This window comes from Planococcus sp. TJ-307, assembly GCF_058268435.1.
In genome coordinates, this window is sequence record NZ_JBZDOJ010000001.1 from 115,343 (window position 1) to 344,447 (window position 229,105).

Sequence of the window (229,105 nt, forward strand, 5' to 3'; positions counted from 1 at the left end):
TTATTAAATTCCCCGCGGTGGTCGACAAATTCCGTATAGCGTTCATCCAAATTCAGAAAATCAGGATAGTATGGGTAGACATGGTAAGACGCAAACATACCGACCGTTTCTGTCACACCTTTTGTTTTGATGTGATTCGGGTCGACAGTTGCCATGTCCTCCTGCTCACTCGGTTCTGCGGGCTGATCGATATTGTCTGTGGTGACCCAGTTAGTGAAGCTGAGTGGCCGCATGCTTTGGTATTCGTCCATCTCGTATTCCGCGAGACGGTCCAATTGCTCTGCAAGCCAATACTCCATAGGATTGGCATCTTCTGTGTAGATATGGGTGCCCTCGTAGTCGCCTAAATCAGGATAATCAAGTTCCATTTGATGGACGGTCAAGGGGAACCATTCGATGCCGATCATCCAACCAATGACATAGGAAGAGATATCGGTCTTATAAGTCCCGTAGGCGTGGCCAGGTTCTTGCTCTACGACGGCATCTCCATGGATGACGTCTACAATTTTTTCGACTTCAGCTTCAAAGCGCTCAGTGATCTCAGGAGTGAAGGCATCCAAAGTTTCCACTAAAGGTTCTTCATCAATCCAAACGCCGTGGTACAAGTAGAGTGGCTCTTTGGCGCTGGCATTGTAAGCGGCAAATGCTTCATAGAACGCTGGAGGGTGGAGCGTATAAACGCGGACCGCATTGGCATTCATTTCACCAATTGCCTGGAACCATCGGTCATATTCTTCCCGCGTAATCGCTGCTTCTCCAGGAAATGTTCCGGGTTTCGCCATTCCCATATTGACGCCTTTAATGGTGAACGGCTCCCACTCCCCATCTTGATAAACCTCAAATGCCTGTCCGTTTACACGGGAAGGGTAAGCAATGCCATCCTTCTCTGCTGCAGTTGTTTTGACCGTCTCAACCTCTGTTTCCTTATCTTCTGTATTTGCCAAAATGGTCTCCATCATCGGTACGTAAGTCTGCCAATAAAAACTTTTTTCAGCATCCAGTGACTCCATGGAAATGAACGAGCGCAATTTCGAGAATCCTGAGTAGCGGTAGAATCCCGGAGTGTCGTCAATATCCACAAAATCGCCAGCAAAATAATAAAGGTCTGCGCCGTGTTTGGACTGGTGGAATACAGCCGGAAAGTTCTCGGGAATGCCGGCTGCTTTCAACTTCTCGCTGCCCGCGCTTTCAAGATCCCATTGGTAGTCTGCCAAAACTTCGGTACCTGCAGCCGCTTGGTTAATATCAAACCAATAACCAAAAGAGGGACTGCTTTCTAATTCAAATTGATCATTGCCTTGATCGGTAAAAGCAAGGTGAATGCCATTAATGCCGATTTCTCCTGCTTCTTCTGACAGGACCACAATCTCGCCTTCGGCATCATTCACCAAGACAAATCCTGGACCTTCAAAATTCCATTTCACATCATTTTGCTCATAGTTGTCTACTATCCACTGAGGAACTTCGCCTTCAGGTGCCTGAAGGTCCACAAAATGGCGTCCGCTCCAGCCGCTCCACTCGAGTCCCAGAAATTCGTTCATGTCTTGCGCGACTTCTTTTGGAGTGGGGGAAGCAAAAGTATTAAACTCAACGACCAAGTCCGTTCCTTGAGACTCTACCTGCTTTTTGATGGTCTGCCATTCATCCATTTGAAGTCCACCGGAAATCATAGACGAAGTGCCCGGGTCTTTTTCTGCCGATTGCCACGGAAGATCTTCTTCATAAACCCCATAAGAATCTGCCAAGTAAATGAGGTCCGTCCCAGACAAGTCTTCAGGCAATTCACGAATCGTGTAGCTTTCTGCTTCTTCATCCGGAACAAACCCGTAATAATCCGTATCTGCATTATACGTGCCTTGGGAGTCGGATATGTAGCGGTGGTGATTCAGCAGCCATGTCAGCCCTTTATGCTCCCGATAGCTTTCTGTCGGAACCGTCTTGTCAATAATCGCTACATTCATTATTTTTTCTTCCTGAAAAAACCAAATCATAATAGGGAGTCCAAATAAAATAACAACTGCCAAAAGGGAGAGAAACACTTTTTTCATTCATATCACTCTTTTCTATTTGCAAAATATATCTTGGAAATTATTATAGCTTAAAATTGGATAAAATATAAAAAAATTACCTATTTTTTCAAATAAAAAAAGATCCGACTATGTCGGATCTTTGAACCACCTTATTAGTTTTGAATGCTGTTTTCTTCCTGATAAACTGGTACCCAGCCTTCGGTTGTGACAAAGATGCGAACCGCTACAACTTTCCGGTCATCTGCAAGTGTGAAGTAGTGTGTGATATTTTCAGGTACCGAAATCAAGTCGCCTGGAGTCAGGTGGACTTCAAAAAAGCGTTCGTCTTTTCCTTGGATGATGAATACGCCATGTCCGCTAACAATATAGCGCACCTCATCATCTGTATGGATGTGTTTGCGCTGGAAGTTCTTCAATAACTCGTCCAGTTTTGGGTTGGAGTCTGACAGCGAAATAATGTCCGCTGCCTGGTACCCGCGGCGTTCTGAAATGTCGTCGATTTCGGTTTTGAAGGCTTGAAGAATCTCATCTTTGTTTTCATCGCTCAAATCAAATTTTTCGCGAAGGTGTTCGGGTAATTTAGTGTTGTCCCAGTGTTCATAAACAACTTCCTGCTGCTCCAAAAAAGCTGCAACCTCTGTTTGTGCTTCGATTGTTTCATTTGTTCCTTGAATTTTAATAATCGCCATTTTAATCTTCCTCTCTTATTTTAGGTGTAGTTGCAATGCCAATTGGTATTGAAATAAAAACTCACAGGCTTCAAGCAGCTTTTTCGCTTCAAAGCCATCTTTTCCCCAGACGGTAATGCCATGGTTGCGAATCAGTACCGCTCCTTTATCAGCAGTAACGAATGCGTCAAATTCTTTGGCGAGCATTGGAATATCTGCATGGTTGGGGATGACGGGAATGCTCAGTACCGCGTCCTCTTCCCACAATCCAAAAGCTTTGATCAATTCCTGGCCCTGAAAATCAATTTTTCCGGCGTCGCCGTACAATTCAGAAATGACATTATTGGCGACCGTATGGACATGGAGGCTGCACCCGGCGCTGGTCTTTCCATAAATTGTACAATGCAATAAGGTTTCAGCAGATGGTTTCAACGTTGTTTCAACAGCGGGCTGACCATTGGCATCGACAAGCAGAAAATCTTCATCTGTACGTTTTTTCTTGTCTTTGCCGCTCGCGGTTACCAGAAACTCGAGCGGTTCGTCCGCCACTTTGATGGCAAGATTGCCGCTGGTCCCCATAAACCAATCGCGCACGGCCAGTTCGTCTTTGACATCCGCCAATTCCCGCCACTTTTCATGCAAAAGGGTCATGACTTCACCCCTATATATTCATCAACAATCGCAATAACTTCGTGGAACGTTTCGAACGGTTCGTAATTGATGCCCGCTTCTTGGCATTTTTCAGCCAGCAAATCCCGAGCAATGACGAAATCCGCTTCTTTTGCAGCTTCCCAGTCACTGATGGAGTCTCCAATGACGATGCTTTTCGTGTCTTTGTCCAAAAGATCCCGGATGACAGATGGTTTGCAGCATCCGCAGCCCTGGCTTGTGCAGGCATCGTCGCAGCCATGCGGAAATTCCAGTTTGATAAGATCACCTGAAAAGTCAGCGCTGTTGCAGTAGATGTCATCAAAAGGTCCGAAAGGTTCAAGTAGCGGATGGACAAAGAAATCAATGCCACCGCTAACAATATACAAAGGCAAATTCTGCTTTTTCGAATAGGCGACAAAGTCGCTGAATCCTTCGCGTATTTCCGCCTGCTCCAAAACATAGGAAATAATTTCGTCTTTTTCCGAAACCGGGAGCAGAGAAAACATTTTCGCAACACCCTCGCGTATTGAGATGGATTGATCGAGAATCTGATCTTTGACCGGCACCCATCCTGATGGATCAAATTTTTCCATGATGGCAATAATATTGTCATTAGCTGTAATCGTACCGTCAAAATCACAAAAAATAATCGGTTTGTTCACTGTTTTCACCCCCATAGTTCAAGTGCTGTCTGCAATTCTTTATGCTGTTTGCCGGCATTCTGCAAGGTTTCTCCCTGCAGCACGGCGTCAATGGCTTGCCTGAATGCCTGTCCGCCGCCAGCTGCTCCAGCGGGATGTCCGTGAACGCCGCCGCCGGCATTGATGACGCTGTCGATTCCGTAATCCGCCATCAGCAAAGGCACAAGACCCGGATGAATTCCGGCGGATGGCACTGGAAAGCTGCGTTTTAGCGGGCTGTCCCGTGTCAGTTCTTTGCCGAGTGCCAGGGCTGCCGTTTTTTCCAGTGCAACACTGCCGTAAGGTGAAGGAAACAGCGAAAAATCAGCGCCGACATATCGGATCAGTTTTCCAAGGGCCAGCGGTGTCGCAAGGCCATAGAAGGCAGAAGAAGTGAAGGCACCGCTAAAAGCGGGATGCGCCATAAGCGGCAAGGCGATATCATCATCTTCAGCAAGCTCCTGCAAGACATCCAACCCATACGCATGAACGTTGAACAACAAGGCATCTGCTCCAAGTTCGCGTGCTCTCCGTGCTTTTCCTCGCAGTTCGGAAGTTCTCCCTGACAGGTTCACCGCATAAAGCGTTCGGTGTCCCGTTTCTTCATAGACATCATCAAGCACTCGTTTACCCGTGGTAATGCGGCTTTCAAAAGGAGTTAGTGGGTTATCAAATAGTATTTCATCATCTTTGACCAGATCCACGCCGCCTAATGCCTGCTGACGCAATTGAGCGGACAGGAAATCCAGGTCACGGCCGATGACGCCTTTAAAAATACTCATGAGAAGCGGCCGTCCTCCAACGCCAAGAGTGTCGCGAATTTCTTCGATGCCAAAGCGCGGTCCAGGAAAGTGGCTAAGCAGGTCGTGGCTAAACTCCAGATCCAATAGCTTTACTTCGCCATCCAACGACAATTTGCCGAAAACAGTAGTCAAAATGGCAGGCAGGTCAGCCGAAAAATTCACGCTTGGGTAGGCAATTTCAAGCTCTGCTTTTATTAAATCCGGTTTTAGCGGGTGGCGTTCTTGTTCAAATTCTTCGATGGACACGACATTTCCTTTATGGTGTTTCAGTTGTTCCTGTTCAAGCAGCGGCAAGTCAGTCCAAGAACCGATGGTTAGTCCCAAAGCGATGCCGTCCGCTTTTTTTTCGAACGAACCCGGTTTTCCGTAGACTTGATATGTAGCAGTCAAAACGCTCATGTATTCCACACTCCCATGCAAATTTTAAAAAATAAAAACCTCTTCAAATAAGAAGAGGTTAAGGGCGTTAACAACTTCTTATTTCTCAGCCACCGGTTCTGGCTGCAAGAATTAGCACCGTGTCCATCAATGGACCGGTTGCCGGGTATCATAGGGCTTGTCCCTCCACCTGCTCTAAATAAGAAAGATATGAAATTGGGTAAATATGATTTATTAAGTCAGACTATCGGTTTTTATCAATTGATATTCCACAAACCCGCTTCGTACGCGGAAAGCGTCTGCCTGAAACGATTTCTTCAACTATAAGATTAATAAAGTAATTCTGATTATTTCATGTGCGCAGAAATCTGTCAACTCCGTTATCATAAAATTGTTTTTATTGGAAAAATGGATTGACAGTTAATTCTGAATCGTGATAGGATTCTTTTCATAACTTAAATTAAATAACACGTAGTACTCTTATCAAGAGCTGGCAGAGGGATATTGGCCCGATGACGCCCAGCAACCGACCGTAATACCTTCGTGAGAAGGGGCGCTTTATGCGCCAGGATGAAAATCCTGCAAGGCACGGTGCTAATTCCATCAGAAATTTATTTCTGAAAGATAAGAGGCATGGAATCTCTTATTCTGGCCTCTTTCTTTTATGAAAGAGGCTTTTTATATTGCACATGAAAGGAAGATTTACAATGACACTTACGGTTCCCGCTACTTATAAAGCCTTAACGGAAGAAACAGCGATTGCGCTGGCAAAAACGGTTCATACATTTGACCCTGCTGCCCAATTGACTTGCCGGGAAATCGGCGACGGCAACTTGAATTATGTTTTCCAAATCGAAGATCCAAATACAGGAAAGCGGCTGATCATCAAACAGGCATTGCCATACGCTAAGATTATCGGCGAAAGCTGGCCGTTGACGTTAAAGCGCGCGACGATTGAAGCGAATGTCCTCAGAAAGCACGGAGAATTTGTCCCGTCACTCGTGCCAACAGTCTTTGCAACAGATGAAGAGTTGGCCATTACGGTGATGGAAGATTTGTCTCATCTGGAGATTGCGCGGGAAGGGTTGATCCACGGACGGAATTTTCCGAGATTGTCGCAGGACATCGGTGAATACTTGGCACTGACTTTATTCCACACATCGGATTACGGCTTGCATCCTTTTGAAAAAAAGCGTTTGGCTGCGGAGTTTTCCAATCCCGAATTATGCAAGATTACGGAAGATCTCATTTTTACAGATCCATTTTTTGATCTCGATACCAACGATTACGAACCGCAGCTTCAATCAGCGGCAGAAGCGATCTGGAGCAACCGGAAGCTTCAGCTCGAAGTAGCGAAATTAAAGAAAAGCTTTTTGACTGAATCGGAAGCTCTGCTGCATGGCGACCTACACACCGGCAGTATTTTTGCCAGCCAGACGGAAACGAAGGTGATCGACCCCGAATTCGGTTTTTACGGTCCGATTGGATTTGATGTTGGTTTGTTCCTGGCGAACTTAGTTTTCCAGTCGGTCACACGCGAAGATGAGAATCGCCAAGTGATGGTAGAAGATATCAGAAAGACCTGGGATGTCTTCGCTTCTTCATTCACCGAGCTATGGAAAAAACATAGTGTGGAATCGTTCAAGGAGACAGAGGGCTACCTGGAGCATGTGCTTGAGAAAGTGCTGACAGATGCAGCCGGTTTTGCAGGATGCGAATTAATTCGCCGAACCATCGGCTTGGCACATGTGAAAGATCTGGACAGCATCGAAGACGCAGGTAAGCGAATCGCCTTCAAGAAGCAAGCATTGCAGACTGGCCAGGTTTTGATTTTACAGCGCAAGGAAATCACATCGATCAACGATGTACTGCAAATTCTTGAGGAGGCCCGTACATGAGCATCCCCTTATCCATCAAATGGGACGGCCAGCAGCTGACCATTTTAGATCAGCAAAAACTGCCGCATGCCATTGAATATGTGACGCTTGAAACCGTCGAAGACGTTTACGATGCGATTCTTGCATTAAAGGTTCGCGGCGCACCCGCCATCGGCATCACTGCAGCTTATGGACTGGCTAACGGCGCCAAGCGGCACGATACGGATTCGTTGGAAGCTTTTCAGCAATACGTTGAAAAAGATGCCGCATACTTGAATTCTTCCAGACCGACCGCAGTCAATCTTGGCTGGGCGCTTAGCCGACTGAAAGATAAGCTTCGAGAAGCAGAGAACGTACCACAAGCCAAACTGCTGCTTCAGGCGGAAGCAGTCCAGATCCACAAGGAAGATGAAGAGTCGTGCCGCAGCATTGGCGAGCATGCACTGGTGTTGCTGCAAGAGCAAACGCGGGTAATGACTATTTGCAACGCCGGTTCGATTGCTACGGCCAAATACGGCACCGCACTAGCGCCATTTCATCTTGGCAGCGAGCGGGGCCGCGAGTTTGAAGTGTTCGCCTGTGAAACCCGGCCGATTTACCAGGGCGCGCGCCTGACGGTATGGGAGCTGCAGCAATCTGGTGTCGATGTTACATTGATCACCGATAGCATGGCCGCGCACACCATCAAAGCAAAAGGGGTGGAAGCCATCATCGTCGGTGCGGACCGCATTGCAGCGAATGGCGATACGGCCAATAAAATTGGAACTTACAATTTGGCCTTACTGGCTGCCGCCTTCAGCATTCCGTTTTACGTGGCAGCACCGGCTTCAACTTTCGATCTGTCGATAGAAGACGGAAGCGCGATTCCCATTGAAGAGCGCAACCCGGAAGAGATTACCCATATGAACGGACAACCGGTAGCGCCGCTTGGCACAAAAGTATTTAACCCGGCTTTTGATGTAACACCGGGACACTTGATTACCGCCATCATTACTGAAAAAGGCATTATCCAATCCGATTATCAAAAAAACATCCCTGATTTGCTCGGTGCATCTGCAGGAAAAGGAGAAAGAACATGAAAAAACAATCCATCTGGCTGCTAGCCGCATTATTATTTATCAGTATGTTTTTGGCCGCATGCCAACCGCAAGGGGAGGTCAGCGAAGAAGAAACTTCTTCAGACACTGAAGGCGAAGCCTCTGATCATCCGCTTGCCGGCAAGGAAATTGCATTGATCATGCAAATCAACTTGGGTACATTTTCTGCTCAGTACATTGCGGGAGTAGAAGAGCAAGTTGAAAGTTTCGGTGGGAAAGCGACCGTTTTCACTTCAGAAGGCGATTTGGCGAAAATGGCATCTAACTTGGATGCAGCGATTAATCAAGGCGTCGACGGCATTTTGATTGACCATGGAACAAAAGAAGCGCTGAACCAAGGAGTTGAAAAAGCGCTGGAAGCTGGAATTCCGGTAGTGGCGTTTGATACGGGCATTGATGTGGAAGGCGTTGTTTCTTTAGAGCAGGGCGACCAGCAGATGGCGGAAATGACATTGGAAAAACTGGCCGAAGATAATGGCGGTGAAGCTAATATTGTCAAAATTTGGACAGCTGGCTTTGCACCAATGGAAAGACGCCAGATTGCTTACGAGAAATTCATGACGGACAATCCGGGCATCCAGGAAGTTACAGCATTTGGAGCTGCTACTGACAACACGGCATTGGATACACAATCACAGATGGAAGCTGTTTTGAAGCAATACCCGAACGAAGGAGAGATTACAGCGGTCTGGGCTTCTTGGGATGAGTTTGCAAAAGGTGCTGTCCGTGCCATTGAACAGGCAGGGCGTACCGATATCAAGGTCTACGGCATTGACATGAGCGATGAAGATTTGCAATTGATGCAAAAAGATGGCAGCCCGTGGGTAGCTTCTGCAGCTGTCGATCCAGCAGATATTGGACGCATTCAAGTGCGTTACCTGTACCAGCTATTAAATGATGAGCAGCCGGAAGAAAAAGTAGTCTTGGAGCCGGTGTTTATTGAGACGGAGAACTTGCCTGAAGAAACGGTGACAACAGATGAGTTGAGTGAATTTGTAGAAGGCTGGGGAGCAAGCGACCAAGGTTATACAGATGACCTGCGCGAATTGGAAGGCCAATAATCTTTACCAGTTCGAGCTGTCCTGAAATATGGGGACAGCTCTTTTATCAGAAAGGGGCATTTCTATGGTAGAACCGTTGCTTTCGATGAATGCTATCGGAAAGAAATTCGGTGCAGTTACGGCGCTTCAAGGAGCAGAGTTTCAATTGAAAAAAGGCGAAGTCCATGCCATTCTCGGTGTTAACGGTGCAGGAAAAAGTACCTTAATCAAAATTTTGTCAGGCGTCTATCAACAGGATGAAGGATCGATTTATCTGGACGGTGCAGCCATTCGGCTAGAATCACCGAAAGCCGCCAAGCAGCAAGGGATCTATTGTGTTTACCAGGAAGTGGATACCGCCATTGTGTCCGAGTTGACCGTGGCGGAAAATATTCTCCTGGATACCTTTGCAGAAAAAGGAAAGCTGTTTGTTTCCAAGCAGAAAATCAATGAACAGGCTCGCTCGGTGCTGCATGAGCTGCAGGCAGAAAACATCAATGTTCAACAGAAAGCGGCACTCCTAACCTTGGCAGAAAAGCAGATGATACTGATTGCCAGAGCATTGGTTCATTCGGCAAAAATTATTATTTTCGATGAACCAACAGCACCGCTATCGATTCATGAATCGGAAAAGTTGTATACGGTGATTGCAAAACTAAAAGCACAAGGTGTCGGCTGTGTTTTCATTTCGCATCGCCTGCCTGAAGTATTTGAAATCAGCGACCGGATCACCGTCATGCGCGAAGGGACGCTTGTCCAAACTTACGATACGGCTCAGGCCGATCAGGACGGGGTCATCGAAGCGATGCTCGGTGCGGCGCTCAGCCATGAATTGGAGCCGCGTGCGCATGACATCGGAACCGGCTTGCTAGAAGTTGCTAATTTATCGGATGGCCAAAAGCTTAAAGACCTGTCGCTGACAGTAGCAGCAGGAGAAGTGGTGGGCGTTGTCGGGCTGGTAGGTGCGGGAAAAACGGAGCTGGCAAAAGCGCTGTTTGGCGGAACGCCTTTAACATCCGGAACAATTAAGCTTGCCGGGAAAAACGCTCTAATCAAACATCCAGCAGACGCCATCAAAGCAGGAATGGCGTTGATTCCTGAGGAGCGGCGAAAAGAAGGGTTGTTTGTTCAGGAATCACTGGAAGCCAACGCATCATTTCCTAACTTGAAAAAATTCTCTAAGCGCCTATTGATGGACCGGAAAGCCGAAAAGCGTTTTGCCAATGAAATCATTGAGCGGCTGCGCATCAAAACCGGCAGTACAGAAACACCGCTTGTTCATTTAAGTGGAGGAAATCAGCAGAAAGTGGCTATTGGCAAATGGATCTCACTCAATTCCTCCCTGTATTTGTTTGATGAGCCGACCAAAGGTGTCGATATTGGAGCAAAAGTTGATATTTTTAGGTTGATCCGCCAATTAGCCGAAAGCGGCAAAGGGTGTTTGTATTTTTCAAGCGAAATTCATGAAGCCATCGGGATTTCCGATCGCATTCTCGTAATGTACAATGGTCAAATCGTGAAAGAATTATCACGACAAGAAGCGACCCAAGAAAGGATTTTATTGTATGCAAGTGGCGGAAAAGAAGAGCTTGGGGAAAAACAAGAACTCAGTGAAGGAAAACGCGATTCAGTTTCTATTTAAATACGGCGCCATCGCTCTCCTTATTTTCATTATTTTTTATTTTAGTACCATTAGCGACTCTTTTTTCACATACGGCAACTTCTCAGACATTCTGCGCTCAATTTCCATTGTTACCTTACTTGCTCTGGGAGTGACATTCACGCTGGTGGTGGATGGCTTTGATTTATCTGTTGGTTCAACCATGTCGTTATCGACTGTTGTGTCCGCTTCGTTGATGGTCTGGTACGACATGCCGCTATGGCTGGTACTGGTTTTGCCGCTATTGATCGGCGTTGTGGTCGGGGCGGTCAACAGCTTCCTCATTGTGGTTATCGGCATTCCGGATCTGTTGGCGACCTTGAGTATGATGTACATTGTGGCCGGACTACACCGGACCTATACGGAAGGCTATTCAATCTACAACAACATGCCGTTGACTTCTGGTGGAACTGCACCCGGGCAATTATCGGAAGCCTTTTTGTGGATTGGCCAAGGACAAATGCTGGGTCTTCCGGTTCCGGTCTGGATCATGCTTGTTATGGTGCTCGCTTCTTACGTCGTGCTTAACCACACGCGTTGGGGAAGAGTGTTGTATATGACAGGCGGAAATGCTGAAGCGGCTACCTTGTCAGGTGTTAGCGTCAAAAAAGTGAAATTCACGGCGTATGTCATATCCGGTGTTTTTGCTTCAATGGCCGGCATCTTGTTCACGGCACGCGTTGGTTCAGGGCAGATTGATGCAGGAGCTCCATTGATGATGGAAGCAGTGGCAGCTGTATTTGTCGGCTACTCGGTTTTAGGAGCAGGCAAGCCGAATGCACTCGGTACATTTTTCGGAGCTGCAGTTATCGGCATCCTGTTGAACGGATTGACGATCCTGAATCTTCCTTATTATGCTTTTGATATTATCAAAGGCAGTGTTTTGGTTGCTGCACTGGCAGTTACGTATGTTTACGCCAAAAAGAAATTTTCTAAAGCATAAAGGCAAAACAAAAGGCTTCCAGATGGGAGCCTTTTGTTTTTGCCGTTATTTGTCTGGAGTGTAGCTGGCGATGAGGACCCCTGAGTCGGTTGAGCGAATTTCTTTTAGATTGAACATTTTCTGATCGGCATTTTCCTTGAACAGCCGTTTGCCTTCGCCTAAAATGAGCGGAAATGTCATCAAATGCAGTTCATCGATTAAATCATGCTTTAATAGAGTTTCAATAAGCTCTGCACTGCCGTAAACCAATAGCCGCTGACCGGTTTTTTTCAGCTTTGCCACTTCCTGCGCTGCATTGTCAGTAATCAAGCGTGCGTTCCATTCTGTACGCTTCAGGCTGGTGGAAACAACATACTTTGGCAGTTGGTTCATTCGGTCGGCAAAACCCTCTTCATCTTCAGCTGCTGGCCATGCTGCAGCGAATCCTTCGTATGTCACCCGTCCAAGCAGCAACGCGTCACTGCGAAACAATAAATCGAGTTGAAATTTGGCTATTTCATCATCCCAGTAGGGTGCAGTCCAGGATGGTTCTTCCATAACCCCATCAAGTGTCAAATACATTGCTACAATGATTTTTCCCATAACTATTCCCCTTTCTTTTAAGAGAGGCGTTGTTGAATCATATGCTTCAAAGTTAGAAAAAATAATAGTACAATGGTCCTTTTTTAGACGTGCTTCGATTTAGTAGCTCTCTAGAATTAATTCTAGCCTGAAAGAAAATATCCTTTAATTAAAAAAGATAACTGAATATTAGTATATGAAAAGGGTACAAAGTTAAAGAATGAAAAAAAATATTAATTTTTTGTCAAAAGACTAACAGTTCTTATTACTTATAAAGTAAACTATAAATACCAGAAAAGGAGGAGATGAAATATATGCAGTGTAATAATTGCTCAGTTACAGATATCAAATTTGAAATCCGGTTGGAAGGTGAAACGAATCTTTCAGCGTTACAGATAGTTATAGATCATTTGGAGAGAAGAGAAATCGAGGTCATCACCAAAGGAAACAAGTTGCAGATGAACGAGAAAGGTGCCAGAGAATTCCTGGACTTTTGCAGTGATTTATTGGATGTGGAACGAGTTGTGTTTCGCATTGATCAAGAAGCATGGCAGCCATTAAAAGGGATGGCGAATGTGTTCGCAACGGAATGGATAGACGACGTAATAAAAAATGAACGGCTTACGTGCCATTATCAGCCAATTGTGGATGCAAACGAAAGCATCTTTGCGTACGAAATGCTGGCGCGTTTCCAGAACGAAGACGGGTCGATGATTTACCCAAACGAAATTTTTCCAGCTGCAAAATCCCGAGGACGCTTGTATGCACTGGACCGGGTCTGCAGAATGACGGCTGTAAAATATTCCGCTGCGTTAAAAGGAGAAAAGGCATTCATCAACTTTATTCCGACTTCCATTTATTCACCTGAATTTTGCTTGCGCTCGACAATCGATTTATCTGAGCAATTAGGGGTAAATCCAAAATCATTGGTATTTGAAGTTGTGGAAACGGAAAAAGTAGATGATGTGGATCATTTGAGAGAAATTCTGACTTATTATCGAGAAAGAGGATTTGATTATGCACTGGACGACGTGGGTGAAGGGTACAGCACAATTGAACTTTTGGCGGATTTAAAACCAAAATACATGAAGCTGGACATGAAGTATGTCCAGAATGTCGTGAATGATGAAGAAAAACAGAGAATTGCCAATAGATTTTTAGAAAAGGCGTTGGAAGTCGGTTCGATCCCATTAGCGGAGGGCATCGAAACACGCGAAGACTTTAATTGGTTGAAAGAGCGCGGGTATCAATTATTCCAAGGCTATTATTTCGGGAAACCAGCATCTTCTCCTTTGTACGATCATCATATAGGAGCGTAAATCGGAATTCTCGTTTTTATATAAGAGGAACATCGTCAAATCATGCTTCCTCAAAAAAACACAGTAAGCTCCGAAAGGAAGCTTACTGTGTTTTTGTCTGTCATTTTTTTAACAACAAATAAATAAAATAAGGCGCTCCAATCAGTGCGGCCATAATGCCTGCGGGAATTCCAGCAGGTTCAAGCAAGTTCCGGCCGACGGTGTCTGCCAGCAGCAAGAGCCAGCCACCAATCAAGATAGCAAGCGGCAAGAACATTTGGTGGCGCGGACCGACGATGGCTTTTGCAATATGCGGAGCCATCAGTCCAATAAATGCAATTCCGCCGGTAACCGAGACAGCGGCAGCAGCAAGCGCAACAGCGGCCAGCAACAGCACGATGCGCTCTTTTTCAATGGAAACGCCGATGCCTACAGCGACAGAGTCACTAAGGCCAAGCACGTTCATGCGATTGGCTTTGTACATAGCAAATGGAATCAGCACCAACAGCCAAGGAAGAATGGCCACAATGAACGGCCAATCCGCTCCCCAAATATTGCCGGCCAGCCAGTTGGCGATAAAATCAACTTTTTCCGGTTCAGCAGAAGAAATTAAAACAATCATAACGCCCGACAATGCCATCGAAAACCCAATTCCGACGAGCACTAGGCGAATAGGCTGCAAACCGGTAACACGGGAATAGGAAAATGCGTAAATGAGTGCTGCAGTCGCCAGCGCTCCGCCAAACGCGACAAGTGGCAATAAATAAACAAAAGCGCCTGCTTCCACAGGAATGAACAAAAAGAAAACGGAGATCGCAACACCAGCACCTGAGTTGATGCCGATAATCCCTGGATCAGCCAAGTCATTACGCGTCACACTTTGCAAAATAGCGCCGGACAAAGCCAAAGCCATACCGGCCAATACAGTAATTAAAATTCGCGGCAAACGGATGGAAAACAGGATAAACTCTTCTTTAAATGTTCCTTGGCCAAAAATGGCCGGAATTAGTCTGTCGTAGGAGATAGGTGAATAGCCTAAACCCATGCTGGTGATTGCTGTCAGCAAGATCAAAGCAAGTAAGGAATAATACGATATTCGTTGTTTTTTGCGTAAACTTGGATGGATCATGCGAATGCTTTGCCTCCTTTACGGACAATAATCAGGAAGAACGGCAATCCGATGATCGCGATGATTGCTGCTACGGGTGTTTCAAAAGGTGAATTAATGGTACGGCCGATGAGGTCAGCCAGCAGCATGAAAATGGCTCCAGCAACAGCAGACATTGGAATGATAAAGCGGTAATCGGTCCCGACAACAGAACGGACAACATGGGGAATCATCAAACCGATAAAGGCCATATTGCCTGCAAGTGCAACGGCGGCTCCTGCAAGAAGCGTAATGACTACAAACAGAACGGCTTTGATTTGCGCCGTTTTTTGACCAAGACCAATTGCAGCTTCTTCACTTAAGCTGAGAATGGTCAATTGGCGTGACAGCATCAATGCAATCAGCAGTGAAACCGCGATAAACGGCACAACCACCTGCAGCTGTCCCCAGGAAGTGCCGATCAACCCACCAGCTGTCCACTGAGAGACATTTTTCGAGATATTGAAATACAGGCCAATCCCTTCAGCAATCGCTGTCAGAAAGGCTGAGATGGCAGCTCCGGCAAGGACGATCCGAAACGGCGAAAAGCCGCCTTTTTTGACAGCACCGATGCCAAAAACCAATGCAGCACCAGCTGCTGCTCCAATAAAGCAGGCAATCATAATCCCAAAATAATTGGCAGCAGGAACAAAAGCTAACGTGAAAGCAAGCGCCGCATTGGCACCGGCGGTCAAACCAAGAAGACCCGGATCAGCCAGCGGATTGCGGGTCATGCCCTGCATCATTGCTCCGGACACTGCAAGTGCAGCGCCGACAAAAATAGCAGCAATTTCACGCGGCAGCCGGATTTCCCGAATAACCCCGATACCATCGCTGGAACTGGTTGAAAACAACGCTAACCCGACTTCTTTTAAGCTAATATCCGCCGCTCCGAAAATCAGCGAGACGATGAGTGTCAGCACCAGCAGAAGCAGGCTTAAGATAAATTTAATTGGAAAGGAAACTTTAGGGCTCATTAATCATCATCTTTTCCTGAGAATAAAAGAGGAATTCTAAAATCAGAATTCCTCTTTTTTAGTATACAAGTTGAATGGAATTATTCGTTATATAAGTTGAACTACTGAATCGTACGCAGCAGATACTTCATTAAACATCGCTAATGAAGCAATTTCTCAGCGCTGGCGCGTCATAGGCTAGGCGAGAGCCATGCCCGAAGCGGCCGAGCGGTTTATAAAAGGATAATTCTACAGCAATCTTACTGGCCTAAAAAGTTTTCGATAAAGAATTCCAATTGGTATTCCAAAGAAATTGGATCGTTAAAGTAAAATTCTTTGGCATCAGCTTCAAAGATTTGCCCGTTTTGAGCAGCAGGTGTGTTTTGGTATAGGTCCGTTTCCTGGAATGAGTTGTCTTGTGTGCTGTCTTTGCTGAAGATAACGTAATCACCCATGTATTCCGGCAGCACTTCCTGAGAAAGCATATAGTAACCGTCTGCTAAAGCCATTTCTTTCACTTTTTCAGGCATTTTCAATTTCATTTCCTGGTAAAGAATTTCTGTTCCGCGTCCCCAGTTGTCTCCGAATACATAGATTTGCTTATCGAAGTTTTCGATAACGGAAACAGTTGCGTCTTCGCCGATTTCAGCGCGAATTTCTTCGCCGGCTTGCTGTGCCCGTTCCTGGAAGTCGGTAATCCAAGCTTGTGCTTCATCTTCTTTGTTTAATACTTTGCCGATTTCCAAATGTTGCTCCAAATAGCCGACATTGCCGTAAGTGAATGTGACAGTCGGTGCGATTTCACTCAATTTATCGATGTTGGGTGTAGTTGAAGCGCCAATGATTAAGTCTGGTTCCAATTCGATGATTTTCTCTAAATCTGTTTCTGCTACTTCTTCAATGTCTGCCAGCTCTTCTTCAAAACGCGGATTGTTTTTTGCCCAAGAAGTTACTCCTACCATAGGAACGTCCAAAGACATTGCGTCACCGGTGTAAGAAGTGAGCATGACTACACGCTGTGGATCTGCAGGAACTTCGATAGGTCCGCTTTCCGATTCATATGTAATGGTATCAGAAGTTTGGTCAGCCGTTGCGGTTTCTGTTTCTGTTTCCTCAGTGGTTGACTCAGAATTGCAGGCGCCAAGAATCAGCAGCAAAGTAAATAAGAATAGAGGCAAAAATAATTTTTTCATGTCGGTTAGACTCCTTTGATTAAGTTATATGTGGTGCACATCGGTTTTTGTGTTCGCGGATCCAGCCCGATTTCAGCGTCGATTCGGAATACTTCTTTTAGAACGGGTTGTGTAATGACTTCGTGGCAGTTGCCAGCTTTGACGATTTGGCCATCTTTCATGGCGATGATGTGATCGGCAAAACGCGCCGCCTGGTTCAGGTCGTGAAGCACCATAATGATGGTCCGTTCCTGTTCCCGGTTTAGTTGCTGCAGCAGTTCCAAAATTTCCAGTTGGTGGGCCATGTCCAAGTAAGTGGTTGGCTCATCAAGAAAGATCATTTCGGTTTCCTGTGCCAGCGCCATCGCAATCCAAACACGTTGGCGTTGACCGCCGGACAAGGCGTCAACCGGATGGTATTTGAAGAATTGAGTGCCGGTGACGTCAAGTGCCCAGTTGATAATTTCGTAATCCCTTTTTGACAGTCGGCCAAAACCTTTCTGGTAAGGAAAGCGGCCGTAAGAAACCAGCTCGCCAACCGTCAAACCGGCGGCACTGTCAGGTGTTTGTGGAAGAATGGCCATCTTTTTTGCCAGGGACTTTGTGTTTTCCTGGGCAATATTGCTGCCATCCAATACCACAGTTCCGGATTGATGCGAAATCACACGAGTTATCGCTTTTAGCAGCGTTGATTTGCCGCAGCCGTTAGAACCAATGATTGTCGTAATTTTTTTGTCTGGAATTTGGACGGTCAAATCTTTGACAATCAAGCGGTCTCCATAGCTGATATTTAGCTCCTCGGTGAACAAACGCACCATCCCAAAAACCTCCTTTTCTAAATTAAATATCTTTTTCGTTGATAATGATTCTCAATTTCAGTACAATCAATACTATAAGACTAATTTCAAGCATTGTCAATACGTAATATAGAGGGATAGGAGTGAAAATAAATGGTGAAAAACGAGCTTTTTGATGTAACGATTATAGGTGGGGGTCCTGCGGGGCTTTATTCGGCTTTTTACAGCGGTTTGCGGGAAATGAAAACGAAGATTATCGAATTCCAACCGCAATTGGGTGGCAAAATTCACGTCTATCCAGAGAAGATGATTTGGGATGTAGGAGGACAGCCGCCAATCCAAGGGGCAAAGCTTATCGATCAATTGGTTGCACAAGGGCTGACATTTCACCCGGAAGTTGTATTGAATGAAAAGGTAGAGTCGGTAGCGAAAAATGAAGAAGGACTATTTGAATTAATCGGTTCGTCTGGCCGCGTGCATTTATCGAAAACGGTCATCGTCGCAGTTGGCGGCGGCATCTTGAATCCGCAAAAGCTGAAAATTGAAGGCGCAGAACGTTTCGAAGTATCCAACCTGAATTACACAGTCAAATCACTAGGGCGTTTTAAAGACAAGACGGTCCTGATCTCCGGCGGCGGAAATTCAGCGATCGATTGGGCCAACGAACTTGAGCCAATTGCCAAGCAAGTTTATGTGACGTACCGTAAACCGGAACTGGCGGGTCACGAAGCACAAGTATCGCAATTGTTGAACGGTTCGGCTATTTGCTGCCTGAATACCAACATTACACGCCTGATTGCTTCAGACGATCGGGATGCTATTGAGTTTGTCGAACTGACTCATCAGGAAACAAGAGAAATCCAAGTGTTGCCGATTGATGAAATGATCATTAATCACGGCTATGAACGCGACATCAGTTTGCTTGGAAACAGCCCATTGGCTATTGAAATTGCGGATGACTATTACATTGCCGGTACGCCGAGCAGTGAATCTTCAGTGGCTGGCCTTTTTGCAGCCGGAGACATTCTCCAGCATGAAGGAAAATTGAATTTGATTGCCGGAACTTTCCAAGATGCGGCCAATGCAGTCAACAAAGCCAAGCATTATATACAGCCGGACGCCCACAAAATCGCGATGGTGTCTTCCCACAATGAAGTATTCAAAAAGCGCAACAAGGAATTGGTTAAACAATTATTGGTGTAGGCAAAATCTGTGCCGGATTGTTTGAAGCAGCCTAAACAGAGGTATAGAAGGCTGTTAAGAAAATTCGGAGGAGGAATTGGCAATGGAATTAAAAGATTATGGAGCAGAATCGTTCGTAGTAAATATTGAAGAAGCGACGAAACAAAATGATACATTCCGCACCGCATTATGGACAGGGAAAAACCTTCAGGTAACCGTGATGAGCATTGAAGCAGGGGATGACATCGGCCTGGAAGTCCATGAAGAAGGCGATCAATTCCTTCGGGTTGAAGCTGGAAAAGGATTTGTCCAAATGGGCGACAGCGAAGAAAACCTGACATTTGAAGAAAACGCCGAAGACGACTATGCCATCATGATTCCAGCAGGAAAATGGCATAACGTCACAAATACGGGCGATAAGCCATTAAAAATCTATTCAATTTACGCGCCGCCTGAACATCCACACGGCACGGTCCATAAAACCAAAGCGATTGCTGACAAAGCAGAAGAAGAGGAAGAATAAAAGCCATTGTAGCAAAGGAACTCCGCTTCCCATCGCAAGAGTTAATAATGTATACCAACTAACACTTCACACTGTAAAAAACTTCTGGTAACTCAGAGTTTCTGCGGTTGAAGTGTTTTTTTAATTTACAATGGATTTAGATTTTATTTGGAAAAAATGTATAATTTAATTAATGTAATATTTCGGTTTTTAAATAAGGAGTGTTTGGATGGCACGTTGTACTAATTGTAATCATAAATGGAAAGCGAAAGATATTTGGAAACTTGGAATTTCTAAGAACGGGAAAGAATGTCCAACCTGTAAAACTCAACAATATGTTTCCTTTCAAAATGGAGGACTTTTGATGGGGCTTGGATATTTGAGTGGAGTTGTGGGTCTTTTGCTAATCATCTTTTTCCCTTTCTACATTAAGCTAAGTGATACGAACGAAGCGCCGTTAGGATAACTGATCGGTGTTTTATTGGAAAAGAGAGAAGATAATGCCAACCTGTCAAAACTGCAATCACAAATGGAATTGGTCCAGTGCAGTCCTAATTGGTTTTAAAAACAATAAAAGTTGTCCGAACTGCGGAGAGCGGCAATATGTCATGCCAAAAACGCAATTAAGGATTTCTTTATTTACCTTTCTTCCCTTGTTCTTACTTGTATGTTTAAATTCCTTTTTCGATTTAAATAATCTCTTGTTCGTATCTTTTGCGACTGTATTTATTCTTGGTATGTTTGTCTTTATTCCTTTTACAATCAAGCTATCAAATGAACAAAAACCGCTTTGGTGACATCGAACAATTAAAAACGCCCAACCGTAGAAATTCAGAATTTCTACGGTTGGGCGTTTTTGGTAAGAAGGCATTTCTATACAGATTGAACTAATGATTTTGACTTGCTTGGAATCTACTCCAACTCTTAGCATCCGCGCGTTCTTTTTTGCCGTGCAGCATATAGTACAGGAACGCGATTGCCAGTACTGCAAAACCGAGAATCCCATACAGCGAACTATAGCCGATCAGCGGAATCACGAAGCCCAAAAGATAAGGGCCAAAGCCGAGTCCGGCATCCATCGAAATGAAAAACGTTGAAGTGGCAAGCCCCATCCGGTGCGGAGGGGTCAGCTTGACCGCCACGGCTTGTGCAGTCGATTGCATATTGCCGAAGCCCAAGCCAATCAAAGCCCCGGCAACGAGCAAGCCGGTGCTGCTGCTCGACAGGTTCAGCAAGAACAACCCGGCTGCGAAAACGGCGAAGGCTGGATACATAATAAAGTTGGCGCCTTTCAAATCCATCAGTCGACCGGTGAAAGGCCGGGAAACCAATATTGCCAAAGCATAAACCAGGAAGAAATAGCTTGCGGCTTCCACTAAATTTTCTTCCATTGCATAGAAGTTGATAAAGGAAAGCACGCTGGAATAACAAAGGGCAACCGCTAGACAAACAAGTGCGATTGGAACAGCTTTTGGTTCAATGTAATCGGAAATTTTAAATCCTTTTGTTTCGGTAGAGAAAGGAGGCGCCTCAATAGGCGGTACATATAAAAATAAAGACACAATTAAGCTGATCGTCCCTAAAGCTAAGCACAGTGCGAAAATCATTTCATAGCTGCTGTGCTGGCTCATCATCAACCCAATAAACGGACCAAAAGCAGTTGCCAATGTCGCACTGAGACTGAAGTAGCCAATGCCCTCACCTTTGCGCCTCATCGGAATAATTTGGGCAACAATGGTTCCGGCTGCGGTGCTTGCCATACCTAAAGTCATGCCGTGCAGAAAGCGGTTAAGCAGCAGAAACGACAGTCCCAGGTTCAGGAAATAGAAGAACGTGGTCAATGTAAACAAAGCAAGGCCGATGATCAATGTTCGTTTGCGTCCAATTTTATCAATTGTACGTCCGATGACCAGCCTCCCAGCCAAAGCACCCAGGATGAAAATCCCGGTAACCAGTCCAGCTTCACTTGTCGAGGCGTTATATTCTTCGACGGCGTATACAGCGATGGTAACCATCAAGAGATAGAAAATAAGGACTAAGAAAAAGTTCACTAAAGCGGTCACAATAAAATCTTTTGTCCATAAAGCGGGTTTTGAGTTGTTCAATAGAAATGCTCCTTGCCAAGTAATGTGATTCGAAAGACAGAGAAATGGATGGGCACAAAAGAAACAGACAGCCCATACCAGGCTATCTGTCTATTTTCATTAGTTTGAAGTTTTCGCTTCAATCAAAGCAGCGATTTTGGTGATAACCAATTCACTGCCAAGCATCGGTGATTCTTTTTTGGGTTCGTTGCTGTCTTCTTTTGCTTCTGGACGCTTGTGCGCTTCTTTAAAAATATCGCTGGTTTTCCAGGCTTCAAAATTTTCAAGCGTCTCCCAGTACATATTAACGTTCAATTCATCGTACTCCGTCAAGTCCTGTGTGATTGTCACTTCAACTTTGACGAAGCCTTCCATTTCCTGCAAAGCACCCGGACGGGCAAAGTTAGGTGCCATTTTTTCTGCAAAGCCTGGTTTCATTTTAATGCGGTTAGTTACGATATACATCAAGAATCTCTCCTTTTTCATTTAAATTTATGTTGCTCACTGGTATTCACTTTATCACATTCTGTAAATTGATGTGCATTCTACCGTACCCGTCATCTTTTCCTATTCAATTAGTAAACGGTGAATTATAATTGTAAGAATATTGGAAACGAGGAGATAGCGATGCAACAAATAAAAAGTTTTTGTTGGGTTGGAAGCGACAACGCATATGTCGATCAACCAAAGGTTCTGCAAATCGATCAATTGGTAATTGGGCGATTTGGCGGCAACTCTGCTGCTGGCCAGACAAAGAATGAAGATGGCTGCCTGATGTGGGTGCATGAAAAAGACGAGTGGGAGTTCATCATGATTCTGGATGCGCACAATACAGCTCAAAGCGCTGAGCTGGTTGTTGAACAAGTAGAAAATTATCAAAAAGCGCTCACTTCTCTACTGTCAAGTAAGGTGAGTGTTGGGTTTTTCAGCAGTATTGAGACGTGTCTGCTGCAGTTGTTCCAGGAAGAGCAGTTTAAGGAAGCGTGCCGAAATGTGCAAGGGGAGACGGCGTGCCTGATAGCAGTTAGAAAAGAAAACTACCTATACTGGTTTTCCATCGGTGATTGCTTGCTGTACGTTTTTCACCCCGAATTGGCTGCTTTTGGCCAGTACCAGATCAATCAGCGCCAGTTTTACGAATGGGTTGGGCAAGTAAATACCTTCGAGCAACAGGTTCCATGTTTCAGCAGCGGGGTGAGAGAATTACGGCAAGGAGAAAATCAGCTCCTGCTGACAACAGACGGACTGGTGGAGTGTCCAGGTGCAGTATTGGCTGAACCTGATAGCATTTGGCAGCAATGCAAGAACAGAACAACAATTGAGGGAGTGGCTGCATTACTAGACACCATACAAAAAAACCACGTTCGCGACAGCACGACCGTGGTTTCATGGAAAGTAAATGTACAGGAGCAAGCAAGCTATGCCAGCAATCAATAACTTTCGCTTTTGTTCAGATGTACTGTGCAATTATAGAGCGTGCAATCCCATCGGCTTTCAGCGTTTTTCAAAATTGTAATGGATGTATTGTCCATGGAAGTTTCTGTGAACTTTTCAGGCAGAAGTTTTTGCAGCGTAAGGCCGATCAAAGCCCCGTGGCTGACAAGCAGTACGCGTTGGCCCTTGAAGTTTTTTAGTATGTCCTCAAGACAAGCGACTCCTCGCTCCGTTGCTTTGTCCAAGTTCTCCATTGCCAAATCATGTTCGCGCCAGTTTGCACCCCATTTTTCAAGGCGCTCGGCTTCGGTCGTGCCTTCGATTTTGCCGCCGCTTCTTTCACGCAGCCGCGCATCAAAATGGTTGACTGGCAAAAAGAGTTTTCGGCCAATGATTTCAGCCGTTTCTTTTGCGCGGGACAGATCACTGGAGATGATCAAGTCCCAATGTTCTTCTGCAGCCAAACGGTTTGCAAGCGACTCCGCCTGCTGCCGGCCCGTTTCGTTCAACGGGACATCCGAAGATCCTTGTGCAATGCCTTGAATGTTCCAATCTGTAATGCCATGCCGTACGAAACCAACTGTAGTCAATAAAGCCATCTCCTTTGGTGTTACTTAATAGAATAACTGAAATGAAACTTTAAGAAAAGAGGGTGACAATCCATGAAGAATCTACAGACAGTCTACCGAGAACTGCCGAGAATCGAAACAGGACGGTTGCTTCTTAGGAAAATAACAATGGAAGACGCTGCAGATCTTTTTGCTTATGCTTCACATCCAGAAGTGTCCAAATATTTGCCGTGGCAAATGCATCAATCGATAACAGATTCTAAGGCATTCTTATCTTTTATTCTAGAAGGCTATGATCGGCAGTCTAAATTAACGTGGGCTATCGAATTGAAAGCAAACGGCAAGATGATTGGCACCATTGATTTTATCAGCTGGAGTCCGAAACGCCACAAAGCGGAAATTGCTTATGTGCTATCGCCTGAGTACTGGGGGCAAGGGCTGATGGCTGAGGCCGCAAAATCCTTGCTTTCTTTCGGTTTTAAAAGTATGGCGCTGAACAAAGTAGAAGCGCCCATTATGCTGGAAAACAACCAATCCCAGCGTCTGGCTGAAAAACTGGGCATGAAGCGGGAAGGAATCGCCCGGCAGCATATGATCATTAAAGGTGAATTTGTGGACCTCGCAATGTATGCGGTGCTAAAGAGCGAATTCAAACCGGTTGATTAATGGTAGAAAGTAAAAGAAGCTACCAAAAGGCAGCCTCTTTTACCAGATTATGCAGTTTTTCGTTTCTTTTCATTTTTATCAATAACGGTGCTTCCGACCAGGTCGCCAGTAACGTTCAGTGCCGTGCAGCCCATGCCGACCAATGCGTCAATGGATACCAGCAAGGCAACAGCTTCCATCGGTAAGCCCAGTTGGACAAACACCGTGGAAATCATAACAATTCCAGCACCTGGAACACCAGCAGTTCCGATGGACGCCAAAGTTCCGATTAGCACGACCAGTAGCATTTCGGAAAGACTTAACGGATCGCCGACTAGATTCGCTGCAAAGACGGCAGAAACAGCAATCCGGATGGCGGCTCCGTCCATATTGATGGTCGCGCCAAGCGGCAGGCTGAATCCGTACAGGCTTTTCGAAAGCCCCAGATTTTTAGCAGCGTCCAAGGTCAACGGCAAAGTTCCTGAACTGCTTTGTGTGACAAATGCAGTCAGCATCGGTGTACGCGCCTGTTTGAAAAACTCTCCCGGTTTTACTTTGAATACGAGTAAAAGCAAAGTGTAAAGAATAAGCTGGACGATTAGAGCAATGTACAAGACGAGCACCATTTCACCCAGTGATAAAAGTGTGTTGAACCCTTGGCTCCCCACAGTTTCGGCTATGATGGCGAAAATTCCAATTGGCACGTACTGCAGCACAGCTTTCAACACCAGCATGGTCATTTCGTTCAGCGCATTGACGGTTTTATACAAATGTTCGCCTAAGCTTTCCAATTCATTAGACTGGCGCATATAAGACAGTGCGATGCCGAAAGCAAAGGCCGTGAAAATGATGCCAAGCAAGTTAAGCTCTGTAAAAGCGGTGAAAATATTGGAAGGCACGATGTTCAATAGGACACTAACGATTCCAGGATTTTCCGGAACGTCAAAGGTTTCATTGCCCTGCAGCTGCATGCCCGTTCCAGGCTGGAAAAAACTAGCTACAGCTAATCCAACAATTATGGCAAATGCGGAACTGAAAGCGTAGTAGATAAACACCTTGCCGCCCATTCGTCCAAGATCCCCCGTGGAAGATTGGTTGATGCCGACCATCATGGTAAAGAGAATCAGTGGAATGATCAGGAAGGTCAACAAGTTCAGCAGTAAATCACCAAGCGGGGCCAGCACAGCTGCCTGCTCCCCAAAGATCAAACCGACGGCAATGCCGAGTATAAGTGCAACGGAAATTTTAAAAATCAATGATGCGTTCAAATAGCTTCTCCATAAGGCTTTCATGGTCTCACTCCTTTTTTAAATGGATAATCCTTATAAATTCTATCGGAATTAACCCTACTAACTTATAACAGACTGAGCGGGACTGTCAAAATGTCTGCTTATCTTGCAAAGCTTTAGGATCATCTAAACAAATACCCCCAACCAGTCCTGTAAGGAGCTAATTGGGGGTATTTAGAATAATTTATTGGCTGAATTGAAAATGGCCTTTGCCATTCGCTTTTACTTCGTACATGGCTTTGTCCGCTTTTTTCATTAAATCCATCGGAGTTTTAGCATCTGATGGATAGATGGCAATGCCGATGCTTGGCGGACTGAAAATTTCATTGCCATTGATGATGTGGGCTTGTTTTAAAGAAGCTAAAATTTTCTCTGCAGTCTGTGCAACAGCTGCTGTACCACTAATATGGCGCATGATTAACGTAAATTCGTCCCCGCCCTGCCGGGAAACGAGATCTTCACTATCAACGCAGTCAGTAATCCTTTTCGCAACAGAAATCAGCAGCCTATCTCCAATATCATGCCCTAAGGTATCATTGACTTCCTTGAAATGGTCCAAGTCGATAAACATAACCGCAAACATTTCGGTCAGCAATTCTGCTTCTGTCACGGCCTTTTTCAAAGACTCTCCAAAATATAAGCGGTTCGCTAAGCCGGTTAACGGGTCGTGATACGCTAAAAATTGAATTTTTTCTTCATTTTTCTTATTCTCTGTAATGTCTTTGCCGATCCCAAAAATGCCGACAATATCATTGCGTACCATGATCGGAATGTTGGTGACACTCAAGTAATGGAATTCACCAAATCGGCTGCGCATGGGCACTTCATAACTTTGAGGCTGTCCCTTCAGCGCATTTTCCAGGTACTTGGAAGCATGATGCTGCATATCTTTTTCAACGAATATTGAACTTTGAAGACCAATCAACTCGTTTTTTTCGTATCCGAAAAGTTGGGTGCTGGAAGGATTGGCGCTCTCGAAACGTCCAGTCACGTCAAGCGAATAGACAGCATCTGGATGATAGTCAAATAAAGATTTATAGCGTTGCTCACTGATATCAAGCTGCTCGGTTTTTTCTTGGTATTTTCGCAGCAATTGCTGATTTTCCAAAATAATCATGATCTGTCTAAGTATGACCAACAGGATAGAAATTCCTGAACCGACTGTCACGATATCAATGCTTGAAGATCGAGAAACCATGAAAACAAACAAGATTAAGACGGTAATGTAAGGCAATGAAAGTCGAAGGAAACTCAATTGCTGTAAAGGATGTTCTTCCAACCATGCCGGTTGGGTATTGAATGTATTTTCTGTACGCAAAACCCCTGAAAAACCGATGAGCAGAATAGCCAGGATGAACAGGGGATCAATGAAGCTGCCAGACTTGTATTGGCCCAAAGAAACCAAATGCAAATAAGCAGAATCGGCGATTATTTGAAAAAAGAGTCCCAGCGAAAGCACAAGCAGGCTGCTCGTGAAGGTGGATTTCTTTGCGCTGAGATAAATGCCGATCACTCCCAGCAAAAGGACTAAGTCCCCCACTGGATATGCCAGGGATATCATCAGTGCATACATAGAAATATCCCCAACTTCAATAATCGGGCTGAGCAAAAAATGCCAGCTGAAGGTAGAGGCAACGACCATAACAATCAGAACATCAAAAAGGAAAGTGATAAACTGATGTTTTTTGGTTTCTTTAACCAACTTAAATGAAAAAGCTGCCAAGTAAAAACCAAATTGAAGCAAGTAGAAAAAGTCAGGAGGTCCTGGAAAAGGTACTTCACTCAATAGAAGGTTTTCATAAATTACCCATAAAACCTCGGCCACGAAGTAACTCGAGGTCCCGATTGCAAGCAGCAGCCAAAAGATCTTTTCGTTGCCTGTACTTTTTCTTGAAGTTTGGAAAAGCCAGACGGAAGCAACCAGGCAGCCGGTGCTGGACAGGACATTCCCGCCTAATGTCAAAACAGCTTCATTGTCTGCCCAGACAGTCAACCAGACGAAATACAGCAGTATGGAACATATAATGAAACTCAGAGCCAGTCTTTTTTTATTTTTGGATTTCATTGGGTAAACCTCCCTGTTCAAAAAATCGAAATTAGTTAAGCTCCTGAACAGAGAGTTAACGGAGCATTTCCTGAAAAGTGCTTGTTATCATAGTACGTTATATCTACTGTAAATATAATGCTTTTTTTTATTATTTTAAGAAAAAATTATAAAAAATATGATTTCTCAATATTGCCACTGAATTGTCCAACCAGATACTGTTAATTGCAGGAAAAAGCCTCCTTCTTTTAGTAAAGAGGAGGCTTTTAAAGGATTAAAAATCAAAGTTGTCCGGATCTGGACCGACACGGCGATTTTCGTTCAATTGCGAAATCCGTTCCATGTCTTCATCGGTCAATTGGAAATCGAAAACCTGTGAATTTTGAATAATCCGCACTTCTTTGGTAGATTTCGGGATGGTCACGACACCATTTTGCAGATCCCAGCGAAGAATGACCTGTGCCACTGTTTTTTCGGTCTTAGCAGCAATTTCCACAAGTAAAGGATGATCCAGCAGTTCGCCCTGCATTAAAGGCGACCAAGCTTCCAGTTGAATGTTGTGCGCTTTGCAGAACTCGTGCAGCTCTTGTTGGGCCAAGTGCGGATGGTATTCCACCTGATTGACCATGGGCATGATTTCCGCGTCTTTCTTCAATTCCTTCAGGTGATGGATGTGGAAGTTGCTGACGCCAATTGCTTTGACTCGCTCTTCTTTGTATAGGGTTTCCAAAGCGCGCCACGTGTCTTTAAATTTTCCTTCCACAGGCCAGTGGATCAAGTACAAATCCAGGTAGTCCAAGCCCAGTTTTTTCAGGCTAGTTTCGTAGGCAGCGATGGTTTCTTCATAGCCTAGATCCGAATTCCAAACTTTCGAAGTGACAAACAACTCTTCTCTTGAAATGCCCGCTTTCTCCAAACCTTCGCGAATTCCTTGGCCAACGCCTTCTTCATTGCCGTAAGCTGCCGCTGTATCAATGCTGCGGTAGCCGTTAGCAATCGCAGCACGAACCGAATCGATAACTTCTGATCCTTCGTTGACTTTAAATACGCCCAGACCGAGCCAGGGCATATTGAAACCGTTATGCAACGTTGCAGTATCCTGCAAGTTTTTCATGTTCATCATCCTCCAGTTAGTTGATTGGTGTTTCGTGCAATTGGTGTGGAACAGGTTGGGTATGTGTTTCTTTGTTTTCCAAGTGGCGGCTCCAGGCGCTCAGCAAAACAGCGCCAAAAACCATGGTGGCGCCAATCCACGATGTGTGGATAAGGCCAATCGAGTCAGCCACTAAGCCTCCTAGAAATGCACCAATGGCAATGCCGGCATTAAATGCCGAGATATTGATGGCTGATGCTACATCCACGGCACTTGGTACGTAACGTTCTGCGAGCATCACGGCATAAACTTGCAGTCCGGGAACATTCATAAAAGCGAACAGTCCCATAATGATGATGGTGATAAGGCCTGCGACTTTGAACGGCGCGGTAAAAGCCAAGACCAGCAAAATGACGGACTGGATCAGGAACATATAGAACAAGGCTTTGATCGGATTTTGGTTGGCCAGCTTGCCGCCAACTGTATTGCCGATCGCGATGGCAATGCCGTAAATGACCAGAATGAGTGTGACCGTTCCTGCCTCAAATCCGGTCACTTCCTGCAGCAAAGGGGACAAGTAAGTGAATACGACAAATGTGCCGCCGTAGCCGAGAGCTGTAATGGCAAAAACCAGCAGCAACCGGCCGTTTGTGACCAGTTTGACTTGGTCACGGAAAGAAGTGCGGACGGCTTTTTTCAGGTCAGACGGAATCCAGACACTGTTTCCGATAAAGGCGATGATGCCGATGACGACAATGGCCATAAATGCCGCGCGCCAGCCAAATTGTTGCCCAAGGAATGTCCCGAAAGGAACGCCGGTAACTGTAGCAACTGTTAATCCGGTAAACATGATGGCGATGGCGCTGGCCCGTTTGTTTTCTGGAACCAAGTCAGCGGCAATGGTAGCCCCGATAGCCATGAATACCCCGTGGGCAAGAGCTGAAACCACTCGCGCCATCAGCAACACTCCGACCGTCGTCGCGGTTGCAGCAAGTACATTGCCGAGTATGAATACCACCATGATCCACAGCAACAGGGATTTGCGGGACATATTGGCTGTTAGTGATGTCAGGACAGGCGCGCCGAACATGACGCCTAATGCGTAAAGTGAAACCGTCAAGCCAGCGGTTGTCACGCTGATGGTCAAATCCTCCGCAATCATCGGCAACAGGCCAACGCTGATGAATTCGGTCGTGCCGATGGCAAATGCACTGAGTGCCAATGCCAACAAGGCTAAGGTACTTCTTTTTTTACGAATAGACATATTTTTTCTCCTCCAAATAGGTTTTCATCGATCAATTCGGGTCGATAGATGATAGTATGTGGTATGGAGTAATCAAAAGGAAGTACGCACTTTAAAGTGCTGTAGATACTTTTTAGTGCCTATAAGAAAGGGAGAAGCGCAATGGAGAAGAAATACAACATATCGGTAGAGGCAACTTTGGAAGTGATCGGGGGCAAATGGAAAACCGTCATTCTTTGCCATTTGATGCGCGGCAAAAAACGGACCAGTGAACTGAAACGGCTGATGCCGGATATTACCCAGAAAATGTTGACGCAGCAACTGCGTGAACTTGAAAGCGATGGAGTCATCAACCGCATTGTCTACAACCAAGTTCCACCAAAAGTGGAATACGAGCTGAGCGCATACGGCATTAGTTTGGAAGGCATCTTGAATTCCCTTTGTTCATGGGGCGATATGCATTTAACAAAAGTATACGGGGACAAATCTGAAGTATTGCGTGAAGGCATTTTAAATGAATAAAAGGATGGGAAATACATTTACATGCAATGCGATAAAATGCTAGGATATACAAAACAAAATGCCTTGAAGAGAAGAGTAGGTCAGTCCATTCTTTCCAGAGAGTTCCGGCAGCTGAAAAGGAACAAGGGTGGATGATTGAAACAAAACTCTGAGCAGCACATCGGAACCGTTTTAAGGGGATGGTGTGACAGGAGCTCCTGTTACAGAGCTAAAGTATAAGCAGGAATTCTGCCGTACTTGATGAGTTCGATGTGGCGACATGTCGAAACAACTGGAGTGGCACCGCGAAACCGAATCTCGCCTCCAAGACAATGGTCTTGGAGGTGGGATTTTTTGTTTTTCAAAAAAGGTGGAGTGGGGGAATAGAAGATGGCTTATTGGAAAGCGCCATTCATTATGTTGATGGCCATTGGAATAGCGAATATCGGAGCGTGGGTGTATCTGATCGCAATGAATGTCCTGGTTTTGGAAGTGACGGGAGGTTCCGTGTTGGCGGTATCGGTTCTCTACTTAATGCAGCCAGCAGCATCTGTCCTGACAAATGTATGGGGAGGAACTTTAATCGACCGGATGAACAAAAGGTCGATTCTGATTACTTTGGATATTTTTCGGGCATTGTTGATCGGTTTCTTGCCTTTTGTCACTTCGCTGCCTGTTATTTACGCGATCGTTTTTGCGGTTGGGATCGGAAGCTCTATTTTTCAACCCGCTTCTATGGTCTACATTACGATGCTGCTGGACTCAACGCAGCGGAAGAGATTTAATGCTTTTAGAAGTCTTGTTGATTCAGGCGCATTTTTGGTGGGGCCTGCCGCAGCTGGTTTGCTGCTGTTATTCGGACCGCCAAGCTTAGCACTTTATATAAATGCAGGTGCACTGCTCATTTCAGCCTTGTTGACGATGATGCTGCCAAATCTAGGGAAAGAAACCTCTGGTGTGGGTACTTTTTCGCTTCACTTATTGCGGAGTGACTGGCATATTGTGAAAGATTTCAGTCTTCGAAACCTTGACGTTATGAGAGTGTACTTTGTTTTCAGCAGCATCCTTTTGCTTGCAGCGGCCTTGGATTCACTGGAAGCCGCTTTTTCCATAACCGTTTTGGGTCTGTCCGACCAACGCTATGGATTATTGGTCAGCACCGCTGGACTTGGAATCATTGCCGGTTCAATCATCGTTTCGATATGGGCCAATCAACTTTCTGTGGCATTTTTGATAGCAAGTGGTGCGGTATTCACCGCTGTCGGGTATTTGTTCTATTCGGTATCTATCGGCTTTGAAGGAGCGGCTGCCGGATTCCTAATTTTGGCGTTTTCCTTAGCTTTCGCCAACGCCGGATTCCAGACCTATGTACAGGACCATATTCTGGTTGCGGTGATGGGCAGAGTCCTCAGTATTTATGGCTTGGCAGAAGCTTTAGCCGTCATCCTGCTAACCTTGTTAGTAGGAGCAGCAGCAGAACTTTTTTCCATACGGCCAGTAATCGTTAGCGGATCAGTGTGGATGTTGCTGATGAGCATTCTAGTAGTTTTTACATTGTTGAACAACAGGAGTAAATATCTCGATCCCGCAGCTAATTCACCAGTAGGACTTGAACGGAGTAAGCTATCAAAATGATAAAAGGCCGGTCCTTTAAAACAGGAACGGCCTTTTATGCTATAAGCGTTTATGCGACATCGCTTCACGCATATCCTGAAGAGCTTTTTTGCCTTCATTGCCACGGGCGATCATCAAATTGGTGTAAAGCGCATCGATCAAACTTAATTGGCCGATTCGAGATGACAAGGCTTCAGAACGAAAATCGGTTTCTTCAGAAACTGTGTACAGTGCAATGTCCGCGTCTTTTGATAAAGGGGACTTCGCAAAGTTGGTGACAGAGATGATGGTGACGCCTTTTTCCTTTAAAACCCGCAGGACGTCAAGAACATCAGTGGTCGTACCAGAATGGGAAATGACAATCGCCACATCGTCTGATCGAAGTTGGGATGCGGCCATCAGCTGCATATGGGAGTCGAGGTTCATGGAAACTTGCAGTCCGAGACGGACAAATTTGTGGTAGCCGTCCATGGCCACCATAGCGGAACCGCCGTTGCCATAGAAGTCAATTTTTCGGGCCGTCATCAGTTTTTCTGTGGCTTGCGCCATTGCTTCCGCATCCACAATCTGAAGCGTATCTTCCAGTGTCTTGATATTGGACCGGAATACTTTTTCTGTGACTGCGCTGATGCTGTCGCCTTCTTCAATTTTTTCGTGAATGTCTTTTAATGGCGCCACTACTTCTGCGGCAAGCGAAATTTTAAAGGCTTGAAATCCTTTAAACCCGATTCGTTGGCAAAAACGGAAAACCGTCGACTCGGCCAATCCCAGTTCATCGGCGATTTGATTGATGGTCAAATGAATAATATTCTTTGGATCGTTTAATACATAATCGGCAATTTTTTTTTCTTTTTCACTGAAATGGCGGTAACTACCGCGTATGGCAGCCAGCGCAAATTGCTGTTCTTTCATGAACCGCGCCTCGTTTCTATAAAAGTATTTTCATCTATTATAGAATAACATGTTGCGTGTGGAAAAATATTTGATACAATGAGTTCATTAAGGAAAAATATTCTTTTATTCTTGAGGAGGATTTTACAATGGAAATTGGAATCATTGGTTTAGGGAAAATGGGATTGAACTTGGCGCTTAACTTGGCCGATCACAATCATACAGTAGTTGGATATGATAGCCATGCGACAATCGAGGAAAGCGGTTTCAGTCAAGTTTCTTCTATCGAAGAAATGGTTAAGGAACTTAAAGCACCTCGTACATTTTGGTTGATGGTGCCGGCGGGTGAAATTACAGAATCGGTTATCACTCAATTGGCGCCATTGCTTGAAAAAGGAGATTCCATTATTGATGGCGGAAACTCGAACTACAAGGATACGGTACGCCGTGCAGCAACCTTAAAAGAACAGGGTATCTACTTTTTTGATTGCGGAACAAGCGGCGGAACAGAAGGGGCACGCCACGGAATTTGTTCGATGATCGGCGGCGATGCAGAGAAGTTCAAAACCATTGAACCATTATTAAAAGATATCTCTGTAGAAGATGGCTATTTGTATACAGGAGAAGCAGGAAGTGGACATTTCTTAAAAATGATCCATAACGGAATCGAATACGGCATGATGCAGTCAATCGCAGAAGGCTTTGATATCTTAAACAAAAGCCCATTTGATTATAACTTTGAAAAAGTGGCTGGCGTTTGGAACAATGGCTCGATTATCAGCTCATATTTGATGGAAATGACGAAAAACGCATTTTCAAAAGATGCTAAACTCGACGGCATCAAAGGCGTCATGAATTCTTCAGGCGAAGGAAAATGGACCGTGGAAACGGCGCTTGATTTGAATGTGCCGGCACCGGTTATTACGTTGTCGTTAATGATGCGCTACCGTTCATTGGAAGACGATACTTTTGCAGGAAAAGTTGTTGCCGCACAGCGCAACGAATTTGGCGGGCATGCAGTAGAGAAGAAATAAGAGAGATTGTTAGAGGGTCACCTATATAGAAAGTGCAGAAATTCGCTGGCGTTCCGAGGGATGGGCGCCAGCTAAGCTCAAAGCAGAGCATAATGGCTAATTTCAACTTCAGTAGAATGAGCTGAAGTTGCACATTGAGGGGGAAAAAAATTGTCAGGTTCAACGTTAATTATGGTCGCGCTTGCAGGCATATTCTTATTATTATTCTTAGTTATTCGCACTAAATTGCATGCATTTGTAGCATTATTGCTTGTCAGTTTATTAGTTGGTATTGCTGCTGGCATGCCGCTTAACGAAGTTATTACATCCATTCAAAACGGTATGGGAGGCACACTCGGCTTTGTCGCTGTTGTCGTCGGCCTTGGCGCCATGTTTGGTAAAATGCTGGAAGTATCGGGTGGTGCAGAACGTTTAGCCGCTACGATGATCAGCAAATTTGGAGAAGACAAAGCACAATGGGCTTTGGGTGTTACCGGATTTATTGTTGCCATTCCTGTATTTTTTGATGTTGGCTTCATTATTTTAGTACCGATTGTGTACGGCTTGGCAAGAAAAACAGGCAAGTCGCTCTTGCATTACGGAATTCCGTTACTAGCTGGGCTTGCCGTTACGCATAGTTTTATCCCACCGACTCCGGGACCAATCGCAGTTGCTGAATTGGTCGGAGCAGAGCTTGGATGGGTTATTCTATTCGGGGTAATCGCAGGGATTCCAGCCATGATTTTAGCAGGACCCGTGTTCGGTCGTTTTATTGGTAAGCGGATTCATATTGAAATCCCGGATTACATGGAACTTGAAAAAAAGGAATACGACAAGGATCTGCCGAGCTTTGGAATGATCACATCGTTGATCTTGATTCCACTTGTTTTGATTCTATTGAATACTTTGTCAGGCGTATTGCTGGAAGAAGGCAATATGCTGCGTGAAATTTTAACATTCCTTGGACACCCATTTGTGGCATTGACCATTGCAACATTACTGACGTTCTACTTGCTGGGCACAAAGCGCGGCTATTCGCGCCAGGAAGTACAAGATATTGCGACCAAAGCGCTTGAACCTGCCGGGATTATCATTCTGGTAACTGGAGCAGGTGGTGTCTTCAAACAAGTCTTGATCGACTCTGGTGTCGGCGACGTACTTGGTGATATGATGGGCGACTCGGCTTTGCCGCCAATCGTTCTGGCGTTCTTGATTGCCACTGCAGTGCGTGTTGCGCAAGGTTCTGCAACCGTTGCCATGGTTACAGCAGCAGGACTCATTACGCCGCTTCTAGAAATGATTGGCATGACTGGACCTGCTTTGGGCTTGATCGTTATTTCCATTGCATCAGGTGCGACTGTTCTTTCCCACGTCAACGACTCAGGTTTCTGGCTGGTTAACCGTTATTTTGGAATGGATGTCAAAGATACTTTGAAATCCTGGACGGTCATGGAAACCATTATCGGCCTCACCGGTTTCGTGGTAGTCTTGATCATAAGCTTTTTTATCTAAATCAAACTTGAAAAGAAAAAGGGCAGTTTCCTTTTTCTTTTTCTTGTATATAGAGGAGGGCTCCTATGCCTGAGCAGTCGTATTATTTAGGAGTGGACATTGGTACCACTTCGACAAAAGCAGTTTTATTCAATAAATTTGGAAAAGTAATTGAAGCCGATACCGTTTTTTACGCATTGGAGACGCCGAGCCCGCTTATCGCCGAGCAGGATCCTGAAGAGATTTTCCGTGCCGTGCTAACTTCTATCCGAAAAACAATCCGTAAAAGCGGGATCGATCCGCAGCAGCTGAAACTTGTATCATTCAGTTCAGCCATGCACAGCCTGATTGCAGTGGATGCTGAAGGAAGCCTGCTGACGCAAAGCATCACTTGGGCCGATACCAGAAGTTCGAAACACGCCAAGTACATAAAAGAACAGCTGAATGGCCATGAGATTTATTTGCGTACAGGCACGCCGATCCATGCCATGTCACCTTTGGCAAAACTGGTTTGGCTGAAAGATGAAAAGCCGGAAGTCTGCAGGCAAGCAGCGAAGTATATTGGCATTAAGGAATATGTTTTTCATGAATTATTCGGAGAATATGTGGTCGACCATTCTATCGCTTCGGCGACAGGGCTTTTCAATTTGCAGGATTTGGATTGGGACAAAGAAGCATTGGCTGTAGCAGGTGTTGCGGCTGAGCAATTATCGCGTCCGGTTCCAACTACATTCAAGCTGACAGGAATCCTTCCGGAACACGCTCTGTTTATGGGCATTCCTGAAGACGTTCCATTTATCATCGGCGCAAGCGACGGCGTATTGGCAAATCTGGGAGCTGACGCGATCGAACCCGGCGTTCTTGCAGTGACAATTGGTACAAGTGGGGCCATTCGCACGGTTACGGCAGAACCGAAAACTGACCCAAAAGGCCGAACGTTCTGCTATGCGTTGACTGAAAATCACTGGGTTATCGGTGGACCCGTCAACAATGGCGGTATTGTCCTGCGCTGGCTGCGGGATGAGTTTGCGTCATCTGAAGTGGAAACTGCGAAGCGCCTGGGCATTGATTCGTATGACGTACTGACGAAAATCGCTGAGACGGTTAACCCGGGTTCAGACGGACTGCTGTTCCATCCTTATTTGACAGGAGAACGCGCACCATTGTGGGATGCCAATGCCCGGGGGTCGTTTTTTGGACTTAGCATCCATCACAAAAAGCAGCACATGATCCGTTCCGTGCTGGAAGGCATCGTTTATAACTTGTATACGGTCCTGCTGGCCGTCGAAGAACTGGCCGGCGAACCTGTTCGCATTCAGGCTTCAGGCGGCTTTGCCCGTTCGGAAATGTGGCGACAGCTATTGGCTGATGTTTTCGGCAAACCAGTGATCGTTCCAGAGAGTTTTGAAAGTTCGTGCCTTGGCGCTGTCGTTCTTGGCATGTACGCCACAGGGGAAATCGAGGATTTCAGCATCGTCTCCGAAATGATCGGGCAGACGCATACGCATGAGCCCGACGAAGCAGCGGCCGGCGTCTATCGCGAATTGCTGCCGATTTATATTCGCTTATCACGCTTGCTGACAGAAGAATACGAAAGCATTTCAAATTTCCAACGAAAGCATTTGGAGTGATGTGCGACACCCGGGACCAGAACGCTGGTCTCGGGTGTTTTTTTGCGGGGATTTCTTGGGAATATTTTCTTTCTAAACTTTCATAAAATCTGTAGGATACTTCTGGCTAAGTTTATGCACGCTTAAAAAATTTTATGCACGTTCAGCATGAAATATGCACGTTCAGTAAAAGATATGAACGCTTAGAATACAATATGCACGTTCAACAGGATTTTTCTAAGAATAAATCAAACAATCAGAAAATTGCTGAAAATATCTATAATTTTCCAATCCTCCATGATACGATAAAGAGAAACTTCAATTTGGATCTCACGCTTGCAGAAGCGAAAATTTTACTGAACGTTATAGCGGGGGGAAAGCGGTACTTAAATCATTCAACATCAAGGGGGATGTACGGATGGAATTCGATGCAATTGTTGTAGGGGCAGGTCTTGCGGGGCTGGTGGCGGCAGCGGAAATCGCTGACGCAGGCAAGAAGGTGTTGCTGCTCGATCAGGAACCGGAAGCCTCTTTTGGCGGACAGGCGTGGTGGTCGTTCGGCGGTTTGTTTCTGGTCGATTCGCCCGAGCAGCGGCGTATGGGCATTAACGACTCGAAAGAATTAGCATGGCAGGATTGGCTTGGGGCAGCTGGTTTCGACCGGGAAGAGGACGAAGATTATTGGGGACGAAAATGGGCAGAAGCCTATGTCGAGTTTGCGGCGAATGAAAAGCGGAGCTGGCTCGCAGGAATGGGCGTCAAGTTTTTTCCGGTCGTTGGCTGGGCAGAACGCGGCGGTTATTTGGCGGAAGGGCACGGCAATTCGGTGCCGCGCTTCCACATTGTTTGGGGAACTGGACCTGGCATCGTTGCGCCTTTCGAGCGGCGCGTGCGTGACCATATGAAGAATGGGCTCGTGGATTATCGGCCAAGGCATCAAGTGGATGAGTTGCTGACTGCAGGAGGAGTGGTGACAGGTGTTTCTGGTTCACTGCTGGAACCGAGTGATGCTAAACGGGGAGAAGCCAGTTCGCGGCAAACAGTCGCCAACTTCCGGTGTGAAGCAAAGGCGGTCGTCGTGACGAGTGGCGGAATCGGAGGCAATCATGAACTGATTCGGAAAAATTGGCCGAGCCGCATGGGGAAGGCACCGGAAACAATGTTATCTGGAGTGCCTGCGCATGTCGACGGCAGAATGCTCGCCATTACGGAAAAAGCAGGTGGCCGAATCGTCAACCGCGACCGGATGTGGCATTACACCGAAGGCATCAAAAACTGGAGGCCAGTTTGGAGCAAGCACGGCATCCGGATTTTGCCGGGGCCCTCTTCGATGTGGTTCGATGCCACAGGTGAACGTTTTCCAGCACCCAATTTTCCAGGCTTCGATACACTCGGAACATTGGAAACCATACAGAAGACCGGCTACAGCTATTCCTGGTTCATCTTGACACAGAATATCATCGAGAAGGAATTCGCGTTGTCAGGTTCCGAGCAAAATCCAGATTTGACTGGCAAAAGCATTCCGCAAGTATTGTCTCGCATCCGTCCTGGGGCAACGGCACCCGTGCAGGCGTTTATGGAGAAGGGAGAGGACTTTGTTGTCGCCGATACATTGGAGAGCTTGGTAGCTGGAATGAATAAACTGACTGGCGAAAATCTAGTGGATTTTTCAAAGATTAAGGAGCAGATAGAAGCGCGTGACCGGCAGCTCAACAATCCTTTTTCAAAAGATTTGCAGATTACTGCGATGCGCGGCGCACGGAATTACCGGGGCGACCGGCTGATTCGGGTAGCGAAGCCGCATAAAATGCTGGACCGGAAAAAAGGACCGCTCATCGCCGTTCGCTTGAACATCGTCAGCCGAAAAACCTTAGGCGGCTTGCAGACAGATTTATCTGCGAGAGTGCTCGACGACAAGGGCCAGCCAGTTCCAGGCCTTTACGCGGCTGGAGAAGTGTCCGGGTTTGGCGGCGGGGGTGTCCACGGCTATCGTTCGCTGGAAGGAACCTTTCTTGGCGGTTGCCTGTTCTCTGGAAGAGTAGCTGGCAGAGCGGTAGCGGGTGGAGGTGGTTCTGCAGATGATTTTTGATGGAGTGGGCTGGCGGGTCATCCTTTTTATACTGGGGGTCGGAGCCAGTAGTTTTTTAGTGAACACGCTATTGCGACGAATTTTTGGCGTGGAAAGAAAGCCGTTTTTTGCAAAAAGTGAAGAATACGAAGGCCAGAAAAAATGGGACAGAATATTAGGTGGGATGTCTGCCCTTGTTGCATTTTCTGTACCGCTGCTGATTCATGAATACGGAAATTCGACTCTTTATTTGCTGCTGATTTCCGCTGCTATTGGAATTGTCCAACTATGCATTCGTGCAAGTTTTGAAAAGAAATACGCTGAAAATGAAAACGATTATTTGTATACGTTAATGGAATCCTTAACGACGATCATTATTGTCATTACTTTTGGATTGAGTTTATTTCCAGACTTTCTGGCGTATGCGTTCGGTATTTAACACAAAGGAGGAGAAAAGGATAGGAGATATCATTGCAGCATTCGCTGTTTTAATACCGATTTTCATTGCTGAGATGGGTTAGGCTGATTCGGCTTAATTCAAAAAGCAGATCGAGCAAAATCAAGAAATTATCGGATTGCTAAAAGAAAGCATGAAGGAGAATCATCAATGAAAATACAAGAAGCGTTGATAATACGCCCATATCAAAAAACAGATTTTTCAACTATCCACCGTTTAAATAAACAGGAACAGTGGAGCAACTTGGTGGAGAAAGAGCAGGATACAAAACAAGCTTGGGCCAATTCTTCTGTGGCTGTGGTCGCAGAACTCGACGGAAAGGTAATTGGTTGTTTGCGGGGGTTGACGGACGGATTCGTTTCCCTTTACGTTTGTGAACTGCTGGTCAGTCCAACTCACCGGAAATTAGGAATTGGAAAGAAACTGATGCAATTTGTGCATAGTCAGTATCCGAAAACCCGAATGGAATTGTTGGCAAGCGGCAGCTCCCGAAGTTTTTACGAAGCACAGGGCTACCGGCCTTTTTTTGGATTTCGCAAAACTTTGGGAGAATAGGGGCTGTTTCACGTGGAACGTTTTAATGCAAAGGGGTGATGTTGAAATGAAAGGCGAGCGAATAAATATCAGGTTTTTTCGTCCGGCAGATGCCGTGGAAAAGTTACAGTTAGAAGTGGAAAATCGTGATTTTTTTGAAGCTTACTCTACGACACGCTATCCGGATTTTTATACGTTGCTGATTCAGCGGGAATTGATTGAAATTTACGCGGAGCAAAAAGAAAATGATCAGGGCTACAGCTTTGGGATTTTTGAAAATGAGACCGGTCTATTAGTCGGGACGATTAGCTTGGTTCAAGTGGTGAGAGGCCCTCTGCAAAGCGCTGTGCTGGGGTACGCCTTAGACAAAAAGCATAACAATAAAGGTTATGCAACAGAAGCTATCCAGTTGATTATCTCCTACGCTTTTCGAAAGCTTGCTTTGCATCGCATTGAAGCCGGTGTGATGCCAGGAAATGATGCATCTATTCGGGTCTTGGAAAAAGCGGGTTTCCACAAAGAAGGACTCGCCATTCAAAATGTCCAGATCAACGGCCAATGGCAGGACCATCAAATGCTGGCCATTATCAATCCGCGTGATCTTCCAACACACTGAAAGGGGCGGTAGCATGTACCTTCAATCTGACAGGCTTGAATTTCGACCTTATAAGGATGAGGATTTTCATTTTTTATGGTCACTGCTGTCTGATCCTGAAATGATTCGCTATATTGGCAAAGGACAAACGCGAAATCGAAGTGAAGCTTTGGAGTTCCTATACTGGATCTATCGCTCTTATCAGCAGCATCCACACCACGGACTCTTGTTGCTTGTCCGAAAATCGGATGGCCGGCGGATTGGCCATGCAGGTTTGGTGGTTCAAACCATAGAAGGGATTGCGGAATTAGAGGTTGGCTACTGGGTTGCCAAAGAATTTTGGGGACAGGGATACGCCAAAGAAGCGGCAGTGACTTTGCGCGACTATGGCTTGCATCAACTAGGGCGAAGCCGGCTCATTTCGCTGATTCAACAGGAGAATAGAGCTTCACAAAAAGTAGCGCAGTATATCGGGATGGCCATGGAAAAAGAAATTGACTTGGCTGGAAAAAAGGTGCACGTGTACGCGATTGAAAAGGAGGATACAGATGGAATTTCCCGTTTTTGAAACCGCAAGGCTGCGCCTAGAGAATGTTGAAGAAAAGGACGCAGCAGCATTTTTTGATATCATGTCGCGAACCGAAGTAACGGCCTATTATGGAATGGACGCTTTGGTGTATCAAGAAGAGGCGGTCGAAATCATCCGCTCATTTGATGCGGTTTTTCATGCAAATCGGGGGATGCGATGGGCGATTCGGCTTAAAGAAACCGATTGTTTTATCGGAACCATTGGCTTGAACAATCTAAATCTGAAAGCGAAAAAAGCAGAAATCGGCTATGAATTGCATCCGGATTATTGGCGCCGCCAATTGATGCAAGAAGCCATCCATGGTGTGCTAAAGCATGCTTTCACAGAACTCGATCTGTATAGAATAGGTGCTGTGACGTTCCCGGAAAACACGTCGTCAAACCGACTGTTGGAAAAACTGGGCTTTACAAAAGAAGGGCGGTTGCGCGGCTATTTGCACCAGCAAAACCAATCCCACGATGCTTTTGTTTTTTCCATCTTGAGAACAGAATGGCTGGGAAAAGACTCCAATGACTAGTGAAAAGGAGGCGGGAAAAGCTTGATAGCTAAGGCGCTCTTGCTTTGTTTGTTTTACATTGGTGCAAACCTTGTTGTGGGACAGTACGTCAGAAAGCGCTGGGAAATTTCAAAGCGCAAAGAACTATTGTACTGGCCTTTAAACCGGAACCATGCGTTAATGGAAGCATTCTTGATGATTGGTTTTCTTGTTGGGGCTGTGGCTTTTGGAAATCAGTTGATGGGAACGATCAATTGGGTCTATTATCTCTTTTTTTATTTCTTTATTAATTCCATCAGCCGTGCTTTTATGGAATGGAAACATGCCAAAAATGAAAATATTTGGATCACTCAGCTGACGGAAGCTGCTGTTGCTGCAGTCCTTCTATTGAGCTTCTTTGTGTTGCAATAAGGGTGTAATTTCTTTTGCTAAACAAAAGTTTATGGGTGTTTTGCCTGCAGACCTGTTTATCTCCTGGTAATATTAGCACGATTAAATTCTTGGAGGATTACGTGTTTCTATTTAGGGGAATAGCATCAGCAATAAACTTTGCATCACTTAAAGGAGAAGCAGCCATGAACAAGGAAGAAACCATAGAAGCGCAAGTGGAGGGGTATATCTCAAACCTCTTGTGCACTCATTTTGGAAAAGGGCCAGCTTCTGTCATTGCGGAAGTTCATAAACCGTTCGTCACCATTCATTTACATGAATTTCTTGCTTCAACTGAAAAGGTGCTAATGGATCAGAATGAATTGTCCCGGATCCAGGAAATAAGAGACTTGCTGATGCACGAACTGAAGGACGAAATAAAGCTCGATTTGTTAAAAACGACTGACTTAGATATCAAAGAAGTTTACGCAGACTGGAATGTAGAAAATAGAACCGGCTTGCTGATTCTGGTCTTAACTGAAGAAGCCAATGAGCAAATTAGTGAATGGCCAGAAGGTGTAGATAAAAACGCTTTTTACCAGGAAGTGGCTAAGATCAGCAAGATGGCTAAAAAAGAACCTGAGACAACAGCTGTTTTTTGGGTGGCTGAAGAGACTGTGTTGATACGGAGAACGGGAGTTTTAGTAGAAATTGAGAGGGCGATGATCGCAAGCAATTTTACAGGTGCGCTCAAACTTGCAAAGCGGCCATTGGAATCAAAGTTTATTGCTCAATCTTTGCTGAAACAGATTTTAACAAGAAACATTGTTGAGGTATTTTCCGACTGGAACTTTCAAAAAGACATCGAGTATATGGTATTGATACTCGAACCCAAAAGGTAAAAGACAAGCAAGAAGCGCCAAAATTAGGCGATTTTTGCTTGTCTTTCTTATGTTTGCATCATTTTTTGCATCAATGGCATCGTTTGCTCGCGATCGGCAACATGTTCCTCTATCCAATGGGCTTCTCTAGTTAACAATTGGCGGATTTGCGAAGCGGCTTGTGGATGAGCTGCCGGCGTCATAAAGCCAGAGATGCTCTCAATTTCTGAGAAGACGGGCTCTGGAAGCGAACGGCTTATGGTTTTCAGGCCCAATTGCGCCCGTTCCGGTGCATACCGGTACAGCAAGATCCGTGCCAAATGCTCCAGAACATGCGACAGCATCTTCACTGCCCAGACATCGTTTCCTCTGGCACTCGCTTTACGATACTGGAATAAAAACCAAGCCACATCAATAACATGGTCTTTATATTCTTCTTTGCTGAGTATCAGGCTTTGGGAAGCTTCAAATTGTGCCAGCAAGTTTTCTGGATCGTAAACAACCTTGAAAAAATCTTTTGGCGTGAAGGATTCCACAGTTACTGTAAACAGGTCTATATGGAGCAAGTTATCAAAGACCGCGATAAGCTGCGGGGCAATGATGAAGATATCGTCCTGAAACAGCACCGGCCGGTAAGTCTGAAGATGCGTGATGCGCTCCGCGAGAAACAATTCTTCCTGTTCTTTTTCAACCAGGCAATACAGATCGATATCGGAATGTTCGTCATGTTCATTTCTGCCCATCGAGCCTTTCAAAAAAATAGCACGGACATGGGGGCTCTGAATTAAACTGGCTGTAATTTTTTCTACGGCAACTTCTTGTACAAGCATAACAATCCTCCGATGGCTAAATTTGTTTTTATTACTATAGCATAGAAGGATAAACCTTCCAATTTGAAGAATAAATAGAAATACGAAATTATGGAGAGTGAAAAATATGCGCCAAATCATTGCAATGGGCGGTGGCGGATTTTCAATGGAACCCGACAATCCGTTATTGGACCAATACATACTAGCACAGGCAAACAAATCGCTGCCAAAAATCTGCTTTATTCCCACAGCAAGCGGAGATGCCGATAGTTATATTGAAAGGTTCTACAGCTTTTTTAACCAGCAGGAATGTGTACCGAGCCATTTGTCCTTATTCAAACCGCCGACGCGGGATTTGGAACGATTCGTGCTGGAGCAGGATATTATTTACGTGGGCGGCGGCAATACTAAAAACCTGTTGGTGCTATGGAAAGAATGGGGATTGGATGGCATTCTGAGAAAAGCATGGGAGCAGGGAATTATCCTTGCAGGACTTAGCGCTGGCTCAATTTGCTGGTACGAGGAAGGCGTTACGGACTCATATGGTGATAAACTCGAACCGCTCCAAGCGCTTGGATTCCTAAAGGGCAGCCATTGTCCGCACTACGACGGAGAGGCAGAAAGAAGACCGACGTATCGTCAGTTTGTGGACTTGGGTACATTGCAGGCAGGCATTGCAGCAGACGACGGCGTGGCTGTTCATTATATCGAAGAGGACATCAAACGCATCGTCAGTTCAAGGCCGACTGCTAAAGCGTATTGTGTGACTAGTGGTGGAGAAGAAGAGTTGGCAACGGAGTATTTAGGGGAACTTGAGAGATAGAGTAGGATGACGATGCTGGCTGTTTTTTCAATGATGATAAAAGCTTTTCAATAAGAGCGAAGCATTCAAGTATATTTGCCTTGGTTTATATGCACGATGGACAGAATGTTTTCGGAAAAATGAGGTGCTAGGATGAAAATTAAATTGGAAAAAGCTGCAGTTTCTGATGCAGCCGCTATTTTGGCTATGCAAAAATCTGCCTTTTTGCCGTTGTTGGAGAAATACCAGGACAGCACTACCAATCCGGCAAATGAAACAGTGGAGCGAGTACGCGGCAGAATAGAAAGTCCAGGCTCGTTCTATTACAAAATTATGGCGCAAGAAATAATGGTGGGTGCGATACGCATTAAGCAAGACGAAGGCAACCGGTTTTGGGTCAGTCCGTTATTTGTCGATCCGCGTTTTCAAGGGCGTGGTGCAGCTGCGGAAGCAATGATGCAGGCAGAACAGCTCTATTCAGAAGCTGATACATGGGAACTTGCGACCATTTTGGAGGAAGAAAGGAATTGCCGGTTTTACGAAAAATTAGGCTACCGGGCAACAGGCGTCCTTAAGCAATTGAATGACAGAGCCACTTTGGGGTATTTTATAAAACAGCAAAGGATGTAGAGTAAATGAAGCTGACTGCAGAACTTTCGAGATTCAAAGTGAAAGAGGGAAAAAATGAAGCGGTAGAACAATGGATGGATTTTCTAAATGAGCACATGGAGAAAGTTTTACTGACGCTCAACGATGAAAAAATGTTTGTCGAAACAATTTTTAAAGAAGAGGTCGGCGGCATAACATATCTGTACTGGTATTCGGTACAGGGAGAAGGTGGAGCCGAACTAGAAAGCTCCAGCCATGAAGTGGATAAAGGGCATATGGAATACTGGAATGAATGCATTGACTCAAGCTACAATTCAGTGGATATGGATGTGAAGGTTGTTATGATTCAAGAAAGAGTTAAAGAGGCAATGAGATTCTAAACGATGTTCCAATATCCTGGCTTCTGCTATAGTGGCATTAAGGGCGGTATCATTATTGAACTGCACCTGTGTAAAAAATTCTACAACTAAATAGTTCTGCCTTGATCTTACATCGACAGGGACGGAGAAACCATTAATAAACTTACCGCCCGTCTGTCCAAATTTGGAACCGATGGGCTTTATTTCGGTTTTCCTCCCAAAAGGAGAGAAAAAAATGAAGAATACAGCATCCCTTATCAAAATGAAAAAAGAAAACGAAAAAATTGCCATGTTGACTGCTTATGATTACCCATCAGCGAAGCTTGCGGAGCAGGCCGGTGTGGATGTGATTCTAGTAGGCGATTCGCTCGGAATGGTCGTTTTGGGATACGATTCTACCGTAAAAGTGACGGTCGATGACATGATCCATCACGGCAAAGCAGCCCGACGCGGAGCCCCAGGTACCTTTTTGGTAGTGGATATGCCATTTGCTTCGTTTCATGGAAGCGCAGAACGGACACTCGACAATGCAGTGCGGATTGTACAGGAAACGGGAGCCGAGGCAGTGAAAGTCGAAGGTGCTGACGAAGTAGTAGATGTCATAAAAATGCTGACGCGCACCGGAATCCCGGTTGTTGCTCACTTAGGGCTGCTTCCGCAATCAGCAGGTGTTCTCGGCGGTTACAAAGTCCAAGGCAAAACAGCGCATGCTGCACAAAAACTGATCGACGACGCGCGCGCCTGTGAAGCAGCAGGGGCCTGCATGCTTGTACTGGAATGCATCCCGTATCAGTTGGCGCAAAAAGTGACAGCGGCTCTAAACATTCCGGTGATTGGCATCGGTGCAGGCAGTGAAACAGATGGACAGGTTTTGGTCTATCACGATACCTTAAAGTACGGATCGCATCACTTGCCGAAGTTTGTCCGGTCCTACGCCGAAGCAGGAGACGTTATGAAGGATGGTTTGATTCAATATGTAAATGAAGTGAAAACAGGGGCTTTTCCAGCGGAAGAACATCGGTTTACGATGAAAGAAGAAGAACTTCAGCAGCTTTACGGAGGAAATGAATAAAGAGAAAGGAAACACGGCATCTCAAAAGGTGCCGTGTTTTTTCGAGCCATTGGGCGGAAAGCAGCGGCTCTTTCGATAAATCTTAATCCGGCAAGGAAACAGGGTGGACAACGGACAACATGCATTTTAATGCTTGGAGACGCACCGGCATGCTTTAAGAAAGATGAAACTTGAGAATAGTTTATTCGTATGTATACTAATCAAAAATTTAAGGGGGTAGAAGCATGTTTGGTAATAAAGAAGTGGAAAATCAACGATTTTATATAAAGTCGTCAGAGAATGTACCTAGCTTAGGCAGAATAATAGTTTTAGTCGACCGTTATACTGGAGTGAATTATATTCAAACATGGGTAGGTGCAGGCAGTGGAATTACCCCTTTAGTGGATAAAAATGGACAAGTTGTTGTGGAAGAATAACCCTGAATTTATGCATGTTACAGCAGTTTGAAAAAAATTCTATCAAAAGGAACGCTTATATAACTTAAGAATCCTATTTTCTGGGTGTTTTTTGGTTTTGAAGCTATTTGCGAAAGATCAAAGGTTGCCAGGCATATGTCTGGCAACCTTTGATCTTCAATTGTACTCATTTAAACGAAGCCTTCCTAACAGTGGGCGGTCCAAAATAAAGATACATCAGCAAAAGAGTAATGGATTGCGCTGAGTGGTGTAAAAAACCTACTTTATCTGAAATGGTACAAAAATTACTGGTTCAAGCAAATCAAGCTGTTTCTTTCTGACTGTTAAGGGTTACAATTAATGCCAGGATTCTTATCTTTTTGAGTATAGGAGGCACGTATGAATATTCAAGCAGTGATGGTAAATGGCCAAAAAATAATCCCTTCTGTTGAACTCAAGCTGCAAAAACATAAGATCATCGGCATTCAAACAAATGTCCGGCGCAAAAAAATCCTTCTCTCCCAATTGGTAGAGCGGGAGGATACTTATTTGTCCCTTGCGGAGCAGGGGGAATACTCGCGCCTCACGGTACAAGAACTGCTGCGTTTTTTAAAATCGGTCAGCGGCCATGAAAAACCGGTTGAGGCAATGCTCAGCTTGTTTCAGTTGACCGAGCTGCAAAAAACAAAGATTGCCCATTTACCCTCATCAAAAAAAATCTACTTATCCCTGTTGCGGATTTACTACGCACAGCAAAAAACAATCGTCCTCGAAGAGCCTTATTTTCAACTGGAAGAACAAGATCAGCTAATGTTTGCGCGCTTGCTGGAAGAGCTGTCGGCAGAAAAAGAAATTATCGTTTTGACTTCCAATCTGGAAGATGCGCTTATCAGCTGCGACGAAGTGTATCGTTTGGATGATGCTGGGTTGCACTTATTGGATATCGCAGATGTGGAAGAAGATGAACAAATCCAAAGCGAGATAGAGGAAGCGAATTTCAAGGTTCAGAAAATCCCGACCAAGAAGAACGACAAAGTCATTTTGTTCAACCCGCCCGAAATCGATTATATTGAGAGCATCAACAGCTCAGCTATAGTCCATGTCGCAGGGGAGACCTATACTTGTCCGATGACATTGGCAGAACTCGAGCAGCGGCTGCAGCACTACGGCTTTTTCCGCTGTCACCGTTCGTACATCGTCAATCTGCAAAAAGTCCGAGAATTGATTACTTGGACAAAAAATAGCTATAGCCTGCGTTTAACTACTGGAAAAGATTCGGTCGTACCATTGTCGCGCAGCAAATTAGTCGAATTAAAAGAACTGTTGAACATTTAATTTCCCGGGAAATAATCGTCTATAGATGCTTAATAGGTACAATTCGGTTGGAAAATGGTACAGATCAGCGGAATGTGAAAGCGCAGACCCTTTTTTCTTTATAAGATTAAACCATCAAAGAAAAGGAGTGGCGCCATATGAATGCAATATCCGTACAAAATATCCAAAAGTCATTTGCCAGCAACCCAGCATTAAAAGATGTCTCATTTGATGTTCCCAAAGGTGAAATTTTCGGTTTTCTTGGGCCAAGTGGTTCGGGAAAAACCACTTTGCTTAAAATTTTGACTGCACAATTGGAAATGACGAGCGGCCAGGCATCGGTGATGGACATGCCTGCCAAGACGATGCAGAAAACGGAGCAGAAAAGACGCTTCGGGATTTTAACTGACAACAGCGGTTTGTACGAGCGTTTAACAATTGAAGAAAACCTTGATGTATTCCGCCGTCTGTATGATTTGCCAAAAAGTGCCATTGATAAAGTGCTCGACTTTGTCAATTTGAATGCAGACCGCAAAAAGAGAGTCAGCGTGCTGTCAAAAGGCATGCGCCAGCGCGTCACATTGGCATGTGCGATTATCCATGAGCCGGAATTGCTGTTTTTGGATGAGCCAACTTCCGCGCTCGATCCGGTAAATACAGCGCACATCCATAAAGGCTTGCGCTACTTGAACGAACGGGGCACAACGATTTTTCTGACCACACATGACATGACTGAAGCAGAATCACTGTGTGAACGCGTAGCCATTTTACACAAAGGGGAAATCCGCGCAATTGGTTCGCCCGATGAACTGAAAAAAGCACACCGGGATGGCACGTTGACGGTGGAATTGACGTCGGGCAAGACCGAGCGTTTGAAGATGAACGAAGATTCTGCTGCTGCGGTGGCGAGTTGGATGAGCTTGGGGCAAATTGACCGCATGTACACAAATGAGCTAAGTTTGGGCGACATTTTTATTAAACTGACGGGGAGTGAATTGGTATGAACGTATCATTAAAACGCATCCAAGCCATTTTCATCAAAGATTATAAAGAGTTTTCCAGAAACTATGCAATTTCGGTTATGTTGCTGTTTCCAATCATCTTTGCTCTGCTTTACCGGACAGATAGCGGCGAACAAGCTTTCATGTATGCATTCATTATGAACTTTTCGCTGGCCATGCTGACCAGCTATATTCAAGCCTGCTTGATAGCCGAGGAAAAAGAGCGCAATACGCTGCGTTCACTGATGATGACTCCAGCATCGATGCTCGATGTCCTGATTGGGAAAAGCGCACTCGTCTTTATCATTTCCGCAGTGATTCTGGCGTTTTCGACGTACCTGTTCGGTTTTGAGTCCACGAATATGCTCGTATTGGCAGCGGCGCTGGGCATTTCCATCTTGCTTTACACAGCAATCGGAACCATTTGCGGGTTGTATTCGAAAACCTTGCTTGAAGCATCCCTGTCGGTATTTCCAGTCTTGATCATTTTCACGGCCGGGCCATTTGCTTTGGCATTCGAAGACGATTTTCCGTTTTTGCAAGTGCTGCGCTATTTGCCGAGCAGCCAATTGAGCGACCTGCTTATCACATTGGAAACCGGAGGAACCAACAACGATATTCTTATGCCGCTTGTCATTATTTCGATATGGACAATCGTCTTGACCGTTATCTCGTTTGTCTTGTATAAAAAACGTTTAATGGATTCATAAAAAACAGCTCTTCTTTTATTTCGAATTCTTAAAAGGAAGGCCTATTTCTTCGAATTAGTTGTGGCGACTTAATTCTGCAAGAAAAAGCCTTCCTTTTTTACTTTCCATTGTTGCTTAATAAGATAGATATAAGCGGAAAAAGAGGGGATTTAGCTCTGCATCAGTCAAAACTTCCGATTTTGTTAGTCTTATGAACATCTTCCGTACCAGCTTCTAAGGCGACTTTGTAATAAGAACATTTGTGTTCAATAATTTCCATCGTTTTTTTTAGTTCTTCCATTTGCGCTTCTACCGTGGCTTTTCGTTCCATGAACATGTCATATCGTTGCTGCAAAGTGGAATCCCCATCAGAACACCAATCGATGAAGTTTTTAATTTCTTTAATGGGCATGCTGCTTGCTTTCAAGCATTCCACGATTTTTAATGCGCTGATATCAGTTTCTTTAAACAAGCGTGTTCCGCTTGGTGTCCGTTCTACAAAGGGCATAAGTCCTTCTTTATCGTAATAGCGCAAAGTATATACAGTCAAATCCAATTCTTTTGCAACTTCACTGATGGAAAAAGTCTTCATAATGTATCTCCTTTTTTATAAGCTATACCTCGAGTCAACTCTAGGATTTAAAAACTTTATCATTTGATTTGTTGAATGTCAAAGCGTGCTTATATAAAAAGTAGGTATCTGGACTTCCGACTTGACCTAGAGTTAACTATAGCCCTTAAAATTAGATAGGAAGGAGAATAGGTATTGTATAGGACACTAGCAGGTAAGTAAGGAATGTTTTTGCTAATAGTCAATGCGTGCAGATTCTCTAAAAATATACAGGAGGTTTTTTAATGATTACAGTTAAATCACGAGCGGTCAACGGTCCGGATACACCTTTCGAAAAAACGGAAATTAAGCGACGCGACCTGGATACGCAAGACGTCCTGATTGAAATCAAATATTCAGGGATCTGCCATTCAGACATTCACACTGCACACGGTGAATGGGGACCTGTAAATTATCCTCTAGTGCCTGGCCATGAAATTGCAGGAATTGTTACAGAAGTTGGATCAGAGGTTACAAAATACAAAGTTGGAGATCGTGTAGGCGTAGGCTGTATGGTTGATTCCTGCGGCGAGTGCGAGAATTGTGAAAAAGGCGAAGAACAGTATTGCCTGAAAGGGAATGTTCCGACCTATGCCGGCATCGACAAATACGGCGAACCAACTCAAGGCGGTTATTCCACTCACATCGTCGTAACAGAAGGCTTTGTGGTTCGAATTCCAGATAATATCGGACTGGATGCCGCGGCGCCATTGCTTTGTGCGGGTATTACGACATTTTCACCGCTGAACCATTGGAATGCGGGTCCAGGCAAAAAAGTAGCAGTTGTGGGCATGGGCGGTCTTGGGCACATGGCTGTTAAAATTGCACATGCTATGGGCGCTGAAGTTACCGTCTTGTCACAAACCTTGAACAAGAAAGACGACAGCTTGAAATTCGGTGCAAAAGACCACTATGCGACCAGCGATTCTGAAACGTTCGAAAAACTTGCCGGCACTTTTGATTTGATCATTAATACGGTCAGCGCCAAGCTCGACATGGACTCGTACTTCTCATTGCTGTCATTGAATGGATCTCTCGTAAATGTGGGTGCGCCTGCAGAGCCGTTATCCGTAAATGTATTTTCTCTCATTGGCCACCGCCGTTCGTTTGCGGGTTCAATGATCGGAGGAATTCGTGAAACTCAGGAAATGTTGGACTTCTGTTCAGAACACAACATTGTTCCGAGCATCGAAGTCATTTCAGCGGATCAAATTGACGAAGCTTACGATCGCGTATTAGCTTCAGATGTGAAATACCGATTTGTTATTGACGTCAGTACAATCTAAGCAGGACCTATTGGATTTGAACAGTATGCTTAAGAGAAATTACAAAAATTAAAAAGGGAAAGAAGATGCTAATCTTAGCACATCTTCTTTCCCTTTTTGTGTTGTATTCTGCATGTCCTGTTCGGACTCAGCTGCTTCTATTAATCTTCGGTTGTTTCTTTCCAGCTGTCGTCCATGACCATCTTGCCCGGCCATGTATAAGCGGTAATGCCGCCATCTACTACGATATCTTGTCCTGTCAGGTAGGAGCTGTCGGTAGAAACCAGAAACAAGACAGTAGTCGCAATTTCTTTAGGAGCTCCAAGGCGTCCTAGAGGTGCCAGCCACTTGTTTGTTTCTCTGAACTGTTTGCCGCTTTCTTCTTCTTTTGATCCGGCTAAATGGTCGATCAGCGGTGTTTCAATAGTACCCGGAGAAACCGAGTTGGCGCGGATTCCAGATCTTCCGTACTCAATTGCAAGAGATTTGGTGAAATTGATGATGCCGCCTTTTGCCGCATTGTAACCCGAGCGGTTTAAGTCAGCAAAACTTCCAGACATGGAAGCGTTGTTGACGATGGCGCCGCCGTTCTCCAGCATGAGGGGGACAAAATACTTGCTCATGAGAAACGTACCGCGCAAATCGGTTTCGATAATTTCATCAAACAAGTCAACGGGGTATTCGTGTACTTTTCCGCCTTCTTGATCGATTCCGGCATTGTTAAATAAAGCGTAGATCGCTCCGTATTCTTCTTTTATTTGGTTGGCGAATGCTTGGACTTCCTCTTCTTTCCCAACATTTACTTGAAAGCCTTTTGCATTTCCACCGTTTTTCTTTATTTGGTCGATTGTTGCGTTTAGCTCTTTCTGCTTAATATCCGCAACCAGTACCATTGCGCCTTCTGCTGCAAATAGTTCAGCAGTAGCTTTCCCGATTCCAGTTGCTCCACCTGTAATAACAGTAATTTTGTCTTGTAGTCTACCCATTTGTTTTCCTCCTCTAATAGTAGTGATTATCCACTTTGGAATATGGTTGAACTTTTTATTTGTGCGTCCTTTTCTAACTACCACTTACAGGTTCTGGTAAACCGCTTTTTAAAATGTAATCGCTTTATCCATTTTCTTTTTTTGTTTTGCAGCATTTTTTAGCTGATAGCAGTCAAACCTCGCCAAAGCGAAAAAAACCGGCTTCTCCTAAGAGAAACCGGTTTTTGCTATTATCGTACGTATGGAGAAGGGTTAACGGCGTTTGAACGTGCACCGTTCCAAGGCCCTACGTGAATTTCAAAGTGAAGATGCGTGCCAGTTGAACGGCCTGTGTTGCCCATTCCGCCGACTTGTTGACCTTGTGATACAGATTGGCCAACTGATACGTTGATCGAATTCATGTGTGCGTAAACAGTCGCATGTGTTTGGCCGTTAATGGAATGTGTAAGGATGACCACATTTCCGTATCCGCCCATGCTGCCTGCGTGTGAAACCATCCCGCTGGCTGCAGCGACAATTGGTGTTCCAGGTGAGTTTGCAATGTCCATTCCAAGATGCGATTCTGCTCCGTCACCAATGTCACGGCCGCCAAAACCAGAAGTGAACCGTCCCGTTGAAGGCAAGATGAATGTTGAACTGCCGACATTGGAAGCTACTGAAGCTTGTGTAACTTGTGTGACAGGAGCAGCTGGTGCTGAAGCTTGTGAAGCTTTTGAAGCGGCCGCTGCTGCTGCAGAGGCTGCCGCTTGACGCTCAGCTTCTGCCTTACGTGCTGCTGCTTCTCTGGCTAGACGTGCTTCTTCTGCTTTACGTGCGATTTCTGCCAGACGTGCTTGCTCTTCGCCAATTTTTTTCTCAAGGTCTGCACTGATGTTCATTGTTTTGTTATGTTCTGATTCAAGTGTTGATTTTTCTTTCGCTAAACGCGATTGTTCAGCTTTTAAGTCACTTTCGAGTTGAGCTTGTTCATTTTTTTGTGCATCAAGTGAATTTTTCAAATCGACTAATTCTGCTTTTTTGGCTTCTTGTTCAGCCAGTTTCGTTTCAACTTCAGCTTTTTGTTCAGCTAAAAGCTTTTTGTCAGCTGCTTGCTCACGCATAATTTCACGGTCTGCTTCGATTAAGATGTTGACTGCTGAAAAGCGGTCAATGAAATCAACGAAGCTGTTTGCTCCAAGAAGTACATCTATGTAGTCAACTGAGCCTCCGCTTAACTGAATCGCACGTGCTCGTTCTTTCAACAGTTCTTCGCGTTCTGCGATTTTTCTTTCCAATTCTTCAATAGACTTTTTCAACTCATCGATTTCAACTTTTGTTTGGTCGATTTCGGCTTGAGCAACGTCAATTTTAGTTTGGGTTTCGATGATTTGGTTATCCAACTCGCGGATTTTTGCGATGATTTTTTCGAGTGTGGTTTGGTTTTGAGAGATTTCGCTTGTTTTTTGCTGAATCCCGGAGTTTAATTCGTTTTGCTTTTGTTGAACTTCTTGTTTTTGTTTCTCTAAATCGCTTAATTTGTCAGCGTTTGCGCTAGGCAAAAACATTGTTAAAGCCAGTACAGCTGATAAAGCAATCATTAGAAATTTTGATAATGGTTTCAAACTCTTTTGCCCCTTTCATTTTCCGTGGCTATCTATAGGTTGTCTTGAAAAGTTAGATCAATAAGTAACGATTTTTCCTAGTGGTTTTATCGCAATAGGAAAAATCCAGCAGAATTATTGTACCACCGTATAAACCTATTTATTATTACAGTTTCTTATCAATTTGACTGCGAACATGACAAAGAGTCAGATAACTGTATAAGTCGTGGAAGAAAACTGTACCAGTATCTGACAAAAAAAGATCGAAAAAAAAAGCCCATTCCCAATATTTATGGGATGAACTCTTCAGCTTGTTGAAAAGGCATCACAAATTCATTTCGCTTCAGTCGGACGCGTTCCACGGGCACGGCTTCTGCCGCTTTCCTCGCTCTGCTCAGTCCAGTGGCTCCAGCTCGCGTCGCTCTGTCGCTTTGCTCCATCACTGTTCCCGTTGGAGTCGCCGCCTTCCGCTGCATTCAAAAAGTGAGTCTTTACTAAGTGGCTTGGACGCGAGCCCGCGGAAAGCGAACGGTAAGCTTCGGAAACCCACGGACTTGTTAGAAGTTTCCCGACAGCTTGAAGAGCCCATTCCCAATATTTATGAGAATGGGCTTTTTCAATTAGTCGTCTGCTAATACGTCGGCTTGTTCTCTTCGGACAACCAGTACATCGCATTTAGCAGTGCGAACAATTCGCTCGGAAACACTGCCCATAATAAATCGTTCAGCAGCATTCAATCCAGTCGCCCCGCACACGATAACGTCAACATTTAGTTTAGGAGCCAATTCTTTTGGAATGGCAATTTTGGGAACACCATATTCAATGATGATATTTACATTTTCTACGCCGGCTGCCAAGGCTTCTTCTTTATACTTGGTCAACAGCTCTGTGGATGTCTTTTTTGTGCGGTCAGCAATGGTACGATCATAGGCTTCAATGGAACCAAAGGACCGATTATCAATTATGTGTGCCAAGTGCAAGGTGGCGTGGTTGCGAGCAGCAGCAGCAGCTGCTTTTTTAAATGCCAATTCAGATTCTTTGGAGCCGTCTACTGCTACTAAAATATTTGAGTATTTTAAAGTCATCCAGCATTCCTCCTCAGTCGTTATAGTAAGGAAATTCGCTGCCGAGCTATGGAGTTCCTTCTAATATTTACACAATCTTTTGGAAACTGGTGTCAGTATGGTGAAATTTACATATTATTGCAGAGCTTTCGTGGTAAAATAGAAGAAAGAAATAGTTCGGAAAGCACAGGGAAGGGTGGGACCGATTTGAAGGCTGATATAGGAAGTGCAGAAGCATTAACAGTAATGGAAGAATTGCTCACCATACGCCATCAAGTCAAGGAATTAAAAAAAGATCATTATTTATTCCGCGAAGGTGATGCTATTGGCGGTGTCTTCATCATTCGTTCGGGAAAGATTCGGATCGAAAAAGTAACGCCAAACGGCAGGGAGCTGACGTTAAAGATTTGTGGTCCCGGCCAGTTGGTTGGGGAAGTAACCATTTTTTCCGAAGCGCCTAAGTACATGCTGGATGCACGCGCCATCGAAGATACGATCTTTGTCCATATTTCGATTAAGGATTTAGAAGAGTCGCTGGTGTCAAACGGCCGCTTGTCGGTGGCTTTTATGAAATGGATGGGCATCGATCAGCAGAAAACGCAGACGAAATTCAGGGATTTGTTGCTGCATGGGAAAAAAGGGGCCTTGTATTCAACCTTGATCCGGCTTTCCAACAGCTACGGGGTCCAAACTGAAAAGGGAATTTTGATTGATATGGTGCTGACAAATCAGGATCTCGCAAACTTTTGCGGAATGACGAGAGAAGTGGTCAATCGGATGCTGAATGATTTGAAAAAGCGTGGCTTATTGACTGTGAATGAAGGAAAAATACTACTGCACGATATTGATCATTTAAAGATAGAAACAAATTGTGAAAACTGTCCGATCTATTTATGTAAAATTGATTAAGCGAAGAGTTTGCCGATGAGGCAGGCTCTTTTTTTTGTCTGAAATTTGTCAATTTGTCAAAAATACAATCGGAGTGTGAGAAATGTCACAGTGGAAAATGATTGGATAGCATAGGCTGAAGGTAAGAATGATTCGCATAAGAGGTGAGAAAGAATGAGTCAGGAAAACCGGGAGCCGGAACCTAATCTAAAAGGTACGTTAGTCAGTGTGTTTATAGTAGGGCTGGTCATTGTCGTAATGTGGGTTGCTGTTTATTTACTGTATGTAGCGCGTTAAGGCAGAGAGAAAGGAATGGATTGGAATGCATCTTCATAAATATGAAAAAATCTGGCTGGTATTTGGCATTGCTTCACTGATTGTTTTTTTAAGCGTGGTCGGGGTAAGCGCATTTTCTCAAGACCATACTCCTGCGGGAGGGATGGATACCATCGATCCCAAGAAAGTGAACGAAACTGCCCCCTTCGACAATCCAGGCGTCACGCAATTGGACGACGGCACCTATCAAGTCGCCATTGTCGCCATGGCTTTTGGCTACACGGCTCCGGAATTAAAAGTGCCAGTTGGGAAAGAAATTGTTTTTAAAGTGACCAGCACCGATGTGGTCCACAGTTTCACGATCGACAATACAAAAGTCAATATGATGGTTGTTCCAGGCCGTATTACGACAAAATCTTATACATTTGAAAAACCCGGGACGTATTTAATTCTTTGCAATGAATACTGCGGAACGGGGCATCACATGATGTATACAGAGATCGAGGTGTACGAAGAATGATTGCTGTGCAAGATCGGAAAATCGCTTTATGGAATATTGGCGTCGCTTATGCTGCCTTTTTAATCGGTACCTTATGTGGACTGCTTCAAGTTTTTATCCGCAATGACGCCCTGCAGCTGCCGGCTTGGCTGGATTATTATCAAATTTTAACGGCACATGGCGTGCTGCTTGCACTTATCTTTACGACATTTTTCATTTTTGGCTTTTTTATTACCGGCATGAGCAAAAGCTTAGGAAGCTTTGGGCCGAAAGTTCGTTTATTTTCCTGGATTGGCTTTTGGGTAACCTTGCTTGGCACTGTGATGGCGACCGTTATGATCATTGCAGGAGAAGCTTCGGTCCTGTACACCTTTTATGCACCACTAAAAGCAAGTGGCTTTTATTACGTAGGACTTGCATTGGTGATCATTGGAACATGGATTAGCAGTTTTGCATTGGTTGGGCATTACCGTGTATGGCGAAAAAACAACAAAGGGCAATTAAGTCCGTTGTTCGCGTTTATGACCATCACGACCATCATCATGTGGATTATTGCCTGTCTGGGCGTAGTGGCGACAGTCGTGTTCCAATACATTCCATGGGCATTCGGTTGGACCGATACCATTGATGTAGAGCTCAGCCGTACCTTGTTCTGGTTTTTCGGACATCCTTTAGTGTATTTTTGGCTGCTGCCAGCGTATATGGCGTGGTACGTGATTGTGCCGAAAATCCTTGGCGTGAAAGTGTTCAGTGATTCGTTGGCACGTTTGTCTTTTGTTCTTTTTATCCTGTTTTCCATTCCAGTTGGCTTCCATCACCAGCTGACGGAACCCGGAATTTCAAACTTCTGGAAGTTCCTTCAAGTGGTCTTGACGTTTATGGTCATTGTTCCTTCTTTGATGACGGCGTTTTCGATGTTCGCGACCTTTGAAATTGCCGGGCGCAAAAACGGTGGGAAAGGACTTTTCGGCTGGTTTACAACGCTGCCTTGGAAAGACATCCGTTTTACATCCATTTTCATTGCGATGGCGTTTTTTATTCCAGGCGGAGCGGGCGGTATCATCAATGCCAGTTTCCAGTTGAACGAAGTCGTCCACAATACTTTATGGATCGTCGGACATTTTCATATCACGGTGGGAACACCGGTGGCCATGACGTTTATGGGACTGACGTTTTGGTTGATTCCTTATTTGACCGGGAGAAAGTTTACGAAGTCTATGAAAGTGCTTGGACTCGTTCAAATCATTACTTGGTCGATCGGGATGCTGTTAATGTCCACAGCACAGCATGTATTAGGCCTTCTCGGAGCGCCGCGAAGAACCGCTTATTCCGGCTACAACAATCACCCTTCCGCAATGGAATGGTTTGATGGCATCCTGACCAATCATGTAACGATGGCCGTTGGCGGAAGCATCCTCTTCGTTTCGGCCATGATTCTCATTTATATCGTTGTCATGACAATGTTCCTGTCGCCTAAAGCGGTTGAAGAGAAAGATTTCGTAGATTTTCCGATGGCGGAAAGCGACATGTCCCGCACACCGAAATGGTTGGAAAATTGGTGGATTTGGATTGGCCTTGCCGTTCTGCTTATTCTGATTGCTTATGCAATACCTTTAAGCCACATGATTCAACATGCACCCCCAGGCTCGGAAGGATTCAAAACTTGGTAGGAGTTGAGGAATAATGTTCACGATGGTCATTTCATTGACGGTTGTCTTTATCGCATTTACAGCGATGCTGGTCGAAATCTCTTCTGCGGAAGATTGAGCAGGAGCTATAAGCGCTGATTTATCAGAGCGATTGAGGAAATTGAAATAAAACCTTATGACAGAGCGCATTGCCGACTTGGCAATGCGCTCTTAACTGTCTTCAGACCCCCAAACTGTAGAGTTTACGGTCGTTCAACGAAATTTAAAGTCGTCCAGCCAAAATTCCTCCAAAAACTCATGCCTTCGAAGACGATGGCAAGGGATGGAAATTGTATTCCTTCAGAATGTCCGATAATATTGAAAGTAAAAGAACAGGAAGTTGGGGCTTACGCGATGACGATAATCGAAATAATTTTTACAGCGATCAGCTTGTTTTGGGTCAGCGAATTCCTGATTTTCCGCAATCGCGGCATTGGGCAAGGCGATCCGTTAGAAAAGCGTACATTTTTTTCGATTTTAGCTGCATTGATCGGTACGATCCTTGCCGCGGCATTTTTGCAGGAACTGGCGCCATTTGGAAGCATTGCAATGATTAGTCAGCTAGTGGGAGTGGCTTTGCTAGCATCAGGTGTTTTTCTGCGATTCTGGGGAATTTTGCATTTGAAGTCCCAATTCACACGTTACGTCACAGTTCGAGAAGGGGATGAAATTGTCAGCACCGGCCCTTACCGGAAGCTGCGCCACCCCCTTTATACAGGTTTGCTGTTCATTACGCTTGGAATGGCGTTGTTTTTCACCAGTCCCATTGCCGCGGTTCTCGGCAGCCTTGCGATGGTATGGGCTTTGCTGCAGCGCATCAATTACGAGGAGCGGCTGCTGATTGAGAAGTTTGGACCGGATTACCAGCAATGGATGAAAGAACGGGCCCGGTTGATCCCATTCATCTATTAATAGGAACTAGTTAAAAGAATAAGCATGGCGCGACCAAAAGCTTTTATTTGCCAGTGCGGCTAATAAAAGCTTTTTTGTGAGCAATATTATTTACATCGCACACGATATAAATTAATATAGATCGTGTAAGATATAAATGGATGGAGGAATATAAAATGAAAACACTATTTGAAACAACAATGATTAATACAGGCGGAAGAGACGGTGCCGTTTATTCGCCAGATAATATTTTCTATTTGGATGTCGCCAAACCACAGGCTCTTGGCGGTTCGGCCACAACAGCTACGAATCCTGAACAGCTTTTTGCAGCAGGCTACAGCGCGTGCTTTAACAGCGCATTGGAATTGGTGCTGGAAGCTGGTAAAGTGGAAATAGAGAAAAGTGAAGTCACAGCAACTGTTGCATTGATCGGCGATAAAGATAATGGCGGGGTGAAGCTAGCGGTGAAACTTGTTGTCGACATTACTGGCATTGAGGAAGAGCTAAAACACGAATACGTAGAAAAAGCACATCAATATTGCCCGTATTCAAAAGCGATCAAAGGGTCAGTGGATGTGGAAATCAGCGTTCTATAATCTGTAGTATAGGTGAGATGCAAATGGAAAAACCGACAAAACTTGAACAGCAATTATGCTTTGAAGTCTACAAAGCTTCCAGCAATTTTTCAAAAATGTATGCAAAAGCGCTCGAACCGTTCAACCTGACATTTTCGCAGTACCTCGTCCTTCTGGTTCTATGGGAGGAAGACAGGCTGCTAATGAAAAACATCGGTGAACGGCTCGGCCTTGGCACAGGGACCTTGAACCCCATCATCAACCGTATGATCGAACAAGGCCGGCTGACCAAGCAGCAATCCGAAAAGGATAAGCGGGCGTTTGTCATTTCACTGACTGAAAAAGCTCATGGCGAACAAGTAGAAGTTGAGAAAGCTGTTTTAGAAAAATTGATCAGCTGCGATTTTATGGGCGTCAATGCGATTGAATTGATGAAAAACCTGAAAGAACTGAATGCATCTTTTAAGACCATGAATCTGTAACAGCGCCGATTTTTGAGCAAAAATAAGGAGTGATGCCGGATGAATATTTATGATATTGCTGTAACCAAGCCAAACGGAGAAGATTATCAGTTGAGCGAGTATAAGGGAAAAGCGATGCTGATTGTCAACACGGCAACTAAATGCGGCTTGCGGGATCAATTTGACAGTCTGGAAAAAATGTACGAAGACTATAAAGACCAAGGGTTAGTTGTTTTGGGCTTCCCATCCAACCAATTTGGCCAGGAAAAAGCCACCGGGGAAGAAGCGGAGGAAGCTTGCCGGACCACTTATGGTGTGACGTTCCCAATGCATGACTTGATTAAGGTCAATGGCAAAGACGCACACCCGCTTTTCAACTATTTGACTGACAACACAAAAGGATTTTTATCAAGCGGCATCAAATGGAACTTCACGAAGTTTCTGATCGATCAAAATGGCAATATTGTTTCGCGATTTTCTCCAAAGGATAAACCTGAATCGTTTGAAAAGGATATTCAAAAAGTCTTGGCTGAGTAAGAACTGCCTGCCTATTTTATTCGGAAAGAGCTGTGAAAGGCTCGATTGGCAATGATATGAATGGGGATTTCCGGCATGCCGGCAGAACATTTCTGTATCACTCCAGCCCCTGATGTGATAAGCTGTACATCAGCGTAGCAGTAATGGAGTGATTAAAATGAGCAAAGCAAAAGCAAAAAGCGGTACAGGTCAGGGAACCGGCAAAAAAGGTTGGACTCGCTGGAAAGCAGGCGCCAACAAAGCCAAAAGTTTTAAGCCTTATACCAGCAAAAACAATAAAAAAGCCGACGAACCTAAAACAGAAAAAGAGCGAGCTTCTGAATCTGAATGGGTCGATGAATAAATAGAGAATTTGGTTGTCCAAAGGGGCAACTTTTTTTTATTCGATTTTAAGAGATGGGTAGATCCTGAAAGTTTTTCCACAAAAGTGTAAAATGGAAGAAGAGCCCGTTTTGAAGACGGAAGGAGTGAAAGAGAATGAAGAGTGTATCAGATCCGTTATTGAACATTCCGGAAAAAGAAGAATTGTATCAGCGCATCGCTGAATATTCGAATGAAACAACCATCATTCATTCTAAGCAAAAGGTCTTATACATAAATCAATCAGGCGCTGAGTTTTTAAAAGCCAGCCAAGCTGAACTTGTCGGGGCGAGTGTAGTAGACGTTTTTACGGAAGATTATAAAGAAATGATTGCTGAGCGAATCCGCAAAGGCATGGAGGACCGAACCATCGGAGAACTGATGGATACGACCGTTAAACGCTTTGACGGGACAATAGCAGAAGTTGAATTGTACTGCTACCCGGTTGAATATGGTGACACGACGGCTATCCAATCGATTATACGGGACGTTACCGTTCAGAAAAAAACCGAGCGCGAATTGCTGCAATTGAAAAATGAAGTTTCGACGCCGATTGTTCCGATTATCGATGGCCTGGCTGTTATGCCGCTTGTCGGTTCAGTCGATGGCGACCGAAGCACCCGACTGCTCGACCTCATTCCGCAGAAAATTCAAGGGCATGAACTGAACTACCTTATTGTTGATGTTTCGGGCATTTACAATATCGACAATGTAGTAGCAGAGTTTCTCTATAAAATAGACCAGATCATGCGCTTATTGGGCATTGGGTTGATTTTTACCGGAATTCGTCCGGAACTGGCAATGAAAGCTGTGGAAGCTCGTGTAGATTTCAGCAAATTGACGACAATGGGTACAGTCAAGCAAGCACTGAAAAAACACTTAACCGCAAATTAATAAATTCCTGTTCAGTTTTGAAAACCGCTTGTCAAATTGACGAAAGTGATTTATAGTTTAGAAATACAATATTTAGTGTTCATTATCGAATAAAAAACTATATATAGTAGATCCGATAACGAAGGTGCCTGAAAAGGCTTAATAGGGAATCCGGTAGAATGCCGGAGCTGTTCCCGCAACTGTAAGTGCTGACGAACTATCACAATCCACTGTCCAATGGACGGGAAGGAGGTAGCAAGGACGACGCACAAGCCAGGAGACCTGCCTTCGTTATAGTTTATGATCTTCTCCGGGAGCTGAGAGGGATAACGAAGGTATTTTGTATGGAGCAGCTCCTTTTTGCTGGCTTCATTCGATATTCTGCGTTTTCAAACCCATCCTCCCCGAGAGGATGGGTTTTTCTTTTGGTTATAAAAATGGAGGATTGAAGGCAAATGACAGAACCGTTAGCAGCAGGCGTGGCAAGAACCATTCAAACAAGATTGGTGCTGCCGCCTGACACCAACCATATGGGCACTATTTTCGGCGGTACCGTGTTGGCATACATAGATGAAATTGCTGCCATTACGGCGATGAGGCACAGTGGAAAAGCAGTCGTGACGGCTTCGATTGATACTGTGAATTTCCTGTCTTCTGCGAAAGTGGGAGATGTCCTTATTTTAGAAGGCGTTGTGATATCGACCGGAAGAACGTCAATGGAAGTATACGTAAAGGCCGAATGTCAGCAAATTGAAACAGGCGGCAAAAGTTTGACGACAACCGCCATTCTGACGATGGTTGCTGTCGACAGCGACGGCAAACCGACTCCCGTAACGGGTGTGATTCCAGAAACGGCAGCTGAAGAACAACTATTCAATAGCGCACAAGAGAGAAAACAACGCCGCATGCAAGTGAACGAATACGCAAAGGAGCTGAGCTGATATGAATACAAAAGTTGAAACAGCAGAAATACATGCAGTAGAACGAGCTCTTCAACGGGCAACAGAAGTATACGGACTGGATACGAAGGAGCTGCTGGAGCGGACAGCGAATTTGGCTGCACAGGCAAAAGGTGAGCAGTCCCTGCTTTATGCGTTGAACCGCATTACGATGGATGAGCCCGACTGGACGTATACTGCGGCAGAATTATACGCCAGCGACTTGTATGAAAAAGCCGGAAGCAGCCGGAATTATGCCGCTTCCCAAAAATACGGCGATTTCTACGGGCTTGTTGATGAGCTTTCCCGCATTGGCATTTATTCAGGTGAGCTTTTGTCGGCTTACTCAAAAGATGAAATCACCGACCTGGGCAAAGAAATCGAACCGGAGCGCGATTTGCTGTTCAACTACATCGGCTTATTTTTACTTGCTGACCGCTATTTAACGAAAGATTACGAAGGACGGCTTTTTGAGCTTCCGCAAGAGCGTTTTCTTGTCATTGCGATGACCTTGATGCAAAACGAGCCGAAAGAGCAGCGCTTGGCGCTGGTGAAAGAAGCATACTGGGCGATGAGCCATTTGTATATGACGGTCGCAACACCGACCTTATCAAACGCAGGCAAAAGCTTTGGACAATTGTCTTCTTGCTTTATCGACACCGTCGATGATTCACTGGACGGCATTTATTTGAACAACTGGGACATTGCGCGCCTCAGCAAAGATGGCGGCGGCATTGGCATTTATTACGGAAAAGTGCGGGCTTTGGGCTCGGATATTAAAAAATTCAAAGGCAATTCCTCCGGTGTCGTGCCGTGGATTCGCTTGATCAATGATACGGCAGTCAGTGTCGATCAGCTGGGGCAGCGCCAGGGTGCCGTGGCGATTTACTTGGATGTCTTCCACAAAGACATCATGAACGGCTTCCTGGATTTAAAAACCAACAACGGCGACGAACGCCGCAAAGCGCACGATATTTTCACTGGTGTGTCGCTTCCCGATTTGTTTATGGAGCGATTGCAGGAAAAAGACGAAAATGGGCGCAGCATTGGCGAGTGGCATACGTTCTGTCCGCATCAGGTCAAGCAAGTGATGGGCTGGAAAGACGAAGAGGGCAATGCGCTCGGACTTGAGGACTTTTATGACGAAACCGATAAAAAGTACTTCCGTGATAAATACCAAGAAGCGGTAGAGCATCCATTATTGCCGCGCAAAACGTACCGTGCCATGGAAATCATGGCGCGCATCATGGTTTCCCAGCTGGAGACCGGTACGCCGTATATGTTCTACCGAGATGAAGTGAACCGCCAAAACCCGAACAAGCACACGAGAGGCAGAGGGTTGACGTCGATCTACTGCAGTAATTTGTGTTAATTCTTAGCACCTTCAGTCAGTAATGGCTGCCGAAAACCCATCTAAACGGGGAAACACTTTTAATTGAAGTCAATCCCGTGCTAAATCTCTTTAACAGTTAGCGGTTAGGATTATCGCAGAATGAGGAATTATCCTTATGAGGTGATAGCAATGACAAAACCATTCGGATTTGTATACGAAACCACTAATAGCTTAAACAATAAGAAATACATTGCAAAATGTATTTATGGTCGAAAGAATAACTGGGAAACCTATCTAGGCTCAGGTCTTTATTTAAAAAGGACAATAAAGAAATACGGTGCTGAGAACTTCATCCGAACTATATTGGACGAAGCAGATTCGGCGGAAGAACTGAATGAACTAGAAGAGCGGTACATCTTAGAACGAAATGCAGTTGAATCAGCTGATTATTACAATATCAAGCATACTTCCATTGGCGGAGACATCTTCACCAACAACCCTAATAAAGAAACCATAAGGCTTCATAGGGTTCGGCAAATGTCAGGTAAAGGCAACCATCAACATGGGAAGCTAAAGACCGCAAGGATGCTTGAGTCAGTAAAAAAGGCTAATTCAAAAGCTGTAATCATTGACGGTGTTCAGTATCTATCCTGTTCAGAAGCTGCGCGTATTTTAGGAATCAAAGTGACCACTCTTCATAATCGCTTAAACTCCGACCTTTATCCCAATTGTAAAAGACTTGTTGAAAAGAAGGTTCGAACACATGGAAAGACAACAGGACATCCTTGCTTCGTAGCTGGTGTGCGTTATGAAAGTATACCTAAAGCAGCAAAAGCAGATGGAATTCCAACTTCCACAATGCGACATCGCATTCGTTCCGATAAGTTCCCTGACCATTATATTGTTAAAGAGTAAATGCCGAACGACTATCGAAAGCACGCATTACGCGGAAGTGAGTAGAGTAGGGCCAAGCGGTCCGAAACGGTGGGCACCCTTATCAAAAGGGTGATGATATAGTCTACTCTGCATGGCGACATGCAGCTGCATCTAGAATGCGAATTGAGTTTAGCGAACTCAATTGAATAGAAGGACAGAAATTATGCAAAATATGTCGGCCACTACCATCATGAAAGAATACACCGACGAAGATGGCAACCTCGTCATGATCCGCAAGCCGGGCGATTTCGTGGTCTGCAACTTGTCGTCGATCAATTTGCCGAGAGCAGTCAAAGCGAATGTCTTGGAACGGGTTATACCGATTCAGGTGCGCATGCTGGATAACGTTATTGATTTGAATACCATTTCGGTCGGACAGGCCGAAGCAACGAATAAAAAATACCGCGCAATTGGATTAGGGACGTTTGGATGGCACCACCTGTTGGCGCTTGAAGGCGTCTATTGGGAAAGCGAAAAGGCTGTCGAGTTTGCAGATACGCTGTATGAGGAAATCGCTTATCAGACGATCCGGGCTTCGATGCAGCTGGCCGAAGAAAAAGGCGCGTTCAGCAAGTTTGCCGGTTCAGAATGGCAGACGGGCGAGTACTTTGAACGCCGCAGCTACAGCGGTGAACGCTGGGAGCAATTGCAGCAGGAAGTAGCATCAACGGGTGTCCGCAATGGCTGGATGATGGCGGTTGCACCAAACTCATCGACTGCTAAAATCGGCGGCTCGACGGACGGCATCGATCCTTTATATGCGGTAGAGTACGCAGAAGAGAAAAAGAACTTTAAGTTCAAAGTGACAGCGCCTGATTTGGACCACAACACCTACGATTATTACCGCCGTGCGAGACATGTACTGGACCAGAAATGGAGCATCCGCCAAAATGCAGCGCGTCAACGGCATATTGATCAGTCGATCAGCTTTAACTTTTATGTGCCGCATACCATCAAAGCGAAAGAATTGCTGGAGCTTCATTTGGAAGCATGGAAGCAAAACCTGAAAACCACTTACTATGTCCGCAGCACATCACAGGCGGAAATTGAAGAATGCGAAGCATGCCAAAGCTAAAGGAGGATCTTTATGACCATACATGAACCGTTGACGAAGATTAAATTATTGAATCCGGAACACCCGAACAAATCGACTGGCGTCTTAAACGGCCAGTCGTCAGGATTGTTGAACTGGAACGATATTGCGTATCCGCAGATGTACGATTTGTATCAAGCGCTGTTGGCCAACTTCTGGAAAGCGCAGGAAATCAATATGCAGGACGACATTAAGCAATGGGACAGCTTGAGCGATGTGGAGAAAGATATCTTTTTGCGCATCAACACGCAGCTGGCATCACTCGACAGCCTGCAGACCCCGACAATGAGCCAAGCGATGGACTATGTTACCGACTCGAGCTTTAAAGCCATTTTCGCGGTCATCTCCCAGCAGGAAGCCGTCCACACGGAGTCGTATTCCTATATCTTGAGTTCGCTGGTGTCAGTGAGCGAGCAGAACGCGCGCTTCAATCAGGCGAAAAGCGATCCGGTTGTCCAAAAACGCAACGAGTTGATTTTGGATGCTTACGAGGAGTTTCGCCAAAATCCGACGCCGCAGAATTTGTTCAAACTGAGCGTCAATTCGATTAACTTGGAAGGCATTTATTTTTATGCCGGCTTTGCTTTTTTCTACCATTTGGCGCGCCAGCAGAAAATGCTGAAAACCAGCACAATGATCAGCTATATCCAGCGCGATGAAATGCAGCACGCTTATTTTATTGCCCAATTTATTCGCATCATGCTGACGGAAAATCCGGAATTGAACACGGATGAAAACATTCAATACATTTACACAACGATCGACCGGGCTGTAGCGCTTGAGAAAGAATGGGCGCATTACATCCTGGCTGATATTGATGGGCTGGATCTCGAGGAGTTTGTTGGCTACGTAGAATACTTAGCCAACAAACGCCTGCGGCAGCTTGGCTTAGACAATCTTTACGAAGAACGCAGCAATCCAATGCCGTGGATCCAAGTATTTGGCGATGACATGATGAACGAGACGAAATCCGACTTTTTCGAGCAGAAATCACGGACGTATACCAAAGTGTCCCAGTCGAATGGCTTTGACGAACTGTAATCCAAAGTTGGCAATCGTCTATACTTCTGTTACTGGAAATACAGAGCAATTGGCGGAGATGATCCAAGCGGCTGCGCTGAACCAGGGATTCTACACCAGTCTGTACCGGGTGGAAGAGTTCTCCCTGTCCGAGTTGTCCAGCTGGGATGCGCTGCTGATTGGCACTTATACATGGGGAAGCGGTGAAATTCCGGAAGAAATGCAAAGCCTCTACGAAGCTATCGAAGCCGCGGACCCGAAACAGCTTCAGACAGCTGTTTTTGGTACGGGCGATAGCTTTTTCGCTGAATTCTGCGGTGCAGTCGACCGTTTCCGGGACATGTTGTATGTGAAGACACAATTGATAGCGACCCTAAAAGTGGAATTGATGCCGCAGACCGGTGACAGCATACGCTGCGAAAAATTGGTAAAGCTGATCAAGCCACCAACTAGGCAAAGGTTTTCCTCTCAAAACAACGGGTATGGATAACTATACAAATGAGGTTTTGAGGAGTGGTGCAAATGGTGCAATCAAAATGGCTAAAGCTTGGTGCAGCGGGTTTTTTAACAATTGGAATGCTGGCAGCATGTGGCAACGAAGAACCGACGGAAGAAGATAATAATGACATGGAAATGCAGAACGAAGATGATTCGGATATGGATGATTCGGATTCAGAAGACGATGAAGAACAAGGCGAGTCTGAAGAAGATTGATTGTTTTTTCTTTCTAAAAATGAGTATAAGCAAAATAAAAAATCGCCGTTAGGCGTTTTTTTATTTCTGCGCAAAAGTGTTTTATTCGAGTAAATGGGTATATAAAAGAAAAAGAGTAGAAGCAAAAGATGAATCGCTCCTGCCGGCTGGAAAACCAGCGAGAATTTTTCAGGGATGGTTTTGGATGTTCATAAAAAGTCGGTGTGGAAGACAGATACCCCGTGGCGTTTGTGAACAGTTCAGTTCGAAAATTTTGCACCTCTTTCGAGAAACAGCAGGTTAGAAGGAACAAAAACTACTGGTATTTTCCTTGCTGTCTAAGTTGCTGTTGGTTAGAAACTCAAAAAAATCAGATGATGCAAAATAATGTGGCTGGATGTGACAGACATTAGCGCTGTAGGCAACGCCGAAAAGAGTCTTCCGATTCTTTTCGGCATTTTTATGCAATAAACCCCTGTTTTTAACAATGATATTCAATTTCTGGAAAAAACAGAAAGGATGAGCGGGATGGCATATTTAGAACAATTGGCTGAACAAGTGGGCATGTTGATGAATGCGGAAGTAGAAGTAGAAGGTGAAGGATGCATGGTTAAAAGAAAAAGGACCATCAACATTTCTTCCTATAATAAAAGCTTTTCTTGCACATTAGATCATGATATTTCCTTCAAAAACCTTAAAGACAATGGGCAGGCATTTAATCAGGCAGAGATTTTTTTATTGCCAGGAGAGCTCGCTTCTTTTATTAATGCGCTTCACCAGCATCCCATTCCTTTGCCGACCAGCTATCAGCACCGAATGGATATCAATCCGGATATCATTTGTGTGTATTTGTCCTCAGAAGAGCCGCCTGAAGATTTTGCCGTAAGGCTGTCAGCTGCATTCGATGCCATTGAGCAAAGCTCTCTTGTTTAAGCACCTGCTGAAAGAAAGGAGATCTACATGTTAACCAGATACAAACGGCCAAATGAAAAAATCGCTATGGGCCTGCTGTCATTCATGCCGAAAGAGCGGAACGTCAAACAGCTAAAAAAAACCATGGAATTGTATAATGAACATGCTGATTGGCAGCTTTTCCTCTGGAAATCGGGCGATAGTTATGTAGGGGCCGTCGGCATTCATATAGAAGATGATGAACGTTTTACAGTTCAGCATATTACGGTGATTCCTTCATTTCGGGGAGAGGGAATCGGCCACATGATGTTGGCGCGAGCTGAGAAGCTGATGGCTGGAAGAAGAGCGTTGCCGACTGAAGAAACAAAGGCTTTCATGTTAAAGTGCAAAGTTTAAAAAGTTAAATCAAGCCAGTTGCCTGAAAAACAGCAACTGGCTTTTTGCTGCGGAGAAATTTCCATCTTGGCCTCTTGAGAGCGTATAATAGAGGCATCTATCAGACTTAACTAAAGCGAAGTGAAGAGGTGTTCCTCATGATTATAATCATTGATAACCAGGATTCATTTACATACAATCTTGTTCATTATTTTGAGCAGCTTGATGATGCAGTGCGTGTTTTTCAGAACAACGAGCTTACCGCCAAACAACTAAAAAACTTCTCCCCTGATCTGATTGTGCTTTCTCCGGGTCCAGGGCGGCCAGCTGCCGAGGGAGTGAGCCAGGAAGTGCTAAAACAGTTGAGCGGCCAGGTTCCCATACTCGGCGTGTGCCTGGGACACCAAACCATCATCGAGTATTTTGGAGGACGAATCGTTAAAGGAAGCCAGCCGATGCATGGCAAAGTTTCTATGATAACACATGATGGTAATGGGTTATTTAAGGGGATTCCTACGCCCTCAGCTGTAACCCGCTACCATTCCCTAGTGGCAGAAGAACCCTTGCCTGAGTGCCTGATGGTGACGGCCCGCTCAGAAGATGGTGCAATCATGGCCGTTCGTCATCAAACGCTGCCAGTTGAAGGAATTCAGTTTCATCCTGAATCGATTTTGACGGCACAAGGATTTACTATGTTAAAAAATAGCTACCAATTGGCCAAGCAGTGGCAAGAAAATAGAAAGGGAGGTGTCAGTTGTGTCGAACCCTCACCTACTGTATGAGTTTCGGAATGAAAGCGGAGAAATTGAGCCATTGCTTTTCACCGAACCGCTACAAGTTTTTGAAACACACATTCTTGAAGAGGTACCCGCAATTTTGAAAAAAGTAGAAGCTGCCACTGACCAAGGGTTTTACGCAGCGGGCTATGTTTCCTACGAAGCTGCTCCGGCTTTTCATCCGGAAATGCAAGTGCAGCCTGCAGGTGAAATGCCGCTTGTGTGGTTTGGAATTTTCAACAAACCTCAAAAAGGTTTTTGCGATTTCACAGAGCAGGCCTACCAAGTTTCAGGGTGGAATATGACAAGCTCTGTCGAACGTTATAAACAAGGAGTGCGGAAAATCAAGCAGGCAATCGAAGAAGGAGATACTTATCAAGTAAATTACACAGAACGCCTTGTTTCAGAATTTGCCGGGAGTGACATGGGATTTTACCGGCAATTGGCGAGAAATCAACAAGCCGATTACGGTGCATACCTGAATCTTGGCAGGTTCCGCGTGCTATCAGCATCTCCTGAGTTGTTTTTTAAAGTCGAACAAGGCAAACTGACAGCCAAGCCGATGAAAGGAACAGCGCCGAGAGGACGTACAAGCTTAGAAGATCAACGGCAAATCGCCGCACTTTTGAATTCTGAAAAAGAGCGTGCTGAAAACCTCATGATTGTGGACTTGCTTCGCAACGACATGAGCCGATTGGCCAAGCCTGGGACTGTCCGAGCGGAACCGCTGTTTACCGTGGAAACCTATCCTACAGTTCACCAACTGACATCAACAGTCAGCGCCGAATTGGACCAAACAAAGACGATCCTAAACTGGTTCGAAGCCTTGTTTCCATGTGGATCGATTACGGGAGCTCCGAAAATCAGCACCATGAAATACATAGCCGCGTTGGAACAAACACCCAGGGAAGTATACTGTGGGGCCATTGGTTTTATCACGCCTGAAAAAAATGCGGTCTTCAATGTACCGATTCGGACGGTTGTCATTGACCACAAAGAAGGTACAGCGCGCTATGGTGTAGGCGGCGGCATCACTTGGGATTCTACTTCCGAAGGAGAGTACCGTGAATTGCAGACGAAAGCCGAAGTATTGACAGCGAAAAGGCCGCTGTTCAGCCTGTTGGAGTCTTTAAAGCTGGAGAACGGGAACTATCCGCTGCTGCCGTATCACCTGGCACGCCTTCAAGATTCTGCCGACTATTTTCATTTCCCGGGAAATATTCAAGGAGCAAAAAAAGCTTTAATAGAGCTTGCGCAAGAACATCCGAAAGGCATCTACAAAGTCCGCTTGTTGCTGGATCGAAAGGGCCAAGTAGAAGTGCAGGCTCAACAAACGGCTCCCATCGCAGCTCCGGTAACATGTGCGTTGGCATGTTCAGCCGTAAACAGCAAAGATCCATTTCTCTTTCACAAAACAACTCATCGTGCCGTATACGACAAGGCAGCGAGCGATCTTCCGACAGAGCTGTTTTCAGTATTGTTGTGGAATGAAAAGCAGCAGCTGACGGAATTCACTATCGGCAATCTGGTGCTTGAAAAAGACGGGAAGTTTTTCACACCGCCCATTTCTTGCGGCTTGCTGGCAGGAACATTTAGACAGAGTTTACTGGATGAACAAATCATCGAAGAAAAGGTCATCTATAAAGAAGAACTTCAAGACTATGATGCTGTTTGGCTAATCAATGGGGTCAGGGGATGGCTTGCTGTGGAACTAGTAAATGAAGAAGCTGTTCCTTTTGCCAAATAAACCATCTGTATATCGAAATCAAGAATCCTTCTTTCCAGACATATGCTTTGTCTGCTCTTCTTATAAATATTGTAATTTTCAGTTTATTGATGTTTAATAGAAGGTGAGAGAATTTTCCAATACAAGGAGGAAGAGTAGATGGACTTAGCGGGAAAAGTAGCAATTGTAACAGGTGGAGCATCCGGTATTGGCTTGGCAACAGCAAGAGCATTTCTTGAAAAAGGCGCAAAAGTGGTCATTGCTGACTACAACGAAGAAGGCGGCAAACAGGCCGAACAGCAATTAAAGCAAGGAGATTCTGAAGTGGCTTTTGTCTATGTCAATGTAGCTAGTGAAGCATCAGTTGAGCAATTGGTTGCGGCTACAGTCGAGCATTACGGAAAAGTTGACATCATGATCAACAATGCTGGGATTGGTGTCTTGGGAGTCACCCACGAATTGACCTATGAAGACTATCATAAAGTCATTTCGATCAACCAGGATGGCGTCTTTTTCGGTGCGAAACACGCCATTAAAAATATGCTTGAAAATGGCGATGGCGGCGTCATCATCAACACGTCCTCTATTTTGGGATCTGTCGGCGAAGGCGGCGCCTTTGCCTATAATGCCACTAAAGGTGCGGTAAACTTGATGACCAAATCTTTGGCCTTGCAGTACGCAGAACATGGAATTCGGGTAAATGCAGTGGCTCCTGGCTATGTGGAGTCCGGTATGGTCAGTAAAGAGGCTTTGGGTGACTTTTACGACGCGTTGGTGGGCAAGCATCCTGTCGGCAGACTCGGACAGCCGGAAGAAATTGCCCATGCCATGGTATTTCTTGTTGAAAATGAATTTGTAACGGGCACTACACTTATGGTTGACGGAGGCTATACCGCTCAATAAAGAAAGAAGAGCTGCTGCATGCAGCTCTTTTTTGTGTGAAAATTTTTACTTCTGGTCAGTTGAAAATCGGTTGGATGGAAAACCTGTAGGGGATAAAGTATGATTAACTCACAAGCTAAACCCTTGCCGTTAAAGGAGGTGATATCAGATGACAATCGCAGTCGAATTGTCAGCGTCAGAAAAAACTCGTGCAAAGCCTGGTATTTGGAGAGGCGATACTTTGCATGGGGACACAAGCAATTGTTAATCGCTCCCGCAAAACCCAGCCTTTCTTTCTGCCCGGCTTTTTTCCTTATACACGCAGCGAAAAAAACATAAGGAGTGGGCCCGCATGATTCATGTAAAAGAAACCAACCAGAACAGTGACAGTACGGCAGATAATTCGAAAGCGTTTATTCGGAACGACCAATACAATTTTATTAAGGACCAGACCAAAATCTTGGTGGCCGGACAAGCCAGCACAAATGATGCCGAAGTATTAAATGTTCTGCGGCATCTCGCACACGAAAAAGTCTACAAGCTGTTTCCGTCACTTACGGAACAGCAAAAGAAAATCCTTCATCCGTTGGTGCAGATAAAGGAACTCAACGATGCAGAAGCATTTTTGGGACAGCTTCAGCCCTATATCATTCCATTTGGAGCAGTCAGCGACCAAGGTTTGAAAAAATTATTTCCGAAAGCAAAAAAATTAAAGGGTCCAAAGCTTGAAGCGATCAACCTCGGCAGAACTTCCTATTTGGCATGGACAGAAAGTTCCAATTTGATGTATTTGGTTGTCCATGAAAATGGGGGATTGCTTGGTGTACAGGGCAGCTTTACACGCAGCGGCAAGCAAGGCATCTGCACTTTGTGCAACCGCCATAGCGAAGTTGGCATGTTCATTGCCAAAACGAAAAGTTCGGGACAGGACCAATTTATCAAGCGCGGCAATTACATTTGCCAGGATTCTGCAGCGTGCAACAGCAATGTTAAAACACTGGACCGTTTGAATGAGTTTATTGGCCAGTTCCAGAAATAAGAAAACCATAGAAGAACCAATCCATCCGTCGCAAAGCCGACTTTTGGATTGGTTCTTTTTTAGGGATCCATTTCATAAAGTACATGAACTTCTGGAAATAAATAAAAGCGAGAAGGTTCTTAAGTTTAGATGGTTTGGCTGCTTCTGGTTAAATCCTGAAAACCTAGCTGTTTAAATTATTTGAATTTTCTTTTAAATGACTATTGATTTATTTTGTAAGCGCTTTTATAATGGTGTTAATATCAAATGTCACGTAACTGAACAAATGTAAAGGGGGTGCGATTATGTGGGGATGGTTCATCGTGTTGTTTGCCGCTGTGTGGCTACTTCAACTTTGGATGACCAAAATGCAACTGAAAAACTACCACGGGACGATTAAAAAACTGAGCAGGAGGCCTTCAGGATACTTGGGGGTGGGGATTCAAAAACAGAAGCTAGGAATAGGCGCGATAGCGATTGTGGTAATTGATGAAGAAGGAACCGTTGTGGAAAGCCAATTGATGCGGGGGGTGACTGTGTTCAGCCGTTTTGAACCGTTTACGAACTATATCGGTTTGCCACTGGATGCATTAAAAGCAAAACTTGGAGAAGAGCCGGTAGATTTGGCTTTTAAAATGGCAATTGAAAAAATAGAGTCACAAATGAATGAGAAGACAAATTTAGCCGTATAAGGAGGAAGAAAAATGGATTTCTTAGTTAGATTAGCTGAAGGATTTATCGGAATGTTCCAAGCAGGCGGCGATACCTTTGTAGGTTTGGTGACTGGTATTATTCCACTGCTTATTGTTCTGATCACCGCGGTCAATGCGTTTATCCGATTGGTAGGGGAAGAGCGCATCAACCGGCTGGCCCGCAAGAGTACCAAAAATATCATTTTGCGTTACACGCTGTTTCCTGTCTTAGCGGTTTTCTTCCTGACCAACCCGATGGCTTATACATTCGGTAAGTTTTTGCCGGAAAAACAAAAGCCGGCTTTCTATGATTCCGCGGTTTCCTTTGTTCATCCAATCACGGGCTTGTTCCCTCATGCCAATCCTGCGGAACTCTTTGTCTACCTGGGTATTTCTGCTGGGATTACGCAATTAGGCTTTTCACTGGGGCCATTGGCAATTCGCTTCTTTATTGTAGGGGTCATCGTCATTTTGATTCGTGGCATTGTAACAGAGATTATTACGGTTCGGATGATGAAAGCGCGAGGCATGGAAGTTTAACAATCCGAGTGGTTTAAAAAAGGGAGGCAAAGAAAATGAGCAGCATTCATACGCCATTGAATTATAAGCCGGTGACCATAACAAAAGGCAGAGGCGGCTGGGGTGGTCCGCTAACCATTCGGCCAAATGAAGAAAAGCGCTATATTGTTTCGGTAACAGGAGGCGGCATTCATCCAATTGCAGAGGAAATTGCAAAGCTGACCGGCGCCGAAGCAGTAGATGGATTTAAAGGTTCCTATGATAAAGATACGATGGCTTGTGTTGTGATTGATTGCGGAGGAACGGCGCGCTGTGGCGTCTATCCGAAAATGAATGTGTTGACAGTCAACATCAACGCAACATCCCCTTCAGGGCCATTGATGAAGTTCATCACCGAAGAAAACTTCGTGTCGGGCGTTAAGCATGAAAACATCTCAGCAACAGCACCATATGAAGATCAAGACGCTGTAGAAGAGGCGGTCGAGAAAGTTGAAAGTCCCGCGGCACGTGAAAAAACCCCACAGGAAATAAAAGAAGAAGCAAAACTGAAAGCAGCGGGCTACCAGAAGCCGAAAAAAATGAACATCATTGAGAAAATCGGCCGTGGGGCAGGGAAAGTGGTCGGTATTTTCTATCAGGCAGGCCGGGAAACAATCGATCAGGTGCTGAAAAACATTTTGCCGTTTATGGCATTTGTCAGTATGCTCATCGGGATTATTGTCTATACCGGAATTGGTGATTTGATTGCCAACTTCGTTTCGCCGCTGGCTGGAAATATTGGCGGTTTGCTGATTCTCTCTGTAATTTGTGCATTGCCAATCCTGTCGCCGCTGCTTGGGCCAGGTGCAGTTATTGCGCAAGTGGTCGGTGTATTGGTCGGTGTGGAAATTGGCCGGGGAAATATCCCTCCGGAATTGGCATTGCCTGCGCTGTTTGCCATCAATCCGCAGGTTGGAGCAGATTTCGTGCCGGTTGGTCTGACTCTGGGAGAAGCGGAGCCGGAAACGATAGAAGTCGGGGTGCCAGCAGTCTTGCTGTCCCGTGTAATTACGGGTCCACTCGCGGTGGTTATTGCATACCTGTTCAGTTTCGGACTGTACAGCTGAAAAATAAGGAGGCAGTCAGGTGGAGGATATGATGACAAAGAAATACGAAGCGAAAATAATCGAAATTGGTGAAGAAGTCGAGATTTTTGTAGAAGAAAACATGCTGGTCATTTTCAATGATACGGTTCCCGAATCACTGCGGTCAATTGGCGTAATCCATGAACGGGCAGATCTTCTGGAGAAAGTTGAAGCCGGAGATGTGTTGGAAATCAGCGGAGAGCCGTACGAAATCTTGTTTGTCGGAAGCAAAGTCAATGACACGCTGGAAGAAATTGGACATTGCACCATCGCCTTTAATGGCGAAACGGAAGCCAGTCTGCCGGGAACCATGTGTGTGGAAAAGAAAGCGTTGCCCGAGTTGCAGGTCGGAACTGCAATTCGCATTATTAAGCGTTAAAAGAGGAGGTTGGCTCATGCTGGGCATCAACAGAAAACTCGAAGAACTTGAGCAGAACGGCGATATCATCAGAGTCGGGCTGGTTGGAGCTGGCCAAATGGGAAGAGGAATGATTTCCCAAATCGAAAGCATGGCAGGAATGCGCGTCGTCATCACTGCAGATATTCAAATTGACAATGTCATCAATGCCTACGTAAAGTCGGGAGTTGTGGCTGATGATGTTGTAGAAACAAACAATGAAGCGCAAGCGGTGACGGCCGTTAAAGAAGGAAAAGTAGTGGCGACAACAGACGCGCAGCTGGTGACGTCATTGCCGGAAGTGGATGTCGTCGTTGATGCTACTGGAGTTCCTGACATTGGAGCGAAGATTGCGTGGGATGCCATCTTAAATCGCAAGCATATTGTTATGCTGAACGTGGAGGCTGACGTAACGGTAGGGGTCATTTTGAAAAAAATGGCTGATGCCAGTGGAGTGGTCTACACAGGATCAGCTGGAGATGAACCAGGCGCGATCATGGAGTTGTTTGATTTTGCCGATGCGCTCGGATTTGAGGTAGTGGCTCTTGGCAAAGGCAAAAACAACCCATTGAACATCGATGCCAATCCGGATTCAGCCGCGGAAGAAGCTGCCCGTAAAGGAGCCAGCCCAAAAATGCTGGCTTCTTTCCAAGATGGCACAAAAACGATGGTTGAAATGACGGCGGTTGCCAATGCTACAGGATTTTTGCCTGATAAGCCTGGAATGCACGGTTTTGTTAGCGACGTAAAAGGCTTGCCGGAAATCTTCAAATCAACAGAAGCTGGCGGAAAAGTCACCAATAAACGGATTGTGGAATACATCAACGGGATTGCACCCGGTGTGTTTGCCATTATCGCTTCCGAAAAAGAAGAAGTAAATCATGAATTAAAATATTTGAGCATGGGAGATGGGCCGAATTATGTGCTTTACCGCCCCTACCACCTCACCAGCCTGGAAACACCCATATCGATCGCACGTGCCTACATTTACAACGAAGCGACCATTGCACCATGGCATGGGCTGCAGGCCGAAACCGTGACCGTCGCAAAGACCGACTTAGCCGCTGGTGATTTCTTGGACAGCATTGGCGGGTTTACGGTATACGGCCACATACTGACTGCGAAGGATGCCCATGCTCAACAAGCATTGCCGTTGGGGTTGGTCGACAAGAACGTACGTTTAAAACGAGATATTAAAAAAGGTGAAATTATCGGCTACAGCGATGTCGAGCAAACCAAAGATTCGACGATTTGGCGCTTGCGCCGCATGCAGGACGATACGTTTAAAGCGGAAGCCGAAAAAGAGAGAACGGTGAAAGCATAGTTTGTCCAATTTCATGTAAAGAAAAACCCAATCAACGAAATGAGAAGGTGTCCAAACATGGAAATTAAAACGATGGAAGCGGCTTTATTCTGCACCCATTGCAGAGAAGAAGTAAACCATGAAATCACGTACATCAACGATGATATAAAAAGCATTCGATGCGAGCAATGCAACAAAACCAAGCATCTGAGAGTGGACGTTAATAAGAAGTTCTACAAAGAAGTGTATGATCGGATTTCCACAAAGCCGAACCGAATGACGCAGGAATACAAGGATGACTTGAGTCACTTGCTGGTTTCCCTGCCGGTTCGAACCGTCAGCAAGCCCTACCGTTTGCTGAAAGATGTGAATGCTTCACGAAAAATCCTCAAGCGATACAAACAGAAAAAAAAGCCGAGTTAAATAGCTTCTCTGTCCAAGGGCCAGACTTCTCCATAACCATTCGAGAGGGATGGCCTTTTCAATTCACTTGACTAAATAATCAAAAAATATTATATTTTACATATGTCACACTATAGAACATATGTAAAGGGAGGAAGGAACATGACGCAAAAACTGAAGTTGCCGCCGCAAGTAAAAGAAACCGAATTGCGTGAGCTATACAAGCAAATGTGGTTGATCCGCTTTTTTGAAGAAAAGGTGGATGAGTTTTTTGCAAAAGGAATGATTCATGGAACGACTCACTTAAGTGTCGGCCAGGAAGCTTCGGCAGTGGGATCGATTGCCGTACTGGAGGATCAGGACAAAATCACCAGCACACACCGCGGCCATGGCCACTGCATTGCTAAAGGTGCGACCGTCAACGGCATGATGGCTGAACTTTTTGGGCGGACCACAGGCTACTGCAAGGGCAAAGGCGGATCCATGCACATTGCAGACGTGGATAAAGGAAATCTTGGAGCAAATGGCATTGTCGGAGGCGGATTTGCGATTGCGGCTGGAGCTGCATTGACTTCCCAAATGAAAGGATCAGGATACGTTGTCCTTTGTTTCTTTGGGGACGGTGCTTCAAATGAAGGAAGTTTCCACGAAGCGATTAATTTGGCGTCAATTTGGAAACTGCCAGTTGTTTTTATTTGTGAAAACAACCAGTATGGCATGTCGGGTCCGGTACGTGAAATGATCAACATTGAAGACATTGCCGCACGCGCCGCAAGCTACGGCATTCCAGGCAAAGTGGTTGATGGCAATGACGTATTTGACGTTATGAACGGCGTCAATGAAGCGGTGGAACGTGCACGAAACGGCGAAGGGCCGTCCATTGTTGAAGCGAAAACCTACCGCTCAAAAGGGCATTCGAAGAGCGATGCCAAAAAGTATCGGACACGCGAGGAAGAAAAAGAATGGCTCTTGCGGGATCCCATCAAGCTGATGGCTGAAATCATGATTGAGCAAGGAATTTTCACCCAGCAGGATGCGGAAGAAATCAAAGCAGAAGCCAAAAAGGATGTTGAAGAATCCGTAGAATTTGCAAAAAACAGTCCAGAACCGACATTGGATGCTTTGATGGAAGACATTTACGCATAAGGCGGAGCAAAGGAGAATCGACGCATGAGAGAGCTGACTTATTTAGAAGCGGTAAGAGAAGCCATGAGCCAAGAAATGCGGAACAACGAAGATGTCTTTGTACTGGGTGAAGATATAGGCGTTTATGGCGGTGCATTTGGTGTCACACGTGGAATGATTGAAGAATTTGGTCCGGAGCGGATTCGCAATACACCGATTTCCGAAGCCGCAATTTCAGGTACAGCTGTCGGAGCGGCGTTGACGGGAATGCGGCCCATTCTGGAGCTGCAGTTTTCCGATTTTATGACCATTGCGATGGACAATATGGTCAACCAGGCAGCAAAAATCCGCTATATGTATGGCGGCAAAGGAAAGGTTCCGATGGTACTTCGGACGCCAGCCGGTTCTGGAACTGGAGCAGCAGCACAGCATTCGCAAAGTTTAGAAGCATGGATGGCCCATATTCCTGGCCTGAAAGTGGTCCAGCCGTCAACTGCTTACGACGCTAAAGGATTATTGAAAGCGGCGATTGACGACGACAACCCGGTCATTTTTTACGAACATAAACTGTGTTACCGGACAAAATCCGATGTTCCGGAAGAAGCCTATTCGATTCCATTGGGCAAAGCGGATATCAAAAGGCAAGGAACAGATGTAACCATCGTTGCTACCGCAATTATGGTCCATAAATCATTAGAGGCAGCTGAAGAGCTCGAAAAAGAAGGAATCCATGTAGAAATCATCGATCCCCGTACACTTGTGCCGCTCGACATCGAAACCATCGTTGAATCTGTTAAAAAGACGGGGCGTCTAGTAGTGGTCCATGAAGCGGTGAAGCGCGGGGGATTTGGTGGGGAAATTGCCAGTCAGATTGCAGAAAGTGAAGCTTTTGATTACTTGGATGCACCCATCAAGCGACTGGGCGGAAAAGCGGTTCCGATTCCTTATAATCCGGAGCTGGAAAAAGCGGCGGTTCCAGCAGTCGCCGATATCGTAGCGGCCGCAAAAGAAACGCTAAACCGCTTGTAAGGAGGAAACGTAAATGGCAAAAGAAATTTTTATGCCGAAGCTGAGCAGTACGATGGAAGTCGGGACATTGCTCCAATGGTTCAAGGAAGAAGGCGACTCTGTCGAAGTAGGGGAGCCGTTGTTTGAAATCATGACCGACAAAATCAACATTGAAGTCGAGTCTTATGAAGAAGGAACCTTGCTAAAACGATATTTTGAAGAAGACGATGAAGTGCCAATCAATCATGTCGTCGGCTATATCGGAGAAGCAGGAGAGGAAGTTCCTGATTCGCCGCCTGGAGAGTCAGGCGTCAGCAGCAAGCCTGCTGCTGCGGGAATACCGGCAGAGCAGCAGGAGACTGAATCACCCGAACCACCCTCTGAACAGCCGGAACGGGTCCGGGCAACACCGGCTGCCCGGAGAGTCGCCCGGGAAAGAGAAATCCATCTCTTTGAAGTCGAAGGCACCGGTCCGAACGGGCGGATTCACCAAGCAGATGTTGAAGGTTTTGCCCCGGCTGCCGCAGCCGCCGTTGCCAGCCGTGCTACGCCGCTTGCTGAAAAAGTAGCGGCAGCAGAAGGGGTAAACTTGCAGGAAGTGGCCGGCAGCGGACCACGAGGGAAAATTTACAGGGCAGACGTAGAAGAAGTGGGCCAACCAGCTGCTGCTCTTCAAGCGGAACCGGCTAAACGTGTGAAGATGGCCGGGATTCGAAAAGCTGTGGCAGACCGAATGCTCCACAGCAAAACAACTGCACCGCACGTTACCCTTAACTGTGAAATTGATATGGCTGAAGCCGTAGCGATGCGCAAGCAATTGTTAGGACCTATTGAAAAACAGACCGGTTACCGCCTCAGCTATACAGAAATCATTTTAAAAGCGACGGCTCATGCCTTAAAGCGTCATCCGAATATTAACATTTCGCTCGAAGGCAATGAAATTGTCCATCATGCGTCCATCAATATCGGATTAGCGGTAGCATTGGAAGATGGCCTGTTGGTACCGGTGATCAAGGAAGCCGACCAAAAAGGATTAGCTGAACTGACTGTCGCCTGCAAAACGGCAGGACAGGCAGCCAAAGACGGCAAATTGAAACCGGCTGAACTGTCCGGTGGCACCTTTACCATCAGCAATCTGGGAATGTACGCGGTCGATACGTTCAATCCTGTCATCAATCAGCCGGAATCGGCAATTCTTGGCATTGGGCGAATCAATGAAAAACCAGTTGGCTTAAATGGTCAGATAGTGCTGCGCCCGATGATGGGCGTCGGGCTGTCATTTGACCATCGCGTCATTGATGGAGCCCCAGCTGCCGCTTTTTTGACAGATTTGAAAGCAGTGCTCGAAAACCCATTTGAACTACTAATGTAAGGGGTAGATCCTATTGAAGACATATGAAGTGGCGGTGATCGGGGGTGGACCGGCAGGCTATGTAGCAGCCATCAGAGCCGCAAACCTCGGAAAAACAGTAGCGGTGGTGGAAGCGAGGGAACTGGGCGGGACATGCCTCAACCGTGGCTGCATTCCTTCCAAAACTTTGCTGCGGCATGCCGAAGTCATCGAAAATATCGAGAAAGCCAAAAGCTGGGGCATTGAAACAGGGCCTGTCACAGTATCTCTGTCCAAGATGATGGAGCGAAAAGACCAAGTCATTCAAAAGTTGCGGACGGGCATAGCTTATTTGATGAAGCAAGGAAAAATCGACGTTTTGAATGGCTACGGGGAAGTTCAGCCGGACGGCATCATCCGCGTAGAACAAAACGGCCGCCAGGAAGCCATCAAAGCGGATAACATCATTTTAGCTACCGGCTCAAAACCGATTGTTCCGCCAATTCCAGGTCTGCAAGAAGGCAAATATCAGACGAGTGACACCATTTTTGATATCACGAAAATTCCAGAGTCACTGGTAATTGTAGGTGGAGGCATCATCGGCGTGGAATTTGCCTGCATCTTTGCTGCGCTTGGTGTAAAGGTCACCATCGTCGAAATGAGTGACCGGATTGTTCCAAGCGAAGATCCCCAGGCTGTAAAAGTATTGGCAAAGTCGCTAAAAAAGAAAGGGATTTCCATTCGGGCCTCAACTAAAGTGACAGGAGTCGAGCCGGGGGAAGAGAGCCAGCGCGTCTCTATTGAAAATCAAAAAGGCCAGACAGAAACCTTGCAGACAGAAATGATTCTTTTGTCAGTTGGAAGATCTCCAAATACATCAGCGTTCAGTTCACTGAATTTGGAGATGAATGGACCTTTTGTAAAAGTGGACGAATACATGGCGACCAGCCAGCCTGCTATCTACGCTGCCGGTGATTTGGTTGGCAATTGGCTGCTCGCACACGTTGCAAGTGCTGAAGGGCTGGTGGCCGCCTCCAATGCAGCAGGAAAAAAAGAGAAAATTGATTATCATGTTGTGCCGCGATGTGTGTATACGAGTCCTGAAATTGCCAGTGTCGGAATGACGGAACAAGAGGCGGAGCAAAAAGGCATTGCTTTTAAAGTAGTGAAAGTTGACCATGCTGGCAACGGCAAGGCGCTGACTTTGGGTGAACAGGAAGGCTTTACCAAATTGATTGCGGACACAACCTATGGTGAAATTTTGGGCGTGACAATGGTCGGCCCGCATGTTACCGAAATGATTGCGGAACCTTCTGCCTATATGCGTTTAGAAGGAACGGTGGACGAACTCGCATCGATGATCCACGCACATCCAACTGTTTCGGAAAGTCTTTATGAAGCTGCTGCTTCTTGGCTTGGAAAAGGCGTCCATCACTAAAAAGCCGATTGGCCGATGCATTAAGCATCGAACCAATCGGCTTTTTGCCGTTTCCACTTAAATTCAATCCGTTGATTGTTTGGGATGAAGCAGCAAGTCTGCCGTTACGTCATCGATGACCAGCACATCCAAATAGCCGCCTTTTAAGGCAGCCCGTATGCTTTCCACTTTATGTGCGCCTTCAACAATACCAATAACCTGCGGTATGTTTTTAAATTCTTCAAGGTCCAAGCCAATGACCAAATCGTTCAATGGATGCTTGATTTGGTTGCCATCCGCATCGTAGAAACGTGAACCGATATCACCTGCAGCACCGGCCAGTTTCAATGAAGCCAGGTCTTTTGAAGTCAAATACTGCATTTCCGTCATCGTTGAACCTTCAAACGGATTGCCAAGCCCCACGACTGCCATTTCCACGCTGCGCCCTTCTTTCAAAACCATCGCAATATCTTCTGATTGAACAAGGCGTTTTTTTAGCTCCAAAGACTCCACCATCGCGGGTGCATATAAATACGAGCAATAGGAATTCATTTTTTGTGCCAATTGGTAAGCAAGCAGATTCGAATGGATGTCGACCAACTTCCGGCCCATCCCCCCAACCAGTGGAACAATCTGCAAGTCCCGATGCTGCTCAAACGGGTATTCCTGGACAAACTTAGACAAGGTGCTGCCCCAAGAAATGCCCAATGATTTGATGCCTTTTATGTTTTTGGATACGTAGGAGGATGCTGCTTTACCGAGCGCATGCTTCACCATTTCCGTACTCAAATTGGCTGCTGGCACAACCAATGCTTCTTTCAGTTGATAGGTTGTTTCCAGTTGCTGTTCCAATTCTACAGTATGCGCGTTTTCATCTTTAATATAAATTTCCACAATGCCCATTTCCCGTGCTTTGTTCAGCAGTTTTGAAATGACCGGGCGGGAAACGCCCATCTTACTGGCGATTTGCGCCTGGGTTTGACCGTCGAAATAGTAGAGGTTAGCGACCTTTACGATCTGTCTGCGTTCTTCCCAATTCATCATCCTAGCACCTTCTCGTCAGAGTCCGATTAGCGGCTTTAAAGCTAACTTGTAAACCGCTTTCATGTCATTATTATACGGTTTTCCTGCTTTTTTGTATACCATTGCCAATGGAGATAACGGCCTGATTCGATCAATTAATAGCAGGGAATCTTCCTAAGCCGAGAAATTGAATCTAATTTTCCGCCAGGTTGTGTTCTATTATGGATTTTATAGCATTACAGGTTCCACGATGCGAATGCCGAAAAACTTGCCCATTAAAAAACTGCCGTTGCCCAATAAAGAATGGACAACGGCAGTTTTAGCATTTGATAGGGCAGAGCCATTAAAATGCGTATTGGAATAAAGCATAATAGAGAGGGGCGAGCATCAACAGCATGAGCAGCCCTGAAAAGACAGTCATGGATAAGGTGCCGGCTTCCGGCTCTTGTTCCGTGAAATGTGCCTTGATAAAAAAGAAAAACAGTAGGTCCCATAATACTACGGCGCCAAGAATCACTTGCCAGGCAAGTGGCGTGAAAATCTGGAAATGGGTCACAAATCCGAACAGCCCCACCCAGGCAATGACCGTAAATGCCAAGTCAATCAGAAAAATGGAGCTTTTATAGCCGCCATGAATGAAAAATGCAATTGTTGACGTAGCAAGAAGAGCCGCGTAAACGTACCAAAAAATTTGTATCATGAATTTATTCCTTCTTTCATAGACATCTTCCCCATTATAAAAGAAGGCGAGCGAAAATAAAATGTTTACGCTTATGGTTTTTTAGACGATAAAAGCAAGATTGAGGAGGCATCTTCTCTTTTTTGGTTATAGAATAGAGAACACAAGCGAGGCGCTGGGCTGAAGAGTGTCCGATTTTGGGATATAATGAGGCAAAGAGTCCAGTGAAATGCTGCACCCAATTCCAGTGGAGGGAGGCCAGATAATGGAGAAGATCAATTTTTCCTTTGAAGAGATGTGGGAAAAGGTTTTGGCCTGCGACCGGAAATACGACGGTCTTTTTTACACGGCGGTTAAAACCACCAAAATTTACTGCCGTCCATCCTGCCGTTCCCGGAAACCGAAAAAAACCAATGTCGACTTTTATTTGACGATGGCAGAAGCTGAGGCAAACGGATTCCGCGCATGCAAAAGATGCCAGCCGGAAACGGAGTATTCACCCGACGAAGAACTTACACGCCAAGTGATGGCTTATTTGACAGCCAATTACCGCGAAAGCATCAGCTTGCAGGACATAGCGGGCCATGTTGGCATGAGCCCGTCTTACTTGGAGCGCGTGTTCAAGCAGGAAACTTCTGAAACTCCCCGGTCCTGTCTGGAAAAGATTCGGATCGACAAGGCAGCACAGCTGCTCAAGCAAACCCAATTATCCAACCTGGAAATATGTTTTGAAGCAGGATTTCAAAGCCCATCCAATTTTTATAAAATATTCCGCAAGCTAAAAACGCATTCCCCACATGAATTTCGAAAGCTAAACGAGCCGGTATCTTCATGAAAAAGAGTGAGGAGCCGTATATGGAAATAAAAACGCCGGATGACTTTAATTTTACAGAATGCCTCATCCATCTTGGCAGATCGTCACAGGAAAACTTGTACCGGCTTGAAGACGGGGTTCTGACCAAACTATTGAAGCTTAACGGGAGACTTGTTCTGTTTCGCGTAATTTTGGGGACCGGAGCTTTGCGCATCGATTTTCCGCTTGGTGCTCCGCCAGAAGCCGAGAGCCGAATGGTTGCTTCCCACGTGGAGGATTGGTTTGATCTGGTAACAGATTTACGGGGCTTTTACGCCATGTCGGAAACGGATCCGGTGCTGAGCGGAGTAGTCCAGCAATATTACGGATTGCGGATCATGGGCGTTCCGGATTTGTTTGAAGCGCTCGTCTGGGCGGTGATGGGCCAGCAGATCAACCTGACCTTTGCTTATACTTTAAAGAAACGATTTGTCGAAAATTATGGGGAGTCCTTGATTTACGAAGGTGAACAATATTGGGCGTTTCCAAGTGCTGAGGCTATCGCCGAGCTGGACGTCGCTGATTTAAAAGCATTGCAGCTCACTGGCCGAAAAGCAGAATACATTCTCGCCATTGCTTCTGCAATAGCAACCGGCGATTTAGAAAAGGAACGGCTGCTCCAGGAAGAGGATGCGGAAGCGGTGTTGCTGAAAATTCGGGGTATTGGCGCATGGTCGGCCAATTACGTCATGATGAAATGCCTGCACAGCCAATCGGCCTTTCCTCTAGCAGACGTTGGCCTGCACAATGCGTTAAAGGCTCAGTTAGAAATGGAACGAAAACCAACAATCGAAGAAATTACAAAACTGGCGAAAAATTGGGAAGGGTGGCAAGCATATGCCACATTCTATCTATGGAGGTCTTTATTATGAATGAATTGCATCAGGTTGAATTTCAATCGCCCATTGGCATCGTAGAAATCGTTGGAACAAAAGATGTGATCACGTCCATCTTGTTCAGTGAAAAAGATACAGTGGATTTTCCAGTCAATCCGGACAGCCCGCAGGTGATCGTCGATTGTCAGCAGCAGCTGGAAGAATACTTCAAGGGACAGCGTATGGAATTTGATTTTCCGGTCACCTCCACAGGTACGCCGTTTCAACAAAAAGTATGGTCGGCATTGACCGAAGTTCCGTATGCAACAACCGTCTCATACGGGGCCATCGCCAAAGCGGTTGGCAGCGACAAAGCCGTAAGAGCAGTGGGGAACGCAAACAGCAAAAACAAACTCACCATCGTCGTGCCGTGCCACCGAATCATTGGGGCTACCGGCAAACTAACGGGTTACGCTGGCACATTGACGCGGAAAGAATGGCTGCTCCGCCACGAAAAAGAGGTTGCCGAAAATCATCAGTCCGTCCATAAGGCGTGATGAAACTTAGCGCGTTCATCTGAGAACGATAAGGATACAAATAGACCGCTGATTCGCTTCTGAATCAGCGGTCTTAAAATTGAGATGGTTCCAGTCACGGGCCTTTACCTATCATCTTATTTGTTGAGTCAAACCATCTTGATCGTTGAACTGGATTTTTCCAATCTTTCCTTCTTGCGGAACAATCGTGTTGCCATCAAAATTATATTGGCTTGTTTCGCCGTCTTCATTTTCATAGCTGACGACAAAAGTGAAGTTATAAAGAGTGGGTTCATTTTCGCTTTGAGTGATTTCGATCTCAGTAGTGTTTAGATTGTATTCAGCATTAGAAAAACTGTATGAAAAAGCACTTGTATTGATGAATGTTTCATAGCCATTCTCTGTGAAATATGGGAAGTAGGTTTCCTCCATGTACTCAATGTATTCTTGGTATTCAGGTGTCTCCAGCCACGCGTTATACTCTTCTTGATCCATCTCGGCAGTTTGTATTTCCGTTGCACCCTCCCACAAGTCCCTGTATTTTTCATCAGGGCCATTAAACTCTTTCTCAATCACCGCTTGAATAGCTTGTTTATTTTTGTCTGCAGAGGCGGCTTCATTAGCTGCTTCGGGATTTGAGCAACCGGCAATGAGTAAAAAAGAACATATTATAAACAGAAAACCTAATAGTTTTGGCAAAAAGGCTTGTTCATTGTGTTTGAAATTCTTCATCACAATTCCTCCTTATAAAGTTAAACGTAATATGTTTGCTGCAGTGTTCATAACTTTAATACGGATGAACTTCTAGTAAGTTCCATTTTTTTACATGAAAATCTGTTTCATGAACCCATAGTTTATAAAAGATCAAAAAAACACCTTGATTCATCAGGTTCTTAAAACCTTAAGAATCAGGGTGTTGTTTTAACTTCCATTCTTATTTTACTTGCGCTTCTGCTTTTTTGGATTCATTTAAATCGACATCCACTGAAGTAATGAAGTAGCGCTTCGTATCATCTGTTGTCAGATCCACTTTCTTTCTGTCGAACAGTGAAACCGTTTCGATTTTCTCAATTTCACCTGTCTCCAGATCTTCTTCGTAGATGCGGTAACCGATAATGGCATCATCACGCACTGCGTGCCAAGAGATATTGAAAGCAGTAGCTACCACGTTTGAAGGCGGCTCCGGCTGTGCTTGGCTGACGCTGGAATCGGAGACCAATTCAGCTGTAACGACCAGCCGTTCTTCATGAGATCCAATGTCGCGGTTAAAGTCGCCAGTACAAGTAATCAAGTTGATCATTCGCTTGTCTGAGTTGCCGAAAATTTCTTCGATGGGCGCTTCGTCGGTTTCATAGCTGGTCAGGTTCTTCACTTCAAATACCATCTCGCGTCCATCGGCATCTGTTAAAATAACAGTTTCTCCCACTTTTACATCTGTCAGTTCATAAAAGACAGCCGGACCAGTCAAGCTGTCGACATGTCCTGCCAATACGGCATTGCCTTTTGCACCTGCTTTAAAACCAGGCTCAAACCAGCCAACCTGATCCACATCTTCCGGCACACCCATTTCACCGTTATCCAAAATGCCAGTTGGCTCGATGGCGGCTTTGACGCCAATGGATGGAACTTCAATCTGGGCAGGTTCCATGCCTTTTACGCTTTCCTGTCGTTCCCGCTGAAGCATTTCCAACTTTTCCCGTTGTTCCGGAAGGATCGGAAATTCCGCAATCTTGTCGACATAGTTGCCGGATACCTCTTCCTCATCTGGCTTTTGCTCTGCTTGTTCAGTTTGTTCAACAGGTTTAACTTTTTCTTCAACTGTTGGACTGGCAGCCAAAGGCTCTAAAATGATGAACAAAACGAGACATAACATGACGGCCGTTCCGATCGTGACAAGCTGCTTCATCAAAATTCCCTCCTTTCCAATCAGGAACAGAGAGAGCCAATGGCCCCCTCTGAATATTAGTTATTGCTGGTTTTTGGTTTGGCGGTACGTGATGGTACCAGCTGCCAATAAGATCAATGTGCTTAACGTAATCCAAAGGATCATCGTATTAGATTGGTTCTCCATGCCGCCAAGTCCTGTTGCCGGCATTTTTTCAGGTGCTGTGTTTTCAAAGTTCTCAGGGAATTGATCCACAATAGCCCCGCTCAATCCTTTGCCGATATCAAACATGATCGCATAACCAGCGCGGTATGTTTCATATGACGCTTCATAGTCGCCGGATACATATTGTTGGAATGTATCCACAACGGATGTTTCATGTGCCTGTACGCCTGAAATGGTTTCATCCAAAGGCATGCGGTCTTCCGTTGCGCTGTTCAAGAATGTACCCAACTCTGTTGCGAATGTGCTAGTCAATGTGTTGGTTGCTTCTTCTGCAGCAGCTTGATCATCAGCTGCTGTTGCGACAACCAGGTCGCCTTGTACAGAGATGTGCTGATTGTTCCACAGTTCGACAAACTGGTTGCTTGCTTCTTCACCGTAGACCGATGCAAGAGCTGCACGGAATTCTTCGGTGTTCTGGTCTTGTGCCCAATCGGCAAAGTCAAAGTCCTCAGAACCATTATACCCTTTTGTCATGCTCAATTGTGCTAAAGCGAAATGCTCAGCGGCAATGCGGTTCACGGTTGAACGGAAATCACCAGCTGGTGTGTTCGGATCGGAAAACTGATCTGGGAATTGAGCAGAAATCGCACCACTGATGGCACTGCCAGCTCCAAAGATTTGTGTAAAGCCTTCCAGGTAAGATGTGTAAGCTGCTTCGTAATCACCTTCTACATACAAGTCAAATGTTTCTTGAACGAAGTCTTCGTGCTCACGAAGAGCTGCAGTTGCACCATCTTCTGGGAGATTGCCTTCTGTTGCTGTGCCAAGGAAGGCACCCATTTCGTCAACGAATGACTGGATCTCAACTAATGCTTCTTCTTGCATCGCTTCGTCGCCATCTTTCACAGCAGCCGCGTAATCGTCCGTGCCCATATTGTGCTTATCGAAAATTTCGACGAAAGCTGCTCCGCCTTCTTCACCGTAAACGGAAGCAATGACCGGCTCCATGTCCGCTGCGTTGGCATCAAGTGCTGCTACGGCTGCGTCTGCCGCTTCATCTCCGTCATAAACTTTCATCATGGAATCAACAGCCAGTGCGTAATGCTCTGACAAGAGCGAATCCAATGTTGCGCGAAGTTCCACGCCAGTTGTTTCCGTAGGCGGCAATTCGTTTGCCAATGCCGTTGTTGCCATTCCTGGGATTAATAATGCGGCTCCGAGTACAGGTACCAATACTTTGTTCCATTTCATAATAAAACCACTCCTCTGTTTTAAGTTTCTTACATACATAACGGAGCGGGTTCGAAACTAGATCACTTTTTTGAAAAAAAAAAGAAGATGGCTGCAAGGCCATCTTCTTCCCCATCTTATCTAAATCCTGTTATTTTACGCCGGAGCTTCTAAGGAAGCTTAGCAATTCGTTGTTAAAGCGTTCGGGTTCATCGGCATTGATGCCGTGTCCGCTGTCTTTAAATGGAACAAGAACGGAGTTGGGAATTTGTTTTTCCAACTCTTCACCCAATTCATACGCACAAATCTGATCTTTTTTGCCGTGGAAAATGGCTGTTGGCACGGTAATGCCTGCCAATTCGCCGCGCAAATCTTCATCTCTCAATGCAATGGCCGAGTTAATGGTTGAATGCGCTCCGGCTTCAAGGCCAAGCTGCTGGAACCATTGCAGGAATTGCGGTGATTTTTTCTGCTCAAAGAACATATCTGCAAACTGAGCTAGGAAAGCCGGACGATCTTCTTTGATTTGCTTGATGATGTCATCCACTTCTTCAGGTTTCAAGTTGATCTTGAAATCTTCGCGTTGTGTGAACACTGGAGCAGCTGCTCCCATCAATAGCAATTTATCTACGCCTTGCTGGCCAAACTTCGTTAAGTAGCGGATCGCAATCGGCCCGCCCATAGAAAATCCGCCAAGTACGAAATTCTCAAGTTTCAAGTGGTCAACAACTGCTTTTACGTCGCTCGCCGCTGTGTCGTAGTCATAGCCCGACCACGGCTTGTCCGATTTTCCGTACCCTCTGAGGTCAATGCCGATAAATCGGAAGTTTTGCTGCGCCAGGATGCTGACCTGTGATTCAAACGATTTGCTGTTTAGCGGCCAACCGTGGATAAATACGACGGGCTGCCCCGATCCAATGTCTTCTACATAAACTTTTACGCCGTCTTCTACTTCAATATAATGTCCCAAAAATTTCTCCTCCTCTAATTTAAAAACTGTACTGATGATAAGCTTCCCTTTGCTAACGATAAATAAACTGCAAGAAATCAAGGATTTTTTTTGGCATACAGTTAAGTTGTTTAGGAAAACGATCTATAAAGCTGGAGTGGCCTGTTTCTAAGCCTCTAAAAAAAAATGGTTGAAATAAATAAAAATTTCCAAAAGACTGAACATTGATTTTCAAGTAGTATAGATTTTGTAAAGTATTCTGAAAGGGGAGAGTCGATGTTTAAAGAGCAATTTTTTCAAGAACTAAAAGAATTGGCAGCTTTGCCAGGTAGTTCAGGAAGAGAACATCAGGTGGTCAAACGGCTGGTTGAATTGCTGGAACCTTTGGCGGCGGTTGAGATTGACCACATGGGCAATCTCTATGCGGTTTTAGAAGGCAACAAACCAGGGCCAACCGTTTTGGTATCGGCGCATTCAGATGAAATCGGCTGCATGGTCAGCGCCATCGACAAGAAAGGGTTCCTGCGGATGGAACGAACTGGCGGCATGATGGACGCATTGCTGGTCGGACGCAAAGTGAACGTCAATGGCCATTTTGGCGTTATCGGCGTGAAAGCTGGCCACCTGCAGACCGCCAGCGAAAAAACCACGGTTTTGCCGATTGGCGACATGTATGTTGATGTCGGGGCTCACTCCAGAGAACGTGTTCAGAAAATGGGCATTCAAATTGGCGACTCCATCACCTACATCAGCGATCTGGACCGCTTTACCAATACGGATTTGATTTGCGGCAAGGCGATCGATAACCGGAGCTGCTGTGTCCTGCTTGTGGAATTATTCAAAGCCTTTCAAGATAAGAACTTTAGCGGAACTTTGGTTGGTGTGATTACGGTACAAGAAGAGGTGGGGCTGCGGGGGGCACAAATAGCCGGCTATAAAATTGATCCCGATTACGCTATTATTCTCGACACCATCGCGTGTGTAGACACCCCCGATGGCAATACCTATCCAATCGCCATTGGCAAAGGACCGGTGCTTCCTTTGCTGTCTGGCGGAGGTGCCCGCGGCAATTTGATGGCGCCGCAGATGAAAGACCTCATTTTAAAGTATGCCGGTAAACACGGTGTACCGATTCAATTATCGGTTATGCCCAATGGAACAACAGACTTGTCGGCGGTCCATCTTGTGAAAGAAGGCATTTTGGGGGCAGCTATTACATTCCCGCGCCGTTATTCCCATTCGCCGATTGAAATGGCGGATTTAAATGATTTCGAAGCAGGACTCATCTTACTGAAAGCGATGCTGAGAAATAGTTCAGAGTGGGGAGACATGAAATTTGTTTGATCTTGCAATGCATTAAAACCGGAGCCGCTTTAAACTGGCTCCGGTTTTTTTAGTTTTATTGAGTGGGGAAAATAGGTTTATTAGTTATTGCTGAACGCGAAAACTGTCCGTTTGCTATAAGGCTTTCCGGCTTGCAGCCTAATATCCGGAAATCCAGAATGGTGAAGGGAAGCGGGAGAACCTTGTGTTTCAAAGCAGACGCCAAGATACTTTCGTGACGGACTGCCGAAAAGGTTTAATCCTTCGCTCAACCCGTTCGCTGTGTACAGGACCATGCCTGGCTGGTCAGTTTCAATTGTCATGCTGCGCCCGCTCTTTGTGTCTTGCAGTTTGCTTGTGCCGGACCCGTGCTCATCAAAAATAAAATAATGATCATATCCGCTTCCGGCCCGTTTATTTTGTTCATAATTATCGTTGAAGCCGTCCCCAAGCCGGCGCTCGCTGCGAAAATCAAATGGCGTGCCTTCCACAGGGAGCCGCTTGCCTGTTGGAATCAATTCTGGATCAAGCTCTGCAAACGTGCTGCTGGCAATAGCCAACTGGTGATCATGCACCGTGTCAGTTAAATTGCCGCTCAAATTAAAATAAGAATGATTGGTCAAGGTGAGGACGGTTGCCTGGTCGCTGATCGCTTCGTAATCCATCAGCAGCTGATGATCGCTTGTAAGTGTATAAGTGACCGTAATTTCCACGTTTCCTGGAAATCCGCCTTGGCCATCCGGGCTGGTATAGGAAAGCGCAAGTCCCGCAGCATCATCTGTCTGGAAAGGGGAAACGTCCCACACTACTTGATGAAAGCCTTCCGATCCGCCGTGCAAGTTGCTTTTTGACTGGTTGGCTTCAAGCTGGTAGCGCTTGCCGTCGAGTTCAAACTGAGCCTCTTGAATTCTGCCGGCAACTGGGCCGATTAATGCGCCGAAATAATTGGAGTTTAACCGATAATCTTCATAATCTGTAAAACCAAGAACAATGTTTTCAAGATTTCCATCCCGATCAGGAACGAAAAGCTTTGTAATAATGCCGCCGTAATTCAGCACGCTAACGGAAACACCCCGGTCGTTTTGCAATGTATACTCGTGCCAGTTTCCGCCAAGTTCTTTCTTTTCAATGTTCATTTCTTTTGCCTCCTGCTCCGTTAAAAATGTTAAGTTTTATATAGGAGTTTAATATAGCTTGACAACAAGGAAAAAACAAGTAAAAATTAAGTAAAATAATTTACTTAGAAAAAATGGAGGTGGCAAGATTGGCTACAATTAAAGATATCGGGGAAAAATCCGGATTTTCTATTTCGACGGTTTCGCGTGTGTTAAGCAATGACCAAAGCTTGTCGGTGCCTGAAGAAACAAGGGAAAAAATATTTGATGCAGCAGAGCAGCTGAACTACCGAAAGAAAACGGTTAAATCACTGGTAAAAAATATCGCCTTTTTGTATTGGCTGACCGAAAGAGAAGAGTTGGAAGACGTTTATTTTAAGACCATGAGAATCGAAATAGAGAACATGGCCAAGCTTTCCAACGTCGAATTGACAACGTACAAAATAGAAGGCGGCATCCGTCAAATTCCTGATAATATTGAAGGTTTTATCGCAGTCGGAACCTTTTCAGACAAGGAAATTGCGCACCTCCGAAAACTGACGCCCCATGGTGTATTTATTGATTCTACACCTGATCCGGAGCATTTTGATTCGGTAAAACCGGATTTGGCGCAGATTACGAGAAAAACAATCGACTTTCTGATCCAAAAAGACCACCAGGATATCGGCTTTATCGGCGGTACTTACCACAACCCCAATACAGACGGGGACGAAATGGATATCCGCGAGCAAACATTCCGTGATTACATGGAGAAAAAAGGGCTGCTGCAGGATCGCTATGTGTATTGCCACCGAGGATTTTCAGTAGACAACGGGTACCAGCTGATGACCAATGCAATAGAAGAATTGGGTGACAAGTTGCCTACCGCTTTTTTCATCGCAGCGGATCCAATTGCGGTCGGATGTCTGCAAGCCTTAAATGAACATGGCATCCAAGTACCGAAAAGAGTCAGTGTTATCAGCATTAACAACATCAGCATCGCCAAATACATTTCACCGCCACTGACCACGTTCCACATCGATATGGCGGAAATTTGCAAAAATGCCATTGCGCTATTGCTTGAGCAATTGCTGGAAAAGCGGAAATGCACAAAGACCTTGTACTTGGGTGCACAATTAATTGTCAGAAAAAGCACAAACTAGAAAGCAGCCTGATAAAACAGGCTGCTTTTTATTTTCGTAAAAAATTTTACTATTTTTAGTAAATTAATTGTTTACAGTTTTTTCTAACAATGCTATATTAAATTTCAGGAAGCGCTTTCATCAGAAACTTGGGAGAGAGTTTCGAAAATGACTTGAGAGGGTGTATGTTCGTGAAAAAATCTACAAAGTATATCGGTTTGATGAGTGGGGTCGCGTTAAGTTTGGCTTTGGGAGCATGTGGACCGCAAGAGAGCGATGAAAGCTCAACAGGTGGAGAAGCTGCAGAAGGCCAAAACCGTGAACTGATCGTCTGGGAAGATATTGAAAAAGCTGACGGCATTCGAGACGCCGTTGCACAGTTTGAAGAAGAAAACGATGTAACGATCACAATTGTGGAAAAACCATATGCACAGCAGATTGAAGACTTGCGCCTTGATGGGCCAGGCGGAACTGGACCGGACGTTTTGACCATGGCGGGCGACCAGATCGGTACAGCTGTTATTGAAGGATTGGTGAAAGAAGTAGCGGTCGAAGAAGACGTTCAATCCATTTATACGGATGCAGCCATGCAATCACAAATGGTGGACGGAAAAGTCTACGGATTGCCGAAAGCGGTAGAGTCGACCATTCTTTACTACAACAAAGATTTAATCACGGAAGAAGAATTGCCGGCGACACTTGAAGAGTGGTACGAGTATTCAAAGGAAACAACAACAGGCGACCAGTTTGGATTCCTGGCATTGTTTGATCAGATCTATTACGCACAAAGCGTCATGAGTGGCTATGGCGGCTACATTTTCGGTCAGGATGTGGATGGCAACTACGATCCGACGGATATTGGATTGAACAACGAAGGATCGATTGAAGGCGCAAACTATATTCAGAAATTCTATGACGAAGACCTATTCCCAGCTGGAATCATCGGGGAACAGGGCATTAACGTATTGGAGTCGTTGTTCACAGAAGGAAAAGCGGCAGCCATCATTTCCGGACCTTGGAACGTAGATCCATTTACGGATGCAGGCGTGGACTTCGGAATGACAAAATTGCCTGAATTGGACAATGGCGAAAACATGAGTTCGTTTATTGGCGTGAAGAGCTACAACGTCAGCGCTTATTCGGAAAATGCAGAACTTGCCGAAGAATTGCTGTTGTTCCTGGCAAATGAAGAAAATTCCCGTACTCGTTTTGAAGAAACACAAGAAGTTCCGGCAGTAGAAGCCTTAGCTAACGACCCAGTCGTAGCTGAAAGCGAAGTTGCCCAAGCAGTAGCGGAACAATCTATCTTTGCCGAATTGACGCCGAACATTCCGTCAATGAATGAAGTATGGACACCGGCCGATTCTGCTTTGCAGACCATTGCCACAGGAAAAGCTCAGCCAGAAGATGCGTTAAACCAGGCTGTAGAAACAATTGAAGGACAAATTGAAGCCACTCATGGCGGCAACTGATTTGCAATAGCGAGAAATGGTGTCAAACGTTAAAGCGGTTGGCGCCATTTGTTGTAAAGGCCGGTAAACTTGTTTGTTTGCCGGGCCATACATAAAAAGAGGTGAGGAAAGTGCAAGCTCGTAAAATAGCCTTATTGTTATCAATTCTGCCCGGATTTGGCCAATTTTATAATAAGCAGTGGATTAAAGGGCTGCTGTTTCTCGGTTTTGGCATATCCTTCTTCCTGGTGTTCGGAGATCTCCTGAACATGGGCTTTTGGGGACTTGCCACACTCGGAACGGAAGTCCCGCGCGATAACTCAATTTTTCTGTTAGCAGAAGGGTTGATTGCAATCATCGTGACGATTTTTGGACTTGCTTTCTACTATGTAAATTTGCGGGATGCCTATAAAAACGGCCAGCGCCGTGACGAAAACCGGCCGATGAGCTCGCTGAAACGCGATTACCAAAACTTGATCGCACAGGGCTACCCGTATTTGATCAGCGGACCGTCGTTGTTTATTCTGATTTTCGCGGTTATTTTCCCGATTCTCTTTAGTTTTGCGCTGGCTTTTACCAACTACGATTTGTACCATTCCCCGCCGGCCAATTTAGCCGATTGGGTTGGCTTTGATACATTCGCGAAAATATTCACCGTTGATATTTGGCGCTCAACCTTTTTCAGTGTACTCGGCTGGACCGTGATCTGGACGCTTGTCGCTTCGACGCTGCAAGTCGCTCTCGGCATTTTCATGGCCGTGTTGGTCAATCAAAAAGATCTTCGCTTCAAGAAGTTTTACCGCACGGTACTCGTATTGCCGTGGGCAGTTCCAGGGTTTGTGACCATTTTGATTTTTGCCGGATTGTTTAACGACAGCTTTGGTGCCATCAACAACGACATTTTGGCGATGGTTGGCATCGATGCCATTCCTTGGCTGACCGATGAAAACTGGACCAAGCTGGCATTGATCCTCATGCAGGGATGGCTTGGCTTTCCGTTTATCTTCCTGGTCACGACAGGGGTTCTTCAATCGATTCCGGATGACCTGTATGAAGCGGCCCGGATTGACGGTGCATCGATTTTTGCGCAATTCCGCAACATCACCATGCCGATGATTTTAATTGCGACGGCACCGGTGATCATTACGCAGTATACATTCAACTTCAATAATTTCAACATCATTTACCTCTTTAATGGCGGCGGGCCATCTGTGCCAGGCTCCACTGCGGGAGGAACTGACATCCTCGTCTCCTGGATTTACAAACTGACCTTGCAGTCAAGCCAGTACTCGCTGGCAGCCGCATTAACAATCCTGCTGTCTGTATTCGTCATCGCAATTGCGTTATGGCAGTTCAGACGGACCGACGCATTTAAGGAGGGAGCTTGAAAATGAACCGAGCAAAATTTTTTCGTCTCCTGATTTCTCATGCGATTTTGATTTTTATGGCGATCATCATTATTTATCCGCTGCTGTGGACAGTAGGGGCCAGCTTTAACCCAGGCAACAGCTTGATCAGTACGACGATGATTCCTCAAAATCCAACATTGGACCATTACCGGGAACTGTTTGCGGGAAGTGAAAGCCTGCAATATGTTCAATGGTATTTAAACTCTTTGAAAATTAGTCTTTTTACCATGATTGGCGCGGTGATCTGTGTGTCGTTTACCGCCTATGCTTTTTCGCGCTTCCGTTTTAAAGGAAGACAAAATGCCTTGACGCTGTTCTTATTGCTGCAGATGATTCCCCAGTTTTCTGCCTTGATCGCGCTTTTCGTCTTGGCGCAGATTCTTGGCATGATGAACAGCCATTGGCTCTTGATCCTGCTCTATATCGGCGGATTGATTCCGCTGAACACGTATTTGATGAAAGGCTATATGGATTCCATTCCGATGGATCTGGACGAAAGCGCCAAAATCGACGGTGCCAGCAACACGAGAATTTTCCTGCAGATCATCATGCCCCTATCAAAGCCGATGATCGCGGTCGTGGCGATGACCGGATTTACGGGGCCGCTGGGAGACTTTATCCTGGCGTCAACCATTTTGCGGTCGCCTGAATATTACACATTGCCGATCGGCCTCTACAATTTGGTCAATGACGTCATGGGTGCGAGCTTTACAACCTTTGCCGCCGGCGCCATATTGATCAGCATCCCAATCGCCATCATTTTCCTCCTGCTGCAAAAGAACTTTGTGTCAGGTTTGACGGCAGGCGGAACAAAAGGCTGACAGCACAAACTGCAGCAACTGGAAGGAGAACATTATGCCTACAAATGAAAAAACCTATACCACCACAGCCCGTTTCATGCTGCACGGTGGGGACTACAACCCTGACCAATGGTTAGACCATCCGGAGATTTTAGCGGAAGACTTGAAATTGATGAAGCTTTCAGGCAGCAACACGTTCTCATTGGGCATCTTTGCCTGGAGTACGCTGGAACCGGAAGAAGGCCAGTTTCATTTTGACTGGCTGGATAGCATTATCGAAAATATTGCCAGCATCGGCGGCCGCGTCATTTTGGCAACGCCGAGCGGAGCGCGTCCCGCCTGGATGTCGCAAAAATACCCGGAAGTCTTGCGGGTCAACGAATCACGCGTTCAGCAATTGCATGGAGGGCGGCACAATCATTGCTTCACATCCCCAGTTTACCGCGAGAAAACAGCGAAGATGAACCGGATGCTCGCGGAACGCTACGGCAAGAACCCCGCCTTGCTCATGTGGCATATCTCCAATGAGTATGGCGGCGAATGCCATTGCGACCGCTGCCAGGATGCGTTCAGAAGCTGGCTGAAGGAGAAATACGCCGACGACTTGAAAGCTTTGAACGATTCCTGGTGGGGTCCGTTTTGGAGCCATACGTTCAGCGACTGGTCCCAAATCGAATCGCCATCGCCAATCGGTGAAAACATGGTGCACGGTTTGAACTTGGATTGGAAGCGTTTTGTAACAGATCAGACCATCTCTTTCTTTGAAAATGAAGTAACGGCCATTAAAGAATTGACGCCGGACATTCCGATCACCACCAATTTCATGGCAGACACGCACGATTTGATTCCTTTCCAAAGCCTGGATTACAGCAAGTTCGCCAAGCATTTGGACGTCATCAGCTGGGATGCGTATCCGGCGTGGCACAACGATTGGGAAACGACCGCCAACTTGGCGATGAAAGTCGGCTTTATCAACGATCTGTACCGCAGCTTGAAGCAGCAGCCGTTTTTGCTGATGGAGTCTACGCCAAGCGCCGTCAACTGGCATAAAGTCAACAAAGCCAAGCGGCCAGGCATGCATTTGCTGTCTACCATGCAGATGGTCGCTCACGGCTCAGACAGCATCTTGTACTTCCAATGGCGCAAATCACGCGGCTCTTCGGAAAAATTCCACGGCGCGGTCGTCGATCATGACAACAGCGCGGAAAACCGCGTCTTTAAAGAAGTGACAAAAGTCGGCGAGACCTTGGGCAAGCTGTCCGAAGTGGTCGGCACCCATCGCCCGGCAGACGTCGCCATCCTGTATGACTGGGAAAACAATTGGGCGCTTGACCATGCCCAAGGCTACGGAACCGAGACAAAGTCCTATCCGCAAACGTTGCAGGAGCATTACCGGACATTCTGGGAACAGGACATTCCGGTCGATGTCATTACGAAAGAACAGGATTTCTCAGGCTATAAGTTGCTTGTTGTGCCGATGCTGTACTTGGCAAGCGAAGAGACGATTGCCCGGTTAAAGCGTTTTGCAGCAGATGGCGGCACCGTGGTGATGACTTACATCAGCGGCATCGTCAACGAGTATGACCTAACGTATTTAGGCGGCTGGCATCAAGATCTTCAGGATGTGTTTGGCATCAATCCGGTGGAAACCGATACGCTGTATCCTAATGATCGGAATGCGGTCCATTACGGAGGGCGGTCTTACGAATTGACGGACTACGCGACGGTGTTGGAAAACCGTTCAGCGGATGTTGTCGGAACGTACGAACAGGATTTTTATGCAGACACGCCCGCAGTGACAAGCAATCGCTATGAAAAAGGGCTGGCCTACTACATTGGCGGCCGTTTGGAGGAGCAGTTCCACCGTGATTTCTACAAAGGCTTGATTCGCGACTTATCGCTCCAACCGGTATTCCCGGTTGCACACGGTCCCGGCGTTTCGGTCCAGGTGCGCCAGGATGCAGGCCAAGACTTCGTGTTCGTCATGAATTTCACCGAGCAGGAGCAGACTGTGTCGATCGACGCGGCCGCTATAGACTTAGTGACCGGTGAAAGTGTGTCTGGCGAGCTGACATTGGCGAAATATGAAGTGCGGATGTTAGTGGCAACTAGCTAGGCTGAGGGCTTTTATTACTGAAAAATAAAGACGGCTAGTAAAAAGACTGTTTGGAACGTATTTGAGCTGTATTGGAACGTATTTCGCTCGCAACGGAACGTATTTAGGGTTTTATAGAACGTATGTCCAATTATTTGGAAAATAATCTTGCGATAACAACTGAAATGCAGAATATAGGCTTAGAAAATCCCTTATATAAACGTCTCTGGCACCCGCTCTTCATAGGAAATCTATTGAGCGGGTGCTTTGTAATAAGTTCCAACTGTTCCTGGTTATAAAAGGGTTCTCAAAATCCTTTTTGACAATAAATCAAAGGATGTGGAAAGAGGATGACAAAGAGTGGGAAATGGAAAGCTTCACTTGCGGCTGCATCTGCAGCTGTCATGGTGATCGGTTCTCTAGGTTTGAGCAATACACCAGCAATGGCCGCAGAACCAGAGCCGGTACAGACGGATATTTTTGTTGAGCGCGTGCCTGGAATTGATGACGATTTTATTAAAGGCGTCGATGTGTCCAGCATACTTGCCCTAGAAGACAGCGGCGTGAAGTTTTACAACGAAGCCGGGAAAAAGCAGGACATCTTCAAGACATTAGAGCAATCCGGCGTCAATTATGTCCGGGTGCGCATCTGGAACGATCCGTATGATTCAGAAGGAAACGGCTACGGCGGAGGCAACAATGACGTGGAAAAAGCGATTGAAATCGGCAAACGCGCCACTGCCAATGGCATTCAGGTGCTGGTGGATTTCCACTACTCCGATTTCTGGGCCGATCCTGCCAAGCAGCAGGCACCGAAAGCTTGGAAAAACTTAAGTTTTGAAGATAAAAAAATCGCGCTCCATGAATTTACCGCGGACAGCCTGCAAGCGATGATTGATGAAGGCGTTGACGTCGGCATGGTGCAGATCGGAAATGAAACTAACGGCGCCATGGCAGGTGAAAGAGACTGGAACAACATGAGCCAGCTTTTTAATGAGGGAAGCCAGGCTGTCAGAGAGCTTGATCCGGAAATTTTGGTCGCGCTGCATTTCACCAACCCGGAAACTGCGGGAAGATATGCATCGATTGCGAAAACACTTGAAGACAATAAGGTAGACTATGATGTGTTCGCCAGCTCGTATTATCCATTCTGGCATGGCACATTAACGAATTTGTCGTCGGTCCTTAAGAACGTGGCGGATACCTACGGCAAAAAAGTCATGGTCGCGGAAACTTCATATGCCTACACAGCAGAAGACGGCGATGGCCACGAAAATACAGCACCCAGAAGCACCGGCCAAACCTTAGACTATCCAATTACGGTCCAGGGGCAAGCACATGCAGTCAGGGATGTAGCGGCGGCTGTTGCAGAAACAGGCGACGCAGGCCTCGGGGTGTTTTATTGGGAACCGGCTTGGATTCCAGTAGCGCCTGACAAAAAGTTGAAGAAAAGCAAAATGCTTTGGGAAAAATACGGTTCGGGCTGGGCAACAAGCTTTGCTGCGGAATACGATCCTGAAGACGCTGGTGAATGGTACGGCGGCAGTGCTGTCGACAATCAAGCCCTGTTCGATTTTAACGGCCGTCCGTTGCCATCTTTGAATGTTTTCAAATATTTGGAGACAGGGGCAACAGCGCCATTGCAAATTGACGAGGTAAAAGATCTCACTATCTCGGCTGTTGCGGGAGATGCAATTGCGTTGCCCCGAACGGTGACTGTCACTTACAACGACAGAAGCGAAGGAGCGGCGCAAGTCACTTGGGATGAAGCAGCATTGCAGCAGGCGATCGACAGCGGCGCCGGCAGTTATGTAATTGATGGAGAACTGGAAGATGGCCGCGCGGTCAAAGCGAACCTGGAAATCGCTCCGGAAAACTTCGTGAAAAATCCGGGGTTTGAAAGCAGCGACCAGAGCATGTGGAACATCGCACACCGAAACGGGGCAGTTCCTCACACGAGTTATCAGAACAAAGCATCGGATGCCAAATCCGGTAACTATTCGCTGCATTTCTACTCAGCGGATCGAGTCGATTTTCAGGCTGAACAAACCATTACCGGTTTAGAACCTGGCTATTATAAACTTTCTGCCTTTGTGCAGGGTGGAGATGCCAAGAACTCGGAAATGTATATTTACGCTGAAACGGCAGGCGAGCGTTACACGATGGACACCTCTGTAAACGGCTGGGCCAACTGGAGCCAGCCGGAACTAGACGGAATCCTTGTGGAAGATGGAACAGTGACGATTGGTGGCAGCATCAAAGCGGACGGGGGTGCCTGGGGAAGTTTGGATGACTTTTCTTTGTACCGGGTTCAAGATGCCGAAGCAGCTAATCAATAACTGAAAAGCTGATGTGGAGATCCAAGAGTGGTTGTCGTCCGTGAGCGGGTTTTGCTTACGGACACAGGCAGTTTGCCTCGGCAAACTGTTTCCATTACGGAACGTATTTGGGCTGTATTGGAACGTAATCGAGCCACTTTGGAACGTATTTCGCGCGAAACGGAACGTATTTTGGGTTCTATAGAACGTATGTCCAATTATTTGGAAAATCACGCGTCAATAAAACCGGATTTCAAGCTAATTACCCGCCTTGAACACCAGCGTTCTAGAAAAAAGCTCATTAAAAAAACCGCCAATTGGCGGTTTTTTTAATTACTTAGCGCGAACATCTTCAAAAGCATCCAGCTTTTGGACGTCCTCTGGAGAGATTGTGAACTCCAGTTGGCTGTTTTCGATGATGCGTTCTTCATTCGTTGATTTTGGAAGCGGCAAAGTGCCGTGCTCCAGGCAATAACGGATGCACAGTTGAGCAGGCGTTACGCTGTATTTAGCAGCCATGTCTTTAATTTCAGGGCTGTTCAAGATCTGTCCGGTTGCCAGCGGTGAATAAGCTTCGACTACAATGTTATGCTGCTTGCAGAACTCGAGCAGGCTCGCTTGGTCGCGGCCGATATAGAACGGAATCTGGTTGGCCATCGGCACGATGTCGCAAGCATCCACAAGTGACTGGATATCCTTCTCCGAGAAGTTAGAGACGCCGATTGCCCGAATCTTGCCGTCTTTATAAAGCTTCTCCATCGCTTTCCACGATTCGATATTGCCTTCGGTGCAATCTTTGCCGATTTCATCCCATGGCCATGGCGCATGAATCAAATAAAGGTCCAAATAATCAACGCCGAGATTCGAAATCGTTTCTTCAAACGCTTCGAGTGTCACGTCGTAGCCTTTGATTTGAGCCGGGAGTTTGCTGGTGATAAAGACCTTTTCCCGGGAAATATTGAAATCCTGAATCGCTTTGCCAACGTTTTCCTCGTTCTGATAAGCCAACGCCGTATCGATATGTGTATAGCCATTTTTTAAAGCAGTTGTCACCGCTGCGTGAGCTTCCTCGTTCGGAATCTGCCAAGTGCCGAATCCGATATCGGGAATTGTAACCCCATTGTGAAACGTGAAAACCTTGTCGTTTGCCATAGAAAAAGTTCCTCCCCTTTGCTTGTAGTTCCTCCTTATTGTACGACTTTTCTGGCAACAGGGTCCAGAATTTAGGATACTCCAGAGCAAAAAACTTCGAAATACGAAACTTTCTGTAGCCCCCACCCGTAAATATAGAAACAAGGAAATAAAAGGAGGTGGCTGAACGTGTGGCCAACTATCGCAACTATACTGCTTCTCATCGCCATCGGATTTTCAGTCCATAAAATCTTCGTGAAAATGAAAGACAATCCTTCCACAGATCCCAGAAGTTTGATAACTTCAATCTGCTTCTTGCTGATCGGCGTGGTCAACCTAGCAGGCTATTGGCTTGGATTCCTTGGAGTAGTCTTCATGGCGCTGACCGTGGCACTGTTGATCACCGGTGCTTATTTTGCCCGCTACTTGCAAGCAGATACCACAAGACATTCATGAGAAAAAGGAAGTGTAGAGATGCCAAGCTGTGAAAACTGCGGACGAAAATGGACATGGAAAAGGATTGTGTTAAAAACCTTAAAATTTACGAATAAAGCAAACTGTCCCCACTGTGGAAAAACACAATACATTGTGGCTAAGTCGAGAAAGAAAACAGCCATCTTTAGCTTTCTCCCAGCTTTCATTATTATTATGTCAGCGCTGATTTTCGATTTAGATGGATGGGACCTTCTGTTGCTTACGCCGACGTTAATTTTGACGAGCCTCCTCGTGTATCCGTTCTTTATGAAACTGTCCAAAGAAAATGAAGCAGGGCTGTTAAGCCGAGAAACTGCAACTAAAAAATAATGTGCGCCACCAATCAAAAGAGCTTTGCCCCAAGAGATCCCAGCTTGCGGCAAAGCTCTTTTTTGCCATTTTTCTTAAAAAGATTGACAACTCCATAAAAAACTTGTTACTGTGTATGTGAGTATATACAGTGGAACAGTAGAAGAGGAGTGATCACCCATGCATACATGGAAACAAGCATATTGGCTGGCGGGTTTTGAACTAAAGGCGCGATGGAAACATTCATTGCTAATGCTGGCTTTTTACACATTTTTGGGCTATATTTGCTTATTTTCGTTTGATCATTATGTGGCAGACAACTTTTATGCCTTCGATTTGATTTTTTTACTGCTGTTCATTATGTTTCCGGCCTGGATGAAGCCTAAAATATTCCAGATGCAGAAAATGGACGGGGATTTATGGACCGTGCCCGCAGTGATCATGCTCCAGCAGCTGCCGGTTCCAAAAGCGGTGATCGTTAAAAGCCGTTTTATCATTCACAGCGCATATTCTTTCCCATACCAGCTGATTTTATTGGCTACACTGTTGGCCGTGTCTCCAACTTTCCGTGACATGATGACGCCCTTAAGCTTCCTGGCATTTGTCGCCATTTGGCTGGCAGTCTCGGTTGCACTGGGCTTCGCCATGGCGGCAAGTGAAGCAGGCGGAACATTCGAAACGAAACTACTGGCCAAGTCGATGATTTATCTTGTGCTCGGCATTGCCGTTTTTTATACCGCTTTTCAGTGGCTGGCAGACGAAGGACTGATTTACTGGACGATTGGGCTGGCTCAAAACTGGCCGCTGCTGTCCATCGCGGGTTCTTTGCTGGCCGGTTCTACAGGATGGATCTACTGGCAAAGAGTCATGACAAAAGACATTGAACGAGCGGATTATCTATGAAAGGAGGGCCTGGTCTTGCTGCCGATACGCTTATCCAAAGAATCACGTGAACCCATTTACCATCAGATTGAAAAGCAATTGAAGGCATTGATTGCAGGCGGCCATCTCACTGCTGGAACGCCGCTGCCTTCCATCCGGGCCCTGTCAAAAGACCTTGAAATCAGCGTCATCACGATACGTCGCGCTTATCAGGACCTCGAGGCACAAGGTTTTATCGAAACGGCCCACGGCAAAGGCACCTATGTCGCAGAAATCAAAAACGCCTTAAAGCAGGAAGTCAAAACGGCTTCGGTTTCTGAAAGCTTTGAACGGGCAATTGAGATTGCCCGCAGCTACGATTACAGCGATGAAGAAATGACAGCGATTTTCCATGCAATTCTGAAAAAACGGCAGAAAGGAGACTAACCGATGCCTTCATGGATAGCAATAAACGAACTGCAAAAGAACATGGATGATTTTCAGCTGGGGCCAATCAGTTTGGCCATCGAGCCGGGGACCATCACTGCGCTGGTCGGCAATAATGGATCAGGAAAAAGCACCTTGCTGAAATTGCTCATGAATTTGGCGAACGCCGATACAGGAAACATTGAATTTTTTGGCAAACCCGCGGCTGGCAAGGACGAAAGCTGGAAGCAGCACCTCGCCTTTCAGCCTCAGAGGATTGTCGGGTGGGATGCTTATACCGGTGCGACGCTGAAAGAAATGATTTCCCCGCTATATGGCGAATGGGATGAAGCCCTGTTCGAGCGGATGGTTGGGCTGTTTGATATTCCGCTGGACAAACGGTTCGGCAAAATGTCACAAGGCATGCAGCAGAAGCTGAGCTTGGCCTTGGCACTGCCGCGGAATACCGAAGTCTTGATTCTCGATGAACCGACCGCATTTCTCGACATCCCCTCCAAACGGCATTTCATGGATTTGCTGATTGACTGGATGGACGCTAAAGAGCGGGCCGTCATCATCACCAGCCACCAAACAGACGATTTGCGCAAACTGGCGGACTATCTTTTTGTGATGAGAGATGGCCAAGCGATTGGCTGCTACGAAAAAGAAGCCCTGCTGGAAAGCTACCGGCGCTACTGGCTTGAAGGGCTGCCTGAAGGCTCCGTCCCCGGAGAAGTGTCGCGGGAACGCCGCCAAATCGTATCTGGAAATCCAGCTGCGACTGACCATTATTTAGCGGTCCAAAACATCGCAGTAATCGATCACGCTGCACTGGATTTAGAAGAAATTATCGATCTGTTGCTCAAATAACCCAATCTTGAACAAGAAAGGATGAAAGCAAATGGAGACGATGCTGACTGTAGAAAATTTAGGAAAGTCTTTCAAAGACAAAAAAATTGTATCGAATATTTCATTTGAAGTGAAAAAAGGAGAAATCATGGCGTTGCTCGGACCCAACGGAGCCGGAAAATCCACCACCATCCGCAACATCATGGGCATCATGTATCCGGATGAAGGAACCATTACGTTTCGGGACAAAGGAAAAAAGGACATTCCGCGCAATAAAATCGGCTATTTGCCGGAAGAGCGTGGCTTGTACAAAAACGTCAAAGTCATGGACATCCTGCTGTATTTGGCGGAACTGAAAGACTATCCGCTGGACCGCGCGAAAGAACGGGCGCTGGAACTGTTGAAGAAATTCGATTTGGAAGGAAAAGATAAAGTCTCGGTGGAAGAATTGTCAAAAGGCATGGGGCAGAAAGTCCAGTTTATCGCTGCGATTCTTCATGAACCGGAACTCTTAATCCTGGACGAACCTTTTTCCGGCTTGGATCCTGTCAGTCAGGAATTGTTCAAAAATGAAATCCGCGGATTAGCGGAAAACGGCACAGCGATCTTGCTGTCGTCTCACCAAATGAACCTGGTTGAAGAAATGGCGGACCGTCTGTTCCTGATCCATCGCGGCACAAAAGTGATTTACGGGCCGCTGGATGACGTGAAAAAACAATACGCTAATTTTAAATGCACCATACATGGCATTAATGAACAGAGCGTATTGGAAAGCCTGCCTGAAGTTGAGCGTTTGGAGCAAAATGAAGATACAGCGGTGCTTTACTTGTCGAAAGACGTGGAGCCGGCCGTGTGGCTGAAAAACTTGCCCGCCGAACTGGATGTCCAGGAACTATCCATTGACCGGATTTCCTTGCATGAAATCTTCATCGACATCGCAACAGATAAAAATCTCTTGAAGAGAGAGGAGAATTTGGATGCGTAACACGAAAAAAGTCGCCAAATGGGAAATCAAACGGAACATGAAAAACAAAACATTCCTGATTGGTTTGTTTATCTCACCTGTTTTGTTTCTGGCATTTTACCTCATTCCCGACCTGTTCAATAACTCGGATGAGGACACCGTGACGACCACGGTATTCGTCAACGATCAGCTGGGCGTCTATGACAATCTGGAAGCGACTGCCCAACAAGCTGGAGCCGAATGGGAACTGCAGCCAACCGACATTTCGGAGGAAGAAGCTGCAGGGGCACTCGAATCTGAAGAAAACAGCGCGTATGTCTTTATTGATGAGCGCGCATTTGACGGCGGCGTCTTGCCGGTTTACCAAAGTGAAGAAATCAGTCCCGCTTTTATAAATGAAGTGCAGCTGCTGGGGGCTCCTTTGCAGGCGATGCAAATTGAAGAGCTCGGATTGACGCCTGACGAAGCAAGTGTCATTACCCAAGGCATTGTGTTTGAAGAAGCTTCGGCTAATGCAGCTGCAGAAAACGAAGCAAGTTCAGGAATGGATGACGCCTTCCTGGAAGGCATCGTACCGGGGATATTTGCGGCAGCCGTCTTGCTGTCGATCGTTTTTACCGGCATGGCGATTTTCCAAAGTGCGTCTCAAGAGAAAAAAGACAAAATCGCTGAAATCATTTTGTCGTCCCTGACTCCGGGAGAGCTGATGCAAGGCAAGATTATCGGGTATTTTGTGCTTGGCATTATTCAAATACTGGTCTTTATTGTGCTGGTACTGCCGGTTTTGGTCTGGAAAATCGATGTGCCGATACTTGAGTATTTATTTGTACCGGAACTAGCGTTGATGTTGGTGATCGCGGTACTTGGCTACTTGTTGTTTGCCGCGCTTTTCGTCGGCATTGGGGCGACGATGGCAGACATTTCAACCGCTGGAAACTTCCAGGGGATGATCATGATGCTGCCGTTTGCAGCGCTGATCTTTGTCGGGCCGGTGTTTAATGACCCAAGCGGTATCTGGGCACAAATCGGTTCGTATATCCCATTCACTTCGCCAGCGATTCTGATTCTCCGCTTGTCGCTCCTGGAAGAGTGGCCGTGGATCGAAATCATCATCGCACTGACTATCCTCATTGCCAGTGTCTGGATCTTCATGAAACTGGCCGGCAAAATATTCAAAATTGGTATTTTGATGTACGGCAAAAATGCCACACCGGGCGAAATTTGGAAATGGATCCGTGCCTAGAAAAATAAATAGCTCCAATTGAAAAAGGGCCGCTCCTGTAAATCTTAGGAGCGGCCCTTTATATATAGAAACCGTCTAGCTTGGATCCGGTTTTATTTAGGATTTCAGTTTGTTAATCTCCTGCGTCAGCCCAACAAACCGCCGGTCAAGCGCTGCATAATCTTTGTCTTTTGCAGTCATAAAGCTCAGTTTCCCGAGAACTTCCTGCCGCTCTGTTTCAAGCCGCATGAGCAACTCCGCTGTGTCATCACGTTCCGGAGCAGGGGCATCGAGCTGTTTTTCAATGCGGTGATCCGCAATGACCAACTTGCTGGTGGTCGTTTTTTCACGGAAAGCCTGGTCATGGGAAACAACCAGCATCGTGCCGGTATACTGCGCCAGCGTTTCTTCGAGCTGCTCGCGCGACGGCAAATCGAGGTGGTTGGTCGGTTCATCGAGAACCAGCGCGTCCCGTTCTTCGAGGATATAGACCATCAGCTTGCATTTGATGCGTTCGCCCATGCTCATGGCGCCGATCGGTTCTTTCCACTGTGCTGCGGTAAAGCCGAGATGCTTCATCAAGTTTTGGACTTTGCCACGCGCTTCAAACGTCTCTTTGTAAAACAGCTCACCCGGTGTTTTCTCAAGCGGCAAGTCGAACACTTCCTGCGTCAAGTAGCCGATGCTCGCAGAAGGCGAAATCCAGACGCTGCCGTCCGCTGATTCCTGGCCAAGCAGGATTTTCAGCAAGGTTGTTTTGCCGCTGCCGTTTGCGCCTTCGATGGCGACTTTCTCGCCGTGTAATATGGTAAAGTCGGCTTTTTCAAACAGCAGCTTGCCGCCAAACGCTTTCGACAGATCCTTTACTTCGAGAAAACGCTTTCCGGTTTTATGCGTTGCGTTCATCGAGAAGCTCACTTCGTATTCAGGTTCTGGCGCTTCTGCACCGACCTTTTCCAACTCTTTTTCGAGTCGTTTTTGCTTGGATTTAACTTGCTTGTCCATACTTTTCGCTTTCATTCGGTAATATTCTTTTGCACCTTCCTGTTTGGTCGATTCGGCATGTGCCTTGTGCGACCAGGAAGTGAGCTCGTCCATCTGTGATTCGATGCGCTCGACCATTTTCTGCTGCTTGTCGTATTCACGCTGCTGGGTCAGCCGCTTTTGTTGCCGCGCTTCCATGTAGCTGGTGTAATTGCCGCTGTGTTCAATGAGTTTCTGATTTTCAAGCGACCAAATTTTTGTCGCCACCGCATCCAAAAAGTGGCGGTTGTGCGATACCAGAATGATAGTGCCCGGATACTTCCGGATTTGTGCCTGCAGCAGTTCAATGCTATTGCTGTCCAAGTGGTTGGTCGGCTCATCCAAAAGCAGCAAGTGAGCATTCCGCGACAGACCAGCAGAAAGGCGGGCCTTCAGTTTTTCGCCGCCGCTGAGAAGTGGGAAATCGTGTTGCGGCACGTGCCATTTTTTCAGCAGCGCGCTTTCAGAAGCCGTAACGTCAGTGAAGGAGTGCGCTTCCGTTTCCTGTTCCACAAAGACGGTTTCAATATTCGGCTGAAGCCAGTGGATTCCGCCTGTTGATGGCGCCAATTCACCAGCAATCAGCCGCAGCAACGTCGATTTGCCGGCTCCATTTTTGCCAATGATGCCGATGACCTCGCCTTGCTGAACGCTCGCGTTGACCTCTTCAAAAATCACTGTGTCCATCCATTCAAAACGGACATCTTGCAGTTTCAGTAGTTCTTTCATCCAATCAATCCCTTCGGTTCAGGGAGAACTAAAAAATCCTCCCAAATAAATTTGGAAGGATTAGCCGTATGGTGCCCGATCGAAATAAACCATTTGAGTACAATGGCTCGACAGTTATCAAGATGTGGGCAGACTAATCCTATTTTGCGTGAGTTGAAATTTACATTTCAGTCGCTAAAACAAGATTAGTTGCGCATTGTCCACCCATCAGCCTTTCTGTCGTTTGATAAAGCCAGTATAGCACAGGATTTCCCCCGTTTACAGCAGAAAACATAGAGAGTTCGGTGAATGCTTTTCAAAAATATGGGAAAGTATCTGTTTTGCTCTGGCAGCCAAAGGGTAACCAAGTATTGTCTAATATAAAAAAATGCATCTAAACAAGGAGGCAATTATGGAATATATTAATTTAGGAAAATCAGGATTGCGTGTTCCAAAGTATATACTCGGAACGGTCCCATTTAGTGGAACAAACGGTTTTGAAGCAGCGGGCAACATCGACGAAAAACTGGCGCGCCGGATGGTCGACATGTCGCTGGAAGCGGGCATCAACATGTTCGATACCGCAAACCTTTATTCAGAAGGCGATGCAGAGCGCGTGTTAGGGTCAGCCATTAAAGGACGGCGCGACGACCTGTTGCTGACATCGAAAACAGGCTTCCACATCGACGAAACCAACCCTAACGCTAGAGGAGCTTCGCGAAGCAACATCTTGACATCCATTGAAGGGTCACTTGAGCGCCTTGGCACAGATTACCTTGACGTTTATTTCGTGCACTTATGGGACGGGCAGACACCGGTTGAGGAAACAGTGGAAACGATGACCAGCCTCGTGAAATCCGGCAAGATCCGCCATTGGGGCGTTTCGAACTACAGCGGTTGGGCTTTGGCCAGAACGTTTACGGTCGCCGAGCAATCCGGCAACATTCCGCCGATCACCCAGCAGATCTATTACACACCAGAAGCGCGGGAAGCAGAATACGAATTGCTTCCAGCCGGCAGCGAACTTGGCATCGGTTCCATGATCTGGAGTCCGCTTGGCGAAGGCCTGTTGAACGGCAAAATCAGCCGCACCAAACAAGCGCCTGACAACACACGCCAAGGCGCCGGTTGGGCAGAACCGTGGGTGCAGGACCAGGAGCGGCTGTATCAAGTGATTGATGCTTTGGAAGAGGTCGCAGCCAACCACAACGCTTCGGTGCCGCAAATTGCCTACTCTTGGGTCCGTGATCGTCCGAACGTTGGACCGATCGTTATCGCTGCGCGCAATGAAGAACAACTGAAAGAAAACATCGCGTCGTTCGAAATCAAACTGACGCAAGACGAGCATGACTTGATTGAATCGAAAGCACGTCCAGTGCCGATTTATCCAAACTGGCACCGCACCATGAGCTCGTTTGACATGAGCAGTCCGTCTGAGAAGACGTATTTGGAAGGGTATAAAAAGTCGATGGGGATAGATGAATAAAAAATAATGAAAAAAACGCACCAATCCTGAGCTTTAGATGGCTTCGGGAGGGGTGCGTTTTTTCTGTAGCTTTTAATTTGGTCCCGAGTGGCAGTAACTGTTTAGATTCCACTTACTAATAGGGAAAATGGTTAGATGATGGATAGGAGTAGATGTAGCCATAGAAGGTTTCAACAATGTGGATATTGTGATGGTACAAGGCTTCCACGAATTCCAACATGTTTGAATAGGTAAGTTCTTTGTCTTCCACTAACATACTCGCAGCATGAAGTGCGCGGTCGTTGTGCAAGCTTCCGGTAGTGACCCGCAGTTCGAATTTCTCGAAGGTGCCGTAATCCGCTTTGATGGAGTCCCAAATCCGTCTTTTTACGTTGAGTGGGCACGTCAAGTCATTCCACCCGCTTTTGCCGCCCGTATCGCCGCGCTCAGTGGAGACGATCCAGTCGTAGGTTTCCTTGGTGACGATTTTTGCTTCAGTTTCGTCATGCTTGACCAATACTATTCCATAAGCTTTCATGCGTACCCCCTATTTTTGCGTTTATACATGTATTGTATGCCAGTTTCGTATAAACGCAAAATCAAGTAAAAATAATCGCCCAAATCCTTCTGTACTCTTTGAACTACCCAAAGAAAAGACTGCCGGAGCGGCACCATTTGAACATGACAGTGTCTTCTGAATACTAGATGCAGAGCTTTATCTATCAACATCGACTTTGATAAATATCTTAGTTTCATCGGATTTTTATGCACCTGAAAATATGCATCATATCCTGCCAGTAGGGCAATTGAAGTCGCCGTCTAAAACTGAGCCCAGCCAAATAGGCAGGAAATAGTGTGCTATACTTAAGGAATCTTAAAGAAAATTGGTTGGCCGAGGCAAAACTGAAGAGGATTTTTTCCGAAATCCACAAAGGAAAAATTGCAAACTTAATAGGTCTTTCAGTCGGGAGGAACGGTTCCCATACTGCCCCTCAAATTCTTGAGGATTCGTAGAAAAAGGCTAAGGCAACTTAAGAAAGCGACAGGATGCCGCGTTCTCAGTTTGCCTTCTTTGTTTTGTGCATGTGTTAGTTTACAATTTTTTAAAAAATTGATTTCGGCCAATAATTTTCGATTATAGAAGGGAGGTGTTTCAATGGAAAATTGGGCCCGGTTTCTTGAGGTCAACGCGCCTCGCATACTAGAGTTGACAATCGACCACGCCATTTTGGTTTCACTGGCAATTGTCGTCGCACTATTAATCGGCATTCCGCTCGGCATCTACCTCACCACGAACCAATACCTTGCTGATACAGTTCTTCAAATTGCTTCTATTACATTAACGATTCCGAGCATTGCCCTTTTCGGGGTGATGATTCCAATCTTTTCGATTATTAACCAGGGCATTGGATTTGTGCCGGCTTTTGCGGCGCTGGTCCTGTATTCCCAGTTGCCAATTATCCGCAACACTTACACAGGGATCAAGAACGTCAATCCGGAAATGCGTGATGCGGCGATCGGCATGGGCATGAAAACGCATCAGCGTTTATTGCGTGTCGAAATCCCGAATGCCTTGCCAGTCATCATGGCGGGTGTCCGCACCGCGGTTGTTATGAATATCGGAATTGCGGTCATCGCTGCGTATATTGGTGCAGGTGGCCTTGGCGTCCTTATTACACAAGGCATCAGCAGAAACGACAATTACTTGATCATCAGCGGTTCCATCGCTGTAGCAATTTTGGCGATCATTGCGGATGCTATTCTTTTATTGATACAAAAACGTTATACGAAAAAAGTGTTAGCGGATTAACTGCAGAGAGGTGAGTCTATGATTTCATTTAAGCACGTAACCAAAAAGTACGGAGAAGACATCACAGCGATCGAAGATGTGGATTTCACTGTAGAAGAAGGCAAGATTGTCGTATTGCTCGGCCCTTCAGGCTGTGGGAAAACCACACTGCTGCGGATGGTCAACCGGCTTGAGTCTATTTCAGAAGGCGAAATCATTATTAATGGGGAAAACTCCAAAGAGTTGGATCCTATTGAGTTAAGAAGAAAGATCGGCTATGTCATTCAAAGCAACGGCCTGTTCCCGAACATGACGATTGAAGAAAACGTCATGCTTGTGCCGGACCTGTTGGGGTGGAGCAAAAAAGACAAGCGCGAACGCTTCAAGTATTTGATGAAGCTCAGCGGCTTGGATGCAGAAGATTATGGAAAGCGCTTTCCGCATGAATTGTCGGGCGGACAGCAACAGCGCATCGGCGTGGTGCGTGCACTTGCGGCCGATCCTCCGGTTATGTTGATGGATGAACCGTTTGGCGCGCTTGACCCGATCATTCGGGAAAAGATCCAGGACGAGTTTTTACAGATCCAGCGCGAAGTGAAGAAGACGATTCTGTTCGTTAGCCACGACATTGACGAAGCAATCAAAATGGCCGATAAAATTGTCTTGCTGCGCGACGGAAAAATCATGCAGTTTGATACGCCGTCAGAAATGCTGGCGCATCCGAACAATGAGTTTGTTTCCCAGTTTTTCGGCAAAGACCGAGCGATCAAAAGCTTGAGTTTGCACACTGTTGAAAATTTACGGGAAGTCATCGGGCTGGGTCCGGTTGATGAAACCATCCAGGATACCAAAACTATTAATGTTCATCAGGATTTGCGCAATACCTTGTCGATGTTGTTAAACCAAGAAGCGGATCAAGTGATTGTAAAAGATGATGATGGTGAAAATATCGGGACGATCACAATCGATCTTGTCCAAAAATACTTGCATTTTGAAATAAAAGGGAAGATATCCGCCTCCCAGGAAGGGTGATCCGGTGAATCGTAAAAAATTGATAGGCAATATCGTCAGATACACACTTTATGCATTGGTCGCCGCCTTCTTTATCTGGGCGATTTCCAATAGCTATTTTGACTACATGTTCACGCAATCCGAAACATTTTTGCTGCTGCTGCGGCAGCACGTTGTACTGGTGCTGGTTTCTTCACTGCTTGCCATTTTAATCGCAGTGCCGGCCGGCATCCTCATCACCCGGCCGAAATTCAAAAAGTCGGAATGGCTGGTTTCGACCCTTGTTAATTTGGGGCAAACCATTCCGAGCTTGGCAGTTCTGGCGCTCATGATCAGTATTTTGGGCATTGGCTTTCAAACAGCTGTTTTTGCACTGTTCATTTATTCGATCTTGCCAATTTTCAGAAACACAGTAGCTGGCATTGACTCCATAGACAAGAACATGATCGATGCGGCAAAAGGGATGGGCATGAAACCGCACCAAATTTTATTCCGCATCGAACTTCCCAATTCCGCGTACTCGATTCTTGCGGGCATCCGGACAGCTGTCGTGTTGAATATCGGGACAGCGGCGCTTGCCTACGTAGTCGGGGCAGGCGGACTTGGGGTTTGGATATTCACCGGGATCAACTTGTTTGATAACGGCTTCCTGATTTCCGGGGCCATCCCTGTGACGTTACTGGCGATTCTGGCTGATTATATCCTGCGTAAAGTGGAATATGCCATTGTGCCAAAAGGATCAAGGCGCATTGAAAAAGCTTAACGAAGAGAATAGGAGGCATCAGAATTTGTGATTAAATTACTCAAACTTATCCCTCTATTGATGGTCGCTGTCATCCTGTCGGCCTGCTCGGGCTTTGGCGTGACAGGAAAAGAAGTGACGGTAGGCGGCAAAAACTTTACTGAACAATATTTATTGTCAGAGATGACCGCTTTCTTGTTGGTAGAAGAAGGATTCAAAGTAAACCAAATGAACAACCTTGGCAGCAGCGTGGTCCGCTCCGCATTGGAAAACGGCCAAGTAGACTTGATGTGGGAATATACTGGGACAGCGCTTATCACCTATATGGGTGAAGCATCCATCGCAGATCCCGAAGAAGCCTTCCAAAAGGTCAAAGAAATCGACAGTGAAAACGATATCCACTGGATGAACATGTCGGAAGTCAACAATACCTACGCACTCGCCATGAGAAGCGAGCAAGCGGAAGAGCTGGGCATCGTGTCCATCAGTGACCTCGCAGCTTATATCAATGAAAATCCGGGCGAGCTGTCAATGGCGTCTGATGCCGAGTTTGCGAACCGTTCAGACGGCTTGCCGGGCGTGGAAGAAACTTATGGCTTTGAATTTGGCTCCGGCCAAGTCAGCCAAATGGATCTCGGGTTGACGCAGCGCTCGCTTGACAATGAGCAAGTTGACGTGTCCGTCGCTTTTGAAACGGACGCGACCATCAGAAGCTACGACCTGATTGTCTTGGAAGACGACGAACAATTCTTCCCGCCATACCGGGCAGCTGTCGCGATCAACCAAGAAGTATTTGACGAATACCCGGAAATCGAAGAAATCACGGCTCGCTTAGCTGAAAGCTTAAACAGTGAAATCATGCGAGAGCTGAATTACATGGTTGATGTTGAAGGACAGAGCGTTTCAGTCGTGGCGTATGAGTGGCTTGTGGAGAATGGGTTTTTGGAAGAAGAGTAGGGCATTAAAGATTTAATATATATAAGTTGAACTACTAATCTTTCATTGTCGATATTCCGCAAAACAGCTGCGCTTTCCGCGGGCTCGCGTCCAAGCCTCCTCAGTCACTCTGTTCCCTGCGGGGTCTCGGCCGTCTCGCTTTACCGCAGGAGTCGCAGCTGTTTTGCTTCATATCGGATAGTAAGCAACGGATCTCAGCGCTGGTGCGTCCACGTAGGCGGGGGAGCGGTTGTCTTTGCTCTACCCAAAGCGACCGAAGCGGTATATAAAATGATAATTCCTAAGTTCAACTTATATAGTAACGGATGAAGAAAACGCACCAATCCTGAGCTGGAAACAGTTCTAGGATTGGTGCGTTTTTTCGGTTGAAAAGATCAAGTTGCATTAATGGGAATTTAAACCTTTTTCTTCAGTTATAAAAGAAAATTAGGTTAATTGAGATAGGGCAATGGGTATAAAAAGAGTACAATTCATTGGGTTTACAGTTTTATCAATGACAACTTAATTTGGGGGACAGGCGAATGAGCAGCTACGAAAAGTCAGAAAAAGAACGGAAAAAAATGATTGCAAAAGAGAAAGAAAAAGAATTCGAAAAAAGACTTGGCGATAACCCAAAGGCGTTAAAGAATCAATCGAAATTTAAACAAACAGTATCGTGGACTGTTCTATTTTTTATTATTTTCTATGGTTTTGAATTTTTCCTTTTTCTAGTATCATTTTTACAATAATCAACCTAGTTCTATATGGGAGAAAATCCTTTTACCATCACAAAGTTATTGACACCGACTTGCCAGTAAAATATAAGATTAACAACTTATGCATGTTTTCTAAAGACAGGTCAATTGATTAAAAATAGAGGGATGCAGTGCTAATAAGATTTTCACGTAGAATTTTTTGCCCTTTTATGCGTACTCGTTTTGTAAAAGAAGGGAAAGTAAAGACAAAAAAAGAGTAGCTTTCGCCAAACTTCTTTCTTAAGCAATCGTTCTCAATTGCAGTATAGTTACCTGTTGTCTTCCATACCAACTGATGGCGACGAATTTAAATCCACATCCTTGATTCCTTCCCAAGTAAAAAAGCGAACGGTAGTTTCACTCATCCATTCTTCTTTACCCAAACCTAAAACACCTTCAGGATCGATACTAGAAGGATGATCCCGGGACATAATCATAATGGAAATTGATTGGTCATCAAGGGGCTTGCCAACAAAACCGAAGTTTGTCTTGTAAAAATTATAGAAATAAGTGGTTTCTCCTAACGTGGCATGCCGGTATTCGATTACTAAGGATTGCTGGCTATCGGGATGAACGATTTTCCTGTACTCATTATCTATCCATAAAACGATAAAACCATGGAACAATAATATAGGTATGCCAATGAAAAGGGTGGCTGTTATCCAAACGTTAGAAAGTTTGGATCTAAAGACGAGGACACTAATCATAACAATGTTTAATACCAAGGGGATGACATATCCTGTTGGTTTCAAGAAGAGTAGAACATAATCTGTATAATGCAAGATAACAAGGGTGGAGTCCATAATTCCCAAAGTGACGAGCATCCATTTTTCTTTTGTCATAAGATTCCACGTCCTTATGGATTTTGTAGTTTCCCCCATCGGTTCTTACCCAACTTGAGCTGTTTATTGAAGAAGTTCTGACTCGCATAATTAGTAAACCAACATCTCAGCGCTCCATGCTATTCGTGGCCTTAACGTATACCACTTAGTGATAAAAATAGTGAATCGGCAGAGCCGGGGGCATCTAGGTAACCTGGGATGAAGGAAGCGATAATCAGCAATTAGTTTTTGCTTTTTAGTTCTAAAAGTATTGGAGTTATATTTAATAAAATTGATAATATTGTTAAAACCCATAAGGCCGCTGCCATGATCGGCACAACATCCAATAAGGCTGACCAGTCCTCCGCCTTTACCCAACTGGACACCATACTATAATCTGCGACAACGGTTAATGTTGTAAAGGACAAACCCATCGCCATCGCCAATTTATAATCTTTGCCTATTGCATACATAAAAAGATTGATGCAAGTTGCTGCTATTGCGACAAGTCCGAATATAAACCACATAGTTATACCTCCGTCTGCACTGGGAATTACTATTCCTTAGCTGTAGTCTGGGGTGGGATTGATACGTTTTTTATTCTTCTTAATAAACAAGCTAAATAAACCGAGTAGCATTTGAATAAAACCGAGCATTAATAATTGAACTGTTGGCAAGTACCATTCTCCGATTAAAAAGACTGGCATCGCACTGCAAACTAATAATAACCCTCCCAGTAGAATGGTGAATATAAAGACAACCCGATCTTTTTTTAGAAAGCCATAGACTGAAGCAATGGCATTTCCAATTCCAAAAATCATTATTCCGAAAACAGCTAAAGTTGCCCAACTGCCAAATGGCATTATACCTATCCACTCCTGTGGAAATGCACTAAACACTCCACGTTCTAAAAACATCAATGCTCCCATATAAAATGCACCTAGAGACAGTAATAAATTAAAAATAGCTAAGAAAAATCTCAATAATATCCCTCCGTTTAGCGTTGTAAAACTTATCTAATTAGCCGATATTCCCAACGATGAAAACACTCAATTAGAAGGTAATAGCCAGTTTCATCATCAAACATTATTGATCCACATTGTTCAGAGGATTCCATGACTGTGACCGGATTTTCTTCTGACTGCTTGAATCCACTTAAGTTTGGCGTTACGTGTATCCATTTTTGATCAGTATTTTTATCGTAGGAAGCAACTAAATCATAAATGACTACACCCTTAGCGCTCCTTTTTGGACCACTTTCAAAAGCATTCGGATATTCAGGAGTATCCGCCACTTCTACAGCAATCTCCACTGAGCTTTCTTTCCCATCCTCAAAATCTCGAATAAACCTTTGCAATTCCTTGTTCTGCGAGAGTTTTTCTTCTTCGGAAAGGCTGGAACATCCTGTTAAAATGACGGACAGAAAAAGGAGGATAACAAAAGCTTTATACATCTATACATTCTCCTTTCTTGCAAACAAAAAGTGGTTTTTGGGAAGTTATGGAATTGCTACAATGAATGACGCAACTGGAAATGTAAAAGTTCATTCTTAGTAGATATGTTTTATTTGTTTCGGAGAACAGAAGCTTCACAGTTAATTTTAGAATCATCTAATTTATCGGCATCCGCTTGAGCAAAAGGGAGGAATGGAACTTAATTGCACTAACTTCTCTGCCTCTATCGTTTTATCCTATAGCCGCTTCCAAAATCAATTGGCCACAACTAATAAATAGAGATCCTTGCGCTTGATAATACAGTACAATTTCACAATCGAACGAAGAATATACAATTGTCTCTAAAAATGCACAAAGGGAAAGTTTGCCCTTTGTGCATTTTTTATGGTATAACATGAAAGTATCGAAATGAGGTGACGGAATGTCCGACAGCAGTTTACGGGATAAGAAAAAAATTGCGACCCGCCAGGCTTTGGCTGAAGCTGCCTTCGATTTGGCAGTGGAGCGGGGAGTGGATGGTTTTGTGGTAGAAGATATCGTCACCAAGGCCGGCTATTCGCGCCGGACGTTTGCCAATTATTTTTCATGCAAGGAAGAAGCAATTGCCAATTCTTTGACGATGAATGATTATTTGGAGCAAGACGACCAATTTTCATTTTCTGCGAATGATTATACGCCGCTGAGCACCATTGAAATGTATATTCGGGGCAGCTTTACGATTAATAAACTAAAGCGGCTCAACTGGCTCATTTCCCTGTCCCGGAATCACCCGACACTTAAGTTGTATGTAACCGGTGCGTTAAAGGAAGTACAGGATTTTGCCAGACGCGGCATCAGTGAAGAGTTTGGCAGCGAATATCCGGAAGAGTATTACCATATTCTGATTGGCGCTGTGTTCGGTGCGGTTTTGCCGGTTCTTGATGAAAGCATCGACGTGAAATTGCCGGAAAATGGAGAACAACACGGAACAGACAATGAGTTTAATCAATATGTTGATATTGTCTTTGCTCATTTACGAAAAGGATTTAATTAAAGAAAATAGAGAACGGAGTTGCAAACGTGTCAAAGTTTTTTTACAGCATCGGAAAAACGGCATACAGCAAGCCTTGGATTTTCATTGCCAGCTGGCTGCTCATTTTAGGAGTCATCATTACTGCCATCGTCACAAATGGTGTGAACACAAGCAGTGAAACGAGAATTGACGGAACCGCAGCGCAAGACGTGCTGGATCAGTTGGCGGAAGATTTCCCGGTCGCTTCGGGTGGTCAGGGAAGTTATATTTTTGAGGTTCCTGAAGGGGAAACGATTGATGAAGCAGCAAATGCGGGAGCTCTCGCACTGGCTGTGAACGAAATTTACGAGCTGGATCATGTGGTAAATCCGATGGATATGCTGCAGGACGGGGAAGCGATGGCCCAAATGGAGGAAATGCAGGGCATGTTGAGCCAGTTGCAGACGCCAACAGTTGCCCACCGGCCTTTCGTGGTTCAGGAAATGCCGGTTCCAGGGGTCCAAATTTCTGAAGACGGCACCGTCGCCCTGTTCCAATTTCAGATGACGAAACAGGCGGAAGACCTGACAGAAGGTGAGCGTGCTGAATTGTCAGCGGCTGCGTCTACCGTGGAAGACGATACATCTATGAAAGTCATCCCGACAGGCACGCTGCAAGGGGTGGACATCCCGATCGGCGGTACGCATGAAATTATCGGACTGGCAATCGCAGGTGTGATTCTCGTTGTCACGCTCGGTTCGCTTATTGCGGCCGGTTTGCCGCTCGTTGTGGCATTGATCGGTGTCGGTGTAGGCGTCGGCGGAACGTTCGCCGTATCCAGCTTTTTTGAGATCAATAGTCTGACGCCGGTTCTGGGTCTGATGATTGGCCTGGCAGTCGGAATTGATTATGCGTTATTCATTGTCAACAGACAGCGCAAGCTGATCATTGACCAACAGCTGTCCGCAAAAGAAGCGGCAGCCCGTGCACTGGGTACAGCTGGCAGTGCGGTATTTTTTGCCGCCTTGACCGTCATCATCGCACTCAGCGGTTTGCTTGTCATCGGCATTTCTTTCCTGAGCAGTATGGCGATCGTTGCTTCTTTAACTGTTTTGATCGACTTGCTCGTTGCATTGACCCTTCTGCCCGCATTGCTTGGGCTGATTGGTGAACGAATCGTTTCCGTTAAGACAAGACAGAAAGAACAGGCAAAAACAGACGCCAAACCGAGCTTTGCACATAGCTGGATCGCCGGCATTCTCAAAGCCAAATGGGTCGCAGTGCTGCTTGTCATTGCAGTTCTTGGAACTCTTTCCGTTCCGGTACTGCAGATGAATCTTGGCATGCCATCCGGTGCCAGTGCCAACGAGGATACGGCGGTCAGACAAAGCTATGACATTATCTCTGATAGTTTTGGCGAGGGCTATAACGGCCCGCTGCTGCTCGTTGCAGAAAACCAGGACGCGGGTCCAGTTGCTCCGCAGGAATATGTCCAGCTGCTGACGAATATCGCTCAGCTTGACGGCATTTCAGAAGTGTCACCGGGCGGCTTTAACGAAGACGGAACCATCGCCATCGTTTCAATCATTCCAGCAAGCGGCCCGACAGATGACACGACAAAAGAATTGGTGGAAAGCTTGCGTTCAGACGCGGCAACTGTTGAAGGCACACAGCTTGAGGTTGGTGTGACCGGATTGACTGCGGTCAATATCGACATCTCAGAGAAATTAGCGGAAGTATTCCCGATTTACATCGGAATCATCGTCATCCTGTCGCTTCTCATTCTGCTTGTTGTGTTCCGCTCCATCATCATTCCGATCAAAGCAACTGTCGGCTTCTTGCTGAGCATCATGGCCACATTTGGTGCAACTACAGCCGTGTTCCAGTGGGGCTGGTTCGGTTCGATGTTCGGAATTGATACAGGCGGTCCCTTGTTGAGCTTTATTCCGATATTGGTGACGGGAATCTTGTATGGACTCGCAATGGACTACCAGGTATTTCTCGTTTCTTCCATGCGCGAAGCTTATATTCACGGACAAAAAGGCGACCGTGCCATTGTGAATGGGTATAAGACCGCGAGCAAAGTGGTTGTCGCTGCAGCGTTGATCATGGTCTCGGTGTTCTCCGGTTTTATCTTCACGGACGACATCATGATCAAGCAGATCGGCTTTGCCTTGGCATTCGGGATTCTTGTGGATGCCTTCCTGATCCGGATGATCTTTGTGCCAGCAGTCATGTCAATGTTCGGAGACAAAATCTGGTGGCTGCCGAAATGGCTTGATAAGCTTCTGCCGGATTTAGATATTGAAGGAGAAAAACTCCTGCAGGAACTGGATAAAAAAGAAAAAGTGAAAGTGAAAAATGCAGAAGAAAATCCTGTATGATCATACTTTAAGCTGCCGGGAAACTCTCGGCAGCTTTTGTTTTGCCTTGTAATTCTTTTCATAAAAGTATTTACTACCATAAAGTTAATATTGGAATATACTAGTATTAATATGTTTTAAAATGTTAATTTTTATAAATTACCTTTTTAAAACAGCATGAAACTAGTAAAGGAGCGTCTTCAAATGACAAAGAAAATGATATATTTAATCGTCCTTTTAACGGTTATTTTTATGGTGGGATGTACAAAAGTAGAAGATGCAGCAGTTACAGATGCAGAAACAGATACACAAGAAGTAACCACAGCTGAAGCAAATGAAAGCAGCGATAAAGAAGAAACGATCCCTGCGGTTGTAGAGGAACCAGTAGCAGAGGAACCAGCAGCCGAACCAACTGAGGAGGTGTTCGAAGGATACGAGCTGATCGAAGTGGATGGCGGGGATGTGTCTGGAACACGTGAACCAAACGTCGCCGTTAACATTGGCTATGGAGATCGTGACTATTGGGCCTTCACGAATGAACACGGGCAGCTGGCGCGTGTCGTTGCAGATGAAATCATTGTACAGGATGACAGCACTGAACCGGTCTTATCGTCTGGCAGGTACTATTCCGATGAAGCCAAGGTGCCGGGTGTCGAAAGTGACGTGTTAGACGAGGGGCATGTCCTTGCGGATTCTCTTGGAGGGGTGTCGAATGCCTATAATATTACCCCGCAAGAAAGTACGCTCAACTGCCATGGCGATCAAGCGTATATGGAAGACGTCATCCGCGACGCAGGTGGAGCCACGAATTTTGAAGCCATCATCACCTATCCGGATACGGAAACGCAGATCCCTTCCAGTTATCAATATACGTATACGGTAATGGGGAACGAAGTCGTGGATACCTTTGACAACGTGAACCCGGATGAAGTAAACGCATCCCTCGGGTTAACCGGCAGTGAGCCTACTGATTCTAGTGCAGACACAGACAGTCAGCCTGCCGAGTTACCCGTTGCAAACACAGGTGGTGATGTAGCCAGTGTCGATACGAACGGCAATGGACAGGTGACGATCAAGGAAGCCAAAGCAGCAGGTTTTAGTATGCCGATCATGAGTGATCATTGGTTATATCCGCATATGCGGGATAATGACAATGATGGGATGGTCGGGGAGTAAACCGCTCGAGCTTTGAGGCAAGATGAATGAAAGAACCATTTTCTCTTTGGACAATTTAAAGCAAGTGGCGATTTCCTTGTGGAATTCTATTTGAGTAAAGACCTCGATTCAAACGAGGTCTTTTTTTACTATAAGTAATAGAGATGAGTTTTAATGTGCAAAGGGCTAAAAATATATGTGTTCATTTATAGGAACACAAAGTAACATACCTTCTTTCCAACACGAAATAAGAGCCGAAATGATATGTTAAAATAGCCTTAACAAGTATTTCGATAAAGGAGCTTACCTATGCCCATCTATAACAAGCTAGTCCGCGATGCAATACCAGAAGTAATCGAAAAGACGGGAAAAGAGTTTTCAACTCGTATTCTTGAAGAAGATGAATACGAAGCTGAAGTGAAAAAGAAATTAGGCGAAGAACTAGAAGAATACAAAGATGTAGCAACTAACGAAGAAGCAATTGAAGAACTAGCCGACATCCTCGAACTTCTTCGCGCAGCTGTGAAAATTCATGGCTTCTCTTTTGAAGAGTTGGAAGGAGTCCGCCAGGCAAAAGCTGAGAAGCGTGGCAGCTTTGAAAAACGGATCTTCCTAATCGAGGTTGAAGATGACTAAGCTGGAACTGGTCACTTCTCAGCTTGTTTTGCATTTGGAGAAATTATCAAAAGAAGCGGTTGAAATTCAGTGGATCACGGCATTTGCGATGAAGTCTGGCGTGGAAAAAATCATTCCTTTCCTCCAACAGGCGTCTAGAAGAGGTGTGCCGATTAAGCTGTTGGTAGGCGATTATTTGTTTGTCACGCAGCCGGATGCGCTGCAACTGCTTTTAGAAGAATTGCCTTCTGCGGAAATACGGATTTGGAAGAGCGGGGGAGCTTCCTTTCACCCGAAATCTTATTTGTTTCGAGGAACAGAATCTTCGCAGTTAATTGTGGGATCATCTAATTTATCAGCCTCCGCTTTAACCACAGGGGTGGAGTGGAACTTAATTGCGCCGACTTCGATGGACGCGGAAGTTTTTGAAGAAGCGACCGTTCAATTTCTAAAAAACTTTTATGCTGATCAGACAGTGTCTTTAAATACAGAGACATTGGCAGAATATCGGTCCTTACATAAAGCAGCAAATCTTAGGCGGCCCATCAGCCCAGTGTGGTCAGAAGCAGAAGAAGTCGAAATGACGGTCGGGCCAACACTCCCACAGTCGCCGGAAGTAGCGGAAACCCCAGTGGCTTACGGCTCAGTGATTTCTCCTAGACCTGCGCAAAGCGAAGCGCTAGACGCTTTAGATAACGTAATGACGGAAGATTACAGCCGGGCAATGGTGGTGCTGGCAACGGGGCTAGGAAAAACCTATTTAGCCGCTTTTTTTGCAGAGAAATTTAAAAGGGTGCTATTTGTCGCACACCGGGAAGAAATTCTGACTCAGGCGGAACAATCATTCCGACACGTTCATCCGGATCGGACGAGTGCTTTTTATAATGCCTCCGAGAAAAAGACGGATGCGGATTTCATATTTGCTTCGATCTACACATTAGGGAGCCAGTATCACTTGGATCAATTTGAAAAAGATGCTTTTGATTTGATTGTGGTTGATGAATTCCATCACGCAGCCGCGCCAACTTACAAGCGTCTGTTAAATTATTTTGAACCAAGGTTTTTGCTGGGCATTACCGCCACGCCTGACCGCATGGACAATAGGGACGTTTATGCGTTATGTGATGGAAACGTAGCAATCTCGATTCATTTTCTGGACGCCATTGAGCGAACTTGGCTTGCGCCGTTCAATTACTACGGCGTGTATGACGATACTGATTACGCCGCGATCCCGTGGAGAGGAACCCGGTACGATGAAGAGGAATTGCTGCAAGTGCAGATGCGGGAAGAGTTTGCCGAAAAGATCTTTGAAGAGTGGAACCGGTACAAACAGACGAGAACGATCGTCTTCTGCTCATCAGTCAAGCAAGCTGTATACATCAACAGTTTCTTTCAGCACAAAGGCGTTCGGTCAATTGCACTTCACGGTGAATCTCACCCACAAGAGCGGAAAACTGCCCGTTCCAAGCTGGATTCAGGTGAACTTGATCTCATCTTCACCGTTGATTTATTCAATGAAGGCGTCGATATTCCGAAAGTGGATACACTCCTTTTCATCCGGCCGACCGAATCGCTGGCCGTTTACACGCAGCAAATCGGCCGTGGTCTGCGAATTGCGGAAGGAAAGTCGCATTGCGTCATCATCGATTTTATTGGCAACTACCGAAATGCTGACTTGAAACTGGCTGTTTTTAATAAAGAAGAAAGCCAGACTTCAAGTAAACCCAGTGAACCACTTGTGCCGGCTCTTTGCGAATTTAACCTGGACCTGCAAGTAATCAACCTTCTGGAGGAAATGCGCAGAAAAAGAGCGCCTCGAAAAGAAGCGTTGGTTCTGGCTTATCGGGATTTGAAAAAGGAAATGGGAAGACGTCCAACGTATTTGGAGTTCCACCTTCACGCCAACGTCGATTCCAAAACGGTAAAGCAGGAGTTTGGCAGTTACGTTGGAATGCTCGCTTTTGCGGATGAGCTGACGGAAAAAGAGCAGGACGTCTGGCTGAAGTTTAAAGGTTGGTTTTTGGAAGCTGAAAAAACCGGCATGACCAAAAGCTATAAAATGGTTGTTCTGAGCTATATGTTATCAAAAGGTGAGCAGAAATGGCTTGAGGCGATTACACCACATGAAACAGCACCTTTTTTCCATAAGTATTTAACTGAAAAAGATTACCGAATGAATATAGATTTCAGCGATGTCCAAGGGAAAAAACTGCGCACGTATAACCAGGAGAAAGTGGCAGACTTGATTGCTAAGATGCCAATGACTAAGTGGAGAGAAAGTGCGAAAGGAGAACTTGTTTCTTTTGAAGAAGGGATTTTCCGCTTCAAGCTGCAGCCTGCTGCGGAAGAAAATGAGATCTTATATAAATGGACTCAAGAGATAGCCGACTATCGATTGCATGCTTATTTTGAAAAAAAAGCTGAATAATTGACAGTTAACTGATTTCTTGAAGTTGATTATTAGTTGCTTATATTATTTTAATAAAGACAAATTTTTATTTAAAGTAGAGGTTGGAAAAATGACTGGAGTATTAGAAGTAGTCTCATCACATAGTTATTTAATTGGCGTATTTGCCTTTATAGTTGTTTCCATTAAAGCTGCAGTAGATTTTTGGTTTGTAACGGAATTAGAGAAAATTTTAATGACCGATTATCAAAAACTTAAAGGTCTTTTTTCTAAACTAACAATTACTGTTCTTCCGTCTGTATTTATAACTTTCATTTATATTGTGACTTCTGATAAAAATTTCTTAATAGAGAAAGAGGAGACAAATGAAGATTTACTTATTATAACGCTGCTTTTTATAATTTTTTTGTTAAATATGTTTTTACACCTTGCAGTCCGATCATTAGAATATTTATTTAACATAAAATCTGCTTACTTACTGGAAATTGATAATAAAGACTGGATTATTAAAAGACTAACTAAAGATAACCATCTATTGCTAACAAATTCAAACAATGAATTTTTAATAATAGATGAGTGGAAAGAGAGAAAAATAAAAAAAATAGTGGATAAAGATAGCTTTACTTATAAAATTTATAGCAATAAAATTCTATGGACAACTAGTTTGGTAATAATGGGAATTCTAACATCTCTATCAATAGGGTTTTGGGCTTTCACTACAAGTGTAATTATCTTGAACATATCATTTTTAACAGCATGTTTGTCTTCTATCGTTATTCTGATAATTATAGGTAATATTTTTGAATATAGAAGAGCTAGTTCAATAAACGCCTGAATATAATATATAGAAAGTGCCATCCTTGAAGAATGTGTTCTTTTCTTGTGTTGAATCTTACAATTTGTATGAATTCCATCTTCCTGTTAAAGGTATGTTCCTCTGTTCTAACAAATGGTAGACCAATTTTTTAATAGTCTCTTCACTAAAATTTGCATCGAAGCAGGCGATTAGGATCTTATTGTTTCTTTCGAAGGTATTATTTATACTTTAGAGCTACTGTCTTTTGAAAAAGCAAATCATTTATTATATAAACAGACTCGAGAGATAACAAAATACGATTGTACGCTTATTTTGAAAGAGAAACTAATTAAAAATTATATATTACGTTGTTGGAGGAGGAGAAGAAGTGGGATTCGATATTTTAATTGCATTTATCGGAAGTTTTTCTGTTAGTGGAGCGTTACTATTTATTTTTCAAAGATGGATTGTGAATAGTTTAGCTGAAGATCAAAGACAAGCAAATCGAGTACTACTACAAAAAATGAAAGATGAATATACTACTAGCTTAGAAGAATTAAAGAAAAGACATCAAAAAGAAGTAGAGGATTATAAAATAAACTTAGGCAATTACACTCGTTTTTCAAATGAACAGTTTAGATTATACAATGAGCTATATAGCTCTTTATGCGATTTACAATACTCAGCTGAAACATTATGGAATAGAGCTGATAAAGCTAACTTGTTGGAGTTTGCTCAGCAGTTAAAATTAACAAAAGAAAAATCTGAAAAAAGCGTACTTTTAATTGAAGAACGACACTACCATACGCTAGTGAGATTAATAAGAACTTTTTCTAATTTTGAAATTGGTAAAAAAAATCTGGTTGAATATGCGGGGCAAAAAAACAGAAATACATATATATCTGAATTAGAAATAAACAACTTAATAAATAGAAATAGACGAATGAAAGAAGAGTATTCAGATTTACTTCAAGAAATATTAATATCCTTTAAGAAGCATATATATTATCCAAATCCAAATAAATCGGATTGAACTTAAAGACGAGTTTATTTTCTAGCAAATTTATTAGGAAATTTTCGAATTCTTTATATAAAACTATAGTGTCATTCATTGAAGCTTATGATTTATTATCAGATTTTTAAAAATTATATATCAAGAAATCAACCTTTCTCATATAAAAGAGATGAGAGAAAATGTTGAAGCAGAATGAAAACTTATCTCAAATCAAAAAAATGCCTTCCAAAATTATTGGCTATTACCCCAACAACGCGTTATCATAAAAGCAACTGCTGCAGAAATTATGCAGTTGGTTGACCTTGGCAAAAGCAGGTCAGCTGCCAAATAGGAGAAACAAAATTTTTGTGAAGGGGGCTATTATTTGCCATACCAATTAGGGCAAAACTTTAAGTTGTTTACACTAAATTCAAATCCAGAACTGGCCCAGGAAATTGCGGACGAGCTCGGCTGTCAGCTGGGGAAAAGCTCGATCAAACACTTTAGCGATGGCGAAATTCAAATCAACATCGAGGAAAGTGTCCGGGGCAAGGAAATTTACTTGATTCAATCGACATCCCAACCGGGAAATGAGCATGTGATGGAACTGTTGATCATGATTGATGCATTGAAGCGTGCGTCTGCGGAAACCATCAACGTCGTTATGCCTTATTATGGCTATGCGCGCCAGGACCGTAAAGCGAGTTCGCGTGAACCGATTACGGCGAAACTGGTGGCCAATATGCTGGAAAAAGCAGGGGCTACGCATATCATCACGATGGACTTGCATGCTCCCCAAATTCAGGGATTCTTCAATATGCCGGTCGATCAGCTGCTTGGCGAAAAGATCCTGTCGAAGCATTTCCTCGATAAAGGATTGGAAGATGCTATTGTGGTAGCACCGGACAACGGCGGGTTGGGAAGAGCCCGTAAACTGGCGAACCATTTGGACGTTCCGATTGGCTTTATCGACAAGCGCCGGATGCAGCCGGGTGAGCCCGAGACGGTGAACATTGTTGGAGACATCAAAGGCAAAAACGTCATCATCATTGTGGATATCATCGATACGGCAACGACGATTTCGTTGGCTGCCAACGTCTTGGTCGAAAATGGCGCGAAAGCTGTTTATGCTTGCTGTACTCATGGAGTCTTATCCGGAAATGCCGTTCAGCGCATCGAAGAGTCTGCCCTTACGGAACTGGTCGTAACAAATACGATCCGTGTGCCTGAAGAAAAGCAGACGCCAAAAATCACGATCCTGTCCGTCGCTCCATTATTGGCTGAAGCAATTGAGCACGTGCACAACGAAAAACCGGTCACGCCTTTATTTGAATAAATTCTAATATGAAAAGCACCGCAGAAAATTTTCTGCGGTGCTTTTGCTGTTTAATGGCTATGCGCCTTGTTTTGTTGTTTTTTATGCAGTCCGTAAAAGAACGCGGCAATAACTAAAGAGGCGATAAAAGCACCAATGGTAATGTCGTCTGGAAACAGGAAAGACAAAATCAAAAAGGCTACGCCGACTGCCACCATCACGATCGACAACAACAGGTTTGCATTCAAGGAGCTTCCCTCCGTTCAGTTCTTGATTTTTGTTAAAAATCTTTTGGCAAATAAAGGGCAGAATTAAAAATCTATGTCATAATAACATTATACATTAATTGAATTATTAGTAAATTAAAGGGGGGAGCACATGGATTCGAGAAAGAATGCAAAAGAAAACAGAGAACGCCTCAAACAAAATGAACTGAAACGCAATCCGGGAGGCTCTGCACGCGATGGGTTCGATAACAGCGCTGGAAACGGCAACGTCACAGACATTGCGGGCGACATGGGTTGGAAAGGCATGGTTTTATTAATTCTTGTGTTGGTTTTAGGCTATGCTATTTATCAATTCTTTTTTAATTAAAGAGGCTACCAAGGAGGATGTAGCATGTTTTGGTTGAAAGTTGGATTAGGCCTCATCATTTTATACGTATTGATTAGGTTGGTTAAATTCTTTTTGAAAAAACAATTTACCATTGAGGAAGAGGAACGAGAGTGGTTTTCTTACAACCATATCAACAAGACGCATAAGAAAGTTGATTGGTTTATCCGAACTGTTGCGCTTGTGGCACAGCTGGCATTCTTATATTGGGTTATTTTTGAGGAGTATTCCATTCTATTTATTCTCGTTCCAATGTTTCTGGTGGTAGTAGCAGACTTTAGCGTTAGGGCATTCTTTGAGTGGAAATACTCGGACAACCCCAAGCAGGCGATTCTGACCGTTGGAGAAATGGTAGTTTTTGTAGCCGTGCTGGCCGTGACCTTTCAGTTTGATTTGCTTAATTTAGGATATTAGAACATGAATGAATCGTTGGGTGCTCCAGAACGCCGCAATGGTTCTATTTTTATTTTGCAAACTTACTCGACCAGTGACCTCACTGGGGAAGGAAGCTATACTTTCGGAATCGTTTAGTTCCATTTGAAAAAACTCAATTTCGTTCAATCTCAGCAGTTTCCTTTTTTATGTCGTCATTCTTTTCTCTCCTTTATTATCAAGAATCAATATGTTTGTTCTATTACTAAAAAACCTCGAAAACTTTTATAATCTTTCCAGGTTTCTCAGTTTTAAAAGACTAATCAAGCGGAGGCTGCCAAAGTGAAAAACTACCACGACATGCGGGCGATCCGGACGCGTCAAACTATCCGCGATGCGTTTATCGATTTGCTGGAGCATAAGCGCTATAACCAAATAACGATCAGCGAGCTGACGAAAGCGGCGGACATCAACCGAGTGACCTTTTATTTGCATTACAAAGACCTCGATGACTTTATTATGCATCTGGTCGATACACTGATCGAGGAGCTTTTTCAGTTTATGGAGCCGCTGAGTGACAAGCCTTATGAGCCCGGCTTTGAACTTGAAGCATTAACGCGTCTGCTGGAATACATTGCAGAACATGAACGCATTTACCGAATGATGTTTGTTTCAAAAGGGGTCCCTTACTTCACACCACGAATGATGGGCTTTCTGCGCAACATTATGCTGACGCATCCGCGAAACGAACACGGAACGCATTTTCCGGGCGTTGAGATTGAAACAGATATTGCTTCCTGGTATGGAACTTCTGCTTTGATCGGTACGATCAGCCTGTGGCTGGGTGAAGATATGCCGTATTCACCCAGTTATTTAGCTGAACAAATTGTGAAATTGAACCCTTTTCGCGCCTAAAATAATTTACAGTCTATCGATTTCTGTCAATTAAACTACAGGATGTAATAAGCTGTTGATTGTTTAATTTTGAGTGGAAGTTAAGATGGACGTAAGACGAGATGAGGGGGCATTATTTATGGCAAATGGACAAAAGACATACAAAGCAGGAATTTATAAATCAGGAAATACTGTAGTCATTGAAGAGCGGCCAATACCCGAAGTGGGTGCGACAGACGTGCTGCTGCGAAACGAACGCGGTGGAATTTGCGGGACAGACATCAACATCGTTAAAGCCGGAAATGAAATGGGAATTCTTTTCGACAAGGAGTTTGGACACGAATTCGCAGGAATCGTCGAGGCGGTTGGAGCGGAAGTCAAAGGACTGACAGCAGGCATGCGCGTAGCTGTCAATCCAATTACTGCAAAACGGGCGGGCCGCCGTTATAGCTTAATGGCTGGCGGATTTTCAGAATATGTATTGATTGAAGATGCAGCAGTAAACCATAACCTTTTTCCATTGGGTGAAGGCGTAACCGCCAATGAAGGCGCACTGGTCGAGCCAATGAGCGTTGGCTGCCATGGGGCTTTTTCCATCAATCCAAAGCCTGGTGAAAAAATCGTCATTCTTGGAGCAGGGCCAATCGGTCTGTCCGCTGCAGCTATGCTAATCGGCGAAGGCATTACCGATGTTGCCGTTGTTGATATGGTGGACTGGCGCTTGGCTAAAGCTGAAGAACTTGGCGCAAAGGCAATCGATACGTCGAAAATTTCACTTACAGAAGGCTTGATTGCCGTCTTTGGAACAACGAATGCCTATGGTGAAGAAGTTCCGGACGTAGATGGTTTTGTGGACGCGGCAGGGGCAGCGCCGCTGTTCCAGCAAGTGATGGAAATCGCTAAGCCCAACGCACGCTACGCGGTTATTGCGGTCTACAAGAACGAAGTTCCGGTAAGCCTTGTTCAGGTCATGAGCAAGGAAATTCAGATTCATGGCGCTTCAGGGTACTCGACAGCAGACATCTTGCGTGTCATTGATCACCTCAATAAAAAGAAAACACCGATTGCGACCATGATCACACAAGTGTATAAGCTTTCTGATATTCAGCAGGCATTTGATACAGCGATAGAAGCGAAAGATTCGATCAAAGTGCTAGTGAATCTGACGAACGAATAACCATTTTTGATCCAATCGCAAAAACACACCCATCCTGTAAAAGGACGGGTGTGTTTTTGCGTTATTTCACAGCAATGCGGTTGTTTTTGATAAACAGCGATCCGATCAAGCCAATAGCTGCGGCCACCAACACGGCATAAAACGCGTAATGGGTACCGAAAGCCAGAAACTCGGCAGGATTGCCTGCGCCAAAGTCGGCAATGAAGTTTTCTTGGCCGGCGGTGAACAAGGTAATGGCAATTGCCGTACCAGCAGCGCCTGCCAGTTGCGTGAGGGTGTTCATGGCAGCTGAGCCATCTGCGTACAATTCTGGCGGTAGCTGATTCATGGCGTGCGTTTGTGCCGGCATAATGGTCATGGAAATGCCCAGGAACAAAATGCACAAAGCGGCAATAATTTGCCATACCGGAGTTGTCGCTGACAAGATCAATAAGAATACGACGGCGGCAATTGTTACGAGAGCAAAGCCGGCACGGGTAAAGATTCGGGCGCCCACGCGGTCAAAGTTGGATCCAACAATTGGCGCCATGATGATGTTGATCAAGTTCGCCGGCAGCATCAAGAGTCCTGCGGCAATCGACGTGTAAGCCAGTACACTCTTCAAGTAAATCGGAATCAGGATCGCCACCGAAAGAATGACGAACAAGGTCAAGAACATCAGCGCGGTGCCAAGGGCGAACATCGGGTATTTGAAGACGCGCAAGTTGACCATAGGCTGCGGCATTTTCAACTGGCGGTTGATGAACAGCAGCAAGGCGATGACACCAACAAGCAATGGTGCCCAAACAGCTGGTTCGGTAAAGGCAGTTTCTGCCAAGGTCGCCAAGGAAAAGATAATGCCGCCAAATGCGAAGGTCGATAACAACAGCGAGATCACGTCAATTTTCGGCTTGGTAATATCCGAGACGTTTTCTGTATTCAACGCTCCGATCAGCAACAGGACATTTAACGCGACCATCATAAAGAAAATGTAATGCCAGCTGCTGGCATTGATGATCAATCCGCTTAAGGTAGGCCCAAGAGCTGGACCGGCGGTGATGACCAATCCAACGATGCCCATGACCGATCCGCGTTTTTGGATCGGGAAGATCAACAGGATGACACTGAACATTAACGGCAGGAAAATGCCGGTGCCGATTGCTTGGACCAAGCGGCCAACGAGCAACACGGAAAAACTGGGTGCCAGTGCAGCAAGCAGCGCGCCGAGTGAAGAAATGAGCAACGCAGAGACGATCAACTGGCGAGTTGTAAACCAGCGGACCAGATAAGCGGACAACGGCACCAAGATGGCCAAGACCAATAAGTAGCCGGTCGTCAGCCACTGGGCAGTTCCTGCAGTGATGTCGAAGTCTTCCATGATGTTGGTTAACGCCATGTTTAATGCGGTTTCACCAAATAAGCCGATAAACGATCCGATCATTAAAATAGCGGCCATGGTTTTTGGTTTTTTTACTTGTACATGTGAATTCATAATGCAACTTCTTTCTATCTATAGTTTTGAACTGCTGAGTTTTCAACATTCCCTAGATTCTATTTGCAACTATATCAAAAATTCTTTTAGAAATTCAATGTAATTCTTACGGACGAAAGAGCATGTAGACACAACTTCGCCATATTTTATTTTAGAAAATACCGTTGAAAAGATTGCTGCAGGCTATCCGGTTCAACAACTGGAATAAAACGGCATCTATTTGTTCTATTAGAATCGAATAAGCTTCCAGGAACATGAAAATAACCAGATACGACAAGGCTTCGTATCCACCTTCACCAGAGTGCTACCACTTTTTCGAAAAATTCAATAGCTTTATTGGGAAATGGATCAAAATTAACACAAAAGAATTAATTAGAAAAATACAACTTTACTGGAGTTTTCGTTATGTCGAGATATAAAAACACAATCACCTGCTTCACTTGGAATTTAATGTGACTGTAATCATATCACGAGCAATAATTTTCCCTGAGTGCCCACGCTGTTGTAAGTAGAAACAGGTATTGACAAAATATTATTTATCGTTAAAATTTATTTTAACGATAAATAATATTTGGGTGGTGTGGGTTTGTTCAAAAATAAAAATATACGTAATCTCTTTTTCGGAAGGCTGGTTTCGACATCCGGCGATAGTTTGTATGAAATTGCAGTGATTTGGTATGTGTTCGAGTTAAGCCAAAATGCTTTTTACACAGGAGTGGCAGCCGCCATTGTCATGATTCCGAAATGCTTTAATTTCCTCTTGGGTCCACTGATTGAAGAAATGAACAAAGCAAAAATACTGGTATATGCGCAGTTTTTTCAATTTTTATTGATGCTGTCGATTCCGGTAGGCATTTGGCTGGGGTATGAATCTGTTTTTCTCGTTCTTGGGATTATGTTTTGTATTTCGTTTCTCGAGAATTTCCAGGGAACGGCTGAAATTGCTGTTGTGCCTAAAATTGTGTTGAAAGAGCAGCGAGGAAAGTTCAATTCGCTGATCAGCAGTTTACAGCAAATCGTGGACATTACCATGAAAGCCGTTTTTGCCGGGTTTATTTTAACAATTGGCGTTCAAAACATTTACTTGTTCAATGCGCTGACATTTTTAGCGGCCGCCATCTTTTTCAGTATGGTGAAAGTGAATTCATCACCGGATGAGTTGAAACGGAATACAGGAGACTGGGTGGAATATAAGCACAGCTTGAAAACCGGATTCGTTTATTTTTTCAAATCGAGAATCGTTTTTATTTGCCTGCCGTTTTTGATTGCCAACTTTTCTTTCGGTATGGCTGAAGCTATCCTTCCTGTCTACGCCAATGAAAGAGGAGGAGCAGAGCAATACGGCATCATCATCCTTGCGATGACACTTGGCAATTTGGCGGGGTCGCTACTGGTGATGAAAGTGATGAGGTTTCCTCTCGGCCTTCTGATGATGGTGCTGCCGTTGCTTTCGTTTGTGCTGTGGGCGTCTTCAATTTTTATGAGCAGCAATTGGGTTTCAACGATTTTCCTGGGGCTGGCGTTCCTGCCGTTTGGCATGATGAGCATCCTATTGGTTACGTTTTTGCAGACATCGATCGACGAGGACATGCTGGCCAGGGTTTCTTCAATTATTGACAGCATTTTGGTAGCCGCAATGCCACTCGGTGCTTTGCTCGGAGGAATTTTGTCACCAATAATCGGAGTCAGCAATATGATGCTGATCAGTTCATCCGGATTGCTTGCTATCGTGTTTTACTTTTTATTGAACAAAAAAATTCGGACCTTGCCGAAAATCGAAGATATTCAGCTGCAGGAACAAACTTAAAACGAACAAAAGCCACTAGGCATCTTCAGGCTTAGTGGCTTTTTGCATCGGTTTCGTATGTTAGGACGGAAAAAGTATAGTCCTTGGCATCCTTTTGGTGTTTTTTGGACCGGCTGCTGATTAGTCTTTCGATTTCTTCGTTTACCTGCATCCACTCATCATGTGTAAGAGAAACAGTTGCTTCTCTGTACATCGCGCGCGAATATTCCTGTTCATCCTCATTTTTCGGTCCTTCTAAATCGGCTTTCAGCACATTCATTCCTTTATTGAAGGTCATTAAAACATGAGCAAGAAGAGAATCCGAATTCTTTCTCGCGAGTTCCCCCTCCAAGCCCATAAATTCCTCGCTGCTGAACAAATGGCGGGACGTGTAATACTTCTCGATCAAGTTGCCGATTTGTTTTTCTTCACTGACTTTAATCAGCTCGCTGCTCAAAAGTTTTTGGATCGGGTAATACAGTCGCGAAGGCTTGTCATCCAACTCAGCAGCAATCTCCTTAACCGTTTTGTCTTGAGTCTTAACAGAATAAAGGATAGCTTCTATTTTAGGGTCGGAAACTAATTTCATCAAATCAAAATTGCTGGTCATGTAGTCACTCCTTTATCTGACGTATAAATTAATTTTAACGGATTAAAAAATTTTAACAACAACTAAAAGAAAGTTTATTATGAGACTCAGAAAGCTATGTGTTCCAAAACTTTAGTGGTAATATTAATGGGTATTTTTGGTATAATGTATATAGAGCAATCACTGAGTTGTCTAAAGAACGGAATTTTAAAAACGGCGTAGATAATGGGCAAATGCGAAGGGGAAGCATGAATGCAATATTTAATAGATGAAGATCATTGGGATTTAGAAGGTTATGCAGAACAAAAGGAAAAGATTTTGGGCAGGTTCAATAAAGAAACAGCAAGGTTTTTAAAAAACAACTCTTTTCATGACGGGAAAGTCGTTTCAATCAATATTTTGAATCAAGAAAACGGAGAAACAAAAGATCCCACCACCGTCAAAATGATCATCGAGCACCGCAATGAGGAATTGTATGAAGTTCAGTGGATCAATGTTAGGAAGTTTTTTATGGACTATGATATTAAACGCAATGTATATGCCAATGCATCGCATAAAATCGCATTTGGCGGAAGAAGAGGATTGGATGAATGGGGCTATGATGAACTTCTCCCGTTGAGCAAAAAGAAACTCCAACATGAAATTTTATTGTTCTCGCAGACGACGATTAAAATCTATTGTTCGAACATGAAAATCAGAAAAATAAAAGCGTTGGATGTAACTTAATGCGAACCGAGCCGTATTAAAGGGAAAGAGGTGTTGTGCGTGACAGTTTTTGCATATTCTACTATAAGGTATTTCTCGTGGTTTCTTATTATTTTTCTATTGCACTGGACTGGCACACTTACTATTATTACCTTGTTCATCCCTTCAGTTTTGCTGATTTGGGCAAACTATTATTTTCAAAAAACCAATCGGGAGAAAGAATTTAAAAATAAATTAATCGATGGGTTATGGCTGCCTATTTTGGTTGGAACGATGGTTTTTGTTTTAGTTGAATACACGTTTTCATAGTGACAAAGAATTAGTTGAGGTGATGGAACTTGCATATAAAAATTTTGCAGTCAGTGCTGCTAATACTGGGGTTATCTTCAGGCATTTCGTGTATTTTGTTGAATATTTATTTGTTCAACAATCCCGGAATAGAGAATGCTAAATTTTTAACGCGAATTTCTTATTTCCTGCTCATTCTCCCAATCCCGATAGCATTGGGGCTGGATAAGCTGCGGAGTTCCCATCGAAAACAGGATCAAACGTATCGATCTAATTAATGCCGCAATCCAAAGGAAAAGCTTTAGACTTTAAAAAGAGGTGATCCATTGTTTAACGAAAAGCCGAAGTGTTTATTGTGCAACAGGGACATTGAAGGGGATGAAGTCGTGCATATTAAGATACGCTATCCCAAGAGAAAAGGATTTACGGAAATCAAAGCCTACTTAAAAAATGAAGCCCAGTTTACTTGTAAAGAATGCTTTGAAAAAAAGCCGTCTTGAACTTTGGGGTCAACAAGAGCCAATAGAAAAGCAGCGTAGGAATTTTCCTACGCTGCTTTTTTTTAGAAATACTCAAACTTTTTTTATTCAAACTAAATTTAAAGCAATCATTAAGCAGCAGTACCAGTTTTTCAGATATCGGGGGTTTATTTCTTAGGCAGCCGGCGTTGATAAGTTTTGCGCAAGTGATGAAGGCGATGCAGCTTCTCGAGGCCGCCTTCTTCAAGTTTTCGGCCAGTCATAATAATGAGTGTTTCCAATAAAGCGACGGGAGCGACCATCGAGTGAAAATCTGCTTGTTCGCCTCTAGCTGTATAAAGAACGTGGTCAGCCAAGTTCAGCAGTGGGGAAACCAGCATATCCGTAATGAGTAAAGACCGCATTTGGATTTCGCGGCTGTGATCAAACAAAACATCAAGTTCTGGGGAAGATCGAACAAACCCGAAAACAAGGAGGAGGTCGCGGTGATCCATGTGAATCATGTCTTCATAAAGTTCATGGCCGCTCGGCGCAAGTTCTGTTACCGACAAACCATATCTTTTTAAACGAAAACTAAGCAACTGGACTAAGCCCTTTGAAGACCCTGATCCATAAATATGGATATGCCTCGCGCTTGCCAACAAATCTACCACGTTAATCAGTTGCGCTTCATCTATATGTTTATGGGTCTCGTATAAAAAGGTGATAGCTTCTTTAAACAGAGGCTCGGTTGCGTTTACAGGTGATTTGCGGACAGCTGACTGTACTTTGCTTGCAGGAGTAACGCCGATTTCCTTTTTTAAATGAACTTTGAACTCGCGCAAGCTTTTAAAGCCGATTGCCCGCCAAAAGCGAGAAACGGTAGCGATGCTTACTCCGGTAGCCTCGCCAATCTCTTTTTCGGTCATATAGGGAATACCGTCAGATTGCTTCTGAATATAATCGGCTATTTTTTGATGTGATTTAGATAATTTCCATTTAGAAAAATCCAGGGTGCATCTCTCCTCTCAAATTATATTTTACATAAATGATAATTAATTATCAAATAAATTTAAATAATAATTTATTTACACTAAATTCATGTTGTCTTTACATTCTCCACCTATACTCAAACCAAGTTTGAAATTAGAGGAGGAGAACAATGAAGATCAATGAAGAACGGAAACTGACCCAGTCCCAGAAGATGATGGTATTCGTCTTGTCCATGGCCCTTTTTGGAATGTCAAAAATGATTACAGAGCTTTTGCCCTCAAACGAAGTCGGTCCAATTGAATTTTCTATTTCGTATTTTGCGTTTATTCCACTTATCTTGGCTGCTCTATTTCATCCGCTTTACGTGGCTTTAGGAGCCTCAGTGGGAAGCATCATTTTCGCTGGCCTCTTGATGGGGGATTTTGGCGGAGTCGGTGAAATAGAAGGCTTTATCGAACTGACACTTGCTATTTATATCGCGGGTTTACTTGTCCGCAACCCTTTAAACAAAGGCCAATTGGTTTTGGCTTCTCTAGTGGGTGTAGGAATTGATCAGTTTCTCAGCTCAGTCGTGGATATCGGAAAAGTGTGGTTTGGTGTAGAAGGCTTTGACGCAGTACCTGGGCTTCCTGAGAGTATTGTCATCCTTGAACTGGTCAGTTTTGTGAACGAAATGATCATTACGGGTGTTCTATTCGGAGTAATACCGGTGTTGCTGCTGACACCTAAGCTTTACGGGAAAATCGAACCGCTTCTTGGCATGAAACCTCGTGATGCCCGTGTTGAAGCTGGATTAACTTCATACATAACACCTGGCTTGCTTTTGGCAGTCATCACGTTGACTTTTGTAGCAATGATTGCAGAATTTATCGCTGAAATGGAAGTAAACCTGTCCTTTTGGTCACCGGTTTTTCTTAGTCAGTTTGAAGAAAGCCAGAGGTGGATTGGTTACAGTGCATATGCCATTCTTGCAGTTCTTATTGTTATCTTCATCTACCGCTTAGTGAAGCATTTCTTAAAGCGTACAAATGAAGAAGACAAGGTAGCATTATGATGGAGCGTCCATTGGTACAGATGGAAAATGTTTCTTTCCGCTATCCAGGGGCGGATAACTGGGTATTAAAGGAAGTCTCATTAAACATTGAGCGTCATGACTTTATTGCTGTAATCGGCAGCAATGGTGCAGGAAAATCGACGCTCTGCAAGGCAATAAATGGCTTGATTCCACATTACTATGTAGGGGATTTTGAAGGCGACGTTATTATTGACGGCACAAGCACACGAAACACTAGTGTAGCTTATATGTCACAGCATGTGGCCTATGTTTATCAAGATTTTGAAAATCAGCTCGTCCGTCCGACGGTCTATGAAGAAATTCTGTTTTCACCGATGAATTACGGCTTTCAGGATTATGAGGCGCGCGCGGAACGGGCAATGGCGATGCTCGATTTGACTCATTTGAAAGATAAGTATATTTGGCAGTTAAGTGGAGGCCAAAAGCACTTGATCGCATTGGCGGGAGCTCTAGCATTGGATCCACAAATTCTCATTATCGATGAGCCGGTCGCCCAACTGGATCCTGCCCATGCCAAAGAGCTTTACAAAAAGCTTAAGCACATACACGAGACAACGGATAAAACGATCATTGTCATTGAACACCATACCGAATTTATAGCAGATTACTGCAAAGATGTAATCTTAATGGATGACGGCCGTGTGGCATGGAGAAAGCCGGTTGAAGAGGCGCTGAATTGCATCGAAGAACTAACGGGGTTGAATATTTTCCCGCCACAAGTAACAATGGCGGCAAAACAAGCACAAAAAAATTGGGGGTCCGGACCATTGCCCACTACATTAGATCAAGCGGTCAAATGGTTCGGTCAGATGTCATCTCCTTCCATAACACCTAGTCCCGTCAAATCAGAAATTCCAGCGGTCGAAAAAATGCCGATTCTGTCTTTGGAACATGTAAATTATGGCTATAAACAACTCAATCGAAAAGTTAAAGTCTTGTTGGAAGACATAAATTTGAATATTTATGAAAATGAGCGCGTCGCATTGGTAGGCAGCAATGGTGCAGGGAAATCGACAATTCTTAAGTTAATTGCGCGATTGCTTAAGCCACTTGGAGGCCAAATTTCATTTGATGGCAAGTCGCTGATGAAAGCATCACCGGAAAAGGCGGCAGAACACATCAGTTATATATTTCAAAATCCAGAGGAAATGTTTATTGAAGATTCCATTGAGAGAGATGTTGCGTATTACTTAACGGCGAGAAAAGATCCTTCAGCAAAAAAAATCACCGGACAAGCATTAGAGACGTTCCGGCTACAGCCCATTAAGGAGCGGGACGGCAGATTGCTGAGTGGGGGTCAACAGCGCAGGGCATCGCTGGCAATTGGTGTTGCCATGAAGCCAGATATTATGTTGCTGGACGAACCAACTGCAAGTCTTGATCTTGCAACTCGAAGAGAGCTTGTGCGCATGCTGCAGCATATTGAAGGTTCTGTCCGTGCCAGCATCATCGCTACACACGATATGCAGTTAGTGGCTGAATGGGCAACGCGTGTGATTGTTCTCCATGAAGGAAATATATTGGCCGATTTAACTCCACGTGAGCTTTTTAAATCGGAAGCTATATTGGAACAGGCCTCTTTAGTGCCTCCGCAAATTGTCTCGCTGTGCCATCGATTGGGTTTGCGTCCGGCAGCTCTTTCGGTCGAAGAGTTTGTCCGGGTTTTAATAGGAGAGGAGGATGGAGATGAACAGCTTTCAAAAGTTCTTTCAGAAGCTTAATGTAGAGAATATAAAAATTGAATTGATGCGTACAGCTTATGGCAATCAGGACACTTTATTGGCCAGATTGGACCCGCGAATGCTGGTCATTTGGGTGCTGGTATATTCCATCATCCCTTGGCTGACACACAATATGATCATCCTGATTGGGCTCACCTGTTTTACGGCTGTTCTCGCATATATATCAAGGGTTAGTCCATTGCTCATTGTGCTGCTTATTCTTGGGGTTATTTCTCAATTCACGTACCTCATTTTTGCAGCTGTATTTCTGAGCAGCAGTTTTGGTGCATTGGCAGCCATTATTCCTGTAACATTAAAGATCACCACAGTATCACTTGCAAGTCTCGCTGTTTTTACCAGTATGGACCCAGAAAAATTCAGCGATGCACTGCACAGCTTTGGTGTGCCTGGAAAATTCAGTTTTGGTGTTTCTTACAGTTATCGCATGCTGCCCATCTTAATAGAAGAATACCAAAACATTATTCACTCCTTTCGTCTTCGGGGGAGAAGTCCAGAGAAAAAAGGATTTCTTTACAGTCGAGTGTTATTTTATTACTTAAAAATGTGCGTACTTGCCTTTTATCCGATGATGCTCAATACTGCAAAGCGCACCCGGACAACAATCGAAGCACTTGAAGTCAGGGGTTTCAGCTATGCGGCAGAGAACAAAGAAACGAAAAAAATGAAATTAGCCTACTTGAAGTATCAGCGTTCTGATTATTTATTTTTGACTTGCACATTCGCCATTACTTCGGGCATCTATATTGGCGGCAACTTATTTTCTATTTAAGAAAGGATGATCACCATGATAATGGATTTTCACACACACGTAAAACTCTCGAAAAAAACCAAATTTAGCCTCGCTTTTTTTCAGGAAATCGTATTAAATGCGAAAGAAGCCGGATTAAATGCAATCGCAATGACCGAGCATTTTAATACCGATCAATACGAGGAAATTTTTGAGGTGCTGGATGCGCACTATCCTTATACGGACGATCACTATACTGTGGATGGTCTGTACATCTTTCCTGGGATGGAAGTCGATGTAGCAAACACAGGGCATATTCTTTGCATCACTGGTAAAGAAAACTTGCTTGAGATGCGGCGGCAACTGGAAAATCATACGGATCCATCCAACTTTATCCCTTTGGAAAAGTTATTGGCACTTGGCCATTCATACGACGCGTTGTTGATTGGTGCACATCCTTTGCGTCCTTCCACTCCACTTTTTCATCATGACGCCGCGCTTTTGCAGCAATTAGATGCGTTTGATCTCAATGGAAAAGATTTGCATGAACATGGTGTCGAAGAAATGAAAGCTGCGGTGGAACAGTTTGCACAGAAATTGGACAAGCCAATTGTTTACGGCAGTGATTCACATCATCCAATTCATATTGGCATTAGCCGAAACTTCTTTCCCGAAACTTGTGAGACAGTAAAAGAACTAAAAGAACATATTCAGGAAAGGCGTTATACATCAACGGTTTCTCCAGTGCTTCACACTAAAGTTCATGCCGCTAAAGTCGTCAAAAAACAAATGAAAAAAGCCGCTATGGCTTTATGAAAAACCATCCTAAAGTTATTGAAGCATGATAATGAGGGAAATTGAATAATCGTTTTGAGATAGTTGCACCAAAAGTTAAGTGGTCGATAGACATGAGTTTGGTTTTCTGCCGAATTCATGTTTTTTTATTTGGTTTGTTCGTAATGGTTGCTTCCTGTTTCTAAAGAGAGTTATCCACACTTTTTATCCTGGTGTTATTCGGCAAGTTGCTGTTCGCAAAAAAAAAAAAAACGTGCCGAAATCAACCGAGCTAAAGCGACTATTCATCGTTTTTATTAGTATTATCTTCTATCTAATTTCTGATTTACAACTTTTTCATCTTTCCACATAACATGAGAATTGAGGACCAGAATGTAAACCGGATAAATCCACATTCCGCCCAGCGCCAAAAGGCCGACTGCCGGACCCGGATCGTCTCCACCATTGGTTATGGGGAATAAGAAGGCAACTGCCAAAACAAAAAGAACAAAATAAGGGAGCAACAAAATTACGGTTATAAAGTTCGTTTTTCTCTGGCCCAACCATTTTTTTGTTAAGAAGTGGATTAAAAATGTTCCTCCTATAAATGTGGCAAGCAAGATTGCAATGGTCAAACTGTTTACCGCATCCAGACTCCACTTCGTCAATCTGCTAATTCGGTAAACATTCAACAGGAGTTCGAAGGGAACAAATACAATAAGCGCGTACAGCATGCTGATTCCATTCAACTTTAAGAAATAGTTTATTTTGATCAACCCCCAACTATGTCTTTTTTTGCTTAACCAGCTCCCATAGTCAGTCAAAGCAAAACGGTTAGGTCATGAGAGGGACCAGTATCCATTCGATTCCCCATTTTAAGGCATACATAAAAATGGTGACAATTAATGCTCCTGCTACGAAATAACAGACCCACTTCAAAATATCTAAAAAAGCTCCAGCTAAATCGCTCATGAAATTTTCCATAAATATGCCTCCAACGGTTTTAGTATTTGTGCAGTGCTTCATCTTTTGCACAGAGGAAATATGACGCGAATTCTTCTTGGGTAGACTTAGAAAATAATGGGATTTTGTATTTATAATATACCACTATTTTAACGGTGTAACGGTGTCTACACTATTCGTGCTTTCGTAATGGTTTACCATTTTATTGGCTAATTTCTTTTATCTTAAAAAATTTAGGGTATTTGGAAGATAGAAGAAATAATTTTTACCTGGAGGTTTCTAAATGCCGAAATGCCAAAGTTGTGGACATCGCTGGAGTTTGAAAAATACCGGCAAAATAGCTTTTAAGTTTAGAGGGAATAATGGGAGAGCGTGCGCACGGTGCGGAAATACCCAGTACTTATCTAAAAAGTCGGTAAGCCGAATGGGCATCGCGGGCATAGTTGTAATAGTCCTGATGGTGTTGATTCGTCCTTTACTGCCGCCGGACTTTTTGAGTGCGATGGCTCTCGCCGTGCCGTTTGCCGTAGTGTTGATAGTCGTTGACCTTTTTTTGATGGAACTGTCCAGTATGCAGCCGGCGCAAAGGGGGCAGTAACATGATAGCCAAACTGAAGATTGTTTTTCCATTTTTTATTCTGATCGGAGCTGTTCTCTTACTTGCTGAAGTCGATCAAACGTTCAACTTATACAATGTTCCTTATGTACTGATCATTGTCGGTTCCATTGGTGTAGTTCTTTCGTTGATCTCTGCCAATACGGAATCGAGTTTTTTCTGCAGAGTGGGGCTTCATAAGTATCAGCGGATTAGCCAAGACAGCGAGCTTCCGGCGCTCTATGTCTATCGATGCGAAAGATGCGGCAAGCGGAAAAAGGCGTTTTCTGTCATTTAGTATAGGAGTGGGAGATCAAAGTAACCGTCTGCGTTGCCAAATATACAAAAGTGAAAATGAGCGTTCGTAAGGTGGCTAAACACCTTACGAACGCTCATTTTCTTATAGATATATTATATCTTTTATTTATATTAAGAAGATAACAAACCTTAGCTCATTGTCTTATTCTTAAGCAAATCTGCAATTGTCGTATTTCTTAACTCTTCTTCCATTTTCTGTTCAGCCGAAACCATGACCTGTTCAATTGGACAACCTGGACCGTGTCCAAAATGGCAGTCGAATAAAGAGGCTTTGCCTTCAATTGCTTGTATAATATCCAAGAAAGAAATAGATTCCCAATTATAAGGCAAGGAATAGCCGCCTTTCACGCCGGAAATTGAAGAAATCATGCCTTCTTTCACGAGTTTCGTTAAAATTTTGGAAAGGTAGGTCGGAGAAACATGTTGTTGTTCCGCAAGTTGTTGAACACCAACCGGTTTGTTCGTAGACGACGATCGGGCTAGGTGCAGCATCGTATGAAGAGCATAATTTGTGCCTCTTGAAAATTTCATGATTGTTCTCCTCCATTCAAAGACTTGCAAGGTATATAATATCCCGGTTAAAAGAAGCTGTCAATTATCTTCAATCAGCTCTTAAAAATCAAAAACCCTCAGTGGATCACTTATAAAGTGATCCACTGAGGGTCAGTTTAGTCATGCATGGCTCTTACGTAGCCAATCTTTTCGCCATGTAAATTTCGTTGTGCAGATTGTTATCGATAATCAGGGATTCTGTACGAATGCCTTCAGTTTGATATTTGTGTTTTTTGAAAAACTGCCGAGCTGCGGTGTTTGTCTCCAAAACTGTAAGTTCGAAGCGGCTGATTGCATTTTCGACTGCCCAGTCCTCTGCTTTTTGAAGAAGGGAAGAGGCGATTCCTTTGCCCTGTGCATCCGCTTGAACGGCAAGGAACAGATCGGCGCGATGCGTTGCCCGTTTGGCATCATTTCCATTGATCATCAAGTAACCGACATGCTGTCCATTTAAAATAGCCAGGAAGATAATTGAGTGACCACTTTGGTTCCATTCAATAATTTGCTTTCTCACTTTTTGGGTAGACAGCTCTCGTTCGGCTTTTCCGTACAATAAAAATTTCGACTCGCCCTCAGCTTTTTTCTGCAAATCAGCAAGAAAGCGAGCATCGCCATGGCCGGCAGAGCGTATCAGTAAAACATCCTCATTGCTTTTCTCGCTCGCTTCTTCATCAAGCGGTTCTACTCTTTCGAAAGTAACATATCGGTTTGGTTCAACGTGCTGGACAGCATAACCTGCATCTGACCATGCTTGAAAATGCCTTGCAGGTGCTTTTTTCTTTTTCCACCAACTTTGATTTAAGTAGGCGCTATGAGGAAGGTCGTGCCCCATAATTTTCTCGATTTCAGTAAAGTGTAAGGTAACCGTCGTATTTGTTGATTTCATAAAATAATCGGCCAGAGGGATATATTTTTTTTCTAATAACATTTCCATTAAGTAGCATTCCTTCCTAATAACATAATTTTTGAGAAAAAAGTTTACTATTCAACCGTGCTTTTTACTTAAACAGCAGAAGCAATGGTTTTCTTTTAAGTACAAGAGGCAACTCATTATTTTTACTAAAAATAGCCTGTCGTCAATTTCGACATATGTTGTGCAATCCATCAAAAATCAGCAATAGGTACCTCGGATAAATTAGGTCTTTAAACCTGTGTTTTCAGCTAATTTACAATGAAGAATAATTAGCATAGAACTTATATACCCGATTTTCTATTATATACCCATTATTAATAAAAAATGAAATTTTAGACACTAAAATTTATAATTTGAAATGAATTAGTGAAATGGAATTGGTCATGTAGGTATTTTTAGAAGAAGTTGAAATAGCGTCAGTTGTTACAGGGGAGTTTGAGGTGAATTTGACAGGTCGGCTTGTAATGCAGAACAGTTGATATAAAAACTTCCAAAAAGGAGAAGAGCAACGCAATGGGATTGCCAGGCTCAAACTCTTTTGTTGTTACTCATAGATTGAATACGGATTGAACTACTGCAGATCTTCCAGGAAACCAACCAATATGTCCGTGAACTCTCTCGGCTTATCGTAATGGATGCCATGGCTGGGGGTATCTACGTTAATCCTTTTTCCATGCTTTAATAAACCGGTCACTCGATCAGCATCCTCATCGGAACATGCAGCAAGCAGCATCTTGCCATCATAAGCGGTGTTTGCTTTTATGAACACGGTTGGGCTTTCAATCTTGGACAATACCTCTGCCTGCTGATAATTCTCAAACCATGAGTTATCGTAAAAGCTTTCGCTAAATTTGCGGTCGAATGGATAAGTTGCCGCTTCGAACAGCCGATTGATTTGCGGGGGCAAATAAACCAAGTGGACAGGCTTATTCGGGTATTTTTCGTGATAGGCTATGGCGTCTGTTGAAAGTTTGTTCCATAGAAAATCTCCAAATATTTTTTTCCAGTAACTGTGCTTCAAAGAGTAGGCAAAGTAGTTTTTTTCTTCTTGTTGATGTTTGAAGTTTTCATACATTTGGAATTCATAGACCCATACGTAAGTGTTTTTCCGTCTCTGTAATTCCGTTGAGAAAAATGGAGAATCTTCTATGACCGTACCGAGAACCAGCTCCGGTCGATGTGCCGCGATCCATGCCGCAATCATTCCACCTGAAGAATGGCCGGACAATACGGTTTTTTCGCCGATTGCCACTTCAATAAATTCACTGAAATCTTTTGCCATCGCTTTCGCTGTATACTTTTCAGGTTTCCAGTCGGATTCACCGTGCCCGTGACAGTCTATGGCGTATACATGATAATGCTTGGCTAGCTCAGGCAACACTTTTGAATAATCTTCCCAAGTTACAGCTTGCCCATGAATCAGCAAGAGTGGTGTTTTCCCATTGCTTGGCCCTTCACCATAGTTCAATAACGTACCATCCTCTACTATCAACTGCTTTTCAGTAAATCCTGAACTGTACATCTTTTCTAAGGGTTTATTCATATACGTGATATTTTTATAAAAATAAGAACCTGCTGCTGCCAGTGCAAGAAGTGAAATAATCTTTATTCGCATGTATTTTCCCTCTTTCTGCTTTCAGCATTTTTACTGAATAAAAGAAATCAAGCACTTGGCGTAAGAGTTCTCAAACTAAAACAGTGAGCATTAAATATTTCGATTCAACATGCGCAAGCCGTTTAAAATAACCAAAATTGTGCTGCCTTCATGTCCAATGACCCCAACAGGGATCGTAATCGACTGCATAAAATTCAATACGAGCAGAATGATGATGACCCCGACAGAAAAATACATATTCTGCTTAATGATTTTCTGCATTTTGCGGGCCAGCCTGATGGAATAAGCAATACGGGATAAATCATTTTTCATCAAAATCACATCAGCAGTCTCCAGTGCCACGTCTGTTCCTTCGCCCATGGCAATGCCGGTCGTGGCAATGGCCAGCGCAGGGGCATCGTTAATGCCGTCGCCAGTCATGGCAACATATTGGTATTGATCAAGCAAAATTTTCAGTTCTGCCACTTTGTCTTCTGGCATGCAGTTTCCGATGAACGCGTCCACGCCGCTTTCTGCAGCTATGACTTTTGCGGTCTTTGCGTTGTCGCCCGTTAACATGATGCAATGGATGCCCATGCGCTGCAGTTCCTGAATGGTGTTTTTAGTGTTTTCCCGGACGGTATCTTTTAGGGCAATGGCCGCGGCGATTCCGTTGCTGTCCCGAACGAAAGTAACGGTTTTTCCTTCATTTGCCAATCGGCTCAGCAGGCCATTTTGAAAAGTTTCTGCAGCAGCCTCGGTAACAAAAGCCGGATTTCCGATGCGGATTTCCTTTCCTTGGACCGTGGATTTTAAGCCATTGCCCGGAACGTCGATAATTTGAAGATTCGGCAGCGGAACAATGCCTTTTGCTTTGATGAATTCCGTGATGGCTTTGGCAAGCGGGTGATTGGACTGCAGCTCTATCCCGGCAATGATTTCCATCATTTCGTTCGGATCTAGTCCATCCCGCAGCACAAAATCGGTAACTTGAGGCTTTCCTCGTGTTAAGGTCCCGGTTTTATCCAAGGCAATTGCCCGGATGGTACTCAGGTTTTCCAAGTGGGCGCCGCCTTTGAAAATGATGCCGCTTTTTGCGCCATTCGAAATCGCAGCAAGGGTGGCGGGCATAATGGATGCCACAAGAGCGCAGGGAGAGGCGACAACAAGCAGGAGAATGGCCCGGTAGAACGTCGTGTTCCAGTCCCAGTCGAACAGGTAATGAGGAAGAAACAGCATGAAAACAAAGACAACCAAGACCACTTTTACGTATTGGCCTTCGAAATGCTCCACAAATTGCTGGGAAGGAGGCTTCTCACTTTGTGCTGTTTGGACAAGGTCGATAATTTTTTGGACCAGTGTGTCAGAGTTCGACTTGGTCATTTCCATGGTGATGGTTCCGCTCAAGTTTACGGTAGAAGCAAACAAATTATCTGCAGCATTTTTGGAAACCGGAACTGATTCCCCGCTTATTGTTGATTCATCGACAACGGTATGACCATCAACGATGACGCCGTCAACAGGCACCCGTTCCCCAGGCTTTACAAGCAGCACGCTGCCAACTTGCAATGAAGAAACGGCCACACGGGTAGTTGCTTCGTTTTTAACAAGCCACGCTTCTTCGGGTTGTATTTCCATCAATGCGGATACTTCTTTTCGGCTTTTATCCATCGTATAAGTTTCCAATGCCCCGCTCAGTGAAAAGATGAAGATCAAAATCGCGCCTTCAGTCCAGTAGCCAATAATCGAAGCACCGATCGCCGCGAGAATCATCAGCAATTCCACATTGGGCTTGCGCGTTTCAATGGTCTTTTGGATGCCGTATTTCGCTTTTGCGTAGCCTCCGATTAAGAAAGCAGACAGGTAGGTAATGACCGATAAGCTTTCCAGTGATTGGGTTTCGAAAATGTAAGCAAGAACAATTAATATTCCAGAAGCAATCGCCGCAATGAGTTCAATATAAGCTTTCCATTTTTTCTTCAATCCAGCTTCCTTCGCCAACTCAAGGACCCCCACGGTCGTATTTAAAAAATTTGTAGACCTACTTTCACCTGAAGTATGCTCTCCTTATCTAGAGTTTGTCAACGTTTCAAAAAGGTGATGATTTGTGTGAAATGTCACAACACAACTCAATTGATTGGCATAGAATAATGATGGGGATCGTACGCGTTTTATCTGTGCCGAACGACCGAAAATTCCCTCCCGGTATCGGTAATTTTCATTGAAAACATTGTGCGTTCAGGTGGTCTACAATCCATCAGTGTGACAAAGTTCAATATATACCTAAACTATGTTCTTGATAAAAAAATGATTAAGTAGTTATTATTTGATTATTATGATAAATTAACTTTTATAAAAATGTCAATAAACAGACAACTGAAATAATTTGCGACATCCCACCGGTTAAAAGTTTTTGTCCAATTTAAGAGAAGGAGATGGAAAGTCATGTTTTCATTGCCATTGCACCCCGTACTGGTCCATTTTCCGATTGCTTTGATCAGTTTGGGGATCGTGACGCAGTTTCTTGCTTTGTGGAAACGGGATTTTTTTGAAAAAGTTACACTGCTGCTATTGTCTACTGGATTTATAATGGGGGTTTTTTCTTATTTAACTGGTGAAGCGGCAGAGGAGTTTGCTGAAAATGCATGGGGGGAAGGGATAGAAACTTACCTGGAGCCGCATGAAACTTACGCGTTAGCAACATTAATCATTATTGGAGTTGTTCTCGTGTTAAAGGTCATTAACCACTATAAGAAAATTCCTTTTAGCTTGTCGGTTATACTCATCCTCTGCATAGCTGGTGCATTCACGCTAACGTTAACAGGGCATTACGGAGGAAAAATGGTTTACGATCAAGATTCAACCAACTTGCAAATAAACGGCCGTGAAAATCAGGAAGATGATGATTAGTCTAATAGAAATTCCGGAGGGAAAAACAAGCTGGAGATTCGGCTTGTTTTTTGTGGAGCCATACATTGGCATCAACAGAAAATACGTTTGGATTGTTGAGGAGAAGAGCAATATGGAAAAGAAAAAAACAGGTAGTTTTTACATTTACGTGATCCTTGGTTCAATGGGCATGCTTCTTTTAGCAATTGGACTTCTTGAATACATATCGCTTATCGGCAGCACGAACACCACGGGCTTTCTTTTTACTTTTGCTGGTTTTATATTCCTGGTTCAGTACATCTATTATTTAGAAAAACAGTCCGGTATGAGCAATGGCGCAATTTGGATGCAATCGGCAGTACTAGCTTCTGCGCTACTTATTTTCACATACATCTTTTACTAAAATTTAAATGCAGGTGATTCATAATGTCGCCATGCTCGAACTTTAAATGGATTTTGAAAGCAATTGGTCAAAGCAACCGGTGAGGGGTCTCTCCAGCAAACGAACATCGTCCATAGATTTGTTGTGGAGCTGCTTAATGTCGTAAAAGCTGTCCATACGATCAGTGATGCACTGATCGGTCCATTCTTTGCTGGTGCCGCATTTGTAAGAAAACAAATAAATCCTGCTTGTCATTCTTTTCATCCTTTCTATTAGTGACCCCGGGTTTTGGTAAATGTAATCTTATTTTAATTTGGTTAAGTTAGTAAGGTTTTTTAAAATAGAGCTCTTAGCTTATTTTTATGGACCGACATCCGATACTCCGCGATTTTCCTTGCGGAGTTTTTTATTTTCTTAAATAATGTTAGAAGAAAGTTACCCAAAACTACCTTCTTTCTTGCGCAGATTGCACTGTAAGAGAACCCCAAAATTATTTCTTCATCCAGGACTATATATATACAGCCCTAAAACCTATACAATAAGATATGTTAAATTTTTAAAAAAACGATACTTATAATACAAATTTTGGATATTAATTCACCGAAGATCATTTCTCTTCATTAGCAAAGGAGTTTCCCGTATGAAACGATTATTTACCGCACAAAAAGTGAACTTGGCAACCTTATTATCCCTTCTTGTATCCACCTCTGTCATTTTTACTTTGTTGATTCTCACGATCTCAACCCATCATTCGAATAAGGAATCCTTAATAGAGACTTATTTAACTCTAAACTCCTCCAAGGCTGAAAAAATGAGCCATTCTGTTGAGTCGTTGTTTGGCTCAATGAGAATCAATTTAGAGTCTACGGTGGATTTTCTTGAAGCGCACGAAGAAATGAGTGATCAGGAAATTCAAGAGCAACTAGAGCTTTTGCGCGTAAGCAGCGGCTATTTTAACTCTTTTTCATGGGTAGATGAAACAGGGCTTGTCCGCGTTATTAGTCCTGTAAGCATTGGATTAAAAGGAGAAAAAATAACGTCAGGCATCACTAAAGAGGTGTTGGATTCGGAAGAGCCGACGTTGACGCCTCCCTATATTGGCCCATCAAGCCGTCTGCTGATTTTGATGACTCAGCCTATTTATGCGAGCGATGGAACTTATAGAGGAATGATTGGCGGGAGTATTTACCTTCAAGAACCAAACGTCGTAAATGATTTGCTTGGAAATGATGAGATTGAAAAAAACGGTTCTTATTATTTTGTCGTGGGGCCTCAAGGAACCATGCTATACCACCCAGAAAAACGTTTAATTGGGGAAAGTGCCAATGAGGATAGCGTGGTCCGCAAGTTAACACAGGGAAAGAGCGGCATGGAGCTTTTTACAAATCGCATCGGAATTCCGATGCTCGCGGCCTATAGTTATGTGCCCGAGGCCGATTGGGGAATTGTGCAGCAAACGCCTTATTCATTTGTTGAAGGGGTGTTGGCAGACCAACTCAAAGATTTGTTGATCAATATGCTGCTTCCATTTTTGCTATTGCTGCTTTTATCGATTTTTATTGCCCGTAAATTAGCAGCACCCTTTATTCGTTTAGGCAACCTGGTCAATCGCTTAGCGGAAGGGAAACCGGTAGCTGAACCGTTAAAGGAGGCGCTGATGGAGCCTCATTGGAACCGGGAGGCTGACTTATTGACCAGAAGTGTCGGCATCGCTTTTGAAATACTGGAACGCAACAATCAGCAGCTCAGTCAGTCTGCATCAACTGATGCACTGACCGGCCTGCAGAACCGAAGAAAAATGGATGAAGTTTTGAATGCCTGGTCACGTGAAAATCGCCTGTTTTCCTTGCTGGTGTTGGACATTGATCACTTTAAATCGATCAATGACACATTTGGGCATCACGCTGGAGACGAAACATTAAAACAATTGGCTGAGACCATTCAAAATGTTACCCGGAATAACGATTTCTGCTTCAGGTACGGTGGTGAAGAGTTTGTCTTGCTGCTGGCTGACACAGACACACCGGGTGCTTTTAACCTCGCTGAAAAAATTCGCGAAAAAGTCGAAAAGACAAGCATGATTCCTGGGAGAACAATCACGGTTTCAATCGGTGTTTCCGAATTCCCTAAGCATACTGATTCAGCGGATGAACTTTTCAAGTTAGCGGATAAAGCACTGTATGAGTCAAAGTTTGAAGGAAGAAATCGAACTACGATATACTCTAACTAACAAAATGGAGCTGGCATAGGTTGATTCGAATTCCCAGATGGTATGTTAGGAGGGATGAAAATGCAGGAGGAAGCTAGACTGCCATTATTTCAAAGTCATGAGGCGGCAATCCAATATTTTGAAGAAAGTTACGGGGAAAAGTTCGTCTTTGAAGAGTCTTTGGATACCGAAGACGGGTTTTGTTCTTTTTACCGATTGATTACCGATGAAGAGGCCTATATAAACGGAATCTCGGATTTGAATTCTACCGGACATGTGAGGATAGGGTTTTTGGAGAGCTATCAGCCGGTTCAAATTATGCAAGATGGTCAGGTGCATATTGGGCGCGATGAGAAAAAAAGTTGAATTTCGTTCAAACTAAACAAATAAAGGACATCGAAATGTATGCACATCTCGATGTCCTTTATTTGTATGGAGACTTGGAGTTGGACGTTCTTCTGCTGACTTTCTTCAACTTTCATTTTCGATAGCTTGTGCTTTTTTACTCGGGTTCTTGATTCGCCATAGTGAAAATACCGTTAATATAATGTAGACCACAGTAATAATGATGAAGAAGTTTCGATTTTGGGAATAAGATAAAATATCACCGGTAAACAGTACGATAAAGTAAACGGTCCACATCCCTGCGATTCTGAGCAGTTGATTAGTAAGGTTTGACTTAAACATTCCGATGTTCCTCCTGCTAAAAAATGTATTTGAATCTAGTACATATACTGATTTTTTCAAGTAAAGTTTCATTTAAGATGCATTTTGTGCCGGGATTTCTTGTACTTACTGGATCAGAGATTAGGCATAGAGTCGTAAGGAAAGAAGTGGGAGTACATACAACTAATAAACGGGGGTCATGGTGATGGGATCAAAAGCAAAATACATGTTACTATTCCTTTTGGGATTTCTTGTTTACTTTGTCGTGGCAGCTTTAGTGGCGCTTTAAGTGTATAGATGTTCCGCGCTAAAAAAGCTGAGGGATTCTAAATGATCAAATTCATGTTCATGAGCGTTTGGCTGGTGGCAGTCCCGATTTTTCTACTGTTTGGAGCTAATTCGCGAGACATTTTTACTATCTTTATCGCTAGCATCTTGGCGAATGCCATTTTGCTGATTTGTACAACTGTCCGGAAGAGAGAGGTTATACAATAAAAAAGAAAGTGCTCGGCGAAAGCCGTAAATGTACAATGAATGCCACCTGAAAATCAAATTGTTGTTATTTTACAGTAAAAGGGTTATTTTTTGGTGGAAAGGGTAAACTAATGGATATAGACGAAATGTACTACTGGATGGAGGTATATTTATGACGAACATACTCAATATTTGTGAAGTTCATGAAATCAACGAATTGCTTTCCTTGAAAACATCTTCCCTTACAAAAAGTGAGCTGTTTCTTGAAAAAGTAAAAACCCATGAATGTGTCTGGTTTTTAGAAGACGATATTAAATTATCGATTCAAGAAATTATTGATTTGAAAGATCTACTGCTTTTCTCAGCTAACTAAAGCTGTGATTAAACAAGTAGATTCCTTCCCGCTTTGAAGAGATGTGATGATTATATGGTTTGTATTTAGCTGGTCAATCGACAAAGCATGCGCTGTAAGCGAATGTTTTATGTGATTGATTTTTTTTATGCGCTCAATTTGTATTTTTTCTCAAATTAGCAGTAAGAGCGGCATTAGAAAGAATTCCACAGCACACGCCAAAAGGCTCTGTCAATTGGTTTTGACCGAGCCTTTTTCGTATAGTTTTACACGTCTTAAGTAGTACGCCACGCGCCACCCCTTATTAGTGAACTTAGCTTAGTTTCAAAGAACCCCTTCGAGTGGGTCTTTTCCATGCAATTCCAGTCTTCAGCAATTCCTCAAAATCAACTGCAGAAACAGGTTTGGAAAAAAGGTAGCCTTGGCCGATTGAGCAGCCACTTTCTTGCAAAAACTGTAGTTGCTCTTGCGTTTCGATTCCTTCCGCCACGATGGTAAGGTTTAAGTTTAGCCCAAGTTCAATAATCGCTTTGACCATCGTGTATGGAGCTTGTTTTCCGACTTCATCAATAAAAGACTTATCGACTTTCAAAATGTCAATTGGCAGTTTTTGCAATACGTGCAAAGACGAATAGCCGGTTCCAAAATCGTCAATAGACGTCTTGACGCCCAGTTTCTTCAATCGGTTTAATAAATCGATGCTTTCTTGAATGTTCTGCATGATGCTTTCGGTAATTTCCAATTCGAGAAAAGGAGCTTCCAGTTTTGACTCTTTTAATGCCTTTTCAACTGTTTTTAAAAACTTGCCATTTTGGAATTGCGATACGGACACGTTGACGGAAACGCTGACGGCGGGAAGTCCTTGTTCCTGCCAGCGTTTATTCTGATAACATGCGGTTCGCAGCACCCATTCCCCAATAGAGATGATGTGTCCGGTTTCCTCCGCAAGCGGAATAAATTCTGCAGGAGAGATCCAGCCCAGTTCGGGGTGATTCCACCGCAGCAAGGCTTCCATACCGGTTATTGTCCCATCCTTCAGGTCGACTTTCGGTTGATAAGCAAGACTCAATTGATTGTCAGCAATTGCATGCTGAATATGTGTTTCAAGTGCCGTTTTCCGTGTGAGCTGGTTTTGCAACTCCATGCTGTAAAAGCTGCATTCATTTTCGCCTCTTTTTTTAGAAAGATCCACTGCGGCATCGGCATTTTTTAGCAGCTCTTCTCCAGAAACGCCATGGTCGGGATACAAGCAGATGCCTATACTAAGAGACAGAGTGATCTCATAAGCCAAGTCTAGGAAAGGTTTTTGGAAGCTTGCCAAAATGCTTTCAGCGGAGAGAACGGCCTCCATTTCGGTTACGCCAGAAAGAATAACAACAAATTCGTCTCCTTCCAGTCTGTACAGCTGCGTTTGGGAATTCTCAAAATTCTTCAGTCGTTCTGCAGTTTCTGCCAATATTTTGTCGCCTACGTGATGTCCAAAGGCATCGTTTACTTTTTTAAAGCGGTTTATATCAATCATCAGCATCGCAAAGGGCTTATCTTTCCCTTTGCCTAGAGCTATTTTAAGGTCCTCTGTATAACTGGACCGATTGGCCAGCCCTGTGAGGGGATCATGATAGGCCAAGTTTCCGAGTCGGCCCATCAATTTATGATTTTTATGAATGACAAAAATTTGAAGTCCCAGAACCATTAAAATAGTGATCAAAAGCCCTAAGCCTAGAGCATTGTAATTCCAGCGATTGTTGTGGCTAACCAATGCAATCAATATCAGAATACTGACATAAGGGAGTAGTAACGCCTTCTGATCGAGTGAAGTCACTATTTTTGGAGGTTCTTCCAATACGAGTTCTTTGTTATAAAATCCGATCAATCCAATTAGGTGAATAGCAATGATCCAGAGCAAATCAACGCTGCTTCCAATCTGATAATTTTCAGAGAGCGAAAAATATAAAAACAGAAAGTTGGCGATTATTTGCAGAAGAAAGCTGACCATAAGAAGCAATAAAATATTTTTTTCCTTCCTGTATTGAGAGAAATAATGGAGGAATAACGTGATAAAAAAAGTGCTTAAGGTTATGGTTTGGTTTCCAAGTATGTACAAGAAAGTTGATAATGAAATATTTGGAATAATGAGCATAGGTTCTAACAAATAATGATAGCCGATGGCAATGGCTGTGACTAGGTAGACCAAGATGTTGAAGAGATAGATCTTATTTGAAAAAATGATAGCTGCTTTTTTTGCTTTATAGACTAATGCGATTAGCAAAAAGAATGAGGATAGGAACCAAAAGAAAAAGAAGGATAAGGAGTTATTAATTGCAAGCAGTCCATCAGTTGAATAGATGTAAAGCCAAATAAAGCTGCCAATTGAATAACAGAATATCCCGATGCTTAATAGCAGCCCAAAAAATTTCTGCGTACCTGCTTGCTTCTGATAAGTTTGGAACATCCAGATAAAAGCTATAGTTCCGGCAATCAGCCGTATGGTACCGATTCCAGTTAGTCGGATCTCCTCTAGATTCTTGAAAAGTTCATTCCACACTACAAATCCACTAATAAAAATGAACATTAAGAGGATTGGAGCCTTTTTCACGTTGACCATTCTAGTATCCCCTAACAAAAAAATTGTGATTGCCTGAAGTATAGCTCTAATGACTTTTGGGTTAAACAGCCTAAATTCAAGGTTCTAAAAAATTACTGTGCTGTCAGCAGACAGGCGACTTTAGAGTTCTACCCAGCCGTTTTTGATCGCTTTTAAAACGATTTGTGTTCGATCAGTTGCCCCTAATTTCGATAGGATGCTGGAAACATAGTTTTTGACGTTTTTCTCCTTAATGTTCAGTGCCTCCCCAATAGCTCTGTTACTTCTGCCTCGAGTCAGCAGGCGAACAATGTCTATCTCCTTTTTTGTCAAAAGCTTTGGGGAAGGATTGGAAAGTTGAATTGAGAAAAGTTCGTTGCTGTTAAACGCGTCACTTAAACGCCGAACTTCATGTATCAAGAAAGGTGCTACCTGAGGATCTACGTAATAATGATCCTGAGAAATGATGCGCAGCGCATAAAGGACCGCATCGATTTCAGTCCTTTTTAAAAGGTAACCTATGGCCCCATTTTTAAGGGCTTCCAAAACATGTTCTTTTTCAGCTGAAGCCGAATATACCAGCACTTTTATTTCGGGATGTTCTGTGGTGAAGTTTTTTAAGTCACTGATTTCATAAGAATCACCGCTGAATAGTTCGGCTAGAATAATTTGCGGTTTGTAGTTACCAAAATTTTGCGTTAAGCTTCTCAAATCGCGCTGTTGATCAATAAATGAAAACTCATTATTAAGATCGTTCAAAATCGCTTTCAGGCCTTCTCCAAGCATTTGGTTCGAATCTGCTAAAGCAATAGAAAAGGTGCCTTTCGTACTCAAACAGCTCAAGATAATACTCCTTTCTGGGATAGAATTGTAGAAACTAATTTATTTCATTTAATGGATCTTCTTCAGAAGGGGAAGTGTGAATACCATTACAGACTTTGAAGACGGTAGGTGCCTCTGCCGGATTCTTTTGCTTCGTACATTGCGAGATCAGCATTCTTCAAAATGGATGAGGTTGTTGCGCCAGCCAACGGGACTAAAGTTATTCCCATACTGGAAGAGACGGACAAAGGACCATTCTCAATCGTCCACGAAGCTTCTATCGCTATTTGAATTTTTTCAGCCATCCTTTCGGCTTCTTCGCGTGTTCTCACGCTTGGAAGGAGCAGGACAAATTCATCGCCTCCAAGGCGGGCAGCCATATCACCTTCTTCAAGTGAATGCGTGAGACGCTTGCCAAATTCCTCAATTACCGCATCTCCTACTTCATGTCCCAGCTGGTCGTTGATTTGTTTAAAATGGTCAATATCCAACAAAATAACGGCCAATGTTTCTCCTTTTTGTTGTTGAGAGGCGATTTTTTCATTAAGCTGCTGCTTGAAAAAACGTCGATTTGGTAAACCGGTCAACGAATCGTGATATGCATAATAATGAAGTTTGGCTTCGTGTTCTTTTTGCAGCGTGATGTCCCGTGTAATCGTCAACATATGAATAAACTGGTTTTGTTCATTGAAGATTGGTGTCCCTTGTAATTCTGACCATCGCCATCCCTCAATTTTATGCTCCATGCGAATTTCAATCACATAATTTTTGGCTTCTTCGACAGCTTGGGCATAGATTTCTCTTACTTGCGAAATATCCTCAGGATGAACTGTATGAAAAGAAGGTTTTTCCATATATTCTTCTGGATCAAATCCGTAAACTCGTTTAATAGAAGGAGAAACATACAAAATTTCGCCTTTGTCATCCCGCAAGACAATCACATCATGTGCATTTTCAGCAATAATGCGAAAGCGATTTTCACTTTCAGCATACTGGTTGATCAGGTGGTCGATTTCTCGCATATCCCGCATTACAGCATATGACCCGACAATATCGTTTCCTTCTTCAATAGGTGCAAACTGAATAGAAATTCCAATTAAATTCCCAAATTTTCCACGAAATTTCGTGCGGACATCCTGATATACTCCTGTCAGCCCTTGTTTGAAATGCGTAATCAGCAAGTCATGATCTTCCTCGTTGATAAATTGACTGAGCTCCAGGCCCACTACTTCTTCGAGCGAGAAGCCAGTTAGCTGCTCGACCGTCGAATTGCCAGTTTGAATTCTGCCCGTCAAGTCCAGTGAAAGAATCGCATCAGCATTATTGTCATACAACGAGCGGTACCTGGAGCGATTTTCCTGTACATGCTTTGATTTCGTCTGGTATTCGAGTTTTGCGAGCCGTTCAGCAGTAGCTTCCTTGATAACCCCGATAATGTGGGTGCAGGTGCCATTCTCATCGAGCAACGGTGTTAAAGTAGACTCGGAATACTCGGAATCACTGTAAATGAATGCTTTTTTTGTTTTCAGCACGTTCTCATAATGTGCAGTCAATAAATCTGCCATTTCCTTATCATGAACTTCTTGGAAAGTTTTCCCGACAGCAGCAGATGTTAAGGTTGATCGTTCGTATACGGCCTGATTTAGGAATTCGTATGTGAAAACAGAGTCATTTTCAATGCTTACGATAGATACCATATCTTGTATCGCTGTCATAAAAGCTTTATCAAAAGGGAGTGCATGTACTGTTTCCATTTAGTACTTTCCTTTCTCCGTTGAATCCTTTCCTTCAGGTTAGGCATTCAATTATCAGGTGAAATTTGAAATGCATCAGCAGTCTGAGCACTGAAGTTGGCTTCGAATATTTTTAATATAAGATTTCTGATGGCGCATTATCGGTGCGGGACATAGAGAAATTCAGTGAAAAATTGGTCGGTAGTAGAATCACATCTAAAGTACCTTGCTATGTGAAATTATGAACTATACTTGTAGTTACTTATTATTAAATTTATCCCAGCAATACGTAAATATGCCTTTAAGCTCAATTAAAATTATATAAAAAGGCAATATACATTTATGAATATTGATTTTTTTTAGTTTTTCACATTGATATAAGTTAAAAAATATCATTTGAATAAAAAAATATTAAAAATCTAATACTTAAGATAATAGTCATATTTTTCATGTGGGTCAAAAGTATTTATATCATTTGAAAATTTCGGATTTCGTAATATAATTTTTTTGATGCATGATGAAAGATTACTTTAATAATTAATCTATTTTTGCATCTGAAGTAATAGCTGTGACGGAAAAAGAAGGGGTAGAGATGACAGTTCAGACAAATCCCACACAAAAACGGCAGAAACTTAACGTTCCCAGCGATCAATCAAGTGCTGCCGATCGTTCATGGAACGGATGAAAATGAGTTGAGTAGAGGGGGTGGGCAATTCGCAGGGAGTGTGTTGCCAGGAGAAAAAGATAACTCTGATTTAACCGTGACCACCTGCTACCCATTCAACTTTATTGGCAGTGCGCCAGACCGTTATATTCTGATTGCTGATCTCGTAGGCAGTATATAAGCTGGACAGAATAAATGAGTTTAAAAATAAAAAGCACCACATCTTCGATAGGTTAATCGAAGATGTGGTGTTTTGGGTTAAGGAAGAATTTTTCGTATCTATTCCTGTAAATGACTATTAGGAACCTTGGTTTATAAACCAGTAACCCGGAATGTACCTCTGCCAGCTTCTTTTGCGTCGTACATCGCAAGGTCTGCACTTTTTAGAATAGACGAGACTGTTGCCCCGGTTGGTGGAGTCAAGGTGATTCCGATACTGGCAGTAACTTTAGCTGGGCCATTGCGAACATACCACGGGCCATCCATAGCTGATTGAATGATTTTTGCGAGGTGTTCTGCCTGTTCACGTGTCTTCACGCTTGGCAGTAATAAGACAAATTCATCGCCGCCAAGACGGGCTGCCATATCGCCCTCTTGTAGTGGCTGGCTCAACCTTCTGCTGAATTCCTCGATGACGGCATCGCCAATTTCGTGGCCAAATTCATCGTTAATTTGTTTAAAGTGGTCAATATCCAGCAAAATGACCGCCAAATTTTCATCCGGATGCTGTGGAGAAGCAATTTCTTCAGCCAATCGTTGGTTAAAGAATCGCCGATTTGGCAATCCGGTCAAAGGGTCATGGTATGCGAAGTAATGAAGTTTTGTTTCGTGTTCTTTTTGCAGGGAAATGTCCCGCGTGATGGTCAGCATATGAATAAACTGGCCGTGTTCATTGAAAATTGGAGTTCCTTGGAGCTCGGACCAGAGCCAGCCTTTGGTTTTGTGTTTCAACCGCATTTCAATCACGTAGTTTTTCGCTTCTTTTGCCGCTCTTCTGTAGCTGCTTCGTACGTGTGGAATGTCTTCTGGATGCATATTGTGAAAAGGGGGCTTTTCCATAAATTCTTCCGGAGTAAATCCGTAGACTCGTTCAATGGCAGGAGAGACGTAGATCATCTGTCCTTTGGAGTCTCTCAGTACAATGACGTCGTGGGCATTTTCTGCAATAATTCGAAAGCGGTTTTCGCTTTCGGCATATTGGCTGATTAAATGGTCGATCTCCCGCATATCTCGAAGAACGGCATACATGCCGGTGATTTGTCCTTCTTCTTCAATTGGCGAAAGCTGAATGGATACACCAATCAAGTGGCCGGATTTCTCACGGAACTTTGTTCGGAAATCTTCAATTCCTCCATCCAATACCTTTCTATAGCCCGCTTCCAGTGAAACTATATCTTTTCCATAAATAAATTTACTGAATTCTACACCAGCGACTTGATCTGGGAAGAATCCAGTCAGTTGATCCAAGGCTGAATTGCCGGTCTGGATTTTTCCGGATGTATCAAGAACGAGGATAGCATCCGAGTTGTTTTCATATAGCGACCTGTACCGGGAGTGGCTTTCTTCCATACGCTTCCAGGCTAGTTGGCTTTCTATTTTTGCCAACCGTTCAGCGGTGATGTCTTTGACAACCCCAACAATATACGTGCAGTTTCCATCTTCGTCTAACAGTGGCGTTAACGTAGATTCCGAATAATAAGATTCTCCTGCAGGAGAAACGTAAGAATCGGCATAAACCACACTTTTTTTCGTAGCCAATACTTGTGTGTAGTTCATGATCAAAACATCGGCAAAAATGCCATTGTGTACTTCTTGAAATGTTTTGCCAATTGCAGCTTCGGTTAAAGTGGTTCGCTCAAAAACGGATTGATTCAAGAAGGCATAGGTGAAGGTAGAGGTACTTTCAACGCTAACAACAAATACCATATCTTTTATTGCTGTCATAAAAAATTTGTCGAAGGGAAGTGTTTTTGTTTTTTCCACTTGTACTTTCCTTTCTCCATTGAATCCTTCGGCTCTGCTTGAGGGTTCAATTATTAGGTGGATTGGGTAACGTTTTTGTACTTGCTGAAACATTAGCAGCCAGTTGAAGGTACTTGGCTTCAAAATCAGCCGGATTCATTGGTTTGTCATACAAATAGCCTTGGAAAACAGCACAGCCGTTGGCGAGAAGAAATTCAACTTCTTTCGGTCGTTCCACTCCTTCTGCGACAAGATCGCACTCAATACTTTTTGCTAAATGAATGAGTGACTTGAGTACAGCCTCTGACTTCCGATCATTCCCTATTTTTTGGATGAACGACCGATCTATTTTTATTTTATTTATCGGGAAATGGGTCAAATACGAAATCATGGAAAACCCAGTACCAAAATCATCAATCGCGATGGAGATCCCTTTGGATTTACATAACAGTAAATGCTGCAGAGTGCGGTCGGAATAGGTCAGTTCTGCTTGTTCGGTAATTTCAACTTCGACCAGTTGAGGGCGAATCTCGTATTGTTCGATGAGTCCGAAAAAATCATCAAAAAATGCTGGGTTTGCCAGAAGCGACGGTGTCATATTGATTGCTGTGCGCGGACTCCAGCCAAACCGCTGCTGCCAATCATTCATTTGAATAAATACATGTTCAATCAGGTGAAGAGTCAAAGGAGCGATCACCCCGGTTGCTTCCGCAACTTCAATAAATTCCAGTGGCGAAATGGCTCCCAGTTCTGAATGATTCCAGCGAGCCAACATTTCAATTCCGGCCATTTCACTTGAATTGCCATTTATTTGAGGTTGAAGGGCGTAATAGATTCCGATGCCATTCAAATCTCCAGATAGGCACTCTTCAATAGCAGATCTTCTGCTCCGCCGGATATGCATGGCGGGGCGAAAAAACTTATACGAAGGCCCACGGGTTTTCTTGGCTTCGTACATTGCTGTTTCTGCGTGAGCTACGAGGTCACTAAACAAAGACGCATCGTCCGGATAACAAGAAATGCCAACACTGGCACTAATAAAAAGGGGTTGTCCATGTTCAATAGCAAAAGGCTGCTCGAACAAATCAGTAATTTTTTCAGCAAAAACTTCTGGGTTTCCGCCCTCATAAACGATAGTGAATTCATCCCCGTTTAGTCGGAAAATCTCACATCGGTCACTGATGATGCTCCTTAGTCTTTCGGCAACCTGTTTTAATGCCATGTCACCGGTTTCATGACTGTATATCGTATTGATCAGTTTCAAGTTATCGATATTCAGATAAAAAATAGTAAAGTTCTTTTTTTTCTCCATTAATGAACGTGTTTTTTCCATTAAAAATAGGCGGTTCGGCAAATCAGTCAAATGGTCATAATACACAGATACCGATAATTGTTTTTCGATTTTCTTTTGCTCGCTGACATCCTTAAAATACAATGCAATCCCACCTTTTTTAAGGGGACAGACTTTGATTTGGTACCAGGTGCCGAGCGGATGATAATAATCTTCGAATTCGATAACCACTTGTTCATTCATCGCCCGTTCGTATGCCTGATGAAAAGAAGAGCCTTCAGCTTCAGGAAAAAAATCGAATAATCCAAGGCCAATGACGTCTTCACGTTTCACACTGAATAGTTGCTCGGCGATTTCATTGATGTAATTGAGTTGGAATTTATCATTCATTAATGCAAATCCATCTGTCATGCTTTCCAGAACATGTTCTGCAGTAATCGGTTCAATATCGTGGAGGCTAATCGGTTTATGGCTGATCAAAGCTCCATACGAGTCGGAGGAAACGAGCTTGATCTTTCGAACTTTAACGGAAAGCCATTGTTTTTTTCCGTTTTGTAATAGGAATGGGTATATTTGTTTGTGCTCAGTTTTTCCGCCTTTGATGACATCTTGGATAGCGCTAACTTCATTGAGTCTTTTTCGCTCGATTAATTGCATAAAATAATCAGTACCTGTTGTTCGGAGGGATTCCCTTACCGAATGTTCTATACAAAAGTCGACCCATGCCCGGTTTACGTGGACAATAGTGCCTGTTTCATCAATTACTATCAGAAATTCATCATTTGCATTCATCCACTCTTGTATTTGTTCGTTATGCATTGCGGTTTCCCCCTCAACTATTAACATGAAGCATCAATAAGTTTAAAAACTGCATATGAATTTTCGTAATTATTTCGAACTAAACTTATGTTTACCCACAATTATAACTTTTAGACTAATTTTAAAATGAGCAATTTAGATTATTTTTGGGTATATAGATGGAATGAACTTTGTGTCTTATTAACAATAGTTATTCTTTTAATTCGTGAATAAACGATAAAATTATTTAAAAAATAATATTCAGTTAAATAACTGAGCCATTAGATGGTTTTTTTAAAAACTTTTATAGTTCATAATTACTGTTTTTGTCTTATGTTCGATTCTCCAAAGGCATTCTTTTTTAGAAATTATATTAAATTTTAATTGAAAATGCAGTATGTCATGAAGCTGACTTTTGGCGTATAGAGCGCCGAGTGTTTCTTGTTGCAGTAGAAAAATATTCATTGATTGAGATTCCTTTTTTAGAAAATCTATAGCATTCGGCTGTCAGTATACAGTCCCTAATTTTTAGTATATAAAAAACGGACACGTTTGAAGTGTCCGCCATCTGCAACGAATTGTTATGGAAATACTTACACGCCTGTTTGAGCAAGCAAATACATCAATAAAAAATTTTAATCGGCTGAGAAATGTTTACCCGGTTTTGAGTGTGTAGTAAATTTGTTCAATCTCTGTTGGAGGAAGGGGGCGGTTAAAATAGTACCCTTGTGCTTGGTTGCATTGCTGCGTTTTGAGAAAGTCCAGTTGTTCTTTTGTTTCCACGCCTTCAGCAATCACATTCAAGTTTAAATCATGCGCCATCCGGATAATGGTTTTAACTAAAGCAGCATCTTTAAAATCCTTTTCGATGTTGCGGGTAAAATGCTGGTCGATCTTTAATGTATCAATGGGAAACAGTTTTAAGTAACTCAATGAAGAATAGCCTGTTCCAAAGTCATCGATTGATAGATGGACGCCCAGTGAAGATAATTCGTGCATCGTATCAATTGCACTCTGTGCATTTTGAATGATGGTTTCCGTCAGCTCGAGCTCTAGATATTGCGGAGGCAAGCCAGAGACTTTTAAGATATTGCTGACGATTTCAGTCAAGTCTTGTTGTGCAAATTGGCGGGCGGAAATGTTAACGGCTACTCGGAACGGAGAAAGGCCGGCATCTTGCCACGCTTTGTTTTGGCGGCAAGCTTCGGCTAAAACAAATTCGCCAATCTTCGTGATGCTTCCGGTTTCTTCAGCGATAGGGATAAATTCAGCAGGGGAGATATTGCCCATTACTGGATGATTCCAGCGCAACAGTGCTTCCACACCAATGATTTTTTCCGTTTCCAAACTGATTTGGGGCTGGTAGTGAACAAAAAATTCCCCTTTTTCAATTCCTCTGCGCAATCCTGTAGCTAATTTAGACTTTCTCGATGTAATTTGGTTCATGTCGTCTGTGAAAAATTGAAAGCCGTTTTTCCCTTCTTCTTTCGCTCGATACATCGCAATATCCGCATTTTTAATTAAGGTCTCAGAGTCGCTTCCATCCGAGGGAAAGAGGCTGATCCCGATAGATAAACTGGTGAATATTTCTTCGCTTTCGAATTGAAATGGTTTGTTCAATGCCGCAATCATTTCCTGGGCGCGGTCTGCGGCCTTGCTGTACTCTGTGCCCGGCAATACCATCACGAACTCGTCGCCACCTAGTCGGGAAAGTGTATCCTTGTCTGTTGTATACTGCTGCAAGCGTTCGGTTACATTTTTCAAAAACAAATCGCCAATCGTATGTCCAAAACGATCGTTAATCATCTTAAAATTATCCAAGTCCATATAAAAAAGAGAAAAGGTAAGTCCATTTTGATCGCCTTGTTTCAGCAATGAATCGATGCGGTCATTAAACAGCCGCCGGTTCGGCAGGCCAGTCAATGGATCCAAATAGACCAAGTCGTTTATTTTTTCTTCAGAGATTTTGCGTTCTGTGATGTCCCTTATGATGCTGCTGAAAAATATGCCTTTTTCAGATTCCCACGTTCCCAAAGACATCTCCAGTTGAAATTCACTGCCATCTTTTCTGGTTCCCGTGAGTTCGACAGTGTTGCCGATAACGTGTGGAATTTTGGTCTCCCGGTATTTTTCCATGCCACTGTGGTGAGCATCTTTAAAACGATTTGGAATAATTGTGTCAATATTCGAGCCGAGAATTTCTTGTTTGGTATAGCCAAAAATAAGTTCGGCGCCCTCGTTCCAATGAATAATGGCACCTGTGAAGTCGGCAACGATAATGGCATCTTTTGCCGATTCCACGACAGACTGAAACTTCAGTTCGGATTCTGCGGATTGGTCTTCTAATTTTTTGTCAGTCCATATGCTGGTAACCGCCAGAACAAGCAGCACGAGCATACCAGCTCCTATTCCCCAAGCCATCAAGGTGGTATTCATTGAAAATTGGCCGGCATGTTCCATCGTATGCTGGGAAGGGGAAAAATGGGCTGCAGACATGCCTGTGTAGTGCATTCCAGAGACAGCTAGCCCTATCAATATGGCACTTGCTACTTTTCTCCAGTGAAAGCGCGGTACGTTTGGCAAATAAAATAAAAGGTACAAGCCAATATAAGAAGCTGCAAAAGCAATGGCAGCTGATGCTGTCCACAAAACGGGATCGTATGAAAGAGCCGCTTCCATACGCATTGCTTCCATGCCAAGAAAATGCATTGAAATTATGCCTGCACTTATAAAAAAAGCGCCGAATAATAAATTAGCGCGGCTAACAGTAGGCCGGCTGATGATATAAAAAGCGATTCCACAGGAAATGACTGCAGGAATAACAGAGAGCGTGACTAGGCTGAAGCGATAGGTCACATCAATCGGCAAGTTGAAAGCAAGCATGCCGATAAAATGCATGGTCCATATTCCCAACCCGAGAACAAGTGCGCCTGCTGCAATCCATCGAATGGGTGCGACTCGCTTTGAGTATTTAATGCGGCTGCTGATATCCAGTGCAACCGATGCTGAAAAAATGGCTACCAGGACTGAAAGAATGACTAAAGGCAGATTGTATGATCCTACTATACTTGTAATTTCGTTCACGACACTTTCTTATGGTTTTGTACTTACGTCTGCGATTCATACAGTAAAATATAAATATATTAAAGGAAAATAATGTAATTTATAAACAGCGCTTTACCGGACTTATTTTCTTGAACAAGGGGTGTGTAGGTTTCTTATACCAGGTTAAACAGTTGCAAAAAAGCAAATTGAAATAGTTTTTGGAGAAATGCAGCAAAGAAATTAGTCTGAACAGATCAATTATTGGATCGATTGATTCACTAGAGTGGTCATAAAGAACGTTCGTTCTAGTAATTGTGCCTATTTTTCAGCATACCATATTTCTTAAGAAATGAAAGCAAAATAGTACATCAAACTTCAAAATTTTTATCATTTTAAAGTTGTTGATGCAAAGCGAATTTTTTCCAGAAAAAACCCTTCGGAGAGTAGGTTCTCCAAAGGGTGGTTACTGAGAAATTGAGAATTACTTATTCACAACGCGTTGTTTGCGTACAAAGCTGGATCCGAAAATGCCGGCTATTGAAGTTACAACCATTGTCAACAGCAGAGCAACAAAGCCCCAAATTGAAACGGTAGATGCGGTTTGCGTCACTTCTTCCGTTGACTGGCGAAGCTCGGCGATAGTTTGTTCCAGTTCCTGTGAAGCATCTTCCAGTGCTGCTTGAGCATTTTCAACTTGTTCGCTTGCCTGTGTAGTTGCTTGGTTTAATCCATCAACGATGTTGGCGGTCGCTTCTTCAGCTTCAGCTTCGCTCAACTCCGTATTAGTGGCAACTGCCTCAGAAATAGCTTCTTCATCAACAGAACCTTGAATTTCTTCTGCCTTGGCTGTTAAAGAGTCCGACAAGTCTTGAAGAATAGCATCCGAGTTTTCAGGGTTCACAGCTAACTCTTTCCCTGCATCCAATACTTCGTTTCTGCTTTCTTCCAGTTGTGTATCTAAATAGCCTGGCTGCAATTCAGGAATTTCTGTATCAACCAGGATTTCCTCAACATTGCCTTCCAGTTCTCCTGTATCGACTCCAGAAAAGTTTTCGGTGACATTATCAAATGTTGCTTGGATGGCGTCACCTGTTGTAGAGGCAACAGAACCGGCGCCTTGGCCAACAGCACTGCCGACACTGCCAAAAATAGATCCGACAGTTTGGAATGTGTTGATCGTTGTAAAGGTTAACAAAACAAACAGAACAATAACGCTTGTAGCCCACGTTAGAAAACCGTGAATCAAGCCGGCTCTAGCTGCTGTAATACCGGCAACAGCTCCAGCTGCCAGCAATGAGATAAGCAATGATAGGATTCCCCAGATAGCTAATCCTGTTCCTACGCCAGCAAATGGGTCATTTGAAGTGGCGTCTGTTACCCCCAGCCCGATTGCGGTGCCGATCAAACTAAACATAATTAAAAATGCGATAAATGTAACGACACCTGCAATGATTGAACTCCATGAAATGTTTCGTCCAGCGTCATCTGTTTCAGGGGCAAAGTATGATTTAAAATTTCTTCGTGTGTTCATCTTGTCATCTCCATGTTCTCATAAGTTATTTTGTTGTTGCTCTGTTTGTTTTGTCCTCCTTATGCCTAATATTATTGCCACAATAATTTTTTTTGAAACCTTTTATATTTTTTTATTTTATTTCTATACTTTGAAAGCCCTATTTTTCTTTTGCGGCAAGGTAAGAACTAAGATTTAATTGTTCAATCACTTGCTGAATTGTTGAGAAGGTCAGGAGGGATTGATCGTGTGTTCTTTGGGTGACGATGTCGATAGCTGTCTGGGAATTTATTCCTGTGATATAAAGTTTGCTTCCCATCAAGCGCAGCACGTCCTGAACTTCCAACAGTTTATCGTACAGAAAATTGACCTCCCAGATTGTTCCGGTTGTGTCGATGATGAGATGATGTGTCCCCGTTTGTTGAATAAACTCACTTAACTTTAAAATCAAAACCCCAAAGCGCTGGTTGTCCATTTTTCCCACAAGAGCAACAGCCCCTAAGTCTGGGTGGATTGGAATGATTGGCAAGAGCAGCTGGTTGATTTCTTCTTCCTTTTCATCCAGCAGAAATTTTTGGCGTACTTCGTTTGTCACATCGGTTTGGGTGCCTATGTAATACAAATGATCGTCCACCACAACTGGTTCAATACTCAAGCGGTTCCAGAACATGCTGCCGTCTTTCCGGTAGTTTCGGATGGTCACAGTGTTTTTGATCCGGCTTGAAACACTTTCTTTTATTTGGACAATGGCTTGGGGATCCGTTTCTGGACCCTGCAAAAACCGGCAGTTCCGCCCGATGATTTCTTCGGACGCGTAGCCGGTCAACTGTTCGAAGGTTTGATTTGTGTAGATAATCGGGTTGTCTGCCTGTTGAGGGTCTGTCACTACTGTGGCGACTTGGCTGCCGTTTAGCATGGCTTCCAAAATGGCGTTTTGTACATCGGTGCGTAAATGTTTCATTAATTTTTCTCCAGTCTCTAGTGGGTAATTGGAAATCTAAAGCAGATGGTGCGCATAAAAAAGTGTGTGTGAGCAGAAACTACGCTGTTAAGATAGGAGAAAATACTTCTTTTTTCTCGAGCAAACAAACATAAAAGACTAGCGTTTTTTATTTGTATAAGCTTATGAGTAGATAAGTGAGCAGTCTTTACCATACATATATAGCGCAAATCACGAATATTTAAACTCATTGTTAAAAATTTTGGGTTTTTGCGTAAAATAGGTGAACATTTTCGAGTCAGCTTTCCTTGGTTAAAAGATATTCTAATATATGTAGTTAGAATTTATTGAGGCTAAAAAATAAAGTAGACCTTTTGGAATACTTGGCATTAAAATTTTAAAATATAATGCTTGTCTGGATTGCAAAAAAAATAAAAGTCTCTCCTTTTTGAAGGAGAGACTTGAAATAAAATTATTTTTAAAAAACTAATTAAAAAACATATATATTATTTTAAAATAATAAAAATCATCAAAGATTTAAAATTTTAGGACCCTAAATTAATTTTTCAGGGTGGTGCGTATCACATGATGCACAATCAGCTGCTATAAATATGGATTCGGTTTTTTCCTTCTCGTTTAGCAGCGTACAATGCCTCATCTGCTGTTCTGATTGTCTCTTCGATATTGATCGGAGTGGAAGCTTCCCAGAAGGCAGCTCCAATGCTGCAGCTGACAGAAGCCTTTTGGCCATCGAGTGAATAGGGCTTGTTGATGGATGAAATGATTCTTTCTCCCACACTTTCTCCCCTTTTGGCGAGGTCTTCTTTGCCGGCCGGCAAAATGACAATAAATTCATCGCCGCCTACCCTGGAAATCATTTCTTCTTCTCTGACAATGGTTTTGAGCCTTTGAGCGACTTGAACGAGAAGTTCGTCACCAGCATTGTGGCCCAATGTATCGTTAATCAGTTTAAATCCATCCAAGTCAATGTATAAAACAATCGCTGTTTGGTGTTTTTGAATAAACTCACGCAAATAATAATCCAGGGCATAGCGGTTAGCCAATCCTGTGAGTTCATCCCGGTTGGCAACTTCCTTCATTTCCACTAAAGCCGTTTCCGTGTGGGTAAGGTCTGAAACGAGTTTTCTTAGCGAAAGAGATAAGGTTTCCAGTTCCGAAGTTCCTTTGTAATACGGGATTTGAACTTGCTCCCCCAATCTGAGCCGGTCAGCTGCCGATGCGATTTTTTTTAGTGGAGAAGCTAGTCTTCCGGCAAGAAACCAGCCGAGAACCGCAAACAATACAACAAAGATTAATCCAGCTACAAGAAAGAATGTTATGAGTTCTTTGGTGGATGCATATGCCACATCTACGGGTTGCCGGACTAAAATCGTCCACCCTAAACCTGGATAATCCATATAGCCGTTTTCCGTCATATAACCGGTCACGTACTCTTCTTCATTTGGCCACGTCTCAATAATCGATCCGTTCTGGCCGGTGCGGGCCAAATCAATGCTCTCCAGATCCAACGGCTTGCCAATAAGATCATCGGGACCCAGAATAACGACATCATCTATTTCGCTGACAATTAGAAATTCAATGCTATCTCGATTGTTAATGGAATCGAGCATAGAGGCCTCAACTTCTTTTATCCATTCCCAGCTTAAGTGCGTAGCTAGGACGCCGGTGAATTCGTCATTGTCGTTGTAAATGGGTGTGCTGATATCCACAAATTTCATTTCTTCTCCAGTCGGGTTAGGCAAAAGGTCGGCGAGCAAGACAGCTTCGTGAACATCGCCAATGAAGGTTCCTTCCAAGGCTTCTGTATAAACTGGACGTTCAGAAACATCGACTCCTGTCAAAATGGAGTCCGTAGAAGCAATGACTGTGCCATCCGGATCTGTCAGACCAATCCAAGAAAATGATGGGAAAGCTTCTTGTGTTTGGTCGAGCAGTGAAGCAATCTCTTCCGGATTGTCAGGTTGCCGAATGTCCGGCAAACCGCTGAGCAAGATGGTTTCACCGTATCTGGACCACATGTATTGATCCAAGTTGTTCTCCATTAAGTAGGCAGATTCACTGAGTGAATTGCCAATTTCAACTTCTACTTGTTTGATTGAGCGGTCCCCATAAACAAGGCCGAAAATAAAAATTAGTAAAATAGTTGTGCTGGCAAAAATGATCGATAATTGTGTCCGCAGACTTAGTGAAAAGCGCATTGTTTTTCCTCCATAATTCTTAAAAATTCAAATTCTGCAATAACAGGCACTCAACAAATCAGCCAAGACAGAATAGGTCTCACTTAAGCTTCCACCCTTAAATTTGTTTATAAAATGAAAGTAGATATATATACTTATTTTAAACACGCGCTAGAGAGAATTATATACACCGTCCCTCAGACTTTAAATAGTTCAAAATAACTAATGAAGCACTATTACACAAAACGCTAGCAGCTGAAGAAAGAGCGTCGACGGTTGCTTACTTTGAAATAATTAAATTTTATAAAAAAGTTAACATCGGATAAGACTGGAAAATAAAAAGGAATTGTTATGTTCTTCTCGAATACTTCCGTTAGTTGCTAAACAATTAAAGGGGGGAGTTTCTATGCTATTTATGCTGATTGTCAAAGCTTCTGCCAGTTCAGAAGCTGGAAAACTTCCGAGTTCCGAGCTTATGGAAGCAATGTCGAAGTACAACGAAGAATTGGTTGAGGCAGGGGTCAGGGTTATGGCAAAAGGACTTTATCCAAGTTCAAATGGAATGCGCCTCGCATTTTTGGATCCAGGAAAAGAGCCTTCAGTTTCCCACGGCCCATTTTCAGAATCGAAAGAGTTAGTCGCTGGATTTATTTTGATTGATGTTAAGTCACAGGAAGAAGCTGTCAGCTGGGCAATGCGCATGCCGGACCCTATGGGGAATGGAGAAGGCCAGATTGAACTGCGCCAAGTTTTTGAAGGAGCAGACTGAATTTACGCAACAAAAAGAAAAGCAGCCCAGGTATGTATTTCAAACTACCTGAGCTGTTTTTTGTTGTTCTTACCTATTAGACATGAGCAAAGTTAAATTTGATTATGTTCTATTGAAGAATCTCATTTTCAAAGAGAATAGCCATTCACGCCTATTACCTATATACGAGTGTAGTGTGTTGAGAATTAAATATGGGACGAAAAAGATGTCTGCGTACTTTATGCAGCTGCAGTTGTTCTAGTTGGTGCTGAATCAGTTGTTTCATAGGAAAGCGTCTGCTAATTATCAATACATAAAGATTGTCAGTTCAACTAATAAAATTAAATTTTAAAAAAAGTGATCTAAATCATTTCTTTGTGCGTTATCCCTGTATAACCAAAAAAAAAAGAAAAAGGGAGCGATTTTTTATGAAATTAAACAAATGTCTTTTAGCACTTCCACTATCATTAGCCTTATTGGTACCAACGGCGGCATTGGCAGACAGCCATGGCCATTCAACTCCAGCAAGCGAAACGGCGATGGAGTCAAGCACGGCGACACCGGCAGCGGAATTACGCATTGCCCTTGATACGGTATTAACGGAACACGCATTTTTAGCGGTTGAAACCATGCGCAAAGGCGCAGATGGAGCGGAAGATTTTGATCAAGCTTCTGCAGCTCTTCTAGCGAACTCCGATGACTTGGCAGCAGCCGTGACTTCGGTCTACGGTGAAGAAGGCGGAGCAGCATTCCTTGAAGTTTGGAATTCTCATATCGGCTATTTCGTGGATTATGTCGTGGCAACTGGTGAAGACAACCAAGAAGCGAAAGACCAGGCGTTAGCTGCTTTAGAAGAATACAAAGTTGAACAATCGGCATTCTTCGATACAGCAACAGAAGGACTTCTGCCAGCAGCAGCGGTTCAAGAAGGACTGGATGTGCACGTGGATCAGCTGATTTCAGCTTTTGATGCGTATGTAGCAGGCGACTTTGAAAAAGCTTACACAGACGAACGCGAATCGATTCACCACATGAGCATGTTCGCTGAAAGCTTGTCTATTGCGATCACTACGCAATTCCCAGAGAAGTTCGAAAACACGAACCCGGATACACCAGCAGTAGATTTGCGCGCATCATTGAATGCGATCTTTACTGAACACGCTGGACTTGCCGCAATGGCGATGCAAGACGGTGCTGACGGCGCAGAAAGCTTTGACCAGGCATCGGCTGCACTTTTAGCCAATGCGGATGACTTGTCTGCAGCAGTTGGATCTGTCTACGGCGAAGAAGCTGGCGCACAATTCTCTGAAATCTGGAACTCTCACATCGGCTACTTTGTTGATTATGTCGTGGCAACTGGTGAAGAAAATACAGAAGCACAGGACCAAGCAAAAGCTGATTTGGATAGCTACATCGTGGAACAAGCAGCATTGCTTGACGCAGCAACAGAAGGACGCGTTCCTGCGGATGCATTAGAAGAAGGATTGACAGCACACGTAGACCAATTGCTAGTAGCATTTGATTCGTACGTAGCTGGTGATTATGAAACAGCATACAGCTCGATCCGTGAAGCTTATGCACATATGACAATGCCTGCAGCTGGATTATCAGCGGCAATCGTTGACCAATTCCCAGAAGAATTCGGTGCAACAGAAATGCCATCTGAAATGCCTGCAACAGGTATGGGCGGCACAGCAGATACAGGATCGTTCCCATTCATGTGGGTACTGGCTGGCTTAATGCTTGCAGCTCTTACGACTGTAGTAGCTGTTCGCACACGCAAACAGTAAGATTTGTGGACGCTAATGAAAAGCTAGCCTTAATCGGCTAGCTTTTTGTTTGCTTAAATAGCGCCTTATAGCCGGCGAATTGGTTAGGAATACAAAGGAGGGATTCAATTGTGGAGATGGAATGCGACCTTGTGGTAGATTACATCAACGGATCTCTGCCAGTTGAAAAGCAGTGGAAGGAAGAAATTGATAAGCACTTAGCAAGTTGCTGGGAGTGTTTGGAGCTTATGGAGTTGATGAATGAGCTTTCTGAATTCGCGAATAAACAACTATTTTCTAGCGGCATGAAGGCGAGGATTTTGGCCATGGTATTTGAAGAAGGGACCGATTCAAGCACTTCATCACCTGGCTATAGCTTATAATAAACGAGTAAAGTCAAAAGAATGGAGGACCACAAGATGAAAAAAATCATCAGCTTACTTATAATAGCAATTTTTTCGATGCCGTTAATGGGGCAGGCACACACTACGCTGTCTTCATCGTCACCTGCGGAAGGAGCAGTGATAGTCGAACCCTTGGAAGAAGTGGTTCTGACGTTTGGGACAGTCATCGAACAGGGAAGTACGATGACGTTGGCAAACGCAGACGAAGCGTATGAATTTGGCGACATCGCAATTTCAGATGGGGTTATGACTGGAACCCTTGCAGAAGAGCTTCCAAATGCAGCTTACACCATTCAATGGAAAATCATTGGGGCAGATGGCCACCCGATCGAAGGTGAAGTAGCATTTGAATTGAACGTTGAAGCTGCAGCGGAAGAACCTGCAGCAGAAGAGGCGGAGTCCGAAGCAGCACCAGAAGAATCGGCAACAGAAGAAGAGCCGATAGTTGAAATAGCAACACCAGCGGCAGAAGAAAACGTTGCCGAAACGACAGAAGATGAGGGGAATTCGTTAATTACGGTTTTCCTTGTGGTTGCCTTGCTGGCCATTGCATTTATTGCTTATCGGTTGTTGAAGAAGAAATAAAGAGTGGCCAATTCATACGTACGATTTTAACATCATAAAAAGCTTGCAGTACCGAAAATCGGTTGCTGCAAGCTTTTTTTGTAGAATGTTGAATTATGATTAAGCTGTCGGCATTCCGCCAGTTATGCTGTAAATTTGTCCAGTTACGTAGCTGGATTCGGTTGACGCTAAGAACACATAGACAGATGACAATTCAACAGGCTGTCCTGCACGTCCCAGTGGAGTTTCAGGTGTGCCTTTTCCGAATTCTGGAATATTTTCCTGTGGCTGTCCGCCGGAAATTTGCAGAGCAGTCCAGATTGGTCCTGGCGCAACTGAATTTACACGGATGCCTTTGTCTGCCAATTGCTTAGACATCGCTTTGGTGAATCCGATAATCGCAAATTTTGTTGCTGCATAATCGACAAGCATCGGGCTCGGGTCAAAACCTTCAACAGAGCTGGTTGTAATAATAGAAGCTCCTGCAGGAAGGTGCGGAAGTGCTGCTTTGACCGTCCAGTACAATGAATAAACATTAACTTGGAATGTTTTTTCAAGCTGCTCGGTAGGCAATTCTAAAATATCTTCAACGGCCTGCTGCTTGCCGGCAACTAATGCAAGAATATCCAAGCCGCCGAGTTCCGAATGCGCCTTTTCAACCAATTCTTTGCAGAAAGATTCACTGCTCAAATCTCCTGGAATCAAAATAGCTTTTCGCCCTTCAGCTTCGATCAGTTTTTTAACTTCTTCTGCATCGGGCTGTTCAACCGGTAAGTAGTTGATGGCGACGTCTGCGCCTTCTCGTGCATAAGCAATAGCAGCTGCACGACCGATTCCGGAGTCGCCGCCGGTTACCAGCGCTTTGCGTCCTGCTAATTTTCCTGATCCGGTATAGCTTGTTTCGCCGCAATCTGGAAGTGGGCTCATATCTTTTTGAAGGCCAGGCGGCTCTTGGTATTGTTTCGGAAAGTTATCTGTTGTGTATTGTGTTCTAGGGTTTGGGATATTCGACATTTAAATCGCTCCTCATATTGGCAATAGTTGGTTACCTAGTTTATCTACCACTAAAAACCAAGCTGAAACATACAAAATAAAATGTAAGCGTTCTATGATAAAAAAAGTTCGGCTTTTTAACCATTCATACTATGAGTTTCCTGTTGTTCTCGTATCGCTAATTGAAGAATAGGTGAAAGTGACAAGAGCCAGCCAGATAAATACTAAAGCGATCAGGTGAGCCTGTGACAACCGTTCATCATAAAACACTCTGTCACCATCATTCCCAATACTCCCGGTAATCGTAAATATATGCCTCGATTTTTCGCGGCTGCTTGCCCGTTAGTTTTTGATAATCAGAAGTTATGCCTTTTGCCAAACCCAACTTGGTAGGGAAGTGGATGCCGACGACGACATTGATGAATCCTTTATCTTTTCCACGGCTTATCATATATTCCTTGAAATCTTTCGCCGATGGATTTGTGTAGGAAATGGGTTTGCCAAGAACATGGGTCATCTTTTCAGCTACTTGTGAAAAATTTAACGCTTCAGCGCCCGTGATTGTATAAGCTTTGTTTTTATGAAGCTGTGGATCTTGGAAAGATAAAGAAACCACTTCTGCCAAATCACGGACGTCGACAAAGCTTGTTTGGCCCTTCCCGGCCGGAACAAAAATACGACGATTTTCTTTGATTTCCTCGAGTAAAAAGTCGTTCAGGTTTTGCATGAAATAGCCGGCACGGACAAAGGTGTACGGAACACCTAATTTTCTAATCAGCTTTTCGTTTTTATAATGGTGGATGAACGGCAAAAACTTGACGTCCTTTACCGACAAATAAGTAATGTGTTGAACGCCCATCTGTTTGGCTTGCTCCAGGAACTCCGCAAATTGCAGGTTTGCCCCTGGCGGATACATTAGAAACAGTTGGCTGACGCCTTGCAACGCCCTCTCAAAGGTGTCTGGATCTGCAAAATCCAAAGCGGCAAACTCATACTCTTCGCCATATTGTTGTACGGCTTTTTCTACGTTGCGCACTGCACACTTGAAGGACATACTTTTGCTCTTTAAAATTTGTGCAACTTCATAGCCTGAATTGCCGGTAAAGCCGGTCACGAGAACAGTCATTAGCGTCACCACTTTCTGTCAAAGTTGCTTTCTAAGTGCAATGGGTATGGACGATTGCCCAATCAATATCTACTTTCGTGTACAAAAGAGCTTCTTGTACTACACTTTTTCTGTCGCTTTTTCCTCGATGTCTTTTCGTTTGGCATAGAAATTGGAAACAATAGTTTTGATGACGGCGTAAAAAGGAACGGCCAGTATGATGCCCCAAATGCCGGCAATGTTCCCGGCGGCCAGTATTAAAGTGATGACGGTAAGTGGATGTACATTCAGTGCGTTGCCCATAATATTCGGCGTAATGAGGTTCCCCTCAATTTGCTGTGCCACCAGCATGATGATGGCTACATAAACGGCCATAATCGGATCTTGAACCAGTGCAATAATCATCGCTGGAATAACGGCGATATAAGGTCCGAGAAAAGGGATGACGTTGGTCATGACCCCAATAAGAGCCAACAAGAATGCATATTCAAGTCCAATGATCAGGTAGCCGACTAGCAGCATAGCGCCGACGGTCAAACTGACAAATAATTGTCCCACAATATAAGATTTCAAGGTCTCATCTATATCGTGCAACGTTTTGCGAATCCAGGTTTTTCGTTCTCCAGAGAAAAACTGAGCGACAAATGGTGCAAATTTCCGGTGGTCAATTAATATATAAACCAAGAAAAAAGGAACCAGGATGAGCGCAAGCACACCTGAAAACAGTCCCATTAGGAACGTCAAGAGCCAAGAACTGATATTTCCAGCCCAGTCAGTAAATTGTCCGGTCATCCCATTTACTTGTTCCCGCACCGAGTCCGGCAAATGTTCGCGTTGGTTCAACAGGTATTGTCCATACTCCTCTGCGCTTTCGATAATTTCCGGCGCATTGTCCGCAAGTGAATTTACTTGCTCGGAAACAATGGGAGCCAGCAAAATATAAAATAACCATAGAAGAAAGCCCATCAATGCGAAAATCAGTAAGATTGCCGCCCATTTGGGAACTTTCTTGTTTTGCAGAAAATGAAGAATGGGCCTCGTCAAATAAAAGAGTACTCCGCCGATTAGCAAAGGCAGGAAAATGGTTTCTGCCACTACAAAAAGTGGAGAGAAGACACCTTGCACTTCGATAAATAAACGAATGATAACCAGTGTGAAAATAATGGCGACAGCTGTTTGAAACCAGACTTTTTGTGTCATTTGAACACTCCTTTCTATATGTATAGGATACCTGCTTTTATCTTACCTACCCTCAGCTTACCCCCTTCAACCTGTATAACATGAGATCATAAAACAAAGCGGACTGCATGATGTTGCAATCCGCTTTGTTTAAGCATTTTTATTGGCTTCTATCGTCGTATCTAAATTTTGCTCCATGTAATCTTTGCCCCATTCGTACATGGAGTCGAGGATGGGAATCAAGCTGCGCCCCTGATCAGTTAGAGAGTATTCCACTTTCGGCGGCACAACCGGATAAATTTCGCGGTGCACGATTAAGTGCTCTTCCAGTTCACGCAATTGGGTGACCAGCATGCGCTGGGTAATGCCCGGCATCAGGTTTTTCAATTCGCCAAACCGTTTTGTTCCTTCTTTGCCTAAATGCCAGAGAATCAGCATTTTCCACTTTCCGCCGATGATGGAAAGGGTCAGTTCTTTTTCGCAATTAAAGCTTTTTTCTCCCAAGTTAGGCATGATTTTCGCTTCCTCTCTTCACTGCGGCAATTTTCTGGGGCTCTAAAATAAACCTATCGATTGCATGGCGTACACCTTCGTCATTGTTTGTCAGCGAGGTGTAATCGGCAATCTCTTTGACTTCCGGTACGGCATTGCCCATCGCAATGCCAAACCCGGCTGCTTTGACCAATTCAAGATCGTTGTGATTGTCGCCAATCCCGATAATTTCTGATTGGGCGATGCCAAGGTGGTTTGCCAGGAATAAAAGGGCCGTTCCTTTGTTGGCTTCCGGATGCGTCACTTCCAAGTAATTCTTTTTCGATTTTTCGATATAGGCAGACTCACCGAATAGTGCCCGCAATTCTTTTTGAAGGATATCCAAGACATCGGGTTCGTCGATAAAGAGCAATTTGGTAAACCCTTTTTCCGCAAGCCTGATCAAGTCCGGTTCTATAGCATACGGCACTTGAACAGCTTCGGCATAAGCTATTAGCTTCTCCGTTTCCGCTACTCCGTAGAGAATGTCGTCTTGATACACTTGCAAGTGAATCTCTTTTTCACGGGCAATGTGAATTAATTTTTTGGCAATGTCAGGGGAGACGGCCTGCTCATACAAAGCCTCTCCTTCGCCTATGGCCTTGATCATGGCGCCTTGGTACGTAATGAGCGGGGCATCGATCCCCAACTGTTCTGCCACAAGTTTCGCAGAAGAAAACATTCTTCCTGTCGCAATCGTGACTACAGTCCCCAGTTCGATCGCTTTTTGAATCGCGGCCACAGTTCCGGGAGAAATGGTCAGTTCGTCTGTGAAAAGTGTTCCGTCTAGATCAATTGCAATCATTTTATACATGGGTTCTCTCCTTGGAATTTCTTTTCAACGTTTTAAACGTTCAATCCTTCAAACAGCATCACTCTGGCAGGTGACGCGTCGGTACCGACTAATTTAAGCGGTGCTGCGACCATAAAGTATTCGCCTTGCTCGACTTCTTTCAGGCGCAAGCCTTCAATGATGATGATGTCATGTTCGAACAAGGTCTTGTGCGTCGGATGACCTTCTTGGCTTCGTTCGATTCCGAGCGCATCAATGCCAACTCCACGAACGCCGATCTCGGACAAGTAGGCTGCACCGTCTTCTGCAAGAAAAATAAAGTCGAAGTTAAAATGATCATCAAATGAATTTTTTGTTTTAAATAGAACAAAGTCATCCTTTTCAAGCTCAAACTTTTCCAGCTCCGCTTTTGAAATGCCGTTCTCAGATGCTGTTAAATCCAACACTTTGCATTTTCCGACAAGCTTGTCCAATGAAATCGATTCAAAGGTTTCGCCGTCCACTTTCATATGAAGCGGGGCATCGATGTGCGTACCCGTATGGACATCCATTTCCAACCGTGTTTCTGTCACATAGCCGTTTGTCAGTTGGTTAATTTTTGGCTGTTTTTCCGGTTTGTCTTTGTATACAGCCATTCCCTCAAAGATTTCACCTGTGATATCGTACATTTTCATTTGATCAACCCTTCCATTGTATGTAATTTTTTCGCAGTATATTTAGCTTGGCATGCTTTTTGTGTCTCTGTCCAGTGAAAGTGCTTGGATTGTTCGGGATTTTGGGTTCTTAGGACAATAAAAAGGAGCCTGAGCCTGAATAAATTCAGGTTCAGGCTCTTTTGTTTTTACTCTAAGTTTGCGTGCCGGCCGTACATCGTGTTGGAGTTCAGACCTTTTTTATCCATGAATCTCAAGATCACCGCATCATAGAAAAGGAGAAGCGACTGCTCGAACAGCGAGCCCATTGGTTGAATGGACTTGCCGCTGGCGCCGTCTGCTTTTGCTTGAGCAGGAATGGTGATGTGGATGTCTGCCAGACTGCCGATTGTAGACTCCGGGTTTGTGGTAATCGCCACGACTGTTGCACCGATAGACTGGGCTTTTTCTGTCATTGCTGCCAGGCTTTTGGTTTCGCCGGAACCGGAACCGACGATAAAAATATCATCAGCTTCTAAATTCGGAGTCACCGTTTCGCCGACAACATAGGAATCCAAGCCTACATGCATCATACGCATGACAAAAGATTTTGCCATAAAACCGGAGCGGCCACCGCCAGCCACGAATATTTTCTTGGCCTGGAGGATGCCGTTGACCAGCTTTTCAGCTTCTGTGTCATCAATGAGCGACAGTGTTTGCTTTAGTTCGGCCAGAATTTCTTCTGTAAAGCCTGTGGTGTTCATGTTAGACAGTTACGCTTTCTTTGATTAGCTTCTGGATTTTCTCAGCTTCTGCGCCTTTGTCGTCTTTGCTTGTGATGCCGCCGCCGACAATGATCAAGTCTGGTTGTGCCTTGATCACTTCTGGCAATGTTTCCAATTTGATGCCGCCAGCTACAGCTGTGCGTGCGTTTTTCACGACGCTTTTAATTGTGCGAAGATCTTCGAAAGAGTCTTTGCCTTCTGCTTGCAGGTCATAGCCCGTGTGTACACAGATGTAATCTGCTCCAAGAAGATCAAGTTCTGCAGCGCGTGTTTTGATGTCTTTTACTGCGATCATGTCTACAAGGATTTTTTTGCCTTGTTTTTTAGCTTCTTCAACAGCACCTTTGATAGAAGAATCTTCTGCTTGTGCAAGGATTGTGATAATATCTGCACCTGCTGCAGAAGCATTCGATACTTCATAAGCTGCAGCGTCCATGATTTTCACGTCAGCTAAAACTTCCAAGTTCGGAAATGCTGCTTTCATTTCAGAGACGGCTTTTAAGCCTTCTTTGTTGATGACTGGGGTACCGATTTCAACGATATCGATAAACGCTTCTACTTCTTTAACCAATTCGATTGCTTGCGGAATGTCTACTAAGTCTAATGCTAATTGTAATTTCATGTATGTGGATCTCCTCGTATTCGTATTTTGACTCACACTCAGTATAAGGCCTACTGTTATTTGTGTGAAGTACGCACTTTGAAATCACATACTGACAAAAAGTATACCATCAGTCATATCAAGGTTTTGCGCGTGCGACAAAAGGCCGTCCAATTTAATAAGGCAATAAAGTTCTTTATATTTCTCATTGAGTAAGCTCCCCAGTATAGTATTTGTGACTATGTGTTTTGAAACTACGTACTTACATTAGAGGGAACAAGCCACTATACTAGAAACTGTTGTGATGATCAGATGTATTTAAAAGCTGGAGATAATAGAGTGGGAGGATTTAACATATGAAGATCGAGAGTTTAACAGAAGAATTTTATCATATAGATGAATCGGATGAATTGCAAAAAGAATGGGTTATGCAAGACATGACATTTGTGTTATTCGGCGCGACCGGAGATTTGGCACAGCGAAAACTGTTTCCTGCGCTTTATAATTTGTATCTTGATGAAAAGTTGCCGGAAACAATTTCAATCGTGGGATTGGGCAGAAGAGATTATACAGATGGTGTATTTCAAGAAAAAATAGAACAGTCACTCCATACCTATTCCAGAAGAGCCGTTCAAACAGCGACGTTGCAAAAGTTTCTAGACAAGTTCCGGTATTGCATATTCGATGCAACCGAAACAGAGGCGTATCACCAGCTGCATGAACTTATCAAAATGAGAGAAAGCGATCTGGGCATTCCGCAAAATCGCCTGTTTTACTTGTCAGTGGCTCCTGGGTTAATCGATTTGATTGCTTCCAACCTGGATGCGGCCGGTGTCTCACAAAGCAACGGATGGAACCGCCTCATCGTTGAAAAACCGTTTGGACGGGATCTGGAGACGGCAAGACAACTCAATCATAATTTGGGGAAAGTGTTTGAGGAAGAAGAGATTTACAGAATTGACCATTACCTAGGCAAGCCGATGGTTCAAAACCTGAAAACCTTGGTGATGGCGAATCCGGTATTGGGGTCGCTGCTGAACCATCACCAAATTTCCAATGTCCAAATTACAGCGAGCGAGACGGTCGGAATAGAAGATCGCGCAGGCTACTATGACAAAGCCGGTGCCATTCGTGATATGGTGCAAAATCACCTGTTGCAGCTGGTGATGATGACCGCCGTTCATTTGCCGGATAATCTGATGGTCAGCACAAGCCGGGTTAACAAGACTGAAATTATTGAGTCGCTTCAACCGATTGTGAAAGAACAGGCTCATCTGGACATTATCCGTGGACAGTACGAGCCTGGAGAAATCCAAGGGTCTGCGGTTGCTGGATACCGGGAAGAAGAGGGAGTTGCCGATCTGTCGAAAAATGATACGTATGTTGCGGCACGCATCGCGATTGACCATCCCTCATGGAGAGGTATTCCCTTTTATATCCGCACCGGCAAGCGAATGAACGAAAAATCGACACAGATTGTCATTGAGTTTGAAAACCGGGCGATGGATTCAGAAATGCTAAAAGGAGCGGCTCCCAATTTGGTGATGGTGGAGATCAGCCCCAATGAAAGCATTTCGCTTCGAGTAAACTTGAAAGATGCTGCCAGCAACCAGTTCAAGCCGGTCTGGACCAACTTGTCCACAAACTCAGAAGATCAGCCGGAAGCTTACGAGCTGCTGCTCTATGACGCACTCCGCGGCAATTCCACCTTTTTTGCCAACTGGAAAGAAGTCGAACTGTCATGGGAATGGATTCAACCGGTATTGGAAGCTTTTCAAGAAGATTTAGTGCCGCTGAATTTTTATGCTGCAGGTTCAAAAGGTCCGGAAGAAGCCGACGAATTACTAATGAAAGATCAGTATAAATGGTGGTAAAAAGATGCTCGGAAGTTTCCATGTGATTCGTACTAAAAAAGAATATTCGGACATTTAGTTTGAAACTGAGAGTTATTTGTCTTATGATAAAAGGGCATCAATGAGTGAAAGTTCACAGCTGAAGAAGGATCACAATTTGAGGAGGAATTTATTCATGACAAAGATTGGTATTATTACAGGAAGCACACGTCCGGGGCGCAACAGTGTACAAGTTGCAGAATGGGTTAAAAGCATTGCAGACAAGCGTGGAGATGCCGAATACGAAATCGTGGATTTAGCGGATTTCAATTTGCCGATGTATGCAGAGCCAGTTTCAGCGGCATATAGCCAGGATTATCAAACTCCTGAAGCGATTCCATGGTCTCAAAAAATTGCCGAACTTGATGGGTATGTCTTTATCTGTCCAGAGTACAATCATGGCGTAACATCTGCATTAAAAAATGCCATCGATTATTTATATGTAGAGTGGAACAACAAGGCAGCAGGGATTGTCAGCTATGGTTCTGCAGGCGGCGTTCGTGCAGCTGAATCGTTGCGTGTCATCTTAGCGGAGTTGCAAGTAGCTTCTGTCAGAAGCCATCCGGCCATGTCTCTGTTCACTGATTTTGAAAACATGAGTGTTTTCAAACCAGCGGAAGTTCATGAAGGTGCAGTTACAACCTTGCTGGATCAGGTTAATGCCTGGACCAACGCGTTTGAACCACTTCGAAATAAATAAGATAACAACCTATACGATAGATAATGGTTAGGAGCAGCCCGTTTTACGGACTGCTCCTTTTCGGCTTGAAAACAGTTGACATTTTCTTTTTCGGGTGTATATTTGATTTAACGTATATTCAAATAATCAGATATACTAAAAAGAAAAGAAGGTCTTTATTATGAAGAAGAAGCCGTTTTTCACTGGAAGATACACAGGCTATTCTTTCCAAAGTTTCAAAAAAGACCTCCTCTCAGGGTTGGTTGTGGGAGTAATTGCAATTCCTTTGGGAATGGCTTTTGCCATTGCATCCGGCGTCAATCCGGAATACGGAATCTATACCACCATCATTGCAGGGATTCTCATTTCAATTTTTGGTGGATCCAAGTTTCAAATTGGAGGTCCAACAGGAGCTTTTATCCCGGTTTTGTTTGCCGTTGTCATCGCCTACGGATATGAAAGTTTATTGCTGGCAGGATTTATGGCAGGGATTATCTTGCTCTTTATGGGGATTTTTAAGCTGGGCTCGTTGATAAAATACATCCCGCGTCCGGTAACTATTGGCTTTACCTCTGGAATCGCAGTCATTATTTTTGTAGGCCAAGTGGCCAATTTTTTAGGATTGACCGGTGTAGAAAAGCACGAATCCTTCTTGCCTAACGTAAAAGAGATTTTTCTCCATATCCAAACAGTCAATCCATATAGCGTCTTAACCGCCGCTGTTTGTCTTGCCACAGTAATCTTAACGCCAAAGATCATTCCCAAGGTCCCAGGGCCGTTAATCGGTCTATTGGTCTCCGCTGTAGCGGCCAGTGTATTTTTCCCTGGCCAGGTGGCGACAATCGGTTCAACTTTTGGAGAAATTCCAAAAACGCTTCCGGAATTTCATTTTCCCGAAGTCACATTTGAGAAAATCCAGCTGCTAATCGGCCCGGCCTTTGTGATCGCCATGCTGGGTGGAATTGAATCCTTATTGTCTGCTGTTGTTGCGGATGGCATGACCGGCGGCAAGAAGCATAACAGCAACCGGGAACTGATCGGACAGGGAATCGCGAATATGGTCACACCTTTGTTCGGTGGTATCCCTGCAACTGGCGCCATCGCTAGAACAGCCACCAATATAAAAAACGGAGCAGTTTCTCCTTTTTCAGGGATAATCCATGGTGTGGTTGTTCTTTTAGTCCTGATTCTTTTTGCACCTTACGCTTCGACCATTCCCCTGGCCAGTATGGCGCCTGTTCTGATGATTGTGGCCTGGAATATGAGTGAAAGGCATATATTTATAAGTTTGCTGAAAACCAAAACAGCAGATTCGCTCGTTCTGGTTGCCACTTTTTTATTAACCGTTTTTGTCAGTCTGACAGTCGCGGTGGAAGTTGGTTTGTTATTGGCTGTTATCTTGTTCACCAAACAAATGAGTGAACTGCTGATCACTGCCAAGGTGCTGCCGGATCCGGCCCATAAAGATGAAAAAATGGGGACCCATATGGTGACGGATATCCACGATTGCCCACAGATCAGCATATACAATGTGGAAGGGCCTTTGTTTTTTGGTTCTGCTCAAGCTTTCGAGCAATCCATCATGAATACTATCCACTACAAACCGAAAGTCCTGTTGCTTCGAATGGGGAAAGTCCCATTTATGGACACAACGGGTGAGTCTTATTTGTCCAGCATCATCAAAGATTTTTCAAAACAGGGCACGGTCCTGATCTCTGGAATGAAGCCGCATCCGGTAAGTGTGATGAAAAAAACCGGGTTGTATGACTATACTGGAGAAGAGCATTTCTTTGAACATACCGGGGAAGCCATCAACTTTGCCTTGGATAAGCTCGACAGAAACAAATGCCTGGGCTGCCAGCATTTTGCCTTTAACGAATGCAGAGCTCTTTCTGTTGGAAATGAACTTCATAAAACGGAAGCAAATGCAGAAGAGAAGGGTGAAAAACTGTTATAGAGAGGGAGAGAGATATTTTGGATATGGAAATGCAGCGGTTCAAGTCTGAGTTTTTTAAGGCTCTTGCCCATCCGCTTCGGATTCGCATTCTGGAGATTTTAGCACAAGGGGATAAGAGTGTGAATGAAATCCAGCAATTAGCTGAAAGCGAAGGTTCGGCAGTATCCCAGCAACTGACCGTCTTAAAGGCCAAAAACATCGTCACAGGAACCAAAGAGGGGAATCGCGTAATTTATTCCTTACGGGACCCGATGATTATTGATCTATTGGATGTCGCGAGAAAAATTTTCAATAACCAGTTGTCGGAAACAATCACTATTTTGGACCGATTTAACTACACGGATAAAGAAGAGTGATAAACCATATAAGCTGACGGAAAAGAGAGGATGTCCTTTTCTGTCAGTTTATTTTTTATGAACAAAGGAAAAGCAAATAAAAGTGAATGAAAGAGGATAGTTGACGTCAGAAAAAGTACATGATACAATTATCTCGAATTAAAGATATATTAATTCAAGGTAAATGGGGTCAGTCGAATGGAAGTGTCGAATCTCAACTTGAAAGCATTAACGGTATTAGTTCAAGCAACAGACGCTCTTCACGAACTAATTAAAAGGGATGTTGCGCAGTACGGGTTGAATCCGACCGAGTTTTCGGTGCTGGAGCTGCTGTATCACCGCGGAAAGCAACCGATTCAGCTGATCGGCAAAAAAGTGTTGATTGCCAGTAGCAGTATCACGTATGTCATTGACAAACTGGCAGCAAAAAATTACGTTGAACGCCAAGCATGCCCGGAAGACCGGCGTGTGACGTTTGTAGAACTGACAGACGAAGGCAGGAACTTGATGGAAGCAATTTTCCCAAAGCATGAACAAGTAATCAATGATGTGTTTCAAGGCATGCAGCAGCGGGAAATAAAAGAAATGATCAGCACCGTCAAAAAAATTGGCTGTCGCTCGAAAAACACTTAAATTTTTTTAATTCATTATCTCGAATTCGAGATAATGACAATACTTATACTAAAAAATGAGGAGAGATAGTTATGAACGAATTAAAAGGAATGCACCATGTCACTGCCATTACGAGCAGTGCCGAAAAAAACTATGAATTTTTCACTTATGTACTGGGCATGCGCCTGGTTAAAAAAACTGTGAACCAAGATGATATCCAAACTTATCATTTATTTTTTGCCGATGACAAGGGTTCAGCGGGAACTGACATGACGTTCTTCGATTTCCCGAACATTCCAAAAGGCACCCATGGCACAAACGAAATTTACAAAACGGCGTTCCGTGTCCCAACGGACGAAGCACTGTCTTACTGGATCAAGCGCTTTGATAAATATGAAGTGAAACATAAAGGCATCCAAGACGTATTCGGCAAGAAAACTTTATCGTTTGTTGATTTTGATGATCAGCAGTACATGCTGGTATCGGACGAGAACAACGAAGGCGTAGCATCCGGCACGCCGTGGCAGAACGGCCCGGTTCCATTGGAGTTTGCAATCACTGGGCTCGGCCCAATCCATATCCGCATCGCGGAATTTGAGTCATTTAAAGAAGTGCTGGAAAAAGCAATGCTGATGCGCCAAGTCGCAAAAGAAGGCTCTTTCTATCTGTTTGAAGTCGGCGAAGGCGGAAACGGGGCGCAAGTGATCGTTGAACACAATAAATTGCTGCCTTCAGGACGCCAAGGCTTTGGTACGGTCCACCACGCAGCCTTCCGTGTAGCAGATACGAGCGTATTGCAGGAATGGATCGACCGCATGCAAAATCTTGGATTCAATACGTCCGGCTATGTTAACCGCTTTTTCTTCGAATCGCTGTATGTGCGTGTAGCACAAGGCATCTTGTTTGAATGGGCAACAGACGGACCCGGATTTATGGGCGATGAGCCTTACGAAACAATCGGCGAAAAGTTATCCTTGCCGCCATTCCTTGAGCCGAAACGCGATCAAATCGAGAAACTGGTGCGTCCGATCGACACGGTGCGCAGCACACGTACCATTGAAAAAGAATATCTGTAAAATAAATAGGTAAATGAAAACAAGCTACAGAATGTGCACAAGCAGCTGCACATTCTGTTTTTTTGTTAAAATGAATGAATAGGCAGTAATTATTTTAATGCCGATAAAAGCCGATGATAAAATCAGCAAAGGAGCAGGTAAACATGATTTCAATTGATCCGCAGCAAAACAATGAACGCGACAACTACAAATTTTTGGTTGGTTCGATCATTCCAAGGCCCATCGCATTTGTCACGACACAGTCAGAAGCAGGAGTGGTCAATGGAGCACCGTTCAGCTACTTTAACATCGTTTCCTCCAACCCGCCCATGGTCTCGGTGTCGATTCAGCGGCCAACAGATAAGCTGAAAGATACGGCCCGCAATATTTACGCGAGTGGTGAATTTGTGGTCCACATTGTGGACCGCGATAATGTGGAAAAAATCAATGAGACTGCGGCTTCCTTGCCGCCTGCGGAAAGTGAAGTCGACTTGGCCGGACTGACACAAGTGCCAAGTTTGGTTGTGTCCGTGCCGGGTGTCAAGGAATCAAAAATCCGTATGGAATGCCGCTTGCTAGAATCGGTTGCACTGGGAGGCGATGGACCTGGCAGTGATTTGTTTATCGGCCAAGTCGTCCAATTTCACATAGACGAAAGCATTTACGAAAATGGCCGCATCGATCCCATCGGCCTGGATGCTGTCAGCCGGCTCGCGGGGACGAATTATGCCGCCATTGGAGACATTTTTTCACTGGAACGGCCAAAATAAGGCAAAACAAAAGGAAGAAAAAACGCAGACCTGCTGTCGTTTTTCTTCCTTTTTGTGTGGTGGAAAATTACACCAACTTTATAATGGGTCTTTTTTTGGCGAGCATGCTCGTGAAGTTTTCGACGGTCAACGGTTTGCTGTAAAGATAGCCTTGAATTTCATCGCAGTCCAGCTCCTTTAACAAAGCCAGCTGTTCTTCCGTTTCTACACCTTCTGCAATCACCGACATATCAAGGCTGTGGGCAATAAAAATCATGGCTTCCACCAGTGCTTTGTCGTGGGCGTTAGAGGCCATATCCTGGACAAATGGCTGAGCGATTTTCAAGTTATTGAGCGGAAACCGTTTCAAGTAGCTTAAGGACGAATAGCCGGTGCCAAAATCATCAATGGCAATTCGGACACCCAAATCCCGCAGCGCGCGCATTCGCAAGATGGCTTCTTCGGCATCATCGACAGCGACGCCTTCTGTGATTTCGAGCTCCAGGGAAGATGCGGGAAAGCCGGTTTTTTCCAAAACCTGCTCAATGGCGGACATTAACCCGTCATCCATAAACTGCAAAGGCGATAAATTCACAGCCAATTTCAAGTGGGGAGAGCCGGCATCGTGCCATTTTTTAGCTTGTCGGCAGGCAGTATGCAGCACCCATTCACCCATAGGAAGGATCAGCCGCGTTTCTTCTGCCAATGGAATAAACTCACCCGGAGAAATGTGGCTTCCATCCGCAGTTTGCCAGCGGATCAAGGCTTCCATGCCGATAATTTCTCCCGTTGTGGCTTGAATCTGCGGCTGGTATTGTAGGATGAACTCTTCATTTGCAATCGCACGGCGCAAATCGTTTTCAAGCGCTATTTTTCGGGAAGCAGTAAAGGCCATATCCTCGGAAAAGAATTGGAAGTTGTTTTTGCCTTTTTCTTTTGCGCTGTACATGGCACTGTCGGCATGCTTCAGCAATTCACCGGTCGTTTCTCCATCTTTTGGATAGACGGCAATGCCAATGCTCATCGAAATATGCAGCTCCTGGCCATAAATCACCAGCGGCTTTAAAAAAGCAGACTGCATTCGGAGAATCAAAGGCACAATGTCTTTTTCATCTTGAATATTATTGAGAATCAGTGTGAATTCATCACCGCCTTGCCGCGAAATCACATCATTCGAGCGCAGGCTATTGCTGATTTTTTGCGAAAAATTTTGCAGCAGCAAATCACCAAATTCGTGTCCAAATGTATCGTTGACATTTTTAAATCGGTCCAAATCGATAAACACAACCGCAATTTTTTGGGAAGTTTGTTGTGCTGAAGATATCGAGTCTTCCAATTTTTCCAGGAACAGCCGCCTGTTTGGCAATCCGCTCAGTACGTCATGATAAGCAATGTGTGTCATCTGATGGACAGCTGCCTCCAGCTCTTCGTTCTTGGAAGTGACTTCGACCGTTCGCTGGTCAATTTTATGTTCGAGGACAGAAGTCAGGTGATGGTAATTGTACAACAGTTTTTGGTTGTTCCGGAGAGTAAAAATCTGCCTTGTAATGATGAGGAAAAAGGCGATGGCTGCTCCTATAATTAGGGCCAACATGTCTTCTTGCTGCTCAAAAATCATGACGGTAAACAATAAACTGATGCTTGTATAAGGCAACAACAGACGCAGAGTGGTGATGCTGTTGATTGGCTCGATTGTTGCTGGCTGTACGGATTTTGCAACCGATTCTAGAGCAGTCAAGCCGGCCAATGCCATCAAGAATAGGCTGAGCGAAAACAGCGTGTCATAGAAATTGCCCTGGCTATACGTACCAGCAAGCATGGAGTAGAGATGTGCATTGCCCGCCAATACTTGCACGATTAAACTGGTTGTGATCAATGCTAGTACACGGACAGGGAAAAAGTGCCCCAGGCCAAGATATAAGCTGATGGCACTAAATAGCAATAGCAAATCACTCACTGGGTAACCGATTGAAACCGCGAACAATAGGGGAGAAGCTGTTTCCAAAACAAGCTGCGGTTGAATCAAAAAATGCCAGCTAAGCGCGGTGAAGACCGTCACAAGGATGGCCATATCAAAAAGAAACTTAATCTGGTACGCATTTTCTTTTGTTTGCATAATTTGATAAGCGAAAGCAGCTAAATAGAAGGAAATCTGAAGGAAATAAAACAAATCTGGCCATCCTGGATAGTTGATGTCAATCGTCGTTATGAGGATGCTGTATACCCCGAAACTTTCGGCAATCGTGTAGCTGAGGCAACCCAACGCCATCAATAGCCAAAAGTAACGTTCCTTTCCGGCTAACTTAAAATAGATCGTGAAAAGGATAATGGCCGATATCAAAGGAGGCAGCCATGCAAACAAGGAAAGTATTATGGGCTGACCATCGCTGAATAAAATCCAACCACAATAGGAAGCAATGTATAAAAAGATAAAACCGACGAACAGTTTTTTTAGTTTAGGAAGAATGATTGTATCCACCTCGTTTTCACGCGTTAGAGTTTTAAAGCCTGCCTGTATTTCCTTTATTATTATAAAGAACTACTATATAAAAATAAACAGGAATATTACATATAATAACATTTATGTGTAAAATATTTACTACAAAACACACGTTATAAGGTCTTGATGCCTATGAATAAAGGGTTTTGCAATTGGAATAAAAAAGAAAAAGATTGAAAAAAACACACAGAAAAGGACTGATCCTGGATAAAGAGACAGTCCTGAAAGATTATTCTATAGTGTACTGATGTTGTTCTATCGCTAAAATCTAACCGAATGCTTTAAACTTTAGCCGCCCAAATCTCGATTTCGATTTTGATTTCCGGCAATCCCAGTTCGGTGATATAGCCGACCGTCATGGCCGGATAGTCTGTACCAAACAAGTGCGACCACTCAGCATATAGGAAATCCCAATCGATTTTTTGGGTTGCCCAAATGTTCACTTTAATGATATTGTCCGCGGTTAATTGCTCGGCCGCCAACACCTTTTGTACGTTTTCAAAGGTATTGGCAATTTGCTGATTGGAGCCTTCTGGAAGATCTCCATTAAAATCTACGCCGATTTGGCCAGAAGTCACATACAGCTCAGCATTTTTAGGGATTTTGGTAATGTGTGAATAATTGCCGACAGGTTTTGGCATACTTGCGGGATTGCTTCTTGTAATTTTATTGTGTTCCATTAAAATGTTCCGCCTTTCTGGAAGCTGAAAAAGCTGGTCATAAATTCTTTTTTGCTGCCTGGTTATAGTTATTCCATACTCCAGGATTCAATCCCTTTTTCTCGATTGGTACATCTAGTTTGTAACTGCCATCAAAAAGCAGGATACTAAGACTGTAGGAAGTGAGTAAAATCTATATAGATTTTAGAGACTTTACTAAAACCACCAGATAACGTTACCTATTCTGAACTCAGGAAAGAGGAAAAGCATATGTCCATTTATTCATTTCAAGCGAAATTATCAAACGGAGAAGAAATTGATCTCCAAAAATTCAAGGGGGAAGTCCTGCTATTGGTGAACACTGCCAGCAAATGCGGATTGACCCCTCAATATAAAGAACTAGAAGAATTGTACAAAACGCATAAAGAAAAAGGATTTGAAATCATCGGATTTCCATGCGATCAGTTTGGTGGACAAGAGCCGGGAACAGATGCCGAAATTTCGGAATTTTGTTCGGTTAACTATGGCGTCAGTTTTCCACTCGCCCAAAAAATTGAAGTGAATGGCAAAGCTGCCCATCCGCTTTACCAATATTTGCGCAAGCAAGCTCCCGCTGATGAAGAGTTTGATGAGGCAGGTGCGTTGCAAAAAGAAGATCGGGACATGCTGGAAAGCTCCGACATTACTTGGAACTTCACCAAATTCCTTGTTGATCGCCAGGGAAATGTGCTGCACCGTTTTGCGCCGGCTGTAAAACCAAAAAGTATCGAAACCGTTATTGAGCAGCTCCTGACTCCACCTGCCTGATATGTTTACAACATAGAGTAACAACAAGCATAGCTGAAACAGTGAAAACTGCTGCAGTTGTGCTTGTTCTATTTGAACCCCATAAACCGTTACGGATGGATCGTTTTCTTATTTAACCAGAAATTCAATCGTCACTAAAGAATTCAAAAGCTAAGAGCGAAACGTGGAAAACAAGGGTATGGAATCTGTAGTATGGAAAGTTACCTTTATGGAGGAGGCACTTAATGAAACCAAAAGTTTATATTGCCCGTACTGTCTCAAAAGAAGTGGAAGAATACATCGGAGAACATTGTGACTACCGGAAGTGGCAAGGAGAAGGTCGAATCCCACTGGACGTTCTGAAAGAAGAGATAAAGGATGTGGCAGGTGTGTTGGTTCAGCATGCGCCAATTACGGATGAACTGCTGGCAGGTGCGCCGCACTTGAAAGTCATCAGCAATTCGGCGGTTGGCTACGATTCATTCGACTTGGAAGCAATGAAGCGGCATAAAGTGCTCGGCACGCATACGCCTTTTGTGCTGGACGAAACGGTGGCCGATTTAGTTTTTAGCCTCGTCCTTTCCACTGCCAGGCGCATACCTGAGCTGAACAATTTGGTGAAGCAAGGAAAATGGAGCAAGGATACAGAGGCCAGCGAACTGTTTGGCACTGACGTGCACCACGCCACGATGGGCATTGTTGGCATGGGGCGCATCGGCGAGAAAATTGTTCGAAGAGCGCGGTTCGGTTTTGAAATGGAGGTTCTTTACAATAGCAGAACCCCTAAGCCAGAACTTGAAGAAAAATACGGCATTGTTTACAGTGAGTTGGATGCACTGCTGGAAAAATCCGATTTTGTCGTACTGATCGTGCCATTAACGCCCGAAACGCATCACCTGATGGGAGAAGAACAATTTAAAAAAATGAAGGACAGCGCGATTTTGATTAATGGAGCCAGAGGAACGGTTGTGGATGAGGAGGCGTTGATCCATGCTTTGGAACAGGGCGAGATCAGGGGAGCAGGCCTAGACGTCTTTGAACAAGAACCTGTCAGTCCAGACAATCCCTTGCTGCAGATGGAGCAAGTCGTTGCGCTTCCACATATCGGCTCAGCTACCGCAAAAACGCGTGCTGCCATGGCTATGAAAGCGGCGGAGAACTTGGTCGCGGGTGCGACAGGAAAAGTTCCACCGGATGTGGTCAAGGAATTGCAGGGGCTGTTGGATGACCCATCTTAAATCTTAAAGAAGTTCAATACAAAATGAGAACGACGAGCAGTTCTTTTAAGATTCCAATCGCTCACATTAATATCATAAAGACGACCCTCAAATTGCATATAAATTTGAGGGTTTTCCTGTTGATGCGACAATGCCTGTTTAAATAAAAGTGGACTTGTCAACTAACAGGAGCGGGAGCAGACCCATATTATTTTCTAAATTTACTGGCAAAAAACTTCCATTAAATTGAATATTTATTTATTTCTGACTTTTTATGTTAAAGTAAATACAAGGTTCGCAGGCACTTACAGCTTAGCCAAAGAGATACTAGAGTTAAGAGAATTGTCAGATTGAAAGGTAGGATAAAATGTATGAAGCACAATGGGATATCCAAGAAGTTAAGCAGTTAAAAAAGAAGCAATTAGTTCAAGGCAATCTTGCAATGCTGCTGTTATTCCTGTTGCTTGTTTATTTTGCTGATAGCGGCAACTATGCCATCATTATTGGGATATTTTTTGTAGTGATGTGGATCGTACTGGCTATTATCTTGTACACCTTGAAGACGGGACGGCCAGTTGGTACAAAGACAAGTAAGCGTGTGCAGGAATTTGATAAAGATCGCCTGGGAGAGAAACGTTGGAGACGAAATAGAATAATTGAAGCTGTCGGCATCAGTATCGCAGGTGTTGCTATTGCAATTTTATTGTGGGATACAGATTTTAGCGCTGTACGATTGGATTCTCCCAGCTATCATTTCCCATTTATTGGAGCTTGGATAGGCTATAACATTGGAGAGATTTTCAGAATGAGCAGTTTATAAAGGGCAGCTGTATGTACGCAGAAACTTTTTTAACCATGAAGATTTAGCTGAATAAGCAACTTGACCTTTAGCTAATAGTGCATCAAAGAACCCGTTAATTCCAATGAGAATTAACGGGTTCTTTGATGGAATTACTAATGCAGCCCAGAGAATAGGAGTTTTGTTGTTCAGTTAAAACTTATGTATCCTCTGCCTCTTTTTTAGAAGCACGGAGGTACTCGAGCCAGAAGATCCACAGCGTCACAGCGGAACCGATCCACAATGAAGGACTCGATAAGGAAATGCTGTTGTGGGATTCTCCTCCAAGTGCCGTCAAGACAGCCAACACAAGCATAGGCACTACAATCATCAGCAGGGGAAAGATGATCATGTAGCGCTTCTTTTCGCGGCGCGGCCTAAGCGTCAACGCACTCAATGCGATCATCAGCACAATGACGGCAAACAAAATCCATGTTGGAATGCCAAGCGAAGCCAGCGTTCCCGGAAAATAGTCATTAACCAGCAGTGTACACAAATTAATCAGTAATACGGCAATAATAAGCCAATAGGTTTTCAACAAAAAAATCCTTTCCGTGTTGGCATAATCAATCAACCTTGCCTTCAGTGTAACAAAATAAGTTGGGCATAACAGGGAAATAAGGGAATTGGTTTCTTATTGTGAAGTTCGGGTGACCATTGTTTTAAAATCCAGAACAAAAACCAGTAACTTCCTTTTTAGGAAGCCTACAAAATAAAATACAGAGCTGATATCACCAAATAGCAGACGATCCAAATCAATACGGCAAACTTAAAGTTCAGTTTAAACGCGATATAGACAGAGTTCTTTTGGCTAATCGCCGCCAGCAGCAGGTTCAGTCCAGAAAATGGAGAAGACAGAATGGCCAGGATCCAACCCGCAAGCAAGCCAAGGCTTAAATACAAATGATCATCCGCAAACAACGGGGAGTTGCTCAAGGTGATGGCCAAAATAGCGGCGGTGATGATGGGGTGGACGCCAATCCAAGCGGGAAAGGTCATCAACAAGGCCAATACCGGAATCAAAAGCAAAACATGGGTTATATTCAAAGTTTCCAAAAGGCTCCGAATCCAATCGTCCGCTCCGTTGTTTAACAAAGCCGTACCGAAAGCGCCGGCAATGATGAAAATCGACAGCTCATTTCCCATTGATGGAACTTTGACGTGAATGTATTCCTGAAAGTTTGCAAAAAGCTCACCCAAAGTGCCAAGGAACAATGACCATACGATAGAGACGACAAGCGCGGTCAGCGGAATGATGGTCAACACCGATAAGCCAGTCACACTTTCAATAACTAAGATCGCAGCGGTGACAGCGAGCAGGATAATGGCAAGTTCCAATACTTTGCACTTAGCTTCACCGAGGCTCACCGGATTTTTGACAGGTGAAACTTCTGGAATAACAATGCTGTTTTTGCGCTCTGCAAAAAATCCGATGCCCATCAAAATAACGGTGACAGCGAGGCCAACCGGGAACAGTTGCAGCCACGTCACATCAAAATAAGACAGCACTAGCGCCATGGAGATAAAGTAAGGGGACCACATGAACGCCATGACAAATCCGCGGCTCAAAGCTTTGATGCGCACTTCATTAAAAGGCTTGAACGACTGGGTGTTTGTCAAATCGTAAAGAATGGGAAGGGTGCCGACATTCATGACGGCACCGACACTGCCGGCAGCCACGGTCGTAAAAAGGTACAGGTGATGCGTTTTCTTAATATAGTAGGCAAAAATAACTTCTATATACTTTAGATACTGCCCCTGCTGAATCGGAATCGACAACAACGGCACAAAGATGAAAATTGCCAAAAGATTGGCATTGGTTTGCAGCGCCAGGAAAAACTCACGCAGCCCATTGCCACTGGCGTCCATCAACAACCCCACAACGAGCAGCACCGAAATCAAAATCTTCGGCGTCCGCGGAAGGTAGGGAAAATATGAAACAAGCACAGCTAGTGCAAACAAGCTGACCAGAAAAATCGAGTAAGAGAAAGGGACAAAGAAAGACAGCAAATAGGTTCCACCCATGAGCAGGGTGCTGAGGGGGCGGATGATTGGTTTCATGTGAAAGACTCCTTTTGAAAGTGGGACGGTTTTTATTTAGTTTGACAGAAAAGTTTGTGGGCGTCTTGAATAGTGCTCTAGCTAGTAGGCTTTACTAAAACTTAGCATCTAATAACCGGATAAAATACTTACAAATATTTCAATTTAGCTTAAAAAGAAGAATGTATTGCAAATAGAAAATGTTAGAATAAAGAGAATTAAATGTTTAATACTAGTAGGATATATAAAAAAATTTAAAAAGCAGGTGAAGCTTATGAAAAAAAATATAAATGTAGTGGGAGCAGTTATTACAAGCGGTGATACGATCTTATGTGCGCAGCGAGGAATGGAGAAGAGCTTGCCGGGCTTATGGGAATTTCCGGGCGGTAAGATTGAAGAAGCAGAAACACCGCAAGAAGCTTTGCAAAGAGAAATACAAGAGGAAATGCAGTGCACAGTAGAAATTGGTGAGCAGCTTGAGTATACGGTGTATGAATACGATTTTGGAATCGTCCATTTGACGACATTTTATTGCCAGCTAGTCGAAGGTATTCCAGTGTTAACAGAACATAGCGCGATACAGTGGTTGGAAGCGCATGAGTTGGAGCAGCTGGAATGGGCACCAGCTGATATACCTGCGATACAGAAATTAAAACAGGTGCATAAAGCTCAGAAGTAATTGAGTTATTTGGAAGAAGCGAGGGACGAATATGAATTTTCTTCAGAGTTTAGAAGACTCAATTTACAAAGGATTTATTGATCAAACCAAACCGAGTGGGGAACGCTTTAAGCCAACCCTGCTGATCAACAACACCAAAACAAACGAAACGGTATTGAACTCGATCATTGAGGAGTTGGATAGCTGCCAATCGTTTCTTTTTTCTGTGGCTTTTGTCACGGAGAGTGGGTTGGCGACGTTGAAAACCCACTTATCGGACTTAGATCAAAAAGGAATCAAAGGAAGAATTTTGACCTCGACATTTTTGAATTTCAATCAGCCGAAAGTATTCAAAGAACTTATGAAAATCAGCAATGTGGAAGTACGATTATCGAGTATGAAAGGCTTTCATTCGAAGGGGTATATTTTTTCTCATAACACGCATAAAACCTTGATCGTCGGGAGTTCTAATTTAACGGCGCAAGCCTTGAAGGTGAACTACGAATGGAACATAAAATTGAGCTCGCATGAAAATGGCGAATTGGTTTCTCACTTTTATCATCAATTCGAAGAAGTGTGGGAAAGCGCGCAGCCGCTGACAGAACAATGGATCACAAGCTATGAACAAGCGTACGTGCCGATGGAATACCGAAAAGAATGGACCAATGTGGCCGAATTTCCGGAAGTGTATACAGAAAATCCATTAGAAGAAGCCATCCATATCAAACCGAACAACATGCAAAAAGCTGCTCTTCGGGAAATACAAGCGGTGCGGGAAGCTGGGAATGACAAAGGCTTGGTGATTTCAGCGACCGGTACGGGGAAAACTTACCTATCCGCGTTTGACGTGCGTGAATTTGCACCAAAACGAATGTTATTCATCGTTCATAGAGAACAAATTCTTCAAAAAGCTAAAGCTGATTTCATTCGAATATTGGGTGGTGTAGAAAAAGATTTCGGAATTCTGTCGGGCAATTTACGGGAGACGAATGCCCGTTATTTATTCGCGACCATTCAAACGATTTCAAAAGAAGACACACTCCGTCAACTGGATCCGCAAGCATTTGACTATATTTTAATTGACGAAGTACATAAAGCAGGAGCCCAATCGTATCAGCGGGTGATAGAGCATTTCCGACCGAAGTTTTTAATGGGGATGACTGCGACACCTGAACGTACAGATGATTTTAATATTTACGAGCTGTTTGATTATAATGTGGCATACGAAATTCGCTTACAGGAAGCATTGGAAGAAGACATGCTTTGTCCGTTTCATTATTTTGGCGTAACGGATGTGGAATATGAAGAAGGCGTGATTGACGAAGCGACGGTTTTTTCAAAGCAGATAACGGAAGAACGTATCGAGCATCTTCTGCAAAAGGTCGAGTATTACGGCCATTCAGGTGACAAAGTGCGAGGTCTCATGTTTTGCAGCAGAAAAGAAGAAGCGCTTCAACTTTCAGAAGAGCTGAACCAGAGAGGTTTGAAGACTGTCGCATTGACCGGCCAAAATTCTCAAGAAGAGCGTATTTTGCAGGTCGAACGGTTAGAAAACGGCATTATCGATTATATTTTAACTGTTGATATTTTCAACGAAGGGATAGATATTCCGAGCGTTAATCAAGTCGTCATGCTGCGGCAAACGCAGTCGAGCATCATCTTTATCCAACAGCTCGGGCGCGGCCTTCGAAAGCACGGCTCCAAAGAATTTGTCACGATTATTGATTTTATTGGAAATTACAAAAACAACTACCTCATTCCCATCGCTTTGTCCGGCGAACGTTCGCAGAACAAGGACAACATTCGCCGTCGAATGAAGGATACGAGCTACATCAAAGGCATTTCCACTGTGAACTTTGAAGAAATAGCAAAAAATCGTGTGTTTTCGGCGATTAAAAAAAGCAATTTAAATGACATGAAGATTCTTCGGGAAGCCTATATCGAACTTAAAAACAGAATAGGACATATTCCACAGCTTCAGGATTTTATTCACCACAATTCAATCGATCCTTTAGTGATTGTTCAGAAGTATACAACCTATCACCAGTTTTTAATGAAGCTTAAAGAAATTGATCCATTGGTCAATGGATACGAAGAACAAGTGGTAACCATGCTTTCTTTGGAGATCTTAAATGGCAAGAGACTGCACGAAATACTACTTCTTGAATTATTGCTGGAAAAAGAAAAGGTCACGATGGCAGCATATGAACAATACCTAAGATCTCATAACTGCTCAGGTGACCCAGAAACTTTAGCATCGGTACAACGAATCATGGACCTGAGCTTTTTCAACCAAGGCCCTCGGAAAAAATACGGCACGAAACCACTTGTGGTTTTTGGCTCAGATAGCATCGAGTTTAATAAAGAAATTCAAGAAAGCCTAGCGCGAAATGCAAGCTTTCAAGCGATGCTGAAAGATCTCGTCACAAGTGCCAAAGAGTTAAGCAAAAGTTACAGATGCGACCAGGCTTTAACACTGTACAAAAAATACACTCGTAAAGATGCTTGCCGGCTATTGAATTGGACAAGCGACGAAAGCTCAACGATTTATGGGTACAAGACGAAGCATGGGACCTGTCCGATCTTTGTTACTTACCATAAAGATGCCGAAGTGGAGTCGAGTGTGGCATATACAGAAGGCTTCATCAGCCCCGAAATCTTCACATGGTCGACCCGAAGTAACCGTACGTTAGCGTCTGCAGAAGTAAAAACCATTTTGGAAGCTGCGGAAAACGGCATCGACCTCCATTTATTTATTAAAAAAGATGATGACGAGGGTGGAGATTTTTATTACCTCGGACAGGCTCTTCCAGATAAAGAAAATGTAGAACAAGCATTAATGAAAGATAAAAACTTAAAGGACATTCCAGTCGTTCACATGCAGCTGGCATTAGAAAATACAGTAGAAGGAAAACTTTATCGTTATATTGCGAGCGAAGAGGGATCGACAACAGATTGATCTTTGAGGAAACGGAAAAAGCGGAAAGGCTAAAATCAGCCTTTCCGCTTTTTCATATTTTTTATTCGAAACCATTATTTGCTGAACCTATAATTTCACAACTGTCCGTCCCAAATGCTGGCCATTTTTGATAGCGTCGATTGTTTCGGTCAATTCTTCCAGTGAAATCTCGTTTACCAGCGTTGTTTGTGTGATGTTCCAGTCGCTCGCCATTTTCTCCCACAGGCTGCCGCGCTTTTCGATCGGTACGTTGACCGAGTCGATTCCGAGCAGACTGACGCCTCTCAGGATGAATGGCAGCACTGTAGTGTTTACTTGAAGTCCGCCGGCGTTGCCGCACATGCTCATGCTGCCGTCATACGAGATCTGTGGAATCAACGCAGAAGCCACGTCTCCGCCGACCGTATCCACTACATAGTCGAATCGGGTTTTGCCTAATGGCTTTTTGGCATCTCCGAGTTCTTCCGCAAAAATGATATTTGTTGCGCCCAGTGATTTAGCGACTTCGGCTTGGTGTTCTTTCCGTACCAAAGCGGAAATGTTTTGGTATCCGCTTTTCGACAGGATCTGCAGCGCGATGCTGCCGACTCCACCAGTTGAACCTGTCACTAAGATGGCCGGATTTTTTGCCGGATCCATGCCGTTTTGTTCCAGTGCACGAATGGAAAGTGCTGCGGTAAATCCGGCTGTTCCGAATACCATGGCGTCTTTCAAGCTCAAGTTAGCGGGCAGCGGCACAATCCATTCTGCCGGGACGCGTGCATATTCTGAAAAACCTCCCGTATGGCTCATGCCCATGGCAAATCCTGTGACGATTACTTCTTGTCCCTCAGTGAAGCGGGAGTCTGTTGACTCAACGACAGTGCCGCTCAAATCAATTCCGGGAATCATCGGATAGTTCCGGATAACGCCTGCATTTTTCTGTACTGCCAGCATATCTTTATAGTTAATGGAAGAATAGGCAACTTTAATCAAAACTTCCCCTTCGGAAAGCTGATCGGAATTGATCTCCTCCAAACCATAGATTACTTGGTCTTCTTGTTCTTTCACTCTAACGGCTTTAAATTGATTCATGCAGATTGCCCCTTTCTGGAAAATGGATTGAATGCAAAAACTACCATATGGCTATGGCTGCCGTCAATTTAGGACAGCCTGTGTATTTACCGCAATTTCTTCTTCAAGCTCAACTGTTTTTTCTTTTTCTTTTCAGAAACCAGTGGCTTTGGCGCCGGATTAAAGTCGTCGTCGTACAGGCCGGTATAAGCTTGGTACCAAGCGAACAAGTGGGCAAGCACCACTTTGCTGACGGCATAGGCGGGAATGCCGAGAATGACGCCCGGAATGCCGAACAGATTTCCGGCTGTTAGAAGTACGGCAATAATGGTGACGGGATGGATGCTTAAGTTGCTGCCCAGAATGAGAGGCTGAATAACGCGTCCTTCCAGTGTTTGCTCAATAAAGAAGACAATCAGCACCTTGACTAGCATGATGGGCGAATGGACCACCAGAGCAATGATGACAATTGGCAATAAGGCAATGAACGTACCCAAAAACGGTATCAAGTTCAAGGCACCCGCCAAAATACCAAGTGTCAGTGCATACTCGAGGCCGATGATGCTCAAACCAATCCAAAACATCAGTCCGACAAAAAAGGCGACAATCAGCTGGCCGCGGATATACTGGCTGATTTGCATGTTCATTTCACGCAACAGAACATAAGTATGTTCCCGCATTTTCGATGGCACAAGCTTCATGATGTGATAAGGCAGCTGATGGCCGTCCTTCAATAGATAAAAAAGGATAAAGGGAGTCGTAATCACTGCGAGTACAGTCGTCGACAGGACACCGAAGACGCTGCCAATGCCGGTGACAGTGGTCCCGACAACATCATCTGCCTGATCTGTGATGGAAGTGGATAGGCTGTCTGCATTGCCGGTCAATTGTGTTTGCAGCTGGGACAGGATGTCGCTTTGGAAAAATCTATCGATCTGAGAGATAAAAGTGGCTAAATAGTCTTGCCAATTTTCCAGCAAGCTTAGTGTCTGCTCGCGAATAATCGGAATCAGAGTTGCGATGCCCCAGGCAAGCAAGCCAATAATAATCACAAAGACAATAGAAATACCACCGATGCGCTTGATGTGTTTCGTTTCCATCCAGTCGATAAACGGATTTAGCAAATAGTATAAAACACCCGCCATGATCAGCGGCAAACCCATGACATCAAAAAAAGCGGAAAATGGCTGAAAGATATAGCTGATTTTTGGCAGCAGCAGCAAGTTCAGCATAAGCAATAACAGGATGACCAATACAGATACCGCCTTGTTGTTCAGCACCCATTTCACAAACCAGGAAGCTGCATGGCTTAACGCATGTTTGTTTTTGTCCTGCTCCATCACGTGCACCTCTTTCCTGAATAAAACAGTTTGAGACGCTGGCCCCGCATCTTATTATTATTTTCATTATATGCCTAAAATACCCGTATAGCGCAGTTCTCACACCGCCGCTGAACTTTATTTTTCTAAACAGGGATGCCTTATCCACATGTGGATAACTGCTAAAGAATAACGAAACGACAAAGTTATCCCCGTTTTATAAGGAAATCATCCACATATCCAGCAACGGGCAGGATAAACCGTAAAAATCCTTTTTAAAAACCCAGTCTTCCATATTGATGGAAGACTGGGTTGCGATCGTCTATTGGTTTGCTTGTATGGATGCGACCAGTTGGGTTAATCCTTCTTTTATAGGGGTAACGGGCCGGCCAAGAAGTTTTTCAAAGCCACGACTTTCTACATCCAATGTGCCTTCGCGGATGCTTTGCTGGATGCCGACCAACATCGGAATGAGAAAGTCAGGCAATCCTGCACCCAACATGGTTTCTGCGTAGGCCGCATCATCTACGTGTTGGACTGGTACTGTTTTTCCAAGAACCTCCCCCAAGACAGCGGCAAATTCGTCCTGAGTCAGTAAACTTCCTGAAAGTTCGTAGATGGCATTTTCATGTCCTTCTTGTGTTAACACAGCTGCGGCTGCCGCAGCATAGTCCTGTTGCGGTGCCCAGCCAACTTTGCCATTTTGGGCTGAAGTTAGCCAAGGTGCGCCTGCCAATACACCTTGAATGCCTGAAGCTTCGTTTTCCAAATACCAATTGTTGCGCAGAAATGCGTAAGGAATGCCGGTTTTCTGAATGGCTTGTTCTGTTGCCTTGTGCGGCGGTGCCATAAGATTTGTGCTTTCCTGTGCGTTCACCACGCTTGTATAAGCGATAAAGGAAACGCCGGCTCGTTGTGCAGCAGCGACTGCGTTGCCATGCTGGACGATGCGCGTATCGTTATCTCCATCTGTGGAAACAATCAGCAGACGATCAATGCCGGCAAAGGCTTTGTCCAAGGTTTCCGGCTGATCAAAGTCTCCGTGGCGCACATCAACACCGCGGTCTTTCAGATCCTGTGCTTTCTCCGGACTGCGAACACTGACCGCCAATTGCTCTGCGGGAACGGTTTCCAATAAAGTGTTGACTATTTTTGAACCTAATTTTCCTGTGGCGCCTGTCACTAACAGTTTCATAACTGATTCCTCCGCTTCGTCTATTTTTGATAAATCCGCTAACCTGTATCCATCGTTGATACATGTGATCATCATAGATTTTTCTGTTTGGTTTGTCAACGATTCGCAATCCGCTCTTTTTTATTTGTGCCGTTTTTAAGGTATACTGGCTTGTAAGCAGCTTAGATACAGGATCAGAAAAATTTATAAAAGAGGCAGGTGAGCAAAATGTCCATCAGCAGCCGTTTTACCGTAGGCATTCATATCTTGACCTTGGTTGAGTTAAATAAAGAAGGCATCAGTTCGTCCGAATACATTGCGGGCAGCGTCAACACAAATGCAACTTTGATCCGAAAAATAACTGGCATGTTGAAACGGGCAGGCTTGGTTGAAGTGCAGCCTGGCATTGCCGGAGCAAAGTTGGCCAAGCCCCCTTCGGAAATTACCTTACTGGATGTCTACAAAGCGGTGGACGTGGTTCAGGAGCAGGAACTGTTCAGCGTCCATGACAATCCGAATCCGAATTGCCCGGTAGGCAGGAATATTGAGGATGCGGTTCTGCCAATTTTGTCGGCAGCCCAGCTGGCATTGGAAAAAGAATTGGGCTCAGTGACGATCGAAACTATTTTGCAGGACATCGCTTCTAAAGAAGATGCGGCGATCTGATTGAATAAGCATTCCTCTGTGGAATGCTTTTTTTGTGGACATTTTTTGGAACTTCTCTCCAGTTGATGCGTAGAATACACAAAGGTTCAGGAGGTGAGGAGTATGTGGGTCCTCTTTATATGGCTATTGGTTATTTTTGGACTCGAGTTTTTGAGGATGTACTTGAAAAAGCGTTTTGGCATCGACAAAGAAGAGCAGGCAGGTGTGCCGGTTAAAAAGTTTGAGCGTTGGAACGGCTGGGTCATGTTGGCCGCAATCATCGTTTTGTATGTCTTTTTCATCGATACGCTGGCCGCATTTTTCTCCTTATTACTTGGGATTTTCGTCTTGGTATGTGCAACGCAAATTTACCTGGAGTGGAAATACTTGAAAGGATCCCGGAAATACCAGGCTTCGATGGTTTACTTCACCATCACTGCTCTGGCAATCATCGTTTTTCTCTCTGTATTAAGATGGCAAACAGAGTTTTTTTAAGCTCAGGCGAAAGGGCAAAGAGGCTCTTTGCAAAATAAAGCACTGGGGAGGTGAGTGGAATAGAAGCGGTAATTCTGTTTGGATTTATCTTAATTATGTTTGTGATCGCTTTGAGTTTGAACAAACTTGAAAAAAAGTATGGTGTGAACCGTGCAGAAGCTGGAGAACCGCTGAAAAAATCAGAGCAGACGGCAGGGTGGGTGAGCATCGGTTTACTAGCTGTGATTGTAGCTGTGGCTATCAGCGGGTCAGACATCAACTACATCTTGATCATGTTGATTGCCGGTGTTTTGGCATTGCTTCAAACCATGAGTGAATGGAAATACGTCAGAAACGCACGGCGTTCGATGGTCAGTTTTACGCTAACGGCTGTTTTGCTTTTGTCTTTGCTGGGCTTGATGCAGATTGTTGAGTGGACGACTTCCTTTTTATAGAAGGCGGAAACTGGTCATGTACTGAAAAAAGGTGACAATTTTTCGCGGAAATGTTAAATGAGGTATCGATTCACACAGCAAAAAAAGCCGTTATGCAAATTCCAGCATAACGGCTTTGTACTTAACATGTTAGTTTTTTTTATTGGCAAATAGTACAAGAATCGGTCCGATAATCGGAATCCATGCAAGCGCTTTGAGCTTTGCTTCCGGGTAGAAGCGGTGGACGGCATAAATGGATAAGCCCCACAGCACAAACCAGTCGACGGTCATGACAGAGACCAGACCCGATGTGAAAAAAGCTTCGCGGTAAGCAGCCAGCGAAAAGCCCTGCAGCAGCGTCAATCCATTCGCTAACCATGACACCATAAGAAGAATCAGCCAAAAGCGGGAACCGAGAAAGCGGACGAGCCAAGCTGGAGTTCGCAGCTTTCTTTCAGCCTTTCGGTCACCAAAAGCGAAATACAGCAAAAGTGAAAAAGCGCCAACCATAAAAGACAATAGTGCAAACGGCCACGCCGGCCATTTTTGCCGGTCATTCAGCAGCAGCAACGTCAAAAACACCATCGGAAACAAGCCGAGTGAATTGAAAACGGCAAACACCAGCGGATCAATCGCTCCAAAGTTTCCGCTGAAAATATTCGACAGGACAGGATCGGTCTCGCCGCCAGGTGCCAGAAAAACAGCATAGCCAACGAGAAGGAGCCAAATAATAAAAAAGATCACAGTCAACACCCCTTTTTTTATCTTATTCTATTAATCAATGGGTTCCCTCAAGGAGCAGATGGCAAACCGTCGGCCCACGTTGAAGTAAATCATCAACCTTCTTGGTTTGCTGATCTTTGGTCACCTGCATCCAACTTTAAATAGGCTTGCCTACTTATAAAAAAAGACAACGTCCAGGCTAATAGAAACAATCTAAGCAAAGTTCCTCTTGCCTAGTGCCACAACTTTATCATAGGAAAGTTATAAAGGTGAGTTGTTTTTCATTAAACTTAGCCTTCATTAAAGAAGGGGAACGGGTCCAAAGTGTAGAAGTACTTTAGTTAGGAGGGCTACCCATGCAGCCAGCTTTGATCGTTGGATTACTTGTTCTTTTTACATCCTATTTCCTTTTTGCACATTTTTATTTGAAGCGGAAACGCGGAATAAAAAGAGCCTGGAAAAGTATTTTTCATGAAGATAAAAATCGTTATGGCTTGGTTGTACAGGGGATTATTTTTGTGGCTTTTGCCTACGCACTGATGTATGTAAATTTGGAAATGGACGTCACCGAACTGTCGCTGGCTGTCCGCCTGAGTCCTTTCGCGGGCCTGTTTATTTTACAGGCGTTTTTCACAGGGCTTGAAGAGTGGCTGCTGCACCGGGAAGAGGAGCGATATTGGTATGAATGGTCAGAATCTTTTCTGATTCTGTCGGCTTTCTGCCTAATACTTATTATGGAAGGGTGAATGGAATGAATGAATTAACAAAAAAACGGATAAAAGCGGTAGCGATTGATACAGTAATTTCTACAGTGGTTTCTTCCGTGCTAGAACCTTTTTTGAAAAAGAAAACGAAAAGCAGTTTTTCTTATGTAGTACTATCGCCAACCGTAGTTTTCTGGGGCTTGGAATATGCCCAGCTGCGGCTTAGCGGCCAGACTGTCGGCCAGAAATTAATGAACATCGAAGTGCAAAACGAGAATGGCGGTGAGCCGACCTCAGAACAGATTTTGAAACGGATGGTGCATCGGGATACGGTCAGTTCCATTCTTTACTTGAAAGACCGTGAGGCTTATGACAAATACCAAGGCGAAAAATTCCCGCACGATCTTTACGCGCATACGATGGTGAAAGAGTTGAACTAAAAAGAAAATTGCTATGGGGCTTTCCTTGAGAAAAGGAAAGCTTTTTTCAATCAGCAGCCATTCTCTCTCTCCTTTTTTTGTGAAAAATTAGTCAACGAAAAACTCTTCCACCGTATAATCATCTTTAATTTCCCCAATTAATTCTTCATCTTCATTCAAAAAATTAAGATTGGAAGACACTGTGTCTTTTTCCAACTCCTGAGGGAAAAACCAGAGAACGACATCTTCGGCATCGGCGTTGGAAATATAGTTTGTCAACGCATGAACAGCCAACGCCTCTTCATGTTCTGGATACCATGAATCTGCTATGTATTTTATCTCTTCATTTTTAACAAGGCCGTAGGTGTACTCCCATTTTCTAGGTGCGTTTAGAAATGCGACGGTTTGATTGAGATCCACATCGAACGCGTTGAGATTGGTAGGGAAGATTTCAAAGTCTGTATAAAGTGTCGTGACTAAGAAGCGATACTCGGTAGTCATCAGCGCGATGGAAAGTGCACCTGTATCATCAATCAAAATGACATGTCCCTCATCTACCATCTGAATAGGTATGGCATCTGTCGATTTTTTCAGTTCGTTGAATGCGCCTTGAGGAGTGGTATGATAACTGGTCACGAGATAGATAGTCAGAGCGATCAGAGCCATGGTAATTATCCCTAAAAGAACTTTTTTCATACTTCATCTCCTCTTTTTAATATATTGTAGTTTAATAGTCCTGTTTTCACTAGCCCGTATTTACTCATACTATACAAAAGGTGTTCCGCTGTATAATAAAAGAAAAATCGGAAGGGTGATCCACATGAAGCTGTACAACGAGTTGGCACAGTGGTGGCCGCTATTGTCTCCGCATACGGAATACGAGGAAGAAGCCCATCTTTTCTTGGAAATTATGGAGCGGTACCATCCCGCAATTAAGGATGGGCTGGAGTTTGGTTCAGGAGGGGGCAGCAATGCTTTTTACCTGAAAAAACACTTTTCGATGACGTTAACAGATCTGTCTCCAGAAATGTTGGCGGTCAGCCGCGAGTTAAATCCGGATTGTCCGCACATACAGGGAGATATGCGAACAATCAAAGTCGAGGGCAAGTTTGATCTGGTATTTATCCACGACGCCATCACCTATTTTACAGACAAAGCCGATTTGCTGGCGGTCATGAAAAATGCCAAAAAGCATCTGAAACCGGATGGCCTGTTGTTTATCATGCCGGATGAGTACACGGAAACGTTTGAGCCGCGGACAAATCATGGTGGGGTTGATCAGGATGGTCGGGGCCTGCGCTATTTGGAATGGAGCTACGACAGCGATCCGGATGATCAGATGCTAACAACGGAATATGCCTATATTATGCGGGACGTGAACGGACAAGTTACCCATGAACACGACAGCATGACAGCCGGCTTGTTTTCCATGCCGGAATGGGAGGCGCTGCTTGCAGAAGCCGGGTTCCAGGCGCATTTCGAACGGGTGGAATTTTCGGAAGAACCGGGAACTTATTTTGGCATTGCCGCGACGCAGTTTGAGTAAAAAGAACGCAAGACCCTTGATATAATGTTTAGTGTGTCATTCGATAAATATGATTAAAACGAAATAAATAGATGCAATAATTGGAAGTGCGGTATTTATAAGTTCTTGGGAGGTCATCTGCAAAATCTATAGCGCTTTATTAACTATGTAGACTTTGCTTATTGATTGCCTATTAAAAGGAAAACATCAGCTCAAACGCCGTAGAAATTCTAGAAGTGAGAAAGTACAAGTACTTAAAAAATCATATGTATTTTAAAGGATTATCGGAATTCGATAATCCTTTTTTTTGTAAGTTTAAAATTCCGGTGAGAAAACAATTTGTGTCAAAATCTTATGCAATTGAAATTATGTGCAACTTGTTAGAAAGCGCTTCCTTTTGACGGAATAGTCTCTATAATCTAACTATAAAGTGAAATAAATTATTTTTAGTGAACATAATTTCAATTCGAAAGGAGGCGAAGAGATGTATACAAATCAGGAAATGATCATTGTTGCGAGAATGTACTATGAAATGAATTTGACGCAAAAAGAAATAGCTGAGAAGCTTCGTTACTCCAGACCTACTATTAGTCGTATCGTGGATGCGGCATTTAAAGCAGGAATTGTAGATGTAAAAATCAATTATACTCTTGATTCTGTTGTGGAATTAGAAGATGCAATTAAAGAGAAATACAAACTTAAAAATGTTTTTGTAGTCCCTGTCTACATAGATGATCCGCTTCTTATCCAAAGTGATGTTGGAAAAGCTGTTGCGAATTATTTATATGAAATTTGTGAAGATGGTTTGACGCTTGGGGTATCGTGGGGGACAACATTAAGTCACGTAGTACCACATTTGAAATCTAAAATCTTACCGCATATGAAAATTGTTCAACTGAATGGTGGTGCAGCAAAGAGTACTTTTTCTACAGGGTCAGCAGCATTACTTGAGAAATTCTCTAAAGCATTCTCCTCTGATCAATATCTCTTACCAGTACCATCAATTGTTGATTCTTCCTTAATTGCTGAAGCGATTATGACCGATTCTAGTATTGAACAAACCCTCAACTTAGGAAAAGCAAGTAATATTGCTGTGTTTGGAGTCGGAAATGTGTCCCATAATTCAGTTCTTTATAAAGGTGGATACTTCAAAGAGGGAGCATATGAAGAATTGATTGCAAAAAAAGCGGTTGGGGATATTTGTTCCAGGTACTTTTCAGTAGAGGGACAAATTGTGGATGAAGATTTAAACAGCCGTACTATTGGACTTGGGTTGGAAGAATTAAGGAGCAAAGAGTTTTCTATTGCAATTGCTTCTGGAAAAGAAAAAGCGGAGAGCGTAAAAGGAGCATTGAATGGTGGATATGCAAACACTCTTTTTATAGACGAAAACTTAGCAAAAGAAATTGTATAAAAAATGGAGGTAGGAAAATTGATGAAAGCAGTGAAATTATACGAACCTGGAAACTTGCAAGTTGAACAAGTGGAAGTCCCAACCATTTCCTCAACGGAAGTCTTGATAGAAGTTAAAGTAATCGGAATTTGTGGTTCGGATATTCCAAGAGCATTAACAAAAGGAGCTTATTCAAAAGGGCTGACTCTAGGGCATGAATTTTCTGGGAAGATAGTTGAATGCGGATCAGAAGCAACTGAATGGTCAGTCGGAGATCGTGTAACAATTGCACCTTTAGAGCCTTGTATGAAATGTGTTTACTGCAAACAAGGCAAGTTTGGATTATGTGATGATTACAACTACTATGGTTCACGGACTGATGGTGCAATGGCAAACTATATCAAGGTTGGCAAAGCTAACATTCTGAAGCTTGATGATGGAATTTCTTATGATGCAGGAGCAATGGTGGATCCGGCGGCCAATGCAGTGCATGGAATTTGGAGAGGTAATCTTCAGAAAGGCGAAACAGCTGTTGTGATAGGACTTGGAGCTATAGGCATGTTTGCAGTACAATTTGCTCGAGAAATGGGGGCGAAAGAAGTTATTGCAGTTGACATTTTTGATGAAAAACTTGAAATTGCTAAAAAGTTGGGAGCAGATCGAGTAGTAAATTCGAGAACGGAAGATGTAGTTGAAGTATTGGCCGATACCCATATTGATTTTGTCATTGACACATCCGGTTCGGCAATTGCCCAAGATCAAGCTGTCCGTATCACAGGCAAAATGGGAAGAGTGGTTTTCTTAGGTATTTCCAATCAACCTCTAACACTTTCAGCCAAGACGGTAGACCGTTTACTGCGTTATGAAATAGGTATTAACGGTTCTTGGAATTCATTCTCTGATCCTTTCCCAGGGAAGGAATGGACATACGTAATTGAAAGTATGGCTAAAGGAAAAATTCGTACGGAAGAGATTATTTCTCATCGTTATTCAATCGATGAAACACCAGCTGTATTTGAAAAGATCAAAAATAAAGAAATTGTCTTCAGTAAGATACTGCTTTATCCAGGAGAAACTCTATGAATCAAAATCTTGTTCTCGGAATGGATTTTGGAACCCAGTCTTTAAAGGTAGGTGTCTATTCGATTGCAGGAGAACATATTTTTACGGCCAGTGCTTCTTATAAAACTCAGCACAGAAAAAACGGATATTCTGAGCAAGATGCAAACGATTGGTGGAAAGCTTTAAATGAGACAATGAAAACTGTTTCTCAAAACGTCGATTCACGATCGATAAAAGCTATTTCACTGTGTGCGACTTCATCCACTGTTGTTCTGACAGATGATAAATTGAATCCTATCGCACCGGCTCAATGCTGGATGGATCAGCGTGCTATTCGTGAAGAAGAAGACATCAATCACAATCGACTTCCTCAAGTTGTAGATCAATTGCGTTTTTCAGGTAGGAAAACATCTATTGAATGGATGACGACAAAATCTTTATGGCTGAAAAACAATTATGATTTAACGGATAAAATGATTGTTGAGCAAATCGATTGGATTAACTATCAATTAACCGGACAACTTGTTGCATCTAAGTGCAATGCTACATGTAAATGGAATTACGTGGAGCAACTTGGGGGATTCTCAGAACCATTTTTTGAAGCAGTAAGTCTTCAAGGGATTACAAAGCATTGGCCGCCATATGTGATAAATGTGGGTGATCAAGTAGGTGTAGTGAAATCTGGGGTAGCGGCTCAATTAGGGTTAGTAGCTGGTATACCAGTATATCAAGGAGGTATTGATGCTCATATAGGGATGATTGGCTCAGGAGCACTGGAACCCGGAAAGCTAAGTATGATAACAGGTACAAGTTTTGTTCACTTGATGCACCATGACGAACCTATATTTAATGATTCACTATGGGGACCTTACGATTCTCCTTTGTTGGATGGCCATTGGTTGTTGGAAGGCGGGCAATTATCGTGTGGTTCGATCATATCCTGGTTTTTGCAGGAATTCTATACAGGTCGTACTGATAAAGAAAAAGTATATAAAGAGCTGGAGAAAGAAATTTTGACTATTGATGCAGGTAGTGAAGGTCTAATGGTTTTAGATAGTTGGAAAGGAAACCGAACGCCATACAAGACGCCCCATGCAACCGGAGCATTTATTGGTTTGACTCTTTCGCACAATAAGTATCACATATATCGTGCAATTCTAGAATCCATCGCTTTTGGAACAAAAAATGTAATCCGAACTATGGAGCTATCCGCCATTCCAGTTGATCGGATTATTGCAGGAGGCGGAGGAACGCATAACCAGTGCTGGATGCAGATCATCAGCGATGTGACTGGATTGCCGATTTCGATTCCGGAAGATATAGAAACAGGTTCAAAAGGTGCAGCCATCATTGCTGCCTATGGGCTTGGAGAGTATCCAAGCTTGATTGATGCATCATCTGCCATGGTGGAAATGAAGAAAACATACCACCCTGATTTAGAAAAAACTCGGAAATATGATGAGCTATTTGAGATTTATTTAAATTTAAATGAAGTATTATTTCCTATTATGAAAAAGCTGAAGGATGGGGAGGCCGGCCAACATGAGCAACATACTCGAAATGAAGCAAGTGTCTAAATCTTTTCCTGGAGTAAAAGCACTTCAAAAGGTTGATTTTTCACTGAAAAAAGGTGAAGTACATTGTCTCATTGGTGCAAATGGTGCAGGGAAATCTACATTAATGAAGATTTTGGCAGGCGTTTATACAAAAGACGAGGGCGAGATAATTTTGGAAGGAGAACGGGTCACGATCAAAACTCCTTCAGATAGCAAAGAACTTGGGATTTCTACTATCTATCAGGAATTATCGTTAGTTGAAGAACTAAGTTTGGCAGAAAATATTTATTTGGGAAATTACCTTAAACCCAAGGGCGGATTTGTTAAATGGAAACAACTCAACGAAGAGGCAAAAAAAATATTTTCGCTTTTGGGGTTGTCTATCTCACCCACGCGCCAAACCTCAACAGCGAGTATGGGTTTAAAACAAATGACAGAAATAGCTAAAGCGATTGCAGCAGATTGTAAGATTATCGTGATGGACGAACCTTCCACAGCGCTATCTGGAGATGAAGTAGCAAAATTATATGAAGTAATCAATTTGCTAAAGGGCAAGGGATACACCATCGTTTATATCTCACATAAACTAGAAGAATTGTATGCGGTGGGAGACCGTGTAACGGTATTGAGAAATGGAGAATGGATCATTACTGATAGTTTGGCAAATCTTTCTCAGCCGGAACTGATTCAACATATTACGGGAAGAAAAATCGAGAAAAAAGAAAAAGTACATGATTTGGTTGAAAGAGACGAATTTTTAGTCGTAAAAGATTTCAGCAACAAAAAAATTCATGATGTCTCATTCTCTGTAAAAAAAGGTGAAATCGTCGGTTTGTATGGACTTGTAGGATCGGGAAGGACGGAGTTGCTTAGAGCAATTTTTGGGGCTGATTCCATCGATGCTGGAGAGATATATATAGAAGGTAGGAAAAAAAATATTTCTTCACCTCAAAAAGCGGTGGATAGCGGTATGGGTCTTGTGCCGGAAAATCGCAAAACTGAAGGTGCAATTCTGGATTTATCAATTTCAGAAAATGCCTTCCTGCCATCACTTGGTGTGTATTCAAACCGTAGCTTCATCAAGCAGCAGCAAATGAAAATTGTCATGAATGAGATGATAAAAAAACTAAATATTAAAACGAGTAGCAACGATGTCCCTATGAGGAATTTAAGTGGAGGGAATCAACAAAAAGTCATTATTTCAAAATGGCTTATTCACCAGTCGCGCTTGCTATTATTCGATGAACCAACTCAGGGAATTGACATTGGAGCAAAAGATGAAATTTATACCATCATGAAAGAACTCTCCAATGAAGGAAAAAGCATTATTATGGCTACATCGGAAATTGAAGAATTACTTGCAGTTTGCGATAGAGTACTGATCATGTTTAATGGAAGGCTCATTAAAGAGTTCTCAACTCCAGCCAGTTATAAGAGTGAAATTATGAACGTTGCGGTATCAGGTTGATATAAAAAGGAGGCTTATTATGACTGTTAATATAGAGAGTGGCGGAGAAAAAGAAAGACGACTCCCTTCTTTAAAAGTTATTTTAAAAAAATACAATCTATTTTTTATCTTTCTGGGATTTATTTTAATTGGAAGCCTATTATCTGATCAATTTCTTTCAGTCCAAAACATACTTAATCTTCTCCAACAATCTTCTTTTGTCGGGATTATCAGTATTGGGATGACCTTTGTTATTTTAGTAGCGGGAATTGATCTTTCTGTAGGAGCTGTATTGGCCTTGACGGGCATGCTTGCATCACTTCTAATCAGTACTGGAATGAATCCAGTGTGGGCAATTATAATTACGCTTGCAGCAGGAGCCTTCCTAGGTTTTGTAAACGGATTCATTTCAACCAAATTTAAAGTACCTGCCTTTATTGCAACACTTGCCATGATGGTGAGTGCAAGGGGACTTGCATTTCTGACAACAGATGGAACCCCGATTTATGATCTTCCGGCCAGCTTCACTGCTCTGGGAGGAAATGTGTTTGGCAGAATCCCACTAACAGCCATTATATGGATTGTTTTAACCATTATTGCAGTTATTGTATTAAAATATACAACCTTTGGGCGAAAAATCTATGCAGTTGGGGGCAATGCTGAATCTGCAAGACTTTCGGGAATTCCCGTTGAAAAATATGTAACTTGGTGTTTCATCATATCAGGCACCTTGGCAGCTGTAGCAGGAATATTGATGAGCGCTTGGCTTACGGTAGGGCAGCCAACAGCTGGAACCGGTCTTGAATTAGATGTAATTGCTGCAGTGGTATTAGGAGGAACCAGTTTATTTGGTGGAAAAGGAAGTATCGGTGGAACATTCATCGGTGTGCTCATATTAAGCATGATTGTTAACATTTTCAATCTATTGGGATTATCTTCGTATTACCAATCTGTATTTATGGGGTTAATAATTGTCTTGGCTTTAATTATGAACCAATATATTACCAATAAAAAATAAGGGGGAAATGATGATGAAGAAAAACTGGATGGTAATTGTTTTAGCTGTGCTACTGGCTTTGGTTTTGGCAGGATGTGGATCAGAAGAAGCAGCGGAAGGTTCAAATGCAAGTGGAAGCGGAGAGGCAGAAGATTTGGTCATCGGCTTTTCACAAGTTACATTGGAATCTCCATTTTATACGTCTTTAGTGGACGGTGCAGAAGCAGAAGCTGAGGCGGCTGGAGTGGAACTGAAGGTTGTAGATGCACAAAATGATATTGAAAAACAAAATGCTGATATTCAATCTCTTATTACACAAGGAGTCGATGTTTTACTGATTAATCCTGTAAACCCTTCGGCTATAGCACCAGCTTTACGAGCTGCAGAATCAGCAGGAATTCCAGTAATAACCGTTGACCGTGCAACCAAAGAAGAAGTCACGTCGTATATTGGACGTGATAACGAAGAAATGGGAAGGCTAGCAGGAGAAAAAGCTGTTGAATTACTTGGCGGCGAAGCTGCTGAAGGAAAGATTATTGAACTTCAAGGTGATGCAGGCGGTACTGTAATGCAGGCTCGTCATGATGGATTCCACGAAATCGTTGAAAAAGTTCCAGGAATTGAAATTATTGAAGGGCCATATAGTGATTATATCCGTGCAAAAGCTGTTTCTTCTATGCAGGATCTTTTGCAGGCACATCCTGATGTAAAGCTGGTTTACGCGCATAATGATGATATGGCTCTAGGAGCTATGCAAGTTTTGGAACAGTCAGGAAAACTTGAGGATGTTCAAGTAGTTGGAATTGATGGACTGATGGAAGCTGTTAAAAAGATTGAAGAGGGTTCATACCAGGCTACTGTTATCAACGATCCGATTTCGTTAGGCTCATTAGCTATTCAAACAGCTGTAAAAGTAGGAAATGGAGAAGAAGTAGAAAAAGTGATGAATGCAGAAACTGGTTTAATTGATGATACGAATGCAGCAGACTATGTAGATGACACAAATACATTTGCGCCAGTTAAATAAGGAGGCTTCTAGATGCATTTATCAACATTTATAGATCATACATTACTAAAAGCAGAAACGACAAATGAACAAATAAGAACCTTATGCCAAGAAGCGAAAGAAAATAAATTTGCAGCAGTTTGTGTAAACCCGCATTACGTATCTTATTGTGCAGCACTTCTCAAAGATACACCTGTAAAAGTTTGTACAGTTATCGGATTTCCGCTAGGAGCTAATAAAACAGCAGTTAAAGTGTATGAAGCGCAACTTTCGCTTGAAGAAGGTGCGGAAGAAGTGGATTATGTAGTAAATATTAGCGATATAAAAAATGGAGAGTTCGAAAAAGTAAGAGAAGAAATGAAAAGGATACTGGAACTTAAAAGTACTCATCCTGATACTACAATAAAAGTCATTTTTGAAGTCTGTTACTTATCAGATTTTGAGTTGATGAAAGTTTCAGAGATTGCTAAAGAGTGCGGCATCGATTATGTCAAAACGTCTACAGGATTTGGCAGTGGAGGTGCGACAGAGGAAGCCGTTAAAATTATGAAGGAAACAATTGGAGAAAAAGTGAAAATAAAAGCTTCTGGTGGTATCCGGTCTTCTGAAGATGCAAAAAAATATTTTGACCTAGGTGTTTCAAGAATTGGAACAAGCAACAGTATTGCTATTCTTAAAGGAGAAGTTTCTGCAGCAGACAGCTACTAAAAAAATAAAATAGCAGTGCCCCTTATATTAAAGCTAGTTGTTGCTTCGGAAGAACAAATAGAAATTAAACACAATAGCGTATTATATACGTAAACAGACTATCCATTTGTGGGTAGTCTGTTTACGTTGTCGGTTCATATTCTTCTGTGGAAGAGAATCTACTTCAGTATTCTATTGTTTTGTACATATTCGATAACTTTCTGTAAATCCATATCCGCCATCGAATTCAATCGGTGTTCGACTTCACAAAAATCCATGGTATGGGTTACTTTGTTTGGCACGATGACGCAGCCCATGCCCGCACGCTTCGCGGCCATTGCGCCATGCGCGGAGTCCTCAAAAACAAGGCATTCTGAAGGATGCAGCTCTAAGCACTGCGCCGCCTGGATATACAAAGCAGGGTCAGGCTTCACTTTTTCCACATGGTCCGAAGTCCGGATGCAGTGGAAGTAATCGTAAAGATCAAGATTTTTCAAATGGCCGGAAACCCAACGATAGCTGGAACTGGATGCCAAACCAATCTTCAGATCCATTTCTTTTGCCATCTGCAGGTAATCTTCTACACCGTCCCGTGGTTTTTCTTGAGATAGCGTCGATAGGAATTTCTCTTCGTACTTTTCCGCGAGCAGCACATGTTCGACTGGCTTTCCAATCTGCTCCTCCATATAGTGAAACGGAGAAAATCCGCTGTCTGTACCAATTTCATTTTGCCACAGTGCAAGCGGCAATTCACTGCCATGTTCACCAAACATTTCCTGAAGGATATGGTATTGGTGCGTTTCTGTATCAAAAATCAATCCGTCAAAATCAAATATGATTCCTTTTATCATAAGGCACTTCCTTTGCTGGTATCTAGGTTTTTTACTATCTGCAGCGCGTCAGAACTCTGCTTTAACTAAGCAGCTTTGTTACTTCCCGTGAAATGGCATGGGTATTAATCGAGGATTCAAGTTGTCCATTTTTTACGCAGTCGATAAACTCTGCCAGTTCGTAGTACATCGTATCAAATTCGTGCGCTACAGAAAGGTCTGCTGTGCTGCCGTCTCTGTATTTGATGGTGATGTTTTTGGGGTCGCTGATCCGGTCGATTTCAATGATGCCGTTCTCGCCTTGGATTTCACTCGGCATAAACGAATCCGAAATCTTTGAATACATAATGATGGCTTCCATATCCGGATAGTTCAAGATCATGCTGCCTTGGCCATCGGCACCTGTTGACAATAAGTACTGGTTTTTCATAGCCGACTCGGGTGCGCCCGCTAAATGGATAACAGGTGCGATGCCGTAAACGCCAAGGTCCATTTTAGCGCCGTTGCCAAGCTCTGGCTTAAAGGCATTTTCAATGATGCCGTTTTTGTAATTATCATAGCGCGAAGAATATTGATTGTAATGAAAGACGAATCGGCGAACCGGACCAATTTTATCTAAGTTCTTTTTCAAATTCAGGAATGACGGAGTGACCGTTGATTTCATGGCTTCCATAAAGGTGATGTTATGCGTATGCGACGCTTCGATCACGCGGTCCATTTCCTCGACTGACGTTACTGCAGGTTTTTCGCACAGTACATGAATGCCATGTTCCATGGCCAAGATGCTTTGTTCGGCATGGAAGGAGTTGGGGGATGCGATATAAACAGCTTCAATGTCTCCGCTGTTGAACATCGCTGTCATATCGGTATAGACGTTCTCCACCTTATGCTTTGCCGCAAAGGCGTTGCCGGTTTCCAGCGTGCGCGAATACACAGCGCCGATTGTGAATTCTGGATGTTGCTGCGCCGCTTTAATGAACCGGTCAGTGATCCAGTTGGTACCTATAATGCCAAATTTCATTGCGATTCCTCCTAATAAACAAGTGATGATGTTTTTCTTCCTTCTATTCTAACCTAGATTGCCCCAAAGCGAGCAGTTACTCTTTTCCTCTATAAGGCGGAAAATTAATAGGTAGAGTTGTAAGCGTTTTCAAATTAAACTTTAGTTGTAGTCAAAAATTTCTGAAAAATAAACGGAGAGGGGATCAGGAAAATGAAAAATATTTTATTGGCATGTTCAGCCGGCATGTCCACCAGCTTATTGGTCACCAAAATGGAAGAAGCAGCAAAAAGCAAGGGACTCGAGGTTACCATCTGGGCAGTTTCACAGGACAAAGCGACAAAAGACATGGAAAAGGCGGATGTGCTGCTGATCGGACCGCAAATGAGATTCTTGAAAAAGAAATTTGCGAAAGTAGCCGAAGAAGTGGGGATTCCTTTGGAAGTCATCGATTCGATGGCATACGGCAGGCTGGACGGCGAAGCCGTGTTGAATCAAGCGTTGGAATTAATCGGAAACCACTAAAAGGAACGGAGGAAAGAAAATGGAGAACAATAAATTTATGCAGTTTCTGGAAAGCTTCCTATTGCCTTTAGCGGATGCACTCAACAATAACCGGTATTTGACTGCTTTGCGTGATGGCTTCATGGTCGCATTGCCGCTGATTATTTTTGGATCCATCTTTGTCGTCATCGCCAACTTTCCGTTTCTTGACCGGATGATCAGTCCGGAAGCTTTCACGGCTTACCAAAGTGCACTCGGACCGGCTTCTGCAGCGACGCTTAGCATCATGGGGCTGTTCGTTATCATCGGCATCGGCTACAAGCTGACTGCTCATTACGGAGAAGAAGCGATTTATGGTGGTGTAGTTGCATTAGCGGCATTTCTCATCTTAACGCCGCAAGTTTTAGAAGGTGTTCCCGGAGTCATCCCAACTTCTAGCCTTGGGGCACAGGGCATGTTCCTCGGGATTTTCACCGCGTTTATTTCAGCAGAGCTTAACCGTTTTTTCATCCAGCGGGGATGGACGATCAAAATGCCGGCGGGCGTTCCTGCCGCGGTATCGAAATCGTTCAGTGCATTGATTCCCATCACATTGACGCTGTCTGTATTTTTGCTTATCCGCGTGCTATTCAGCTTTACCACATTTGAAACGATGCAAAATTTCATCTTCACAATCATCCAGCAGCCGTTAACGATTTTAGGAAGCGGGCTGCCGGCAACGATTGTTATTGTACTTCTGACACAGGTTTTTTGGTTCTTCGGCTTGCATGGACAAATCATCATCAACTCGGTATTCGATCCGATTTGGTTTGCGCTGAATGACCAAAATTTAGTGGCATTCCAGTCAGGAGAAGAACTTCCGAACATTGTCACAAAACAATTCATCGATTCGTTTTTAGTGGGGATGGGCGGAACGGGAATGACACTTGCTGTTATTGTCCTGATTTTTGCCATCGGAAAGAGCAGACAGCTGAAGGAGTTGGGCAAACTTGGAGCTCCGGCAGGGCTATTCAATGTCAATGAACCCATCATCTTCGGTTTGCCAATCATTATGAACCCTTTAATCATTATTCCGTGGATGCTGGCACCGGTTGCCGTAACCGTCATCACGTATTATTCGATGGCGACGGGCCTTGTCCCAAGACCAGCCGGTATTATCGTGCCATGGACGACGCCTCCTATCATCAATGGATTTCTGGCAACAGGAAACGCATGGCAGGGCGGGGTCTTACAGGCGGTGAATCTGCTTGTCGTAATGGTTATCTGGTGGCCATTCCTGCGAATTTTAGATAAAGACTATTACGAAACGGAACGTGAAAAACCTGATCGTTTACCAGAAAACTAACTCCTAGAGGTGACCGTAAATGGACAAAATCACAGAAATCGCTTTTCAAATAATCTTAAACGCCGGTAACGGGAAATCCAGTGCGATGGAAGCCATACAGGCTGCAAAAGCCAATGATTTCGAAGAAGCTGACAGGCTGCTGGAAGTGGCTGGCAAGGAAATGGGCAAAGCTCATGCCTACCAGACGCAATTGCTGCAAAAAGAAGCTAGCGGAGAAGAAAACACCATTACGGTCATGCTGATTCATTCACAGGATCATTTAATGACGTCAATGACAGTACGAGATTTGGCTGTTGAAATTGTTGAAATCTACCGCAATAAGTAAGCAGATGGAGGTTGTTGGATGTCTGAAAAGTATAAGTTTCCAGAAGGTTTTTGGTGGGGCAGCGCAACTTCTGCGGCGCAAATAGAAGGCGCTGCCGATGAAGGGGGAAAAGGCCGTAACATATGGGACAAGTGGCATCAAAACGAGCCAGGCCGCTTTTTTGACGCGGTTGGTCCTGAGTCCACTTCTGATTTTTATCACCGGTATAAAGAAGACATTGGGTTGATGAGAGAGATTGGCCACAACACTTTCCGGTTGTCGATTTCCTGGTCCCGTCTGATTCCAGGTGGACGCGGAAAAGTAAATCCGGAAGCGGTCGATTTCTACAACAAAGTCATCAACGAATTGATTGCGCAGAAGATTGAACCCTTTATTACTCTATACCATTTCGATATGCCGCTTGAGCTGCAACAGGAAAATGGCTGGGAAAACCGAGCAGTCGTCGAAGCATACGCAACATATGCACAACAATGCTTTCGCTTGTTTGGAGACCGTGTGAAAAAGTGGTTTACGTTCAACGAACCGATTGTTCCGGTGGAAGGGGGATACTTGTATGATTTCCACTATCCGAATGTGGTAGATGCCAAACGTGCCGTCCAAGTGGCTTATCACACAATGATTGCCCATGCCAAAGCGGTCGAGGTCTTTCGGTCAGCCCATGTCGAAGGAGGCCAAATCGGCATTGTCCTGAATCTAACTCCCTCCTATCCAAGAAGCCAACATCCGGCAGACGTGAAAGCTTCCCAGGCCGCCGATTTATTTTTCAATAGAAGCTTTTTGGATCCGGCGGTTTTAGGGAAGTATCCGGTGGAACTCGTAGAAATGCTGAGAGAGCATGGCCAGTTGCCGCATACAGAACAAGAAGACAAGGCGTTGTTGAGAACGGGGACTGTCGATCTTCTTGGTGTTAACTACTATCAGCCGAGACGGGTCAAGGCGAAAGCCCATTTGCCGAATCCGGAAGGGCCATTCATGCCCGACTGGTTTTTCGACAATTACGAAATGCCTGGCAGAAAAATGAATCTGTACCGAGGCTGGGAAATTTACGAAAAAGGAATCTACGACATCATGGTCAATCTGCGCGACAACTATGGCAACATCCAATCGTATATTGCGGAAAATGGAATGGGTGTTCAAGATGAGTCCCGGTTTATGGAAAATGGGGAGATCCAGGATAATTACCGCATCGATTTTATCCGCGGCCATCTGAAATGGCTGCATAGAGCAATAGAAGAAGGATGCAATGTGAAAGGCTATCACTTGTGGTCGTTTATGGATAATTGGTCGTGGATGAACGCCTATAAAAATCGTTACGGTTTCTTTTCGGTCGATTTCGACACGAAGAAGCGAACACCGAAAAAAAGTGCCCATTGGATTAAGCAGGTTTCTGAACAGAATGGTTTTAGCTGAACCGGAAGGAGTGGTGATATGGAAGGCCTTAAAATCGTAACAATCGGTGGGGGATCAAGCTATACACCTGAGTTGATCGAGGGTTTCATTAAACGTTACCCTGAATTGCCTGTTCGGGAACTATGGCTTGTAGATATTCAACAAGGCCAAGAAAAACTCGAAATCGTAGCGGCTCTTGCAAGGCGCATGGTTGAAAAGGCGGGATTGCCCATTGCCATCCATGCCACGCTTGACCGCCGAAAAGCGTTGGTAGGAGCAGATTTTGTCACGACCCAAATTCGCGTCGGGCACTTGGCAGCGCGTGCCAAAGATGAACGGATCCCGTTGAAATACGGTGTCATCGGCCAGGAAACAAACGGCCCTGGTGGATTGTTCAAAGGACTGCGTACGATTCCAGTCATTTTGGAAATTTGCCGGGATATTGAAGAACTTTGTCCGGAAGCCTGGTTTATCAATTTTTCAAATCCCGCTGGAATGGTCACAGAAGCTGTTTTGCGCTACAGCAGGATTACGAAAACAATCGGCTTGTGCAATGTGCCGATCGGTATGCATATGGCTGTGGCTGAAATGCTCGGAGTTGAACAAAGCCGGATCCACATCGACTTTGCCGGATTGAACCATATGGTTTATGGGCTGGAAGTTTATTTAGATGGCACAGCCATGATGGGAAAAGTATTGGAAGAGCTGACAAGCGGGACAGCGATGACAATGAAAAACATTGTTGATGTCGGCTGGGATAAAGATTTTATTCAAGCGTTAAACCTGTTGCCATGTCCGTATCATCGCTATTACTACCAGACGCAGAAAATGCTTGCGCAGGAGCAGCAAGCTCTGCAAGAAAACGGGACGCGTGCGGAAGTAGTGCAGCAGTTGGAAAAAGAACTGTTCGCACTATACAGCAATGAGAACTTGGCAGACAAGCCAAAGCAATTGGAAGAGCGGGGAGGAGCGTTTTACAGTGATGCCGCTTGTAACTTGATTGACTCCATTTACAACAATAAACGGGATATCCAAGTGGTTAATGTACGGAATAACGGGGCGATTTCCAATCTCTCAGCTGATTCGGCTGTGGAGATCAGCTGCATTATCACCAATAACGGACCAGAGCCAATCCAAATAGGTGAATTGCCTGTTGCAGTCAACGGATTGGTTCAACAAATCAAATCATTTGAGCGGCTGGCTGCTGAAGCTGCAGTGACGGGGAGCTACCACGCGGCTTTGCTAGCAATGGCGATCAACCCGCTTGTCCCATCCGACACTGTAGCAAAACAAATTCTGGATGAAATGCTGGAAGCACATAAAGAGTACTTGCCGCAATTTGAAAAACAATTTCTTTAAAAATTTCAAATTAATTAATTATTTAAACTTCAGTTATAATGAAAATAAGGTATTGGATTCTATTGTTCAAGTAAGCAGCTGTAAGGAGAAGTGGCGATATGTTGACCTCAAGAATGAAAACGATTTTTCGTGAATTGATGGCGGCGGAAACGCCGGTTACAGGCAAGTATTTGGCGGCAATCAACCAGGTTTCAGCACGGACCATACGGGAAGACGTCAAAGGTTTGAATTCGCTGTTGGGGGGACAAGGAGCTTCCATCGATTCGATTATGGGACAAGGCTACAAATTACGCATCATAGAAGAGCCGCTTTTTCGCAGTTATATAAAAAAGCTTGTCCTGAATGATACGGAAATGGAAACCCTTATTCCAAAGATGCCCGAAGAACGGATTGCTTATTTGATGAAACGATTTCTGTTAAGTGATGGGTATATCAAACTGGAAGAATTGGCAGATGAAATGTACATTAGCAAGTCGACTCTTCAAAATGATTTAATCCATGTGAAAAAGATGCTGTCGGATTATGACATTCGTTTGGAAGCGCGCCCAAACTACGGGTTGCGGGTTCACGCAAATGAGCTGAAGCGCCGTTTCTGTATAGCGGAATATGTATTTGTCCGTGAAGAACCGATCAATGAATTATTCAAACCTCATTTTGCTTCCTTGTCTCAAGAGGAACTGGATGTCATCTTTGCACTTGTCATGGAGCAAATTCAAGAAAATGAGGTGTTTGTATCTGACATTGCTATCAACAATTTAGTGATTCATTTGGCCATCGCCTATAAACGGCTAAAAGAAGGCTATAACGTTACGTTATTCCCAGCAGACGTTGATGAAATAATAAAGCAAAGAGAATATAAAGTAGCTGAAAAGATTGTAAGCAAGGTGCAGGAGAGGTTTGCTGTTGAGTTTCCGTTGGAGGAAGTAGCTTATATTGCTATGCATTTACTTGGCACCAAAATAGCTGCGCATCCGGCAGCAGGTGAAAAAGTGGTCAAACAAGTAATCCAACAAGAAATTTCAGAGCTGGTGAGAAGGGCTTTGGAAAGCATTGAATTAAAGCTCAATTTAGGCATTCTGGATGATCAAGAATTGATTCTCGCCTTAAGCCTTCATTTAAAACCCGCTGTAAACCGCTACAAATATGGTATGAACATTCGAAATCCAATGTTGCAGGACATTAAGTCAAATTATCCCGTGGCATTCGAAGCCGGTATTATCGCAGGATTGGCCATAAACAAGGCAATTGGGTCAGTCATTGATGAAAACGAAATCGGCTATTTAGCCCTCCACATTGCGGCTGCCATTGAGCGTAGAAAATCTGAAATTGTCCCGAAAAAATGCTTGATTGTCTGTGCTTCAGGATTGGGAACAGCCCAATTGATTTACTATAAACTAAAGTCTCAGTTTGGCGATAGCCTAGATGTAGCCGGCACAACCGAATATTACAAGCTCGGACAGTATAAGTTGGATGGCATTGATTTTATTATCAGTTCGATTCCGATACAGGAAGAATTGGACATCCCCGTAATTGTCGTCAATGCGATTTTGGGAGAGGCGGACATTCGAAAAATTGAAAAGTTCATTTTAAAGGATGGGCAAAACATCACTTCATATTTTCAAAAAGACTTAATGTTTCTCGGAAAAGAGCTGCGCTCAAAAGAAGAAATTCTTGAATTCTTAACCGAAAGACTGTTCGAACGTGGATTGGTAGACGAAGGCTGCCTGAAGGCGATATACGAGCGCGAAAGAGCCGCACCGACTTCCTTTGGCAATTTAGTGGCCATACCACATCCCATCACACCGCATTCCAAAACGACTTTTTTAACGGTTTGTACGCTGAAAAAACCTGTTATATGGAAAGATAAGCCAGTTCAATTTGTCTGTCTGCTGAATGTTATGGAAGACAGCCGGGAAGATTTGCAGTTTATGTACGATGTACTTGGCAGAATCATTCATAACAGCGCACTGGTTGAAAGGCTGATCAAAGCCAGAACCTACGAAGAGTTTATGAAAGTGATCGCCTTTTGAATTCAATAGATATTCGACGAAAAAAGGAGATGAAGCATTATGGTGGAAAAACAATTTACACTTACAGACGAGGCAGGAATTCATGCACGTCCAGCTGCCATTCTGGTAAGTCTGGCAAATAAATTCGATTCACAAGTAAATTTGCTTCATAAGGAAAGGACGGTGGATTTAAAGTCTATTTTAGGGGTGATGTCCTTGGGGATTGCTTACGGTTCCGAGTTTAAAGTGAGTATTGTGGGAGTAGACGAAGAAGACGCCATCAAAGAAATTGAAAGTGTGATGGAAAAAGAAGGATTGGCTAAATAGCTCGTTTCCACAAAGAACCCGAGGGATCATTTCTGATTCCTCGGGTTCTTTGTGGGTAAACAACTTTCATGGGGAATAATCTTTGGAATCAGTCGAAATCTTTTTTCTCCCATTCGTCATCCGGAATTTCCAAATCTTCACCGGAAAAACGTTCTTCCTGGAACGGATCGCCGTTCATGTGAAAGCCGTTCTGTTCCCAAAAGCCCGGCTGATTTTCATCGATAAACTCGATACCGCGGACCCATTTGACGCTTTTCCAAAAATACAATTGGGGCACTACAAAACGCAGCGGGTAGCCGTGCTTGGCCGTCAAGGGCTCGCCGTC

At 44.1% G+C, this 229,105-nt stretch carries 228 protein-coding genes, 3 pseudogenes, 3 riboswitches and 1 other annotated feature (2 of these 235 cut by a window edge); of the genes and pseudogenes, 152 read left to right on the forward strand and 79 right to left on the reverse strand.

Annotation, left to right across the window (positions count from 1 at the left end):
• The 5 genes from AC4EHK_RS00500 to mtnW all read right to left on the reverse strand — a co-directional run.
• Positions 1-2,048: the 5' portion of a hypothetical protein gene (locus tag AC4EHK_RS00500; RefSeq protein WP_490976845.1), read on the reverse strand. Its footprint begins 1,156 nt before the window's first position; only the first 2,048 of its 3,204 coding nucleotides appear in the window; it begins with the start codon at positions 2,046-2,048; its stop codon lies off the left edge, out of view.
• 134 nt (positions 2,049-2,182) lie between these two features.
• Complete coding sequence (locus tag AC4EHK_RS00505; RefSeq protein ID WP_490976846.1) at positions 2,183-2,719, reverse strand: 1,2-dihydroxy-3-keto-5-methylthiopentene dioxygenase; 537 nt, start codon at positions 2,717-2,719, stop codon at positions 2,183-2,185.
• Between the two features lie 15 nt (positions 2,720-2,734).
• Positions 2,735-3,349 carry a methylthioribulose 1-phosphate dehydratase gene (locus AC4EHK_RS00510; protein WP_490976847.1) on the reverse strand — a complete coding sequence of 205 codons (615 nt, stop codon included), beginning with the start codon at positions 3,347-3,349 and terminating at the stop codon, positions 2,735-2,737.
• Complete coding sequence (locus AC4EHK_RS00515; protein ID WP_490976848.1) at positions 3,346-4,011, reverse strand: 2-hydroxy-3-keto-5-methylthiopentenyl-1-phosphate phosphatase; 666 nt, start codon at positions 4,009-4,011, stop codon at positions 3,346-3,348. The genes AC4EHK_RS00510 and AC4EHK_RS00515 overlap by 4 nt, the downstream gene beginning before the upstream one ends.
• A gap of 5 nt (positions 4,012-4,016) precedes the next feature.
• Positions 4,017-5,231 carry a 2,3-diketo-5-methylthiopentyl-1-phosphate enolase gene (mtnW, locus tag AC4EHK_RS00520; protein WP_490976849.1) on the reverse strand — a complete coding sequence of 405 codons (1,215 nt, stop codon included), beginning with the start codon at positions 5,229-5,231 and terminating at the stop codon, positions 4,017-4,019.
• A gap of 75 nt (positions 5,232-5,306) precedes the next feature.
• Positions 5,307-5,416, reverse strand: a riboswitch (SAM riboswitch).
• A 271-nt stretch (positions 5,417-5,687) separates the two neighbouring features.
• Positions 5,688-5,841, forward strand: a riboswitch (SAM riboswitch).
• Between the two features lie 76 nt (positions 5,842-5,917).
• Between mtnW and mtnK the strand changes: the two genes are divergently transcribed.
• The 5 genes from mtnK (at position 5,918) to AC4EHK_RS00545 (ending at position 11,827) form a co-directional block, all read left to right on the forward strand.
• Positions 5,918-7,108, forward strand: a complete 1,191-nt coding sequence (gene mtnK / locus AC4EHK_RS00525; RefSeq protein WP_490976850.1) for an S-methyl-5-thioribose kinase — start codon at positions 5,918-5,920, stop codon at positions 7,106-7,108.
• Complete coding sequence (mtnA, locus tag AC4EHK_RS00530; protein WP_490976851.1) at positions 7,105-8,166, forward strand: S-methyl-5-thioribose-1-phosphate isomerase; 1,062 nt, start codon at positions 7,105-7,107, stop codon at positions 8,164-8,166. The genes mtnK and mtnA overlap by 4 nt, the downstream gene beginning before the upstream one ends.
• Positions 8,163-9,245, forward strand: coding sequence for a sugar ABC transporter substrate-binding protein (locus AC4EHK_RS00535; RefSeq protein ID WP_490976852.1), 1,083 nt, complete (start codon positions 8,163-8,165; stop codon positions 9,243-9,245). The genes mtnA and AC4EHK_RS00535 overlap by 4 nt, the downstream gene beginning before the upstream one ends.
• Before the next feature lie 64 nt (positions 9,246-9,309).
• Positions 9,310-10,866 carry a sugar ABC transporter ATP-binding protein gene (locus tag AC4EHK_RS00540; protein WP_490976853.1) on the forward strand — a complete coding sequence of 519 codons (1,557 nt, stop codon included), beginning with the start codon at positions 9,310-9,312 and terminating at the stop codon, positions 10,864-10,866.
• Positions 10,790-11,827 (forward strand): ABC transporter permease, encoded by a 1,038-nt coding sequence (locus tag AC4EHK_RS00545; RefSeq protein WP_490976854.1) that lies wholly within the window; start codon positions 10,790-10,792, stop codon positions 11,825-11,827. The genes AC4EHK_RS00540 and AC4EHK_RS00545 overlap by 77 nt, the downstream gene beginning before the upstream one ends.
• A gap of 45 nt (positions 11,828-11,872) precedes the next feature.
• On the opposite strand, the gene AC4EHK_RS00550 is transcribed toward AC4EHK_RS00545, so the two are convergent.
• Positions 11,873-12,409 carry a dihydrofolate reductase family protein gene (locus tag AC4EHK_RS00550; protein ID WP_490976855.1) on the reverse strand — a complete coding sequence of 179 codons (537 nt, stop codon included), beginning with the start codon at positions 12,407-12,409 and terminating at the stop codon, positions 11,873-11,875.
• 293 nt (positions 12,410-12,702) lie between these two features.
• Here AC4EHK_RS00550 and AC4EHK_RS00555 point away from each other — a divergent pair, with 293 nt between their 5' ends.
• On the forward strand, positions 12,703-13,707 hold the full coding sequence (locus AC4EHK_RS00555) for an EAL domain-containing protein (protein ID WP_490976856.1): 1,005 nt from the start codon (positions 12,703-12,705) through the stop codon (positions 13,705-13,707).
• A 100-nt stretch (positions 13,708-13,807) separates the two neighbouring features.
• Here the strand turns inward: AC4EHK_RS00555 and AC4EHK_RS00560 are convergent, their stop codons facing one another.
• From AC4EHK_RS00560 to AC4EHK_RS00575, 4 genes are all read right to left on the reverse strand, one after another.
• The gene (locus AC4EHK_RS00560; RefSeq protein ID WP_490976857.1) at positions 13,808-14,815 is read right to left on the reverse strand and encodes a FecCD family ABC transporter permease; all 1,008 of its coding nucleotides are present in this window, start codon (positions 14,813-14,815) and stop codon (positions 13,808-13,810) included.
• A complete protein-coding gene (locus tag AC4EHK_RS00565) occupies positions 14,812-15,810 on the reverse strand; it encodes a FecCD family ABC transporter permease (protein ID WP_490976858.1) in 999 nt (332 codons plus the stop codon). Before AC4EHK_RS00565 ends, AC4EHK_RS00560 begins: the two co-directional genes overlap by 4 nt.
• 239 nt (positions 15,811-16,049) lie before the next feature.
• Positions 16,050-16,982, reverse strand: coding sequence for an iron-hydroxamate ABC transporter substrate-binding protein (locus AC4EHK_RS00570; protein WP_490976859.1), 933 nt, complete (start codon positions 16,980-16,982; stop codon positions 16,050-16,052).
• Between the two features lie 5 nt (positions 16,983-16,987).
• Positions 16,988-17,779, reverse strand: a complete 792-nt coding sequence (locus AC4EHK_RS00575) for an ABC transporter ATP-binding protein (RefSeq protein ID WP_308787380.1) — start codon at positions 17,777-17,779, stop codon at positions 16,988-16,990.
• A 132-nt stretch (positions 17,780-17,911) separates the two neighbouring features.
• Between AC4EHK_RS00575 and AC4EHK_RS00580 the strand changes: the two genes are divergently transcribed.
• The 4 genes from AC4EHK_RS00580 to AC4EHK_RS00595 all read left to right on the forward strand — a co-directional run bounded on the left by AC4EHK_RS00580 (position 17,912) and on the right by AC4EHK_RS00595 (position 20,239).
• The gene (locus tag AC4EHK_RS00580; RefSeq protein WP_490976860.1) at positions 17,912-18,961 is read left to right on the forward strand and encodes an NAD(P)/FAD-dependent oxidoreductase; all 1,050 of its coding nucleotides are present in this window, start codon (positions 17,912-17,914) and stop codon (positions 18,959-18,961) included.
• 82 nt (positions 18,962-19,043) lie between these two features.
• Complete coding sequence (locus AC4EHK_RS00585; RefSeq protein ID WP_490976861.1) at positions 19,044-19,463, forward strand: cupin domain-containing protein; 420 nt, start codon at positions 19,044-19,046, stop codon at positions 19,461-19,463.
• Between the two features lie 208 nt (positions 19,464-19,671).
• Positions 19,672-19,908, forward strand: a complete 237-nt coding sequence (locus AC4EHK_RS00590) for a hypothetical protein (protein WP_490976862.1) — start codon at positions 19,672-19,674, stop codon at positions 19,906-19,908.
• A gap of 34 nt (positions 19,909-19,942) precedes the next feature.
• On the forward strand, positions 19,943-20,239 hold the full coding sequence (locus tag AC4EHK_RS00595) for a TIGR04104 family putative zinc finger protein (RefSeq protein WP_490977900.1): 297 nt from the start codon (positions 19,943-19,945) through the stop codon (positions 20,237-20,239).
• Positions 20,240-20,329: 90 nt separating this feature from the next.
• Here AC4EHK_RS00595 and AC4EHK_RS00600 read toward each other — a convergent pair whose 3' ends face one another.
• Positions 20,330-21,547, reverse strand: coding sequence for an MFS transporter (locus AC4EHK_RS00600; RefSeq protein WP_490976863.1), 1,218 nt, complete (start codon positions 21,545-21,547; stop codon positions 20,330-20,332).
• A gap of 99 nt (positions 21,548-21,646) precedes the next feature.
• Positions 21,647-21,991, reverse strand: a complete 345-nt coding sequence (locus AC4EHK_RS00605; RefSeq protein WP_490976864.1) for a heme oxygenase — start codon at positions 21,989-21,991, stop codon at positions 21,647-21,649.
• 162 nt (positions 21,992-22,153) lie between these two features.
• Here AC4EHK_RS00605 and AC4EHK_RS00610 point away from each other — a divergent pair, with 162 nt between their 5' ends.
• Positions 22,154-22,963 (forward strand): protein phosphatase 2C domain-containing protein, encoded by an 810-nt coding sequence (locus tag AC4EHK_RS00610; protein WP_490976865.1) that lies wholly within the window; start codon positions 22,154-22,156, stop codon positions 22,961-22,963.
• Here the strand turns inward: AC4EHK_RS00610 and AC4EHK_RS00615 are convergent.
• Entirely contained in the window at positions 22,957-23,550 is a 594-nt protein-coding gene (locus AC4EHK_RS00615; protein ID WP_490976866.1) for a histidine phosphatase family protein, read from the reverse strand. The genes AC4EHK_RS00610 and AC4EHK_RS00615 overlap by 7 nt on opposite strands.
• 72 nt (positions 23,551-23,622) lie before the next feature.
• On the opposite strand from AC4EHK_RS00615, the gene AC4EHK_RS00620 reads away from it, so the two are divergent.
• Positions 23,623-24,195 (forward strand): GNAT family N-acetyltransferase, encoded by a 573-nt coding sequence (locus AC4EHK_RS00620; RefSeq protein ID WP_490976867.1) that lies wholly within the window; start codon positions 23,623-23,625, stop codon positions 24,193-24,195.
• Positions 24,196-24,242: 47 nt separating this feature from the next.
• On the opposite strand, the gene AC4EHK_RS00625 is transcribed toward AC4EHK_RS00620, so the two are convergent.
• From AC4EHK_RS00625 to AC4EHK_RS00640, 4 genes are all read right to left on the reverse strand, one after another.
• On the reverse strand, positions 24,243-25,466 hold the full coding sequence (locus tag AC4EHK_RS00625) for a dicarboxylate/amino acid:cation symporter (protein WP_490976868.1): 1,224 nt from the start codon (positions 25,464-25,466) through the stop codon (positions 24,243-24,245).
• Between the two features lie 181 nt (positions 25,467-25,647).
• The gene (locus AC4EHK_RS00630; protein WP_490976869.1) at positions 25,648-27,528 is read right to left on the reverse strand and encodes a DUF4084 domain-containing protein; all 1,881 of its coding nucleotides are present in this window, start codon (positions 27,526-27,528) and stop codon (positions 25,648-25,650) included.
• A 253-nt stretch (positions 27,529-27,781) separates the two neighbouring features.
• Positions 27,782-28,627: an aldo/keto reductase gene (locus tag AC4EHK_RS00635; RefSeq protein ID WP_490977901.1), complete on the reverse strand. Its 846-nt coding sequence runs from the start codon at positions 28,625-28,627 to the stop codon at positions 27,782-27,784.
• A 10-nt stretch (positions 28,628-28,637) separates the two neighbouring features.
• Positions 28,638-29,864 carry an MFS transporter gene (locus AC4EHK_RS00640; protein ID WP_490976870.1) on the reverse strand — a complete coding sequence of 409 codons (1,227 nt, stop codon included), beginning with the start codon at positions 29,862-29,864 and terminating at the stop codon, positions 28,638-28,640.
• Between the two features lie 141 nt (positions 29,865-30,005).
• Between AC4EHK_RS00640 and AC4EHK_RS00645 the strand changes: the two genes are divergently transcribed.
• Positions 30,006-30,365: a winged helix-turn-helix transcriptional regulator gene (locus AC4EHK_RS00645; RefSeq protein WP_490976871.1), complete on the forward strand. Its 360-nt coding sequence runs from the start codon at positions 30,006-30,008 to the stop codon at positions 30,363-30,365.
• A gap of 54 nt (positions 30,366-30,419) precedes the next feature.
• Positions 30,420-30,673 (forward strand) — a binding site (T-box leader).
• A 61-nt stretch (positions 30,674-30,734) separates the two neighbouring features.
• A complete protein-coding gene (locus tag AC4EHK_RS00650) occupies positions 30,735-31,979 on the forward strand; it encodes an MFS transporter (protein ID WP_490976872.1) in 1,245 nt (414 codons plus the stop codon).
• A 39-nt stretch (positions 31,980-32,018) separates the two neighbouring features.
• On the opposite strand, the gene AC4EHK_RS00655 is transcribed toward AC4EHK_RS00650, so the two are convergent.
• Positions 32,019-32,870: a MurR/RpiR family transcriptional regulator gene (locus tag AC4EHK_RS00655; RefSeq protein ID WP_490976873.1), complete on the reverse strand. Its 852-nt coding sequence runs from the start codon at positions 32,868-32,870 to the stop codon at positions 32,019-32,021.
• Positions 32,871-32,998: 128 nt separating this feature from the next.
• Here AC4EHK_RS00655 and gnd point away from each other — a divergent pair, with 128 nt between their 5' ends.
• The 11 genes from gnd to AC4EHK_RS00710 all read left to right on the forward strand — a co-directional run bounded on the left by gnd (position 32,999) and on the right by AC4EHK_RS00710 (position 42,973).
• Complete coding sequence (gene gnd / locus AC4EHK_RS00660) at positions 32,999-33,883, forward strand: phosphogluconate dehydrogenase (NAD(+)-dependent, decarboxylating) (RefSeq protein WP_490976874.1); 885 nt, start codon at positions 32,999-33,001, stop codon at positions 33,881-33,883.
• Positions 33,884-34,033: 150 nt separating this feature from the next.
• Positions 34,034-35,374, forward strand: a complete 1,341-nt coding sequence (locus AC4EHK_RS00665; RefSeq protein WP_490976875.1) for a GntT/GntP/DsdX family permease — start codon at positions 34,034-34,036, stop codon at positions 35,372-35,374.
• A gap of 65 nt (positions 35,375-35,439) precedes the next feature.
• The gene (gene gntK / locus AC4EHK_RS00670; protein WP_490976876.1) at positions 35,440-36,984 is read left to right on the forward strand and encodes a gluconokinase; all 1,545 of its coding nucleotides are present in this window, start codon (positions 35,440-35,442) and stop codon (positions 36,982-36,984) included.
• Positions 36,985-37,381: 397 nt separating this feature from the next.
• A complete protein-coding gene (locus AC4EHK_RS00675; protein ID WP_490976877.1) occupies positions 37,382-39,052 on the forward strand; it encodes an FAD-binding dehydrogenase in 1,671 nt (556 codons plus the stop codon).
• Positions 39,042-39,470, forward strand: a complete 429-nt coding sequence (locus AC4EHK_RS00680; RefSeq protein ID WP_490976878.1) for a DUF4181 domain-containing protein — start codon at positions 39,042-39,044, stop codon at positions 39,468-39,470. Before AC4EHK_RS00675 ends, AC4EHK_RS00680 begins: the two co-directional genes overlap by 11 nt.
• Before the next feature lie 168 nt (positions 39,471-39,638).
• Positions 39,639-40,043, forward strand: a complete 405-nt coding sequence (locus AC4EHK_RS00685) for a GNAT family N-acetyltransferase (RefSeq protein ID WP_490976879.1) — start codon at positions 39,639-39,641, stop codon at positions 40,041-40,043.
• Between the two features lie 46 nt (positions 40,044-40,089).
• A complete protein-coding gene (locus tag AC4EHK_RS00690; RefSeq protein ID WP_490976880.1) occupies positions 40,090-40,638 on the forward strand; it encodes a GNAT family N-acetyltransferase in 549 nt (182 codons plus the stop codon).
• A 13-nt stretch (positions 40,639-40,651) separates the two neighbouring features.
• Positions 40,652-41,185 carry a GNAT family N-acetyltransferase gene (locus AC4EHK_RS00695; protein WP_490976881.1) on the forward strand — a complete coding sequence of 178 codons (534 nt, stop codon included), beginning with the start codon at positions 40,652-40,654 and terminating at the stop codon, positions 41,183-41,185.
• Complete coding sequence (locus AC4EHK_RS00700) at positions 41,166-41,723, forward strand: GNAT family N-acetyltransferase (protein ID WP_490976882.1); 558 nt, start codon at positions 41,166-41,168, stop codon at positions 41,721-41,723. Before AC4EHK_RS00695 ends, AC4EHK_RS00700 begins: the two co-directional genes overlap by 20 nt.
• Positions 41,724-41,744: 21 nt before the next feature.
• Positions 41,745-42,113: a DUF4181 domain-containing protein gene (locus AC4EHK_RS00705; RefSeq protein WP_490976883.1), complete on the forward strand. Its 369-nt coding sequence runs from the start codon at positions 41,745-41,747 to the stop codon at positions 42,111-42,113.
• Positions 42,114-42,277: 164 nt separating this feature from the next.
• Positions 42,278-42,973: a Na-translocating system protein MpsC family protein gene (locus tag AC4EHK_RS00710; RefSeq protein ID WP_490976884.1), complete on the forward strand. Its 696-nt coding sequence runs from the start codon at positions 42,278-42,280 to the stop codon at positions 42,971-42,973.
• A 47-nt stretch (positions 42,974-43,020) separates the two neighbouring features.
• Here AC4EHK_RS00710 and AC4EHK_RS00715 read toward each other — a convergent pair whose 3' ends face one another.
• A complete protein-coding gene (locus tag AC4EHK_RS00715; RefSeq protein WP_490976885.1) occupies positions 43,021-43,782 on the reverse strand; it encodes a nucleotidyltransferase domain-containing protein in 762 nt (253 codons plus the stop codon).
• 106 nt (positions 43,783-43,888) lie between these two features.
• Here AC4EHK_RS00715 and AC4EHK_RS00720 point away from each other — a divergent pair, with 106 nt between their 5' ends.
• The 8 genes from AC4EHK_RS00720 to AC4EHK_RS00755 all read left to right on the forward strand — a co-directional run bounded on the left by AC4EHK_RS00720 (position 43,889) and on the right by AC4EHK_RS00755 (position 50,023).
• Complete coding sequence (locus AC4EHK_RS00720) at positions 43,889-44,584, forward strand: Type 1 glutamine amidotransferase-like domain-containing protein (protein WP_490976886.1); 696 nt, start codon at positions 43,889-43,891, stop codon at positions 44,582-44,584.
• A 132-nt stretch (positions 44,585-44,716) separates the two neighbouring features.
• Positions 44,717-45,193: a GNAT family N-acetyltransferase gene (locus tag AC4EHK_RS00725; RefSeq protein ID WP_490976887.1), complete on the forward strand. Its 477-nt coding sequence runs from the start codon at positions 44,717-44,719 to the stop codon at positions 45,191-45,193.
• A gap of 11 nt (positions 45,194-45,204) precedes the next feature.
• Positions 45,205-45,552 carry a DUF6176 family protein gene (locus AC4EHK_RS00730; protein WP_490977902.1) on the forward strand — a complete coding sequence of 116 codons (348 nt, stop codon included), beginning with the start codon at positions 45,205-45,207 and terminating at the stop codon, positions 45,550-45,552.
• 214 nt (positions 45,553-45,766) lie between these two features.
• Positions 45,767-46,603, forward strand: coding sequence for a 3-methyl-2-oxobutanoate hydroxymethyltransferase (gene panB / locus AC4EHK_RS00735; RefSeq protein WP_490976888.1), 837 nt, complete (start codon positions 45,767-45,769; stop codon positions 46,601-46,603).
• 224 nt (positions 46,604-46,827) lie between these two features.
• Positions 46,828-47,019 carry a DUF6440 family protein gene (locus AC4EHK_RS00740; protein WP_490976889.1) on the forward strand — a complete coding sequence of 64 codons (192 nt, stop codon included), beginning with the start codon at positions 46,828-46,830 and terminating at the stop codon, positions 47,017-47,019.
• Positions 47,020-47,397: 378 nt separating this feature from the next.
• Positions 47,398-48,333: a LytTR family DNA-binding domain-containing protein gene (locus AC4EHK_RS00745; RefSeq protein ID WP_490976890.1), complete on the forward strand. Its 936-nt coding sequence runs from the start codon at positions 47,398-47,400 to the stop codon at positions 48,331-48,333.
• A gap of 137 nt (positions 48,334-48,470) precedes the next feature.
• On the forward strand, positions 48,471-49,316 hold the full coding sequence (locus AC4EHK_RS00750) for an ABC transporter ATP-binding protein (protein ID WP_490976891.1): 846 nt from the start codon (positions 48,471-48,473) through the stop codon (positions 49,314-49,316).
• On the forward strand, positions 49,313-50,023 hold the full coding sequence (locus tag AC4EHK_RS00755; RefSeq protein ID WP_490976892.1) for an ABC transporter permease: 711 nt from the start codon (positions 49,313-49,315) through the stop codon (positions 50,021-50,023). The genes AC4EHK_RS00750 and AC4EHK_RS00755 overlap by 4 nt, the downstream gene beginning before the upstream one ends.
• Positions 50,024-50,183: 160 nt before the next feature.
• Here the strand turns inward: AC4EHK_RS00755 and AC4EHK_RS00760 are convergent, their stop codons facing one another.
• On the reverse strand, positions 50,184-50,594 hold the full coding sequence (locus AC4EHK_RS00760; protein WP_490976893.1) for a MerR family transcriptional regulator: 411 nt from the start codon (positions 50,592-50,594) through the stop codon (positions 50,184-50,186).
• 263 nt (positions 50,595-50,857) lie between these two features.
• On the opposite strand from AC4EHK_RS00760, the gene AC4EHK_RS00765 reads away from it, so the two are divergent.
• Positions 50,858-51,898: an NAD(P)-dependent alcohol dehydrogenase gene (locus tag AC4EHK_RS00765; RefSeq protein WP_490976894.1), complete on the forward strand. Its 1,041-nt coding sequence runs from the start codon at positions 50,858-50,860 to the stop codon at positions 51,896-51,898.
• Positions 51,899-52,038: 140 nt separating this feature from the next.
• Here AC4EHK_RS00765 and AC4EHK_RS00770 read toward each other — a convergent pair whose 3' ends face one another.
• The 4 genes from AC4EHK_RS00770 to AC4EHK_RS00785 all read right to left on the reverse strand — a co-directional run bounded on the left by AC4EHK_RS00770 (position 52,039) and on the right by AC4EHK_RS00785 (position 55,528).
• Positions 52,039-52,863 carry an SDR family oxidoreductase gene (locus AC4EHK_RS00770; RefSeq protein WP_490976895.1) on the reverse strand — a complete coding sequence of 275 codons (825 nt, stop codon included), beginning with the start codon at positions 52,861-52,863 and terminating at the stop codon, positions 52,039-52,041.
• A gap of 230 nt (positions 52,864-53,093) precedes the next feature.
• Complete coding sequence (locus tag AC4EHK_RS00775; protein WP_490976896.1) at positions 53,094-54,464, reverse strand: murein hydrolase activator EnvC family protein; 1,371 nt, start codon at positions 54,462-54,464, stop codon at positions 53,094-53,096.
• Between the two features lie 269 nt (positions 54,465-54,733).
• Positions 54,734-54,883, reverse strand: coding sequence for a hypothetical protein (locus AC4EHK_RS00780; protein WP_490976897.1), 150 nt, complete (start codon positions 54,881-54,883; stop codon positions 54,734-54,736).
• A gap of 180 nt (positions 54,884-55,063) precedes the next feature.
• A complete protein-coding gene (locus tag AC4EHK_RS00785; RefSeq protein WP_490976898.1) occupies positions 55,064-55,528 on the reverse strand; it encodes a universal stress protein in 465 nt (154 codons plus the stop codon).
• Positions 55,529-55,753: 225 nt separating this feature from the next.
• On the opposite strand from AC4EHK_RS00785, the gene AC4EHK_RS00790 reads away from it, so the two are divergent.
• From AC4EHK_RS00790 to lpdA, 32 genes and pseudogenes are all read left to right on the forward strand, one after another.
• Positions 55,754-56,416, forward strand: a complete 663-nt coding sequence (locus AC4EHK_RS00790; protein WP_490977903.1) for a Crp/Fnr family transcriptional regulator — start codon at positions 55,754-55,756, stop codon at positions 56,414-56,416.
• Positions 56,417-56,717: 301 nt separating this feature from the next.
• The gene (locus tag AC4EHK_RS00795) at positions 56,718-57,191 is read left to right on the forward strand and encodes a cytochrome c oxidase subunit II (RefSeq protein ID WP_490976899.1); all 474 of its coding nucleotides are present in this window, start codon (positions 56,718-56,720) and stop codon (positions 57,189-57,191) included.
• Positions 57,188-58,840 carry a b(o/a)3-type cytochrome-c oxidase subunit 1 gene (locus tag AC4EHK_RS00800; protein ID WP_490976900.1) on the forward strand — a complete coding sequence of 551 codons (1,653 nt, stop codon included), beginning with the start codon at positions 57,188-57,190 and terminating at the stop codon, positions 58,838-58,840. Before AC4EHK_RS00795 ends, AC4EHK_RS00800 begins: the two co-directional genes overlap by 4 nt.
• A 372-nt stretch (positions 58,841-59,212) precedes the next feature.
• Positions 59,213-59,770, forward strand: coding sequence for a methyltransferase family protein (locus AC4EHK_RS00805; RefSeq protein ID WP_490976901.1), 558 nt, complete (start codon positions 59,213-59,215; stop codon positions 59,768-59,770).
• Between the two features lie 155 nt (positions 59,771-59,925).
• On the forward strand, positions 59,926-60,345 hold the full coding sequence (locus AC4EHK_RS00810; protein WP_490976902.1) for an organic hydroperoxide resistance protein: 420 nt from the start codon (positions 59,926-59,928) through the stop codon (positions 60,343-60,345).
• 23 nt (positions 60,346-60,368) lie between these two features.
• A complete protein-coding gene (locus AC4EHK_RS00815; RefSeq protein ID WP_490976903.1) occupies positions 60,369-60,806 on the forward strand; it encodes a MarR family winged helix-turn-helix transcriptional regulator in 438 nt (145 codons plus the stop codon).
• Between the two features lie 39 nt (positions 60,807-60,845).
• Positions 60,846-61,322, forward strand: a complete 477-nt coding sequence (locus AC4EHK_RS00820; RefSeq protein ID WP_490976904.1) for a glutathione peroxidase — start codon at positions 60,846-60,848, stop codon at positions 61,320-61,322.
• Between the two features lie 157 nt (positions 61,323-61,479).
• The gene (locus tag AC4EHK_RS00825) at positions 61,480-61,665 is read left to right on the forward strand and encodes a DUF3934 family protein (protein WP_308787423.1); all 186 of its coding nucleotides are present in this window, start codon (positions 61,480-61,482) and stop codon (positions 61,663-61,665) included.
• Between the two features lie 134 nt (positions 61,666-61,799).
• Positions 61,800-62,576: a PAS domain S-box protein gene (locus AC4EHK_RS00830; RefSeq protein ID WP_490976905.1), complete on the forward strand. Its 777-nt coding sequence runs from the start codon at positions 61,800-61,802 to the stop codon at positions 62,574-62,576.
• Between the two features lie 105 nt (positions 62,577-62,681).
• A riboswitch (cobalamin riboswitch) is annotated at positions 62,682-62,859 on the forward strand.
• A gap of 151 nt (positions 62,860-63,010) precedes the next feature.
• A complete protein-coding gene (locus tag AC4EHK_RS00835) occupies positions 63,011-63,496 on the forward strand; it encodes an acyl-CoA thioesterase (protein WP_490976906.1) in 486 nt (161 codons plus the stop codon).
• 1 nt (position 63,497) lies between these two features.
• A pseudogene (locus AC4EHK_RS00840) lies at positions 63,498-64,862 on the forward strand (ribonucleotide reductase barrel domain-containing protein); the annotation flags it as partial.
• Positions 64,863-64,985: 123 nt separating this feature from the next.
• Entirely contained in the window at positions 64,986-65,741 is a 756-nt protein-coding gene (locus AC4EHK_RS00845) for a hypothetical protein (protein WP_490976907.1), read from the forward strand.
• Between the two features lie 166 nt (positions 65,742-65,907).
• Positions 65,908-66,837, forward strand: a pseudogene (locus AC4EHK_RS00850) (ribonucleotide reductase barrel domain-containing protein); the annotation flags it as partial.
• A gap of 12 nt (positions 66,838-66,849) precedes the next feature.
• Complete coding sequence (locus AC4EHK_RS00855) at positions 66,850-67,896, forward strand: ribonucleotide-diphosphate reductase subunit beta (RefSeq protein WP_490976908.1); 1,047 nt, start codon at positions 66,850-66,852, stop codon at positions 67,894-67,896.
• Positions 67,877-68,365: a flavodoxin domain-containing protein gene (locus tag AC4EHK_RS00860; protein ID WP_490976909.1), complete on the forward strand. Its 489-nt coding sequence runs from the start codon at positions 67,877-67,879 to the stop codon at positions 68,363-68,365. The genes AC4EHK_RS00855 and AC4EHK_RS00860 overlap by 20 nt, the downstream gene beginning before the upstream one ends.
• Positions 68,366-68,397: 32 nt before the next feature.
• Positions 68,398-68,589, forward strand: coding sequence for a hypothetical protein (locus tag AC4EHK_RS00865; RefSeq protein ID WP_490976910.1), 192 nt, complete (start codon positions 68,398-68,400; stop codon positions 68,587-68,589).
• Between the two features lie 507 nt (positions 68,590-69,096).
• Complete coding sequence (locus AC4EHK_RS00870) at positions 69,097-69,501, forward strand: DUF1259 domain-containing protein (protein ID WP_490976911.1); 405 nt, start codon at positions 69,097-69,099, stop codon at positions 69,499-69,501.
• Between the two features lie 27 nt (positions 69,502-69,528).
• Positions 69,529-69,876, forward strand: a complete 348-nt coding sequence (locus tag AC4EHK_RS00875; protein WP_490976912.1) for a GNAT family N-acetyltransferase — start codon at positions 69,529-69,531, stop codon at positions 69,874-69,876.
• A 137-nt stretch (positions 69,877-70,013) separates the two neighbouring features.
• Positions 70,014-70,637: an anthranilate synthase component II gene (locus AC4EHK_RS00880; protein WP_490976913.1), complete on the forward strand. Its 624-nt coding sequence runs from the start codon at positions 70,014-70,016 to the stop codon at positions 70,635-70,637.
• Positions 70,612-72,378, forward strand: a complete 1,767-nt coding sequence (gene pabB / locus AC4EHK_RS00885) for an aminodeoxychorismate synthase component I (RefSeq protein ID WP_490976914.1) — start codon at positions 70,612-70,614, stop codon at positions 72,376-72,378. The genes AC4EHK_RS00880 and pabB overlap by 26 nt, the downstream gene beginning before the upstream one ends.
• A gap of 138 nt (positions 72,379-72,516) precedes the next feature.
• Entirely contained in the window at positions 72,517-73,260 is a 744-nt protein-coding gene (locus AC4EHK_RS00890) for an SDR family NAD(P)-dependent oxidoreductase (RefSeq protein ID WP_490976915.1), read from the forward strand.
• A 331-nt stretch (positions 73,261-73,591) separates the two neighbouring features.
• A complete protein-coding gene (locus AC4EHK_RS00895; RefSeq protein WP_490976916.1) occupies positions 73,592-74,278 on the forward strand; it encodes a FusB/FusC family EF-G-binding protein in 687 nt (228 codons plus the stop codon).
• 284 nt (positions 74,279-74,562) lie between these two features.
• Positions 74,563-74,949, forward strand: coding sequence for a transcriptional regulator GutM (locus tag AC4EHK_RS00900; protein WP_490976917.1), 387 nt, complete (start codon positions 74,563-74,565; stop codon positions 74,947-74,949).
• Positions 74,950-74,961: 12 nt separating this feature from the next.
• A complete protein-coding gene (gene srlA, locus AC4EHK_RS00905) occupies positions 74,962-75,489 on the forward strand; it encodes a PTS glucitol/sorbitol transporter subunit IIC (protein WP_490976918.1) in 528 nt (175 codons plus the stop codon).
• Between the two features lie 35 nt (positions 75,490-75,524).
• A complete protein-coding gene (gene srlE, locus AC4EHK_RS00910) occupies positions 75,525-76,574 on the forward strand; it encodes a PTS glucitol/sorbitol transporter subunit IIB (protein ID WP_490976919.1) in 1,050 nt (349 codons plus the stop codon).
• A gap of 28 nt (positions 76,575-76,602) precedes the next feature.
• Complete coding sequence (locus AC4EHK_RS00915) at positions 76,603-76,971, forward strand: PTS glucitol/sorbitol transporter subunit IIA (RefSeq protein WP_490977904.1); 369 nt, start codon at positions 76,603-76,605, stop codon at positions 76,969-76,971.
• A gap of 16 nt (positions 76,972-76,987) precedes the next feature.
• A complete protein-coding gene (locus tag AC4EHK_RS00920; RefSeq protein ID WP_490976920.1) occupies positions 76,988-78,313 on the forward strand; it encodes an NAD(P)H-dependent oxidoreductase in 1,326 nt (441 codons plus the stop codon).
• Positions 78,314-78,370: 57 nt separating this feature from the next.
• Entirely contained in the window at positions 78,371-78,715 is a 345-nt protein-coding gene (locus tag AC4EHK_RS00925; RefSeq protein WP_490976921.1) for a bh protein, read from the forward strand.
• Between the two features lie 141 nt (positions 78,716-78,856).
• Positions 78,857-79,840, forward strand: coding sequence for a thiamine pyrophosphate-dependent dehydrogenase E1 component subunit alpha (locus tag AC4EHK_RS00930; protein ID WP_490976922.1), 984 nt, complete (start codon positions 78,857-78,859; stop codon positions 79,838-79,840).
• Between the two features lie 24 nt (positions 79,841-79,864).
• On the forward strand, positions 79,865-80,848 hold the full coding sequence (locus tag AC4EHK_RS00935) for an alpha-ketoacid dehydrogenase subunit beta (RefSeq protein WP_490976923.1): 984 nt from the start codon (positions 79,865-79,867) through the stop codon (positions 80,846-80,848).
• A 13-nt stretch (positions 80,849-80,861) separates the two neighbouring features.
• The gene (locus AC4EHK_RS00940) at positions 80,862-82,199 is read left to right on the forward strand and encodes a dihydrolipoamide acetyltransferase family protein (RefSeq protein ID WP_490976924.1); all 1,338 of its coding nucleotides are present in this window, start codon (positions 80,862-80,864) and stop codon (positions 82,197-82,199) included.
• Positions 82,200-82,212: 13 nt separating this feature from the next.
• Positions 82,213-83,595, forward strand: coding sequence for a dihydrolipoyl dehydrogenase (lpdA, locus tag AC4EHK_RS00945; RefSeq protein ID WP_490976925.1), 1,383 nt, complete (start codon positions 82,213-82,215; stop codon positions 83,593-83,595).
• Positions 83,596-83,658: 63 nt separating this feature from the next.
• On the opposite strand, the gene AC4EHK_RS00950 is transcribed toward lpdA, so the two are convergent.
• Together AC4EHK_RS00950 and AC4EHK_RS00955 are read right to left on the reverse strand one after the other, a co-directional pair.
• On the reverse strand, positions 83,659-84,618 hold the full coding sequence (locus tag AC4EHK_RS00950) for a sugar-binding transcriptional regulator (RefSeq protein WP_490976926.1): 960 nt from the start codon (positions 84,616-84,618) through the stop codon (positions 83,659-83,661).
• 322 nt (positions 84,619-84,940) lie between these two features.
• On the reverse strand, positions 84,941-85,297 hold the full coding sequence (locus tag AC4EHK_RS00955; protein WP_490976927.1) for a hypothetical protein: 357 nt from the start codon (positions 85,295-85,297) through the stop codon (positions 84,941-84,943).
• A gap of 244 nt (positions 85,298-85,541) precedes the next feature.
• Between AC4EHK_RS00955 and AC4EHK_RS00960 the strand changes: the two genes are divergently transcribed.
• Genes AC4EHK_RS00960 through AC4EHK_RS00970 form a run of 3 tightly spaced genes read left to right on the forward strand, consistent with a single transcriptional unit; the run spans position 85,542 to position 87,501 of the window.
• Positions 85,542-86,111, forward strand: coding sequence for a bifunctional transcriptional activator/DNA repair enzyme AdaA (locus AC4EHK_RS00960; RefSeq protein ID WP_490976928.1), 570 nt, complete (start codon positions 85,542-85,544; stop codon positions 86,109-86,111).
• Between the two features lie 20 nt (positions 86,112-86,131).
• Positions 86,132-87,001, forward strand: a complete 870-nt coding sequence (locus tag AC4EHK_RS00965) for a DNA-3-methyladenine glycosylase family protein (protein WP_490976929.1) — start codon at positions 86,132-86,134, stop codon at positions 86,999-87,001.
• Complete coding sequence (locus AC4EHK_RS00970; RefSeq protein ID WP_490976930.1) at positions 86,998-87,501, forward strand: methylated-DNA--[protein]-cysteine S-methyltransferase; 504 nt, start codon at positions 86,998-87,000, stop codon at positions 87,499-87,501. Before AC4EHK_RS00965 ends, AC4EHK_RS00970 begins: the two co-directional genes overlap by 4 nt.
• 111 nt (positions 87,502-87,612) lie before the next feature.
• Here AC4EHK_RS00970 and AC4EHK_RS00975 read toward each other — a convergent pair whose 3' ends face one another.
• From AC4EHK_RS00975 to AC4EHK_RS00990, 4 genes are all read right to left on the reverse strand, one after another.
• Entirely contained in the window at positions 87,613-88,212 is a 600-nt protein-coding gene (locus tag AC4EHK_RS00975; protein ID WP_490976931.1) for a hypothetical protein, read from the reverse strand.
• A gap of 202 nt (positions 88,213-88,414) precedes the next feature.
• Positions 88,415-89,386, reverse strand: coding sequence for a class F sortase (locus tag AC4EHK_RS00980; RefSeq protein ID WP_490976932.1), 972 nt, complete (start codon positions 89,384-89,386; stop codon positions 88,415-88,417).
• A 60-nt stretch (positions 89,387-89,446) separates the two neighbouring features.
• Positions 89,447-90,781 carry a hypothetical protein gene (locus AC4EHK_RS00985; RefSeq protein WP_490976933.1) on the reverse strand — a complete coding sequence of 445 codons (1,335 nt, stop codon included), beginning with the start codon at positions 90,779-90,781 and terminating at the stop codon, positions 89,447-89,449.
• Between the two features lie 130 nt (positions 90,782-90,911).
• Positions 90,912-91,730: an alpha/beta fold hydrolase gene (locus AC4EHK_RS00990; RefSeq protein WP_490976934.1), complete on the reverse strand. Its 819-nt coding sequence runs from the start codon at positions 91,728-91,730 to the stop codon at positions 90,912-90,914.
• A gap of 255 nt (positions 91,731-91,985) precedes the next feature.
• Here AC4EHK_RS00990 and AC4EHK_RS00995 point away from each other — a divergent pair, with 255 nt between their 5' ends.
• Positions 91,986-93,053, forward strand: coding sequence for a M42 family metallopeptidase (locus AC4EHK_RS00995; RefSeq protein ID WP_490976935.1), 1,068 nt, complete (start codon positions 91,986-91,988; stop codon positions 93,051-93,053).
• An 80-nt stretch (positions 93,054-93,133) separates the two neighbouring features.
• On the opposite strand, the gene AC4EHK_RS01000 is transcribed toward AC4EHK_RS00995, so the two are convergent.
• Positions 93,134-94,168 (reverse strand): aldose epimerase family protein, encoded by a 1,035-nt coding sequence (locus tag AC4EHK_RS01000; RefSeq protein WP_490976936.1) that lies wholly within the window; start codon positions 94,166-94,168, stop codon positions 93,134-93,136.
• 128 nt (positions 94,169-94,296) lie between these two features.
• Here AC4EHK_RS01000 and ganR point away from each other — a divergent pair, with 128 nt between their 5' ends.
• From ganR to AC4EHK_RS01035, 7 genes are all read left to right on the forward strand, one after another.
• Entirely contained in the window at positions 94,297-95,289 is a 993-nt protein-coding gene (gene ganR / locus AC4EHK_RS01005; RefSeq protein ID WP_490976937.1) for a galactan degradation operon transcriptional regulator GanR, read from the forward strand.
• 164 nt (positions 95,290-95,453) lie between these two features.
• Entirely contained in the window at positions 95,454-96,740 is a 1,287-nt protein-coding gene (gene ganS, locus AC4EHK_RS01010; protein WP_490976938.1) for a galactooligosaccharide ABC transporter substrate-binding protein GanS, read from the forward strand.
• 110 nt (positions 96,741-96,850) lie between these two features.
• Positions 96,851-98,107 carry a galactooligosaccharide ABC transporter permease GanP gene (gene ganP / locus AC4EHK_RS01015; RefSeq protein ID WP_490976939.1) on the forward strand — a complete coding sequence of 419 codons (1,257 nt, stop codon included), beginning with the start codon at positions 96,851-96,853 and terminating at the stop codon, positions 98,105-98,107.
• Positions 98,108-98,109: 2 nt separating this feature from the next.
• Entirely contained in the window at positions 98,110-98,949 is an 840-nt protein-coding gene (ganQ, locus tag AC4EHK_RS01020) for a galactooligosaccharide ABC transporter permease GanQ (RefSeq protein ID WP_490976940.1), read from the forward strand.
• A 31-nt stretch (positions 98,950-98,980) separates the two neighbouring features.
• On the forward strand, positions 98,981-101,044 hold the full coding sequence (gene ganA, locus AC4EHK_RS01025) for a beta-galactosidase GanA (protein ID WP_490977905.1): 2,064 nt from the start codon (positions 98,981-98,983) through the stop codon (positions 101,042-101,044).
• A gap of 329 nt (positions 101,045-101,373) precedes the next feature.
• Positions 101,374-103,362 (forward strand): glycosyl hydrolase 53 family protein, encoded by a 1,989-nt coding sequence (locus tag AC4EHK_RS01030; RefSeq protein WP_490976941.1) that lies wholly within the window; start codon positions 101,374-101,376, stop codon positions 103,360-103,362.
• A 27-nt stretch (positions 103,363-103,389) separates the two neighbouring features.
• The gene (locus AC4EHK_RS01035; protein WP_490976942.1) at positions 103,390-103,674 is read left to right on the forward strand and encodes a hypothetical protein; all 285 of its coding nucleotides are present in this window, start codon (positions 103,390-103,392) and stop codon (positions 103,672-103,674) included.
• Here AC4EHK_RS01035 and AC4EHK_RS01040 read toward each other — a convergent pair whose 3' ends face one another.
• Positions 103,675-104,493: an aldo/keto reductase gene (locus tag AC4EHK_RS01040; RefSeq protein ID WP_490976943.1), complete on the reverse strand. Its 819-nt coding sequence runs from the start codon at positions 104,491-104,493 to the stop codon at positions 103,675-103,677.
• A 168-nt stretch (positions 104,494-104,661) separates the two neighbouring features.
• On the opposite strand from AC4EHK_RS01040, the gene AC4EHK_RS01045 reads away from it, so the two are divergent.
• The 7 genes from AC4EHK_RS01045 (at position 104,662) to AC4EHK_RS01075 (ending at position 109,598) form a co-directional block, all read left to right on the forward strand.
• Entirely contained in the window at positions 104,662-104,928 is a 267-nt protein-coding gene (locus AC4EHK_RS01045) for a hypothetical protein (RefSeq protein WP_490976944.1), read from the forward strand.
• Between the two features lie 18 nt (positions 104,929-104,946).
• Positions 104,947-105,276 (forward strand): TIGR04104 family putative zinc finger protein, encoded by a 330-nt coding sequence (locus AC4EHK_RS01050; RefSeq protein WP_490976945.1) that lies wholly within the window; start codon positions 104,947-104,949, stop codon positions 105,274-105,276.
• A gap of 159 nt (positions 105,277-105,435) precedes the next feature.
• Positions 105,436-106,158, forward strand: coding sequence for a hypothetical protein (locus tag AC4EHK_RS01055; RefSeq protein ID WP_490976946.1), 723 nt, complete (start codon positions 105,436-105,438; stop codon positions 106,156-106,158).
• Positions 106,159-106,173: 15 nt separating this feature from the next.
• Complete coding sequence (locus tag AC4EHK_RS01060) at positions 106,174-106,563, forward strand: GntR family transcriptional regulator (protein ID WP_490976947.1); 390 nt, start codon at positions 106,174-106,176, stop codon at positions 106,561-106,563.
• 3 nt (positions 106,564-106,566) lie between these two features.
• Positions 106,567-107,412 (forward strand): ABC transporter ATP-binding protein, encoded by an 846-nt coding sequence (locus tag AC4EHK_RS01065; RefSeq protein ID WP_490976948.1) that lies wholly within the window; start codon positions 106,567-106,569, stop codon positions 107,410-107,412.
• 31 nt (positions 107,413-107,443) lie between these two features.
• On the forward strand, positions 107,444-108,376 hold the full coding sequence (locus tag AC4EHK_RS01070) for an ABC transporter ATP-binding protein (protein WP_490976949.1): 933 nt from the start codon (positions 107,444-107,446) through the stop codon (positions 108,374-108,376).
• Complete coding sequence (locus AC4EHK_RS01075; RefSeq protein ID WP_490976950.1) at positions 108,369-109,598, forward strand: ABC transporter permease; 1,230 nt, start codon at positions 108,369-108,371, stop codon at positions 109,596-109,598. Before AC4EHK_RS01070 ends, AC4EHK_RS01075 begins: the two co-directional genes overlap by 8 nt.
• A 96-nt stretch (positions 109,599-109,694) precedes the next feature.
• On the opposite strand, the gene abc-f is transcribed toward AC4EHK_RS01075, so the two are convergent.
• On the reverse strand, positions 109,695-111,329 hold the full coding sequence (gene abc-f, locus AC4EHK_RS01080; protein ID WP_490976951.1) for a ribosomal protection-like ABC-F family protein: 1,635 nt from the start codon (positions 111,327-111,329) through the stop codon (positions 109,695-109,697).
• A 391-nt stretch (positions 111,330-111,720) separates the two neighbouring features.
• Between abc-f and AC4EHK_RS01085 the strand changes: the two genes are divergently transcribed.
• The gene (locus AC4EHK_RS01085) at positions 111,721-112,794 is read left to right on the forward strand and encodes an aldo/keto reductase (protein ID WP_490976952.1); all 1,074 of its coding nucleotides are present in this window, start codon (positions 111,721-111,723) and stop codon (positions 112,792-112,794) included.
• A 115-nt stretch (positions 112,795-112,909) separates the two neighbouring features.
• Here the strand turns inward: AC4EHK_RS01085 and AC4EHK_RS01090 are convergent, their stop codons facing one another.
• Positions 112,910-113,311, reverse strand: coding sequence for a hypothetical protein (locus AC4EHK_RS01090; RefSeq protein WP_490976953.1), 402 nt, complete (start codon positions 113,309-113,311; stop codon positions 112,910-112,912).
• Positions 113,312-113,929: 618 nt separating this feature from the next.
• On the opposite strand from AC4EHK_RS01090, the gene AC4EHK_RS01095 reads away from it, so the two are divergent.
• From AC4EHK_RS01095 to AC4EHK_RS01115, 5 genes are all read left to right on the forward strand, one after another.
• On the forward strand, positions 113,930-114,583 hold the full coding sequence (locus AC4EHK_RS01095; RefSeq protein ID WP_490976954.1) for an ABC transporter permease: 654 nt from the start codon (positions 113,930-113,932) through the stop codon (positions 114,581-114,583).
• 18 nt (positions 114,584-114,601) lie between these two features.
• Positions 114,602-115,594, forward strand: a complete 993-nt coding sequence (locus AC4EHK_RS01100; RefSeq protein ID WP_490976955.1) for an ABC transporter ATP-binding protein — start codon at positions 114,602-114,604, stop codon at positions 115,592-115,594.
• A gap of 4 nt (positions 115,595-115,598) precedes the next feature.
• Entirely contained in the window at positions 115,599-116,336 is a 738-nt protein-coding gene (locus AC4EHK_RS01105) for an ABC transporter permease (RefSeq protein WP_490976956.1), read from the forward strand.
• Positions 116,337-116,363: 27 nt separating this feature from the next.
• Complete coding sequence (locus tag AC4EHK_RS01110) at positions 116,364-117,272, forward strand: glycine betaine ABC transporter substrate-binding protein (protein ID WP_490976957.1); 909 nt, start codon at positions 116,364-116,366, stop codon at positions 117,270-117,272.
• Positions 117,273-117,793: 521 nt separating this feature from the next.
• Positions 117,794-118,000 (forward strand): hypothetical protein, encoded by a 207-nt coding sequence (locus tag AC4EHK_RS01115; protein WP_490976958.1) that lies wholly within the window; start codon positions 117,794-117,796, stop codon positions 117,998-118,000.
• A gap of 275 nt (positions 118,001-118,275) precedes the next feature.
• On the opposite strand, the gene AC4EHK_RS01120 is transcribed toward AC4EHK_RS01115, so the two are convergent.
• The 4 genes from AC4EHK_RS01120 to AC4EHK_RS01135 form a co-directional block, all read right to left on the reverse strand.
• On the reverse strand, positions 118,276-118,848 hold the full coding sequence (locus AC4EHK_RS01120) for a hypothetical protein (protein ID WP_490976959.1): 573 nt from the start codon (positions 118,846-118,848) through the stop codon (positions 118,276-118,278).
• A gap of 221 nt (positions 118,849-119,069) precedes the next feature.
• Positions 119,070-119,354 carry a hypothetical protein gene (locus AC4EHK_RS01125; RefSeq protein ID WP_490976960.1) on the reverse strand — a complete coding sequence of 95 codons (285 nt, stop codon included), beginning with the start codon at positions 119,352-119,354 and terminating at the stop codon, positions 119,070-119,072.
• A gap of 36 nt (positions 119,355-119,390) precedes the next feature.
• Positions 119,391-119,810: a hypothetical protein gene (locus tag AC4EHK_RS01130; protein WP_490976961.1), complete on the reverse strand. Its 420-nt coding sequence runs from the start codon at positions 119,808-119,810 to the stop codon at positions 119,391-119,393.
• A gap of 29 nt (positions 119,811-119,839) precedes the next feature.
• Entirely contained in the window at positions 119,840-120,280 is a 441-nt protein-coding gene (locus AC4EHK_RS01135) for a hypothetical protein (protein ID WP_490976962.1), read from the reverse strand.
• A gap of 422 nt (positions 120,281-120,702) precedes the next feature.
• Here AC4EHK_RS01135 and AC4EHK_RS01140 point away from each other — a divergent pair, with 422 nt between their 5' ends.
• The 8 genes from AC4EHK_RS01140 (at position 120,703) to AC4EHK_RS01175 (ending at position 130,938) form a co-directional block, all read left to right on the forward strand.
• Positions 120,703-121,314 carry a TetR/AcrR family transcriptional regulator gene (locus tag AC4EHK_RS01140; RefSeq protein WP_490976963.1) on the forward strand — a complete coding sequence of 204 codons (612 nt, stop codon included), beginning with the start codon at positions 120,703-120,705 and terminating at the stop codon, positions 121,312-121,314.
• A 26-nt stretch (positions 121,315-121,340) separates the two neighbouring features.
• Positions 121,341-123,656, forward strand: a complete 2,316-nt coding sequence (locus tag AC4EHK_RS01145; protein ID WP_490976964.1) for an MMPL family transporter — start codon at positions 121,341-121,343, stop codon at positions 123,654-123,656.
• A gap of 183 nt (positions 123,657-123,839) precedes the next feature.
• Positions 123,840-124,811 (forward strand): DNA/RNA non-specific endonuclease, encoded by a 972-nt coding sequence (locus tag AC4EHK_RS01150; RefSeq protein ID WP_490976965.1) that lies wholly within the window; start codon positions 123,840-123,842, stop codon positions 124,809-124,811.
• A 288-nt stretch (positions 124,812-125,099) separates the two neighbouring features.
• Entirely contained in the window at positions 125,100-125,426 is a 327-nt protein-coding gene (locus tag AC4EHK_RS01155; protein WP_490976966.1) for a nucleoside triphosphate pyrophosphohydrolase, read from the forward strand.
• Positions 125,419-127,833, forward strand: coding sequence for a DEAD/DEAH box helicase family protein (locus tag AC4EHK_RS01160; protein ID WP_490976967.1), 2,415 nt, complete (start codon positions 125,419-125,421; stop codon positions 127,831-127,833). Before AC4EHK_RS01155 ends, AC4EHK_RS01160 begins: the two co-directional genes overlap by 8 nt.
• 91 nt (positions 127,834-127,924) lie before the next feature.
• Complete coding sequence (locus AC4EHK_RS01165) at positions 127,925-128,647, forward strand: hypothetical protein (RefSeq protein ID WP_490976968.1); 723 nt, start codon at positions 127,925-127,927, stop codon at positions 128,645-128,647.
• A 349-nt stretch (positions 128,648-128,996) separates the two neighbouring features.
• On the forward strand, positions 128,997-129,641 hold the full coding sequence (locus AC4EHK_RS01170) for a hypothetical protein (RefSeq protein WP_490976969.1): 645 nt from the start codon (positions 128,997-128,999) through the stop codon (positions 129,639-129,641).
• 346 nt (positions 129,642-129,987) lie between these two features.
• A complete protein-coding gene (locus tag AC4EHK_RS01175) occupies positions 129,988-130,938 on the forward strand; it encodes a ribose-phosphate diphosphokinase (RefSeq protein WP_490976970.1) in 951 nt (316 codons plus the stop codon).
• A gap of 50 nt (positions 130,939-130,988) precedes the next feature.
• Here AC4EHK_RS01175 and AC4EHK_RS01180 read toward each other — a convergent pair whose 3' ends face one another.
• Entirely contained in the window at positions 130,989-131,165 is a 177-nt protein-coding gene (locus tag AC4EHK_RS01180) for a hypothetical protein (protein ID WP_490976971.1), read from the reverse strand.
• Between the two features lie 130 nt (positions 131,166-131,295).
• On the opposite strand from AC4EHK_RS01180, the gene AC4EHK_RS01185 reads away from it, so the two are divergent.
• The 4 genes from AC4EHK_RS01185 to AC4EHK_RS01200 all read left to right on the forward strand — a co-directional run bounded on the left by AC4EHK_RS01185 (position 131,296) and on the right by AC4EHK_RS01200 (position 133,972).
• On the forward strand, positions 131,296-131,511 hold the full coding sequence (locus AC4EHK_RS01185; protein ID WP_490976972.1) for a DUF6366 family protein: 216 nt from the start codon (positions 131,296-131,298) through the stop codon (positions 131,509-131,511).
• A gap of 24 nt (positions 131,512-131,535) precedes the next feature.
• The gene (locus AC4EHK_RS01190; RefSeq protein WP_490976973.1) at positions 131,536-131,943 is read left to right on the forward strand and encodes a DUF4181 domain-containing protein; all 408 of its coding nucleotides are present in this window, start codon (positions 131,536-131,538) and stop codon (positions 131,941-131,943) included.
• 300 nt (positions 131,944-132,243) lie between these two features.
• Entirely contained in the window at positions 132,244-132,816 is a 573-nt protein-coding gene (locus AC4EHK_RS01195) for a TetR/AcrR family transcriptional regulator (RefSeq protein ID WP_490976974.1), read from the forward strand.
• Between the two features lie 118 nt (positions 132,817-132,934).
• The gene (locus AC4EHK_RS01200) at positions 132,935-133,972 is read left to right on the forward strand and encodes a zinc-dependent alcohol dehydrogenase (RefSeq protein WP_490976975.1); all 1,038 of its coding nucleotides are present in this window, start codon (positions 132,935-132,937) and stop codon (positions 133,970-133,972) included.
• Positions 133,973-134,033: 61 nt separating this feature from the next.
• Here the strand turns inward: AC4EHK_RS01200 and AC4EHK_RS01205 are convergent, their stop codons facing one another.
• Positions 134,034-135,443, reverse strand: coding sequence for a DHA2 family efflux MFS transporter permease subunit (locus AC4EHK_RS01205; protein WP_490976976.1), 1,410 nt, complete (start codon positions 135,441-135,443; stop codon positions 134,034-134,036).
• A 586-nt stretch (positions 135,444-136,029) separates the two neighbouring features.
• Between AC4EHK_RS01205 and AC4EHK_RS01210 the strand changes: the two genes are divergently transcribed.
• Complete coding sequence (locus AC4EHK_RS01210) at positions 136,030-137,250, forward strand: MFS transporter (protein WP_490976977.1); 1,221 nt, start codon at positions 136,030-136,032, stop codon at positions 137,248-137,250.
• A 31-nt stretch (positions 137,251-137,281) separates the two neighbouring features.
• Here the strand turns inward: AC4EHK_RS01210 and AC4EHK_RS01215 are convergent, their stop codons facing one another.
• On the reverse strand, positions 137,282-137,839 hold the full coding sequence (locus tag AC4EHK_RS01215; protein ID WP_490976978.1) for an ArsR family transcriptional regulator: 558 nt from the start codon (positions 137,837-137,839) through the stop codon (positions 137,282-137,284).
• Positions 137,840-138,070: 231 nt separating this feature from the next.
• Here AC4EHK_RS01215 and AC4EHK_RS01220 point away from each other — a divergent pair, with 231 nt between their 5' ends.
• Complete coding sequence (locus AC4EHK_RS01220) at positions 138,071-138,544, forward strand: hypothetical protein (RefSeq protein WP_490976979.1); 474 nt, start codon at positions 138,071-138,073, stop codon at positions 138,542-138,544.
• A 913-nt stretch (positions 138,545-139,457) separates the two neighbouring features.
• On the opposite strand, the gene AC4EHK_RS01225 is transcribed toward AC4EHK_RS01220, so the two are convergent.
• Entirely contained in the window at positions 139,458-140,282 is an 825-nt protein-coding gene (locus AC4EHK_RS01225; RefSeq protein ID WP_490977906.1) for a MurR/RpiR family transcriptional regulator, read from the reverse strand.
• A 149-nt stretch (positions 140,283-140,431) separates the two neighbouring features.
• On the opposite strand from AC4EHK_RS01225, the gene AC4EHK_RS01230 reads away from it, so the two are divergent.
• From AC4EHK_RS01230 to AC4EHK_RS01245, 4 genes are read left to right on the forward strand one after another with little or no spacing between them, the layout of a single operon-like run.
• Complete coding sequence (locus AC4EHK_RS01230) at positions 140,432-141,316, forward strand: DUF8171 family membrane protein (RefSeq protein WP_490976980.1); 885 nt, start codon at positions 140,432-140,434, stop codon at positions 141,314-141,316.
• Positions 141,316-143,058, forward strand: coding sequence for an ABC transporter ATP-binding protein (locus tag AC4EHK_RS01235; RefSeq protein ID WP_490976981.1), 1,743 nt, complete (start codon positions 141,316-141,318; stop codon positions 143,056-143,058). The genes AC4EHK_RS01230 and AC4EHK_RS01235 overlap by 1 nt, the downstream gene beginning before the upstream one ends.
• Positions 143,024-143,848 (forward strand): energy-coupling factor transporter transmembrane component T family protein, encoded by an 825-nt coding sequence (locus tag AC4EHK_RS01240; RefSeq protein WP_490976982.1) that lies wholly within the window; start codon positions 143,024-143,026, stop codon positions 143,846-143,848. Before AC4EHK_RS01235 ends, AC4EHK_RS01240 begins: the two co-directional genes overlap by 35 nt.
• 15 nt (positions 143,849-143,863) lie before the next feature.
• A complete protein-coding gene (locus AC4EHK_RS01245) occupies positions 143,864-144,622 on the forward strand; it encodes a PHP-associated domain-containing protein (RefSeq protein ID WP_490976983.1) in 759 nt (252 codons plus the stop codon).
• 281 nt (positions 144,623-144,903) lie between these two features.
• On the opposite strand, the gene AC4EHK_RS01250 is transcribed toward AC4EHK_RS01245, so the two are convergent.
• Entirely contained in the window at positions 144,904-145,215 is a 312-nt protein-coding gene (locus AC4EHK_RS01250) for a hypothetical protein (protein ID WP_490976984.1), read from the reverse strand.
• Between the two features lie 199 nt (positions 145,216-145,414).
• Positions 145,415-145,564 carry a hypothetical protein gene (locus tag AC4EHK_RS01255; protein WP_490976985.1) on the reverse strand — a complete coding sequence of 50 codons (150 nt, stop codon included), beginning with the start codon at positions 145,562-145,564 and terminating at the stop codon, positions 145,415-145,417.
• Between the two features lie 262 nt (positions 145,565-145,826).
• Here AC4EHK_RS01255 and AC4EHK_RS01260 point away from each other — a divergent pair, with 262 nt between their 5' ends.
• A complete protein-coding gene (locus AC4EHK_RS01260) occupies positions 145,827-146,141 on the forward strand; it encodes a TIGR04104 family putative zinc finger protein (RefSeq protein WP_490976986.1) in 315 nt (104 codons plus the stop codon).
• A gap of 1 nt (position 146,142) precedes the next feature.
• The gene (locus AC4EHK_RS01265; protein WP_490976987.1) at positions 146,143-146,436 is read left to right on the forward strand and encodes a hypothetical protein; all 294 of its coding nucleotides are present in this window, start codon (positions 146,143-146,145) and stop codon (positions 146,434-146,436) included.
• Between the two features lie 149 nt (positions 146,437-146,585).
• Here AC4EHK_RS01265 and AC4EHK_RS01270 read toward each other — a convergent pair whose 3' ends face one another.
• The 4 genes from AC4EHK_RS01270 to AC4EHK_RS01285 all read right to left on the reverse strand — a co-directional run bounded on the left by AC4EHK_RS01270 (position 146,586) and on the right by AC4EHK_RS01285 (position 151,516).
• On the reverse strand, positions 146,586-146,987 hold the full coding sequence (locus tag AC4EHK_RS01270) for an Rrf2 family transcriptional regulator (protein ID WP_490976988.1): 402 nt from the start codon (positions 146,985-146,987) through the stop codon (positions 146,586-146,588).
• A gap of 154 nt (positions 146,988-147,141) precedes the next feature.
• A complete protein-coding gene (locus AC4EHK_RS01275; protein WP_490976989.1) occupies positions 147,142-147,936 on the reverse strand; it encodes a GNAT family N-acetyltransferase in 795 nt (264 codons plus the stop codon).
• A 556-nt stretch (positions 147,937-148,492) separates the two neighbouring features.
• Entirely contained in the window at positions 148,493-149,536 is a 1,044-nt protein-coding gene (locus AC4EHK_RS01280; RefSeq protein WP_490976990.1) for an alpha/beta fold hydrolase, read from the reverse strand.
• 90 nt (positions 149,537-149,626) lie between these two features.
• Complete coding sequence (locus AC4EHK_RS01285; RefSeq protein ID WP_490976991.1) at positions 149,627-151,516, reverse strand: heavy metal translocating P-type ATPase; 1,890 nt, start codon at positions 151,514-151,516, stop codon at positions 149,627-149,629.
• A gap of 444 nt (positions 151,517-151,960) precedes the next feature.
• Between AC4EHK_RS01285 and AC4EHK_RS01290 the strand changes: the two genes are divergently transcribed.
• Positions 151,961-152,425, forward strand: coding sequence for a DUF2231 domain-containing protein (locus tag AC4EHK_RS01290; RefSeq protein WP_490976992.1), 465 nt, complete (start codon positions 151,961-151,963; stop codon positions 152,423-152,425).
• 112 nt (positions 152,426-152,537) lie between these two features.
• The gene (locus AC4EHK_RS01295) at positions 152,538-152,807 is read left to right on the forward strand and encodes a hypothetical protein (protein WP_490976993.1); all 270 of its coding nucleotides are present in this window, start codon (positions 152,538-152,540) and stop codon (positions 152,805-152,807) included.
• Between the two features lie 42 nt (positions 152,808-152,849).
• Here AC4EHK_RS01295 and AC4EHK_RS01300 read toward each other — a convergent pair whose 3' ends face one another.
• Positions 152,850-153,041 (reverse strand): hypothetical protein, encoded by a 192-nt coding sequence (locus AC4EHK_RS01300; protein WP_490976994.1) that lies wholly within the window; start codon positions 153,039-153,041, stop codon positions 152,850-152,852.
• A gap of 385 nt (positions 153,042-153,426) precedes the next feature.
• Here AC4EHK_RS01300 and AC4EHK_RS01305 point away from each other — a divergent pair, with 385 nt between their 5' ends.
• Together AC4EHK_RS01305 and AC4EHK_RS01310 are read left to right on the forward strand one after the other, a co-directional pair.
• On the forward strand, positions 153,427-155,016 hold the full coding sequence (locus tag AC4EHK_RS01305) for a sensor domain-containing diguanylate cyclase (protein WP_490976995.1): 1,590 nt from the start codon (positions 153,427-153,429) through the stop codon (positions 155,014-155,016).
• A gap of 60 nt (positions 155,017-155,076) precedes the next feature.
• Positions 155,077-155,361 carry a hypothetical protein gene (locus AC4EHK_RS01310; protein WP_490976996.1) on the forward strand — a complete coding sequence of 95 codons (285 nt, stop codon included), beginning with the start codon at positions 155,077-155,079 and terminating at the stop codon, positions 155,359-155,361.
• Between the two features lie 105 nt (positions 155,362-155,466).
• Here AC4EHK_RS01310 and AC4EHK_RS01315 read toward each other — a convergent pair whose 3' ends face one another.
• On the reverse strand, positions 155,467-155,682 hold the full coding sequence (locus tag AC4EHK_RS01315; protein WP_490976997.1) for a hypothetical protein: 216 nt from the start codon (positions 155,680-155,682) through the stop codon (positions 155,467-155,469).
• A gap of 625 nt (positions 155,683-156,307) precedes the next feature.
• Between AC4EHK_RS01315 and AC4EHK_RS01320 the strand changes: the two genes are divergently transcribed.
• Entirely contained in the window at positions 156,308-156,508 is a 201-nt protein-coding gene (locus AC4EHK_RS01320; protein ID WP_490976998.1) for a hypothetical protein, read from the forward strand.
• 292 nt (positions 156,509-156,800) lie between these two features.
• Here AC4EHK_RS01320 and AC4EHK_RS01325 read toward each other — a convergent pair whose 3' ends face one another.
• The 3 genes from AC4EHK_RS01325 to AC4EHK_RS01335 form a co-directional block, all read right to left on the reverse strand.
• Entirely contained in the window at positions 156,801-158,393 is a 1,593-nt protein-coding gene (locus AC4EHK_RS01325) for a putative bifunctional diguanylate cyclase/phosphodiesterase (RefSeq protein WP_490976999.1), read from the reverse strand.
• Between the two features lie 819 nt (positions 158,394-159,212).
• Positions 159,213-159,914, reverse strand: a complete 702-nt coding sequence (locus tag AC4EHK_RS01330; protein WP_490977000.1) for a response regulator transcription factor — start codon at positions 159,912-159,914, stop codon at positions 159,213-159,215.
• Between the two features lie 86 nt (positions 159,915-160,000).
• Positions 160,001-161,647 carry a sensor domain-containing protein gene (locus AC4EHK_RS01335; protein ID WP_490977001.1) on the reverse strand — a complete coding sequence of 549 codons (1,647 nt, stop codon included), beginning with the start codon at positions 161,645-161,647 and terminating at the stop codon, positions 160,001-160,003.
• Positions 161,648-162,255: 608 nt separating this feature from the next.
• On the opposite strand from AC4EHK_RS01335, the pseudogene AC4EHK_RS01340 reads away from it, so the two are divergent.
• Positions 162,256-162,471: pseudogene (locus tag AC4EHK_RS01340) on the forward strand (sortase family protein); the annotation flags it as partial.
• Positions 162,472-162,602: 131 nt separating this feature from the next.
• Here AC4EHK_RS01340 and AC4EHK_RS01345 read toward each other — a convergent pair.
• From AC4EHK_RS01345 to AC4EHK_RS01370, 6 genes are all read right to left on the reverse strand, one after another.
• On the reverse strand, positions 162,603-164,273 hold the full coding sequence (locus AC4EHK_RS01345) for a sensor domain-containing protein (RefSeq protein ID WP_490977002.1): 1,671 nt from the start codon (positions 164,271-164,273) through the stop codon (positions 162,603-162,605).
• 46 nt (positions 164,274-164,319) lie between these two features.
• Positions 164,320-166,362: an EAL domain-containing protein gene (locus tag AC4EHK_RS01350; RefSeq protein ID WP_490977003.1), complete on the reverse strand. Its 2,043-nt coding sequence runs from the start codon at positions 166,360-166,362 to the stop codon at positions 164,320-164,322.
• Positions 166,363-166,995: 633 nt separating this feature from the next.
• Entirely contained in the window at positions 166,996-169,425 is a 2,430-nt protein-coding gene (locus AC4EHK_RS01355; RefSeq protein WP_490977004.1) for an EAL domain-containing protein, read from the reverse strand.
• Positions 169,426-169,867: 442 nt separating this feature from the next.
• Positions 169,868-170,917, reverse strand: a complete 1,050-nt coding sequence (locus AC4EHK_RS01360) for a hypothetical protein (RefSeq protein WP_490977005.1) — start codon at positions 170,915-170,917, stop codon at positions 169,868-169,870.
• Between the two features lie 139 nt (positions 170,918-171,056).
• The gene (gene ytvA / locus AC4EHK_RS01365) at positions 171,057-171,857 is read right to left on the reverse strand and encodes a YtvA family blue-light photoreceptor (RefSeq protein ID WP_490977006.1); all 801 of its coding nucleotides are present in this window, start codon (positions 171,855-171,857) and stop codon (positions 171,057-171,059) included.
• A gap of 575 nt (positions 171,858-172,432) precedes the next feature.
• Complete coding sequence (locus tag AC4EHK_RS01370) at positions 172,433-174,055, reverse strand: sensor domain-containing diguanylate cyclase (RefSeq protein WP_490977007.1); 1,623 nt, start codon at positions 174,053-174,055, stop codon at positions 172,433-172,435.
• Between the two features lie 385 nt (positions 174,056-174,440).
• Between AC4EHK_RS01370 and AC4EHK_RS01375 the strand changes: the two genes are divergently transcribed.
• The 4 genes from AC4EHK_RS01375 to AC4EHK_RS01390 all read left to right on the forward strand — a co-directional run bounded on the left by AC4EHK_RS01375 (position 174,441) and on the right by AC4EHK_RS01390 (position 177,540).
• Positions 174,441-174,803: a YciI family protein gene (locus tag AC4EHK_RS01375; RefSeq protein ID WP_490977008.1), complete on the forward strand. Its 363-nt coding sequence runs from the start codon at positions 174,441-174,443 to the stop codon at positions 174,801-174,803.
• 407 nt (positions 174,804-175,210) lie between these two features.
• Complete coding sequence (locus AC4EHK_RS01380) at positions 175,211-176,572, forward strand: copper amine oxidase (RefSeq protein WP_490977009.1); 1,362 nt, start codon at positions 175,211-175,213, stop codon at positions 176,570-176,572.
• A gap of 110 nt (positions 176,573-176,682) precedes the next feature.
• Entirely contained in the window at positions 176,683-176,934 is a 252-nt protein-coding gene (locus AC4EHK_RS01385; RefSeq protein ID WP_490977010.1) for an anti-sigma factor, read from the forward strand.
• A gap of 36 nt (positions 176,935-176,970) precedes the next feature.
• A complete protein-coding gene (locus tag AC4EHK_RS01390; protein ID WP_490977011.1) occupies positions 176,971-177,540 on the forward strand; it encodes a copper resistance CopC family protein in 570 nt (189 codons plus the stop codon).
• A 99-nt stretch (positions 177,541-177,639) separates the two neighbouring features.
• Here AC4EHK_RS01390 and AC4EHK_RS01395 read toward each other — a convergent pair whose 3' ends face one another.
• The 8 genes from AC4EHK_RS01395 to hxlA all read right to left on the reverse strand — a co-directional run bounded on the left by AC4EHK_RS01395 (position 177,640) and on the right by hxlA (position 184,159).
• Entirely contained in the window at positions 177,640-178,533 is an 894-nt protein-coding gene (locus tag AC4EHK_RS01395) for an SDR family oxidoreductase (protein WP_490977012.1), read from the reverse strand.
• 259 nt (positions 178,534-178,792) lie between these two features.
• Positions 178,793-179,638: an SDR family oxidoreductase gene (locus tag AC4EHK_RS01400; protein WP_490977013.1), complete on the reverse strand. Its 846-nt coding sequence runs from the start codon at positions 179,636-179,638 to the stop codon at positions 178,793-178,795.
• 99 nt (positions 179,639-179,737) lie between these two features.
• Entirely contained in the window at positions 179,738-180,817 is a 1,080-nt protein-coding gene (locus AC4EHK_RS01405; protein WP_490977014.1) for an AI-2E family transporter, read from the reverse strand.
• Between the two features lie 129 nt (positions 180,818-180,946).
• Positions 180,947-181,309, reverse strand: coding sequence for a winged helix-turn-helix transcriptional regulator (locus AC4EHK_RS01410; protein ID WP_490977015.1), 363 nt, complete (start codon positions 181,307-181,309; stop codon positions 180,947-180,949).
• Entirely contained in the window at positions 181,302-182,141 is an 840-nt protein-coding gene (locus AC4EHK_RS01415) for a Cof-type HAD-IIB family hydrolase (protein WP_490977016.1), read from the reverse strand. The genes AC4EHK_RS01410 and AC4EHK_RS01415 overlap by 8 nt, the downstream gene beginning before the upstream one ends.
• Before the next feature lie 32 nt (positions 182,142-182,173).
• A complete protein-coding gene (locus tag AC4EHK_RS01420) occupies positions 182,174-182,794 on the reverse strand; it encodes a cyclase family protein (RefSeq protein WP_490977017.1) in 621 nt (206 codons plus the stop codon).
• Positions 182,795-182,961: 167 nt separating this feature from the next.
• The gene (hxlB, locus tag AC4EHK_RS01425) at positions 182,962-183,516 is read right to left on the reverse strand and encodes a 6-phospho-3-hexuloisomerase (protein ID WP_490977018.1); all 555 of its coding nucleotides are present in this window, start codon (positions 183,514-183,516) and stop codon (positions 182,962-182,964) included.
• A gap of 1 nt (position 183,517) precedes the next feature.
• Complete coding sequence (hxlA, locus tag AC4EHK_RS01430; protein WP_490977019.1) at positions 183,518-184,159, reverse strand: 3-hexulose-6-phosphate synthase; 642 nt, start codon at positions 184,157-184,159, stop codon at positions 183,518-183,520.
• 407 nt (positions 184,160-184,566) lie between these two features.
• On the opposite strand from hxlA, the gene zwf reads away from it, so the two are divergent.
• From zwf to AC4EHK_RS01465, 7 genes are all read left to right on the forward strand, one after another.
• Positions 184,567-186,012: a glucose-6-phosphate dehydrogenase gene (zwf, locus tag AC4EHK_RS01435; protein ID WP_490977907.1), complete on the forward strand. Its 1,446-nt coding sequence runs from the start codon at positions 184,567-184,569 to the stop codon at positions 186,010-186,012.
• 154 nt (positions 186,013-186,166) lie between these two features.
• On the forward strand, positions 186,167-186,730 hold the full coding sequence (locus tag AC4EHK_RS01440) for an NADPH-dependent FMN reductase (RefSeq protein WP_490977020.1): 564 nt from the start codon (positions 186,167-186,169) through the stop codon (positions 186,728-186,730).
• Positions 186,731-186,890: 160 nt separating this feature from the next.
• Positions 186,891-188,666, forward strand: a complete 1,776-nt coding sequence (locus AC4EHK_RS01445) for a SulP family inorganic anion transporter (RefSeq protein WP_490977021.1) — start codon at positions 186,891-186,893, stop codon at positions 188,664-188,666.
• A 23-nt stretch (positions 188,667-188,689) separates the two neighbouring features.
• Positions 188,690-189,022, forward strand: coding sequence for an ArsR/SmtB family transcription factor (locus tag AC4EHK_RS01450; protein WP_490977908.1), 333 nt, complete (start codon positions 188,690-188,692; stop codon positions 189,020-189,022).
• Between the two features lie 177 nt (positions 189,023-189,199).
• Positions 189,200-189,634, forward strand: a complete 435-nt coding sequence (locus AC4EHK_RS01455) for a MarR family winged helix-turn-helix transcriptional regulator (protein WP_490977022.1) — start codon at positions 189,200-189,202, stop codon at positions 189,632-189,634.
• Positions 189,635-189,705: 71 nt separating this feature from the next.
• Positions 189,706-190,689, forward strand: coding sequence for a ring-cleaving dioxygenase (locus AC4EHK_RS01460; protein ID WP_490977023.1), 984 nt, complete (start codon positions 189,706-189,708; stop codon positions 190,687-190,689).
• A 143-nt stretch (positions 190,690-190,832) separates the two neighbouring features.
• Positions 190,833-191,438 (forward strand): flavin reductase family protein, encoded by a 606-nt coding sequence (locus AC4EHK_RS01465; protein ID WP_490977024.1) that lies wholly within the window; start codon positions 190,833-190,835, stop codon positions 191,436-191,438.
• Positions 191,439-191,505: 67 nt separating this feature from the next.
• On the opposite strand, the gene AC4EHK_RS01470 is transcribed toward AC4EHK_RS01465, so the two are convergent.
• Together AC4EHK_RS01470 and AC4EHK_RS01475 are read right to left on the reverse strand one after the other, a co-directional pair.
• Complete coding sequence (locus tag AC4EHK_RS01470) at positions 191,506-193,896, reverse strand: putative bifunctional diguanylate cyclase/phosphodiesterase (protein ID WP_490977025.1); 2,391 nt, start codon at positions 193,894-193,896, stop codon at positions 191,506-191,508.
• 302 nt (positions 193,897-194,198) lie between these two features.
• Positions 194,199-194,597 carry a RidA family protein gene (locus tag AC4EHK_RS01475; protein ID WP_490977026.1) on the reverse strand — a complete coding sequence of 133 codons (399 nt, stop codon included), beginning with the start codon at positions 194,595-194,597 and terminating at the stop codon, positions 194,199-194,201.
• A 249-nt stretch (positions 194,598-194,846) separates the two neighbouring features.
• On the opposite strand from AC4EHK_RS01475, the gene AC4EHK_RS01480 reads away from it, so the two are divergent.
• The 3 genes from AC4EHK_RS01480 to AC4EHK_RS01490 all read left to right on the forward strand — a co-directional run bounded on the left by AC4EHK_RS01480 (position 194,847) and on the right by AC4EHK_RS01490 (position 197,399).
• The gene (locus AC4EHK_RS01480) at positions 194,847-195,383 is read left to right on the forward strand and encodes a glutathione peroxidase (protein WP_490977027.1); all 537 of its coding nucleotides are present in this window, start codon (positions 194,847-194,849) and stop codon (positions 195,381-195,383) included.
• 224 nt (positions 195,384-195,607) lie between these two features.
• On the forward strand, positions 195,608-196,600 hold the full coding sequence (locus AC4EHK_RS01485; RefSeq protein WP_490977028.1) for a 2-hydroxyacid dehydrogenase: 993 nt from the start codon (positions 195,608-195,610) through the stop codon (positions 196,598-196,600).
• Between the two features lie 346 nt (positions 196,601-196,946).
• Entirely contained in the window at positions 196,947-197,399 is a 453-nt protein-coding gene (locus tag AC4EHK_RS01490) for a hypothetical protein (protein WP_490977029.1), read from the forward strand.
• 178 nt (positions 197,400-197,577) lie between these two features.
• Here the strand turns inward: AC4EHK_RS01490 and AC4EHK_RS01495 are convergent, their stop codons facing one another.
• On the reverse strand, positions 197,578-197,955 hold the full coding sequence (locus AC4EHK_RS01495; RefSeq protein ID WP_490977030.1) for a hypothetical protein: 378 nt from the start codon (positions 197,953-197,955) through the stop codon (positions 197,578-197,580).
• A 167-nt stretch (positions 197,956-198,122) separates the two neighbouring features.
• The gene (locus AC4EHK_RS01500; protein WP_490977031.1) at positions 198,123-199,478 is read right to left on the reverse strand and encodes a hypothetical protein; all 1,356 of its coding nucleotides are present in this window, start codon (positions 199,476-199,478) and stop codon (positions 198,123-198,125) included.
• 253 nt (positions 199,479-199,731) lie between these two features.
• Between AC4EHK_RS01500 and AC4EHK_RS01505 the strand changes: the two genes are divergently transcribed.
• Together AC4EHK_RS01505 and AC4EHK_RS01510 are read left to right on the forward strand one after the other, a co-directional pair.
• Positions 199,732-200,136, forward strand: a complete 405-nt coding sequence (locus AC4EHK_RS01505; protein WP_490977032.1) for a (deoxy)nucleoside triphosphate pyrophosphohydrolase — start codon at positions 199,732-199,734, stop codon at positions 200,134-200,136.
• 31 nt (positions 200,137-200,167) lie between these two features.
• Positions 200,168-203,074 carry a DEAD/DEAH box helicase gene (locus AC4EHK_RS01510; protein WP_490977033.1) on the forward strand — a complete coding sequence of 969 codons (2,907 nt, stop codon included), beginning with the start codon at positions 200,168-200,170 and terminating at the stop codon, positions 203,072-203,074.
• Positions 203,075-203,161: 87 nt separating this feature from the next.
• On the opposite strand, the gene AC4EHK_RS01515 is transcribed toward AC4EHK_RS01510, so the two are convergent.
• The 3 genes from AC4EHK_RS01515 to AC4EHK_RS01525 all read right to left on the reverse strand — a co-directional run bounded on the left by AC4EHK_RS01515 (position 203,162) and on the right by AC4EHK_RS01525 (position 206,641).
• Entirely contained in the window at positions 203,162-204,148 is a 987-nt protein-coding gene (locus tag AC4EHK_RS01515) for a YhdH/YhfP family quinone oxidoreductase (RefSeq protein WP_490977034.1), read from the reverse strand.
• Between the two features lie 86 nt (positions 204,149-204,234).
• Positions 204,235-205,467, reverse strand: a complete 1,233-nt coding sequence (locus tag AC4EHK_RS01520; RefSeq protein WP_490977035.1) for an AI-2E family transporter — start codon at positions 205,465-205,467, stop codon at positions 204,235-204,237.
• Positions 205,468-205,768: 301 nt separating this feature from the next.
• A complete protein-coding gene (locus tag AC4EHK_RS01525) occupies positions 205,769-206,641 on the reverse strand; it encodes an SDR family oxidoreductase (RefSeq protein WP_490977036.1) in 873 nt (290 codons plus the stop codon).
• Positions 206,642-206,848: 207 nt separating this feature from the next.
• Between AC4EHK_RS01525 and AC4EHK_RS01530 the strand changes: the two genes are divergently transcribed.
• The 3 genes from AC4EHK_RS01530 to AC4EHK_RS01540 all read left to right on the forward strand — a co-directional run bounded on the left by AC4EHK_RS01530 (position 206,849) and on the right by AC4EHK_RS01540 (position 208,194).
• Complete coding sequence (locus AC4EHK_RS01530; protein WP_490977037.1) at positions 206,849-207,286, forward strand: Rrf2 family transcriptional regulator; 438 nt, start codon at positions 206,849-206,851, stop codon at positions 207,284-207,286.
• Positions 207,287-207,388: 102 nt separating this feature from the next.
• The gene (locus AC4EHK_RS01535; RefSeq protein WP_490977038.1) at positions 207,389-207,760 is read left to right on the forward strand and encodes a DUF4181 domain-containing protein; all 372 of its coding nucleotides are present in this window, start codon (positions 207,389-207,391) and stop codon (positions 207,758-207,760) included.
• A gap of 50 nt (positions 207,761-207,810) precedes the next feature.
• Positions 207,811-208,194, forward strand: coding sequence for a DUF4181 domain-containing protein (locus tag AC4EHK_RS01540; RefSeq protein ID WP_490977039.1), 384 nt, complete (start codon positions 207,811-207,813; stop codon positions 208,192-208,194).
• A 129-nt stretch (positions 208,195-208,323) separates the two neighbouring features.
• On the opposite strand, the gene AC4EHK_RS01545 is transcribed toward AC4EHK_RS01540, so the two are convergent.
• Positions 208,324-208,917, reverse strand: a complete 594-nt coding sequence (locus tag AC4EHK_RS01545) for a hypothetical protein (protein WP_490977040.1) — start codon at positions 208,915-208,917, stop codon at positions 208,324-208,326.
• 335 nt (positions 208,918-209,252) lie between these two features.
• On the opposite strand from AC4EHK_RS01545, the gene AC4EHK_RS01550 reads away from it, so the two are divergent.
• Positions 209,253-209,642 carry a DUF4181 domain-containing protein gene (locus tag AC4EHK_RS01550; RefSeq protein ID WP_490977041.1) on the forward strand — a complete coding sequence of 130 codons (390 nt, stop codon included), beginning with the start codon at positions 209,253-209,255 and terminating at the stop codon, positions 209,640-209,642.
• 5 nt (positions 209,643-209,647) lie between these two features.
• Positions 209,648-210,040: an RDD family protein gene (locus AC4EHK_RS01555; protein ID WP_490977042.1), complete on the forward strand. Its 393-nt coding sequence runs from the start codon at positions 209,648-209,650 to the stop codon at positions 210,038-210,040.
• Between the two features lie 87 nt (positions 210,041-210,127).
• On the opposite strand, the gene AC4EHK_RS01560 is transcribed toward AC4EHK_RS01555, so the two are convergent.
• A complete protein-coding gene (locus AC4EHK_RS01560) occupies positions 210,128-210,715 on the reverse strand; it encodes a hypothetical protein (protein ID WP_490977043.1) in 588 nt (195 codons plus the stop codon).
• A 124-nt stretch (positions 210,716-210,839) separates the two neighbouring features.
• On the opposite strand from AC4EHK_RS01560, the gene AC4EHK_RS01565 reads away from it, so the two are divergent.
• The 8 genes from AC4EHK_RS01565 to deoC all read left to right on the forward strand — a co-directional run bounded on the left by AC4EHK_RS01565 (position 210,840) and on the right by deoC (position 219,713).
• Complete coding sequence (locus AC4EHK_RS01565; protein ID WP_490977044.1) at positions 210,840-211,565, forward strand: class I SAM-dependent methyltransferase; 726 nt, start codon at positions 210,840-210,842, stop codon at positions 211,563-211,565.
• Positions 211,566-212,028: 463 nt separating this feature from the next.
• Positions 212,029-212,958, forward strand: a complete 930-nt coding sequence (locus tag AC4EHK_RS01570; protein ID WP_490977045.1) for a sugar-binding transcriptional regulator — start codon at positions 212,029-212,031, stop codon at positions 212,956-212,958.
• Positions 212,959-212,979: 21 nt separating this feature from the next.
• Positions 212,980-214,020, forward strand: coding sequence for a galactitol-1-phosphate 5-dehydrogenase (locus AC4EHK_RS01575; protein WP_490977909.1), 1,041 nt, complete (start codon positions 212,980-212,982; stop codon positions 214,018-214,020).
• Positions 214,017-215,576, forward strand: coding sequence for an FGGY-family carbohydrate kinase (locus tag AC4EHK_RS01580; protein ID WP_490977046.1), 1,560 nt, complete (start codon positions 214,017-214,019; stop codon positions 215,574-215,576). The genes AC4EHK_RS01575 and AC4EHK_RS01580 overlap by 4 nt, the downstream gene beginning before the upstream one ends.
• A complete protein-coding gene (locus tag AC4EHK_RS01585; protein WP_490977047.1) occupies positions 215,542-217,023 on the forward strand; it encodes a sugar ABC transporter ATP-binding protein in 1,482 nt (493 codons plus the stop codon). Before AC4EHK_RS01580 ends, AC4EHK_RS01585 begins: the two co-directional genes overlap by 35 nt.
• A 19-nt stretch (positions 217,024-217,042) precedes the next feature.
• Positions 217,043-218,020: an ABC transporter permease gene (locus AC4EHK_RS01590; RefSeq protein ID WP_490977048.1), complete on the forward strand. Its 978-nt coding sequence runs from the start codon at positions 217,043-217,045 to the stop codon at positions 218,018-218,020.
• Between the two features lie 10 nt (positions 218,021-218,030).
• Entirely contained in the window at positions 218,031-219,026 is a 996-nt protein-coding gene (locus AC4EHK_RS01595) for a substrate-binding domain-containing protein (RefSeq protein ID WP_490977049.1), read from the forward strand.
• Positions 219,027-219,038: 12 nt separating this feature from the next.
• Entirely contained in the window at positions 219,039-219,713 is a 675-nt protein-coding gene (gene deoC / locus AC4EHK_RS01600; protein WP_490977050.1) for a deoxyribose-phosphate aldolase, read from the forward strand.
• A gap of 158 nt (positions 219,714-219,871) precedes the next feature.
• On the opposite strand, the gene AC4EHK_RS01605 is transcribed toward deoC, so the two are convergent.
• Both AC4EHK_RS01605 and AC4EHK_RS01610 read right to left on the reverse strand, forming a co-directional pair.
• Complete coding sequence (locus tag AC4EHK_RS01605; protein WP_490977051.1) at positions 219,872-220,543, reverse strand: HAD family hydrolase; 672 nt, start codon at positions 220,541-220,543, stop codon at positions 219,872-219,874.
• A gap of 61 nt (positions 220,544-220,604) precedes the next feature.
• Positions 220,605-221,543 (reverse strand): Gfo/Idh/MocA family protein, encoded by a 939-nt coding sequence (locus AC4EHK_RS01610; protein WP_490977052.1) that lies wholly within the window; start codon positions 221,541-221,543, stop codon positions 220,605-220,607.
• A 192-nt stretch (positions 221,544-221,735) separates the two neighbouring features.
• Between AC4EHK_RS01610 and AC4EHK_RS01615 the strand changes: the two genes are divergently transcribed.
• From AC4EHK_RS01615 to AC4EHK_RS01645, 7 genes are all read left to right on the forward strand, one after another.
• Positions 221,736-222,047, forward strand: coding sequence for a PTS sugar transporter subunit IIB (locus AC4EHK_RS01615; protein ID WP_490977053.1), 312 nt, complete (start codon positions 221,736-221,738; stop codon positions 222,045-222,047).
• Between the two features lie 19 nt (positions 222,048-222,066).
• The gene (gene celB / locus AC4EHK_RS01620; protein ID WP_490977054.1) at positions 222,067-223,371 is read left to right on the forward strand and encodes a PTS cellobiose transporter subunit IIC; all 1,305 of its coding nucleotides are present in this window, start codon (positions 222,067-222,069) and stop codon (positions 223,369-223,371) included.
• A gap of 19 nt (positions 223,372-223,390) precedes the next feature.
• The gene (locus AC4EHK_RS01625) at positions 223,391-223,696 is read left to right on the forward strand and encodes a PTS sugar transporter subunit IIA (protein WP_490977055.1); all 306 of its coding nucleotides are present in this window, start codon (positions 223,391-223,393) and stop codon (positions 223,694-223,696) included.
• A gap of 18 nt (positions 223,697-223,714) precedes the next feature.
• Positions 223,715-225,106 (forward strand): glycoside hydrolase family 1 protein, encoded by a 1,392-nt coding sequence (locus AC4EHK_RS01630; protein ID WP_490977056.1) that lies wholly within the window; start codon positions 223,715-223,717, stop codon positions 225,104-225,106.
• Between the two features lie 18 nt (positions 225,107-225,124).
• Positions 225,125-226,444, forward strand: a complete 1,320-nt coding sequence (locus AC4EHK_RS01635; RefSeq protein WP_490977057.1) for a 6-phospho-beta-glucosidase — start codon at positions 225,125-225,127, stop codon at positions 226,442-226,444.
• Positions 226,445-226,542: 98 nt separating this feature from the next.
• On the forward strand, positions 226,543-228,474 hold the full coding sequence (locus tag AC4EHK_RS01640) for a BglG family transcription antiterminator (protein ID WP_490977058.1): 1,932 nt from the start codon (positions 226,543-226,545) through the stop codon (positions 228,472-228,474).
• 39 nt (positions 228,475-228,513) lie between these two features.
• A complete protein-coding gene (locus tag AC4EHK_RS01645; RefSeq protein ID WP_490977059.1) occupies positions 228,514-228,780 on the forward strand; it encodes a phosphocarrier protein HPr in 267 nt (88 codons plus the stop codon).
• A gap of 88 nt (positions 228,781-228,868) precedes the next feature.
• Here AC4EHK_RS01645 and AC4EHK_RS01650 read toward each other — a convergent pair whose 3' ends face one another.
• Positions 228,869-229,105, reverse strand: the final stretch of a protein-coding gene (locus AC4EHK_RS01650) for a sulfite oxidase-like oxidoreductase (RefSeq protein ID WP_490977910.1). The gene runs 426 nt beyond the window's last position; only the last 237 of its 663 coding nucleotides appear in the window; the start codon falls outside the window, past its right edge — the gene reads right to left on this strand; its stop codon occupies positions 228,869-228,871.

Bases quoted from the DNA above. Each gene is read 5' to 3' on its own strand.
- AC4EHK_RS00505 (WP_490976846.1), bottom strand. From the start codon at position 2,719: ATGGCGATTATTAAAATTCAAGGAACAAATGAAACAATCGAAGCACAA.
- AC4EHK_RS00510 (WP_490976847.1), bottom strand. From the start codon at position 3,349: ATGACCCTTTTGCATGAAAAGTGGCGGGAATTGGCGGATGTCAAAGAC.
- mtnW (WP_490976849.1), bottom strand. From the start codon at position 5,231: ATGAGCGTTTTGACTGCTACATATCAAGTCTACGGAAAACCGGGTTCG.
- mtnK (WP_490976850.1), top strand. From the start codon at position 5,918: ATGACACTTACGGTTCCCGCTACTTATAAAGCCTTAACGGAAGAAACA.
- mtnA (WP_490976851.1), top strand. From the start codon at position 7,105: ATGAGCATCCCCTTATCCATCAAATGGGACGGCCAGCAGCTGACCATT.
- AC4EHK_RS00535 (WP_490976852.1), top strand. From the start codon at position 8,163: ATGAAAAAACAATCCATCTGGCTGCTAGCCGCATTATTATTTATCAGT.
- AC4EHK_RS00540 (WP_490976853.1), top strand. From the start codon at position 9,310: ATGGTAGAACCGTTGCTTTCGATGAATGCTATCGGAAAGAAATTCGGT.
- AC4EHK_RS00545 (WP_490976854.1), top strand. From the start codon at position 10,790: ATGCAAGTGGCGGAAAAGAAGAGCTTGGGGAAAAACAAGAACTCAGTG.
- AC4EHK_RS00550 (WP_490976855.1), bottom strand. From the start codon at position 12,409: ATGGGAAAAATCATTGTAGCAATGTATTTGACACTTGATGGGGTTATG.
- AC4EHK_RS00555 (WP_490976856.1), top strand. From the start codon at position 12,703: ATGCAGTGTAATAATTGCTCAGTTACAGATATCAAATTTGAAATCCGG.
- AC4EHK_RS00560 (WP_490976857.1), bottom strand. From the start codon at position 14,815: ATGATCCATCCAAGTTTACGCAAAAAACAACGAATATCGTATTATTCC.
- AC4EHK_RS00565 (WP_490976858.1), bottom strand. From the start codon at position 15,810: ATGAGCCCTAAAGTTTCCTTTCCAATTAAATTTATCTTAAGCCTGCTT.
- AC4EHK_RS00570 (WP_490976859.1), bottom strand. From the start codon at position 16,982: ATGAAAAAATTATTTTTGCCTCTATTCTTATTTACTTTGCTGCTGATT.
- AC4EHK_RS00575 (WP_308787380.1), bottom strand. From the start codon at position 17,779: ATGGTGCGTTTGTTCACCGAGGAGCTAAATATCAGCTATGGAGACCGC.
- AC4EHK_RS00580 (WP_490976860.1), top strand. From the start codon at position 17,912: ATGGTGAAAAACGAGCTTTTTGATGTAACGATTATAGGTGGGGGTCCT.
- AC4EHK_RS00585 (WP_490976861.1), top strand. From the start codon at position 19,044: ATGGAATTAAAAGATTATGGAGCAGAATCGTTCGTAGTAAATATTGAA.
- AC4EHK_RS00590 (WP_490976862.1), top strand. From the start codon at position 19,672: ATGGCACGTTGTACTAATTGTAATCATAAATGGAAAGCGAAAGATATT.
- AC4EHK_RS00595 (WP_490977900.1), top strand. From the start codon at position 19,943: ATGCCAACCTGTCAAAACTGCAATCACAAATGGAATTGGTCCAGTGCA.
- AC4EHK_RS00605 (WP_490976864.1), bottom strand. From the start codon at position 21,991: ATGTATATCGTAACTAACCGCATTAAAATGAAACCAGGCTTTGCAGAA.
- AC4EHK_RS00610 (WP_490976865.1), top strand. From the start codon at position 22,154: ATGCAACAAATAAAAAGTTTTTGTTGGGTTGGAAGCGACAACGCATAT.
- AC4EHK_RS00620 (WP_490976867.1), top strand. From the start codon at position 23,623: ATGAAGAATCTACAGACAGTCTACCGAGAACTGCCGAGAATCGAAACA.
- AC4EHK_RS00625 (WP_490976868.1), bottom strand. From the start codon at position 25,466: ATGAAAGCCTTATGGAGAAGCTATTTGAACGCATCATTGATTTTTAAA.
- AC4EHK_RS00630 (WP_490976869.1), bottom strand. From the start codon at position 27,528: ATGAAATCCAAAAATAAAAAAAGACTGGCTCTGAGTTTCATTATATGT.
- AC4EHK_RS00635 (WP_490977901.1), bottom strand. From the start codon at position 28,627: ATGAACATGAAAAACTTGCAGGATACTGCAACGTTGCATAACGGTTTC.
- AC4EHK_RS00640 (WP_490976870.1), bottom strand. From the start codon at position 29,864: ATGTCTATTCGTAAAAAAAGAAGTACCTTAGCCTTGTTGGCATTGGCA.
- AC4EHK_RS00645 (WP_490976871.1), top strand. From the start codon at position 30,006: ATGGAGAAGAAATACAACATATCGGTAGAGGCAACTTTGGAAGTGATC.
- AC4EHK_RS00650 (WP_490976872.1), top strand. From the start codon at position 30,735: ATGGCTTATTGGAAAGCGCCATTCATTATGTTGATGGCCATTGGAATA.
- AC4EHK_RS00655 (WP_490976873.1), bottom strand. From the start codon at position 32,870: ATGAAAGAACAGCAATTTGCGCTGGCTGCCATACGCGGTAGTTACCGC.
- gnd (WP_490976874.1), top strand. From the start codon at position 32,999: ATGGAAATTGGAATCATTGGTTTAGGGAAAATGGGATTGAACTTGGCG.
- gntK (WP_490976876.1), top strand. From the start codon at position 35,440: ATGCCTGAGCAGTCGTATTATTTAGGAGTGGACATTGGTACCACTTCG.
- AC4EHK_RS00675 (WP_490976877.1), top strand. From the start codon at position 37,382: ATGGAATTCGATGCAATTGTTGTAGGGGCAGGTCTTGCGGGGCTGGTG.
- AC4EHK_RS00680 (WP_490976878.1), top strand. From the start codon at position 39,042: ATGATTTTTGATGGAGTGGGCTGGCGGGTCATCCTTTTTATACTGGGG.
- AC4EHK_RS00685 (WP_490976879.1), top strand. From the start codon at position 39,639: ATGAAAATACAAGAAGCGTTGATAATACGCCCATATCAAAAAACAGAT.
- AC4EHK_RS00690 (WP_490976880.1), top strand. From the start codon at position 40,090: ATGAAAGGCGAGCGAATAAATATCAGGTTTTTTCGTCCGGCAGATGCC.
- AC4EHK_RS00695 (WP_490976881.1), top strand. From the start codon at position 40,652: ATGTACCTTCAATCTGACAGGCTTGAATTTCGACCTTATAAGGATGAG.
- AC4EHK_RS00700 (WP_490976882.1), top strand. From the start codon at position 41,166: ATGGAATTTCCCGTTTTTGAAACCGCAAGGCTGCGCCTAGAGAATGTT.
- AC4EHK_RS00710 (WP_490976884.1), top strand. From the start codon at position 42,278: ATGAACAAGGAAGAAACCATAGAAGCGCAAGTGGAGGGGTATATCTCA.
- AC4EHK_RS00715 (WP_490976885.1), bottom strand. From the start codon at position 43,782: ATGCTTGTACAAGAAGTTGCCGTAGAAAAAATTACAGCCAGTTTAATT.
- AC4EHK_RS00720 (WP_490976886.1), top strand. From the start codon at position 43,889: ATGCGCCAAATCATTGCAATGGGCGGTGGCGGATTTTCAATGGAACCC.
- AC4EHK_RS00725 (WP_490976887.1), top strand. From the start codon at position 44,717: ATGAAAATTAAATTGGAAAAAGCTGCAGTTTCTGATGCAGCCGCTATT.
- panB (WP_490976888.1), top strand. From the start codon at position 45,767: ATGAAGAATACAGCATCCCTTATCAAAATGAAAAAAGAAAACGAAAAA.
- AC4EHK_RS00740 (WP_490976889.1), top strand. From the start codon at position 46,828: ATGTTTGGTAATAAAGAAGTGGAAAATCAACGATTTTATATAAAGTCG.
- AC4EHK_RS00745 (WP_490976890.1), top strand. From the start codon at position 47,398: ATGAATATTCAAGCAGTGATGGTAAATGGCCAAAAAATAATCCCTTCT.
- AC4EHK_RS00750 (WP_490976891.1), top strand. From the start codon at position 48,471: ATGAATGCAATATCCGTACAAAATATCCAAAAGTCATTTGCCAGCAAC.
- AC4EHK_RS00755 (WP_490976892.1), top strand. From the start codon at position 49,313: ATGAACGTATCATTAAAACGCATCCAAGCCATTTTCATCAAAGATTAT.
- AC4EHK_RS00760 (WP_490976893.1), bottom strand. From the start codon at position 50,594: ATGAAGACTTTTTCCATCAGTGAAGTTGCAAAAGAATTGGATTTGACT.
- AC4EHK_RS00765 (WP_490976894.1), top strand. From the start codon at position 50,858: ATGATTACAGTTAAATCACGAGCGGTCAACGGTCCGGATACACCTTTC.
- AC4EHK_RS00770 (WP_490976895.1), bottom strand. From the start codon at position 52,863: ATGGGTAGACTACAAGACAAAATTACTGTTATTACAGGTGGAGCAACT.
- AC4EHK_RS00780 (WP_490976897.1), bottom strand. From the start codon at position 54,883: ATGGAGCAAAGCGACAGAGCGACGCGAGCTGGAGCCACTGGACTGAGC.
- AC4EHK_RS00785 (WP_490976898.1), bottom strand. From the start codon at position 55,528: ATGACTTTAAAATACTCAAATATTTTAGTAGCAGTAGACGGCTCCAAA.
- AC4EHK_RS00790 (WP_490977903.1), top strand. From the start codon at position 55,754: ATGGAAGAATTGCTCACCATACGCCATCAAGTCAAGGAATTAAAAAAA.
- AC4EHK_RS00795 (WP_490976899.1), top strand. From the start codon at position 56,718: ATGCATCTTCATAAATATGAAAAAATCTGGCTGGTATTTGGCATTGCT.
- AC4EHK_RS00800 (WP_490976900.1), top strand. From the start codon at position 57,188: ATGATTGCTGTGCAAGATCGGAAAATCGCTTTATGGAATATTGGCGTC.
- AC4EHK_RS00805 (WP_490976901.1), top strand. From the start codon at position 59,213: ATGACGATAATCGAAATAATTTTTACAGCGATCAGCTTGTTTTGGGTC.
- AC4EHK_RS00810 (WP_490976902.1), top strand. From the start codon at position 59,926: ATGAAAACACTATTTGAAACAACAATGATTAATACAGGCGGAAGAGAC.
- AC4EHK_RS00815 (WP_490976903.1), top strand. From the start codon at position 60,369: ATGGAAAAACCGACAAAACTTGAACAGCAATTATGCTTTGAAGTCTAC.
- AC4EHK_RS00820 (WP_490976904.1), top strand. From the start codon at position 60,846: ATGAATATTTATGATATTGCTGTAACCAAGCCAAACGGAGAAGATTAT.
- AC4EHK_RS00825 (WP_308787423.1), top strand. From the start codon at position 61,480: ATGAGCAAAGCAAAAGCAAAAAGCGGTACAGGTCAGGGAACCGGCAAA.
- AC4EHK_RS00830 (WP_490976905.1), top strand. From the start codon at position 61,800: ATGAAGAGTGTATCAGATCCGTTATTGAACATTCCGGAAAAAGAAGAA.
- AC4EHK_RS00835 (WP_490976906.1), top strand. From the start codon at position 63,011: ATGACAGAACCGTTAGCAGCAGGCGTGGCAAGAACCATTCAAACAAGA.
- AC4EHK_RS00845 (WP_490976907.1), top strand. From the start codon at position 64,986: ATGAGGAATTATCCTTATGAGGTGATAGCAATGACAAAACCATTCGGA.
- AC4EHK_RS00855 (WP_490976908.1), top strand. From the start codon at position 66,850: ATGACCATACATGAACCGTTGACGAAGATTAAATTATTGAATCCGGAA.
- AC4EHK_RS00860 (WP_490976909.1), top strand. From the start codon at position 67,877: ATGGCTTTGACGAACTGTAATCCAAAGTTGGCAATCGTCTATACTTCT.
- AC4EHK_RS00865 (WP_490976910.1), top strand. From the start codon at position 68,398: ATGGTGCAATCAAAATGGCTAAAGCTTGGTGCAGCGGGTTTTTTAACA.
- AC4EHK_RS00870 (WP_490976911.1), top strand. From the start codon at position 69,097: ATGGCATATTTAGAACAATTGGCTGAACAAGTGGGCATGTTGATGAAT.
- AC4EHK_RS00875 (WP_490976912.1), top strand. From the start codon at position 69,529: ATGTTAACCAGATACAAACGGCCAAATGAAAAAATCGCTATGGGCCTG.
- AC4EHK_RS00880 (WP_490976913.1), top strand. From the start codon at position 70,014: ATGATTATAATCATTGATAACCAGGATTCATTTACATACAATCTTGTT.
- AC4EHK_RS00890 (WP_490976915.1), top strand. From the start codon at position 72,517: ATGGACTTAGCGGGAAAAGTAGCAATTGTAACAGGTGGAGCATCCGGT.
- AC4EHK_RS00895 (WP_490976916.1), top strand. From the start codon at position 73,592: ATGATTCATGTAAAAGAAACCAACCAGAACAGTGACAGTACGGCAGAT.
- AC4EHK_RS00900 (WP_490976917.1), top strand. From the start codon at position 74,563: ATGTGGGGATGGTTCATCGTGTTGTTTGCCGCTGTGTGGCTACTTCAA.
- srlA (WP_490976918.1), top strand. From the start codon at position 74,962: ATGGATTTCTTAGTTAGATTAGCTGAAGGATTTATCGGAATGTTCCAA.
- srlE (WP_490976919.1), top strand. From the start codon at position 75,525: ATGAGCAGCATTCATACGCCATTGAATTATAAGCCGGTGACCATAACA.
- AC4EHK_RS00915 (WP_490977904.1), top strand. From the start codon at position 76,603: ATGATGACAAAGAAATACGAAGCGAAAATAATCGAAATTGGTGAAGAA.
- AC4EHK_RS00920 (WP_490976920.1), top strand. From the start codon at position 76,988: ATGCTGGGCATCAACAGAAAACTCGAAGAACTTGAGCAGAACGGCGAT.
- AC4EHK_RS00925 (WP_490976921.1), top strand. From the start codon at position 78,371: ATGGAAATTAAAACGATGGAAGCGGCTTTATTCTGCACCCATTGCAGA.
- AC4EHK_RS00930 (WP_490976922.1), top strand. From the start codon at position 78,857: ATGACGCAAAAACTGAAGTTGCCGCCGCAAGTAAAAGAAACCGAATTG.
- AC4EHK_RS00935 (WP_490976923.1), top strand. From the start codon at position 79,865: ATGAGAGAGCTGACTTATTTAGAAGCGGTAAGAGAAGCCATGAGCCAA.
- AC4EHK_RS00940 (WP_490976924.1), top strand. From the start codon at position 80,862: ATGGCAAAAGAAATTTTTATGCCGAAGCTGAGCAGTACGATGGAAGTC.
- AC4EHK_RS00950 (WP_490976926.1), bottom strand. From the start codon at position 84,618: ATGATGAATTGGGAAGAACGCAGACAGATCGTAAAGGTCGCTAACCTC.
- AC4EHK_RS00955 (WP_490976927.1), bottom strand. From the start codon at position 85,297: ATGATACAAATTTTTTGGTACGTTTACGCGGCTCTTCTTGCTACGTCA.
- AC4EHK_RS00960 (WP_490976928.1), top strand. From the start codon at position 85,542: ATGGAGAAGATCAATTTTTCCTTTGAAGAGATGTGGGAAAAGGTTTTG.
- AC4EHK_RS00965 (WP_490976929.1), top strand. From the start codon at position 86,132: ATGGAAATAAAAACGCCGGATGACTTTAATTTTACAGAATGCCTCATC.
- AC4EHK_RS00970 (WP_490976930.1), top strand. From the start codon at position 86,998: ATGAATGAATTGCATCAGGTTGAATTTCAATCGCCCATTGGCATCGTA.
- AC4EHK_RS00975 (WP_490976931.1), bottom strand. From the start codon at position 88,212: ATGAAGAATTTCAAACACAATGAACAAGCCTTTTTGCCAAAACTATTA.
- AC4EHK_RS00980 (WP_490976932.1), bottom strand. From the start codon at position 89,386: ATGAAGCAGCTTGTCACGATCGGAACGGCCGTCATGTTATGTCTCGTT.
- AC4EHK_RS00985 (WP_490976933.1), bottom strand. From the start codon at position 90,781: ATGAAATGGAACAAAGTATTGGTACCTGTACTCGGAGCCGCATTATTA.
- AC4EHK_RS00995 (WP_490976935.1), top strand. From the start codon at position 91,986: ATGTTTAAAGAGCAATTTTTTCAAGAACTAAAAGAATTGGCAGCTTTG.
- AC4EHK_RS01000 (WP_490976936.1), bottom strand. From the start codon at position 94,168: ATGAACATTGAAAAGAAAGAACTTGGCGGAAACTGGCACGAGTATACA.
- ganS (WP_490976938.1), top strand. From the start codon at position 95,454: ATGTTCGTGAAAAAATCTACAAAGTATATCGGTTTGATGAGTGGGGTC.
- ganQ (WP_490976940.1), top strand. From the start codon at position 98,110: ATGAACCGAGCAAAATTTTTTCGTCTCCTGATTTCTCATGCGATTTTG.
- AC4EHK_RS01030 (WP_490976941.1), top strand. From the start codon at position 101,374: ATGACAAAGAGTGGGAAATGGAAAGCTTCACTTGCGGCTGCATCTGCA.
- AC4EHK_RS01040 (WP_490976943.1), bottom strand. From the start codon at position 104,493: ATGGCAAACGACAAGGTTTTCACGTTTCACAATGGGGTTACAATTCCC.
- AC4EHK_RS01050 (WP_490976945.1), top strand. From the start codon at position 104,947: ATGCCAAGCTGTGAAAACTGCGGACGAAAATGGACATGGAAAAGGATT.
- AC4EHK_RS01055 (WP_490976946.1), top strand. From the start codon at position 105,436: ATGCATACATGGAAACAAGCATATTGGCTGGCGGGTTTTGAACTAAAG.
- AC4EHK_RS01065 (WP_490976948.1), top strand. From the start codon at position 106,567: ATGCCTTCATGGATAGCAATAAACGAACTGCAAAAGAACATGGATGAT.
- AC4EHK_RS01070 (WP_490976949.1), top strand. From the start codon at position 107,444: ATGGAGACGATGCTGACTGTAGAAAATTTAGGAAAGTCTTTCAAAGAC.
- AC4EHK_RS01075 (WP_490976950.1), top strand. From the start codon at position 108,369: ATGCGTAACACGAAAAAAGTCGCCAAATGGGAAATCAAACGGAACATG.
- abc-f (WP_490976951.1), bottom strand. From the start codon at position 111,329: ATGAAAGAACTACTGAAACTGCAAGATGTCCGTTTTGAATGGATGGAC.
- AC4EHK_RS01085 (WP_490976952.1), top strand. From the start codon at position 111,721: ATGGAATATATTAATTTAGGAAAATCAGGATTGCGTGTTCCAAAGTAT.
- AC4EHK_RS01090 (WP_490976953.1), bottom strand. From the start codon at position 113,311: ATGAAAGCTTATGGAATAGTATTGGTCAAGCATGACGAAACTGAAGCA.
- AC4EHK_RS01095 (WP_490976954.1), top strand. From the start codon at position 113,930: ATGGAAAATTGGGCCCGGTTTCTTGAGGTCAACGCGCCTCGCATACTA.
- AC4EHK_RS01100 (WP_490976955.1), top strand. From the start codon at position 114,602: ATGATTTCATTTAAGCACGTAACCAAAAAGTACGGAGAAGACATCACA.
- AC4EHK_RS01115 (WP_490976958.1), top strand. From the start codon at position 117,794: ATGAGCAGCTACGAAAAGTCAGAAAAAGAACGGAAAAAAATGATTGCA.
- AC4EHK_RS01120 (WP_490976959.1), bottom strand. From the start codon at position 118,848: ATGACAAAAGAAAAATGGATGCTCGTCACTTTGGGAATTATGGACTCC.
- AC4EHK_RS01125 (WP_490976960.1), bottom strand. From the start codon at position 119,354: ATGTGGTTTATATTCGGACTTGTCGCAATAGCAGCAACTTGCATCAAT.
- AC4EHK_RS01135 (WP_490976962.1), bottom strand. From the start codon at position 120,280: ATGTATAAAGCTTTTGTTATCCTCCTTTTTCTGTCCGTCATTTTAACA.
- AC4EHK_RS01140 (WP_490976963.1), top strand. From the start codon at position 120,703: ATGTCCGACAGCAGTTTACGGGATAAGAAAAAAATTGCGACCCGCCAG.
- AC4EHK_RS01150 (WP_490976965.1), top strand. From the start codon at position 123,840: ATGACAAAGAAAATGATATATTTAATCGTCCTTTTAACGGTTATTTTT.
- AC4EHK_RS01155 (WP_490976966.1), top strand. From the start codon at position 125,100: ATGCCCATCTATAACAAGCTAGTCCGCGATGCAATACCAGAAGTAATC.
- AC4EHK_RS01160 (WP_490976967.1), top strand. From the start codon at position 125,419: ATGACTAAGCTGGAACTGGTCACTTCTCAGCTTGTTTTGCATTTGGAG.
- AC4EHK_RS01165 (WP_490976968.1), top strand. From the start codon at position 127,925: ATGACTGGAGTATTAGAAGTAGTCTCATCACATAGTTATTTAATTGGC.
- AC4EHK_RS01185 (WP_490976972.1), top strand. From the start codon at position 131,296: ATGGATTCGAGAAAGAATGCAAAAGAAAACAGAGAACGCCTCAAACAA.
- AC4EHK_RS01190 (WP_490976973.1), top strand. From the start codon at position 131,536: ATGTTTTGGTTGAAAGTTGGATTAGGCCTCATCATTTTATACGTATTG.
- AC4EHK_RS01200 (WP_490976975.1), top strand. From the start codon at position 132,935: ATGGCAAATGGACAAAAGACATACAAAGCAGGAATTTATAAATCAGGA.
- AC4EHK_RS01205 (WP_490976976.1), bottom strand. From the start codon at position 135,443: ATGAATTCACATGTACAAGTAAAAAAACCAAAAACCATGGCCGCTATT.
- AC4EHK_RS01215 (WP_490976978.1), bottom strand. From the start codon at position 137,839: ATGACCAGCAATTTTGATTTGATGAAATTAGTTTCCGACCCTAAAATA.
- AC4EHK_RS01220 (WP_490976979.1), top strand. From the start codon at position 138,071: ATGCAATATTTAATAGATGAAGATCATTGGGATTTAGAAGGTTATGCA.
- AC4EHK_RS01230 (WP_490976980.1), top strand. From the start codon at position 140,432: ATGAAGATCAATGAAGAACGGAAACTGACCCAGTCCCAGAAGATGATG.
- AC4EHK_RS01235 (WP_490976981.1), top strand. From the start codon at position 141,316: ATGGAGCGTCCATTGGTACAGATGGAAAATGTTTCTTTCCGCTATCCA.
- AC4EHK_RS01240 (WP_490976982.1), top strand. From the start codon at position 143,024: ATGAACAGCTTTCAAAAGTTCTTTCAGAAGCTTAATGTAGAGAATATA.
- AC4EHK_RS01245 (WP_490976983.1), top strand. From the start codon at position 143,864: ATGATAATGGATTTTCACACACACGTAAAACTCTCGAAAAAAACCAAA.
- AC4EHK_RS01255 (WP_490976985.1), bottom strand. From the start codon at position 145,564: ATGGAAAATTTCATGAGCGATTTAGCTGGAGCTTTTTTAGATATTTTG.
- AC4EHK_RS01260 (WP_490976986.1), top strand. From the start codon at position 145,827: ATGCCGAAATGCCAAAGTTGTGGACATCGCTGGAGTTTGAAAAATACC.
- AC4EHK_RS01265 (WP_490976987.1), top strand. From the start codon at position 146,143: ATGATAGCCAAACTGAAGATTGTTTTTCCATTTTTTATTCTGATCGGA.
- AC4EHK_RS01270 (WP_490976988.1), bottom strand. From the start codon at position 146,987: ATGAAATTTTCAAGAGGCACAAATTATGCTCTTCATACGATGCTGCAC.
- AC4EHK_RS01275 (WP_490976989.1), bottom strand. From the start codon at position 147,936: ATGTTATTAGAAAAAAAATATATCCCTCTGGCCGATTATTTTATGAAA.
- AC4EHK_RS01280 (WP_490976990.1), bottom strand. From the start codon at position 149,536: ATGCGAATAAAGATTATTTCACTTCTTGCACTGGCAGCAGCAGGTTCT.
- AC4EHK_RS01290 (WP_490976992.1), top strand. From the start codon at position 151,961: ATGTTTTCATTGCCATTGCACCCCGTACTGGTCCATTTTCCGATTGCT.
- AC4EHK_RS01295 (WP_490976993.1), top strand. From the start codon at position 152,538: ATGGAAAAGAAAAAAACAGGTAGTTTTTACATTTACGTGATCCTTGGT.
- AC4EHK_RS01300 (WP_490976994.1), bottom strand. From the start codon at position 153,041: ATGACAAGCAGGATTTATTTGTTTTCTTACAAATGCGGCACCAGCAAA.
- AC4EHK_RS01305 (WP_490976995.1), top strand. From the start codon at position 153,427: ATGAAACGATTATTTACCGCACAAAAAGTGAACTTGGCAACCTTATTA.
- AC4EHK_RS01310 (WP_490976996.1), top strand. From the start codon at position 155,077: ATGCAGGAGGAAGCTAGACTGCCATTATTTCAAAGTCATGAGGCGGCA.
- AC4EHK_RS01315 (WP_490976997.1), bottom strand. From the start codon at position 155,682: ATGTTTAAGTCAAACCTTACTAATCAACTGCTCAGAATCGCAGGGATG.
- AC4EHK_RS01320 (WP_490976998.1), top strand. From the start codon at position 156,308: ATGACGAACATACTCAATATTTGTGAAGTTCATGAAATCAACGAATTG.
- AC4EHK_RS01335 (WP_490977001.1), bottom strand. From the start codon at position 161,647: ATGGAAACAGTACATGCACTCCCTTTTGATAAAGCTTTTATGACAGCG.
- AC4EHK_RS01350 (WP_490977003.1), bottom strand. From the start codon at position 166,362: ATGCATAACGAACAAATACAAGAGTGGATGAATGCAAATGATGAATTT.
- AC4EHK_RS01360 (WP_490977005.1), bottom strand. From the start codon at position 170,917: ATGAACACACGAAGAAATTTTAAATCATACTTTGCCCCTGAAACAGAT.
- ytvA (WP_490977006.1), bottom strand. From the start codon at position 171,857: ATGAAACATTTACGCACCGATGTACAAAACGCCATTTTGGAAGCCATG.
- AC4EHK_RS01370 (WP_490977007.1), bottom strand. From the start codon at position 174,055: ATGCGCTTTTCACTAAGTCTGCGGACACAATTATCGATCATTTTTGCC.
- AC4EHK_RS01375 (WP_490977008.1), top strand. From the start codon at position 174,441: ATGCTATTTATGCTGATTGTCAAAGCTTCTGCCAGTTCAGAAGCTGGA.
- AC4EHK_RS01380 (WP_490977009.1), top strand. From the start codon at position 175,211: ATGAAATTAAACAAATGTCTTTTAGCACTTCCACTATCATTAGCCTTA.
- AC4EHK_RS01390 (WP_490977011.1), top strand. From the start codon at position 176,971: ATGAAAAAAATCATCAGCTTACTTATAATAGCAATTTTTTCGATGCCG.
- AC4EHK_RS01395 (WP_490977012.1), bottom strand. From the start codon at position 178,533: ATGTCGAATATCCCAAACCCTAGAACACAATACACAACAGATAACTTT.
- AC4EHK_RS01400 (WP_490977013.1), bottom strand. From the start codon at position 179,638: ATGACTGTTCTCGTGACCGGCTTTACCGGCAATTCAGGCTATGAAGTT.
- AC4EHK_RS01405 (WP_490977014.1), bottom strand. From the start codon at position 180,817: ATGACACAAAAAGTCTGGTTTCAAACAGCTGTCGCCATTATTTTCACA.
- AC4EHK_RS01410 (WP_490977015.1), bottom strand. From the start codon at position 181,309: ATGCCTAACTTGGGAGAAAAAAGCTTTAATTGCGAAAAAGAACTGACC.
- AC4EHK_RS01415 (WP_490977016.1), bottom strand. From the start codon at position 182,141: ATGTATAAAATGATTGCAATTGATCTAGACGGAACACTTTTCACAGAC.
- AC4EHK_RS01420 (WP_490977017.1), bottom strand. From the start codon at position 182,794: ATGAAAATGTACGATATCACAGGTGAAATCTTTGAGGGAATGGCTGTA.
- hxlB (WP_490977018.1), bottom strand. From the start codon at position 183,516: ATGAACACCACAGGCTTTACAGAAGAAATTCTGGCCGAACTAAAGCAA.
- hxlA (WP_490977019.1), bottom strand. From the start codon at position 184,159: ATGAAATTACAATTAGCATTAGACTTAGTAGACATTCCGCAAGCAATC.
- zwf (WP_490977907.1), top strand. From the start codon at position 184,567: ATGCAAGACATGACATTTGTGTTATTCGGCGCGACCGGAGATTTGGCA.
- AC4EHK_RS01440 (WP_490977020.1), top strand. From the start codon at position 186,167: ATGACAAAGATTGGTATTATTACAGGAAGCACACGTCCGGGGCGCAAC.
- AC4EHK_RS01445 (WP_490977021.1), top strand. From the start codon at position 186,891: ATGAAGAAGAAGCCGTTTTTCACTGGAAGATACACAGGCTATTCTTTC.
- AC4EHK_RS01450 (WP_490977908.1), top strand. From the start codon at position 188,690: ATGGAAATGCAGCGGTTCAAGTCTGAGTTTTTTAAGGCTCTTGCCCAT.
- AC4EHK_RS01455 (WP_490977022.1), top strand. From the start codon at position 189,200: ATGGAAGTGTCGAATCTCAACTTGAAAGCATTAACGGTATTAGTTCAA.
- AC4EHK_RS01460 (WP_490977023.1), top strand. From the start codon at position 189,706: ATGAACGAATTAAAAGGAATGCACCATGTCACTGCCATTACGAGCAGT.
- AC4EHK_RS01465 (WP_490977024.1), top strand. From the start codon at position 190,833: ATGATTTCAATTGATCCGCAGCAAAACAATGAACGCGACAACTACAAA.
- AC4EHK_RS01475 (WP_490977026.1), bottom strand. From the start codon at position 194,597: ATGGAACACAATAAAATTACAAGAAGCAATCCCGCAAGTATGCCAAAA.
- AC4EHK_RS01480 (WP_490977027.1), top strand. From the start codon at position 194,847: ATGTCCATTTATTCATTTCAAGCGAAATTATCAAACGGAGAAGAAATT.
- AC4EHK_RS01485 (WP_490977028.1), top strand. From the start codon at position 195,608: ATGAAACCAAAAGTTTATATTGCCCGTACTGTCTCAAAAGAAGTGGAA.
- AC4EHK_RS01490 (WP_490977029.1), top strand. From the start codon at position 196,947: ATGTATGAAGCACAATGGGATATCCAAGAAGTTAAGCAGTTAAAAAAG.
- AC4EHK_RS01500 (WP_490977031.1), bottom strand. From the start codon at position 199,478: ATGAAACCAATCATCCGCCCCCTCAGCACCCTGCTCATGGGTGGAACC.
- AC4EHK_RS01505 (WP_490977032.1), top strand. From the start codon at position 199,732: ATGAAAAAAAATATAAATGTAGTGGGAGCAGTTATTACAAGCGGTGAT.
- AC4EHK_RS01510 (WP_490977033.1), top strand. From the start codon at position 200,168: ATGAATTTTCTTCAGAGTTTAGAAGACTCAATTTACAAAGGATTTATT.
- AC4EHK_RS01515 (WP_490977034.1), bottom strand. From the start codon at position 204,148: ATGAATCAATTTAAAGCCGTTAGAGTGAAAGAACAAGAAGACCAAGTA.
- AC4EHK_RS01520 (WP_490977035.1), bottom strand. From the start codon at position 205,467: ATGGAGCAGGACAAAAACAAACATGCGTTAAGCCATGCAGCTTCCTGG.
- AC4EHK_RS01525 (WP_490977036.1), bottom strand. From the start codon at position 206,641: ATGAAACTGTTAGTGACAGGCGCCACAGGAAAATTAGGTTCAAAAATA.
- AC4EHK_RS01530 (WP_490977037.1), top strand. From the start codon at position 206,849: ATGTCCATCAGCAGCCGTTTTACCGTAGGCATTCATATCTTGACCTTG.
- AC4EHK_RS01535 (WP_490977038.1), top strand. From the start codon at position 207,389: ATGTGGGTCCTCTTTATATGGCTATTGGTTATTTTTGGACTCGAGTTT.
- AC4EHK_RS01550 (WP_490977041.1), top strand. From the start codon at position 209,253: ATGCAGCCAGCTTTGATCGTTGGATTACTTGTTCTTTTTACATCCTAT.
- AC4EHK_RS01555 (WP_490977042.1), top strand. From the start codon at position 209,648: ATGAATGAATTAACAAAAAAACGGATAAAAGCGGTAGCGATTGATACA.
- AC4EHK_RS01560 (WP_490977043.1), bottom strand. From the start codon at position 210,715: ATGAAAAAAGTTCTTTTAGGGATAATTACCATGGCTCTGATCGCTCTG.
- AC4EHK_RS01565 (WP_490977044.1), top strand. From the start codon at position 210,840: ATGAAGCTGTACAACGAGTTGGCACAGTGGTGGCCGCTATTGTCTCCG.
- AC4EHK_RS01570 (WP_490977045.1), top strand. From the start codon at position 212,029: ATGTATACAAATCAGGAAATGATCATTGTTGCGAGAATGTACTATGAA.
- AC4EHK_RS01575 (WP_490977909.1), top strand. From the start codon at position 212,980: ATGAAAGCAGTGAAATTATACGAACCTGGAAACTTGCAAGTTGAACAA.
- AC4EHK_RS01580 (WP_490977046.1), top strand. From the start codon at position 214,017: ATGAATCAAAATCTTGTTCTCGGAATGGATTTTGGAACCCAGTCTTTA.
- AC4EHK_RS01585 (WP_490977047.1), top strand. From the start codon at position 215,542: ATGAGCAACATACTCGAAATGAAGCAAGTGTCTAAATCTTTTCCTGGA.
- AC4EHK_RS01590 (WP_490977048.1), top strand. From the start codon at position 217,043: ATGACTGTTAATATAGAGAGTGGCGGAGAAAAAGAAAGACGACTCCCT.
- AC4EHK_RS01595 (WP_490977049.1), top strand. From the start codon at position 218,031: ATGATGAAGAAAAACTGGATGGTAATTGTTTTAGCTGTGCTACTGGCT.
- deoC (WP_490977050.1), top strand. From the start codon at position 219,039: ATGCATTTATCAACATTTATAGATCATACATTACTAAAAGCAGAAACG.
- AC4EHK_RS01605 (WP_490977051.1), bottom strand. From the start codon at position 220,543: ATGATAAAAGGAATCATATTTGATTTTGACGGATTGATTTTTGATACA.
- AC4EHK_RS01610 (WP_490977052.1), bottom strand. From the start codon at position 221,543: ATGAAATTTGGCATTATAGGTACCAACTGGATCACTGACCGGTTCATT.
- AC4EHK_RS01615 (WP_490977053.1), top strand. From the start codon at position 221,736: ATGAAAAATATTTTATTGGCATGTTCAGCCGGCATGTCCACCAGCTTA.
- celB (WP_490977054.1), top strand. From the start codon at position 222,067: ATGGAGAACAATAAATTTATGCAGTTTCTGGAAAGCTTCCTATTGCCT.
- AC4EHK_RS01625 (WP_490977055.1), top strand. From the start codon at position 223,391: ATGGACAAAATCACAGAAATCGCTTTTCAAATAATCTTAAACGCCGGT.
- AC4EHK_RS01630 (WP_490977056.1), top strand. From the start codon at position 223,715: ATGTCTGAAAAGTATAAGTTTCCAGAAGGTTTTTGGTGGGGCAGCGCA.
- AC4EHK_RS01635 (WP_490977057.1), top strand. From the start codon at position 225,125: ATGGAAGGCCTTAAAATCGTAACAATCGGTGGGGGATCAAGCTATACA.
- AC4EHK_RS01640 (WP_490977058.1), top strand. From the start codon at position 226,543: ATGTTGACCTCAAGAATGAAAACGATTTTTCGTGAATTGATGGCGGCG.
- AC4EHK_RS01645 (WP_490977059.1), top strand. From the start codon at position 228,514: ATGGTGGAAAAACAATTTACACTTACAGACGAGGCAGGAATTCATGCA.